The sequence below is a fragment of the Paenibacillus sp. GCM10023250 genome, assembly GCF_042653205.1.
Lineage (GTDB): Bacteria > Bacillota > Bacilli > Paenibacillales > Paenibacillaceae > Paenibacillus_Z.
The window spans coordinates 1-230,686 of sequence record NZ_JBHSHY010000003.1; the positions used below are offsets into that span (position 1 = coordinate 1).

Sequence of the window (230,686 nt, forward strand, 5' to 3'; positions counted from 1 at the left end):
AAACCGTTCCTTTCGTATATGGTTGGGTGGTACCTCCATTTTACAAAAGAATGGTTTCTTTGTTTTTTACAACTTTTAAAACAATGAAGGGGCTGTCCCTAGTCTTTACGACTTTTGGGACAGCCCCTCTTGCTGCTTCTCGCGCTTCGCATCCTCCGGCCGGCCTGGCTTACGTTCATTCCGTATCGCTTGTTCCCGTTCCTCCCATGACTGGATCCCCGGATCCAGACCTCGCCGGCCGCGACATCCGGGATGAACCGCCGGGCGATGAGCTTATGGACCTTCGACGGATAGTCCGACGGACCCGACTTGCGGAACGGATCGTCCCGATACGTCGAAAATACCCGAACAATGTCACTATATGTCACATTCCTGTTATTTTTTCTCTCTTAAAATTTAAAAAAATAAACTTGTTGACGCCTCAAATTTACTGATTATATAATTCTCTCAGAATTTGGACGGATAGTGTCATATATTCTGACATTCGGTCCGAGTTCTCTCACCTGCCCGAAAAGGATGGAGAGAGCGCATCACCGAGCGGGACCGCATCCCAGGCCATACAACGAGGAGGTTTGTCGCTACACCCCCATTCACACATTGCGCGAGCTTTTCGACGCTTGTCCGCGGAACCGGAAGCGCCGCCCGCATGTTTTGCTAGCCGCACTAGACACGATTCAGAGACCGCCAACGCAGCCGATGCGTGGCAAGAACGTTCAGAATCTATCGACACGGTGGGAGGAGACACACCCTTGAAGCATCGCTCGAAGAGCAAGTTATTTTTGTTAGCCTCATTATCTTTCGTTTGCCTATCCGGTTCGCTCGTTCCGAATCTCGGCCAGCCTAACCGCGGCCTTGCGCTGGCGCAGGGAACCGCCGCAACCGAGAAGCTCCGGAAGACGATGGGACCGGAAGCCGCGAACGCGCCGGAGACGATCATCACAGTCCCGGATGCCCCTCTTTCGCAGCCCCTCTCCCGGCCGGCCGGCGCCGATAAAACCATGAAAGCCGACAGTATCATCGTGAAATACAAAGCAGGCAGCCATCCGCAAGCGCTGGCCGCGGACCTCGGGCTCACGCCTGCACGCACGCTGCCGGGAATCGGCGCCGAGGTCCTGAAACTGCCGGAAGGCGCGGATATCTCCGCCATCCTCGCCCGCTTCAAGGCCGACCCGGCGGTCCTGTACGCGGAGCCGGACGGCCAGGTCCTCACAGCCGATTCGGGAGCATCGGGCACAAATGTTCCGGCGGCTTCCGGACAAGCCGTCCGGGCACCGCAATCATCATCCGGCACGGCCGGCAGCGCGACTGCCGCGAACGGCACGACCGACGCGAACGGGCCGGCATCCGTTTCATCCGAACCCTTTCTTCCGAACGATCCCTTATTTCCCGAACAGTGGGCCCTAAATAACACCACCGGGGGCCTGGATGTCGACATCAACGCGCCGGAAGCCTGGCCGTTCCTGCAGGACAACGCTAAGGAGGTCGTCGTGGCGGTCATCAGCGACGGCGTGGATGTCGATCATCCGGATCTGGCGAACAGCATCTGGACCAATACCAAGGAGATCCCGGGTAACGGCATCGACGACGACGGCAACGGCTTTGTCGACGACGTTCACGGCTGGGACTTCAATCATGACGACAACGACGCCGACGACGGTTTGAAAGACCCGGCCAAGAGCGGGACGGTGATCGCGGGCATCGTAGCCGCCTCCATCAACAACGGCATCGGAATCGCGGGCGTGGCCCCGAACGCGAAGATTCTGCCGGTCAAAACGTTTTCCCCGACGACGGGAAGCGGAACGTTCTCGCAAATCGCGGCGGGCATCGCCTATGCCGAGCAGATGGGTGCCGACATCGCCGTCCTGGACTTCGTGACCTGGGAACCGAGCGATCTGCTGCTGGACGCGCTGCAGCACTCCAACATGCTGTTCGTCGCGCAGCCCGGCGATTACGGCGAAGACCTGGAGCGTAGCCCGACCTACCCGGCTGCCTACAAGCTCCCGAACGTGCTGACCGTTAACGGCATCGGTAGCTTCGGCGAGCCGCTGACAAGCTACGGCAAGAATACCGTTCAGATCGCCGCGCCGGCCCAAGACATTATATCGACCGTGCCTTCGGAAAAACCGGCGTACGCCGCCCAAATCGACACCGGCGCGTACCGGGCGGTCTATAACGGATTCGGCTTCGAGGATTTCGCAGCCCCGTTCCAGACCGATGCCTTCCTCGCGGCGCTCGATTATTTGGCCGAAGGCAAGGACAAACCGTCGGTCCTGCTCGTCCAGGACGACAACTCGGTCGGAGGCAACGAGGAGGAACGAAGCTTCCTCGAGTTATACAAGAGCTTCCTGCTGTCCGCCGGCTACGAGACGGACGGCATGCCGCTGGACGATGCGCGCGGAACGTTCCAGGTCGCGACCGTTGCCAAGAACGAAGACGGCCCTTCGCTTGAAGCCGTGCAAGCCTACGACATCGTCGTATGGTTCACCGGTCACGCCAACTGGCTCATGACTCCGGATCCGAGTGCGCCTCCGGTGCTGACCGAGACCGACAAGGCGAATGTAACAAGTTACCTGCAAGCGGGCGGGAGACTGCTCCTTACGGGCAGGGACGCGCTCTTCGGAAGCGAAGCGTCGCCCTTCGTGCATGACGTGCTCCACTTGAATTATGTCACCGAAGGCTATTTCGGCTATTACGATTTGAAAGGCGTGGACGGCACCATCTTTGCCGGACAATCCGCTCCGATGCCGGATACATCGATGGGCGATGTGATCGCTGCCCGGGATTCCGATGCCCAAATCAACCTGTTCCTCGATAAGTCGGACTACGAGATTCCAGGAAACCGCGGTACGCCAGCCATCGCGTACGCCGCCGGCGCGGCCGCTCTGGTGCTCGGCGTCAATCCGAGCTACGACGCGAAGATGACGATCCAGCGCTTAATGAACAGCGGCAAGCGATTGAGCTCCCTGACGGACAGGAGCATGACCGGCAAGATGATCGACGTCTATCGGGCCTTATCCGACAAGGATATCCCCGGGACGCCGCTCCAGGTGCCAGAAGTGAGCGAGCGTCTCGACGAAGCGTCCGATCCGGACCGCGTGTACGCCGTCGAATTGAACGCCGGCGAGACGCTTGAGGCGGAACTGACCGGAGACGAAGGCACCGACTTCGATCTCTACCTCTACTCGCCTTCCGCCGTAACCGTCCACGGCAAGGCCGGCATCGTCGCCGCTTCCGAGCATCCGGGAGCGTCCGGCGAGGGCTTCACCTACCTCGTGCAGCAATCCGGCACCTATTACGTGAACGTCTACGCATTCGCGGGATCGGGCGGCTACACGTTGCGCCTGCAGCATGCCAACGCCACCGGCATCTACGAGGACGATGCGACAGCCGTCACGTACGCCGGCGATTGGGAGCGCGTATCGGACGACGCGCTGTCCGGCGGTACCGCGAAGCGCATCGACGCTAAGGGCCATGCCGAGCTCGCCTTCGAAGGCAGCTACGTCGAATGGATCGGAACCAAGAATCCGCAGCAAGGCATCGCCAACGTCTATCTCGACGGCAAGCTGGCTGCATCCGTGTCCTTGTACGGCGAAGCCGAATCGAAGCGGCAGACGCTCTTCAAGAAGACGATCGCCTATGGCAAGCACACGATCCGCATCGAATGGACGGGCAAGACCGATCCGAGAGCCCGGAAGAACGACCCCGCGTTCGTGAACGTCGACGCTTTCGTCGTCAAGCGTCTCGTACAAGACGCCGATTTGTTCCAGGTGCACTATGAGGGCTCGTGGGCGACGAGCTTCAGCACAGTATACTCGGGCAGTTCCGTGACGACGTCCGTCACGAAGAATGACTACGCCGAGCTCGTCTTCAACGGCACGAAGGTTCGCCTCATCGCGCCGGTCGGCGGCAACCGCGGCATCGCGGATATTTACATCGACGGACAATTGGCGGAATCGGTGGACCTGTACCGGCCCGTCCGCCAGTACGACGCCGTCGTCTTCGAATCGGAGACGCTCTCCGAGGGCACGCACACCGTACGCATCGTGAACAGCGGCGAGAAGCATGCGAGCTCCGCCGGCACCGCCGTCTCGATCGACGCCTTCGATATCGCATCTTAATTTATCCTTGCGAGAGCGACAACTTTTAAGAAATGGGGACCTGGATTTGAAGAGCATGCAGAAGCGAATTCCTAAGGTAACGTCCATCATTATCTCCACGACCATCCTGGCGGCTTCCCTGTTCCAGCCTGCCTATTCCGCCTCCGCGGGCGCCGCACCGAACGGTCTGCTCCCGGCATCCGCTGCGGCGGATCCGGACATCAATCTGTTCGAGACCTTCAAGAACGACTGGAAGCGCAGCTTGGCTGCCGATCTAGGCGCCTCGGTCGACCGCCGCATATCGCCGAAGATCGACACGTCTTCCGCGGGACCGGTCAGCGTCATCGTGCAATTGAGCGCTCCGCCCGCGGCCGTCGGCAAATACGCCGCGGGCAAGGGGAATAAAGCCCTGGCGGCCGAAGCGACCGCGAAAGCGGTGCAGACCGAGCAAGCCGCTTTTCTGAAATCCGCCAAAGCCAGCGGGCTGACCCTGGACGTCGGCTATCGGTACAGTCAGGTGCTGAACGGCATGGCGGTCACGCTGCCGGGCACACGCGTCGCCCAGCTGGCGAAGCTTCCGGGCGTGAGCGCGATCTATCCGAACTTGACCTATACGGCGAAGCCGGTCCAAACCTCCGAGGCGAACGCGGAGGATCCGCGGATCGATATGACCCCCTTGGAGCAATTGGGCGTCGACGAGGCTTGGGCGGAAGGCTACACCGGCAAAGGGCTCAAAGTGGGCGTCATCGATACCGGCATCGATTATTTGCATCCCGACCTGAAGGACGCGTTCAAAGGCGGGCACGATTCCTACTACAACGACGACGATCCCTATGAAGACATCGCCATTCCCGAAGAATTGGTCGCGGGTACGGCCCACGGTACCCACGTCTCCGGCACGATCGCTGGACGCGCCGCGAACGCCAGCGGCCGTTTCTTGCAGAAGGGAGTTGCCTACGAAGCGGACTTATACGTTTATAAAGTGTTGGGCGGCTTGCTGGGCACCGGCTCCTCGGCCATGATCGTCGACGGCATCGAGCACGCCGTCAAGGACGGCATGGACGTCATCAACCTGTCGCTCGGCGACGATGGAACGAAGGACCCGTATTCCGCGGAGGCGGTCGCCATCAACAACGCGGCGCTCGCCGGCGTCGTCCCCGTCATCGCGGCAGGCAACGCCGCCATGGACGCGCCTTACTATTATTCCCTCGGCTCCCCGTCGACGGCGGAGCTCGGCATTACGGTCGGCGCCGCCACCAGCCGGATCGACACGTACGAGGCGGTCGCCAGCAGTTCCTTGACGGGTCAAGAGTACGCGCTTCACGCGATGGGCTGGGCACCCGGCACGGATATCGCCGCCCTCCTCGGGACGGATCCGATTGAAGCGGTCTATCTCGGCTTCGGCGACGATGGCGATTACAGGGATAAAGACGTGACGGGCAAAATCGTCATCGTCACGCGGACGCACAACAGCCGTCAAATTCCCTACGGCCGGCAAATCGTCACCGCCCGGGAGCATGGCGCCAAGGCGGTCGTCATCTTCAACGGCACGACGAATGACGCCCTCGACATCTTTAGTCCGAATACCGTCGATCTATCGGAATCAATTCCGGCACGGGACGGCTATATCGGGTACATGGGCTTCCAAGGCCAAAGCGACAGCTTCATCCCCACCTTCGACATGGCGGGCAAGGAAGGCCGCGCCTTGGTTCGGGCCATGCTGCAGCAGCCGGACGCATCGGTTACCTTGACGTTCGACAAGCCCTTCAAGAACGTCTCCCTGCCTGGCGATACCATGGCGGAATTCAGCTCGCGCGGGCCGAACCAGGACAGCAGACTGGGCATCAAACCGGACGTCGTCGGTCCCGGCAACCTCATCCGGTCGTCGGTCCCCGCCTACGGCGCAGCGCACCCGGGTATCAGCTACGACGATGCCTACGAGCGTTACAGCGGAACCAGCATGGCGACGCCGCATATCGCCGGCCTCGCGTTGCTGCTGAAGGATAAATTTCCGGATTGGACGCCTTCGGACGTCCGGGCGGCGCTCGCGAATACGTCCGATCCCTTGGCGGACGAGAACGGCACGACGTACGATGCTTATTCGCAAGGCGCCGGGCGCGCCGATATAGTCAATGCCCTGCATACGGCGGCATTGTTGAAATCGTTGGACGAGATCACGATTTTGGACAAGGACATGAAGCCGGTCACGCTTCCGAGCGAAGCCAGCAGCGTCGCCTTCGGCGTCGTGGATCCGGCCGTCGACGCGAAGGCCGAGAGCACGCTTCAGCTGAAGAGCGTGACTGACAAGACGGTGACTTACGCCGCCAAGACGGAGCTTCACCAGGAATTCACCAACAAGCCCGGATACGTCAGCACCCCGGATTGGGACGGCATCTCCGTCAAGCTGACCGGTCTGGATGCGGACGGCAAGCTCGCCGTCGGCGCCGGGAAATCCCGCACCTTCGGCCTGTCCGTCGAAGCGAAGCCGGACGCTAAGCCAGGCGTGTACGAAGGGATAGTCGTATTGGAAAGCGACGGCGTTCCGACCCTTCACCTGCCGTTCGTCTTCCACATCGGGAAGAAATCGCTCGAGAACGAGAACGCGTTCGGGGGCATCGAGGTCTCGAATAGGATCGTATCTCCGGAATCGCCGATCGACATTACCTTGCATTACAACGGCGAAGGCTATAATGTCCTGCAGCTCGCCGTTGTCGACAACGACGGCAACTATTACGGGCTGCTCGCGGATTGGAGAAGCACCAAGAACGGCTTCGAATCCTTCGTGTCGAAGGGCGATTACGTCATCGAAGACTTTAACGGCAGTTATATGGACGGAACTGGCGGCGAGAGCGGCATTTTCGATCTGTCTTCGCTGCCCGACGGGGAGTACGTGCTCTCCGCCGTGACGGCGTATTCCATCTTCGGCTTCACATCTGCCGCTCATTTCTCGAATACCAGGTTCGTCGTAGACAACGATTATACCGGCGGCGGCAGTCAGCCGGGAGACGGTAATTCAGGAGGCGGCAACCCTGGAGGCGGCAATCCGGGTGGCGGCAATCCGGGTGGCGGCGGTCAACCGGTCTCCGGTTCGCCGCAAACGTCGACGCCGGCGGATAACGGCACGGATGTCGCGGCATCGGTTGTCGGCGCCGCGCAAACGGCGGTGACGCTGGATACGAAGACAAGCACGGATAACGGCGTGCTGACCGCAACCGTTGAGGATGCCGCGCTGGACCGCGCGCTTGAAGGCGCGGCGAAACCGGTCGCGCTCGTCGCCTCGGCTTCCTCCGCGGACGCCGCAGAAGCGGTGCTGCGCTTCACGCCGGCGCAAGCGCAGCGGCTGAAATCCGCGCCGACGGACAGCACGGTCGTGTTCGCCCTGAACGACGCAGCCGTCGCGCTCCCGATCTCCGCGCTCCGCAATCTCTCGGAGGACGCAGGTCTGGTCATCCGAATGAAGAAAGACGGCGATGCCGTCAAGCGCTTCGAGGCGGCTTATCCGGATGCCGGTATCGTCGGCACGCCGATCGCCTTCGAAGCGAGCAGCGTCAAGGACGGCCGCGAGACACCGATTCCGCTCTCCGTTCAAGACACGGTGACCCGCGCCTTCCTGGTCGACGGAGACGTCCAAGCCGCGGCGGCCGGCGCTCTGTACGAAGAAGACGGCGCCGTACGTCCGGCAGCCGCAACCTTCAAGGCCGGCAAGGACGGCGGCACGATCGTGACCGTGGCGCGTCCGGGCTTCTCGACCTATGCGGCGGCGGTGCGCAGCGTCGCATTCTCGGATATCGGCTCTTCGTGGGCGAAGGACGAGATCTCGAAGCTCGCCGCCAAGTTCATGATGAACGGCACAGCGGCCGGCACCTTCGAGCCGAAACGCAACGTAACGCGGGCCGAATTCGCCTCGATGCTGGTCAGAGCGCTCGGCCTGAAGACCTCTGACACGGCAGCGCCGTTCACGGACGTGCGCGAGAATGACTGGTTCGCCGCCGAGGTTGCTGCCGCTCACGCGGCTGGCCTGGTGACCGGCGACAACGGACGCTTCCTTCCGAATGCGCCCGTGAGCCGTCAAGACATGGCCGTCATGCTGAACCGCGCGCTCACGGTGCTGCATGCGAACCCGGCTGCCGGCGGCGGCATCGTCTACGCCGATGCGGGGACGTTCGGCGCCTATGCAGCCGACGCGATTCGGGCCGTCACTGAAGCCGGCCTGATGAACGGCGTCGAGGCGCAAGGCAGCCGGTTCTTCCGGCCGGCCGACGCGACGACGCGCGAAGCGGCTGCCAAAGTCATGTTCCACTTGCTCCAAGCGGGAAACCGGATCAACTGATCGCGCGGCAGAACCGCGTGCAGGAGCCCGCTCGAACGAATAGCGTACCATAACGAAATAGAAGGACCGTTGGAGTTCAACCTCCAACGGTCCTTCTTCATGCGCGCGGAAATGCGGGCTGCCTCCGTTGCTGCTGGTGCTGCGGACGCCTCCGTTGCTGCCATTGCTGCCGATGCTGCGGATGCTGCCCGCCGGGAAATGTACGCCCCGATTCGGCCGCTCGCCCCCGGCCGGCCGCGTGCCCCGGTCCAGCGGGTTTGCCGGCATCTTACCCGAAGGTCCTCGCGTCCCTGTCCGCTTTACGCGTCGTAACGGACCAGATACGGCTGCAGCTCCGTTTGGTAATAACCCGTGCTGTACTCGATGAGCCGACCTTCGAGGTCGTACGTGCGCCGCTGCCGCACGAGCAGCGGCGTCCCCGACGGTATTCCGAGCAGACCCGCGGTCTCCGCCGAAGCCGTGCCGACCGAGAACGCATCGCGGAAGTTGTCCAGCACGATACCTTGCTCCTCGAGCAAATCGTAGAGCGATTCGAACGCCGGCCCGCCGGCCTCCCGCTCCGTCTGCGGCAGCAGGGATGCGGCCAGCTCGTGCCGGATATGCAGGTAGGGACGGTCATCTAACACGTACAGCCGCTCGATGCGAATCGATTCGGGACCCAGCAGGCCATGCAGCTCGGTCCCCGGCTCCGGCCGCTCGACGGTCATGGACAGCATCCGCTTCTCCAAGCGATGCCCCTCCTCCACGAGCAGCTCGGTGAACCGCTTGCCCTTCGAGAGCCGGGAGACCGACACATTAGTGAGCACGATGGTGCCGACGCCGCTTTTCTTCGCGACGTAGCCTTCCTCCGCCAGTTCCCGGATCGCGTTGCGCACCGTCATTTTGCTGACGTTGAACTCCTTCTCCAGCTGCGGCTCCGGCGGGATATGGCCGCCCAGCGGGTAGACCCCGTGCAGAATACGGTCCTTGACGATCTTCTTGATTTGCAGGTACAGCGGGCCTTTCTTGCGTGAGATGGTCATGCTTGCTCCTCTTTCTTCGTCATCCTGGTTAGCGCACGATATCGCCGGCCGTACGGGACAGCGCCTGGATCACGTCCGCTTCCGCGGCCAGCGGCGTATCCCCGTGCACCGTGTGCGCGAGCGCGGCCGCGGCGGCCGCGAACTCGACCGCGTATTGCGGATCGTCGCCGCGCAGCCACGCGTGCATGATGCCGCTCGCGTACGCATCGCCCGCGCCGACCCGGTCGTACACCGGGAAGGTCGACGGCCGGGCGAACCAGAACGTCCCGTCCCGGTATAAATAACCGGCCAGCGTGTGCGTGTTGTCCCCGTTCACCTGCCGGTGCGTGCCCGCGACGACGTCGATCCCGTAGGTCTGCGCGACCTGCGGGATCAGGTCATGCAGCTGCGCCAGACGATCGGCACCGCTGCTCGTCATGCCGAGCGTAAGCAGCGCGTCCTGCTCGTTCATGAAGACGACGTCCGCCAGCTCCAGCATCTCGCGATAATGCGGCGCCGCCGCGGCGTGCCCGCCTTCGCCCCACAGCGACGGCCGGTAGTTGCAGTCGAACACCACCTTGCCGCCGCGGCGCTTGACCGCACGGGCCAGCTGCTTCATCTGCGAGCGCGCGAGCTCGTTCATCGCCAGCGTGATCCCGCAGAAATGCGCCGCGTCCGCCGCCTCGGCGATCCGCTCCCAATCGCCCGCATCGCGCGGAACGGTGTTGAAGCTGCTGCCGAGCCGGTCCGTATAGGTCACCCGGCTCGGACGGAGGCCGAAGCCGTGCTCCAGGAAATACATGCCGATATACCGGCCGCCCCGGTTCACGAACGCCGTATTGATGCCCAGCTTGCGCAGATGCGCAAGCGCGGCGTCGCCGAGCGGATTGTCCGGCAGCGTGCTGGCCAGATACGTCTCATGGCCGAAGCGCGACAGCGCCGAGGCGACGTTGACCCCGGTCCCCGAGAACGAATACGCGAGGCTGCCGCTCTGGGACAGCGTCGAGAAGCCCGGCGTCTCCAGGCGCATCATCACCTCGCCGAACGCGGCGATCCTAGGCATGCCGATCGACCGTCGCTTTCAGCTCTGCGATCAGCGTCCGTACGTCCTCCACGCGCGTATCGCCGGTCGCCGGATCGATAATCGAGGAGTACACATGGGGAATGACCCGCGGAACGCCGGCCTCCAAGGCAATCTCCAGGATCCGCCCGAAGTTGGTCAGGTCGATGCCGCCGGTAGGCTCCAGCGCGAAGCCCTCGTCGCCGCAGGCTTGGGCGACGGCGCGGTATTCCGCCTCCAGCTTCAAGCCCTGCATCGGGAAATATTTCAGCGCGTGGCCGCCCATGTCCCGAACGAGCGCGATCGCCGCCTTGACCGGCACGACGGCCTGTTCTGCGGCGGCCGCGCTGAACACGCCCGTCGAGATATTCACATAGCCGGGCCGGCCGCACGGCGAGACCAGCGCGTTGATCCAGCTCTCCCGGCCGCCCAGGTTGGCGCTGGTGGCGCCGACGGCCGGAAAGATCTGATTGACGTGGCTGCCCGCGTACGACTTGACGATCTCGGCCACGACCGCGCCCTGCCGGTTGTCTCCCGCGCCGAGGCCGATCGATACCGCGTCGCCGATGGCCGCGCCGTATTGCTTCATCGCCGCGACGGCGGACGGAACGTCGGGATATGCCTTGGAGAGCACGCCGACGACCACGTGGCCTTCCGCCGCCTCGTAGATCTCGCGCGCATTGCCGATGCTGCCCGCGAGCACATTCAGCGCCGCTTTGTCGCGGTACAACCGCGAATAGATGTCCGCCATTATTGCTTCCCTCCGATAATGTCTTGGATGCGGCCGATAATGACCGCCAGATCGTCGCCTTGCAGCGAGCGCGGATCAATGTCGAAGTACCCCTGCACCACGCCGTAATCCCGCGTATAGACGGCTATGCCGCCGCCGCGGAGCGCGTCGTTGACCGCCCGCGCGGACAGGCCCGCCGCCGCTTCGTCGATTCGGATCCGGCCGCGGAAGATCGCCCGGCCGGCCTCATCCTGGACGATGGAGACGGCGACGCCCGGAAGCGCGCCCAGCGATTCGAGCGCACCGAGCGCGGCGCGCTCCTGCCCGCTCCTGTCTTCCTTCGCGAAGTACTCGTCCAGCGCCTGCAGCAGGCCGAAGATCGACTCCTTGCCCACCTTCATGCTCCGCCCGATGCCGCGAAGCTGCGTCTTCACCCAGCTCACGTAAGCCGCCTTGCCCGCCACGATGCCGGAGGTCGGGCCTTCGATCGCCTTGGAGCCGCTGTAGATGACGAGGTCCGAGCAGGCCGGGTATTTCCGCAGATCCTCCTCGGCCGCGGCGTCGACGATCAGCGGGACCCCGCGGCGCCGCGCCACTTCCCAGGCTTCCTCGACCTTGATCATGTTCTTCTGCACGCTATGATGCGATTGCACGAACAGAATAGCCGCCGTGCGCGCGCCGATGGCCATCTCCAGATGCTCTTTGCGGCCCTCGTTGGCGTAGCCGGCTTCGACGAGCTTCCCGCCGCCGAGCGCGACCATCGTCTCGACCGGGGCGCCGTACTGAACGTTATGTCCCTTGAAGAGGACGATCTCGTTGCGCTCGGGGAGCTCCTGATGGAGCTTCAAACTCGCGCGCTCGTCACCCCGCGTGACGGCGGCCGCGACGGTCATCGCGATCCCGCTGGAGGCGGAATTAACGATGACCGCGTCCTCGGCGTTCAGCAGCTTCGCGGCGTACGCGCCGGACTTGTCCACCAGATCCGCCATTTCCACATAGCTTTGGCCGCCCGTCTTCATCGCCGCCATGACGCCGTCGGTCGGCGCGGAGACGCCGAGGATGCTCATGCGTCCGCTGGCGTTGACGACCCGCTTCAATCCGTATTTAGCATGCAAAGTACGATCCATGGATCACTGCCCCCTTGGCTTCAATATAGGTACTCGCCGTTCGCGAAGCCCCTTCGGAATCCGTCAGCGTCTTGCAGCCCTGCTTGACCTCGAACACCGTCAGATTCGCGATTCCGCCGACGGCCGGCTCGCCAAGCTCGGGCCGGCCGAGCCAAGCGGCCGCGTTCACCGTCACGGCGTCGACGACCTCCCGCAGGCCGTACCCGAGATCGAGAAACTTGCTCATGACGTCGGCCAGGCTGTAGACCGGCCCTCGGAGCCGATTGTCCTCGTAAATATCCGTGCTGATGGTATGCAGCGGCAAGCCGGCAGCCCGGGCCTGCTCCGCCGCGCGGAACGAGAAGCTCGCCGACCCGTGGCCGACGTCCAAGTGCACCCCGCGTGCCACCGCGTCCAGCAGTGCAGGGATGGGCCGTCCTTGCGCGTCGAACAGGTTATTGGCCTTGCCGTTCAGATAATGCGTGACGATATCGCCGCGCGCCAGCAGCGCCATCACGTCGGCGATCGCGGGCGGTCCAGAGCCGATATGCACCATCAAGGGCAGCCCCGTCGCCGCGGAGAACCGGCGGGCCTGCCTTAACGGCCCGATGCCCTGCTCCTTCACCACGCTCTGGCTGATACGCGCCTTGAGCCCGACGATGAAGTCCGGATAGGTCCGCACCGCTTCCCGGACCGCCGCCTCGTCGATCCATTCCGGCCGGGACAATTCGTCGATGCGCGAGAGACCGATCCGCGAGACGTTCAGGAAAGCCAACAGCCGCGTGACCGACCGGCTCCCGGCTTCCCGCAGCTCGCCGATCCGGTCCGCGCCGCAGCTCCCGGCGTCGACGATCGTGGTCACGCCTTGCTTCACCCCGATCTCGTCGATCGCGTCTCCGTACGGCTTGAACGCTGGATAGGCATGCACGTGCATGTCGATCCAGCCGCCGGATACATAGCCGCCTTCGGCGACGACCTCGCCCTCGCCCGTCCCCGGCGGAACGATCGCGGCGATCTTGCCTTCGTCGATGACAATGTCGGATACGTGTCCGTTCAACCGTTTCATGTTGCGCAGTACAATTCCCATGATTCTCAAGCCTCCTTCCCGTCCGTGCCGGCAGCCCGCACGCACGTCTCGGTCGAGTACAGCTTAACACATCCTAGCATTAAATTGAACATAACGTTATAATGTTTATACAAACAAAAAATAAGGCCGATGGCATCCATCATCCGCATTCGCCGAACGCTATCCCCGGGAGGTCGCCGTGAACGCATTTCTTCATTCGGCCCGCGAGAAGTCGGGCGTCCGCTTCACTTGGAACCGCTTTAAATCCAAATTGCTCCTCACCTACACGCTGTCTTACATTTTGATTTTTTTGATTCCGCTTTCAGGGGTCACCTTCGTCATCTACCATAACGCGACGGGCAATTTGCGCTCGGAGATTGAGCAGTCCAACGTCAATCAGCTCAACCAGGTGCGGCTCTCCATCGACAATCAGATGAACAACTTGATCGAGACGGCCAACACGATCGCCTTCGACGAGCATCTGACCAGATACATGGTCTCGCATCCGTACTACAGCCGCGACGCCATCGCCTCGCTCGCGCGCTACAAGACCAGCAATACGATACTCGAGGAGCTGTTCCTCTACTATCGCGGCGACGACCGCGTGTACTCCAGTCTCGGGATGTCGAACCTCGACCTGGTCTTCAAGAACATCTACCGGTTCGAACGCTGGCGGCCGGACGGCATCGAACAGGCGCTCAACCAAACGCCGTTCAACACCGTCCGGCCGGCCGAAACGGTCAGCGTGCGTTCGCGGAGCGAGTCCTTGCTGGCGATGCTCGTGCCGATCAAGCCCAATGACCCTTACCCGTACGGCACGATCTTGTATCTCATTAAGGAAGCGCAGCTGACCGGCATGATGGATTCCATCCTGAACGACTTCTCCGGCAGCAGCTACATCTTCTCGGGCACGGGCGACGTGCTGACGGCCAACAACCGGGGCGACGCCCTTCGCGGACAGGACGTGGCCTCCTTAACCGCGCTCGCCCCGGGCATCCACAGCTTAGTGCTCGGCGGCGAACGCTATTCCGTCGTCACGGTCAAGTCCAAGACCAACGGCTGGACGTACGCGACCGCCATCCCGAGCTACCAATTCTTCGAGCAAGTCGCCCAGATCCGCACGATCATTCTGCTGGTCTTCGTCTTCACAGCGCTGACCGGCATCGTCGTGGCCATGCTGCTCGCCAGAAGGCAGTATCACCCGATTCGCGATTTGCTGGAGTTCGCTTCGCTGCGGCAGGACGCGAAGGATACGCCGAAGAGCCGAAACGAATGGGACTGGATCAAGCAAACGATCCATGATTATCACGCCCGCATCGACATGCAGGAGCCGTTCGTGCGCAACCAATGCCTCATGCTGCTGTTCAAGCATGGAAAGCCCGACGACCCCGAGATCGAGCGGATGATCGTCCGGTCCGGGCTGGACCTGCCCGAGAACGCCCGCTGCTTCACGGTCATCCTGAGCCTGGACGAGCAGCACCGGGACGAAGGGTCGTGGACCCGCCAGCAGGCGCTGCGCGCATTACTCCACCAGCTGGATCTGCCCGAGCTGCGGGCCCGCCTCTACGGCGTCGAGTTCTCCGTCGGCCACCGGCTCGCCCTCCTGGTCATGCTGCTGCCGGCGGAAGAAGACGACGAGGCGCGGCGCGTCAGGCGGATCCTCGCCGAGCTCGACCGCCGCCTCGCGGAACAATTGCCGCAGCGGCCCAATCTGGGCGTCGGCACCGTATACGGCGGCTTGTCCGGCCTGAACCAGTCGTTCCTCGAAGCGGCCTCGGCGCTGGAGCAGCGGATGCTGACGGACGGCGGTCGCATCGCTTACTTCGAGGAGCTCGCGGAGCCGCCGGCTTCGGCCATGTCCGGCGAGAGCTATTGGATTCCCAAGAAGTGGCTGCTCAAGCTGGAGCAGAGCCTCAAGCAGGGCAACGAAGCCACGGCGCTTCAGCTGATCGCGAGCATGATGGAGAAGATCAAGCATGAAACGCTGCCGGTCGGCCTGCTGCGCTGCCTGTGCTTCGACGTGCTGAACTCGCTGCTGCGGACCGCCGCCGAGCTCGGCATCGAGGACGTGCGCGGCGACTTATCCTCGCTGCACGCGTTCGAAACGCTCGAGGGACTCGAGAGCAAGCTGCGCTCCCTCGCCATGCGCATCTGCCTCGCGGCTACGGACCGGACCGAGGAGGCGCAGCCGACGCTGATGGACGAAATCGTCGCCTACGTCGAAGCGAACTATGCCGATTATACGCTCAGCCTGGAGCATGTCGCCCTCAAGTACGGCACCTCCACCTCCTATCTCAGCCGCAGCTTCAAGGAGAAAATCGGCTTGAATTTCACCGAATACATCTGGCAATGCCGGCTTAAGGAAGTAACCCGCCAGCTCGTGCATACCAGCGCGCCGCTCAAGGATATCATCGAGCGCGTCGGCTATCTGGACGCGCCGAACTTCATCCGCAAATTCAAGAAGGAAACCGGCTTGACCCCCGGCCAATACCGCAAGCTGCACGGCTCCGTCTCCCTGGAGGCGTAAGCGTCCGGCAACCGCATGCAAGGAGCTGTCTAACGTACGGGTGACGTTAGACAGCTCCTTGTCGCGTTCCTATCCGCCTGCCGATCCTGCGTGCCTATCCGCTCGGTTACTCCTTCGGCTCATGCAGGACGTAGTCCACCAACTCGTCGAGCGGAACGGTCGCCAGGGCGATCGCCGTGTCCGTCACGCCGTAATAAATGTACAGCAGGCCGTCCTTCACCACGTTGCCGGTCGGGAAGATGACGTTCGGGATCTGGTAGCCGAATTTCTCGTAATACGTCTCCGGCTCCATGATGAAGCGATGCGTCCGGGCAATGACCTTCTCCGGATTCTCGAGGTCGAGCAGCATCGCGCCGACCCGGTACACGATCTGGTCGTCCACGCCGTGATACAGCACGAGCCAGCCCTTGTCCGTCTTGACCGGCGGCGTCGAGCCCCCGATCTTGCGGGATTCCCACGCCATGTTCTCGGCCTTGGCCAATAGCTTCGGCGCTTCCCAGTTCACCAGGTCCTCGGAGTAGGTGATCCACATCGCCGCCTTCTCCGTGCCGTACGCTTCGCCCACGTACTCCTCCGGCCGCCGGAGCAGCGCGTACTTGCCGTTGATCTTCTCCGGGAACAGAATATTGTCCCGGTCGTTAATCGTCAGCTCGGTCGTATCCGCGACGAACTCCCAGTCGATGAGATTCTGCGATTTCGCGATGGACGAACGGGTCAGCCAATGGCCTTCCTGTTCGCCCCAGCCGTCCGGATACGCCGGGAAGGAACGTTCCGGAACGCCCGTGTTCGTCGGATAGTAGTTCATCGCGCAAGGACGCAGCGCGTAATTCATGTAGAATGTGCCGTCAAGCTTCACGACGCGCGGATCCTGCACGCTGCCGTACGGGAAGCCCAGCTCGTCCGGCGTCAGGACGGGTTCGTCCTTCACGTGGGTGAAATTCACGCCGTCCTCGCTCCGCAGCAGACCGAGATAGTTTTTGCAGGGGGTCAGCGATCCTGCGGTCCGTTCGATCATATAGAAGGTATCGCCGTCGAGAATGACGGCCGGATTGAAGACCGTCGCTTTCCGCCATTCGTACTTGCCGGGAACCACGATGGGATTGGCGGGATGCCGGGTAATGTTCATGGGATTGCTTCCTCCTCAGCAGGCTTCCGCGGATTAGTTGCCCTTCCAGCGGTCGTAAGCGGTTTGGTAGATTTCGGCCATGCGTTCGCCGCCCATCTTCTTAATGGTCGCGACATAGCCGTCCCAATTCGTCAGCGGCTCGGCGCCGGTCACGAACTTGGCTTCCATCTGACGCACGTACGTATTGAGGTCGGACGTCATCGCCGTCACCTCCGCCTGCTCTTCCGGCGTCAGGAACAGCACCGGGAACGGAATGCGGGCGCCGCGGTCGAGCAGCTTCGTCTTGGTCTCGTTGGCGATCCAGGCGTCCACGTCGCCCAGCAGCCCCTTGTCGATCTCCGGCAGGTTGATCGTCGGCGCGGGAATCCCGTAGTTCGGCGTAATTCGGGAACGGTATTCCTCGCGGTCGCCGCCGTCCGGCACGGGCAAGTATTCTTTCGTGAAGCTGGCCTTGTCCGTGTATTTCCACAGAATGCCTTCCGGCCCTTTGTTGAACATCGTCGCGCCTTCCACGGAGTAGGCGTAATCGACCCAGCGCATGGACGCTTCGGGCGACGGATTCGTCTTCGAGATGGCGAAGGCGCCGGTGTTGATGCCTTTGTTCTTGGCGATGGCCGGCTTAGCCACGGAATCGCTCTTCACCGGGCTGAACATCGGGTCGTCGGTATTCGGCTCTTCACCCATCATCTGGAACGCCGTCCACGCCGAGAACAAGCCGAGCTGGTTGTTGCGCGCCTTCGCCTCGCGCTGCTCGCTGGTCTGCGAGAAGCTCTCGTGATCGAGCAGGTCATCTTTCCAGAGCCGGTTCAGGTAGGTCAAGTAGTCCTTGTAGCCCGCTTCGATGGGGGTGTAGTGCACCTTGTCGCTGTCGTCCACGTAAATCTCTTCCTCGTAGATGCCGAAGGCGCCGAGCAGCCACGTTCGAATATCGCGCAGGCTGTTGCCGGGCGAAGCGGAGGACAGCGGAATTTCGTCGGGCTGGCCGTTCTTGTTCGGATCCTCGGTCTTGACCCGCTTCAGGTAGGCGTACAGCTCCTCGGTCGTCTCCGGCAGCTTGGTCACCCCGAGCGCCTTCAGGAATTCGCCGTTGTACCACAGCGGGTTCCGGTACCACGGCTGGTTAAATTCAATGACCGGCAGCGCGTAGATATGGCCATCGGGCGCGGTGATCGATTTGCGAATCTCGGGATTGTCATCGAGAATCTTCTTGACATTCGGCGCATAGCCCTCGATCAGCTCCTCGAGCGGGAGCAGAATGCCCTGTTCGCCGTAATTCATTTGCTCCGCCGGCGTCAATCCCGCCGCGTAGAAGATGTCGGGATACGTCCCGCTGACGAACACCAGGTTTTTCTTCGTTTCGAAGGCGTCCTTCGGCGCGTTTTGGAACGTCATATGAATGCCCGTCTGCTTCTCCATCTCTTGAAACAGCGGCATCTTGTCCCAATTCTGAATGCCCACGTCCGGTCCCATCATGGTGAGCGTCAAGGGCTCATTGACCACGGGGAAGCCTTCCTTGTTCACGTTGTCCGCAGCGGCGCCCGGCTTGTTCTCCGCCTCTTTGCCCGCCGAGCTGCAGCCGGCCAGCGCCCCCGCCAGCATCGTGCCCGCTAGCAGCAGATTCCACTTCTTTCTTCCTGTCTTCATAACGCGCTCCTCCCTTAGCTAACCTGCCGTTGTGTTTATAATAAACGAAGACGTCCGATTCCCTGAAACAAAAGCGTATGCCGTTCGAAGCGATCAGCTCGCTCGCCTCGTTCGGGGAACGGCCGGAGCTTCGGATATTCGCGCGGAATCGCGAATGGTCAGCCCTTCACCGAGCCGATCATGACGCCCTGCACGAAGTAGCGCTGCAGGAACGGATAGACGGCGATGATCGGCAGCGTGGAGACGATGATCACGGCGTACTTCACCATGGAGGCGATCTCCGCCTTGGACGCGGCCAGGCTGGCCGCCTCGCCGCTCAGCACCGCTCCGGTCGTCTCGGCGCCCATCTGCTGCAGCACGAGAATCTGCCGAAGCACCATCTGCAGCGGAAACTTGGTATTGTCCTGGAGATAGATCAGCGCGGAGAAATAGCTGTTCCAATGCCCTACGCCGTAAAACAGCGCCATGACCGCGATAATCGGCGCCGACAGCGGCAGCACGATGCGGGCGAACAGCCGCAAATTCGTACAGCCGTCGATATGCGCCGCCTCCTGCAGCTCCTTCGGAATCGTCGACTGAAAGAACGTCCGCGCCACGATGATGTTCCACACGGATGCCGAGACCGGCAGGATGAGCGCCCACATCGAATCGATCAAGCCCAAATTCTTGACGACCAGATACGTCGGCACCAGGCCGCCGCCGAAGAACATCGTGATCAAGAGCAGGATCATGAAGAACTGCCGGCCGACGAAATCGCCGCGGCTGAGCGCGTACGCAGCGGGCAGGGTCACCGCCAAATTGAGCAGCGTGCCGATGAAGGTGTACAGAATCGTGTTGCGGTACCCGAGCCAGATCTTGGCGTTATCGAACACGAGCTTGTAGCCCTCGAGCGTGAGCCCCTTCGGCAGCAGCCACATCTCCCCGGAATTCACGTACTTCGGCGTGCTGATCGACGCGCTGACCATGTAGATCAGCGGATAGAGCACGATGACGAGCGCCGCCGCCAAGAAGAGATAGATCAGGACGAGAAAGAGCTTGTCTCCTTTGGATTCTTTGATTGCCGATACCATCGCGGTGGCCTCCTCGTTTACCACAGACTGTTGTCGCTGGTTTTTTTGGCGATGCGGTTGACCGTCAGGAGCAGGATCGCGTTGATCGCGGAGTTGAACAACCCGACGGCCGTCGAGAAGCTGAGCTGGTTGTTCAGCAAGCCCGATTTGTAGACAAAGGTCGAGATGACATCGGAGGATTCGATGTTCAGCGAGTTTTGCAGCAGCAGGATCTTCTCGTACCCGACGCCGAGGATGTTGCCGACGTTCAAGATCAAGAGGATGGCGATCGTCGGGACGATCGTCGGGATATTAATATGGAGCACGCGCTTCAGGCGGCTGGCGCCGTCGACGATCGCCGCTTCGTGCAGCTGCGGGTCAACGCCCGACAACGCGGCGAGGTAGATGATCGTCCCCCAGCCGGCGCTCTGCCACACGCCCGAGAGCACGTAGACCGTCTTGAACCAGCGCGGATCCTCCAGGAACGACGCCGGCTGCAGGCCGACCCATTCGATCATCCGAATCAGAATCCCCGAGGACGGGCTGAGGAACGTGATGATCATGCCCGCCATGACGACGATGGAGATAAAGTGGGGCGCGTAGGTAACGGTCTGCACGCTGCGCTTGAAGAACCCGTTCTTGATCTCGTTGAAGGCCAGCGCGAGCAGGATCGGCAGCGGAAATCCGACCGCCAGTTCGTACAGGCTGATGCTGAACGTGTTCCACAAGAGGTCCCAGAAGTAGTAGGAATTGAAGAACCGTTCGAAGTTGTCGAAGCCGACCCAGCTGCTGCCGAGGATGCCTTTGGAAGGCAGGAAGTTTTTGAACGCGATCTGCACCCCGTACATGGGCACGTAATGAAAGACGAGGAAATACAGCAGGCACGGCGCCATAAACAGGTACAGCTCCCAGTTGTGCAGAATTCGTTTTCGCAGGGAGCCCTTCTTGACTTCCTTGAGGCCGGCCGTCCGCGTCCGGGACGTCAGCGCTTGACTTGCTTTCACATGCACCGTCTCCTTTCCATGGCTCTTCCGCCGTATCCGCATGAAGGCCGTTCGATTCCGTTAAGCAAGCGTATTCATTTCCGTCTTGCCCGCTTCTTACGACACATTCTAGGAAATCGGCGGCCGAACCGTAAATATGTCGAATCTGAATTGTCATGCTGAAAACCCCCGCCATGCCAGGCATGACGGGGGTTTTCAGCGTAAGGACGGCCGCGCTCGGCGCATCGTCCGGCGTGGCGGATATGTTGGATTTGACTGAACGATCGCGTGCAAAGGATACATATTGCGCCCAATGGCGTAACCGGCGCATCGCGCGTCCGGACACGGCAAAAAGGCAGCCGGCCGCTTAGTAGCGACGACTGCCTTGGCGCTGCAGTGCACGATGGCGTCCTCACCGCGTGACGAGGCCGCCTAGATTAATACAACTCGCTTACGGCGATGAGGAGCCATCGACCGTCGATCCATGCCATTCCACGATACCCCAAAGGCGGATTATTTCCCGGGCGATATCGGACGGCGTCTTGTTCTCCGTGTCGATGACGGCATCCTCCAGCTGCTTCGCGGCGAGCTCCTCGGCGAGCTGGGCCGAACGATTTAGATGCCAATTCAGTGATTCGACGGTCTTCTCCCTGCCGCGAATCCGGGCATGGTTGACGTCAAGCGATGCCGTCAGCCGAACCAGGAAGAGATCGGCACCGGGCACCGATTGCCGCACCCGGTCCAGGTCGTCACGGCTCTCCATGACGCTCGGAATAATCAGGCACGCGGCTCCCGCCCGGCGATAGTTGGGCCAGATGGCAGCCAGATTGCTGAAGCCAAGCGCCATGTTGAACGGATCCTCCTCGGGCGGAGGATACCCGCGCCTGACATGATCGAGGTCGACCACCGCATGCGGAACGGCATGGTCGTATTCCAGTATTTCCGATACGGCGTCTGCCGCGCTCGACTTGCCGATGCCGACAGGTCCGATGATGATCAGCACGGGAACTCGCGCGTTCATCGCGTTCATCGCGTTCATCGCGTTCATCGTATTCACCTCCGAATGAAGCATTGCGTTATCCCATTGTCCCTCTCACCGTGCCTTGGCGGGCGGAATAAGCGCATCCAGCAATTCCTGCCGATACTGATTAACTGCGGGGTCATAGACGCCGAAGCCCGCGCTGAATTCCCAATACGCCCAGCCGAAGCCGCGCTTCTCCGCTTCCCCGCGTACGAAGGCCGTCCACCGCGCGCGCGAAGGCATGTCGGCTTTGCTGTACGCGCCGAATTCGCCAAGCCAGACGGGACGGCGATGCTCCTTGGCCCACGCGTCTACCTTGTCGAAGGCGCTCACGATCGCATTCGGGCCGGCCGGATTCGTTTCCGCCGGATTCGCATTATAATCGCGGAACCATTCGTCCACCCACTTCACCTGCTTGGCCTCGGGCACCGGATCCGTCTGCCGCGCCGGGGGACCCGGCCACTCGACGCCGACGGTTCCGATCTCCGGACCCGACCATTCCGCCCCCTGGTGGGTGAAGGGGAACGGATCGTAATAATGGAACGTCGCGATGGCGTTGCGTTCGTCATCCGGAATGTCGAGCGACGGGAGATCCGCGTAATTGCTATAGTTGACGGAGCCGACGATAACCGTATGCCACGGATCCTCGCTCCGAATCGCATCCAGCGTTTTTTTCAGCAGCCGGTTCCATTTGGACCAAGTCAGCGACCCATGCGGTTCATTGAGCAGTTCGAGATACACCTTGCCGGGCAGCTCCTTGTACCGCGCCGAGATTTGCTTCCATATCGCCAGGAAACGAGCCTCCTGCTCCGCCGGATCCACGTAGAGCTCGTCGTAATGGTGCACGTTGAGCACGACGTTGAGCTCCTGCTCCAGCGCCTGGCCGACGACCCAGTCGATGCGCGCGGCGAACGCGGCGTCAATGGCGTAAGGCGCCTTCGCGTCCGCATGCGCCGACCATTTGATCGGCACGCGGACCGTTTCGAAGCCCGCTTCCCGGATCGTCTTAAAGTAACTCTCCTGTAACGTGACGCCCCATGCCCCTTCTACCGGCGCCTCGAGCGCGTTGCCGAGATTGACGCCTCTCCCGAGCCGCTTCGCCTGCTCGAAGGCGTCCAGCGGCGCCGCCCCCGGGTCGCGCTTCGGCAGCTTCGGGTCCGGCGCGGCCGAGGGCAGCGCGGATGGCGCCGGGTCGGGAGCCGCCGGGACCGGGTTCTTCTCCGCGTTCTTCGCCGCATCCTTCGCTGCATTCTTCGCCGTATCGCCCGCCGTATCCGCACTATCGCCCGCCGCCGGCGCGGCACTCTCTGCCTGGCGGTCGGATGGCGCATGTCCCGAACCTTGCGGATCGTCCTTGCATCCCGCCGCCAAACCGAACGCGAACGCAAGCATGGAGACAACGAGCGCGGCACGCCATCTTTTCACGATCTCCCAGCCCCCTCGAAGCCAAGCTCATTCTACGTTTTTTTCGAAAATGAAGATCACTTCTCTAGGGTTGAATTTACGCCGCAGTTCTTCCCTTCGCAGCAGCCCGCTTGCATAGTCGTCTTCGCGGACTCGCTCCAGCTGCTCCATGTTCGGGCCGAAGGCTACCAATTCGATGGGCGCAAAGCCGTTCTTCAAATAAAACGCTTCGACCTTGGGATCGTCCGCCGAACCGACACCGATTGTCCGATAGCCCTTCCGCTTCACGGCATTCTCGAATACGCGCAGCATGCTCGTGCCCAGCCCGGCTCTGGCGTAATGCTTCGTCGAATCCAGATTGACCGCGATCCCGTTCAAATTGACGGCTGCCGGATGCTTCTTGGACGGACTGCCATAGCACACCCCGACCACTTCGCGGCCGTCGACCGTTACGAAGTACAAGCCGGGATCGCTCCGGGCCCGCCGCACGAATTCCTCGAAGCTCTCTCTGTCCAAATACTCGCATTGAAAGGCATGCGCCTGTTCATAATCCGTTTCCGCCAGCAGCCGAATCTCCTTCCCCATCAGGCACACCTCCGAAAGGATAACTAGGCCTCGGACACGCGATGCGTCCACGGCCGGAACCCGGGCCATCGCCCCGAGCAAGGAGCTCGTCTAGGTATAGACGGCCGCCCGGATGCTTCGCTCGAGCGGCGAGCAGCCGTCCGCTCCTTCCCGCTGCAGCGACAGTCTCTCCTTGAGCGGCGACGTCCGGTTGCACATGAATCGGACCTTCCCGCTGTGATTCGGCGACGCGGCGTGCACGAGGAACGGATGGCACAGAATGACGTCTCCGGCTTCTCCCGTCGTCTCCACGACCTGCAGCCGCGCGCCGTCCTCGTCGACGTGGGCCTGATCCATGAAATAAGCGTTCCGCTCCTCCACGCTCAGCCGCCCGCCGTCCCGTCCCGTCAGCTTGGCGAAATACGGGTGCTCATCGTGCAGCGCGTGAATGCCTTCCCCCAGCTCGACGCCGTCCGGAAACTGGGTCAGGAGGCGCGCGACTGCCTTATGCGAGCCCTCGACGACCAGTGTGCCGCCTCCGCGCGGCGCGATATCGGAGAAGAGGCATAGGCAGAGCAGCCCTTGCTCCGGCGAATCGACGTAGTGCCGGAAATGAATGCCGTCCCAATGCCAGCCGTTCGTCGGCACGGCCCAAGGCTCGCCCTTGCCGACGAAAAAATTGACCGGCCACCAGCCCCAGCCCGGGAGCTTGTCGTCCGCCGTCTCGCCGGCGACGAAGCGCTGCCGCGTCCGGCCCGCGCCCGTCAAATCCTCGACGGCGTCGGCGAACAGCGCCGTATTGCAGACGTCGAAAGCGGCGTTGCGGTAATTCTCGCGGATGTTGACCATCGGCTCCCGCCACGTCGAGGGATCCTCGCGTACGACGCCAGCCTTCTCCTTCAGCTGGCCCCATAGGAACGACTGCGCCTCTTGCGCCGCTTCCCGCGGGAAGGCGCCTTTAATCTGCACATAGCCTCTGTCGATGAACTGTTCGATTTGTTCTTCCGTCAGCACCCGCAAACTCATGCTTCCATCAGCTCCTAAGCTAAAATTGGAATCTTCCGGCCACCCGCGGTTACGCTTACCGTTAGCCGACGACGCCCGAACGCTCGACGCTCTCGACGAAGAAGCGCTGCACGAAGAGGTACATCGCGATGAGCGGGGATATCGCGAGCAGGATTCCCGTGTCGACGATCAGGGACACTTGGTTCGGATCCACCTTGACGTTCGTTCCGCTACCGATGCCCATGATGCCCGGCAAGTACTGGTTCACGTCGGCAGGCAGCGAGGATACCTTGATCGACATCAGATCGCTCGCGCTGTTGAACAGCGAGGCGTAGAAGATGTCGTTGTACTGCCAGACGAACGCGAACAGAACGACGGTCGTAAGCGGCGGAATCGCGTTCGGCAGCATGATCGTGAAGAAGGTGCGGATGCCGCCGGCGCCGTCAATGAGCGCCGCCTCTTCGATTTCGCCCGGCATGCCGCGGAAGAACTGCCGGAAAATATAGATGAATAAGCCGGACTTCAAGCCGTTGGCGAAGGCGGCCGTTATCAGCGACGGGCCGTATGTGTTGAGCATGTTGATGCCCTCTTTGCCGGTGATCAGCTGGATGACGCCGAACAGGTCGAACGAGCGGAAATGAATGTACATCGGGACCATCAGCGTGCTGGACGGAATGAGGATGGTCAGCACGACCAGCGTGAAGAGGATGTTTTTCCCCGGGAAGTTGAACCGGGCGAAACCGTAGCCCGCGAGCGAGCACGAAGCCGCCTGGAGGAGCGTCGTCGAGGCCGCGAAGATGAGCGTGTTCTTCAGCAGCGGCCAGTAATCCAGCACGGCCATCGCATACCGCACGTTCTCCATCGTGAAATGCACCGGAATCATGTAGATCGTCGGATTGTAAATATCCGCCTTATCCTTGAAGGCGACCGACAGCTGCTGCAGGATCGGATAGAGAATGATGAACGATATCCCGATGATCAGCACGTAACGGAACATGAGCCACAGCAGCGCCGCCGTCTTGCTGCGCGCCTTCTGCATTTGTATGACGACGGCTTCGTTTTGCAAATCGGGCAGTTTCAATACCTTCGCCCTCCTATCCGCTTAATTGTAGTAGAACACTTTCCTGGACACGAGAATGCCGACGATGATGAGGATGACGCTGATCACCGCGGTATAGATCCAGGACATCGCGGCGCTGAGCCCGAAGTTTTGCGACTGGAACGCCGTGTTGTAGATCGTCGTCGTCACTTGGCTGTTCGTGAACGAGTCGATGATCGTATAAATGATGTTCGTCAGGATTAACGGGCTGACCATCGGGAACGTGATCTTCCAGAACGTCTCGTACGCCGTCGCGCCCTCCATCTTGGCGACCTCGTACATGGACGCGGGGACCGATTGGAGCGCGGCCAGGAAGATCAGGATCTGCACGCCGGAGCTCTTGATTATCTCGTAGATCCGCTGCACGGCGCTGATGATATAGTCGATGAACCACAGCGGGAGGCCCGCGTCGGACAACGTGAAGGCGAGCGACAGCGGGTCGAAGCCGTTCTGCTGCTGTCCGAGCTCCTTCGCCATCTCCGAGCTGCCGGTCAATTGAATGAGGCCGGACGTCTGAGCCGCGGCAATGGCGCCGGAGGCCAGAATGACCGGCAGGAAGAAGATCGCGCGCGCGAACGGCCGCCCGACGAACCTGGTGTTCAGCAGCGTCGCCGTAAAGAGGCTGAAGAACAGGATCATCGGCACGTTCCAGGCCATCTCGCTCAGCGACTGCGTGAGAATGCGGTTGAAATTCGGATCGATCGACAGCGCGTTCTTGAAATTGCCCCATCCGATGAAGTCGAGCGAATACCCGCCTCCCGGGGAGATCTTCATGTTGCTGAAGCTGAAGCGGAGCGATTGGAACAGCGGCGTCACGAACAAGAACACGAAGCCAAGCAGCCATGGCATGATGAACAGGATCCCGAGCAGCGCGCGTTTCTGCGTCAACGTCAATCGTTTGAGGTTCACGGTTCGTCACCATCCACGGTAAAATTTTTCGCGCCGATTCGCACGTCTTGAACGGTGACCGGCTGATCCGTATAGTTCACGTAGATCGACGTGCCGCCGCTGTACCGGACCTTGACCACGCCGGGCATGAGCCGCGCATGCTCCGCGATCGTCTCGCCCTGCAGGCCGGCCAGCACGCCGTTCAGCTTGCCGTACAACTCCGCCGCGCCCTGCAGCCAATCCGCGTACTGCGTCGAGAACAACGTCTCGTACGCCGTCAGCTTCAGCTTGGAGGACGACTCGTACGACCAGAAGAAATGCGGCGCCGCGCCGTATTCCAGCGAACGGAGCAGATGGTACGACAGGTCCTGCTCGTTGTCCAGATTGATCGGCGCGCCGGCATAATCCTTGTAGCCGTGGACGACCATCTCGTAGAACGGCACGTCCTCGTCCTCGATGGCGTAGGCGCTGGAGGCCATCGGCACGTTCAGCAGCCGGTCGGCGTATGGCAGGGCGTACGCATTGCCTCCAGTCATCATCACGTTCGGATAGCGCTTCTCGATCTTGCCGAGCTGGTCGGTCACGATATGCTTGGCGACGTCCCGGAACACGACGCGATTGACGCGATAATCGGCCGTCAGCGTATCGCCCATGTCGCGCAGCGCGACCGAATCCAGCCCGTACTTCCGATAGCTGTCGACGAACCGGTCCACGAAGTACGGCAGCTTCGCCGGCGACAATAAGTAGAAGGAGCCCCATTCGGCGTTCATCGCGTTCAGCGCACGGTCGAAGGGCTGCAGCAGCGCCTGCTCCCGCGTGACGAAGCGGGCCGCATCCGAAGCCGGCTTGAAGGCGCGGTTCTCGCGCAGCACGTGCTGGAATGCGACGTCGGGATACAGGTTGCCGCCCATGTCCTTCAGCTGGGCCGCCAGCTTGGACAGGTCCGATTTGCTTCCCAGCTGGCCGTCGAGCTTGACGGTCTCCGGAACTTTGTGGTCGATCCCTTCGTTGAACCAGCCGACGTAGCGCATCTGCACGTTGGACACGCCGGCGTCCTTGATGTCCTTGGCGATTCGGCTCGCTTGCTCGATCGTCGTCATCGTCATCAGACCTTTGTAAGGCACGCCGAGGAACGATTTGCGCCGGTCCACCGCGCCGAGCAGATCGACGTAGAACGGCAGCTGCGCCTGCGGCTTCAGCGGCTGCAGCACGCCTGCCTTCACCAGATTGTTCCGATACAGCGCCGCCATGCCCGAGTACGATGCCTCATCGCCCGATAGGAAGTTATACCGGAGCAGGATGTCGCCCGCGAAGCGATCGTCCGTCAGCAGCTGGAATTCGTCCACTTTATTGCCTTTGTACAGCTCGAGCTCGTCTTCGCCGCGAATGGCGAAGCTGGCGTAGGCGCTGTTGTAGGCGTTTTTGCGGCCGCTGACGTCCGCGTTGATGCTGGCGATGCCCTCGCCCTCCTCGATCGTGGCGAACCACGCCTCGTCGCCCGCTTTCATGCCGAACACCGGCAGCCGCGCGGCTTCGGCAATCTGCCCGCGCCGCTTCGAATTGTCGTTCTCGTCGTCGCCGTACACCCGCTGCACGTAGACCTCTTCGCCGATTTTGCCGTTATTCAGGTGGATCAGGCTGCCGGAGCCGTCGGGTACGAGCATGTAGCCCTGCTCATCCTGGCCCGCCGCCCCGAAGAAGTCGAGCAGTTCGACGGAACGGATCTGATAGCCCTCGCTCTCCTGAATGTCCTTCACCGGCACATGCACGAGCAGCGAATCGCCGGAGAGGCTGTATTCGATCGGAATCGTGAAGTTCGGCTTCGTCGACGCGCTGCCGCCGGACGCGCCGTTCTCGTCGTTGTCCGCCTGCAGATCCTCGGCCGTGTACCCGGCTTTGGCGAAGGCGTCGAGCATCCGCTTCAGCACGAGCGCGCGCGACACTTCCGCATCCAGCCGCTCGAGCACGTCCGGATTGTCGTCCAGCGGATAATACCGGTTCGCGACGTAATCGGCCGTCTTCTTGTCCAGCTTGCCCAGCACCTTCTCCTCCAACCGCTGCTTGCTGATCCGCTTCGGCAGCGCGTCGATTCCGAGCGACGTATCCCCGATCGTATACGTGATTCGGACGCCGTTCTCGATCCCTTCCGCCTTGAACTGCTTCCGCTGGATGCTGTCCGTAAAATTGGTGATCACGCCGAGCGTTCCGATCGCGTCGCGGTAGTTGACCGTTACTTGCGCGGCCAAGCGGTCCTTCTCGAACGGCGATGCCTTGGCATCCGAGGCGATATCCCCCGGATTGCTGTGCCATGCCTTGCCGCTCGCCCGGTTGAGGACGGCGATCTCCGTCGTGTCCGGATTCATGTAGAGCGCGAGCGCGTCCGTCCTCGCGACGAGCTTCATGCCCGGAACGGCGCTGCCGCTGTCGGTCAGATACGCCAGCTCGCCCGCCGCGGCGGGCTTTATATCCGCTTGCGCGTAAGCGGCGATGTCGGCGGACGGCGCGCCTTGCGTATACAAGCCATAGCCGAGTGCCCCGATCCCGACAATTCCGATACCGGCCAACGCCGCATACCATTTCGTTCGTCTGTTCATGGGTGCGGCCTCCTTTAGGTCCGGAAGATGAGTTCGCGGTACACGTCATAAATGAACCAGTAGATCTGCGAACCGAGACTGAACGCCAGCGTGGCGATGAAGACGACGAACCCCATGGCGATGACGGTCAGCGCCATCGTCAGCACCGTCTTGGCCGGCGTGTATTGGTGAACGGTCATAATCCCCACGAAGAGCAGCACGACGAACCAGATGGCGGAGATGCTGTTCAGGAGATAGTAGAACGCCGTCTCCTCCTGCGTCATGAACCGGCTGATGAACGTCATCGGCAGGTTGATGAGCACGATCGGCAGCAGCGCGTACCCCGTTGCCATCACGATCTCCTTGAACTTCCCTTCCCCTTCCATGAGCGTCGTGATCGACCAGTTCGCGATGCAGAATAACAAGAAGGGCAGAATCGTGAACTGAAGATCGTCCAGGCTGTTCAGCGTGCGCGGATCGACCCGGTTGACGAGGAAGCCGGCGAATTGCTTCTGCAGAATCGTGGTCAGGATGAGCGCGAGCAGAATCAGCAGCGCGACTTTCAATTTGCCCTTGCCCTCGTACTTCATGTCCCAGAATCCGTCGAACGGACGCACGATCAGATGGAGCGGAAATTTAAGAAAGTCCTGCTTCATGGTTCACGGCCCTCCTTCGGATGACTCGCCTTGCCACGCGATACGCGATGAACGCCACGACGAGGGCAAGCGCGACGGTCATGACCGTGCCGAAGTGTTCCTTCAGCACTTCCCGGCGATAGCGCTTGTACGCGACCGAGAAGTTTTTGCGGCTCATGCCCAGCTTGAAATATTCCATCGCCTTCTCGTTGTCCTTCTGCATCAGGAGCGACTTGCCGATGCCGAGGTAAGCGATTTCATAATTCGTGTTCAAGCGAAGCACGTCGCTCCATAGCTTGACGGCGGCATCGTCGTTGCCGTTGTAGTGCTCCGTCGTGGCCTCCCGGACCAGGGTGCCGAATCTCGTCGGGCGGAAGAGGACGATGTTTTTTTTGCCGCTGTCCAGCACCGCGAGCTGATCTCCGAGCTGCTCGACGGCGACGGGCGTATTGAACACCCCGAGCTGGTTGCCCCGGCCGCCGAAGGCGTACAGCAAATCGCCCTCGTCGTTGTACGTGAACAGCCGCGCGCGGTTGGCGTCGAGCGCGACGTACATGCCGCCGCCCAGCACCTTGATGTCGGTGAACTTCGGCGGCCCCGAATTGTTGCCGAACATCCGGAAGCGGATGTCGCCCTTGACCGGCCAGTAACCGAGCCGCTTCAGGACGTCGTCGCCGGACGGATTCAGCCGCCTGATCGGCGTGTCGGACGCGATGTCGATGGCGGTCGCGTAGACGAAGCCTTTGCGGTCGATGTCGACGTTCGAGAATTCGGTCGGAATGAACAGCTGCATCTGCGCCTTCTGCGCCTTGGTGGACAACGACTTCCAGAGCCGGTCCCAGACGGATGGCGACACGTTGATCGTGCCGACGTAGCCCATGAAATTGTTCTTGTCGTCGAACTGCATGATGCCTTCGAATACGCCGCGCGCGATGACGAAGACGCGGTCCGCCGCGTCGACCGTGACTTTAACGGGCACGAACTTGAAGCCCTCGGGCAGGATGTCCGATTTCGGATTCGCGATAATGCGGATCAGCTCGCCCTGCTCCGACAGCACGACGACGCGGCCGTGGTCGGTGTCCGCCACGTACAGCTCGTTCTTGTCGGAGACGAACAGGCCTTGCGGCGCCGCGAAGCCGTCCTCCTTGCCGTCGTTCATGAACGTCCGGATGACGCGGCTTACGCGCAGGTCCGGACCCAGCACGACGATCCGCGCGTTGCCGCTGTCCAGGATATAGGCGGTCTTGTCCGGCGCGACGTACAGGTCGCTCGGTTCCTTGAAGTCGCCGATTCCGAGGCCGGCGCCCGTAATCGCGGCATCCGGCACGTACGGGGCCGGCAGCGGCGAGGAGTCGCCGTAGTAATCGTATGTGTAGGCTTCGTACGGCGCTGCCGCCGACGCGGCCGGAATGCCGATCGAACCGGCCAGCGCCAGGACGGCGACCAGCAGCAATACTCGCTTCAAGTGCACGCTTCCACCCCCTCTAATCCTTCATGCCGGATGTCGTCATCGTTTCGATAATGCGGCTTTGCGAGAAGACGAACAGGGCGATCGGCACGCTCATCAGGATGAGCGCGACGGCCGAGCCGACGCCGGCGCGCGCGATGCCGCCGAAGATGATCTGGTTCGACGCGTAGTGAAGCGTCTTCAGCTGCTCGCTGTAGATGAAGCCGTTGCCGTCCGTCCCCCAAAGCATCTGGAAGAGCAGGATGATCAAGGTCAGCCAGGCCGGCTTCACGTTCGGCATGACGATTTGCCAGAAGATCCGGTATTCGCTCGCGCCGTCGATCTTGGCCGACTCGAGCAGCGCGTCGGGAATCTGCTCCATGAATTGCTTCATGAGGTACAGTCCCAGCGAGAACGCGAACGCCGGCACGATCACGGCCCAGTACGTATCGATGAGGCCGATCCAGGACATGACCATATAGTTCGGAATCGCCGTGACCTGGGGCGTGAACATGAGCGAGAGCACGACGACGGTGAAGACGAGCTTCGATCCGGGAAATTTGTGCTTCGCGAGCGGATACGCCGCAGCCGAAGCCAGCAGCACGTGTCCGACCACGCCCATCCCGGTAATGAAGAACGTGTTGAAGATGTAGCGGGTGAACGGCACCCACGATTGTCCGAGCAGCGTCATCAGATCGATGAAGTTGGTCAGCGTCGGATGCCGGACGAAGAGCGTCGGCGGGAACAGGAAGATCTCGTCGAGCGGCTTGAACGCCGCGTTGATCGCGTATACGAGCGGCAGCGCCATGAAGGCGGCGACGGCGGCCAGAAACACGAACAGCCAGAACGTGCCGGCGAACGAACGGTTCACCCGTTTCTTGCGAATAGGAAGCGCTAACCTCATCGTCTAGTCTCCCACCCTCCTGAGAAGTCGCTGCACGGCCAGGTTGGTCCCGACCATCAAGCCGAACAGCACGGTCGCGATCGCCGATGCGTAGCCCATCTCGAACCGGATCGTACCGAAGTCGATCAAGTGCGTGACGATCGTTTCGGCCGCGTAGTTGACGCTCGGGAAGCCGGCCAGGTAGATGGACACGTCCGCGATCGCCAAGGACGCGGTGATCTGGATGACGGCCCCGAACATCAGCTGCGGCTTCATCGAAGGAAGCGTGATGAACCACAGCTCCTGCCAGCGGTTCCGGATACCGTCGACCGCGCCCGCTTCGTACAGCGTCTTGTCCACGGTCTGGAGGCCCGCGATGAAGGCGAGGAAGCCCGTTCCGAGACTGAGCCAGAGCTGCACGAGGATGATGATCGGCATGATGTATTGCTCCGTCTTCAGCCACTGGATCGGGTCGAGCAGCACGCCCAGCTTGATCAGGAACCCGTTCGCGATGCCGTAGCGGTCTCCGGAGAAGATCATCTGCCAGAGGAAGTAGACGTTCCCCGAGATCGACGGCGCATAGAAGATCAGCGTCATGAACGCGCGCAGCTTCGGGCGAAGATCGTTGATGATCCAGGCGAACACGAAGCAGGCCAAGTAACTGAGCGGTCCGGTAATGACCGCGAAGAGGATCGTGTTCTTGATCGCGATCAGGAACACGTCGTCCTCCAGGAACAGGCGGGCGTAGTTCTGCCATCCGATGAAGCGCGGAAATTCGAGCATATTGAAGTACGTGAAGCTGATGACGACGGACATGATCACGGGCAGCACCGTGAAGACGACAAACAGCAGCATGTAAGGCGACATCAGAATATAGGAATGCTTATGCGCCTTGATTTCCTTCCACATGACCGCCCGCCGGCTTGTCGTCTTCACGGCCGGCTTCCCGGCGGCTGTAGTCACGGAAGGCTGACTCGGTGTACCGATCGTTGACACGCGGATCCCTCCTTATTCCGGCAGGCCGAATTCTTTGCGCTTCGCTTTGATCTCGTCTTGAATGTACTGGGCGTAATCCAGGATCGCTTCGCGCGCTTCCGTGTTTTGCTCGACGACCACTTTCAGGAACGCGTTCTGCAGATGCCGCCCGGTAAAGTAGCCGCCCGGCACCTCGGGCACGCCTCTGACGTACGCGAACTGCGCTTGGAGATTCTCGTAATCGGACACCGGCCACGGCAAGCTGTCGAGCGCGGCGATGTTCGCCGTCGGATACCGCGCGGATGCTCCCATCAGCGCTTCCATCTCCCGGCCGAAATCCGTCTGGGTCTTCTCGCTGGTCCACCATTTCATGAATGCCCAGGACGCGTCCTTGTCCTTCGCGCCGCTCAGCATGAGCGTGCCGTTGCCCGTGCTCGGCGTATCCCTGCGGATGGTGCCGTCCGGCTGCTTGGTGCCCGGGATCGGCGCGAATCCCCACATGCCGCGGATCTCCGGGGCGAATACGGTCAGCTGGTTGTACGTGGTGTAATCGACGATTCCGATCGGCATCTCGCCGGTGCGGAACCGGTTCGCGAAGTCGAATTCGCGTTCCAGCTTGTAGTCGCTGTACAGGTCCGTCCACGCCTTGAACGTTTCGACGCCGATCTTCGAGTCCAAGTCGGATTCCGTGCCGCCGTCCCGGTAGAATTGGCCGCCGTTCTGCATGAGCAGCGAGCCGTATATCGAGTTCGGCGGGATGTTCTGGCCGGGCACCGGCACCGCTGTCTGCGGAACCGTGATCGGCATGCCGAACTGCATCCGGTTCTTGCTTAGGACGGTGAGCAGCTTATAGACGTCGTCCCATGTCTGCGGCACGTCCAGGCCCAGCTCCGCCAGCACGTCCTTGCGGTAGAACAGCATGTTGAAGGTTTGGGTCTCCGGCAGCGCGTAGACGCCCTTCTCGTACGTGTACGGCACGAGCGCGCTGTCGCGAAACCGCTTCGCCACGTCCGGATAATCGGAGAATTGCGTCAAGTCGGCCGCCGCGCCGCGCATCGCGTAGTTGACCGGGATGTCGTTGCTGATCTGCATCGCGACGTCCGGGCCGCGGCCCGCCAAGGTTGCCGGGAGCAGAGTGTTCATTTGCACGAGCTTCAAATTCACGTTGATGCCCGTCTGCGGCGTGAACGTCTCGTCGATCATCGCCTTCAGCGTGTTCGCCTGGTCGCGGCCGCTGCCGACCCAGACGGTGATCGATTTCCGGTGCTTCTCGTCCGTGCCGTTGCCGATCTGGTTGTAATCGATCACGAAGGAATACGCGAACGTCGTCAGCTCGTGCTTCAGCTTGGAGAAGAAGCCCTCTCCGGACGAAGGGAATTTTCGGTCCGGCGGCGCGATGTACAGCTCGTCGAGCTGGAGCGGCATCTCGATCGCCTCCTGCAGCCAGGTGCCGAGACCGCCGGCGTTGCCCTTGAACGCGGCGAGGCGGCGCGGAATCGTATCGGGCTCCTTCACCATTTCCTTCAGCTGCAGCGCCATCGTCTTCAGAAGCGCTTCGGAATCGCCGCTTCCGCCCGACAGCCGCTCCAGCTCGGCGCTGACGGCGGTAAGCCGGTCGCTCTCGGATTGGAACGTCTCCAGCATCTGCGGCACTTGCTTGTCCAAGCGGTAATCCCGGAATTTATCCGGCGACGCGCCGGTAATCATGATGATTTTGCGATACATGTCATTGAGCGCGTACAGGCTCTCTTTCACTTCGCGGATGAGCGGAGCGAATTCGCCGAGCGTATTTTCCAGGCGGATGACGTTCTTGCCTTTCTCTAGCTTGAACAGGTACGGCTCGCCGCCGCCCAAGACGTCGATGCGGTATCCGTTCTTGTAGCGGAACGGGAGCCGTTCGGCTTCCTGGAACGGAACCTCGCCGTTAATGAGCAGGCGGCGCGTCGCGTACAAGCCGCGAACGAATTCCTGCTTGGATTTCATGGCGATCTTATAGAGTCCCGTTTCCGGTACGTCGACTTCCCATTCGATCCACTGTCCCGGCAGACGCCAGTTATAGCCGCCAATCGTATTGACCCGGATGAGCTTCGGGCTGTACGGCGTAACGGAGGAGGTGGCACGCTCCGTCTGCGGATACAGCGTCGGCGACGACTTCGCGACGGCCGCCTCGGCTTGGACGGTAATCAGCTGGCCGCCGGCCGCCTTCAGGCCGTCCTGCTCGTACTGCTTGAGCGCGGCTTCGTACGCTTCGGGCTGCCGCTGCTGGTACAGCTTCAGCGTATGAATGACCATCGGCTCCCGCTGCGAGACCAGCGTGAGCGTGTGGCGGCCGTTGCTCAAGTAGAATTGGAACGGATCGGCGTAGTAGCCGTCGGAATCCGCGAGCAGCGCTTCGCGCCAGTCCGGCTTCTCGATCTGCTCCGGGCGCAGGTCGTTGCCCAGATTGTCCTGCTTCACCTGATCCAGCTCGTTGTCCCACACGCGGGCGAATTGCAGGTAGGACGCTTCCGTGAACGGAACGGCGCCGTCGATGCGCAGCGCCCGCTCGATGCTCGAGCTCTTGCCCGCGATCGGGTAATATTGCAGCGCGATGTTATAGAAGCCCGCTTGCGCCACCTCGATCTCCCAGGATACGCTGCCCTGCTCGCCGGTCTTAAGCGACGAGCCGGGCTGGCCTTCGTAATCGTCCAGCTTCTCGAAGCCTTCGCCCTCCGTCTCGGCGTAGCTCGCGGCATCCAGGACAATCTCCCGGTCGGCGAAGGCGGCGTTCGCGTGCGCCGCCAGATAGTCCGCATAATCGCCGCGGCCATCCTGCGTCGGCGTCCGGGCGGCTTCGGCGAACGCCGATTGGCTTCCCGCGGCCGCCGTGCCGTCCTGCCCCGAGCGGGTCCAGACGACGAGCAAGACGATCGCGATGACCGCGCATGCCGACGTCATTCCCCATGTCTTAAGCCGTGTTCTCCTTCTCACTATCAGCCCTCCCTAGCGGCGGCTTGATCGGCGGATCTCGCATCCCGCTGACGAAAGCGCACTCGCGTACCATCGTCCTCTTGGAACGTACAAGGCTATAGGCTCGCCTAACCCGTCATCTAAAGGGTTAATCGTTATTATCCACGCCGATCGCCGGCCGTTCGGCACGCTCCGCATGGAAAAGGAGGGTTGTACCGGCACGTCCGGCCTCCCCTCCCTACACCACCGGCAAGCGTCACTGTTTTATTTCAATTTATCGAGCGCGGCTTGCGCGGGCGCTTCGTACTTCTTCACCGTGGCGGTAACGGATTGGTTCTTCTTGATGATGTCGTCCATGACCGCGTAATACGGGTAGTCGGCAATACCTTCTTCAAGCGAAATGCGGCCTGTACCGTTGATGTGCTGAAGCGTCATATCGATGTCCTGTTGGTTTTTGAAGAGGGCTTCCAAGCCGTTTTGACCGAGATATTCTTCAGTCGAAGGAATGTCTTGGAGCTCTTCATAGATGTGGTACACCATTTCCGGCTCTTTGACGCCCTTCGGAATGACCCAGCCGTTCTGGGCGGTGTTCGCGTAGGTGAACTTGCCGTCGCCGCTCGGACCTTGCGGGTTTGGCACGACGCCGATTTCGAACGGCAGACCGCCGACGTTCCAGTCGAAGTTGTTGGACATCGCAACATCGCCGTCTTTAAACGTGTTAATTTCTTCCCAGCTGTTTTTATCGCCTTTTTTCAATTTGACGACGTTTTCTTTGTTGTACAGCCGGTTGATGAATTCCAGCGTTTCGATCATTTTCGGATCCGTGAACCCGATGGTCAGATCGTCGTTGACGAACAGCGCGCCGTTCGTGACGCCGAAATCGCGTGCTGCGTTTGGCGCCGAGTTCGCGAATCCCCAAGTATCGGGCTTACCGTCATTGTTTGTATCGGTTGTGGCTTGCTTCGCGACTTCAAGGAATTTATCCCAGTTCCATTGACCGCCCGCGTACAGGTCTTGCGGATCCGGCAGGCCGAGCTTCTTGAACAGATCGCGGTTGTAGAACATGCCTACGGTCGATACGCCTTTGCCGCCGAAGAAGTATTCGTCGCCGAGCAGCTGGGGCAACTTGATCGTATGTTCTTGTTCGTTATTGATATCGCTGGTGCCTTGGGTGTATTCGCTGAGCGGGAGGATCAAGCCTTGTTTGATCGGAGCAAGCGCGCGCTTGAACTCTAGGATGGAGATGTCGGCCATGGGCGTTCCGGAGAGCGCGGCCGTCGTGAACTTATCCATGTATTTATCGAAGGGGATGTTATCGTATACGATTTTGACGTTGTACTTTTTCTCGACTTCATGCAGTTTATCGAGCGCTTTCTTGGAATCGGCCGTATCGCCCTTCGGCATGCCGTCCCACCAGGCGGAGATGTGGATCTCGCGTCCGCCGAGATCGATCGGAGCGGGCTCGTCCTCGTTCCCCGCCGCCGCGTTATTGCCGGCCGCGCCGTTCCCGTTCGCTGCCGCGTTGCCGTTTGCTGCTGCGCCGTTGTCCGCTGCAGCGCCGTTGGCAGGCTGATTGCCTCCCGAATTCCCGCTGCCGCTGCCGCCCCCGCACGCCGTTAACGTCAGCATTGTGGCCGAAAGCAAAATTGTAAGTGCTTTCAAATTTTTCATGTGCAAAAACAACCTCCCGCTTTTTAAATGAGCAATACTGGTTTGCTCCGGCAAGGTCTACCGGTTTCCGAGATGGCTTTTCAGTCCCTCTTCTTCGTAACCGTTTTCATTTCTAATTGAGCGTGCCCCCATCACCACCGGTTTGCGGAGTGTTTGACGACTTGCATGTAAATAATAGCATCGTAACCCAAATTCAGTCAATTGAATTTTTGCAAGATTCACAACATTTTGGCGTCTTTGGCGCAGCTTTGTTTTGTTCCGTTATTTTATTAGCGTCATTCCATAGCCGCCGCGCACAAAAGAAGCCTCTGCCTCTCATCGAATTCGTTTGCAGCGTCTACAAACTATACAGAAAGGCGGAGACTTCCGGAAGCATCCGTGTCGGATCGAGCTAGAGCATTCTTCATTGGGCCTAGGATTGGCGAGTTGCGGTCGTTGTGCAGGGCAATGCGTCGTCTTGCGGAGCGTCAATGCGGCGCGTTCATGGGCCGTATAGGCGGCAGGATGGCCAGCCTCATGGCCGGCAGAAGTGAAAGTCGATGTGTGCGACGAACGGTTCGGACATGCGGGTGCAGCCTAACAAAAGCAAACAGGACGTAACGATAACAAAAATTAAGCAAAAATTTAGGAAGCCGCAGCAAGCTATTGCGCTTCTGCGTCCGCTTCTTCCCGCTCGGCTTCTCCGCTCAGCGGGTAGGCGTAGTTCTCGCGCAAAATAACGTCCGCATAAATCAGTTTTTTCTCATGCGCGGTTCCCGGGTTCTGAATGCGCCATAACATCTGATCCACGGCGCGCATGCCGAGCAGCTCCTTGTTCACGTTCACCGTCGCGAGAATCGGATGGGAATGGCAGGTGTTGTCGAAGCCGGTTACCGCGCAGCGCGCGGGCACTTCGATGCCTAGATGGGTGAGCTGATCGATCATGAACTTCGCGTTGTCGTCATGCGCGCATACGTACACCTCCGGCAGATCGACGGGCCGGAATTGCTTGAAGAGCAGATAGATATCCTGCGCTTCGGGGCCGATCAGCATAGGGTCCTGGCGCAATTCGATCCCGCAGCTCTCCAGTACGGAACGGAACGCGAGCCACCGCTCGAAATAGCTTTGGGCATCCTTAATGTTCCCGACAAATTGAAACTTGCGGTACCCTTTGCTGATCAGCTTCATCATCATCTGCTGCATGCTGTTGTAATTATCCGTGAAGATCGTATCGCACGCAAAGACGGGATCGCTGTGGTCGACCATGACGACCGGGATGTCCATTTGCTTGATTTTGAGCAGCATTTGCGTCGTGACGGTCCCGATCGTGATAATGCCCTGAATCGCCTCCGGGTTCAGCAGCTTGAACACGTGATCGTCGGATGGCTCCGTTATGGTGATGATGTCGAGCCCGCGCTGGCGAAGGCGCGAGGACACGCCCTCGAATACCGGCCCCCAATAAATATGTTCCCTGTTCTGGTACCGCAGGTTCGGAAACATGACCACGATCGTGCCGCCCCACTTGACCCCCTCGACCGCTTGCAGCTCGCCCGTGAAGCGCTGCTGCGGATCGTTGTTCTTGAAGTACCCGAGCTGGCCGGCGACGCGCAATATTTTCTCCCGCGTTTGCGCGCTCACGCCGCTCTTTCCGGATAAGGCGCGAGAAACGGCGAACTTGGACACGCCCGCTAAGTCGGCGATTTCTTGCATTCTTACTTTTCCTCTCATGCTGTCCCATCCGTTTCTCTTTATATTTGTCGTCTAAAGCGCCGCTTCGTTCGCTCAGCCCCCCGATTTGCCCGCCGGCGCGATCGGCCGCAAAACGATATGATCCGCCTCCAGCCGCAGCAAGACTTTGTCCGCGTCCTTGGCGCCTACGGCTTCCAAGTAGCGCTCGGGCACTTGAATCCTGCCGGAACGATCCATGACGGCATATTCGATATGGGTATCGAGCTCCGTCTCTTCGCCCGGCGCGCCCTCCGGCTCGCGCTCCTCCGTTCGCCGGATCATCTCCGAGGACGTCCGGCCGTCCCGGATGAGCACGACGCGCTGCACCTGCTTGGCCAGCTCCAGATCATGCGTCACGATGACGATGGTCAAGCCCAGCTCGGCGTTCAGCCTGCGGAGCAGCGCCATGATCTGGTCCGACGTCCGCGTATCGAGCGCGCCCGTCGGCTCGTCGGCGAGCAGCAGCTTCGGCCGGTTGGCCAGCGCGATGGCGATGGCCACGCGCTGCTGTTCGCCGCCCGAGAGCTGCCGAAGCTTGTGGCCGGTTCGCGAGCCGAGTCCGACCGCTTCGAGCAGTTCGGCCGCGCGAAGCCGTCTCTGCTTCCGGTCATGCAGGAGCATCGGAATCTCGACATTCTCCCGCGCGGTCAAGTAGGGTACGAGATTCCTCGCTTTATTTTGCCAAATAAACCCGACCGTTTCGCGTTTATAGACGTTCAGCTCCGGGTCGGTCAGCTTCAGCATATCCTTGCCGGCGATCGTCAATCGGCCTGCCGAAGGGCGGTCCAGACCGCCCAGCATATTCAGCAGGGTAGACTTGCCGCTGCCCGAATTGCCGATGACCGCGATCATCTCGCCTTGGTTCACCTGCAGGTTCAATCCTTGCAGCGCTACGACCTCGACTTCGGCAGTTTTATAGATTTTAACCAGATTTTCGCATGTAATCAATAGCTAATCCTCCCCGAGCTTGACCGCTTGGTGAATCTTCATCCGCTTCAGCAGCCAGGTCAGAATGACGAGCGCGGCGGCCAGCATGATACAGGTCGAGACGCCGAGCCGGAAGACGTCCGCGCGGTCGGACACGACTTGGAACGGCGGCACGATCCGGCCGGGATCGAACGAGAGCTGGAACAACGGCACGTAGATTCGCCCGGCGGCGAATCCGGTCGCGATGCCGATGAAGAAGCCCGCCCCCGTCGTCAGCAGCTGCTCCAGCGTCATCATGCCGAGAAGCTGCCGGAAGGAGACGCCCATCGCGCGGTAGATCCCGAATTGCAGCATGCGTCCCTGGAGCGACAGCAGCCAGAAGAGCATGAAGCCGAGGAAGCTGACCGCGAGCGAGATGATGAATCCCAGCGTCATGACGCCGTTGATCGCCATCCGGAACGGGTCCATGCGGCTCTCGGATATGCTGCCGATCGTATCCTCGAACTTCTCGAGCTGAATCCGGCGCTTGCCCATCTCGTCAAGCAGCGCCTGCCGGTCCGCGCCGGGCTTCAGCTTCAGCCAGACGTCGTACGGCTCCAGGGCGAGCTCGTTCTGGATCGTGTCCAGGTGGCCGACGATCAGCATCGGATTCCGCGGCTGACCGCCATCCGCCTGAGACCCGGCGGCGGGATTCGGGTTGAAGGCCGGAAAATACGGGATGATGCCGTATACGACGAGGCGCGTCGGGCGAATCCCTTCCCAGCCGACGTCCAGCGTGTCGCCCGCTCGGGCGCCGTAATAATCAGCCGCGGTCTGAGAGAGCAGCACCGCATGCGTGTCGGAGGCGATCAAATTCAGGTAGTCGTAGAACGGATACGGCGTCAGGCCGTCCTTCATCCATGCGGCGCGGCCGAAGGCGTCCGTATCGATGCCCACCAGCTTGACCTTGCCGCTCTTCGTGCCCAGCCAGGCTTCCCCGTCATCCTTCGTAAATACCTTCGCGGCCGTATCGACGCCCGGCAGCGATTCGATCAGCTCGAACGGCGGCTCCAGGTAGTGGATCATGTCCGGCGGCGGCGGCTGTGCCGGCTGGGCCGCCTGCGTCACCGGCGAGGCGGCCGGCGGCGCATCGTTCTCCCAATGCTGGCGAAGCACGATGTCGCTGCCGGCGGCGTACCGGATCTGGTCTTCCATGTTCACGTTCAGCGTGCGTGCCGTATTGGCATTGTAGATGCCCGTGCCGACGGTCAGAATCAGGAACAGCATGAGTCCGTGGTAGATGCGGTTGCGGCGGATGACCAGCAGCAGCGCCGTGTAATATTGCGGCGCCCACAGCCTGCGGCCCATCCGGTAGACGAGCGCCACGAACAGCGGATACAGCCGGATCATGAGCAGGCCGAAGCCGAGAATGAACATCGTCGGGATCGTGTAGAGCAGCGGATCGGCGGACAGCGACTTCCCGTCGAGCCCCAGCTTGACGAGATCCGACATCCGCTGGCGGAACGCGTAATGGCCGTACAGCGCCACGGCGATCAGCACGAGGTCGAGGGCGAAGAGCTGCCAGACGGGGCGTTTCCCTTCGCGCGCCTTCGCCCGCTTCTGGTCGACGATCGACTGCTTCGTGGCGACGAAGACCGGAATCAGGCTGAGCAGCCAGGCGGCGAGCACCGCGCCCGCCGCGTATAGCCAGCTCTCGGCATTCATGTCCGCCTCCATCGAGCCGCGGCCGACGAAGCTCAGGAACGTGCTCGTCGACCCGAGGACGCGCGTGAAGGCGACGCCGAGCCACGGACCGATGGCGAAGGCCGCCAAGGCCAGCAGCCCGAATTCGGCCGCGTACATCAGGACGAGATGGAATCGCGACGCGCCCCGGCTGCGAAGCACGGCGATCTCCGCCTGCTGGCGCTCGACGAGCATGCCCGTCACCATGAAGAAATAAAACGCGATGAGCATGAACAGCGGCACGTTAAGCGACCAGAGCAGCGCGCGCAGCGTCTTCTCCCGTTCGCCGTAGGCCGCCATCGGCTCGCTGCCCGGCACCGAGACGGAGGAGCTGACCGAATAGTTGTATGACCCCAGCATGTCCGCCGCCAGATCCGTCTTCAGCCGCAGGACGTAGGCGGCCGTATCGAGGTCGAACCGCGTATAATCCCCAATCGCCGTCCCGCCGAGCTTGCCGATGACGATCGGGCGCTCCGCGACGAAATCCCGTTCGAACAGCGTGTCCGGCAGGAAGAGCGTGTTCCGGTCGTTCTTCAAATCCTGCATGCCCCAGAACGGATCGTTCAAGTCCCGCTCCGCGATGACGGCGACCGGCTTGATGCGGATCGCTTGCTTCACCTTCGGATCCTTGATCGCGTATTCCTGTCCGAGCAGCATGCCGAGCTGTCCGAGCGCGCCGTCCGTGACCATGACCTCGTAGACGCCATTCGCCATCGCCGCCGAAGGCAGCCGGCCGTCGATCAGCCGGACATGGTCTTCGATGCCGGAGCGCATGGCCAGCTTGGCGCTGCGCTTCACGTTCGGGTCGACGCGCGCGGAATCGGCCGGCGTGAGCCCGAACCGAACCGTCTCGACCAGCTTCTGATTCTGCGCAACGTGGAGCAGCGAGCTGCCGGCGATCTGCGCGGACCAATACGCGTCGAACCGCTTCAGCACGTTCGCCTGCGCCTTCGGGTCGTCGGTCTGCATGGTGAACTGCGCGGCGATCATGCCCGGGTGATCCCCGGTCCGTTCGTAGCTCCGTTCCAGGTCCAGCACGAGCATATGATGCAGCACGGCGTTTTTGTAGATCGGCATGCTCGACGTCAGCGCGATGCACAAGAGCATGCCGCCGAACAAGCAGAGGACGAGCCAATAGTTGCGGGCCATCTTGCGCAGCAGCATGATGAGAACGGACATCATTCCCTCGATTCCCCCCGGTGGCTTAAGGAAGAATGATCTTCATTCCTTCCTGGACGCCTTTCACGATCTCGTATTCCGTCGCGGTGGCGAGACCGGTCTCGATATCGATCTCCTTGCGCCGCTCGCCTTCCAGCACTTGAACGAACGTGCGTCCGAAGTACGTGCGGACCGCGCTCTTCGGAAGCACGATGACATGATCGCGGCGGGCCGCGACGATCTTCGCCTCCGCATGCGCGCCGAACGAGGCGCCCTCGGGCAGCTTGTCCAGCTCGATGTACACGGTCTTGCCGTATTCGTCGCGCAGCCGTTCGTCGGCCGTCTCCGGCGCGGAGGCCGGCGTCTGCGCCACCTTGCCTTTGTACGTCCTATCCTTATACGTGACGTCCGCTTCCATCCCGAGCTTGATGTCGGCGAGCGCCGGATTGGCGGCCGCTTCGAGCGCCAGGCGCATGCCGTCGGGCCGGGCGACCGCCGCCAGCACCCGCTCCGCGTCGAAGCGGTCGCCGGGCTGCAAATCGGTCGAATAGGAGACGATGCCGTCCTTCTCGGCGCGAATGACGCTGCTGTCGGCCTTCGCCTTCGCCTTGTCGTACAGCAGCTCGGACAGCTCGAGATCCAGCTTGGCAATATGCGTGCGCTCCGCGTTCCCGGTCGTGACCGCCTCGTCTAGCGCCAGCTTCTTGCGCTCGTAGTCGATCTGGCGCTCCAGCAGCTCGACGTCGGCTCCGTCGTTCTCGAGGGTCACGAGCACGTCGCCCTTCTTTACGGCGCTGCCGGCCCTGACCTCCACCGAATGGATGACGCCCGGGCTCCGCAGCTGGTAGTATGCGACCTCCGTCGGCACGAACGTCGCGGAGCCCGCGACCTGCTTCACGATGCTTCCGCTCTTGGCGTCGATTGTCCGGACTTCGGCCTGCGCCGGCTTGACGAGCGGAGGCTTCAAGGGCGCTTGCTCGCGCGGCAGCAGGCTGCAGCCCGCCGCCGCGGAGCATGCGGCGAACAGTACGCCGAGCGCGAGCGCCCGGGCTTTATACTCGCTTGACGCTTTCCGAACCAATACGCCCATCCTCCAGTGCATGAACCTGATCGACGAGATCCATGATGTGGGGGTCGTGCGTCGTGAGCACGACGCTGACGCCCAAGGTGCCGACCAGTTCGCGGAATACTTCAATGATCTGCTTGCCCATGCGGGAATCCAATTCGGCCGTCGGCTCGTCCGCCAGGATCAGCTTCGGCTTATGGGCGATGGCCCGGGCAATCGCGGTCCGCTGCTGCTCGCCGCCGGACAGCTCCTGCGGACGATGATGCATGCGCTGCGCCAGCCCGACGAAGAAGAGCGCGTCCTCGGCCAGCCGCTTGCGGCCGGAAGCCGGCACGCCGGCAATCCGCAGTCCTAGTTCGACGTTCTCGAACGCGCTCAAGTACGGCACCAGAGCGAACGATTGGAAGATCAGCCCGATTTCCTGCTTGCGCATCTCGTTCTTCTGCCGTTCGCTCATGCGGCTTCCGTCTCTGCCGCCGTAGAAGACCGCGCCTTCGCTCGGCGCGTCCAGCGCGCCCATAATGTTGAGCAGCGTCGTCTTGCCCGAGCCGGACCGCCCCTTCAGCGCGATCAAGGAACCCGCGCCGACGCGGAGCGTGGCCCCCCTTAGCGCAACGACCTGCGTCTCCCCTCTTCCGAAAACGCGCGTCACGTTGCGCACATCCAAGATCGGCGCCCCTGACGCCTCTAATTCGCGCAAACCCAATCCCCCTTCGTCAAGCGGCATTGTTCGCTACAGTAAACGCTTACATTTCCATATCTCTACTATAGCAAACCGTTACCCATTCGTACATGATCTGTTATGTGATTTTAGCGTTTCTGTTATGAATATTTTTAGGAGGATCCTAATATTCCGCCAGCCGCATAGAATCAGCGCAATCCCCACTTATACGGGCACGCCAAAAGCCCCGGAGCCTCGCCCTAAGCTTGCGCAAGGCCGATTGGTTCTCTTTATGCGGGCTCCTAAACGATTGCGGCTTGCCGCCGTGCGGCGTGCCGCCATTACGAAGAACCGTCTGCCGGCGGCAGACGGTTTACAGACGGTCACTCATCGTTCGGAAGCGGCAGCACCCCGCCGTACATGCGGCGCGTCCCTTGATAGGCGCGTCGCATTCGCGCGGCCTGCTCCGCGGGATATTCGCTCAGCTTGCCGACCGCTTCATGCAGCGGCAATATGCGGCACGCTCCGGCCTTGCCGCGCTTGGCGAGGCTTACCCAGGTCGGGATGCCTTCCACGCCGGCGAGCCGGACCCGGCCGCCAGATTTGCGCAGCTTCAGCCTGACGATCATCCCGGTCAGAGCCGCGTCCTTGCCGTGCAGCCGGGTCGAGACCAAGTTGCCGAGCGAGTAGATGGAGAACCGCTTCCTCGTCCGGCCCGCGACGTCCTTCACGGTTCGCATGACTGCCGGCTGAAGGACATGCGGGTGCGCGCCGAGCACCGCGTCCGCGCCGTGCCGGAACAGGAAGCGGACCCACCGCTTCTGGTGAAGGGCCGGGCTGTGATCGTACTCGAAGCCGCAGTGCATGCACACGATGATGAAATCCGCGGCCGCCCGCAGCCGCTTCATATCGCTGCGGATTCTGGCGCGCGCGAGCTTGTGAACGCCCGCCGGCTGGTTCTTCGGTACGGCCATGCCGTTCGTATCCCGCGTATACGACAAGATGCCGATCCGGATGCCCTCGACGTTCCGCACGCAGAGCGCCCGCGATTCCTGCGCGTTCCGGTAGGTCCCGGCATGGCCGAGGCCGTGCTTATCGAGCACGTCCAGCGTCCGCCTCAGTCCGCGAACGCCGTAATCCGCGCAGTGGTTGTTGGCTGTCGTGACCACGTCGAAGCCGGCTGCCGCCAGCGCCGGGGCTAATGCGTCCGGGCTTTTGAACACCGGATTTCGATTCTTCGGATTCCGCTTCGTCCTCGTGAAGTCCGCCTCCCGGCCGCCGGCGAAGGTCGTCTCCAGATTGCCGATCGTCAAGTGCGCGTCCCGCAAATAACGGGCCACCGGCTCGAACAACTGCCCGAACGCGTAGCCTGTCTCTCCTTGCTGGTCCGACCCTCCCGCTTGCCCGCCCGTACGAATGCTTCTAAGAAGCAGCGGCTTCATTAACAAATCGCCGACCGCCGCGATTACGATTTCCTTCGTCATTCCGGTTACCCCCGATTGATCGGCAATTCCGATACACTACCATATGCCTGCAGGGCGGAATGGGTTTGCCTGTGCATATCGGACAGGATCACGTATAATCTTCTTAGATGTAATCGTTTTCAACAATAAAGAGACGAAGTGCGGGGAGGCCCGGCATACGCGGCGGCGCGGCGGCCAGGCGCTCCCATACGCAGACGTCTTGCGCGACTACAGGATCGGGAGTGAACTCGCATGATGAAGCTTCTGCTCGTCGAGGACGAGTCCGACACGAGGAAGGGCCTGATGAAGCATATCCGGTGGCAGGAGCTGGGCGTCGGGGTCGTCGAAGAGGCGAAGGACGGCATTGAGGGCCTCGAAGCGGCGATCCGATTGCAGCCCGATATCGTCGTCTCGGATATCCGCATGCCCGGCATGAACGGCATCGACTTCACCGCCGCGGTCCGGGAACGGTTGCCCGCCTGCAAGATCATCTTCCTGAGCGGGCATTCCGACAAGGAATACTTGAAGGCCGCCATTCGCATTAACGCGGTCAGTTATGTCGAGAAACCGATCAATATCGGCGAGCTGCAGGAGGTGATCGCCAAGGCCGTGCGGCAGTGCCGGGACGATCGGAACGCCGATCGCCTGAACCTGACGTTGACCGAGAGCCTGCCGTTCATCCGGCAGAAAATCGTAAGCGGGCTCATCCGCGGCACGATCGGCGACGACGAACTGACGCGCAGCCTGCGGCTTGCCGGCGTCTCCTTCGCCCCCGGCTGCGCGTATACGGCGTCCATCGTCGTCCCCGCCTACGACGAGGGCACGCCGAACGAGGCGAGGCTGCGCGGCTCCAACCGGATCATCGACTATCTGCATCAGGCTTCGAACGGCTTCGCGCACTTGGCCGTCATGCAGGATGCCGACCGGATCGTCGTCCTCTCCGCGCACCGGCCGGACCGGCAGAAGGAGCTGGCCGCGGTCTACGCCCTGCTGACGGCGCATCTGAGCGATCGCGATCCGCCCTGTCCCAAGCTGTCCTGGCTCGCCGGCATCGCCGCGCCCGGCTGGCCGGGCATCCGGGCGTCCTACGAGACGGCGGCCGAATTGCTGAGCCATCTGTTCTACTACGACTTCGGCACGATCGTCTATGCCGCCGACAAGCCGTTCGCCGCGTACAGCATCGCGCGCGAGCTCCTGCCATCCTACGCGAAGCTGCTGCAGGAGCCGGACAAGGAGGCGATCCTGTCGTTCGCGGACCGGCTGTACCAGACCATTCGCACCAAGACCGGCACGCCGGTCGACGACGTTAAGAACCTGTTCTACCGCATGCTGCGCCTGCTCGCGGAGCAAGGCGAGAAGCGCGGCCTGCACCCGAGCCAGCCCGAATCCGGGCAGGAGGAATACGACTGGGCGATGATGTCCAAGATCGGCACGTTCAAGCAGCTGAAGGACTACTTCCTGCGCAGGGCAGCCGCTCTCCTCGACCGCATGGCGAGCCTGGAATCCAACTCCCGCGCCGTGCAGGACGTGAAGAAGTATATCCAGGGCAACTACGGCGACAAGGAAATCACCGTGAACATGCTGGCCGAGCATGTCCACCTGACGCCGACCTACCTCTCGTCGCTGTTCCGGAAGGAGACCGGCAAGACGATCAGCGAGTATATCACGGAAGTCCGCATCGCGCGTTCCGCGGATCTGCTGATGGAGCCGCAATCCAAGCTGTACGAGGTCGCGGAGCGGTCGGGCTACAACGACGCCAATTATTTCGCGAAGGCGTTCAAAAAAATAACCGGCATGACGCCGACGCAATTCAGGAGAAGACATAAACCGTGAGACATCCGCTGCGGACCATAACGGGGCTGTTCACGAACATGCATATTCGGGGCAAGCTCCTGATCTCCTATTTCATCCTCATCTTCCTGCCGCTCGCGCTGATGACTTCGTTCTCGTACAAGAACGTCTCGCGCGATTACGAGAAGCAGATCCTTCATTCCGCCGACCAGTCGTTCGACCAAGCCTACACGTTCTTAAGCTATAAGGTGAACACGCTGATCAAGGCGTCCGACGTGATCTATTTCAACGCCGACGTGCAGACGATGCTGACCCGGGACAAGCAGACGTTCGCGGAGGATTACGTCCAGCAGAACATCGATCGGCTGAAGCTGGAATACGTCCTGAACAGCTTTCAGAACGCGGAGGATGTCTATCGGGCCAGCCTGTACGTGCCCGGTTGGCTCATGTATGCCGGACAGAACTTCAATTTCTTCGACATGGATGCCTTCTCCCGCACCGACAGCTACCGGGCGCTGCTCGCGTCCAAGGACAAGGTCAACTGGCTGCCGGAGCATGCGATCACGAACAACAACAGCAATCTCGACCCGGTACCGGTCGTCTCGCTGCTGCGCAAGATTCGCAACAGCGAGCAGACGACGGAGATCATCGGCATTATCGAGCTGAACATTCTTAAGGAAATCATCGACGAGATTCTGCAGAAAGCGAACATCACGAACGACGGCGTCGTCTATATTCAAAATGCGAACGGCGATATCGTCAGCTGCTCCAACGAGGACCAGTTCAAGCGTATCAACCCGGACCCGGCGCTGATCCGGGACGCGCCGGACGACGGCCGGTCATGGACCGACGCGACGATCGGAAGCCGCGGCTACGTCGTCAAGACGAGAGCGATCGAGAACACGGATTGGACGATGGTGACGGCGATCCCGCTGACGGAGATCTTCAGGCAAAGCATCCGCATCCGCGACCTCATGCTCGTCTTGATGCTCGCATGCGGCCTCGTCTCCTATGGGCTGGCTTACTTAATTACGGGTGCCACGGTCAAACGCATCCTGCTGCTCAAGAAGAAAATGCGCCTGGTTCAGGAGGGCGTCCTGAACGTAGAAGTGGACGCTGCCATTCCCGACGAGATCGGCGAGCTGGTCGACAGCTTCAATCACATGGTCAAGCGCATCCGGCTGCTCGTCGAGGAGCAGTACCAGAACGGCAAGGAAATCAAAAATTTGGAGCTTAAGGCGCTCCAGGCGCAGATCAATCCGCATTTTCTGTACAACACGCTCGAGCTGATCAACTGGAAAGCCATCGACAACGGCGTGCCCGACATCGCGGTCATCTCGCAATCGCTGGCCAGGTTTTATAAGCTCAGCCTGAACAAGGGCAAGGACATCGTCAGCATCGAAGACGAAATCAATCACATTCGCGCCTACGTGCAAATTCAGAATTTGCGGTTCGATAATAAGATCAAGCTCGACCTGCAGGTCGACCCCGAGCTGTACGGCTGCGAGATTCTGAAGCTGATCCTCCAGCCCCTCGTCGAGAATTCCATTATACACGGCATCCTCGAAGCCAGGGACAGCGAAGGGGGCACCATCGCCATTGCCGGCCGTCTCGAGCTGGACGAGATCGTCTTGACGGTCAAGGACGACGGCGTGGGGATGCCTTCGGAACAGGCCGCAGGATTGCTGGCGAACGCGAACGCTACTGATGAAGTCCAAGGATACGGCATCCGCAATATCGACCACCGGATCAAGCTCTGCTATGGCCCGGAATACGGCCTCGCCTACCGCTCGTCGCCGGGCAACGGCACGCTGGTCGAGATCCGAATCCCGATTCGCTTCCGGTAAACGAAAAGGTTCAGGAGGGATGCGCCCCTCCTGAACCTTTCTGTTTACACGGATTATGGGTTGGCCGCGAGGAACGCGTCCAGCTGCTTCTGCATCTCGGCCATGATCTTCTCCGAACCCGCGGCTCGGACTTTAGACACGAGCGTCTTCAGCCCTTCCTCCGGATTTTTGACGTAGCCGTAGTTGAGCGGGAACGCGTATTGCTGCACGACGTTGGTCACGGCGGCCATTTCGTTCTTGACCGGCTCGAAATCCGGGGTGAAGAGCGCGTACGGGTTCTCTTTCGCCCGATCCGCCAGCTTCTGGCGCACGTCGCCGATGGTCGGCGGCGAATCGACCACCTCGTAGCGGAGCTCGGGCGCCTTGAAGCCCCAGGAGCAATAGCCGTCCGGCGCGAAGCCGTCCAGATCGAGCGGCTTCAGCTTATTGTCGGCCGTAATTTCATAATGCTTGCCCTCGATGCCGTACGTCAGGAGATTGTTGTAGCTTCGGTCCGTGCGCAGCAATTCCAGGAACATCAGCGCGCGCTCCGGATTTTTGGACGAGGCCGGTATCGCCATGCCGTCCTGCATCGCTTGCGTCTTATACGTATACTTGCTGTTCAGATAGAATTGGATATCCCAGTCCGGATGCTCGATGTACGACCCGCTCCAGCTATCTTGATTATGCAGTTTGGACGCGGCCGTTCCTTCCGTGAACATTTTATCGTCCTTGTTGGAGAGGATCGATTTGGACCAGTAGCCCTTGTCCCCCCACTCTTTCATTTTCTTGAAGTAATCCAATATGCCGTCCGTCTCGTACAAGTTGAAGATCTTCGGATTGGCTTCGTCCATGTTCACGTAGAACGGGGAAAATTGGCTCGACAGAATGCCGTAATAGCCTTGGGCGCCCGCATAATACGATTCCATGCCGCCCGATGAGCTGATCTGGCCGCTCGGGTCGAGCTGCGGATCGTTCTTCACGACCGCATCCATGTATTTGCCGTAATCGTCGATGCTGTCGATCGAAGTCAGGCCGTATTTCTTCATGAGATCGCCTCGGACGATATAGCCCATATCGCCGTACTGATAGAATTCGGCAGGCATGGCGTAGAGGTGGCCGTCGACTTCCGTCTGCTTGTAGAAGTCCGGCGTGATCTGGGCGAGGCTCTTCGGCGCGTATGTCTTGGCCAGGTCCTTGATATCCAGGAACGCGCCTTTCCGGGCATTCTGATAGAAATTCGTCCACGTCGACGCGTAGATCAGGTCGATCGGTTCGCCGGAAGCAAGCAGCAGCGGGTATTGGGTGCCGTAATCGGCCCAGCCGACCCAGTTCACTTTCAAGGTCGCGTTCAAGTCCTTCTCCAGCTTCTTGTTCACTTCGGCCAGCACCATGTCGTAATCCCGGGCGGGCGAGCCGATCAGGTACATGGTCAAGTCGACATGCTTGGACAGGTCGATATCCGACTTCGCCCCGGCGTTGCCGGTATCGGCTGTTCCGCCCGCATTGCCGCCGGCGGCTGAATTGCCGCCGCTCGTTGAACCGCCGTTAGACGTGCCGGCGTTATTGCCGCAGCCGGTCAGCGCGATCGCTATGATAAGCGCGACGGCCAGAAGCAGCGTGAATCCGCTTGATCTTCTCATACGCATCCCCCTTGAATTCGTTTATGCGATAAACCGGATGAGCCCGGTCTTATCCTTTGATGGCGCCGACCGTGAGGCCCTTAACGAAATATTTCTGCACGGACGGATAGACGAGAATGATCGGCCCCGTCGCGATGACCGCCATGGCCAGCTTGAGCGACAAGGTCGGCACGGATATCGCGGCTACGCTGGCCAGCTTGGAGATCCGCGATATCGCTTCGGCGGACTGCAGCGTCGAGAACAGCAAATATTGCAGCGGGTACTTGTTCGCATCCGTGATGTAGAGCATCGCGTTATACCAATCGTTCCAGTAATCCAGGGCATAAAACAGGCCGATAGTCGCAAGTCCCGGCTTCGTAAGCGGCAGGATGAGCTTCATGAAGATCGTGAAGTCTCCCGCCCCGTCGATCTTGGCCGATTCGCTGATCGAATCCGGAATCGAACTGATGAACGTCCGCATCACGATGAGGTAGAACACGTTGATGAGGAGCGGAAGAATCAACGCGGTCATATCGTTCTTCAACTGCAGGTATTTCACGAAGAAGATATAGGTCGACAGGATGCCGCCGTTGAACAGCGTCGTGAAGTAGAAGAAGAACGCCAGCTTGTTCCGGTACTTGAAGTCCTTGCGGTTCATCACGTAGGCCGTCATTGAAGTCAGGAACAGCCCGACGATCGTGCCGACCACCGTAATGAAGATGGATACGCCGTAGGCCCGTATGATCGCCTCCGGGAATTTGAACAGCACGCGATAGGCTTCGAGCGAGAATTGGCTCGGGATAATGCCGTACCCGTTCAGGGCGATCGCGCTCTCGTCCGTGAACGAGCCGGAGATGAGAATCTCGAACGGCAGCAGGCATAGGATCGCCGCCACGGTCACGACCGTATAGCTGATTACGTTGAATAACAGATTCGCGCCTGCCGTATTGGGAATCTTCCCCGTCCGGCCGGCAGCCAGATTGTTCTCCATAAGTCACCTCTCCTCGCGGCAGCGTCATCGGCTTACCCCTGGTCGTGAGCTCCGCTCACTGCTCGGGTATGCATCCTAGAACAAGGCGTTGTCCGGTCTGGTCTTGCGAATGAAACCGTTCACCGCCATGATGATGACGAAGCAGAGCACGGATTGATAGAAGGTCGCCGCGGCCGGCATCGCGATATCGCCGCTCGTCAGCAGCGACCGGAAGACGAACGTATCGATGACGTCGGTCGTGTCGAACAGCTGGCCGTTATTGCCGATAATCTGATAGAACATCTGGAAGTCGCCGCGCAGGATCCGGCCGATGTTGAGCAGGAACATGATGAAGATCGTCGGGCTGATCGACGGAATCGTAATGTAGAAGATCTTCTGAAACACGTTCGCGCCGTCGATCTCGGCCGCTTCGAAGCACTCCGCGTCGATGCTGAGGATCGACGCGATATAGATGACCGACGTATAGCCGACCCACTTCCAGGAGTTGAAGAAGCAGATGATGAAGATCCATACCGTGGGCGTGTCGTACAGGTTGACGGGAGCCATGTGCAAGGATTTCAGCACCGAGTTCAGCGTCCCGGTCTCATAGTTGAAGATGTTGTACACGAAGACGCCGACGATCGTCCAGGAGATGAAGAAGGGAAGGAAGATGATCGATTGCGAGACTTTCTTGAAATACTTCCCTCTCATCTCGTTAATGAAGATCGCGATCATGATGGCAAACAGCTGCGAGGTGACCAAATTGAGCAGATTGTACAGAATCGTGTTGCGCGTGACCCGCAGCCCCGTTCCCGAATTGAAGAAATACTTGAAGTTCTCGAACCCGTTCCAATGGCTGCCGAACACGCCGAGATCGAACCGGTAGTCCTTGAACGCCAGTATAATCCCCGCCATCGGGATGTAGGAGATTAAGACCACCAATAATACGGCAGGCAGCGCCATGAGAACCAAGGTTCGATTCTTACGGAGTTCATAGAGAATGCCGTGCTTGTTCAACCGCTATCCCTTCCTTCGTCCGCGAGTCGTTGCGAATTGGCGATATGGAGCCATGGCGGCATGGCATCGTGGCTGCTTCAGCGGCACACTCTGTCCATATACAGCTGGAGGAACGCGTCCGCATCGACGCGCTTGGCGGCCCGGATGACGGACCGGTCGGCGCCGCCGCGCCAGTAGAGCGCGCTTCGGTTATACGTCTGCCCGCGGGTAAACTCCCCCTGCGTCTCCACGACGATCTCGTCCTGCTGGAATTCGAGCAGGCGATCGTCGAATACGGCGCAGACGGCCAGTGGATCGTGCAGCATCGGATGGTGGTCCGTCACCTTCCGCCACCGGGCGAGCAGATCCGGGAGATACGCGGCCGACCGTTTCGGGCTCGTCATCAGCCGGTCCACGTCTGCCTGCGTCAGGACGCACTGCACCGTCACGTCCAGGCCGACCGCCCGGATCGGGATGCCGGATTCGAACACCACTCTCGCGGCCTCCGGATCGCAGCGGATATTCCATTCGCTCAGATGGCTGTAGAAGCAGCCGCCCATGAGGACGATCTCCTTCACCTTGCTCCGGAGCGCCGGCTCCTTGAGGATGGCGATCGCGATATTCGTCAGCGGGCCGATCGGCACCAGGGTAATCGCGCCGTCCGACTTCATGACCGTCTCGATGATGAAGTCGATGCCGTTCGTGCCGAATCCGGACGCTCCTCCGTCCCTTTCTTCGTCGTACTGGTTCGGAATCTCGTCGACGTCCGCTTGGTTCAGAATCGGACGGCCGACGCCGGCGTAGACGGGAATGTCCGCGCGCCCGGCCTGCTCGAGCAGCCGAACCGCGATTTTCGCCCGGGCTGTCACGTTTCTGAACACCGTCGTAATGCCGAGCACGTCCAGCTCGGGCGATTCCAGCGCAAAGGCGATGGCCAGCGCGTCGTCGATATCGTCGCCGATATCCGTATCGATGATGATCTTCGTTCGTTCCATATTCGGCCTCCATAGCTAGGTCATCGCATCCGCGTACATGCGTTGTACATGCGTTGGACAGGGGATGCGCAACGGTTTTGAAAAGGCTTACATTTATTATTCTAGAGTGAATCGGGACCGGTTCCCATATACAAAACTACGATTTCGGGTAAAAATATACGATGTTGCGCGGTGAACGGGCTGTCGTTAGCTTGGCGTTCACCCGTCGTTATCCGCGGCGTCGTCTTGGCAGCACGAAAAAAAGCCGGTCGGATCCTAAATGGATTCGACCGGCTTTGGCTTACGGCGCGGTGCTCGAGGTGCGCGCGCGGACAGGGTTACTCGACGGCGATTTTGCGGATTTCCGCCAGCGTCGCTTCATCCAGCTCCACGTCGATACCCGGCAGGACGCTCAAGATATGGCTCGGCTTGCGGACGCCGACGATGGCGCTCGTCAACGCCGGATGAGCCAGATCGTAAGCGATGGCCAGCTGCGGCACGGTGATGCCGTACCGGCCCGCGATGCCTTTCAGCTTCTCGACGCGGTCCACGTTCTTCCTCAGCCCTTCCCCGGTATGCGCGGCGTTGCGGGAACGCCAGTCGTCGGCCGGGAATGTCGTGTCGTACGTATAATTGCCGGACAGGAGACCCGAGGTCAGCGGGCTGTACGCGACGACGCCGATGCCCTGCTCCAGGCAGAACGGCAAGATCTCCGCTTCGACGGCAGGTCTCAGAATGGAATACGGCGGCTGCAGGGAATCGACATGCCGTACGGCAAGCGACGCCTTCAATAACGGCACGTTGTAATTGCTGACGCCGACATAACGCACTTTCCCGTCCAAGACGAGCTTCTCCATGGCGCGCATGGTCTCTTCCGCCGGGGCGTTCGTATCCGTATCCGGCCAGTGCATCTGATACAAGTCGATATAGTCGGTGCCGAGACGGCGCAGCGATGCTTCGGCTTCGCGGAGGATGGAGTCGTAGGTACCGTTCTTGGAGATGGTCTTGTTCTCATCCCAGACGAGCCCGCACTTGGTCGCGAGCACCACCTTGTCGCGGTCGCCCTTCAACGCGCTTCCGATCACCTCCTCGGAATGACCGAGCCCGTACACGGCCGCCGTATCGAAGAAGTTGATGCCGTTATCCAAGGCGACGCGCACGCTCTCCACCGAAAGTTCGTCGTCCTGATTGCCCCAAGCGCTGGCCCATCCGCCTCCCCCGATCGCCCAGGATCCGAAGCCGATGACGGATAGTTCAGGACCGTTCTTGCCAAGCTTGCGATATTTCATGCGTATATTCCTCCCGCTGCGAATCTCGTATAGGTTGTCATCCAGGCGTTACCCTGCGTACGGTTAGCGTTTATGAAAATATTCCGCGCGCTTCAAAAAGATCTGTTCGACGCGATCGACGATTTTGCCGTTCAGCTCGGAATTGCGTTTCACTTCGTTCCATTCCTTGTCCTGCAGGAACGCTTCCCACTGGCGATTCCGCTCTTCCATGCTGTCGTATCGCATCGTGTAATAGAGCTTCGGCTGCTCTCCCGAATGCTCCTCCCAGAAATCGCATACCTCCATGCCCAACCGATTGAAGATGCCGAAGGTATGCGCCGAGAAACGTTCCCGGATCGCATCGATTTTGCCCGGAAGAATGGTATAAATTCTTAATTCATAGATCATGGTGAATCCTCTCCCCTCGCCTCGTAGTTTCATGATAGGCAGACGAATCCGCCGTGAACGGTACGATCAGACCGAAAACCGCTTCCAGTTCCCTTCGGATACCACTTCGGCCGCGCCGTCGATCACTCTGATGGCGGTCTCGTCATCGATCGCGTACGCCGGCCCCCGCATCCCGGCCGCCCACTTCTCTGCGGCCGCCATGGTATTATACGGCAGCAGCTCATGGTCCAGATGCGGGAATATCGCGAAATCAACCAGTCCGAGCGTCTCGTCGCCCCCGCCTTCGGGCGGCGTCCAGTTCACGAAGTAGGGCCCGATATTCGGCGCCATCACCATGCTCCCGGCGCTCAATCCCACATAGACGGCGCGCAGGGACGGCAGCAGCTCCGCCAGTCCGGACTTCCGCATCCAATAATGCAGATACAAGGGATCGCCGCCATTCACGAGCAGCACGTCCGCTTCCTTGACCAGCGGAACCCACACGTCTGCATCGATGCTGGGCAGCGCGGTGAGCTCCAGCACCCCCATGGACTTCCAGCCCAGCTCGCACATCGGGGTGCCGCCTTCCCCGCTGAAGAATCCCCATGCGTGGCCTGCGCCGCCGGGGATGGCGTAGATCGCGGTCGGAATGCAGAGGGCGTTCGATTCGGCGATCGGCTTGCCCAGCATGTCGACCAGCGCGTCGCGGATGCTTTGGTTCTTGATGCCTGCGGATGTGAGCAATAATTTCATGACTTCACTCCTTTTCGTTAAGTGCGTCTGCCGTTATTCCTGTAGACGGTTGAAACGAGAACAAGGACATCGACCGGGAGAGCCAAGCGTTCAATAAAGGGGAGCGTCGAAGGTTCACCGATACCTACTAAGTTCGCTGCCGGAAGGGGACGTTCCTGCCGTTCGCGCGGTGAAAAGCCGGATGCGTTCAGCAGCGCAATGACCGCCGGCCGCACAAAAAAAGAACCGCTCCTCCCGCTCGGCGGGGGATTCGGTTCTTCCTTATTCAGGCTCCTGTCAAGGCTTCATGCCGCGCAGCGCTAGATCGCAAACCCTGCCTGATCGGCGCCGCCCGGATGTCTGCCCAGCACGCGGTTTAATATGCCGCTCTCATAATGGGTAAAGCCGCTGTCCTTCTCGCGCGGCCGCGCCAGCGCGATGGCGGTGTCCTGCGAGATCGAACCGTTCTCCACCAGCACGACGCGGTCGGCAAGCGCCACGGCTTCGCTCACGTCGTGGGTCACGAGCACGGCGGTGAATCTCCGCTTCAGCCATAACCGCTCGATGAGCTGCTGCATCTCGATGCGGGTCAACGCGTCGAGCGCGCCGAGCGGCTCGTCGAACAGCAGCAGGCTCGGATCGCTGACGAGCGCCCGCGCCAGCGCGACCCGCTGCCGCTGCCCGCCCGACAGCACGGCCGGCCACGCCTTCGCCCGGTCGGCCAGGCCGACCAGCTCCAGCGCCTCCAGCGCCTGGTCGCGGCCGCCGCCCTGCGTGCCGATGCGAACATTATCGAGCACCGTCTTCCACGGGAGCAGCCGCGCGTCCTGAAACATGACCCGCACGTCGGAGCGCAGTCCGGCCCCGTTCGACCCGCCGATAGTGACGGAGCCCTGCTTCGCCTGCTCCAAGCCGGCCAGCAGGCGAAGCAGCGTGCTCTTGCCGCAGCCGCTGCGGCCGACGACGGCCAAAAACTGCCCCGCCGGAATCGTCAGGTCCAGCCCCCGAAGCACGGTCAGGTCGCCGAATTGGACGACCGCGCCGTGCACGCCGACCGTCAGCCCGCGTGCCGGAGCTTCGCTCGCGGCGGCCGCTTGCGGCGTCTGGACTACTTGCTTTGCCGATAATGCGGATGCCATTTCAGCCAACTCCTCTCCATGAGCTTCGCCACCCAATCCGACAGCTTGCCGAGCAGCGCGTAGATGACGATGCTCAGCACGACGACGTCCATTTGGAAGAATTCCCGCGCGTTCATCGCCATATAGCCGATGCCGCTGTTGGCCGATATCGTCTCCGACACGATCAGCGTAATCCACATGATGCCGAGCGCGAACCGCAGGCCGACCAGAATCGACGGCAGCGCGCCAGGGAAGATAATCGTCCGGAACAGGGCAAATCCCCGCAGGCCGTACGTGCGGCCCATCTCGATCAGGCCCGTGTCGACGGACCTGATGCCGTGCAGCGTGTTCAAGTAGATCGGAAAGGCGACCCCGAGCGCGACGAGAAAGATCTTGCCCTGCTCGCCGATCCCGAACCAGGCGATGATCAGCGGGATCAGCGACAAATGCGGAATCGTGCGAATCATTTGGATCGACGAGTCGGTCAGCTTCTCCGCAAGCGGCAGCAAGCCGTTCAGGATCGCCAGCGCGAAGCCGATGCCGCCGCCGATCGCGAAGCCGACGAGCGCCCGCTTCGTGCTGTCGCCGATATAGTGGAGCAAGTCGCCGCTCCGGATCAGCTTGATGCCGGCTTCCACGACGGACGCGGGCGTCGGCAGAATCCGCGCCGAGATCCACCCCATGCTGCCGAACCATTGCCAGAGCGCGACGATCAGGATCGGGATCAGCCATTCGAGTCCGATCGATAACGTGCCGGTTTTCCAGTTACGCGTTGATGGACGCTTCATCCTTGCTTCCTCCTATCGGGCGGCCGCCCGCTCCGCAGGCTTGATCGCATTGGCGATGAGCTCGCCGAACGGGCTCGTCGAGGACGGACCGCCCGCCGGCCGCACGCCGTTCAGCGGCAGGAGCGGGAAGACGAGATCGGCGAATTGATACGCTTCTTCCAAGTGCGGATAGCCGGACAAAATAAACGTGTCGATCCCGAGTGCCGCATACTCCTTCATGAGCCCGGCCACTTCCTCGGGGTTGCCCACGAGGGCCGTGCCGGCGCCGCCCCGGACGAGGCCGACGCCCGCCCACAGGTTCGGATAGATCTCGAGCTGGCTCCGGTCGCCGCCGTTCAGCCTCGACATCCGCTTCTGCCCTTCCGAATCGTAGCGCGCGAATACCTTCTGGGCCGCCGCGATCGCGTCGTCGTCGACCTTGCTGATCAGGCGGTCCGCTTCCCGCCATGCCGCTTCGGACGTCTCGCGGACGATGACGTGCAGCCGGATGCCGAAGCGAACCGTCCTGCCCCGGTCGGCCGCCATGCGGCGAACCTGGTCGATCTTCTTCGCGACCTCCTGCGGCGGCTCGCCCCAAGTCAGATAGACGTCGATATGATCCGCCGCCACCTCCTGGCCGGCCGGGGACGATCCTCCGAAATAGAGCGGCGGATACGGCTTCTGCACCGGCGGATAGAGCACTTTGCCGTCCTTCACCTGCAGATGCTTGCCTTCGTAATCGACGCGCTCGCCGCTCAGCTCTCTGCGCCATATATCGAGAAACTCGCTCGTCAGCTCGTAACGCTCGTCATGCGTGAGGAATACGCCCTCGCTCGCCAGCTCGACCGGATCTCCGCCGGTGACGACGTTGATGAGCAGCCGCCCGTTCGAGAGGCGGTCGAACGTCGCCGCCATGCGCGCGGACAGCGTCGGCGACATCAGCCCCGGGCGCAGCGCGACCAGAAACTTCAGCCGCTCCGTCACCGGGATCAGCGACGAAGCCGCAACCCACGCATCCTCGCACGAGGTGCCCGTCGGCAGCAGCACGCCGCCATAGCCGAGGCGGTCGGCCGCCTGCGCGATCTGCTGCATATAGGTGGCATCGACGACGCGCGCGCCCTCGGCGCTGCCCAGATAGCGTCCGTCGCCATGCGTCGGAATAAACCAGAATACTTCCATTGTCATACACCCTTCCGTTGTCGGATTATGAAGGCTATGCGCCTTAGAGTCAAAGCCAAGGAACCGCGAGCGCCGTTCGTTATTTTAGCGTCGCATCCTTCACCTGAATGGCTTCCGGAATGAGCTTCAGGTTCAAGAACGTATCGGCGATTTTCTGCTGGGCGTCGAGGATGGCATCGTCGATCGGCAGCAGGCCGTAGCCTCTGCGCTTCGCCGCCAGCTCCAGCGACGGAACGTCGATGCCGAGCTGCGGGGACAGCAGCTCCGCGACGTCCTTTTGGTTCGCCTCGGCCCACTTGTCGATTTTGTCCAGCTCCTCCTTGAAAATATCGATGATCGGCCCGTTCGCTTCGGCGAACTTGCGGGACGCGAGATAGAACTCGACGTTCGACACGAGGTCCTTGCCGTCGGTCAGCAGCTTGCCGCCCGTTGCGGTTTGCGCCGCCGCCAGGAACGGGTCCCAGATGACCCAAGCGTCCACGGTGCCGTTCTCGAAGGCGACCCTGGCGTCTCCCGGCGGCAGGAACACCGTCGTAATCTCGTCGTAGCCGACACCCGCCTTCTCGAGCGCTTTGACGAGCAAATAGTGGACGTTGGAGCCTTTGTTGAGCGCGATCTTCTTGCCCTTCAGATCGGCAAGCGAGGTGATCTTCGAATCCTTGGGCACGAGGATGCCTTCGCTGTTCGGGCTTGCCGGCTCATGCGCCAAGTAGACGAGCGGAGCCTTGGCCGCTTGCGCGAAGATCGGCGGCGCTTCGCCGGTATGGCCGATGTCGATGCTGCCGACGTTCAAGGCCTCCAGCAGCTGCGGCCCTCCGGGAAATTCCGTCCACGTCACGGTGTAGCCTTCCGCTTCCAAATGCTTATCCAGCGTTCCTTGGGCTTTCAAAATATTGACGGTACCGTATTTCTGGTAGCCGATGCGGATTACTTTGCTGCCGGACTCCGCCGGCTTGGCGTTCGCGTCCGCGGCCGCGTTCCCCGACTGACCGGTATTCGCCGCGCCATTCGAGCCGTTCGAGCCGCAGCCGGCCAAGGCAAGGGTCATGCTAAGCAAGGCGATGAGAAGTAAGGACAAATTGCGGTTGCGGTAAGCAGTAAAGCGTCTCTTCATGATAACCACCCCAATTGAGTAATCCGGACAACGCAAAAACCGGAAGTTTCCCTGTGCAAAGCTCCATCGTAGGAGAATGAGCAATAGGAAACTTCCGGTGGTCCGGTAAGTTCGTTAGTTCTAATGGGTTAATCATAAATTGATTATTCCTATAAGTCAACTATGAATTAGAAATTCTGCGCATTGTTGCCTTAGTTCTCTCTCGCATTTATTTGATGGGATGTCGGCTTCATGATCTCGCTGCAGCAAATACCTATTAAGATCAATAAAATACCTAACCATCTGAACCAGGAGATCGTCTCGCCAAGTAAGAAGTTCGCGCTCACCACCGTGACGGGTAACTCGACGGCGCTAAGAACCCCGGCCATGCGGCCGCCGATTTTCGGAATCGCTACCAGCATGAATAGTAAAGGCAGCACTTGTCCAATGAGTCCCGTGATTATCCCCCAGCCTAATAACCCGTGGAACAAAGCGCCGTTAGTCAGGTACGTTGGCGGATACAGGGGAAACAGCGAGAACGCGCCTACCGTTAGGGTCAACGCGGCCCGCGCAAACGGCGAAGAATCTTTCGTCATATATTCAGGCAAATAAAGACTGATACCGAAGCAAACGGCGGCCAGCAAACCATATCCGATCGCTATCCATGAAAGATGCGGGAGCTCCGATTGAAACAACCCCACTGCCAGAATTGTTCCTCCAAGAATAAATGCAATGCCGATCCATTTCTGAACCGAGGGCAATACCCGCTTCACGATGATATCCAATACGGTCACAATCCAAGTGACTTGAAAAAGCAAGACGATACTTAGTGAAACGGGCAGCAGCGTAATGGATTTAAAATAAAAATAAATCGCCCAAGCAGACGTTGCCCCGGTTCCAATGATGAGCAGCAAATCCTTCCCCTTCGGGAAACGGATCCGATTCAAGACAGGCAGCATCATCAGCCAAAGTATCACGACGGCGAACCCGTATTGCGCATTCGTCAGATCCATGATTGTAAAGCCTTGGGAGTACAGATAGTCAACCAAAGGCGCCGTAAATCCCAAGAAAGATGCCGCTAGCAGCATAAGCAGGATATGGATTGATTTTGAATGAACCATCTTAGCCTCCGTAATCTCTATGATGAGGGTTAACTTTATAAATGACATATTCAGAATGCAACAATCGCTCAGACCGATAGATGCTCATCCATTCAGCAGTTCCCCATGTACCAGCATGTATATAGATCGAATAAATAGAACTGCCAAGACAATGCTTAGCACCGCCAAAATGATCGCTGATAAAGCGATTAACACCCATGAAGGCTCGAATATCGCATATTTCAAAGCGGCATTGCCGAGAGCCGCCATCGGAAAGCTGACAGCCCACCAGGAAGCGCCGAACGGAATAGACTTTTTGAAAACTTTGAAGAACAAGACAACGAATAAGAACAGTCCGAAATAAAACAAAATGGATGCAAACGGATCGATGCGCTGCACAAAGTTCGTATAGCCAAGAAAACCCACCTCGAACGGCGCAATCATGATGATCATGGAAGGCTTGAGACCTGCCGGCAGCGGAGCATGATGAATCAGCCTGGACATGAGCATGGTGAAGAATACAATCGCGAATACTCCCCCGATCGCCAAGGACAACAGATTAATTTCACGCACCCATGGAAATGGCATCGTCCCGCCGGCAACAACGATGTCGATGGTCGCAACCCCGGGAATAAGCCAGGCAGGCACCGCGCTGCTCAGTTCTAGATTTCCGTTTATAATCCGCGAAACGATGATATAACTAAGCGTTAGTGTCGATGCCATTCCGATTATCCAAATGATTTGCCCTAATGCTTGACTGTAGCTACCGAGCACGGAGGAAAGCAACAAGATGGAAATCGTGATCGTCCCAAAAAAATTTCCGGAAACGGGATGCGTAAATTCATTCATGACCTTCCGCGGGTATAGAATCCACTTGAGAATATAACCTATGCTAAGGACGATAAATACCAAAATCGCTGCAATTCCGATGACTTCGGCGATGATAGGTGCAGTGCCAAATAGCGTGCTCGCTTGGCGCCAAGCCAAAGACAGGCCTGAAATACCCATCACGGATCCGAATAAGTTAACGGGTAAAAATTGAACGGAACTAGTGCTTTTTGGTTTCCGTACGGCAGCCATGGTATGCATGGAGGAAACACCACTTTCCTTTTTCAGTATTGTTTACTTATCTGGTCATCTGGTTAACCTGATATTAATACTAATTTCCTCTCGCCTTTTTGTCAATAAGAACATTCAGGACAGCGGCTCTAGGCGCAGCTTGCAACGTATCCCGAAATTGATTAAACTTAAAAATAACTAAAAGACTAGTCAATTAATAAGGTTGGTGAGCATGTTGGGCATTAACATCGAATCCCTCATCAAGATTGATGCGAGTTTACCTTTGCCGATTAACATTCAGATAAAAGAGCAAATTAAACTGCTTATCAGCAATGAGGTCCTCTCCCCTGGAGACGGACTTCCTTCCACGAACCAGCTAGCCGACCATCTCGACATCAACCGCAACACCATACAATGGGTATACTCTCAATTAAAGGACGAAGGATTATTGATTATACAAAAGGGCCGCGGGACCCGAATCGCGAACGAAGCGAACATTGAAGAATTTAAGAGGAATAACCCCTATTATCCCTTCGTTCAAGAGATGATGATCCGTTCTAGCGAAGCGAGTTATCCTCCCGAAAACCTGCTTCTAGCCGGGTTCGCTTATTTACAGTTGTATGGGCAATCCGTCAACGTGCACCCGACCTACTTATTCATTGAATGCAAAGTGCAATCGTGCTACTTCTATCTGGATGAAATCGTCAAGCATACGACCGCGGAGATCCTTACCATCGATATCGATGCCCCTGAGCAGGAGTTGTACGCTTCGATCAAGCGCGCGGATATCATCGTCACCACCGCCGAGCGCAGTGACCGCGTAAGAAATCTCAATGGTGCGGCAGGGAAAACGATTATCACGGTAGGTGACCCGAACGATGTATCCTTGCTCCTCAGGCTGATGCAGCCCTAATGCCTGCGAGAAACAAAATAGCCTTAGTTCGGGCATTTCCCGAACTAAGGCTATTTCCGCTTCGATCCCTGACGGTGTATCCTATCAGACAGCTGGTCAAAGCCGGCATTCCGTATAAGCATTCCCGTAGTGGGACACACTCTAATTGGTTCAACATGCAATGAAAGGAAAATCACGCATGTTTAAAAAAAGGAATCGCGGCAAACCTTCCCCTCCTTTTCAAGATCGTATTTTTACGGATAACCAGTCCGAATTGGCAAAGCCGCTTTCGTGCAAGCTGGAAGATAATTATCGTGAGTTAAAACTCATTTTCGATAAATGTTCCGATATCGTGTTTCGTGAGTTGAAGGCCGATGGTCATGCGGATGTACTCATGATTTACGTTAACGGCATGGTAGATGCCCGAGCATTCGAGCAAACCTTTTTGAAACCGCTATTATATGAAGGACTCCCGCAAGGGTTGGAAAAAATCAAAAGTTTATCACAGGCATGCGAGATGGAATACTTCTCCATTCTTCAATCCAACACGGCGGATACTTACAAAGACGTTGTTCATCATGTGTTAAAGGCACAAATCGCAGTCCTGGTTGATCGCGAGGCAGTGGCATTCTTAGCCGATATGGGCAAAATGGAAAAGCGCGCCGTGGAAGAACCCAGCTTGGAATCCACCCTTCGAGGTCCGAAAGAAAGTTTCAATGAAACTTTGCAGGTCAACATGGCGCTGCTTCGTAAAAGAATTCCCAGCCATTTATTGAAAATGGAGACGATTGAACTAGGGAAGTTAACGCGAACGAATGTCGTACTTGCCTATTTAGATGGTATTGTGGACCGTTCCGTTTTGCAGGAGGTCAAAAACAGAATCGGCCAAATTGATGCGAACGTCATTCTGGAGGCCGAATACATCGAAGAATATATCGAAGATGTCCCGTTTTCGCCGTTTCCTCAAATCCAGAACACTGAACGTCCCGATGTCATTGCCTCTTGTTTGTTCGAAGGTAAAGTAGCCATCTTAACGGATGGTGCCCCTTGCGCCCTCGTTGTGCCCATGACGTTCTGGGTCGGTTTGCAAGCGGCGGATGACTATTACGAAAGGTTCGTCTATGTGAATGCCATGCGGGTTATTCGTTTTACCTTCTCTTTGGTATCCTTGTTAGCGCCCGCTTTGTATGTCACCTTAACTACCTACCATCAAGGTATGATTCCCATTCCTTTGATGAGCAGTATTGCCGCAGCGCGGGAATCGTCCCCCTTTCCTACGGCGATCGAGACCTTAATGATGGAAATCGTCTTCGAAGGCTTGCAGGAGGCAGGGATCCGATTGCCAAGTCAGATCGGCCCGTTAGTCAGCATTGTAGGCGCCCTTGTCATCGGCCAAGCCGCCGTTCAAGCCGGTATTATTTCGGCTCCAATTGTCATCGTCGTATCTGCTACCGGGATCGCCTCCTATGCCATCCCCAGGTACAGCTTCGGTATTGCTTTCCGGCTTCTGCGCTTCTTGATGTTGATTCTGGCGGCATCTTTGGGGTTATTCGGAATGGCAGTGGGCATCATGGGGATATTAATCCATCTTGTCAGCATGAAATCATTCGGCGTTCCTTACTTCTCCCCTGTTGCTCCGAGTATCGGAAAACAAATGCTCGATATGATCATCCGTGCGCCGAAATGGATGAAGATCGGCCGCTCGAATACCTGATACGCAGACGAATTATGGTGATAAAGGGGACTGTTCCATGTCGGTAAAAGCAATACTTCTTTGTGTTGCGTTCCTATTCATGGCTTGCGCAATAAGCGGGTGTTGGGATTTAAAGGAACCCAACGAACTCTCGTTCGTGATCGGATCCGGGTGGGACTTGACAAATGAAAGACAATTCAAACTAAGCGTTCAAATCCCCGTTGTGCGATCAAGCAGTCCCGAACAAGGCGGTGCCGACTCCAGTCGGCCGCCATATACCGTCGTTACCAGCACTGGGACGAACATCACTGACGCCGCATCTCATATTCAAGAACAGTTGTCCCGTAAATTGTTTGCGGGTCATCGAGTAGCGCTATTCATTAGCGAAGCCGTCGCCAGACAAGGCTTTATGAAATGGCTCGACGAGCTGATTCGGAATCCGGATAGTAATACGAGGGTATACATCTTTATTGTCAAGGGAAGCTCTGCCGAGCAGTTCTTGAAGAGCGAATATGCAATGGAACGGTTTTCTGCCACGTACGCGAACAGAACTTCGCGTATCGTCGGATTTACGGAAAAACTGTTTGATTTACAAAAGGAGAAGAACAATCCCTCGAGGTGCTTCCTCCTTCCGGTCGTTTCGATTCACACAACTGGCAAGGACAGCCAAATAGCTATTGAAGAAGCAGCCATATTCGATCAGGATTATCAAATGGTCGATTTTCTCAAGGGGGATGGTGCTTGGCTCGCACTATGGATGAGGGGGAAAATCTCTCACCTTTTGCTGACGCAGCGAGTCTCTTCCGAGCACCGAACGGTTAGCCTGGACTTACAAAAGCTGAAGCGCGACTTGAAGTTCAGCATGAACGGAGATCGGATCCGAATGAACCTAAAGCTGGACGGCACCGGGTTCATCAGGGAGAATAATACGAATTTATTCTTGCTATCCCCCGCTGTTAAGGAACAGGTAGCCAAAGAAATGAGCACAAATACCGAGAAAGAAGCAATGCGCGTGATCCGTTCCGTTCAGAGACAATATCAAACGGATATCTTCGGCTTCGGAAACGAAATCGCATGGAGGCATCCCAAAAAATGGAAATCGTTAAGTAGGCATTGGGGCGATACATTCTCAAAAGTGGATGTAGCCGTTGAAGTCAAATTGACAATAAAAGGTGTCGGGCAAGTCGGTTCCGGGCCCAAGGGTTGAACTAACCGAACTGCAAGCTCAGAGAGGAACGTTCGCTATATGAATATTTCGAGGTCACAATTGTTTTGGATGCTATTTATTTCCGAGATTGTCCTCTTGACCTATTTCGCCCTAGGGCCATCGCTCAAACAAGCCAGGCAGGACATCTGGATGGCTTATCTCCTTGCAGGAGGAGGCGCCGTGATCGGATCATACCTGATGGCGAAGGTCGGTTTGGCACAACCCAATAAAACGGTCATGGAATACAGCCAGCTTATTCTTGGTAAGTGGTTCGGCAAGCCGGTCGCACTCGCTTACATTGTGTTTTGGTTCTATATTATGATGATCATGCTGCATGGAACGGTCGACTTTATCAAAACGAATCTCCTTTATCAAACACCCGCCATTATCGTTATGCTTCTAGAAATTGTGTTGATGCTATACTTCAATCTGGCAGGCGGAATCACGACAATCGGACGCGCCAGTCAAGTAATCGGACCTCTACTTTTCATTGCTGCCTTTTTACCACTCTTGCTGAACAGTCACCATATGGATCTCAATCAATTATTGCCCGTGTACGAACAACGCGAACCCATCGTTACAGGGGCGTTACTTATCTTTTGTTTTGCGGGTGAAACTTCAGCAGCGATGATGATGACCGCCTTTATGAAGGAAGCGAATAAAGCAGCATCGGGCGTGCTGAACGCGATCGGCTTCGGAATGTTGTGGGGGTGCCTAATGTCCGTTGCCGTTATTATGGTTTTCGGTCCGATCAGCGCTGCAGACATGTATCATCCTCAATTTATGTACATGAAATCCATTTCGATTTTGAATTTCATTCAAAATTTCGATTTAGTGATCACGTTTTTCCTACAATTCGGCATCATGATAAAACTTGCCTATCATTTGTTTATTTCGAGCTACGGGATGGCTCAGCTTCTTCGAATCCGAAATTGGCATAATGTCACTTGGTCCATGGCTGTATTATTATTTATCTGCATGCTGCTCACTTCAAAATTGAGCTATGAATTTTATATCAAACCGTGGATCTTTCTCATTTTCAACCTGGCCATTCCTTGTTTGTTGTGGATCGTTCAACTCGTTCGAAAAAATATCACCTAACCTAATGTCCCCTCCAGTAACGCAATGACGACGGGAGCCGATTATTAGACCGGCTGCCGTCGTGTCACGGTTGAGCTATCGCGTACGGTTAGCGAGCTTGCATTTTACAGCTAATGTCTAGCATTCACTTAAATTCTCCCTCGATAATACATGCCATCATATATCCCTTCTCTCCAGATCACCCTGCCGTCGCGTGATAAAGCCTCAATCTTAAGGGGGTCCGGTTGTCCAGAAGCAGCCGCTTCCAACTCATCAAAGTGGGTAAACCAGACTCTCCCTTGGGTGGTTGTGATGATTTTGGCTTGCTTGGTTAACGTCCTCTGCTTAACGATCACCGTCTGAATAGCCTCGTTCGTAATCACCCCGGCAAACGTCAGTATCGGAATGTTGGGAGCATTAGTCATGGTCCAGGTAAACCCGTCTTCCGGGCTTGCTTCGGTGTTCCCGCTGACATTCCATACCTTCAACTTGTTCGAGAAAAAGGCATGCCGGAAACCAAACTCGTCTTTAAACAGGACGAACAATCCGTTTTCCGCTTTTTCTTGATAGATGAGGTCAAATGACTTGGACTGCGTTTTCTCTAATAAGCTATCTATTTCATCGAATTTATTGTGATGAAGGCTTATGTTGAGAATGGCGGTTCCGCTCAACCCGATCCCTACTATAATCGCTATGATTGCGATGATTCGTTTTAATGATTTCCGATTCGGGTTTCCTGCCATACAACACCTCTTTGCTGTATTAACGACCGCCAATTATGGCTTTCGTTGCCACCGTGTTAGCATTCCGCTACCGCGTCCCGTCATCAGTCCTATTCAATTGACCTGCGATTTTTGTGACGAAGGATTTATTTTCAATATAAATATCGTGCTGCGATACCACTGCATGCCACGAATCACAGTCGCTGCTTCCCAATACACACTCATCGTAAATGATGCTAATAAGCAGCTCCCGGTTGCCCTTACCATCGTGTATAATCGCAGCAGATAGCTGGTTATAGAGATCCATCTGGTAATACATGATGTGATCCGCTGCTAGTTCAATCGTGAGTTGTCCTGCCAGGCTTGAAAACCAAGCATGAAACGATTCCCGACTTTCCGCAAACCCTTGTTTTCCTTGATCGCCGGGCTTAAATAAGGTTTGGAAAAGCGTTTGCTCCGTTGTTAAGATCCCGTTATGATCTGCCGAAGAATTCCGCGCTATCCGCTTTGCCATCTCGGCCCATACCTGTCTAAAGGCATCACAAAAAAGCCGCTCCTCCAGAAGTCCCCACTGCGTCGTATTGAACGTTGGAAATTTAAGAACTCCGCCGGCATGGCCAATAAACGCATTTTGGAGATACACCAGGTAATTTAATGAGTAGGGGGCAAAAGACTTTATGGTAAAGTTGTTCATTAAAAACCTCCTTTGCCAGGCTCATCTTAGTGCAGCGACGACAGCCGATTAGACTCTCTTCGTTCTAGAACCAATCCAATGATCTGCTCATCGATAGCCTTAATCGCCTCATTATATTCGTTAGGAAATGCCTTAAACTCACTCTAAGCCATAGGTTTGCCCTCCTTAATCCAGTCTGTCCACACCTTATTTATCAAGCTTCTTTGAGATCTGCTTGAGGACGGACAGTATATTATTAAGAGCGATTAAAATTAAACCGAGCAGAACAAAAGTAACGATTTCATGCGTAAAAATGGAAATGACACCTAGTATGACCGCATAAATGATATAAAGGAAAATTTCGATTTTTGACATTGGGGATACCCTCCTTGTCCTTGCATAGCATGCACGCACACACCATCGGCTTCAAGCTAAATAGCCGCTTCACGCAATCGCTTGCCTCAGTACTCTGCCAGGTCACGCATGACCTGCCGGATGGTGCCGAACGTCGAGTCGGCTGCGGTTGGGCCGGCGTAGAGGATCAACAAGAAACGTTGAAGATTAAAGTTCGTTCCTCCTCTATGGCCCCTCGACTCCCACTCCATCATAAGCGTCCCCCATCCTTTCTCCTGCGCCAGCATGGAAGGAAACTCATAGAGCATCAGCTCGCCGCCGTCCTCCAGCACGAACGTCTGGGCTGTGGCACCTGTCAGCGAAATCTCATCCGGATCGTCATACGCCGTCAGCTTCAAGCCCTTCTCCTCCAACGCGCGAAGTATCGCTTCTCGGGTCACGGCGTCCTGATGCAGAATAATCACGGTTTCGGCGTACCTTTTGCCCGGCTTGGCGGCATGGAAATCCGCAGCTTTGGTCAAGATGACCTTGACTACCTCGCCCGTCTGGATGTCGCTTGCCTTCAGCATGCTGCCATCTTCATCCCGATACACGGTTTGAGGCGTAGTTTCGACTCCGCATACGTACCCGATATCCGCGATCGCGCCGCGCTTCCCCCGGTTCACTTCATCCGAGCAATTGACGGATATTCGGCCGTTCTCCACTTGCTCGACCGCGCCTTGAAAGGCCTTGGTCTTCTGCTCCCAGCAGCCTGTCAGCGCGACGGCAGCCGCAAGTAGCGCGACACCGGCTCTCTTCAAGCCGATCCCTCCCCGATCTATCCGTTCCTGTCTTGGAATGCGCTTCAATAGGTAACCTTATGTTACCATAATTGGAATGATCATTGGCGAAGTGATGTGTTATAGTGGAATTTGAATTACCTCGATAGAAAGGGTCGATCACATGAAAATAAGCCAGCTAGCCAAAGCGACCGGAGTCAGTGCCCGATCGATCAGATATTACGAGAAGAAGAAGCTGCTGACCGCAAGGCGCTTGGATAATGATTACCGGGAATTCGACGAGGCTGACGTTAAGCGAATCCAAACCATACAAATCTATTTAGAGCTCGGGCTGTCTACGAAGGATATTCTTGACATTCTGAAGTGCCATGATAACTATGATGCTTACGATAGCGATGAGTTCTGCGAGGAAATGCTCGAAACCTACGAGGACAAGCACGAAGAGATCGCCCATCAAATTCAAACGTTGACGGCGGTGCAACGGAAACTGGAACAACGTATTGGACACATGCGCATCCAGAAAGCGATGATCGCGATCGGTTCTGCCGAACAATCAAGCACGACCGGATGATCGGCAAAGATGTAGAAAAGGTCAGGTCCACCGGGTGGACCTGACCTTTCCCATAACATTCAGCGCTATGCTGCTGGCAACCGGCGCTGACAGGCGGTTAGACCGAGACCGGGTTCCGGATCAGCTCGACTACCCTCGACAGTCCATCGGTGCCGTAGCCCTCCGCGACACCGCGATTGATCAGTTCTTGAATCGGCGTCATCAGCTCCGTACTCACGCTCTGCTCTCGGCTCGCGTCCATGACATTCACGAATCCCATCTGGTTGATAGACAGGCTGGACACATCCGTTCGATGATCCCCCGCATCTACCGCCCGGGCCATCAGGGGCAGCGAGGCCGACATGGCCTGAAGCCAAGGAACCACAAGTTCCGTGAACGCTTCGGATTGGATCCGTTCCGAACGGATCATGGCCGTAGCATGGAAGAAACCACCGAACATCCCGTATGGCGCTCAGCAGCGCCAAATCATAGAGCGGCGCCAAGCCGGGGTCTTCGCCAAAATAATTCATGGCCCCAAGCCCCTTCAGCGCCGGTTGGCAGGCTTGGAAAGCCTGCTCCGATCCGCTGTACAGCACAAGTGCGCGCGCTTGCTCCATCAGACATCCTTATACTATCGCGAGCTCCGCTTGGAGGGTTGCCTGCAAACCGCCGCCGACCATGACGCTCACCTTGCACGCGTTCACGCCAAAGCGCATGGCGCTGTCCCAATAGCCCAATTCCTCGGCACCCAGACTGAACTCGATCTCGCTCGTCTCGCCCGGCTGCAACGCTACCTTCGCAAAGCCCTTCAGCTCCGCGATCCGTCTCGTAATGCCCGCTTCCCGGGCTTTCACGTACAGCTGCACCGTCTCCAAGCCCGCAGCCTCGCCCGCATTTCGAACATTGACGCGTACCTTCACATGCTCGCCGCTCGCGAGCGCTGCAGCCGCGATCGAATCCGCGGACAAGCCGCATGCCAGATAGTCGAATCGGGTGTAGCTGAGTCCGTGTCCGAACGGATATAACGCGGCGGACGGCATGTCGACGTAATCGCGGATCCGGCCCGGATCCTTCTGGTTATAATACACCGGAAGCTGAGCGGATGAACGCGGGATGGAGACAGGAAGCTTGCCGCTCGGGTTCACGAGGCCGAACAAGATCTCGCCGATCGCCTGGCCGCCTTCCTTGCCCGGATACCAGGCGCATAGGACTGCCTCCGCGAGCTTGTCCACCTCTTCGATGGCATGAGGACGGCCTTGGATCAGCACGAGGACGATCGGCACGCCGGTTGCCGCTACCGCCTCCGCCAGCTGCCGTTGCGCTGCTCCCAGCCGCAGATCCGCGAGATCGACGCCTTCCCCGCAATCCATCTCGTACGATTGCTCCCGCCCGATGACCGCTTCACCGTTGCCGTCGAACAGACCGCCGAACTGTCTGGCGCTGCTGCCTCCTAACACCAACACGGCAACATCCGCAGCCCGGGCTGCCGCAACGGCTTCTTCCAATTCTTCCGCCGACGAGGAGCGGATGCCGCAGCCGCGCGCGTACATGATCGACGCATCGGCAGGAGCAGCCATCCGGATGCCTTGAAGAACGGTAGAGCCCGTATTCGGACGCTGCACGCTCGTATAGTCTCCAAGCTGATTGTACATCTGGTCCGCATTGGGTCCGATGACCGCGATGCGCTTGCCGCTCCCCTGCAGGGGCAGCCTGCCGCGATCGTTCTTGAGCAGCACGACCGATTCGCGCGCGATGTTCAGATTGAGCGCTTTCAGCTCGGGACGCCCGATGCCGGAAGCGGCCTGCGATTCGTCCGTGTACGGCCGGTCAAACAAGCCCAGCTCGAACTTGAGACGCAGCACGCGCCGGACCGCCCGATCGACAACGGATTCATCGACCAGGCCGGACGATACCGCCGCTTCGAGCGTCGTGAACGACGTGTCCCACAAGCTTAAGTCAACGCCCGAGGTCAGCGCCAGCGCGGCGGCGGCCTCATGGCTGCCCGTTAACGCCAGCAGCCGGTCAATCGCTTGGCCGTCGGCCATGACGATCCCGCCGAAGCCCCATTCCTCGCGCAGCATCTCCGTCAACAGCTTGCGGTTCGCATGACATGGAACGCCGTCAATCTCGTTATACGCCGCCATGAAGCCTGCCGCTCCCGCCTTAGCGCCCGCTAACGCCGCGGGCAGATGGATCTCCCGCAGCTCGCGCTCCCCGATGTTGGCGGGACCGGCGTTCTTGCCGCCCATGCCGGCGCCTTGTGCGCAAAGATGCTTCAGCACGACGGCGACTCTTCCCTCGCTCGCCAGGCCGCCTTCGCCTTGCATGCCCCTTACCGCTGCTTGCGTGAACGCGGCAGCCAGATACGGGTCCTCGCTAAAGCATTCCTCCGTGCGTCCCCATCTCGGGTCTTGTGCGATATCCAGCACGGAGACCAGACCGAGATGGGCACCTCTGCCGCGAATTTCGGCTGCGGTCAGGCGGTAGGCCTGCTCCATCAGCTCCGGATTCCAGGTCGACCCCGCGTTCAGATTGACCGGCAGCATGGTGCCGTCCAGCGCCTGATGGCCGTGCGGACTCTCTTCGCTCAGCAGCACCGGAATTCCCAGCCGGGTATTCTCCTTGACGTATCGCTGGATCTGGTTGGCCACGGCTGCGCTGTGTTCCGCGGCAATGCCGTTCGCATAATCGACGCCCGACCACGGGTCGCTCCGGAACAATCCGTACAGCGCGCCCATGCCATCGAAGCGGCCGACCTCTTGCTTGAAGGCATCCGTTAACGCATAGACGCCGTCTGCCTGCTTCTCGTACGCATCCCAGCCGTACATGCGTTGATTCAGTTGACCGACCTTCTCCTGAAGCGTCATTCTGGACATCAAATCATCGATTCGCTCGCTGACCGGCACATCCTGCCGTTTGTACGCTTCCATTGGTGCCTCACCTCGATTTCGTGTTGGCTGCCTGCGTGTCTCTCCATGGTGTCATCTAGCGATTCTTCATAAACGTACCATGCCTCTCGCAGGAAATAAAGCCCTCCACGAGGCCATTCAATATACGACGACAACAAAGCGGACGAGCGGCGACGCGCCGCTCGTTCCCGGTACGCTCCCCGGAGGACTGTACAGCGTCACCTCATACGTACCCGGCCCTTTGTTCGGCGTTAACCGGCAGGTGAATTTGCCATCCTTCACCGGAATATCCACGCGCTTGCTCGACACATTCCCCACATGATAATCCATGCTGATCGAGTCGAAGGACTGCCCCTTCAACTCCCCGGTTAGATCGACCCATGCACCGGCGCTGATGTCCGCATAACCGCTGGGCCACGCCTTACCATTGCTGCTCGTCAGCTTAAGCTCCACCTGCAAGGAATCCGCGAACCAGGAACCCGCAGTGCGGAACGGCACATCCGCAGCCGTAATCGTCGTCTTAATCGGAATACTATTAATCACGCGCTTCGTCTGCATATCCTGCATGACAAAAGCATTGTCGCCCGGCAGCATATCCACGCTTACTTGATAGATCTGGTACTTCAAGCCGTTATAGCCAACCGGAGGCTTCTGCTGCTCATAGCCCCAAGACGCCCCTGCCCCCAACCGCTCATTGTAGTAGGTGAATGGAGGTCCCCCGATACTGAACACCGAGGTCTGATAGTCTGCCGTGCTGCTGATAGGCGGCACAATCGAGTTGGTCGACCAGTGCGTATAATGCACCGTGATGGCTTTAGCCGCAGCATCGTAGGTTACCGGCAGACCGAATTGCTCTGACATGAAACGAAGCGGCACTAGCGTTCGGCCATCCTTCACGAGAATCGGTACCGTCGCCAGCTTCTCCTGCTTGCGGAACACTTCACCGGTGCCAAGCCGCAGCTTCAGCTCGTTTTGCCAGCCGTTCTGGGAGACGTAGACCGCCCCGCCGCCCGGCTCGGCCACGAACTGAATCTCCCCGCCAATAATGGTCGCTATATCCCGAAGCGGCAGGAACGCGGTCCCCTCCTTCACGATCGGAGCCTGCGCCAGCGGAACGAACCGATTCTCATACGGCTTGAACATCTCGCTGCGCCCTGCCTGCAGGTTCAGCTGCATATCGACCGGCAGCAGCACGATATCCGCCGAATCGAGCAGGTTCAGGACAGGCCGAAAGCTCGTCAGCATCGAGACGAAATCATCCAGCGAGCCATAGCCGATAAACGAGTAATACGTGCTGCCGTTATGCGTCCAACTCGCCGAATACATCACCTTCCCGGCAGCCGCCTTCGTCACGAGTACCGTCCCGGCCGCCCCGCTCACCGGTGCGCCTGCCTTCACCATCGCAGCAAACTTACTGCTAAGCTGCTTCTCCAAATCAGCGTCCGCGCCAGTGCTCCAGAACGTCCAGCCAGCCGCATCACTGCCCCGCAGCCGCTTCGCGCTCGGCGGCACCGTCAATCCCGCCTCGGCCGCAGACCCCGCCGCAAGCCGGTAAAGCACATCCGAAGCCTGAGGCTCGCCCGCTCCGCCAGCGCCAAGCAGCATCGCCTCCGCCGGCACTGCCTTCTCCGAGCGATACGCCGTCAATTGATACCCATCCGCGGTCAATTGACTCCGCATGCCGTAATACTGCCAATGCGAATCCGGCAGCCGCGTCGGCAAATACGCCGTGACCGGGCTCTGGTTATACAGCTGTTCCGCCAACGCCCTCGTAAAATGCGTATAATACCAGAAGCCCGGGTCCAGCTCCGGTTTCCCGTTGCCGGTCAGCCTCGGCGCAGACGTACCCGCCATCCCCTCTACCCCATCGGCCGCCGCGGGCGAAGCTGCACCCGTTCCCGTCATCCCCACGAGCAGCGCTCCTGCAAGCACCAGGAACCTTGTCCATCTCTTTGTCATGTTCGCTAACCTTCCTTTCATGCTATGCTCCCTGTTTTTACAGACGTTCCCATCACCGAAAAGTTGCTCCCCTAACGGAGCAAAGGCAACCGATTTTTAGCCGGCTGCCTTCGTGTTTGGATTACAGACAAACAGAAAGAGGGGCGCTCATCGCCCCTCTTCTCTTCTAAGATCTGTACGAGGTCGTGAATTGACCATCGTTGACTCGTTTAACTCATTTGCCTCGTTCTGTACGCTCCCCCATATGGCCGCGCTTGTCAACAAATGAAAGTTGTCCAGCTTGTGATTGAGGACATCCAGCGTTTCATTGGATTCCTGGATTTGTTGAATAACGTTTTGTTTATGTTCTGTCAGGATCGCATAACAGCTGTCGAAGTCCTGTACGTCGATCAAGTCCATGTAGCGTTGAATTTCCTTCAAAGGCATATTGGTGCGCTTTAGGTGGACAATAAAGATGAATCGTTCGAGATCAAGCTGATCAAATGCACGTTGACCATTTTCTCTTCGTCTCGGCCTTGGCAGTAAGCCTATTTTTTCGTAATAGCGTATCGTGTCGTAACTAAGGCCAGTCTTTGCGGATATGTCGGAGATCCCATACGTAGGTTCCATAGTCTCCCCCCCTGCAGAATGGTGTTATTCTTCCGCTTGAAGATAAATTAACGGCGGCGAAGCTTCTTGTTCTCGAGGGCCGGATGATTGTCGGCGTAATTGTCTGCCGGATTGAGGTCCGTTCCCGGAGGTACGATCTCGTCAATCCGGTCGAGAATCTCATGATCAAGCTCCACATCCGCTCCTGCCAAGAGGCCTTCGAGTTGTTCCATTGTCCTCGGACCAATAATGACAGAGCTTATCGCCGGGTGGGCTTTGACAAACGCAAGCGCAAGGTGAGGCAAAGAAATACCGGCTTCATCGACCAATTCCCGGAGCTTGATTAATGCTTCTACTTTAGGCCGGAGAGCAGGATTCGCCGTGTCGTATAGAGAAGGTCTGGCAGCCGCCCGATGGCTTTGCCCGGAATCCGCCCTGCCAGAGAGCCATCCTCCGTTCAACGGGCCATAGGTGAGAACGCCCATTCCGTACCGCTGCGCGGTCGGCAACACCGCGCCTTCTAATTTTCGGGTAAAGATCGAGTACCTTGGCTGCTCCGTGAGAAAACGGTGATGATTGCCGCGCTGCGCAGCCCATTGCGCTTCGACGATCCATTCTGCCGGAAAGGTCGACGATCCGATCGCCCTCACCTTCCCTTCTCGAATGAGGTCCGACAGTGCGGACAGCGTTTCATGGATATCCGTATTATAGTCCGGACGATGAAGCTGATACAAATCGATATAATCCGTATCGAGGCGACGAAGGCTGTCTTCGACAGCTCGCTTGATCCAGCGTGCGGATGCGCCTTTCTGATTCGCGTCTTGTCCCATCGGCAAGCCAAACTTTGTCGCAAGGACCACATTGTCTCGACGCCCTTTCAGTGCCTTGCCAAGGATCACCTCTGACTCGCCCATGGAATAGACATCTGCCGTATCGATGACATTAATGCCTGCATCCAGTGCTTTATGAATAATTCTTATCGAGTCTTCATGATCCGTATTTCCCATCGCTCCAAGCATCATGGTTCCGAGCGTCATCTCGCTCACGGTTATCCCCGTTGCTCCTAAAGTTCGATATTTCATGTGCTTTGCCTCCATCGTTCAATTTGTTGTCTCAGTTTGTTGTTTCCGTTCAGTTTGATTGTATCCGCTGGAGCACACTCCAGCGCAAGGAGAACCTGTTCCCCTTTTTTAGCCAAAAGATCAAACCATAAGTGGCACCACGAGATTAACCCCCGACTCTTCCGAGACGGGGGTTTTATGCGTTCAGATGCTTACTCGGGCTTATACCGCAAAGTTGCTCCCCTAACGGAGCAAAGGCAGCCGATCTTTAGTCGGCTGCCATTCATCATTATTCCACTTACAGTAATAAGAAATTCGAAATCATGTTTCCCGTTAGGAGTCCAACGGTTGAAGTAATACATTGGCCATTAACGTGTTTGCTACACGTAACGCCTCTGTCCGGTCTTTTGCCGGCGCTGTAATCATTAAACCATCCTCCCCACTCCAATTGGCAGACTTACCATCTGCTTGCTGTTCAAAGAGTGTGAGCGTAATTTGACGGAAATGATCATCGGCGTATAGCGTACCTAAAGAAAAACTCTTCCCTATAGTCCCTTCCTCAAACCATTGATACACGAGCAGAAACCCTTCTCCCTTTCGAGCGTTGAACGTACGATTCGTCAGCTGTTCCTTCGGCACCGGCAGCGGCTCGCCATTAAGTTCAAGCATTCCCCGAAATAATCGCTGTCCGTTTAACGTTCGACGGAGAGTTCCTTCGATTTGAACGGTGACAGGTTCGATCTCCTGGGCATTCTCTGTGCCTAGGCGGTATTTTACTCCCTCTAGACTTACATCCACTTCACGTGGTAAGTACAGCCATAAACCAACGGTGAACGCAGTTAGAACGACTCCGAGTCCAATAAGCCAAATGACCTTCTTCACTACACGTTAACCCCTTTCAGCATCTAGGGCTTATTGATTGAACTGGGGTCCTCATTATAATGCTCCAGGATTGCAGAACTAACGTTCCCCGATAGCTTAACAATTAATTGGTTCTTATCAAACTCTTGAGATTCGAACTCTTGTCTCTAAGGAAATATTTATTTGCGATTTTGTTACCGTTATCGTCAAAACTCCTACATCCTGGTCATTCCATTTTTCTAAAAAATTGTCGGATTGAAACAAATATTTTATCAAAGAAGTCACTTAGATATTTTTTGACTAGAAACCCTACCAAAGCAAAGAATAGCGAAATGCCAATAATAATCAGAAATAGTTTTAGTCCTATTTCTAAAGATTCCATTAAGCTCCTCCTTCTGGATCAACGAACTAAAGTTATTGTTGAGACTAAGCTCCGGTATAAATCGCAACCATCTAACGTTCTAAGGTTCGTAGCCATTAGTTAACCTCATCCCCTTAATTAAAGTACTTTCAGCTTAATATTCGGCAAAGCAATTTACAACCTTTTCCACACGGTCCTTCCTGTTCTTCAGTTGGCTCTGTTATTCTTTATTGTTGATTTTCATTCCAAAAGAAAAACGCCTTATGAAAGGCGCTTGATTGCTAACGTTTCCCGTAATCATGTCGCTTATCGGTACATTTGAACAAACCACATCTTAAAACCGTGTTTTTCGTAAAAACCAACGATTTTCTGCCACTGCTTACTTGCGGAATACACTGTGGAACGAGTTATACCATTGTTTTCAGCTGATTGGAGCAGCTTATCAACCATCGCATGCCCGAGATTGTCGCTCCGATAATCTGGATGAACGTAAACCTCATCGACCTCAAGATAACTTTCGCCTTTTTCAATGACAGCCAATCCATCACTTTCATGGACTGTTCCTGTTATGTATCCTACTACTACTGAGTCAATCTCTGCGACCCAGAAGTAATCCCCGATGTAGTTTCTTAGAATTTCTTCGGTATTTGCCCCCAAACCGTAAGTGATACCTTCAGAAATCCATAACTCAGATAATTTTGCTGCCCTTGATAAATCACCTTCAGTTGCTTTTCTAACATTAACCATTGTACTATCACCGCCTAATTTACATTGTTCAGCTACTATCGTGTGTTATTGTGCTATCGTGTCCCGTTACAATCAATTGCCAATCAATCCAAATTAATCTGTCTCATATACGGTGTAATACAAAAACAGTCTTCGAGTTCTTCTTGTCCCCTGGTAAGTAAAAATGCTCTGAATCATGCTGATTGAAAAGAAACTCTACATATGTAAAATCTCTTTGCTCTAATTTTTCAAGACCAAACCTATACCTTTCTTGTCCAATCAGTTCCACCACACACTCCTCGTCTACCGCTTAAAATTCGCTTGTTTTCGTAGATTTTAAACGAAGCTGACTTCGTGTTTGAGCAGTTGTGCCAAGTTAGCTTACACTTTTTTCTTCATCGAAATTGCTGATATCAGATATAAAATAAGAACGACTCCAAAGAAATTCCATATACTCGGAATACTCGCGATAGCTAGGTAAAGACAACAAGGTAGCGACCAGATAAGTACGATACACATCAAAACCCGATTTTTAAGAAACGAAGCAATAATACCTATAAAGGCAGGGAGTATCAGCATTGTATAAAAGATTCTGATCGTTCTATCGTTCGATGGGATATCTGAATAGGGATTCCAATACAAAAATAATGCACACAAAATTATACAGATAATGGAGGCAAATAATCCAAGGATCGAAAATTTCATTACCAGCATCTCCTTCCTCGCCAATCTCCTTCATCAAAGGCCTTTCAGGAGGCCGCTCTAACGTCGAGATTGTAGAAATTCGCTTTCTTTGGAATCGACTATTTATCGGAATCCTTTTTATTTAATAAGTAAGCACCAATAAACAAAGGTATCAGCAAGAAAACATAAACTCCTGACGGGATTTGACAAAACAAGCCTCCATAGGTTCCGTCGATTTCATCCACATTTTGTGATAATTGTGCCAGGGTAAAGATGATGGCTGCAGTTAAAAAAGTGAAGACGTACACTAACAATCCCGCAAGTTTATTCACCTTATCCCCCATTTCTCGTCTAATACAGAGCATTCCAATTCCTATCCAAATTCTAGAACCTGCACGCAATCACCTGTCGAGGGCCGCAGCTAGTTCACAAAAAGGAAGACCAAACCTCGGCCGATACAGCTGCAGCTGCAGACAGGCTTGCCAACCGACGCAAAAAAGCCCCGAAAAGGGGCTTTTAACGTCGTGCCGCGTCATGAATTCGAATACGCATCATTACCGGTGCCGGCTCCGAGCCATAGCGATTTGAGCGGTACCATCGATTCCTCGGGCACGTAATACTTGAAGCAGTTACTGCTAATGTCGCCCAGCAGCTGGCGCCGGATAGGCGAAGCGCCTTCAAGCAAGCGGTCCGACGCCCGGTGGTAATCGATCGGCCGCATCCAGATCGGGCTGTACCCGATGAACAGCTGCCGCCGCGTAAAGCCGGATCGGTTCGGGGCGCCGGCGTGCCAGAGATTCTGCGGGAAGATGAACGCGTCGCCTGGTTGGCCGCACACCTGGATCTCCCCGTTGACCGGCACATCCACGTTCGTCTGTACCGGCGCGAAATCCGCCATCCGGTGGCTGCCGGGGATCAGCTTCGTATTGCCGCGATTCGGCTCCGACATATCGCTCAGGATATACCCGACCTTGACATAATAGATCGAGGTGAGCCCATGCAGGCGCGGAAACTGCGGATGCGGCCCATCCTGATGCCAGTTGATGAAGCTTTGGGAATCCGTCTTGAGATCGTCCGGATTCGGCTTGCGTACCGTCAAGTGCGAGATGTGCAGCTGAATGTTGAACCCGAGAATATTGACCATGAGGGGCAGCAACGACGGTTCATCGATCAGTCCGGCGATCTCCGCATGCCGCTCCACGCTGTTATACCAATTATAGGACAGCGACTCGGGTTCGCCGGCCAGCAGTTCGTCGACGGCCCGATTCAGCCGCGCCACCCGTTCTTCCGGCAGCACGTTCCGCAGGATTAAGTAGCCGTCCCGGTGGAATTGCCGGACCAGCGCCGGAATATCGAGCTGTTGCGTTGTCATCCTGAAGCGTCCTCCTTCTTATTGGCCGTAACCGAGCTCCTCCAGCTGCTTGGTCGACGCCTCCATGTACGTCTTGAAGTTCATGCTCGACTCCAGCTTGCTCAGGAAGGCGTCGTACCCGTCGAGCGGGCTCTTCCCGTAGATGAATTTCACGAATTCCTCTTCGATGAACCGGCTGGCATCCGCCGGATTATATCCGTCGGGATTGGTCAGGAATCCGTTCAAGATTTGAATTCTCGGCTGGCTGTTGGCAAATTCGATGTATTTCGTTTGCGGCGCGAATTTGGTCTGCAGGTAGGTCATCTCCGGCCGGCCGGTAAACTGGTACAGCCACGTGAAGCCCGCTTCCTTGCCCATCAGCTCGGTGGGCACGACCTTATCGCCGTCCAGATTGTAGTGCGTCCCGCTGATGCCGAATTGCACCAGCATCGAGCCTTCCTTATCGGATACGTAGTTCAGCAGATCGAAGACTTTCTGCAGTTTAGCCTTGTCGTTCTCCAGCGCTTTCGGGATCGCGTAGATGCCGGAGGTTCCGCCGATGTCGAACGGACCGTCGAATTGGCCGCCCGGCCCTTTCGGAGGCGCGAGCTGGATCCAGTCCGCGTTGGGATTCACTTTTTTGATCTGCTCGGTAAACTGATCCTTGCTGAGGTTCGGCCAATCGATCCAGACGATGCCCGCTTGCCCCTTGATCGCCTTCTCCTGATGCTGCAGGCCGGTATTGGCCATGATCTCCGGATCGACCGCTCCGGTATCGATCAGCTTCTTGATAAAGCCGAGCGCGTCCTTCATCGCCGGGTCATACAAGGAATTGACCAGCTTCCCGTCCTTGACGTAGAACGTGTTCGGGTCGCCTACGCCGAATGCGCCGAAGATCGGGGCGAACGCGGACAGTTTGTTGCCGGTCAGGCCCAGCGTATCTTTCTTGCCGTTGCCGTCCGGGTCCTGATCGGCGAACGCCTTCACCACGTTCAAGAATTCGTCGGTCGTCGCGGGCGGCTGGAGGCCGAGCTTATCGAGCCAGTCCTTGCGGATCCAGTAGGTATTGTAAGGAATGTTGGGCGCTTTCGGAATGGCGTAGACTTTACCGTCCATCGTCGTCTTCTTGAAGCTCTCGTCCCCGATAAATCCTTTCACCGGCTGCAGCTTATCCATGTACGGGGACAGATCGAGCAATAGCCCCTGCTCCACGAATTGCTTCAGCGAAGCGCGGTCCGGCACCTGGAACAGATCGGGAAAATTCCCGGAGGCCAGCCGCACGTTCAATTGGTTCTTGTAATCGTCCCCCGACGCATAGACGGTTAGATTCAAATCCGACTGAATCGCCTTGTCAATGGCATGCTTAATGAAATCCTTGTCCGGGGTCGGCAAGTTGTTGCCGGTCTCGATGATCTCCAGCTTGACCGCGGCAGCCGGCTCGCCGGCGTTCGCGGTGCCGCCGCTCGGCTCGCCGGCAGACGGCGGGTTCGCGGAATTGCCGGACGAACAACCCGCCAGCACGATGCTCGACAGGATACCGACCGTAAGCATACTCGAAAACATTCGCTTCATGATAAGCTTCCCCTTTCTCGTAGGGCCGGGCGATGAAGCGCGGGACGGGCGGGTCTCCTTGGATGCCGTCATGTCTGTTCTGCCAACGTTCTCGCCAGGCGCTTTAACCTTTGTATTGTATCAACCGGCCTCACCCGTTCCTGCAGCAACGGGGCGCCGAGCTTCAACCTTTGACGGAGCCGAGCAGCATGCCTTTCGTGAAATGCTTCTGCAAAAACGGATACACCAGAATCACGGGCAGACTGGCCAGGATGACGGAAGCCATTTGCAGCGTTTCGCTCGGCGTCATATTATCGGCATTCTCGAGCGGCTGCTGCGTTTGAATCAATATTTCCCGCACGACCACTTGGAGCGGGAACAACGCCCGATCGGTCACGAACATGATCGCTTGGAAAAATTCATTCCAGTGCCCCACCGTATAGAACAGCCCGATGGTCAGCGTGACCGGCACGGATAGCGGCATGACGATCTGCAGCAGGATGCGGAATTCCTTCGCCCCGTCCATTCGCGCGGATTCGAACAGTTCTTCGGGAAGCGACTCGTAGAAGCTCTTCATAATGAGCACGTTGAAGCTCCACACGAGGTTCGGCAGGATCATCGCCCAGATCGAATCCAGCAGCCCGAGCGACTTGACTACCAGGTAGGTCGGGATGATCCCGCCGCTGAACAGCAGGGTAAACACCACCATCATGAGAAAAAAGTTGCGCCCCGGGAGCTGCTTGCGGCTGAGCGGATACGCCATTAACGCCGTAATGGCCATATTCAGCGCCGTGCCGACGACCGTGATCAGGACGGTCACGCCGAAGGCCTGGGGAATATTCGATTCCGTGAGCAGCTTATGGTAGGCGTCGAACGTGATCGATCGCGGAATGAGAATGAAGCCTCCGTTTTTGAGCACCTCGCTGAACGGCGTGAGCGATACGGAGAGGACGTACAGCAGCGGGAATACCGCGATGAGCCCGCTGACGAGCAGGATCACAAAGACGACGGCGTTCGCGATGCGGTCGTTCGTGCTCTTTACCATATGCCTTCCCCCCAGCGCTTCGCGAGTTTGTTCGATCCGAGCACCAGGACCAGCCCGATCGCGGCCTTGAACAATCCGACCGCCGACGCCAGGCTGAAATTCAGCTGCTGCAGGCCGGTGCGGAATACCCAGGTGTCGAGAATGTCGGCGACGGGATATACCTGAATGTTATACATGATATAGATTTGCTCGAAGCCCGCATCGAGGATATGGCCCAGCTTCAATATCAGCAGCATGATGATGACGGTCCGGATCCCGGGGAGCGTAATATGCCAGATCATCCGCAGCCTGCCCGCGCCGTCCACCCGCGCCGCCTCGTACAGCGTAGGGTCAATGCCGGCAATAGCCGCCAAATAAATGATGGCCCCCCAGCCGAGATTCTGCCAAATCTCCGATCCGACCAGAATGGACCGAAAATAAGACGTCGAGGTCAGGAAGGGGATGGCGTCTCCCCCCGCGTCCTTCACCCACTGGTTCACCAAGCCGGAGCTCTGGGACAGCAGCGCCAGCAGGATGCCGTAGATGATGACCCATGACAAGAAATGAGGCATGTACGTTAAGGTTTGGATCAGCGATTTGAACCATCTGATCCGGCATTCGTTCAGCAGCAGCGCCATGGCGATGGGCGGCACCATGCCGAAGATCAGCTTGTACAGACTGATCAGGAACGTGTTCGTCAGCAGCTGCGAGAAATAGGGCGAATGGAAGAAGGTTAAGAAATGCTTGTTCCACGGGCTTGCCCACGAGCTGTTCACGATCCCGTCCATCATGTTGAAATCTTTGAACGCGATGATGACGCCGTACATCGGGATATATTTGAAGACGATATAATACAGGAGTCCCGGCAGCAGCATCACGTAGAAGGCCTTGAAGCGCCAGACGGTTCGGCCGAGGACGGCGCCCGGTCTCGGCGCGGGCTCTTGCGCGGGTTCTTGCACGGGATGCACAGCAGTCCGCTCATTCATGGCATCGGATCACCTCGCTTCGTTGTAAGCGCATTCTTTGAATGGCCAACCCAAGTATAGCAAGGCATGCGCTGCCTTAACTATGCAGGGATCTTACGAAATCAAGCACAAAACCGACACTCTTGCGGCGCGGCTCCGATTCCGGTGCCAAGGGCGGATGCCGAGCCGGCTCGGCCCGCCCCCCGCGCCCGCGCTATTGCCGTTCGACGGCTGACGCCTTCGTCTGCCCGGCGCACCCGGCGGTCATCTCAGCACGGGAATCGTGATACAGACTACCGTCCCCGCATTCGGCAGGCTGCCGATCCTGAGCCCGTATGGCGCGCCGTAGCGAAGCCGCAGACGGTGGTGGACATTCGCCATTCCGATGCCGGTGGCGTGCCCTCCGATAGGGTCCGCCTGCTGTTCGTTAAGCGCTTTCAGTAACGCCGGCTTCTCCGTCCCGGTTCCGTTATCGCGGATAAAGAACCGCAGCTTCCCTTTGCGCACGGAGGCCCGGACGCGAATGAGGCCGTCTTCGCGGCGGCTAGGCGCGATTCCGTGAAAGACCGCGTTCTCCAAGATGGGCTGCAGCGTCAGCTTCAGGATGCGGCACGATAATACGCCGGGATCGATGTCCTGCTCGTACCTGAATTTATCTCCGTACCGGATCTTCTGGATCTGCATGTACATGTTCAGCCCCTCGAGCTCTTCCTCCACCGTCAAAAATTCCGAGGTGCGATCGAAGCTGTACGATAATACGCCGACAAGCGCCCTGATCGTTTCCTTGACCTCCCTCGTCCGATGCTGCTTGGCCAAGCTTCCGATGCAGGCCAGCGTATTGTACAGAAAATGGGGGGCGATCTGGCTCTGCAGCACCTTCAATTCGAGCTGCTTCTTCCGCTCTTCCATGTGCTTCGTCTCCTGAAGCAGCTTGCGGATTCGCTCCATCATGGCGTTAAAGCTCTGGGCAAGCCGCCCGATCTCGTCCTCGCGTCTCACGACCAGGCTCGGGAGCACGCCCATATCGTGAACCCGGTCCATCTTGACTGCCAGCATCCGGATCGACTTGGTCATATAGCGGGACATCGCGAACGCCATGAACAGCAGCACCACGAACCATATGCCGGCGGCCGTCTTGTAATTATCGAACAGCCGGGTGACGTTCTGATAGAAATACCGGTCCTGGATCAGCACGAGCAGCGTCCAGCCGAGCCGGTTCTGACCGGATTTGACGACGACGAGTTTGCCGGCCGGCCCGCTGATATCGGTGGCCGTCACCGGAAGCCCGGCCAGCTCGTCGACGAACGGGTCAGGGAGATCCTCGTGATACGTGCCCGGCCTTTGCGGCAGCATGACGTTGTCCCGGTCGAACGTCACCACCTTGTCCTTATCGGACATGATAACGAACGTCTGGTAGGTGCCGGAGGTGAATTCGCTTATTTTCCGGTTCAATTTGTCCAGATCGAGCTCGATGACCGCAACCCCGATGATATCCCCGTTGTCGGCGCTGACGGGGCGGGAGATGGCTACCGTCTCGCCGGAGAGCGGAGATACGTAGGGCTGGCTCACGACGGCCGCCCCGTAGGTCTGCTGCGACTTCTCATAGATCGAGCTGAGGTGCGGATTGCCGATAATATCGTAATTGACCTGGGAGCTGGAGAACACTTTGCCGTCCCTGCGGATGATATACAGCGTCTTCACGAGCGCGCTGTTGTTCTCGGCTATGAACCGTAGCGACTCGGATAGCTTGCCGCCGTCCCCATCCCTTAGCAGATTGGCGTCCGTCGATAACAACAGCAGCACGTTCCGGCTGTTGTCCAGATAAGTATCGAGGAATTGGTTCGTACGAGCGATCAGGACGGCGGAATCCGATACCATCTGATTCTTGAACAGGTCGGCCGCCCTGTAGTAGTTGTTCCAAGCGAGCAGGATGAAGAACGCAAACGTCACGATAAATAAGAACAGAAACTGCCTCGTCGCCAAGCTCCATCTTCTGTACCAGTTATAGATCCGGTTCATGCGCCATCACCCTTGTCTGCCTTGTTCCGCCCACCTGAGCTCGGTTGGAGCGGCTCCCGTCCATTCGCGAAAGACGGCGGAGAAATAGCGGTAGCTTGGAATGCCGACCTGCTGCGCAATCTCGTAGACGCGAAGCGAGGTGTGCTGCAGCAGCTCGGTTGCCCTCCCGATTCGCGTCCCGGTCACGTAATCGTTGAACGATACGCCCGTTTCTTCCCGGAACAGCCGGCTCAAATAATTCGGGCTTAACCCGACCTCCCGGGACACCGCGCTGAGCGTAATATTTTTCTCGAGATTCCCCTCGATATACGCCTTGGCCGCCGCGATCTCCCTGCGGCACTTCTTGGTCCCGGCCGAAGACTCGATGGCCTGAACGAAGCTTTCCGCCAGCTCATGGAGGGTGCCGGCATCGGCGATCCGGCTCGGCGCCTGCCGCCCGCCGCCGCCTGAAGCTACTTGTTCCCGGTGCCGCTCCCGGAGCCGCTCGGCGACGAACGTCCGCAGCTCCTCCGGCGCGAAGCGTCCGCTCATCGCCCAATGCCAGAACTCCCCGCGAATGAGCTTCACCAGCCGTTCCCGGTCCCACTGCGCCCCGCGCAGCTTGTCCGCCATCTCGCTCGCCGCCCGTTCGTCAAGCGAAGCCGATCCGGCGGACGGCAGAGCGAATACCCGGCCGGTCCCGTCATAGAACAGCGCGTCCGGCCTCTCGCATACGGCCCGGTACCGATCGGCGAACTCCGCGCTCTGCCGGATCGGCTCGCTGATGACGCCATACAGCCGGTACGCATCGCTGAGGAAAGGCAGCCTGCTCTCGATCGAGCGATACAGCTCTTCCGTCATCGCTTCCACTTCGCGCCGCAATTCCGGCGGATCGCCTGCCTCCGCGCGATACAGCAGCACATAGATGCCGCGGTCAGCCGGAAACCAGGCAAACGGCTTCAGGCGCTCCAGCTCCGCCAGCGACTCTTCGACGGCTTGATGAACGAATAACCGGCTTTCCTTGCCCGATTCCGCATGCAGCGCGGCAATCCGCAGCGGATACCGGATCCGGAAAGCGGCCTGCAGCCAGGCCGCGAGCTCGCCGTCATCGGCTGTCTGCCGGGTCATGGCCAGCAGCTGCTCGGACAGCTTGCGCCGCCGGCGTTCCGCCTCGCCCTGCCGCAGCGATCGTTCGCGATGCACGCGCTCTCTCGCCCGCTGCAAGGCTTCTGCGAGGTCGCTGTCGTCCATCGCGACTTTCACCAGGTATTCTACCGCGCCGAGCTTGACCGCTTCCTGAGCGAAGGCGAATTCCGAGTGGCAGGTGAGCAGGATCACCTGAATATGCGGGAACTCCGACTTCAGGCGGCGAAACAGCTCAAGCCCGTTCATGACCGGCATCGTAATGTCGGTGATAACGATATCCGGCGCCAGGCAGCGGCAGAACCGCAGCGCGTCCTCTCCGTTCTCCGCTTCTCCGATCCATTCGGCCCGGTGCCGCTCCCAGGCAAACATGCGAAGCTCCTGACGGATCGGCAGTTCATCGTCGACCACCAGTACCGCGAGCAGATCGTCGTTCATATGGCTCCTCCCCCGATAGACACGATCTTATATGAAACGGTCAAAACCAAGCGAATAGCAAGAAGATGGCCTGCACAACAGCTGCAGTACCATCTTATTTGCCTCGCCTATAATCTATTCGTACACCCGGACTTCGACGATCTCGGCGCACGGGCTTCCGTTCGTCGCGTATACCGCGATCCGGAGCCTGTCGGTGACGAGCGCCGCGTCGAGCGCGTGGACGCGTTTGCGCTTATGATTGTTTTGACCTTCCGCTACGGGAATCCATTCGCCGTTCGCATAGCCCTCGATCGTATAATTCCGAACGAGCTCCGGCATGATCGCGAACGGCGTGCGGTGATGATGAAGATTGATCAAGTCCTCGTTGACGTCGTCATTGAACGTGACGTGGACCGTCCGGACGTTCACCTGCTTCGCCCAACACAGCTCCAGCCATTCCGGCGCGTCTCCCCGCATGGCAGCGGACGACCACTGATGCGGGCCCGCATACGGACGGTGATAGCCGTCGACGGCTTTCGCCGGGGAGAACGCATCCGTCCGCGACAGCAGCCGGAAGCAGAACGGCTTGCGGACGAACGGCCGCATGCTCCATTGGATGACCGGCTGCGACGGCTGATGGTTCTCGAGGTCGGCCGACACGATCGGCGCCGGTCCTTTGGCAAACGCCAGGACGCCCGTCTGTGGCTGTCCGGACACGTGCAGCGACAGCCGTTCGTCGGCCTTGATAATGAGGAACGCGTTCTGCGGGACAGCCGGCTTCCACCGTACGTCCAGCCTCACCCACTGCTTGGCGCCCGTGCCGACTTGCGCAGACGCGGCCGTCTGCAGCGTATGCGGGACGTAGTTCTCGCCGCGGCCCGTATTCCATAGCTCGACCGTCAGCGTCGCCGCCTCGGTGGCATCGACCAACAGCTCGATGCCGTCGATGTCCGGGTCCGCCGGCAGCAGCAGCCCGACATCGGACGTCAGCGGGCAGGCTTCCGACGGCGACTCGATCGCGAGACGTGTCATCGTACTGGATGCCTTCACGCTCGCCTGCAGCGCCAGGTCGGCCGGATCCGCATTGCGCACTCCGATAATCGAGGCGTCCTGCCTCAGCATGGTTTGCTGCAGTTCATGCAGATGCCTGTGGTGCAGCTCGCGCGGCGTGATGCCCTTCTCCACGCAGAGCGCCGCGCCGGTGCCGGCGGCTTCCCCGATGACGGCGCAGGTCGCCATGACCCGCGTCGTGCCGAACGCCACGTGAGACGCGCTGATGTCGCGGCCGGCCATGAGCAAATTGCCGACGTTGACGGAATACAGCGAACGGAACGGAATATGATAGATGCCGTCCATATGCAGATGCTTGGATCCGCTTTCAGTCGAATACATGCCTTGCGGCGGATGCAGGTCGATGGACCATCCTCCGAACGCGACGCGGTCTTCGAATTCGCGCTGCGCCACGATGTCGTTCTGATTGAGCACATAATCGCCGATCAACCGGCGATACTCCCTTTTTCCCGGGAGCGATCCGACCCATTCCAGCGTCATCGTCTCGGCATCGAACTTGCCCGAGTTCTTGATATAGTCCCATATCCCGTATATCGCGGCCCACAGCTCGTCGCGGATCCGTTCGTTATCGTGGACGGTATCGACTTCTCCGCCCCATTCGATCCACCAATAGGCGCAGCCGTTATCGCCGCTGCGGATGACCCGCTTCAGCGGAATGGTCGTCTGCGTGATGTCTTTGGCAAACGAAGGCGGGATGAAGGCGACCGGATGTCCCGCATCCTTCGTGTAGAACAGAAGAGTGCTGCCGAGCGTAATATCGTCCGCTACGTCGGGCGCCCAATCCTCGTTGTACTCGTTCTTCGCCTCCCGGCCTATGCGATGCTTGGCCCCGGCGAGGAAGCCGACCAGCCCGTCGCCCGAACAATCGAGGTACGCGGCGCTCTCGAAGCGGATTCGCCGCTCCGACCCCATCATCCAGCCGGTCACGGAGCGAATCGTCCGGTCATGCTCGCCGCCGTCCGCGTCCACCTCGTGCACGTCCGTATTGAGGAATAAGCGGATATTCGGTTCCGCGCGCACCATCTCCATGACGACCAAATCCCAGAAGTAAGGGTTCCCGTCCATATTGCGATACTGGTTTTCGACGAACATTTCGCCCATAATGCCCGTTTCCCTCGCATAGCGGTGCGTGCCGTGCGCCGTAGCGCCGCACACCCATACCCGCACCTCGCTGCTGGAATTACCGCCGAGCACGGGCCGGTTCTGAACCAGCGACACCGTTCTGCCCAGCCGGGCCGCGGCAATCGCCGCGCATACCCCCGCCAATCCGCCGCCGACAACCGTGATATCCGACGAGACGACTTCATGCCTCATCTCCCATTCCCTCCTTCAACTTAGATGAATATCTATAATTTCATCATATAAGTTCCTCTTTTCAAATAACATGCACCGTATTACGATTGTACATATACTTTATTTCACGGGTTCGACAAAGGTGGAGTTGCAAATGAGGTCTGATGAGGCCGCACGGTTAGTTTCGCATGTCTATTGGGATCGCAAAGCGCAGTTCGCGCTCGACCGCGACCGTTATCCGTACTGGTCGATGTTTGCTCCCGAGGAAGGCCGATTCGTATACGCCATACAGGATCATACCGGGGAGGCGGGTTTTGGCGACCTGGTGATCTGCCCGCCGAATACGTGGTTTCACCGGCGGACCGTCAGCCCGCTTAGCTTCCACTTTTTCCATTTCAGCCGGAAGGCGGATGCGGAGGCGGACGCTTGGTTCGAGGAAGCGCTGGCGCACCAGGGGAAGATACGCGTGGCGGATGCGGAACGATTGACGTCCAACTTCCACTATCTGAAGCAGCTCGCCCCCGAACGGGACCGGACCGCGCAGGCGCATAAACAGCATCTGTTGAACGACCTGCTGCGGCTGTCGGCGTTGGAGCGGGGCGTCGATGCGAATCCGGTACAGGCCGGCATCCCCGCAGCGCTGCAGGAAGCGCATCAATATATGACGGTCCATGCCTACGCGCCGCTGAACATGCGGAGCTTGGCGCATTCGCTGAAGCTGACGCCGGTTCAGCTGACCCGGCGGTTCCGCGCGGCCTATGGCATGACGCCGTCCGAGTTCGTGACGGAGCTCAGGCTTGCCCGGGCCTGCCGGTTGCTGGAGGAGACCACCCTCAGCATCGACAATATCGCATCCCGGTGCGGGTACGAGAACGGATTTTATTTAAGCCGGATATTTCGCCAGAAGCGCGGCATGACCCCTTCCTTTTACCGGAAAGCGCATCGCGTGTAGCGATTCCGCGCAGCCGGACCGTTTGTATCTTCCACTTAATGGGGGTATCATCAGAGTAAGCCATGATGAAAGGATGTGTCGATGATGACCAATCTGCTCTCCCCCGAATTCCGCTTGAATCCGTATCCCGCGTACGAGACATTCCGAAGGAACCAGCCGGTCGCGTATATGGAACCGCTTCAATTGTGGTCCGTCTTTACCTACGATCACGTGAAAACCGTCCTGTCCGACCATTCCCGGTTCTCCTCGCGTCCGAGCGCGCCGACCGGCGATGCCGATGCGTACAAGCAGCCGGAGGGCTTCAGCCTGATCAATACCGATCCCCCGAGGCACAGCGACCTGCGCTCGCTGGTCAACCGCGCCTTTACGCCGAAGGCCGTCGCCGCGCTTGAGCCGAGAATTCAGCAGATCGCGGACGAGCTCCTAGGCGCCGTCATGCCCGCCGGGCAGATCGATCTGATCCGCGATTATGCGTACCCGCTGCCCGTTATCGTCATCGCCGAGCTGATGGGCATCCCCGCGGTCGACCGGGAGCGCTTCAAGGCATGGTCGGACGATATCGTCGCCAGCGCCGATGCCGTCATCGGAGGCAAGCCTGCATCCGGGCAGGCCAACATGGAGATGAACGACTATTTTAGAGACATCATCGCGCGGCGCCGGATCGACCCCCAGCACGACTTGATCAGCGCGCTGCTCGCCGCCGAGGAGGGCGCCTCCCGCCTGACGGAGTCGGAAGTGCTGTCCTTCTGCCGCCTGCTGCTGGTCGCCGGCAACGAGACGACCACGAATCTGATCGGGAATGCCGTGCTGACGCTGCTGGAGCATCCGGACGAGTGGGAGAAGCTGCAGTCCGACCCGGACTTGCTGGGAAGCGCCATCGAAGAAGTGCTTCGCTTCCGTTCGCCGGTGCAGGCGATGTTCCGCACGACCAAGGAGGACGTGGAGCTTGGCGGACAGACGATCCCGCAGGGGACCCGGGTCGTGGCTTGGATCGGCTCGGCCAACCGGGACGAAGCCAAGTTCGACGATGCGGCGCGCTTCGATATCACAAGAGCGTCCAATCAGCATCTGGCCTTCGGCCAAGGCATTCATTTCTGTCTCGGTGCCCCGCTCGCCCGTCTGGAGGCGAAGGTCGCCCTGAGGGCGATCATGGACCGGCTGCCCGGACTCACCAGAGCGAACGGCGATCGGCTCGAACCCGCGCGCGGATTCATCGTCCATGGGGTCAAAAGCTTGCCGCTTCGCTTCGCCGCCCAAGGGTAACTGCTTCCGTCAGGGCCGTCAGCACAACGAAGGCAGCCGATCGTATCGATGACCGGCTGCCGTCATGTCAGGCTTTAGCTGCTGCTATAATAGTTGGCCTTCCCTTCAAAAAGGCTTACCGCCGGCGATCCGGCAGCGGCACCTTCATCTCGATCGTATACGGCTTGCCATTCGGGCCGCCTGCGACATTGAAGAATAACTGGAGCGCGCTCGCTGCCTTATCGACCGGCTCGAACAGATAATACTGTTTGCTGCCCGACGCCGTCTCCGGCTCACCCTGACCGCCAAGGATCTGATAGACGCGCCCCCGATCGTCCCGCGCCGGCGACAGATCAAAATCATCCGGATGCACGAAGGAGTTGCCCGTATCCTCGGCCTTGGGCCGCAGATGGAAGAACACCTGCGTCGTCACGGGGGTCACGACGACCTCGTCCACCACGAATCCGCGCTCAGCGAGCGTATCCGGCATGCCGGGCTTTTCAATCACTACCGAGTCGGCATTGACGGTCACCGGTACGTCCAAGCGAAACGGCTGTTCGACTCCGGCTACCGTAAGCCGCACCTCCAGCGTGAACGGACTAGCCAGCTCCGATGGCGGCTGATCGATGCTCACGAGCACGGAATCCTCTCCAGCCGGCTGCCAGCGCGGCATCAGCTGCCGATCCGGCAAATAAGCCTCGACGGAAGTCAGCTCGCCGCGCTTCGGCTCCCGCAAGTTGCGGCTGTAGAATTCGCCATCCCCCTCCCGCTGAACCTCCAGCACGATCCTCGCCCCGTCATAGATGACGTTACGGACGCGGATAGTGGTGTCTCCGATCATCTCGGTGGCGGCAACGGGCTGCACCAAGCCATTCTCCGCCGCTGCTTGCATGCCCCTATCTCCGTATAAGGCGAATAAGCTGCCGATCACCGGAACCGACCGCATCGAATCGGCAAATGCCGGCGAGACGTAACCGAGTCCGGCCATGCCCGCTCCAAGCAGCAGCACGCCTGCCGCCGCAGTGACTGACAAGCGCCGCAGCCGGCGGAACCGTCCCGGCACGATAGCACGAGCGCGGCCGGCTGTGCCATTCACCTGCCGGTGGCCGCCGGAGAGGGCGGCCCGATCCGGCTTGCGGCGCTGGCCGGTTGCCGGCGATGAGGAAGCGGCTTCGGCCCGGATTCGCCCGAGTACCTCGTTCATGCGGAGCTCCACGGCCTCAGGGATGTCGACGCGTCGTTCCTTTTCCGACCGAAGCCGGTCCAGCCGTTCATCTATAGGGTTTGACTTCATGATGACCTCTCCCTTCCCATGTCGGCCGGCGCCAGCCAGCTTCTCAGCTGGGCCTTGCTCCGTTTCAGCCGCATCTTGGCGGCGCCCTCGCTGATGCCTAGTATCGCCGCGGCATCCGCAATCCTCATATCCTCCAAATAGACGAGCACCACGACGAGCCGAAGCGGTTCCTCCAGCCGATCAATGGCTTCTCTCAGTTCTACGTCCTGGTATACCGGGCTATCCGCAGCCGGCTCCGGCAGCGTGCCGGGCAGAGACTGGCGCTGCCGCTTCTGCAAGATCGTGTTGCACGCATTGATCAGGATGCGGTACAGCCATGTTTGGACATGTGCCGGCTCTCGCAGCGAACGGATCGCCTGGTAAGCCCCGACGATGGTATCTTGGAGCGCGTCCGCGCAGTCCTCGTCGTTGCGCAGGATCGTTCTCGCGGTTCTGTAGAGCGCCCCCTTCAGACTCTCGATCAGCTCGAGGAAGGCTTCCGTATCTCCCTGTCGAGCCGACCGCGCGAGCTTCGCCAGTTCCCTAGTATCCGGTGCTCTGCCGCTGTCTGACCGATGTATTGCCATGCTTTTAACGTACCCCACCTCCTAGAAGACCCGAGCCTTCTCGCGTTTCATTGCCGTCGACATAGATTAGATGCGCCGGGCGGGGAAAAAGTAACGGGCGGGGACAAAAATTCATTCGATATCTATACATCTAAAAGCTTCAGTCGAACAACCTGGGGTAGTTGCCATAGGCCAGTTGGTTGTCGTACTTCTGCGTTCAATTAAATTTACTTTTGTATTCGAGAACGCAAATCTGCACGCAACGCAAAGAGGGCAGCCGATCGTTCCGAAGTCGGCTACCGTCTTATCATGGTTGAGCTGGAGTGTACCGTTTCGCTTAAATGCATGCTCACCTATATTCCCATTTGCCCCCGCTTCTTATTAACAGTTTATTCGTAAGTAAGTGATCTCCATCCTCCCATACGCTTTGGATTGTTCTCTTAAGTTCTTCAATCGCCTGTTCAGATTGAGAATCGCAAAATACTAATACATCTCTGGACGGAATAGCAACGATAAAGTTATTCGTTATGTAATGCTTCAAGGAATCTTCCCATAAATTATCGATTAAAATTAAGCTTGCTTCAAAATTACCATCTAATATTAATCCATAGCAGCCTGTTTCGTATTCTTGAATTTGAAGATTGTATTCATTTGCTCGTTCAATTAAATTATCTATGCCATAATGTCTTTGCTCCGGTATAGTCATATTCTCCTCTTCTAAATTTCCGTTATTAACATATAAGAAATACTCGAAATCCTCTACTTCATATACAAAATTAATGATTAAATCGTCATTAAAAGGCAGCTCTGCAATGGACTCCTCATGTGATAGTTCTAATACTTCGTCATTAAGTAAACTTTGATCATTATCATGAATTATTGGTTTCAGATAAGCGATTGCCTTGTTGCAAACAGTTCCTTCGATCATTCACGATTCTCCTTTTCCAGGATTCCAGTTAACTATAGTTCTGAGGCTGGCTGCGCGCCCCCCATTATTTGACGTTATTGGAACAGAATTGTTGCGCCGGTTCGCTTAACCCCCAACGAAGAATGTATGGTTTCGCAATGTGCGGACAAGCTATGATGGTGTAAAGATCCCTCCCGAATGCATTGCTGTGCTGATTTGGCTGCAGATTGCTTACGGCCTCCCCGCTTCATGAAAAAGCGGTTCTTGACTAAACGTTCTTAAATTGTGTATGATACTGAACGAAAGCGAAGTTACCCGATCCAAAGAAGGAGGCCTTTTTTTTTATCTTATTAAAGAACGTTTGTTCAAAAATAAATCAAGAGGAGCGTGTTACCATGAATATTTCCAACCAAGTCGCCTTAGTGTCCGGCGCTAACCGAGGACTCGGCAAACATCTAGCGGAGGCGCTTCTTGCTCGAGGCGCCAAGGTGTATGCCGGTGCCAGGGACCCGAAAACGATCGATATCCCCGGCGCCATCCCCGTGCGGCTGGATATTACCGATCCCGAATCCGTTGCCGAGGCGGCGCGCAGCGCTCGCGATCTCACGGTGCTGGTTAACAATGCGGGATCCCATACGGGGGCTTCCTTGCTCGACGGCGATCTGGATCAGATCCGGCTGGAGATGGAGACGCACTTCTTCGGCACGTTGTCGATGATCCGCGCATTTGCGCCGGTTATTGAACAGAACGGCGGCGGCGCCATTCTCAACATCCTCTCCGTCCTGTCCTGGCTGAGTCTGGGCGGCACCGCATATCCTGCGGCAAAATCGGCAGAATGGAATATGACGAATACGCTGCGTCTGGCTCTGGCTCCCAAAAACATTCGGGTCTCCGGGCTTCATGTGGCCTTCATGGACACGGACATGACGGCAAACGTTAAAGCGCCTAAAGCCAGTCCTGCCGATATCGCCAAGATCGCCGTCGACGGACTTGAGGCCGACCGCTATGAAATTGTAGCCGATGATTGGTCCCGTAAAGTGCAGAGCGACTTCGCCGGCGGGGTTCAAGCGCTGTACCCTCAGTTATTCGCCAATTCATAAGAATGGAGTGTTTAGACAATGGCCACTTTACTTTATATCACCGCTCACCCGTTTCAACATGATACGTATAGTTTGTCGGTTGGAGCCCAGTTCATTCAGACGTACCGGGAAGTCAATCCGAACGATGAAGTGATTCATCTGGACTTGTACCGGATGGACCTTCCCCAGATCGACGCGGACCTGCTGCGTCGGTGGGGTCAACCGCCTAGCGGCGCTTCGTTCGATGAATTGAGCGACGAGTCGAAGGCGAAAGCGGTTCGGATGCGTGAAATTCTCGATCAATTCATGGCCGCGGACAAAATTGTCATCGTGAACCCGGTCTGGAACTATTTGTTCCCTCCGGTATTGAAGACGTACCTGGATGCGGTCTTCGTGCCGGGAAAAACCTTCACACGCGCCGATAACGGCCGGCGGGGATTGGGCGGCTTAAAAGGGACGCAGCAAGATAAAAAGGTGCTGCACATTCAGGCATCCGGCACCGTTCTCTCGCACGGCGAGTTTCAAGAGGTCGAGTACAGCCACCGCTACCTCCGGGATGCCTTGAAATTCCTGGGCATCGACGATGTACGGGCCATCTATGTTGAAGGCACGAGCGAGATGCCGGAGCAGGCTGCGCGTATCAAAGAAGACGCTATTCAACAAGCGATTGCAGCGGCCAAACAATTTTAATGGCACTATCGGATCACGTTCCAGACACGCGAAATAGGGCGCCCAAAAGCACCCTATTTTTGTGTATTCGCCCCTGGGGCAACAACCGTCCCAATGCTGCACCCGACCGGTCATACGATCTATAATCCGCTCGACTTCAGGCAGCCGGAACTCCGTCTCTCTGCCTCCGGCCCTTCAACGTCAGGAACAAAGCGAGGAGCGCAATCAGAGCGATGATCGACGCCGACAGCGCGATGGCAAACCCAAATCCGTAGACCGTGGAAGTGACTCCAGCGCCAAAGGCGGAGCCGCCCTGGAACAGATAAGCAACGACGAGTACGGCGGACAGAAACTGCACCCGGTACCGCTCCGGAGTGTTAATGGCCGCGAGGCCGATTGCGCCCGTACCGGCGAAGCCATGCGAAAGTCCGCAGAAGATCGAAGCCAGAATAAATACAATAAACAAATGAAGCTCTGCCGCGGATATGAGCAGCACCATGGTTAAAACTATGGAACAAAGGCCGATCTGAATCGAAATCATCGGCCGAAGCTTACCCGCAACTACGGCACTCGCGGCCATGATCAGATACGAAATGGATAAGAATGCCCCAATGACAAGGATGTCCTGCGTACCGATGATATCCCGCGCGATTTGCGCTCCGAGCGATATGAAGATCGCCACGGTCCCGAAGCTGGCCCCGATGGCCAAGGCCGCTACGCTATAGATCCCCCACAAGCCTGGAGGAACTTTGACTCCTTGAGGCTTCCACCGGCCTGCGGCAGCGATCGGGCCCGTCTTCGCCCGGGGCAGGAAGAGACACAAGACAATGCTGAGCAGGACAAAGGCACTGAACACCCAATAGCTGAAGTGAAGCGGAAACGGCGCGTATTTGATCAAGGAGGCGCCGCCGCAAGTGGCAATGAAGATCCCCAAGGCTTGCGAGATCGTATTGACGGAGCCGGCGATCTTCTGATTCGCGTAGGGATTGAATTCCACTAGCGCCGCTGCGCCCGCTCCTAAGGTTAAGCCAACGCCGACGCCCTGAAGCATACGGCCGCCGAACAACCAGTACACATTAGGCGCCAGGGCAAAGAAGAGGCCTCCGATGAGCAGGAACGCAAGGCCGATGAGCAGCGTCTTTTTACGCCCGATGCGGTCTGAAATATTTCCTAACAAGAAGAGAACCATAATCAGCAGGATCGGATAGATCGAGAATATTCCGGTCGTGACCGATTTGGATAAGTGCCATTGGGCCGCATACTCTGGGAATTCCATTGAGGGCGCCGCGCTTCCCCATAAACTGATGGCCAGCACCCAAGCGACGATCCAAAACGACGATTTCGTCGAAAATTGTTTCACTGTAACAACCCCATTTTCAAAAAATTTGCGGTGCTTGAGCATTTCCAGGTATCCATTTGCTTTATTATTCCCCATAATTAAGGAACGATTATTCTTAAATTAACAGAACTGTCGTGGCATTTCCTGACTTGCCTTGCGCGCCTTCCAATCACCTATTCAAGAATGATTATTCAAAAATAGTTAAAAAAAAAGAGCCGTCACTCTCCCTCTCCGTTAAAGAATGGCTGTTCTTCAATTAGTATTCACTATTTCAGCTCGATATGTCAACTAGATAAATTCGCCGTAAAGGATGAGGCTCCAAGAATTAAAAACACTGTCTACGTTATTGCAGCTCCATTCTCCTGATTTTACAACCAGCATTGAAAGCCCAAGACTCAGTGACAAGCCAGGCTCATTGAACAAGATTTTAATTTACCGCTTCACCTTCGTCGGCGACTCCAAATGTAGCCGCACGTTTACATTAATCTTCATAGTAGACCAATGCCGATCCCATGTCTCTCTGGTTATTGGTTTGGAGAACGGTCTAGCATTCATTCTCCCGATTTGAAGGGGGTCAATCTGCAATTTTTGCATTTGGGATAGCAAGCGGATGACATTCTCCTTCAAGTACCGTTCGATTTTTTGTGTGAGAGCGGCATATTGGAAGACATCCTCGATTCTTTCGAGCGAATCTAATTCATCAACTCTTCCCTTCAAATCAATGTCGATGAGCAGGGATGATAAATCCGGAGATAGTTTCTTACGGGTATGCGCGCGTATGTGCCCTAGTGTAACCGAGAGGTCAGGAAGGACTAAATATCGTACGAATCTGTCCCTATACAACAATTGATTGATTTGATCGTCCTTTCCACGTATTTCCGCAACCATTCTGTCCCGGTCGAAAAATGCTGTGCCTTCGTACTGGAACTCTTCACCTTTCGCGCGAAATACGGGCAGCCGGGGGTCGGAAACCTGAGAGTACAGCATTTTCATAAACTGGTGCAAGTTGACGACAGTAATTTCGCCTTGTTTTTTCTTTTCGTAATGTTTGAACATGCGATAAAGATAATAATCAATATTGTCTGCTTCATCCAAGTGTTTGGAGAGGAATTCATGAAAGTTGCCTCGTGTAATAACTAAGTACAACCGTTGTGAAATGTTTGGATCGGTTAGGACGGTATTGATAAGACGGGTCAGCCCCCGTTTCGCATAAGCTTCATCCACAAACAGCAAGCGGATTTGACCGGCCTTCAGTTCGTTATAATAGGTCAAATTAAACCCCTTAATTCCTTCGTTCAATAGCGAGACATTAAGGGTAAGGACTCGCTTCTTCTCTTTGATTAAAGGAGGGACGATCGTACTGATTCTTATCTTTCCGTCTTCTTCCTCCCCACCCTGTACGGACCAAAAAATGATTGGCGTGATTTCTTCGATTATATTGTTCTCTGGCAAGGGGACGCATCCGCATGTGAATATCAACAAAGAAGACGATAACAGCACAAGCGTTGCTCGCAGGAACCCTTTCATGGCGTTGTCCTAGCTTTGCGCTTGATCGCAATCCAGACGAGAAGAGGCACTAACAAGTAAGAAGCGGATCCTGCCCACATTTGCAGATCGAGCCAAAAGGCCTGTTCGAGCCCTGGCTCCCAAAACCATTCACTGATCGGAAGTGTGCAGGCCATAGCCGCGCATCCGCTGACGATCAGCCCTATACGTGTAGTGCCTGTCTTCATCTTGCCTAACAAGCGGGAAACGCCGTAGACCATAAGCACTAACAAGGCGAGCAAATAAGTGATGTTGAACATATATGCCGAGATCAGGATAATGTCAATCCTTTCAAATATAGGAGATTGCAGGTAGCGCCCCATCTCCACGCTCGGGTATTTGATAATCGGCAAGTAATTGAAGCCGTAGAAGAGCAAGGATGCAATGGATATAAAGAGATACTCCGCGACCGAGATGGCGTTCGCGATCGTCAAATAATTTAGCATCTTGCGTTGTGGATTCAGCCAGTATGAAATAGCAATCAAATATTCAGGTCCGGATAACGACGAAAATACGAGCAGTACGGATTTCCATGCAAACCGCTCTGGGCCAACCGGAATGAGAGGATATAGATCGTGAATCGAACTTGATTGCACCAAATAAAACGGCATACACGAAAAGAGGATCCAGGTCGTTCCAATGAACACGATCGTTACGAACCGTACCATATTTTCCATTCCAAACAGCGCCAAATAGCAGCTAAGGATAAAAGGAAACACAATGTGCCATTCTCGGTCCATAGAGGGAAAAACATATCGCTGCATGATATCGGCATAACTAACTGAAATGAAAGCGATCTTGAGCAAAAGGAACGGCATGCTTACCAAAGCTAAAATTTTGATACCTGTTTTTCCGAATACTTTTTCAAAGCCATGGTACCCTTGGGCAGAGTAGGGGGTTGCGAACCACTTAGACATCATATATAGGCAAAATTGGGAGACCATTCCCATTGCTACAATCGCCAACAACATATACGGTTGAACGAGGGCTGAGGGCATGACAATCATGTAACTCAACAGTTGAATCCTATTGGCGAGGAAGAGCGCATATAAACCGCTTTCTTGATGCGAGGTTTTTCGAAACAGGGATCTAGCTTGCATGGGTTCATTTACTCCTTCGGCTAATACGATACTTGTTCAAAGGACGCAATGCTTCCGGACGAATGCGCATAGCATGTAACGGCCCTCGGACGAAGAGATCGACCCAATCCCTCCAATAAAACGGAGATACCGGCGCCAAATAGGGCTGGTTCAAGGATGTAAGCCCGTTCAGATGGGCCAACATGCCGACGAGTCCAAGCATGATACCGGGAACGCCCAAATAGGACGCGAGAATCAAGAACATGAATTGAAGCAGTAAACTGGATTTGGTGACCAGATAGTTTGGAACGAGAAAAGTAGAAATCGTCGAAATGCCCGCCAATACGATTAGCACTTTGCTTGCGAATCCGGCTTCTACCGCAGCTTGTCCAATAACGATCCCTCCAATTATCCCCAAGGTTTGGCTCGTCTTGGTCGGCATTCTTAGGCTGGCTTCCTTAATAATTTCTAGCGTAATAAGAATAATAAACGCTTCCCAGAAGGGGGACAGCGGCAGTTTGCTGCGAGACTCGATGATTACATATAAAATTTGTAAGGGAAGCATTTGATAATGATGAGTCGTCAATGCCACGTAAAGTGGAATTAGAGTAATGGAGAGAAGGAAACTGAGATAGCGTAACAGCCTCAAAAAGCTAGCTACCAACCAGCGGTTTATATAATCCTCCGGCGACTGAAACAAGTGAAACAGCGTAATCGGAGCGATTAAGGCAAATGGAGTGTTATTGACTAGAATGACCAATTTTCCTATGCCTAGTGAATACGCACAGGAATCCGGCCGATCGGTTTGGAGATATTGTGGAAAAATACTGTGATAATGGTCTTCCATAAACGCTGCAACATGTGAAGAATCCAAGAACGTATCGAAGTTGATGCTGGAAAGCTTATTTTTCGCGACCGCTACAAATTCTGGATTGATTAGCCCGTCGATGTACATAAGGACTACGGCTGTTTGGGTTAAAGAGCCAACGGAGTACCTCTCCGCTTTGAGCGCTATTAAAGGAAGCCTTCTTCGAATCAGCAAGAGGTTTTGCTCTAGCTGCTCGCTGAAGCTGTCTTTCGGGCCGAACATGATTGTTTCCGTCTCCGAGGTTTGGATGGACCGGCTGAGCGAATTGGGGAGCATAACAGCGTACCATCGCCCTCTGGATGAATCGTGAACTAACACTGACCCCTTCAAGAGATACTGGAATGCTTGCTCTAAATCGGATAAACGTGTAATTTTGGCGGCGGTCATGCTTTTTTCCACCGAACTTTGGAATGATCGAACGAGAGGCACAAGAATCGATTCGTTGAGACGCTCCTTATCGATTAAGGTTTCAAGATAAATATATGTCAAACGAAGTCCGTCAGCTGTCTCTCGATCAATTATTTCCGCGTCCTCAATCAGGGCGAGGCGCTGCTTAAAAGCTTCTAATGAAATTGCTGTCATCGTTCACCCCGGAATCAGCGTACGCTGAGATCATTTTTTATTATGGCTCTCACTATCGCGATTTAAACCAACGATTGGAAATTTTCGCATCAAACCATGTTCTAAATCTCGTTTTTTATGGGCAAAAAAGCCGGAGCAGGTGTCAGGACGATCCGGTCGTCCGACAACGGGCTGCCGCTGATCCGCCCGAATTCGTCGAGCAGCTGCGAGACGGTTAGCCCTCCCTTGCGCGACTCCGGAATATCCAGGATGATCCGTCCCTTGTCCATCATGATCAAGCGATTGCCCAAGCGAATCGCCTGCTCCATGTTATGCGTGACCATCAGCGTCGTCAGCTTCGACTCGCGGACGATCGCTTCCGTCAGCGCCGTAATGAGCGCCGCGCGCGCCGGATCCAGCGCTGCCGTATGCTCGTCCAGCAGCAGAATCCGCGGCTGCGTGAACGTCGCCATCAGCAGGCTGAGCGCCTGCCGTTCGCCGCCGGACAACAGGCCCGCCTTGGCGCCGAGCCGATCCTCCAGCCCGATGCCGAGGCGGCTCAGCTGCTCGCGGAACAGCCTGCGGCGGGATGCGTTCACGCCCCAGCCAAGTCCGCGCTTCTGGCCGCGCTTGTACGCCATCGCCAAATTCTCCTCGATCGACATCGTCGGGGCCGTGCCCGCCATCGGATCCTGGAACACGCGTCCGATCCATCGGCTGCGCGCATGCTCGGGCAGCTGATGAATCGTTTTGCCGCCGATGCGGACCTCGCCGATATCCGGCTTCATGACGCCGGAGATAATGTTCATCAGCGTCGATTTGCCCGCGCCGTTGCTGCCGATGACCGTCACGAAATCGCCGGGGTTCAGCTTCAGCCGAACGTTCACGAGCGCGATCTTCTCGTCCGGCGTCGCCGGGTTGAACAGCTTCGATACTCCGTCGATTTCCAGCATTACGCGTGCCCTCCCTGATCGCCTGCCCCGCCGAGCAGCTCCTCGGTTCGCCTGCGGGCCAACGTCTTCTGTCTCATGGACCGCCTCGCGGTCGGAATGACCAAGGCCGCAATGACGATGAGCGCCGTCATGATCTTCAGATCGGACGCGTCCAGCTGATCGATCCGGAGCGCCAGCGCATAGATGATGCGATACGCGACAGAGCCCAGCACAACCGCCAGGGTCGCTTGGAACACCGTGCGGAACCCGAATATCGCTTCGCCGATAATGACGGAAGCGAGACCCAGCACGATCGTGCCGACTCCGCTCGCGATATCCGCGAAGCCGCCTTGCTGCGCGACGAGCGCCCCGGATAAAGCCACAAGCCCGTTGGAGAGGCTGACGCCGAGTATTTTGGCCGCATCGGTATCGGTGCCCAGGCTGCGAATCATGCGGGCGTTGTCGCCGGTCGCGCGCAGCGAGAGCCCCAGGTCCGTGTGGAGGAAGGCGTCCAGCAGCAGCTTGGCGATCAGCACAACAGCCATCAAGACAGGGATGAACACGGCGCGGTTATCCGAGATCGCAGAGAACAATGTATCCACGCGCAGGAGCGAGATATTCGGCCTCCCCATCAGGCGCAGATTAATCGAATACAGCGCGATCATCATCAGAATGCCGGCCAGCAGCCCGTTGATCTTGCCCTTCGTATGCAGCAAGCCCGTACAGGCGCCCGCAGCCAAGCCGCAGAGCAGCGCGCACAGCGTCGCGATCACCGGGCTGTACCCGTGCGTGATCATGATCGCGGCCACCGCGCCTCCCGTCGTATAGCTGCCGTCGACGGTCAAATCGGGAAAATCCAGTATACGGAACGTGATATAGACGCCGAGCGCCATCAAGGCATACAGCAGCCCCAGCTCTACCGCTCCCGTCAATGCAGTCAGCACCTGCCTTAGCCTCCTCATAGCAACGGGGCGAGCGCCTGTACCCGCTCGCCCCGATCCGTGTACTTGCCGTTACTCGATGATGTTGGCCGATGGATCCTTCACTTCGTTCTTCATCTCGTCCGTGACCGTGATGCCCTGCGCCTGCGCGGCCTTCAGATTGAGAATCAGATCCAGCTTGTCCGGGATGGTGACTTTCATATCCGCCGGTTTCTTGCCGTTCTTGAGGATATCGACCGCCATTTGGCCGACTTGATAGCCGTGGTCGTAATATTTGAAGCCGACGGTTGCAAAGGCGCCGGCTTCCACCGTATCCCGGTCGCTCGAGAAGAACGGGATGTGGTTGTCGTTCGCCACTTTAATGATGGCATCCACGCTGCTGACAACCGTGTTATCCAGCGCGATGTACAGCGCGTCCGCCCGTCCGACCAGCGACTGCGCCGCCTGGCTGACTTCGGAGGTTCCCGTCACGGGCGCTTTGAGCAGCTTGATCCCGTGCGCCGCAAGCGCCTTCTCCGCATAGTCCGCCATGATCACCGCGTTCGATTCGCCTTCGTTGATGACCATGCCGACGGTCTTGACGTCCGTGAACTGGCTCGCGATAAAATCCATCAATTGCGTGATGGCCGCCGGATTCGTATCGGAAGCGCCGGAGACGTTGCCGCCCGGCTTGTCCAGATTGCTGACGATCTTATCCTTCAGCGGATCCGTGACGGCCGCGAACAGAACCGGCTTTTCTTTCTCTTGCTGCACGAGGGCGAGCGCGGACGGGGTAGCAATGCCGAGCACGAGATCATAATCCTCGGATGCGATTTTTTGGGCTATCGAGAGGTTGTTGGCGGCATCGGCCTGCGCGTTGTTCATATCTACCTTGAGGTTATCGCCTTCTGTGATGCCCGCATCCTCCAGCGCCGCCAGGAAGCCTTCGCGCGTCGCGTCGAGCGACGGATGCTCCACGTACTGCGAGATCGCGATGGAATAGCTTGCGGCGTTGGAACCGGAAGCACCATCATTCTTGCTCCCGCAGCCGGTCACCGCCGCCAGCGCCGCCCCGGATAAGAGCAGAAGAGCCAGCATCTTCTTCTTCATTCCGTTACCCCCTTCAAGTTCACTCATTACCACGCTAACGCACTTCCGCTTGACTTGGCTATAGGCCGCGAGGACACAATTTCTCCCTCATGACCGCAAGCCTGGTCGTGACGACGCACGCCATAAACCCCGGACTCCGACAAGGTCCGAGCGAAATAAGCAGCACTCGACAAAAAAGAACCGCCCTCAAACGAATGTTCGAGGACGGTCCTGCCGTGCCGATGGGAGGTACCCTCCCTTGCGTTATCTCAATCCCGCGGCCGTCAGCAACTGATAAAGCACTTTGGCCGCGGCCTCCCGGGATGTAGGCTGCGCAGGATTGAAGAAGAAGCGGCCCTTCTCCTCGACCCCCTGCATCAATCCGGCCTCGCTCACGGTCTGAATGCTGTCCGCCGCGTACGAGCTGAATGCCGAGGCGTCGGCATACGGCTTGTGGCCCGCGCCTCCGGTAATCTTGACGTCCAGCAGCTTGATGGCTCTTGCCAGCATGACCGTCAGGTCCTGCCGGGTAATCGTGTCGTTAGGTTTGAAGCTTCCGCCGTAGCCGCTGATCAGCCCCGCCTCGTAGGCGGCGTTCACATCCTTGGCGTACCATTCGGTTCCCCGAATATCCGTGAACGCGTTGCCGGACGTGTCTCTGCCCAGGCCGATCGCCGTTGCGAGCATCGATGCGAACTGCGCGCGGGTCACCGGACTCTTCGGCGAGAACGTATCGGCCGCGGTGCCGTTCAGGATGAACGTATCGGCCAGCTGCCCGATATACGTCTTCGCCCATGATGAGGCTACGTCCTGGAAGGCAACGTGTCTGGCCGCAATGCCGTACGTGGAGAAGCCCGGACGGCTGATCGTCGCTACCGTCGATCCGTCCGCCAGCTGCTTGAAGCTTACCGGAACGGGATACACCTTGCCTCCCTCTCTGTAAAGCGCGCCCGCGTTACGGACATCGATCTCCTTGCCCAAGACGAAAGCTCTTCGGATGGCCTGGTCAGGCGCCAGCTTCAGCTCGGAGGACGCGCCGCCCGCGACGACCGCCGCTTCGAACGTATACGGGGTTCCGAGCAGGGCCGTGCCCGCGTACCCGGATGTCAATTCGGCTCCAGCGCCTGCTGCCGGCGCGATGGACACCGACAACCCGGCATCTGCCGCCACCCCGTCCAGCCCGGAGATCGACAGCGCGACGCTCGCCTCATTCCACGTGAAGGCTACGGCGCTGTTACCCGGAGCGGTCTGCAGCAGCTTCACTTGATCCGCGGACAGACTCAGGACGCCCTTGCCCTGTCCTTGATCGGAGGCAACGACGCTGATCATCGTCGCGTTCGCTGCGGCCGCAAGCGTCTGCCGAAGCTCGGCGCTGTCGATCGTGACCGTCGTCCGATCGCCGTCCCGAGCCGCTTTGCCGGCGAGTGGCACAATCGCTTGTCCAGGCTTCGCGACGGCACTCACCGTCGCGTTCGGCTGCCCGGCGACCGGAGCCGCGACGCCCCCTCCTCCGCCGCTGCCATAAACAGGCGGCGCTGGCGGCGGCCCTGGCGGCGGCGCTGGCGGCAGGCCGGGCTCCGTGCTTCCCGCCTCATCCTCTCCAAGCATGTAGAACGTCAACTTCGTCATTTCCACATTCTTGATCTCGAATCGTTCGTCATACTCTACCGCATAGACGTTAATCTTGTATTGACCGGGCGGCAGATGCTTGACGACGGTACTCCCGAAATAGTCGACTGTGCCGTCCACGTAGCTTCCGTCGAGATTCTCGAACAGCAGCTTGCCCGCGGGGATCGCGGCCAGCGTCTGGTTGACCGTATCCAGATCGTAGAGATCGGCGGCGCGGCCGATGTACTGCTCGTTCAAGTTGTTGTACTCGAGGATCATCATGTTGGTCTTGTCGTTATTCAGCGTGACCGTCATATCGGCCGGCGCGTCCGGCGATATGCGCTTGTTGGACAAGGCGCCATTAATCAAGCCGAAATCGTTGTCTTCCGCATCGGTGCCGACATGAACGACGAACGGCAGATGCAGGCTCGGATGTCCCGTGCTCTCCAGCACGACTTCTCCTTCGTATACGCCGTGCGCCGCGTTGTCCGCCGCTTGAACCGACAGCGTGAACGGCACGCTCGAGCCGGCGTCGGCGGTAAGGCTGGCGTCTGCTGACAATCCGCCAAGCTCGACGTTGATGTTCCGCACGTCTGGCGTGGCGATCGGGTCCGACGGATCGGAGGTCACGCTCGGATGCATGACCGCGCGAACGGCGTAGGTTACGCTGCCGCCGGACAGATTTTTGACCCGCAGCGGTTTGGTCAGCGGCTCGGCACCCGGCTCAATCGCGCCGAAGCTGAGGCTGCTTGCCTCGCTCTCAATATCGTCTGCGTTCATCTTCGTATCGTAGACCGTCACCGCGTCCATGGCTTCCACCACGGCCGGCGTCGTCAGCGCGCGCGAGACGTCCGCTCGTCCCGAGCCTTGCGAATACACATCGTACTGCGTGCCGCTCTCGTCGTGAATCACGTCGGCGGTATTGGCCAGCGCCGCGCGGATGTCCCGCGGCGTCCAGTCGGCATGCGCCTCCGTCAGGAGAGCCGCCAAGCCCGCGATGTGCGGGGACGCCATGCTCGTGCCGCTCGACCGGTGGTACGCCTGCGCGTAATTCGGCTCGTCTTCGAAATAATAATCGGGATTGCCGTATAAGGCCGCGTATTCCGGAATGCTCGACAGAATATTGACCCCCGGCGCGCTAATATCCGGCTTAATGCCGTAATTGCCGTCCGAATTCGGGCCACGCGAGCTGAAGCCCGCGATCGTGTCTCCGGCTTTTTGAATCGTCGCGAAGTTCTCGCCGAACTTGATTTGGAGCTGCTGATCCGGATGGGCCAGCACCTCTCTGGCCAATGCCCGCCCTTGGGCCCCGGCCATATCGAAGGTCGGGATGAAGGCGTAGTCGTCTGCCATGTAGGCCATCTCGCCGATCGGCCCGTCGCGGCCCGGAATGTTCGGGGACAGATCGGCTTCCGGTCCTTCGTTGACCGAGTTCCCGTTGAACAGGATCAGCGCCTTGGCCCCTTTTTCTTTGGCGAGCTCGATTTTCTCGACGAACGTCTTATTGCCTCGGGAGGCAATCACGATTTTGCCCGTCACGTCGCCTGCATTGTCATAGTCCCCGTAGTCGCCCAGCCCGACATAGACGGCATCCAGCGGCTCGCTCCCCAGCAGGGCGGCAAAATCGCGTTCGCCGTAGTTCCACGCGATAAGGTCGGAATACACCGTGTCCGTCACCGCATGAGCTTCGCCGCTCGACGGATCCGTCAGCTGCGCCGTGAAGTCCGCACTGACGTGGGTGCTCGTGCTCGTCGCCGCGGCCACGGATATCGCCAGCTGCGCGCTGGCCGGCGAGCCTAAGGAATAATAGTATTTCCCCTCCTGGCCGGCGTTTCCGTTGGCGATGACGACCGTTACGCCGGCAAGCACGGCATTGTTGACGGCGATGGAATCCGGAGCATCCGGCCCCTTCTCCAGGTCGGAGCCAAGCGACATGTTGATGACGTCCATGCCGTCCTCTACCGCATGCTCGATGCCGTCGATGATGTTCGCCGACGTTCCGGAGGTTTGATAGATGCCCTTCTTCTCGTTATACGTCTTGCCCAGCACCTTATAGGCGTACAGATCCGCCTCGTAGGCAACGCCCTTTTGCACGATTTCGGAGTCGGGATTCTGTCCGCGCCCGACGATCGTACCGGCCACGTGGGTGCCGTGCATCGTGCCTTCGTAACCGAATATCTCGGGCGGCTCCTCGTACGGATCGTCGTCCTGGTAGAAGGCATCGTAACCGCCCTTGTACGCCCCTATCAAATCGGGATGCAGGTAATCCACCCCGGTATCCAGCACGCCGACCTTCACGCCTTTGCCCGTAAAGCCGCCGGTCCAGGCGAGATCCGCCCCGATCTGCTTCAGCGGATCGATCTCGTAGTTCAAGCCGCTGCCGTCTCCGGACGCTTGCGGATCGATGAGCGGGATCGGGTAATAATCGATGCTTTTGCTGATCGATTTCACCCCGGAGACGAGCGCCAGCTTTGGAATCTCGCTCGCCTTTACGGAAACTTCCATGCCGTTCAACACGGTATCATATTGAACATTTACTTTCATGGCAATGCCTTGCGAGCCGGCCTCGCGCTTGAAGGCCTGCTGTTCCGTCTGCACGGCGCGTTCCGCCGATTCGGCGGAGAACGGACGGCGGGCAAGACCGGCGGCATAGCGGGCCTCGGAGACGGCTTGTCCCTTCAGCTGCACGATCACCTTGACGGTATCGTTCGAGGCCACGTCGATCGCCTTGTCGATAATCGCTGTATCCGATTCCGGCGAGGATCCGTCTTCGGAAGACGACGAACCGAACGCCACGGCGGATGGGGAAGCGGCGAGCACGGAAATGGCGGGATCAAGCAGCGCGGCAAGCTTCGCATCTGCGCCGTCGGCCTGGGCGGATCCGCCGAAAGGCGCGGCCGTCAGAGCGAGCGCAAGCAGCGCGGCGGTTGGTTTTATTAATGAATGAGCCAATGTCGGGTCCTCCCTTTCTACGAATTAATGAAGAATCGATACCGCGTCGACCGACAGGTACGACCCGCTCGAGGCGGCGTTCTTCGTGCCGGCCGAGACGATTTTGAGCGTATGCTTGCCTTCGGTCAGCCGCTCCGATTCGAACACCTTCGCCCGGAACCTCGGCTCCGCGCTGTACAGGTCGATCGGCTGCGGCGTAGCCAGCTCCCCGTCGATGTAGATATTCGCTTGGCCGCGGTTAGGTCCGGTGAACGCGAGCAGGGCGGCCTTGCTTCCGGTAAATTTGAACTCGGCGCTCGCGTCCGGCATGTTCGTGGTTTTGGCCGTGCCGCCGAAGTGCTTCGAGCTGAAATTGGTCGTCCAATGGCCGTCGTAGACGGTGGAGACATCCGAATCCTGAACGAGATGGTCCACGCTGATCGCATCGACGTTGATATACGTCGAGCTTGTCTTCTTGCTTCTCGTATCCCGTCTTCCCGTCCACTTGATCGTCAGGCTGTGCGGGCCGTACGGCACGAGCTGTTCGAACACCATTTTCCGATTCACAGCTGACGCGGCGAACAAGGTAGGCGAGGCGACCTTTACGCCGTCGATATAGACGTCGGCGATGCCTTGCTGGTCGTTCTTGGACGCCATCCAGCCGATATAGCTGCCGACGAAGGCGAATTCGACGCTCCCTTTCGCGTCGATCCGTTTGGCGGATCCGCCGGAATAAGCGGCTCCAGCCACGTTCTCCCATGCGCCCGTGAAGCCCAGCGCGCCGTCGGTCTCCTCGTACGTCCCGCTATTGTTGGCGGAGACGACGCTTAACGTATACGTGCCGGAGCCTTTATGCGCGTACACGTTCAAATAATAAGTACCGCTCTCGGTTACGGCGTACGCGATCGATTCGTTCGAAGTGCCCGTGTTCTCCGAGTACGCGGCGATGCCTTCATTGGACCGGACGGTAACGGCACCCGGCGAATACAGATACAGATCGAAATCCGTCCCCTTATCGCCGGTCAGCGTCATCGTCAGCTTGTCGCCGGCATGAAGGTCGAGCGCGTACACGTCGTTACGGTCGCCCGCTTCGTCCAGCGCGTTCACGACGGTGCCTCCGGCAAAGGGCGTGCCCGGAATGTCGTCGTCCGTCAGCGCCCGGTAGGCATTGATCATGCTTCCGGTCGCAACGCGGCCCATGAGCGAGCTAAGACGCACGCCGCTGTTCATCAGCCGCTGCTTGACTGCAAGCGCGCCGAGCGAAGGCTCCTGGCTCTGCACGAGCGCGGCTGCGCCGGATGCGTTGGCCGCGGCGAAGGACGTTCCGCTCAGGTACGTGTAGACGCTGTGCGGCGGTTCGCCGATGCTTTGGAGATTCACCTTGGCGATCGACGGATCTTTGGACACCACCCAATTGTAGCTGTCCTTGTCCTCATCCAGCGGATATTCCAAGCCCTCGTAGATCGTGCCGGGAACGCCGGATGCGGTCGAATAGAAGTCCTCGTCCACGAAGAGCAAATGCAGGACGTCCTGGACGAAGTCGGAATCCTCGATGCCGTTCAACGAATGGGAGCCGGTCAGAAGCAGATTTTTTCCGGAAGTCAAATATTCCTTCAGCTGCAGCTGGTCGTTGTCCGTGATGTTCTTGAAGTCTCGCGCCACGACGCCCGTGAACCAGATGACGACGTCGTACTGCTTCAGGAAGTCCGCGGACGGCCCGTCGCCGCCGTTCGGAGCGGAAGCGACGATATCGCGGCTTTCGTCGAATCCGGCGTAATCCTCAAGCAGCGCCTTGTACTTGGCAAGCTTGGAGCTGCTTGGAATCGCCAAGTTGGAGCCGTCGTCCTGCACGAGCAAAATGCTGGCGCCGGGATCGTTCTTGGACGCGCCCAAATACTCCATCGCTCTGTCGAACGCGTCCTGGCGGTAATTCCGGTCGGCGTCCTCCTCGTCCAAAATGTTCTCGAACGGAAGACCGTTAAAGATGATCTTGGACGTTCCGTCGTCGATTTGGGCGGAGAGGCCGGGGTTCGTAATCGGTCTCGTCATCCACACCTGAAATCCCGGCGCGGCGATGTCTACCGATTCGAAGCCGATATTCGCGCCTGGCAGCAGTTCGCCCGTGTTCATAATCCCCGTCACCGACAGGATGTTCGGGCTCTCGTAGGCTGCCGGATAAACGGGCATCTCGTCGATGTTGCCCCCGTTGTTGCCCGCCGGAGCGATGAACAGCATGCTCGAGGCGTCGATCGCGTCCTTGAGCGCCTGGCTGTAGCTGTACATGGCGGCGCTGATATTGGCGATTTTGGCGCCGTTCTTCTCCGCGTACCGGATCGCTTCGATCACGTCCAGCACGTTCCCGAAGCCTTGGTCGTTGACGACCTTCAGCGGCATGATCTTCACTTCCGGCGCTACGCCCGCCACGCCGATGTCGTTGTTCGCCTGCGCCGCGATCAGACCGGCTACCTCCGTGCCGTGCGCGTCGCCGTCCGCCTCGTCGAAGAGCTGGTTGTTGTTCCCGAAGAAGTTCCAACCGTGGACGTCGTCCACGTAGCCGTTATGATCGTCGTCCTTGCCGTTCCCGGCGTAATCCTTCGTGTTGGTCCATATACTGCCGGCGAGGTCCGGATGATCGATTTGAACGCCGCTGTCGATGACCGCGACGATCACATCGCTGCTGCCTTTCGTGATATTCCAAGCGTCGGGCACTTGCATGTCGATGCCGGGCGTCCCGAACTCGTCAAGTCCCGAGGGGTCCTGGCCCGTATTGAGCAGCGACCATTGGCGATCGAAGAACGTATCGTTCGCGGCCGGGTCGGACGAGGCCGGAAACAGCTTATAATTGGGCTCCGCGTATGCCACATGAGGATCATGGCTTAGCTCGGCGATCATGGCCTTCACGTCCGAAGGGCTTTCGAGCGTGATCGCTTCCGCGTTCCAGCCGGCGATCGCGGAGCGATGGGTCAATTTGCCCGCATCCAGGACGGAACGGGAAGGCGAAGAGAACCCTTCTTTATACTTCACGATAATGCGGTTGTCGCTATAGGCGGCTTCCCCGCTCGGGGGCGTGAAGGACTTGCCGCCGGGGCTCGTATTCCCTCCGTCTTCTTTGACCTGTACGACCTGCTGCCGAGGCGCGGTTTCCGGGGTCCACGCGCTTTTGCGCGGATTGGCCGTCCCCCCCTGGGCGGCAAATGCCGTGCCGACCGCGCCGGCCACGAGCGATGCGGACGCCGCGATGAGGAGCGACGTTTTCAACCGTTTGTTTCTCAACTTGCGATCCCTCCTGATTAGCGAATGAACACTGCGTTGTCCTGCGGACGATCCGGATGTACGGGATCGCCTGTTTGTGGCACTGCCGGTCTCTTCACCTCCGCCGCGTCAGTATTAATAACATGAGATATAACTTAGCAGGAGGATCTTACTGCGATCTTACTGTCGCGCCGAATCGCTGTAAGATCGGGATCAACGCCAATAGTTGGAAGCATATTCATAAAATTTTGACAATGAACTTCGCAAGAAATGTGATAAAATCATGTCAGCGTCCCTTACATATGAAGATTTGGTCATCCATTCATAGGGACGATGCCGATATTAGTGCAGCATCGAGGTGACAACGGAATGTTCACACAGGACAAAGACAGCAAGAACAACATCCCGGACGGTCCGTTATCTTTCCCGCGTCCCCGCTTGTACGAAATGCTGGATCGCCATCGGCATGTCAAGCTTCTGACGGTCGAGGCCGAGCCCGGATACGGGAAGACGGCGCTTCTGTCCGGATACATAGCGAATCGCGGGTTGCCGGCCCTATGGCATCCGCTTCGCGAGTCCGACCAATGCCCCGGCGTCTTCGCCTCGCGCTTGCAGGCCTCCCTCGAGAGGTTGCGGAAGCCGCCGCCGGCGGACAGTCATCCGCCGAATCCCGCTCGCGGCTTGGAGGAGCTCCTTCACACGCTGGCCGACTGGCAGGACGAGCTGTACATCGTACTGGACAACGCGCAGCTGATCCAGGGCATCCCGGACGTCCTCCCGCCGGTCGAACGCCTGCTGCGGGAATCGCCGCCGGGTATCCGATTCGTATTGATCGGCCAGACGCTGCCCGATTTGCCGTACTCCTCCTTCAAATTAAGGCAAAATTACTATCATATCGATAAGACGGCGCTGGCGTTGGCGCCTGACGAGATCGCGGAGATCTTCCGCCGGACGCTGCCGTCGCCGCTAGCGGACCATGAAGTCGAATATCTTCATCGGGAGACGGAAGGATGGGCCGCCGGTCTGGAGCTGATCCGCGACGCCATTCAACACCAACCGGCGGAGGAACGTCAGCGTATCCTCGTCAAATTACCGGACATTCCGCATTTGTACGCCTACTTGCTCACGGAAGTGCTCCAATCGCTGACGCCCTCGATCCGCTCTTTCCTGCTCCGGACGAGCATCATGAAACGCATGGAACCGGACGTCGTCCGGCACTATCTGGACGTGACGGACGAGGCGCTGCCGGATCCGCTGAACACGCGATTCCCCTTCACCATTCGTTCTTGCGGGCACGGCTACCGGTACCATACGCTGTTCCGTTCCTTCCTGCTGGGATCGTACCGCCGGGAGACGAGCCGCAGCGACATCAATCGCGACCACCTGCGGCTTAGCCGGATCTACGAGAGCAAGCATCTCTTCTTTCCCGCTTTCGCCCATTCCATATTGGGCCGGGATTTCGTGAACGCCGGGCGGCTCATGCGCATCCTGCAGGTCCGATATCAGCCCGAAGAGTTCCTGGAGCTGCTGGAGGGGTGGCTGGAGGAATTTTTCGATCATCATTACATCGAATCGTCCATCTTCCTGTACCGCTGCATTCCCCTTTACATGCTGAACCGGCTCATCGAACGGCTCGAACGGAATTTGGCCGATCTGGAGCAGAGGGGGCAGCGGCTGTGGGCCGCCAAGGTCCGGCAGCAGCTGGCCGGCATCTACAAGCTGATCGGCAATCTGGACCGCGCCCGCCAACTGTCGGAAGAAGCGCTGCATACCTTCGAGCGGCTGCTGGTGCTGCCCATGGTCATGCTTGCGCTCAATTTCCAGGCGGATCTGCTGCTCAATCAGGGGCAGGCGCCGGAGGCCATGTCCCGCGCAAGGCGCTGCCTGTTTTTGGCGGAGTCGGAGAGACAGGCCCACTTCCTCCCGTACGCGTTAAGCGGCATTGCCGACGCGATGATCGAAGTCGGGGCCCCCGAGGCGGCCGACTATCTGGAACAAGCGATGGAGCTGAGCGGGGATAACGACGACGCGCTTAAATTCTTTTTGTACTGCAGCAAGTGCAAGCTGTACAATTGGATCCGCGACATTCCCCGGGCGATCGAATGGGCGCAAAAAACCGTCGCGCTGGCCGACGATTTCGGGTTCGAACGCGATATCGGCATAGCGAACGTGTATTTGGCCCGAGCCTACATGAGCGCGGGACGGCTGCAGGAGGCGTCTTCTTGCCTCGACATCTCCTATCGGATCGTTCGTCCGTACACCTTTATTTTCGCTTACGTCGTCGTCGCGCAATATCGGTTGCTGCTGAGGCAGGAGCGCGCGGACGCGGCCAGAGCGAAGCGGCTCGAGCTCGAATCGATATGCGGGCAATTCGGGTATCCCTTCATCATCGGCCGGTACGGCCAGGAGCCGGAGAAGGCGCCGCCGGCGATCGTCGTAGAGAGAACCCCGACCCTGCTGGAGATCAAGGCGCTCGGCCCGCTAAGCATCACCTACGATTCCAAGCCGGTGCACGTCAAACGGAAGGCCAGCTTGCGGCTGCTGCTTAACCTGATCGTGAACCATCGGATCCGAAGGCCGCAGGAGCTCATCATCGAGGAGCTGTTCCCGGAACAGCTGCCGAGCGCGGCGAAAAACCAGCTGTATGTCGCCCTGTCCGTGCTCCGAAGCGCGTTGGACCCCGAAGCCGATTCGGGCCGGAAATGCCGGTTCGTCAAGAACGACGAAGGCCTGTATTCGCTGAATACGGCGATGGTGGAGTTGGACGTGGCGCAGTTTTGCGAGGTGGACCGGAATTCCGCCGATATCGGCGAGCTGGTCCGGGCGGAACAGCTGTACCGGGGCGATTTGCTGGAGGAGTACCGATACGAATCGTTCATCGATTCGGAACGGGAATGCCTGCGCCTCAAATACCTGCATATGTTGAGCAAGCTCGCGGAGCACTTCGCCGGGCAAGGCGAACATTACCGGAGCATGGAATGCTACGAGAAGCTGTGCGCGAAGGATCCGTACAACCCGAAGAACTATCAAGCCTATGCGGCCATGCTCAAGTCCTTCCGGCTGGACGGCCACGCCCGGAACGTCGAGGAGCAATGGCAGCGGCTCGCCCGGGAATGGACCGAATAAGCCGAACCGGCCGGGCGCAGCCAGTTCAGCCGATCGCTTGGAACACGGCCCGTTTGGCCGGTCAGCATGAGAAAGGCGGTGTCAGGGGTTATCCCCTGCACCGCCTTCGCGTTTCCTTGACCCGGTTTGCTACCCGATCAGCTGCCGGGTTCCCGTGGATTCGAGCTGGAATAACCCGTCCAACTGCTTGCCTGTCGACACCGCGAACGTCAAAGCCGAATCCATCAGCTCCAGCGGCACAGGCCGGAAATAACCATGCGTCTCGTAAGTGAAGTCACCCTGGTAGCCGATCGCGGCCAACCCCGACATGACCTCCTTCCAATCGATCGTTCCTTGGTAAGGAAGCAGATGCGCATCCGTCAATCCATGATTATCCTGGATATGGACGGCCTTCAGCAGCGCGCCGAGGACGCGCAGGGAATCGCCTTGACGCAGGCCTTGCATATGCGCATGCCCCGTATCCCAGCAGGCGCCGAACAGCGGATGGTCCAGACTCGCGACCAGCTCGGCCAGCTCTTCGGCCGCGGCGCAGTAGCTGCGCACCGAACGGCCGCCGCCTCTCGGACGGTCGAACATGTTTTCGAGCGCTACCCCGACGCCCGTCTCTTCCATGACCGGCAGCAGCCGCAGATAGACATTGCGATTAAACGCCAATTGCTTCGCGCTCGGCTCAGCGGCCGCCAGCATCCGGTTGCCCGGATGCAGGACGACCCAGGATGCGCCAAGAATCGCGGCCGTACGCAGGGCCCGCTCCGAATAAGCCGCATACGTATCGAGATCAAGCCCCGGCTGCATGCTGTCGAAGGCTGCGCCGTGGATCGGTCCGTGCATTTGCGCGAAGACGGCGCCATGAAGCTCTGCCGCCTCGCGAATCTCCTGCGCCCAACGTTCCTCCTCCGCCCAGGACATGCCGATCAGGCGCGGCACATAGTCGGTATAGTTGAAATCCAGCGCCTCGAAGCCTGCCGCCTTGCATCTTCGAATCGCCTCTCCGATCGGGTAATCCGTATTGAACATATGAATGGATGTTGAAATTTTCATCTCGCCGACTCACTCCTTCTATTCATTGTCTTGCAGCAAATAGCGGTGAACAATCAAGGCTGCTCCGTCTTCCGCGTTGGTGGGTCCGACCCGCTTGGCTAGACGCTTCAGCTCGTCCTCGGCATTGCCCATGGCAATTCCGAGCCCGGCAGCCTGAATCATCGCCGCGTCATTCATGCCGTCTCCCGCCGCGATGACCTGCTCCATGGGAATGCCGCATTGCCAGGCTAGCTCGGCAACGCCCGACGCTTTGCTCACGTCTCTCGCGTTGATCTCGCATTGATGGGGGTTGGCGCGGCTGACCTCCACTTGATCCCGCCATTCATGCACAATCGTCCGAATGCGCGCCATGACCTCCTGGTCCGGGGACTCGACGGCGAACGAGAACCAGGCCGCTTCTTCCGGCTCAGGGAATGGAAGCCCGGCGTTGCTATAATAACTTCCTTCCCGGGCATGGCCCCAGTGCAATACCCCATGCTCCTCCGCCGCCTTGCGCAGCCGGCGGACCCAGGACGCCTCCAGCTGGCGCTCGCTTAGAAGCCTGCCCGGCGCAAGCCAGTTCTGGGCGCCGTTGGCGCAGACCATTGGCGTGCTCAGTTCAAGTTCCTTCATAACCGGAAGCAGCTGATCCACGGGCCGTCCGGAAGCCAAGATGACGAGGTATCCCCGTTCCGAGGCTTGGTGCAGCGCATCGCGAGTCGCGCGAGACACCTCGCCCCGTTCGTTCAGCAGCGTGCCATCGATATCGAGCGCGATGCAGCGATAGTTCATGTCGTTAGCTCCTTGTTTGTTGGATGCGCAATCGTATCCTGCTTCTTAGGCGCAGGAAGATCCTACTTCGCACCTATAAATTCCTGATATTGCTTCGTCCAAACTTCCGTGAGCAGATCGCCCTCGATCTCCATGTAGTCCTTGACGGCCTTGTCCCAGCCGGACTCGTCGATCGCTCCGATGATATACTGAATTTGCGATTCGGCGATCTTCGTCGCGCCGTCGCCAGTGAGATTCTCGGCCGGCGTCCCCGTCAGCGTGAACGGAATGGCGGCGTCGAAGGGCTCAACAAACTTGTAATCCTTATAGATGTCTCGCATTTTATACTCAATCTTGCCGGCCTTGTCGTAATCCGCCGGGATGTAGGTCGGCCAAATCGCGGGGTCGAAGAAGTCTGCCAGGTTGTAATAGCCGGAATAGCGCTCCGAGGCGTTTTCCAGCAGCGTGAATGTATTTTTGCTCTTATCCACCCATTTCCAGTTCTCGCCTTCGATGCCATTCCAGGTCAGCATGACGTTCTCCGGCGAAGCCAGCGTCCAATCCAAATATTTAATCAGGAAGGCCGCGTTCTTGCTTGTGCTCGGAATGAGAAGCGTGGAGGAATATTTCGGATTACTCCCCCATGCCGGCGTTCCCGTTGCCGGAGCGTCCTCAAACGGCGGCAGCGGATCGTACGACACGTTCGGATTGGTCTCGTTCAGCGTAATTTGATTGCCGACCATGGAATTGAACCAGCCGGAGTAAGCGCCGACCCTGTCAGCCAGCACGAGATCCTTGATCTGGTTGGAATTGATCGTCGCGAAGTCTTTCAGAATATAACCCTTGGCATACCAATTCCGGAAGGTGGTCAGCATCTCCTTATAGCCCGGGGCGCTGACGGCCGGGATGACTTGATCGCCGTTCAGATAACGGGTGGATTCGTGTCCCATGAAGTAAGGCTGGAAGATCTGGATAAGCCCGTTCAGGTTCCAGGAGTGGAGAAGCGGAATTTCGTCTTGTTTGCCGTTCTTGTTCAGATCGGTCTTCTTCACGGCGTCCATGTAAGCTTCGAATTCCGTCATCGTATGCGGCATTTCCATACCCAGCGCATCCAGCCAATCCTTCCGGATCGTCGGCGCGTAGCCGGTCGGGAAAGACTCTTGTCTCGGAATCCCCCAGATGACGCCGTCCTTGTCTTTCATGACCTCCAGCGCGTCCTTCATGTAGGTCTTAATGTTCGGTCCGTATTGGTCGATCAAATCGTTAAGCGGCATGAGAGAGCCTTTATCCTTCAGCGTCGTCCAATTAACCAGCTGTCCTTCGATAAAATCGAACTTCTCGCCCGAGGCTAGCAGCAGATTGATCTTGTCGGGATAGACATCCCGCGGGATGACCTCCGCTTCCAGCTTAATCCCGGATTGCTGCTCGATAATGTCCAGCACTTTCTGATTGTCAGTGCCGTTCTCCCGGTTGCCCAAGCTTCTTCTGATAATTTTGAGCGGTTCGGTCTGCACGGGCTGCTCGGCCTGAGCGGCGTTCGCGATCTGCGGCGCATTCGAGGCATCCGAAGCATTCGGCGTCTGGCTATCTTCGGCTCCACTGCCGCTGCAGCCGCCCAGCACGGCTACGGCCGTCAGGGAAGTCAATCCCAGCGCGATCAGACGAGTCTTCTTTGGCAAATTCCTCTTCATAGGTTTTCTTCCACTCCCAAATCGATTGTAATATTGCCGTCAGCGGGCGATACCGGCCGAGTCCTGGCGTTCTGGCGCGACCCGTTCAGCCCTTGATCGAGCCAACGGTCATTCCTTTGACGAAGTAGCGCTGCAAAAACGGGTACACGCATAAGATCGGCACTGTCGTCACGACGATGGTCGCCATGATGACGGATTGCGCCGGCGGACTGATTTCGACCACGGCATCCGACCGGATCATATCGTTTAAGTTCGCGTTGTGTATGATCTCCCTTAGAAACACTTGTACGGGCCATAAACCGCGGTCATTGATGTAGATCATCGCGTCGAACCACGAATTCCAATGCCCCACCGCGTAGAACAGCGAAATGGTCGCGAGCGCGGCGGCAGACAAGGGAAGCACGATTCGCACGAAGATCACCAGCTCGTTCGCGCCGTCCATCTTGGCCGACTCGATGACGCCTTGGGGAATCTGCATGAAGAAATTCCGCAGAATGAACATGTTCCATGCGCTGATCAGCCCGGGCAGGATGAGCACGGCGAAGTGATTGTACAACCCCAGCGACTTAACCAGCAGGAACAGCGGAATCAGTCCGCCGCCGAACCACATGGTGAAGGCGATGACCATGGTGAACGCGCCCCGCAGCGGATAGTCCCGGTTGGACAGCGCGAAGGCCAGCGCCGCCGTGAACAGCAGGCTGCACAGTGTGCCTGCCACAGTCCGCAGAATCGTGATCATATAGGCATTCACCATGTAAGAGCCCGACGAGAAGACGTACTTATAGCCGGATATATCCCATGCCGACGGCCAGATGGCGAACGGATGAGCCGCCCTGTCCATATCGGTCATCACCGAGCGGCCGAATACGAACAACACCGGGTACAGCATGGCGAGGCACACGAGAATGAGCAATAGCGTGTTGCACGCGTCGAACAGTTTTTCACCTAACGTCTGCTTCAAGACAATCCTCCTGTACACGGAAGCCTTACGGTAATATAGGGGCATCGCCAGCCTCGGCAGCTACCATAAGCCGGCAGAGCCGAGCCGTTTGGCCGCCCGGTTGGCCAGCACGACCAACGCCAGCGCCACTGCCGACTTGAATAAGCCTACCGCGGCCGAATACGCAAACTTCGCTTCTACCAACCCTTGCCGATAGACGTAGGTATCAAAGTTGTCTGCAACGTCGTAGACCGCCGGACTGTATAGATTGAATACTTGCTCGAAATGGCCGTCCAAAATGTTGCCCATGCTGAGAATCAGCATAATCGCCACGATTTCCTTGATGCCCGGCAGCGTGATATAAAACATCTTGTGCCATTTTCGGGCACCATCCATGGCAGCCGCTTCATAGAGCTCCGGATCGATGCTCGTCATGGCTGCCAAATAGATAATCGTTCCCCAGCCGACTTCCTTCCAGATATTCGTCAGCACCAGAATGAGGCGAAAGTATGCCGGATCGCTGGTGAAGGCCACCGGTTCTTTGCCCATCAGCTCCATGAACGCATTGACAGGGCCGCCGGTCGGAGTCAGCAGCTGCAGCACCAGTCCCGCGCATATGACCCAAGACAGGAAGTGCGGCATATAGCTGATGCTTTGTACCGCTTTCTTGAACCATCGCCCCCGTGCTTCGTTAATGAGCAAGGCCAGTATAATCGGAGCGGGGAACGCGAAGACCAGCAGGTACAGGCTGAGCACCAGCGTATTGCGCAGCAGCCGCCAGAAATAGATAGAGTGGAAGAAGAGATTGAAGTGCTTCATTCCCACCCAATCGCTCTGGATAATGCCCTCGAAGCCGCCCATGCCTTTATAATCCTTAAATGCAATGATGATGCCGTACATGGGCACATACTTGAAGATCAGAAAATAAAGCATGCAGGGCAAAGCCAGCGCGTTCAGATACCGGTATTTCCAGATCCATGCCGCTGCCCTCCTCCGGGCCGGGCCGATCGAGCGTTTCCTGCTTGCTGCGGCGATCGTGTTCATGATTAGGATCTTATCCTCCTTTCCGATATTCGTTGTCCGACCTCGTCTATCGTAGCCACCGCTCGGCGCGAACGTAAATCGGATTATCTGAAACTCCGTACCAAATTCTCGCAATCCGCATCCCACAATCGCAAACGACGTTCCACCGGACGTTTCGCTCATAGAAAAATCCTTGATTGCTCAAGGATTTTCGATCCAATCGATATGATAGCCTTTAACGTACTTGCCGGGGGTGATCCCCTTGATCTCCTTGAAGATCTTGATGAAATATTTGGAGCTGCTGAAGCCGACCCATTGCGCAATGTCCTTGATCTTGACATCCTCTTCCTGCAGCATGGTGCACGCCCGTTCGATTCTCGTATTGTTGAGCAGCTGCACGAACGTGGTACCCGTATGCGCTTTTAGGATCTGATTAATGTACGTCGGACTTAAATTGACCTGCGCGCTTACCGATTCGAGCGTAATGTCCTTCATATAGTGATCCTTGATGCAAGCCATGATCCGCTGGTAATATTTATTCGCCCGCGTCGCTTTATTCGCTTCAATCACATCGACGATCGTTTGGATCAAGCCGGCAAAAAAGATTTCCACCCGTTCCTTGTTATTGAGATTGCTCAGTCTGTCAATGCTGTATTCCTCCCCGTAGATCTCGTCGACGGACAGGCCGAGCTCATTGATCAGCGCCATGAACGTGCTGTTCAGATGGAAGACGAATTGGTACATATTCTGGTAGCGCCGTTCCTTGCTTATGCCGCCCAGCATTTCCAGGAACAACGCGATCGCGTCGTCCTTCTTGCAGGCGCGGATATTATTCTTGAGCAGCTCTTCTTGATCATACGGATAGCTGTACGACGTCTTGTCACCGGACCGGATGTCGCTGGTCAGCATAATGTCCGTTCGGCTGTACAGAATCTTGTACTTCAGCAGCTCCCGCACCTCCCGATAATTCCGGGCCATATTCAGCAGATCCGTCGGCTCGTCGCTTACGATCGCGGTAAACGAGACCTGCAGGCTGTTCAGCAGCAGCTGCTGCAGCTCCCTTATCTTGGCCACCAGCTCGCCTGTCTTCGCGGCCTTGCTCTCCAGCGCCACGACGATCTGATTGCTGTGGTTGACCAGGCTGAAGCTGCCGATCCCATGCCGATTGCCGAAATAATTCGTCGTCGCTTCGAGGACGGAATAGAGCAGCAGACTGTCATTGCGCGCCTTATACCCGTCGCGTTCGTGCTCGGCATCCAGTTCGAGCAGCATCAGCGTCAGGTTCCGCCGCGGAATATCCATCGCGAACAACCGCAGGTCATGGTTTCCTCCCAGCTTGAATAGACGCCCCATATCAGATTACTAAGTATCTTCTCACGGAAGACGGGAACCGTCCGCTCCAGCTTCTCTTCCAGCCGCTCGTGATGATCGAGCAGGTCCAGCACCGCGTCGCGAAGACGCCGAGCTCATTGCCCTTGCCGGGCATCCGGCGCGTCCTTGCGCGGATATGCCGGCGCAGCTCGTCCACCGGCTTCACCGCGCGCATGGTGAACAATAAGGAGACGATGAGGCTGAAGGCCAGCAGCAGGAAGCTCATCAGCAAAATAATCGTGCGGATCATATGTATGCTGCCGGTGATGCCGCCGAACGGATACATGGCGACGTAGGTCCAGCCACGGTTCTCTGCGGTGCTGTACACGACGAGCTGATCGCTGCCCGCGACGTTCGACACGAAGCTCCCGCTCGGTACGGCAAACGCGTGCCGAAAGTTCGAACGTTCGCGGATATCCGTATACAAGTCTTCCTTTAATCCCGAAATGATGACCTCCTTCTTGCTATTGAGCACGAGGAAAGGCGTCTCTCCGCCGTTGGGAATTCGGGCATGCAGCTCACGGTAGACCACGGATTGGTCGATATTGATAATAAGCGCGCCGTTGTAATGGTTTGCCCGGTCGAGCGGCAGATGGGCATATACCGAGAATACGTCCAGTGTCTGCGGGCTATTGTTCCAAAATTTGACGGGGTGCGTATCCGATACGATAAGCGTGCGGCTGTTGTCTTGGTACCACTGCATAAAGTCGAGGTCGGGAAAACTGGCAGCGTCGGTGATCCCGTATTCGGTCGATATCACTTTATCGTTCCTGGCCAGGTACAAGTAGACGGAATGGACGTAACGATTGGAAGCTTTGATTTGGTTGATCTTCTGATTGATATAGTCCCAGTCGGCGTATCGATCGTCCGTATCCGCGCTTGCCATGATTTGATTCAAGCGGCTGTCGTTATACGATTGCTTGGAGATATCGATAATATTGTTGACGATCAGCTCGACCGAAGCGGCAAATTGATCCAGCGCCTGCTGGTTGGACTCTCCGAAATCCTTAATGACCATCCGCTTGGCTTCTTTATAATAGACCGTACCGAGAATCGCGATCGGGATCAGGATTAATACCGTAATAAACAGCTGCACTTTCAACATCAAGATCCGTTCCTGAATCACCCGGGTAATGGCCTTGAAGCCCACCCTGCCTCTGAAGTCAATACTAATCCTCACGTTATGCCTCCACCAATCCTGTAATACTTTTCATATCCGATTTTACCCTCCCACCATCTGCCTCACGTTAAGGAAATGCCAATTAATTGTTAAGCTCTACGACCGCGGCGACGGAGGACAGGGCAATGAACAACAAGTATCCTGGGACAAGGAAAGCCAAAACCCGCATACAATTATATAAAGCACAAAAACACGACATCATAGGCCGTGTTTAGCAAATTGGGCAGGCGATCGTTTTCTCATGTTCAAGCATTTAGAACGTGTGCGGATGGTATCAACTATGTTTCTGCTGCCCCTTCGTCCAAGTATTCCTTACCTGTGTGACGACGAACATAATCGGGATATACCCGTAAAATAAAGTCCGACGTCTGAATAAATCTCGGAATTCCATCGAAATGTGGTACGGTCCTTCAGAACATAATCGACGATCAGAAATCCGGCCAGAAAATAGGCCTTCCGCTCGAGGTTCAGCTCGATTGGAAGGCCTATTCTTTCGAAAACATGTTATTTGTACTTTTGTACTATTGATAGGGATCGATTGTCCGAATCGTCCCGTCCTCGTTATAGTGCAGCTCCGTATACTTGACGCAGCGCTTGTGGTTCACGCCGTCTGACAGCGAACAGTCGTGGTAGAACAGATACCATTTGTCTCCGAACTGCACAATGGAGTGGTGCGTCGTCCAACCGATTACGGGTGTCAGGATCGTCCCCTTGAACGTATACGGTCCCATGGGATATGGGCTAGTCGCGTAAACCAATTTGTGAGTCGTACCGGTCGAGTAGCTCAAGTAATACAAGCCATTGTACTTGTGTACCCAAGGTCCCTCGAAGAATCGACGCTCCTCGTCTCCCGCAAGGATCGGTTGACCCGTCTCGTCCACGATCGAGATCTCCTGCGGCTGGTCCTTGAAGCTTAGCATATCGTCGCTCAGCAGAGCCGCGCGCGGCCCCAGAGCAGGCTCTTCCGGCGCAGGTCCCGTTGCAGCGGGGTCGAACTCGCCGGTCTGCCACTTCTCGAGCTGGCCCCCCCACAATCCGCCGAAATACATATACACCTGATCGTCGTCGTCGACAAGCACGGCGGGATCGATGCTGAAGCTGCCTGCGATATAGCGCTCCTGCGGAACAAAAGGGCCGGCCGGCGATTGCGACGTCGCTGCGCCGATGCGGAAATTCCCTTCCAGGTCCCTTGCCGGGAAAAACAAATAATACATGTGGTTCTTGTAAGCCGCATCGGGCGCCCACAGCTGTTTCGAAGCCCATGGGATGTCCTTCAGGTGCAGCGCTTCGCCGTGTTCGACGACGGGCGAATCGAAGCCGTCCATCGACAGCACGTGGTAATCTTCCATGGCATATTGATCGCCGTTGTCGTTGCTGGGTCCATCGTGATCCAGATCATGCGACGGATAAATGTAGATCTTGCCTTCAAACACATGAGCGGACGGGTCCGCCGTATACATATGGGTCACGAGCGGTTGATTCGGTTCTGGCGCTTTTCGCATAATCGCAATCTCCTTCTCTTGTTTTCCTATGATCGCTAACCATTTGGCTCTAGGTCGACCTGTATGCGTTAGAGTTCCAGCATCGCTTTGATGACCTTTGTTTCGGGCTTCAGCCAGCTTTCAAAATGCTCGATCATGTCCGCGAACCGCACGCGATGGGTCACGTAACGGCTCGTATCGATTGCCCCTGCGGCAATAGCCTCCATCACGGTATCAAAATCTTGGCGAGTTGCGTTTCGGCTTCCCATAAGCGTTAATTCCCGTTTATGGAATTCCGGATCATGAAATGCGATATCCGACTTGACAAGCCCGACGAACACGAGTCTTCCTCCATGCGCAACGTATTGAAAGGCGCCGCTCATGGAGTTCGCGTTCCCCGTAGCATCGAAAACGACCGTGGGCAGCTCGCCTTGATTGGCTGCCATAATCCCCTCGCCCGGAAGATGCGAGGCATTCACGACCGCATCCGCCTTTGCCCATGCTTTTGCAAACGCAAGACGTTCCTCATTCACGTCCATCGCGATGATCTTGGCGCCCGCATGTTTGGCAATGGCCATCACGCCTAGCCCAATCGGACCGCCGCCGATCACGAGAACCGATTCGCCCGGCTGGACGTTGGATCTCCGGACGGCATGCGCCCCGATGGCCAACGGCTCTAATACGGCCGATTGGTCGAGCGTCAGGCCGTTCGTCCGCACTAAACCGGCCACCGGGACCGATAGGCGCTCCCTCATTCCGCCATCGATGTGTACGCCTAGCACTTTCATGTCCGTACAACAGTTGGTTTTGCCGTGACGGCAAGCAATGCAGTCTCCGCAATGCATGTAAGGAATGATGCTTACCTGGTCGCCTGCGATAAGCCCTTGTTCATTGTCTCCGATCTCTGTGATAACGCCCGCAAGTTCATGTCCCAGAATGCGAGGGTAAGAGAAAAAGGGTTGGTTTCCTTTGTATGCATGCAAGTCCGTCCCGCATATCCCCACGCGTTTAATCTGGATGATCGCATGCCCTGATTCCCGTACAGGCTCCGGCAAGTCATTCGACATCTCGAACCGGTTCACTTCCGCGCAAACGATGCCCTTCATGAACGGTTCACTCCAATACCTTCATTATATTCAGGCCGGCCGCTGATCCACGTTTCGTTATGGATGGGTTTTAAAATATCCAACACGTTCAGGAGCAGTCCATGATCGATCGGTTCGTCCGTCCACCTTGCGTTGCTCCGAATATTCGCCGGATTCGCGGTACTAACCAGCGTGGTAGGAATGCGTTCATTCCCGGTCGAGAATTGGACGGCCAGCTTCGCAATGTCCGTGCCTTGTGCCGCGCAATATTCCGCAGCCTTCATACAGGTTTCTTTGATGAATCGGCTCGCCGGATGCCAATCGGGGGTTCCGCGCGTTCCCAGCAGGCCCATGGACAGCGGGGATGCATTTACGAGACCGATTCCGTTCTCTTCGAGCAAAGGCAGCAGCCCGAGCAAGGAGGTATCGTTCATGGAATAATGGCAATAGGAGATAATCGCATCCACGTTGACTTGGGGCAACAGCTTCTCGAACAGTTGAAGGGGTAGCCCGCATATGCCGGCGAATCGAATCTTGCCTTGTTCCTTCAGCTTCAATAGCGTAGGAACGGCCTCCTCGATAATGACGGCTGCCGGCGCGAATTCGATATCGTGCAAAAACAACACATCCAAATAATCCGTATGCAATCGGTTCAAGCTCTCGTCTACGCTGCTCACGATCCGTTCACGGGAAAAATCAAATGCCTCCGCGCCGTATCGGCCGGCTTTCGAGGACAAGAGGAATTTATCTCGGGGAATCTCCGCAATCGCTTTCCCCAGCACGGTCTCCGCCTTCGTCAAACCATAATAGGGAGATACATCGATAAGATTAATACCTGCGTCAATGGCTTCATGCACGGTGCGAATGGCTTCGGACTCATTGGTGTCCCGGAATACGGAGCCAAGCGATGAAGCTCCGAAACCCAGAACCGATACGTCCAGTCCCGTATTGCCGAGTTTTCGATATCTCATGCTACTGAATCCCTCCGTCGCTGCTATGGCTATTAGGCATCCAATCGCCGATTCTCTGCGTGGCAGCGGATGCGCTTCGAAACTAACGTTCCTACTCTAATTTAGCAGCAAAATCATCTATTAAAAGAGCGAAACATTGCAACTCTGTACGCTTTTTTGCTATCTTTTGATTGGAACCCGCCAAAGGAGTGAGCTTGCTTTGAGGCCTGTTAGGAAAACCTTCGAGTCATTGCCGGACTTCCCGTTCTCCCTTGCTTTCAGAGACACAAAAACGCCGCAGAACGAGCTGCCGGACCATCTCCACGACTGGTATGAGCTGGTCTATGTGCATAGCGGCAAAGGATCGTTCTTTATTGACCGGACGATTTACGACATGCGCGTAGGCGATCTGTTCATTATTCCGGGCAACACGATCCACCGTGCGCTGCCGGACAAGGAAGATCCGGTTACATCCACAGCCCTCTTTATGAGCCCTCTCCTGGTCGAACAACCTTCATTCGGAGAAGCGTTTACCTATTTGCAATGCTTCGATCAGAGCCGAAAGCAGCACCTGTTCCAAATGTCATGTTCCGCCGCGCTTCAAATGCGCATCGAAAGCCTGCTTAACCAAATTGAGGCTGAGCTGAGGTCGCAGCAGCTCGGCTATCGCCATGCCGTCCTTCTGAACACCCAGCGTTTACTTCTCGAAATCAATCGCGATCGCAATAACGGAAAGCAGCACAAGAGTCGCGCTGCCTTTAAAGGGCCAAACTGGATGAAGGACATTTTGCTCTATATCGACAATCACTTCACGGAAGACATCGGACTTGGCAGCCTTAGTTTCATGGCTTCCGTCAGTCCTGCTCATTTCAGTCGCGTATTTAAGCAATTAACGGGGATGAACGTCACCAAATTTATAAACGCGAAACGGATCGTCCACGCAAAGGAACTGCTTCTGGAAACCGAAGAAAACGTAGGTACCATTTCCGCGGCTTGCGGATTCGAGAGCTTGCCTCACTTCCATCAGGTTTTCAAACGAATTGCCGGTGTAACCCCCCATCAATTCCGAACACAAGCCTAAATGAAACCGCTTCCGAAGAGGTTTGCGGGGAGAAACGCTCCCGGCTGCCGAGAGCCGGGCATCACGAATATCGTTCGTTTCAATCCGGAAGCACCGTGTAGACGGCGCCGGCATTCGCATGAAAACGGAGAAGTCCATCCGGCCTATCGCATTCGATCGGCTTCTCTTCCAAGGTAACCGAGCAGCGAATCGAACTGCGGACGCAGCATGGTCCCGGGACGGCAGCGGCAATCCGGGCCTTCGTCAGACGGCCGTCCTTCCATTCCATGTCGACCGTATAGCCGCCTCTAGCGCGCAGCCCCCGAACGGAGCCCGTTGCCCAAGCCGCCGGAAGCGCCGGAAGCAAATGCAGCGCGTCCGCATGACTCTGAAGCAGCATCTCGGCGATCCCGGAGGCACCTCCGAAATTGCCGTCGATCTGGAAGGGCGGATGATTGTCCAGAAAGTTCGGCAGCGTCGAGTGGGTCAGAAGCGCGGCAAGGTTGGCTTCCGCTTCCTCCCCCTCCTCCAGACGCGCCCAGAAATTGACGATCCACGCTCGGCTCCAGCCGGTATGGCCGCCTCCGTTCGCAAGACGCCGCTCCAAAGCGCGCCGGGCCGCCGCCGCTAGCTCGGGCGTGCCGCTTCGCGTGATCTGGCTGCCGGGATGAAGGGCGAACAAATGCGAAATATGGCGATGTCCCGGCTCCGCCTCTTCATAATCCTCGTACCACTCCTGAAGCTGGCCGTGCCGGCCAATCTTCGGCTTAGGCAGTTTCTCCAGCACCCGCTGCAGCTCGCTCCCCAGTCTTTCGCCATCCGGAAGTTCCAGCGTCCGTTCCGCATCAAGAACCGCCGCGAAAAGCTCCCGCATAATTTGGGTATCCATCGACGGCCCCGCGCACAGCACCCCCGATTCGCCGCTCGGCAGGATATACGTATTCTCCGGCGATACCGACGGGCAGGTCACGAGCTCGCCGCCCGGCGTCTCCGTTACGTAATCGATCAGGAACAGCGCCGCTTCGCGCAAGGTAGGGTATACCCGCCCAAGAAATGCCGCATCCATCGAAAACCGGTAATGCTCCCACAGATGCAAGGAAAGCCAGGCGGCCCCCATCGGCCAATAGGTTGCGGGCAGATAAGTATCCTGCGGGGCCGTATCCGCCCACAGATCGGTGTTATGGTGAGCGGTAAAGCCCCTGCAGCCGTACATCACGGCCGCCGTATGCCGACCCGGTTCGCGCATCCGCTCGAGCAGCTCGAACAGCGGCTCATGACATTCGGGGAGACCGCAAGTTTCCGCCGGCCAGTAGTTCATCTGCGCATTAATGTTGATCGTATATTTGCTGTCCCAAGGCGGCAGGAAATGCTCGTTCCAAATGCCCTGCAGATTGGCCGGCAGCGATCCGGGACGGCTGGACGCCATCAGCAGATAGCGGCCGAACTGGAAATACAGCGCGAACAAGCCCGGGTCGGCTTCGCCTGCGCGAAGCCGTTCCATGCGCCGTGCCAGGCTCAACCGCTCTAGCTGTGCGTCCGCCGGACCGAGCGACAGGGATACGCGGCCAAACAACGCGCGATGGTCGTCGATATGACGCTTGTACAGCTCCGTATAGCCGATTCGAAGGGCTGCCGCTGTTATCTCCTGCGCTTCCGCCAGCGGGTCCGGGACACGGAACGTCGTGGCGGCCGCCAGGACAATCGTCACGCTGTCAGCCTCTTCTACAAGGAGATGATCGCCGATGGCCTTCACCGTTCCGCCCTCCGCCGCCACCTTCAGCACCGCCGCGTACTCGCTTCCGCCTTCGCCTCCGCAATTGCCGGCCATCCAAATCGCGCCGTCCCCCGTTCGGCCGGTCCGATCGGCATAACGCCAACGCCCTCGTTCCAGACGCGCGGTGAAGCCGATTGCGCCCGGCCGATCAGCGGTCACTCTCATGACGATCGCTTGGTCGGGATGACTTGCGAACAGCTCCCGCTTATACGAAGTCCCTCCCTGTCTGAACATGACCGAAGCGATGCCGCTGTCCATATCCAGCACCCGCGAATAGTGATCCGGCGTACCGTTCGGCAGCGTGAAATCAAGCAGCAGGTGACCGAGCGGCAGATAATGCCTCTGGGATTCCGGCAGACCGGACAACGACAGCAAAGCAAGGCGCTCGGCCTCCTTCAGCCTCCCTTCGAATAGCAGCCGGCGAATTTCCGGCAGATTCGCCAAGGCGTCCGGGTTATTGCGATCCCTTGCTCCGCCATGCCAGATGGAGTCCTCGTTCAACTGCAGCCGCTCGTGCCCGGGCTGACCGTACATCATCGCGCCTAATCTGCCATTACCGACCGGCAGCGCTTCGTCCCAACCCGTCGCCGGGTCCTCGAATAACAATGCGTGGGTATTCATCTTCTCACTCCTTGATCGTCAGTTGCAGGCTCTGCTTCGCTCATCTTCATCTTGGCGGCAGGCATTCAGCGCGGATCCCCTATGCGTTATGAATGATTGAAGGTGGCTTCCCGATACTCCTGGGGCGTTACGCCCGTCGCTTTTTTGAAAAAGCGTGTGAACGACTGGGAATTCTCGTAACCGACCTGAACCCCGATCTCGAGCACCTTCAATTTTTCGTTCTTCAGCAGTTCCTTGGCCCGATCGATGCGGGCGGATTCAATATATTCGGACAAGTTGACGCCGCACTCCTGCTTGAACAGACGAGATACGTACGACGGATTAAAATGAATGTAACCGGCGAGGCGGACTAGCGACAGATCCTCGTCCAGATGCTCCTCTATATAAGCGCGGACCCTCTGGATCGCTTCGGCGGCCCGGTCGCTTTCGCCCGAGCTTCTTAGCTCGAAAAGCGTCATCGCGACCGTTCGGAGGAAGCCGAACGCTTCCTTCCATGACGCGAATTCGTCGTGGCGCATGAGAGCGGATACGCCGGGCACCTGATTCTCCAGCTCCCATCTGTTGATGTACGACAATAAGACAAGCGAGATCGTATAATAAAGTTCCAGCAGATACGGCGCGCCGTTATCCCGCTCCGACTCCGTCAGCTCGTCGAACAGCAGGAGGAATTCGACGCGTCTGCCGGCATCCAGATGCACGGACAACGCGTCCGATTTATCCCGCGGCGAACGCTCCTTCATGAAGCTTGAAGCTTGCAGGTCTACCGTCCGCACCATTTGGGCGCCGTCGCCGGTTCTCGTCTGCCGCTGCCGCCTGATTTTGTCGTAGGCCGAAGACAGCTTGATCCATCCGGACGGCCGATCCCCCAGCGTAACAGCGACGGAGAGGTCGAGGTTTGTCAAGCACGCTTGTTGAATCAATTCGAATTGGCCGACCAAATAGGGGAGGATGGACGCCCCCTCCTCCGCTTCGTTCCCGTCGGCTCGATCGGCCGGCGGCTGAATGAACCAGACCGGATCTCCGAAGCGGTCGATCGTGCCGAGGACCCGAACCTGGCCGTTCAGCAGGCTCTCGGCCAACAGCATCACCGCCATGGCCGATTCTTGCCGATTGGCATAGGACGGCACGCCGGCCGAGGCATGAGACAGATCTCCCTGCGCCACGTAGACCGGATTGTCGGCATCGAGCGAGATGCTCAGCTGTCGGAAGTCCGCGGTCAGACTCGGTGCCGGATTCGCGCCGTGCAGCAGATGGCGGAAGTATTCGCCGCGCGCAAGCGCTTCCAAAGTTTTCATGTTTTCCTGCGCCCGCTGAATGAGATCGTTCGCGCGCAGGCTGTCGTCCAGCTCGGCCACGGCTTGGACGACCGCCTGAATGACCTTCGGGTACCCTTCGCTCTTGAGCAGATATTGCACGCCGGGCGTCTGGATCGCCCGATATACGGAATCGAAATCGCTGTAGCCGGTGAGGAAGATCACCCGGCAATGCGGCCAATTCCGCTTGATGATGGACATGAGCCGCATCCCGTCGATTCCCGGCATCCGGATATCGGACAACACGATGTCCACTCGGGTTTGATGCAGCCAACTCAATGCCTCTCTGCCGGAGTAGGCCTTGCACAGATCCAGATCGAGCTCGCATCCGGCCAGCGTCTCGTACAGGCCGTCGGTGATCATCTCTTCGTCGTCAACGATCAGCAGACGATACATCGGCTTGTCCCTCCCATGGAAAGTGTAGCGTGACTTGAAGTCCTCCCAGCTCGCTTCGGGCGACCCGGATGCCGCCTCTTTCGCCGTACGTGATCGTCAATCGCCGATGGATATTGACCATCCCCGTCGTCTCCGCGTATTCGTCCCGGTTCGTCAACGCCTTCGATAATCCGATGAGCTTCTCGTCGGACAAATCATCGCCGTTATCTTCGACGATGATTCGGAATTCATCGGCTTCGTATCCGAAACGAACGACGATCACCCCATTCTCCTCCTTGCGTTCCAGGCTATGCTCGAACGCGTTCTCGATTATCGGCTGCACGATCAGCCGCGGCACTTTCGCTTGCGCGGCTTCCATCGGAAGGTCCTCGAACCGTGCCCGGATACGCCTGGAAAAACGAAGGAGTTGAATGTCGGTATACGTGCGCGCATGATGAATCTCCTGCTCGAGCGAAATCTCGTCGGATGCGCTTCGCGTCACGAAACGGAAGTATTCGCCGAGCTGGATCGTGAATTGCTCGACCCGCTCCGTATCTCCCGTTCGGGCCATCGTATTTAAGATAAATAAGCTGTTGAACAAGAAATGAGGATTGATCTGCGATTGAAGCTGCTTCAACTCGGAACGCTGCACCATGAGCTTCTGCCGATAAGCCTGATCGATCAACGATCGAAGGTTTGCGACCATCTGATTGAATCGGCTGTACAAATATCCGAATTCATCCTTCGATTCGTGCGTGATGACCTGCTCCAGATCGCCGTTCTCGACGCGGCGGAAGCTCTTCACGAGACGCAGCAGCGGCTTGTGAATGAATTTGTACGTCGACATGGCATAGATGGCGACGATGACGAGCGCCGCCGCGGCAAAAAGCCAGGCCCACGCATAGAACTTGTCCAACGGCTTTCGGATAACCTCGGACGGAATAAACCGATAGATCGCCATGTCCAGCTTGTCCGAGCCGGCGTAGATGGTGTAATACGAATGTCCCCCGAACGCCCTGGCTTCGCCGTGGTCGCCGGGATTTTTCCTTTGCGCCACGTAGAAGGAAGCTTCCTTGATGAAAGACGCGACGGAACCGCTCGCTAACCGGATATCGCCGTTCGCCGACAGCAGCAGGGACCCGCTTCCGGGATAGGTGTTGAATTGGCTCAACGCGTCCGTTAGCGTCTGCTGGTCCAATTCGATTTCAACGATGAATAACGGCCGCCCCTCTGGGCTGCCGCTCGGCTTCGCCGCGCTTAGGTACAGCCCATTCTTCCAATCGACGATGCGGGTACTCCGGTTGCCGTAAACGGAGAGAACGGAGTCGTAAAGCGTCTTATCGAGCGGACTTACGCCGTCGACCGACGAGATGACGCGCCCGATCGGTTTGATGTAAACGCTTACTTCTTTGATGTACTTGCTGCTGTTCTGGACAAGATAGAGTCGGTTCCGCAGGGAATTAATCTTGTCGGTTTTCTCTATGACCCCCATCCGATCCCAGAGAAGCGTCAGCTTGTTCAGGTCTTCGTCTTCAAGCAGCCCGAATTGCAGCAGCTTGATCCGCTCGATCTCGTTCTCGAGATCGGTTAGATAGAAGGTCGTCTGGGAAGCCGCCGTCTTGGCGATATCCTCTCGTGCCGTGTGAATGGACCATTGGTACAGATAAACGCCTAGAATGATCAGGGGCATCAAAATGAGCAGAAACGTAAAAATCAACCGAAGAAACAGGGTGTTGCGAATCGAAAACATCGGTGTTTTGAACATGGCGCTCCTTCAACCCCTAATCATGTCAAGTCGATTCCATCCTATCCCTTCGCATTGCTTAATACAATGCCTATATCATAATCGAAGAAGGCTACTTCTTCATGGATTCGTAATAGTCGTTGACTTCCTTCGTCATCTGCGAGCCGCCAAGCTTGTTCCAATCCTGCACGAACTTATCGAATTCCGCTATCGGCGCGCCCAGGATGATCCTGACGAAGACTTCGTTTTGCATGGTCTCCAGCGTCGTCCGCCGCTCCACCATCGTCGGGGTCGGAGCGCCTTCGAATTTATCCAAGAGAAACTGATGGTTTTTGTCATACTGATCGACGATGCCCTCCGCTCCTTCGGGACCGTAGATACGCTCCCAGCCCCATAGCGCGAATCCTTCCTTGGAACCGGACGCGTAGGCATCCAGCTTCTGCTGGATCACCTTCGCTTCGCCTGTAAGCTTCGACCTGTCTCCCGTCCTGCGCACCTCCTCCAACGTTCGGAACAGTTCCAGATTTTTCTTCGTCGGCGCGGGCTGGACCAGCGACAGCTGCCATACGCTCTCCGCATCCGGCGGCGCATAGTAATAGTCGTTCTCCTGGGTTTTGCCCCAGTTCTTCTCGACGTGCATGTTGAATAGCTTGATGATGGCTTCGGGATGCGCGGCGCCTTTGCGGACGGCGAAAAACTTCGTCGTGCTGAACTTGAGCGGAACCTTCGCCGGTTCGCCGGATTCCGAGACGATCGGGAACGCGCGCCACTGCGCCTTCGGATCATGGTCTTTATTCAATTGAAGAGGCCAGATGGAATTCCATTGCTGGCCGTATTGCATCCCGATTTTGCCGTTCGCGATGGCCTCCGATACCTTAGAGCCCTCCTTGACCCCGAACTCGTCGTCCAACTCATCGTTTTTGTACATGTTTTGCAGGGCTTGAAGCGCCTTCTTCATCTCCGGTTGAACGCTGCCGAACACCAGCTTGCCCTCCGGGTTCTCCAGCCAGATATTCGGGTAGGCGCCGTAGCCGGCCATGAAACCTTCAAGTCCCATCGATCCTCCGAACAGTTCCTTCGTAACGGCGAGTCCGAACGTGTCTTTCAGGTGATTCCCGTCCGGATCGCGCTCGGCGAAAGCCTTTGAAATCGCCAGGACGTCGTCCATCGTTTTCGGCGGCTGCAGGCCCAATTTATCCAGCCAATCCGTTCGAATCCAGACGAACTGAGCTTGCTCGATCGATGAACCTGTCTGCGGAATCGCCATCAGCTTGCCGTCGAACGTCGCGGAGTCGAACGGTCCCGAACCCTCCTCGGAGAGGATCTCCTTAAGCTCGGGAGATGCATACGCGTTGTATAAGTCCGTCATATCTTCGATCTGGCCCGAGTCGGCGAGCTGCTTGAGCTGAGTGGCATTGACCGGAATGACGTCCGGAAGGTCGCCGGAAGCCAGCATGACGTTCACCTTCTGCACATACGGTTCCGACGTGTCGTTGCCTTTGACGACCCAGTTATCTTTAATCTTGATGCCGAGCTGGTCGAAGTAGAGCCGCGTCCAGCGGTTGTCCTCGAAATTCTCGTCCTTCAGCACGCCCAGGACGTTGTTCTCGACGATGTCGCTCAGATTGCGTACGGTCGTGATCTCGATCGGCGGGTCGTATTTGCCGAATGGCCCTGTCGCCGCTTCCGTGCCCGCGGCCTTATTGCCGGCATTACCATCGTGAATATCGTTGCCATCGCAGGCCGTCAGCACCGCCATGAGCAGTATGGCCGACAAAGCCATCTTCGAACGAGTCCTGCCTTTGATCATAGCCATCCCCTCTTCAGCGGCTTGTCTCTGCTATGGTTGCGCTCTCATTATAGGCTTCGATAGTTGCGTTATTCCAACGAAAACGATGCCAAGCTTGCTCCCCTGTACCCGAATAGGTAAAGTACAGCGCTTGAACGCCGTACGGAATGATCTCATCCGCCGAATATGCTTTCCATAGTTCAATGCATCCCTGCCGGCTGAAATTCGTTCCGTTTGTATGTCGATGATAGAAAATGTACCACTTCCCGTTCGTTTCCACAATGCTGCCATGGTGATTGCCTCTCTCGCAGCCGCCAACGCAAGATTGCATTAAAAAGAGGGATATATTATGAATACATAATATCCCCCATGGATTCGTTTCGTCGAAACTTACTTATTGGCTAGCGCATCGGCACGCATCTTCACGATCTTCTGAGCCTTAACCGTATCCGCTGCCAGGACATCCTTCCAGCCTAGGCCGTCCACGTCCTTCTGCATCTTCGACCAAAGCTGGTCGAATTCCGCTGGATTCTTCGCGAATACCATCTTCCAGGAAGTGTTCTTCACATAGTCCGAGATCTGGCTGCGCTCGTTCTTAATATCCGACGAATCGGATCCAAGACTCGTGTTGATATTGGGCACGATATCGATCATCTTGTTCTTCAAATAATAATCCGTCGGATTCTCGGCATTGTACGTGTTCTGCCAGTCCGTTGTCAGCGCCGTCTTGTTGGCTTCGATCGTTGATTTCCAATACGTGCTGTTATAGAATTCGCCCGTATCCGGATCGACGACGAAGTCGCTCATGATCATGCTGTTTAGTTTACTCTGTCCGTCCTGATATCCGCCGCCGCCGTACTCGTCCGGGACAGGCGTGTTTTTCTGGAAGGCGCTCTGTCCGACTTCGGTCAGCTTAAGCTTGCCATCCTCCGTCTTCTCGTAGTTAAAGCCTTCAAAGCCGTTCGTGTAGTAACGCAGCCCTTCCGGGGAGCAGAGCCAATCCATGAATTCCATGATGCGATCGGGATTTTTCGCCTTCGCGCCGATGGCGAACACCATTCCGTTGCCGTAATAGGCGTCGCTGTTTTGAATCAGGTGCGTGTCGGCAATCGGAACCCCTACGATGCCGTCCCCGTTTTTGCCTCTCTCGATGGAATTGTAGAAGCCTCGCTGCCACGAATACCATGTGAGAAGAACCTGATTGTTGGTCAGCTTCTCGGATACTTTGTTCCAATCCTGGGTCGGCGAGTCGGGGTCGATCAGCCCCATCTGATTGGCATTAAAATAAAATTGCAAAATCTTTTTGTACATACTGCTATCGTCGATCAGCGGAACGATATCGCCCTTCGCGTTCAGTTGGATCGTCGTCGTGCCGTCCGGCTGCTCGTAGCCGTACCAGTTGCTGAGCCAGCGGACGTTCTCCATGCTGCCGCCGTCCCAGTCCTTCCATAGGGTAATCGGTACGATCGGCTTGCCGTCCGGGTTCTTCGGATATTTCTCATGCATTTGCTTCAGGACGTTCAGCAAATCGTCCAGATTGTTAAGCTTGGGCGCTCCGACTCCCTTGTAATAATTCCAGGGCAAGATCGGGCTGGAGTAAGGCATTTCTTCCGAGAAGGTCGTCGGCGACGTGTCGGCTTCAAACGTCGGCAGACCATAGATTTTGCCTTGCGGGTTCACTTTGTCGAAGGCGGCGTTGAACGGTTTGAAATGGTTGTCTACGTACTGGGACAGATACTTCGTATTCTTGATTTTATCCGTCATATCCAGGACGAGACCCGCCGGAATCAATTCTTCCAACTGGCTGTTATCGACGATCAGCAGATCCCCCAGATCTCCCGCCGCCGTCCGGGTCTTGTACAACTGATCGCCAGCGACCTGCGGAGCGAGAATGTTTAACGTAATATTGAACTTGTCCTTGAGCAGCTTGCCGTACCATCCCGTCTGTTCGCCTTGATAATTGGCAGCGTTGTCGAACACGGTAATGGTGAGCGGCTTGCTGTGATCGATCGCGCCGGCGGTCTGGGATGCGCCTGCATTCGTGCCGGTTCCGGACGGTTCGCCGGTTGCCGACGTAGGATCGTTTCCGTTGCTGCACCCAGTCAATGCGGCCGACACCAGGAACAGACCGGTCACCGAGGCGACCATCGATTTATGGACGACTTTCTTATTTCTGCTCATATGCAACCCCCATAGGATCAATTTATTATAATGGCGCGTGCGCAATTCAGCCTTTCACCGCGCCGATCATAATCCCTTTCACGAAAAATCTTTGGAAAATCGGATATATCAGTAAGATCGGCGCAACGACGATGATCGTCACCGTCATTCGGATGGACGTCGTCGTTTGCTTGGTCGCCAGGCTTGCCATGGTCGTCGAGCCGGCGTTCTGCAGATTGACCATGGTCGATAATGAGCTGGCCTGGTTAATATAATTGTATAGAATGAATTGCAGGCTATAGAGCTTGCTATCCGTCACAAGCAGCAGCGTATCCTGGAAGGAATTCCATTGATCCACGGCCGCGAATATCGCGACCGTCGCCAATATGGGCTTGCTGATAGGCAGCATGATCTTGAAGAATAGGGTCATGATCCCGGCCCCGTCTATGCTGGCCGCCTGCTGCAATTCCTTTGGCAGCGATTCCACGAACGTCTTGACCAAGATGATAAAGAAAGGCGCAACGATCGTCGGTAATATATAAGCCAGAAAGTTATTGGTCAGGTGCAGTGACCGCATCGTCAAGTACCATGGAATAATCCCGGCATTGAAGAACATCGTGACCACCGTGAAGCGATACCAGAACTTCCGCCCCCACATATCCTCCTGGGTAAACATGAATCCTAGGAAGGCCGATGCGCCGACCGTCAACGTCGTTCCGATCACCGTTCTTCCCAAAGAGACGAGCGCCGCGCTGCCCAGCCCCGGTATTTTAAACACGTCCACATAGTTCTGGAAGTGGATATGCTTCGGGAAAAACACGACTTCGCCTTTGGCGCTAATATCGTTGGCGCTTATGGTGTTAATGATAATCGAGTAAAAGGGGTATACGCAGATAAGCGCGAACAGGGAAAACAGCGAATAGATCGCGACCGATATGAATTTGTCCGTCGCGCTGACTTGAAAGCGAGTCTTTTTATCCAATCGGCTTTGATGCGCCGCATTCTGTTCCAGCTCAGCCGTATCGCCGCTCATACGATACTCTCCCCTCTTAATAGTTTGGACAGCTTGTTCACCGAGAAGAGCAGCACGACGCTGATCAAGCTCTTCAGCATGCTGATCGCGACGGATACGGAGTAACTGCCGCCTCCCATAGCCAAGTTATATACGTACAAATCCAGAACTTGAATGTGGTCCTTGTTGAACGCGTTCTGAAAGACGAAGTATTGCTCGAGGCCGTTATTCAGGAAGCTTGCGATTTGCAGCATCAGCAGCACGAAATACGTCGGCAGCATGCTTGGGAGCACGACGTGCCGGATGACCTGCATCCTTGTCGCGCCGTCTACTTCGGCCGCCTCGTAAAGCGAATCATCGATTCCCATAATCGCCGCGATGTACAGGATAGCGGACCACCCCAAGGTCTTCCAGGTCGTCCACATCCACATCGTCAACCACACATGGCTGGAGCTCTGGAGGAACAAGATCGGGGAATCGGTTATGCCGAGCTGATGAAGCATGCCGTTGACGATCCCTTCGCTGGATAACATGGAGAAGGCTAGCGAATAGACCAATACCCAGCTGATAAAGTTCGGAAGGGTCGTGACCGTCTGGATGAACTTCCGGAAACGGACGGCCTTGATCTCGGTCAGAAAGATCGCAAAGACCATAGGAAGCCAGGAGAAGAGCAGGCTGAGGCCGCTCAAGCCGAACGTGTTCTTAATGACCTGCAGCAGCTGATCGACCTTGACCTGGTTTTCGACCAACGACCGGAACCACTTCAACCCGACAAAAGGCGATTCCGACAGCGGAATGGGCGGCGTGTAGTCAAAAAAGGCATACACCCATCCATAGAGCGGATAATAAGCGAACACGCCAAGCAGAATCATGAACGGAAGAATGTACATAAATTTGCGTATTGAAATGCTTCTCGTACGATACGTTCTTGTTTGCACCCTGCCACTCCTCATTCGGATAATATGAAGCGCATACATTCCATCAAGCGGCCTTGCATGAATTGCCGGCCTCGGCCGCTGTTTAACCGATTGCGAACGTGCGGCCGGGAGCTTGCCCGCCTCGGAAATGGTTACGCTTTCATTATAGGCAGGCCCAAAATCGACGCACAACGCGCATCTTTTTACTTGCTTCACCATCCTTGACGTATTGCTTCGCTGCGCCATGATAAAGAAACTGAACGTTCATTACGCCCGAGGTGACGGTCTATGCATGCAAAAAGGGAAGAAGCCCGCTTTCTCGCTTCTTCCCTTTTACTAATAAATGATTTTGCGCTAAAGCATGGATATATCTTCCCCAGCGGATTGTTTAAGGCTGCATATGGGATTGCTGCTTCACGTCGCACACCTGGCACAGCTGGCTGGTCCCTCGGCAGCTTTTAGTTCAAGAAGCAGATTCTTCATTTTTCCGCTTAAAACCGTACTTATTGCTTGACTGAGCCGAGCGTCATGCCTTTGACGAAGTATTTCTGGAGAAACGGGTAAGCGAGCAAAATCGGAAGCGCGCCAATGAAAATCTGTGTTGCCTTCAATCCTGTCTGGGACATATTTTTGATAATCGCCGGCGTCATGTCAACCCGGGTATAGTCATTTTTGCTAATGAGTGCCTGAATCAGAGTTGCCAGCGGCTGCTTATTGGGCTCCATATAAATCATGCCATCGAACCAGGAATTCCAGTGACCGACAATCGTGAAGAGGGACAAGGTAGCGATCGAAGGCATCGAAATCGGAAAATAAATCGAAAACAAGATACGCAGGTGGCTGCAGCCGTCAATTTGAGCGGCTTCATTCAGCTCCTTCGGGATGTTTCGGAAGAAATTAAGCATCAGCACAACGTTGAATACCGCTACCGCCCCCGGCAAAACCATAGCCCAGATCGTATTTTTCAGTCCTGTCGAGACAATTACGATGTAGGAGGGGATGAGACCGCCGTGAAACAGAATCGTGATCACAAAGTACCAAGCGTACACCGTTCTGCCGCGAAAGTAGGAATTCTCCTTGGACAACGGATACGCGGCGGTGATGCAAAGCAGCATACTGACCGCCGTTCCCAACACCGTGCGCAAGATCGTCACGCCGAACGCTCCGGCAAAATTGCGGCTGTGCAAGGTTTGGATATAGTTATCGATATTGAACCCGATGGGCCAAAATTTGACCAGATTCCCGGTAGCCGCCGCGCCGGAGCTGAATGAAACGGCAATCACATGAACGATAGGCAAAAAACAAAGCACGCTTACGCAAAGCAAGAACAATATATTGCACGCGTTAAACATCCGATAGGCGGTTGTTTTATAGTACATGCCATCGCCCTCCTTTCTTAGAAAATGCGATAATTGGCATATTTTGTCGCCATTTTGTAGGTTATCGCAATCAAGGCGAACGAAACAACCGATTTGAACAAACCGACGGCAGTCGCAAAGCTGAAGGAGCCGCCAAGCAGGCCTGTGTCGAACACGTAGGTGTCGATAATTTCGCCTTTGGCGACTACGAGCGGATTGAGCAGATTGTAGACCTGGTCAAATCCCCCGTTCAGAATGTTTCCGAGCGAAAGCGTTGCAACGATGATGCCGATCGGAATGATCGCGGGAATCGTCACGGACCAGGTTTGCTGCCATCGGTTCGCGCCGTCGATCTCCGCCGATTCGTATAATTCCGGGTTAACCGCGGTCAAGGCCGCCAAATAAATGATCGTACCCCACCCAAAATCCTTCCAAATATCGCTGATGACGAGGATAAAGCGAAACCAGTCGCCGTCTCCCAGAAAAAAAACGGTGGGCAGCCCAAGCGCCTTCAAGCCTTGATTGACGATGCCGGAACGCGACAACATATCCGTCATGATGCCGGCGAGAATGACCCAGGACAGAAAATGGGGCAAATAAATCAGCGTTTGAACCGTCCGTTTCACGAACGCGAGACGAACTTCATTTAACAACAAGGCAAATACAAGCGGAACGATCCATCCGCACACCATTTTGGCCACGGAAATAATCAAGGTGTTGACAATGATCTGCACCACCCGGTCGTCTACGAACATGAGGTGAAATTGCGCAAGCCCGACCCATTCGGAATGGAAGATTCCTTTGTAGAACTTGTAATTCTGGAACGCAATCACGACGCCAACCATCGGAAGATAAGAGTAAATCAACAGGAGCAGCACAGAGGGCAGCATCATGACATGAAGCAGCCATGTCTTACGCAAGTTCATACTATTTGCCAATCGTGCCGCAGTCTGTTTCATCATTGTAATCATCCTCGTTTACTCATACTTGTAAAAAATCGGCGGCAGGGAAAGGACCGGTTCCTGCCGCTCGAGCGTCATTATTGGGTCGACTTGTACCAATCGTTGACTTCCTTGGTCAGCTGGTCGCCACCCTTTGCTTTCCAATCCTTCACAAACTTGTCGAACGCATCAGGGGATTCCTTGCCGTACACAATGCCCAAGAAGGTTTCACTTTCCAGCGTGTACAATAAATCGCCTTTCTCCGCTTTGGTTTTGGTCGGCGGGCCCACGGCCAAATTCCGATGGTCGGCTTCCATTTGGCTAAGCGTTACCGCCTTACCCTGTAACGATAAGTCGCCATTCTTGGTCATTTCGGCAAGCTTTCGTTCGTACACCGTGTCTTGCTTGCCATCCAGAACGCGTTGATAAATATTGTCCCCTTGCACCATGCCTGGAGGCTGATTTCCCGGGCTGAGCAAGCGGTAATTGATCGGCGAACTTCCCGGTGCATCCTTCCAATCCGGCTGGCCGTCCTTCATAATATAGTCGTAGCCTTCCGCATAGCCATTGGCGAACGGACTGTCCGGATCTTCAAGCAAGACGCCCAACATGGCATCCCAATATTGGAAAATCGCGTCAAAATGATCGAAGCCTTTGCGGAAGACATAGCCGCTGTAAGACAATGGCGAACCAATTCGCCCGACCGTTCCATCTATGCCGGAGGGCAGCGGATAAGGTTTGACGACGGCGCCGTCGACATTTTTCATCGTGTCGGAGAGCGGCCACCCTCCCATCCAACCAGGCCCAAAGATGATGCCGGCATTGCCCGCCGTAAATTGGGAGGAAGCTTTATCCGGCTCATAGGTTCCGAAATCGGGATCCAGATATCCTTTCTTGTAGTACTCATCCAGCTTGGTCAAGGCTTGCTTGACCGTCGGCTGCAAGCTGCCGTACTGCAAGCCGCCGTTGCCGTCCTTGTCCCAGATCGTGATTTGATTTTGACCGAAGATAAATTGAGCGTCGCCCATATAACCGGAAAAATTGCTTTTTCCGGCGATCGACCAAGGCGTCTTGTCCGGAAACTTCTCTTTGAACGCGGCGAGCACCTGCTCGAATTCGTCGAGATTGGTCGGTGCTTTCATGCCGACCGCATCCAGCCAATCCTGACGAATCCACATGACCGGATCGCCGACGAAGCCGTCCGATATTTGCGGCAGCGCCCAGCGTTTACCGTCCTTCGTGACACCCAGCCAGACAGAGGCGTTTTTCTCGAATGCTTCCTTCGTGCGCGGTGTAGCATATTTGTCAAATGCGTCGCCGACCGGCTCGATTTCACCGGAGTCGATCAAGTCGTTGAGCAGGGCGGCATCGCCCACATTTAAAACATCCGGAAGCTCCTCGCCGCTTGCCATGGCCAACCTGATTTTTTGTTTCATGGCGTCGCCCTGATCCGTCATCTGCCATTTGTATTTCACGATTACGCCCAGGTTATCCTTAGCCCAACGGGACAACGGGTTGTTCTCCAGCGTGTCTCCGTTCAGCAGCTTGTCGCTGTCTCGAAGCGCGATCGCCGTCGTGATCTCGATCGGCGGATCGTATATCCGGAACGCGCCGTCGTCCGCCGTTTCCGTGTTCTGCGAATTTGTACCCGATGCTTTGGGAGCGTCTTTTCCCGCCCCATTCCCTTCTGCGGAATTTGAGTTCCCGGCATTTCCATTCCCCCCGCAGCCGGCAATCAGAAGCACAACCAGCAAACACGAGATTAATACTTTAACCAATCCTCGCCCATGCTTCAAACGGTTCATCTCCTTCGTCGAGCCTCGTCAATTTTTACTTTGATTCTTCTTTATTATGAAACAGCGGGGTTAGGATGGATATGACGGGATGATTGTAATATGAAGCTCCGTTAGGCATTTTCGCGCCCGGTTCGGGTTACTTCAATTGCAGCCGGTACTTTTTCGGAGTGGCGCCGTAGTATTTCTTGAACGCCTGGATAAAATGCTGGGTGCTGTGGTAACCAACGCTTTCGGCGATTTCGTAAATTCGGTTCGACGGGTTGCTCAACAGGGAGAGCGCCAGCTCCATGCGTGTGCGCAAAATAAAGTCGCTGAGATTGATACCGGTCTTCTCTTTATAAATCTTGGACAAATAAGCGGGATGGAGGTACACCATCTCGGCCAGCGCGTTCAAAGCGATATCCTTATCCAAATGCTTGCGCACATAGCTCTCCACCTGCCGAACGACCGCAGGATGCGTATCGTTTCTTTCGCTTCTGCTTCCCAGCTCCTGCTCCAACAAATTCAACAACGCCTCCGCCCACTCGCGGAGCCGGTCGACCGAACGCATCGGTCTGGATGGGTCGGCGGCTTGCGGACCGGCCAGCTCCTCCAGCACTCGTCCGTTATCGTGCGCCAAGGTAACGAAGCAGCTCAGAAGATGGATGTGCGCTTCATTCAGGAATAGACGATTATACGGCTCCTCCTTGTCCGCTTCCGCAAGCAGCGTCTTTACTTTGACGCGCAGTCCGCGCCAATCGTTTTCCTTCGCCAGCTGCATCAGCGTCGGCTGTATTAGAAGCACGCGCAGCGCGCCGGCTCTGCGTTCGGCTCCCGGCCCTGTCCCCCCTGAATACGACGCCCCCGGCGAATTGCCCGTCCGCATTTGCAGCCAAGCGATACCGCCGCGATAAGCTTGAATCAACTCGCCCGGAAAATCGAGCTCTTCCGAGGCATAGACATCCAGACCGCATTTCAAATAGTCGGAGACGTTCTTTCTCAGCTGCCTGAACAGCCGTCCGCTATGAACCGTCTCGTCCGAGCCTTCGCGGGGCTTGACGAGCATCACCAGCAGGCTCCTTTTGCTTTTGGCCGGCCATACCACGCAGTCCGCATTGAGCGTTTCCTCCGCGATATTGAGAATGGAATAGTCCATAAGCGCACGGTCCGGCGCGGAATAGCGTTCAAAGGCGGGGTCGGGATCAAGCATGAGCAAGCGGCAGCGATCGCCCGCGTCAAACGGCAATTCGTACATGTCAAGCTTCTCCGCAAGCGCTCGCCTGGACAACACGTCCCCCGTCAGCAGTTCAAGCAGCAGCTCGCTTCGAAGCAGCGGCAGGTTTCGCCGCAGCGCTTGCCGCGCGATCGTTTCCTCGGCGCTTTTTTCCTTCATCCGGTTCACAATTTGTCCTATCGTTTCCAACAGCTTGTTATCCTTGACCGGTTTAATCAAATAATCGGTGGCTTGCAATTCAATCGCGCGCTTCGCATATTCAAACTGAGCGTAACCGGTAAGCAGCACGCAATGCAGCAGCGGATTCATCGTCCTTGCCTGCTCAATAAGCTCAAGCCCCGTTATCCCGGGCATCCGGATATCCGTCACCAGAATATGGACGTCAGCGCGCTCTAGAACCTGAAGCGCTTCCGTTCCCGAATAAGCGCGATAGACAGCTCCGATTCCGATTTCCGGCCATGGGAGCGTTTCCGCCATACTGTCCACGAGCAATTTGTGATCGTCAACCAACAATAACGCAAGCATTACGATCCCCCCCGCCTTATAGAGCCGGCACCTTGCCAGGACAAGGTTACGCTCGTTCCGCCTCCTTCGCGGCTTTCCACTCGAAATTCCGTATCGCTGCCGAAAAAATAAGCCAGCCTGGATCTGACATTCCATAATCCCACCGTGCCGTCCTGAGGCCGGTCTCCGGTCAATTGCCGATTGAGTCGCCGGCAAGCTTCCATCGTCATGCCCACCCCGTCATCCTCCACCAAAATCGAAATACGCCCAGCCGCTTCTTTAACCGCGATACGGATCGCCCCGCGCCCCATTTTCGGTTCCAAGCCATGGATAATCGCATTTTCCGCAAGCGGCTGCACGAGCAAGCGCGGAATACTCACAGAAACAAGACCCGGTTCGACTGAAATTTCATAATCAAACTTCTCCAGCTGTCGGTTCATAATGTTTAAATAATTTTCGACGAATTCCAGCTCTTCCCCGATTGTCGCGATCAACTGCTCATTGCGCGTAGCGTACTTATAATAATCGGCCAAATTGTGGGACATGGCGATGATGGCGTCGTTATGCTTCAGCTTGGCCATGCCGATCAGACTTGCAAAGCAATTGTAAAGAAAATGTGGATTAATTTGCGATTGCAGCTGCTTCATGACCGCTTCTTTAGAGCGGATTTCCTCCAAATAGACCCGTTCGACCAAATGCTGAATTTCGCCCGCCATCTCGTTAAAACCGTCATAAACTTGTTGAAACTCGTTGCGAACCCGGGAATTGATTCGGATCGAAAACTTGCCGCCCTTCAGTTTGTGCAAGCTCTGAATCAGCAATTGGAGCGGCATCTGGATTTGGGTGAACAGCATCCCGGATGCGACAATTCCCAGCAGCAGCAAGAAGGACAGTGTCATATAAAACATAATCCGGCTTCGGTTGATCGGACCCAGGATCTCTTCCAGCGGCACGTAATCGACCAAGGTCCACCCCAATTGCTCCGATACACGGGAGTAAACGGCATATTTTTTTCCCGCCAATGTCAGAATGCTGCGGCCGTTCGTCTCGTTCCCGGAACCAAGCATCGGAATCAGCTGTCGGATCGTCGCCTCGTCGGCGGAGCTATTGAATATGACGTCCTCTCCCGGTTTGAAAATGAAGGGATCGTTAATGCCGGTGCTTTTGAAGGCGTCCAGCATGGCGACAATATTGTCCGCAGACAGACTGACACCGACAACAACAGGAGACTCCAGAATACGCTCCCCGCCAAAATTCGGGCTGGCATACAAGCGAGTAAACACATTTCGCGGAACCGCGCCCATCACCTTCGATTGATCGAAGTACCATTTCTTCCCTGCGTGTTGAAGCAGATAATCTTCATCGAACGGGTCGACCGTATCGTTCGACAACACGGTACGCGCCGACGGGAAGTAGAGCAAGATTTGGTTGTTCCACGGGTGTCCGTAACCGTTCAACAGCCGAAGCTTGGCCAGGAGTGAATTATACAACTGGTCACGATCGTATCCGTATTCTCCCGCATAGCGGGAAGAAAAAAAGGTGACATCCCGATCTGATGTCAAATTGAAAGCGAACTTGGAAGTGTTCGAGATCGAATCGTCGAGTTGATTTCGAAAGTAATCCATCCGTGTAACGTTGAACAAATCGATCTGTTTGTCGATGATATGAGTGGTTGCCCTGTTGTTATACGTGTAGAGAGCAAAGATTGGCAGCATTAATGCAACGATGAGCAAGATGAATCGGGTAATAAATCTCATGGCAGTCCTCCACGGATAATATCATGCCTATTATATTAATCTTATAGTAGCATTTCCGTTTCCGCCGGCCCGATTCCTTCCAGCAAAAAACCAATACGCACCGCCAGGCTCAGAGCCGACGGTACGTATTGGCGTTCGATGTTGTTCTACTGCAATCCGCTTGAGGTTAGTGCGGGGAAACGATGATATAATCCATATTAAAGGTCGCCGTATCGCCCGAATCGTATTTATAGCTGATCGTATTGCCGCCGCTGTTCAAGCTCAAGGTTTCGGTCTTGCTCCCCCATGTGTTCCAGTTTCCGGTGTCGGGCAGCGACGTTTGCTTGATTTTCACCCCGTTTACATAAATGCTGATCGTTTGTGTACTGCCGGTGCGGTTCGCATATCGCATGGAGACATCGTAGCTTCCCGTTGAAGGCGCGCTTACATTGAATACAGCGTGGACACCGGTATTCGGAAAGAAGGACGCAAATCCCGTCCCGGTATATCCGGTATGGTCGGTATGAACCGCTATATTCGTTAACTGGGCGTCTTCCGCTTCATATTTTTGCGGACCGGCAACGGTAAATCCGTCGCGAACGTAATCATTAAGGGCATAAGCCGTCAAATCGGTCGGCCATTCATGCACGCCCCGGCTGGTCGCATCGTCGATAAAGGCAGCCAGCGTTCCCGTTCCGCCGCGGATTTCCGAATTATAACTACCCGCGCTGCGGTCCGGATCGGCCCAGCCGGGATCGCCCATGTCGCCAATGCCTCCGCCCCAATTGTATTGAATGTTGCCGTTGACATAGGTGATGAAAGATCCGTTGGTAATGCCGGAGTTCGAACCGGAGTCCTTGCGATTGGCCACAATATTGCCGTCGAATGTGACCGTTACGCCTGAAGCGACATCGCTCGATGCATCCAGCCCCACAACCGCCAACGTTCGGGGCCAATTCCCGTCCGTGTCCATCCGTTTTCCCCGAAGAATGACATTATTCCGGGCGGTTGCATCATACTGCAACGTTTCGCCTCCACCGCCCAACAGAAGGCCAAGCGAATTTTCTTCAAAGAAATTATCTTCAAACAGACCACCCGAGCGTCCTTGAACGCCGTGGCTTGAACCTCTCGTCACAATATTGCCCCTCACGATGGTATTGCTTCCGACGCTGTCATATTGCAGGTACATATTGTGATTATACTCATTCGCGCCGGCACCGGCGACTTGCTCATTCCAGCCGTTGTGGTCGAATACGTTGTCTTCGATCAGAAGACCGTCAACGCCGCTGGCAAAAATCCCGCTGGGGCGGTTTGAATCGCTTGTGGAGGAATTTTGGGTATAGGCATTCACAACGATACTTCTTCTTAGTTTAAAATTGCTGTACACATTCGTGCCTGCGGGGTTGCTTTGAACGACTAACTCCATGAATTCAAGCTTGCAATCCTCGATCAGAATATCGGAACCGCCTCCGACAAATCTTATTACAGGCCCGTTCGCTACACGCGAGTCATATCCCGGATCGTTAGGATCCATCTTGTACCCCTTTATATCCAGGCCGATCAACCATACGTAGTTCCTCACTTGACCGTTGTGGTCGATGAAATTGGCGTCGCATTTAATCAAAGGTCTGTCCCCCGACGATCCGTAATAAGAAATGACCATCGGTTCACTGGCGTTTCTGCCGTTTTTAAATCTGCCGAGACTTTCATCCACCCAAACATCGCCGCGTTTCAACAGCATATGGTCGGGATAACCGTCACGCATGAGCGAAGCCGCCTTTGTCAACGTCTGTACGGGAGCACTGGCCGAAAGTCCGTTATTACTGTCAGAGCCCTGCGAGCTGCTTACGTAGACGATGCGGGTATCCTGGCTGGTCGGGATCGTCGTCCAATTGCCGGACGCATCAGCCTTTCCCGAACTATTCGGAATAACGACGCTTCCCAGGACAATACCCAGCATGAGTACAAATACGGTTGCAGAGCGGCAAAGCGTTCTCGGAACATTCACTATTCGGAAAACCTCCTCACAAATTTGTACTTCGTTAGCTCCTTCTTGGCCTCCTTTCCAGTTAAATATATTGCAGGATAAGGCGAATAAACATGATGATGTGTTTGGAAAATGAAAGTATCTCTGACTCTTTGGCCACGATGGAGTTGAATTGGTATATTCGGCTCTGAATTCCGCCAAACTAGGCGATATTGAGGAAGGAGGGGACTTTCATGAATGACTATCATCTAAGCACGGTGACGCTGGGGATGGGCTGCTTTTGGAGTGCCGACGCTTTGTTCGGGCAACTAAGAGGTATCGTAAGAACCCGCGTCGGCTATGCCGAAGGAACACTGGATCTTCCGTCTAACCGGCAGCTTGGCAATCATACGTTCAAGGAAAGGAAAGCTTGCCACCGAGATGGCTCCCTTTAACCGGTTCTACCCTGCCGAGGATCGGCATCAGAAATACTATTTGAAGCGTTATCCTCATGCGATCAAGTGCTGAGCAGCCTTTATCCAACCCCGCAAGAGCTGACGAGTTCAACCTTGGCGGAAAGGCTGAACGGTGTGGCCAAAGGGTTTGTGTCCGCGTTTCACCCAGCTGAAAGTACCAAAAGCTGAATAACTTCATCGTCAGCTTGGAACCTCCCAGCCATTATTGGCGGAGCTTGCCACTTGGCTCATTACTCAAGGGATGGAAGTCATTCTCGTTAATCTTTGTTAGGAAGGATAGTCTCTCATTGGAGTGTGTTTTCAAACTGCACTTTTATTGACAACTCCAGATCAAAACCCGATTCACTCCATCCCTCTAAAGGTACGAGCATTGTAGGTGCGAGTCGGACTGCTTTCGTTACCTTCTCCCGCAGTTGATTAACTTTATCGATGGGAAAGAAAAATTCAATTCCCATTCATCTTCCTCCACCAGGAGCAGCGTTATTCTTCATGTTTTAAGTATCTACGTTAGAAACACTGGCTATATTGCACACTCTTATGAAATTTGTTGATTCAGTCGAGTGCCATGAAGGCATAGACACCAACAAAATTCAACACATAAAACGCAGTGTATATTTATACAGTCGGCTGAATAAAGCTAATTATGAAACAATAGTTACAACTTATTTTGAAACATTTCCAGCTATAGATGAAATATCACATCGGGCTTGTGAAACCTCTGTAAACATGTCCCAAAATAACGATAGACACGCGAACTTACGTTCGTATATAATGAAGAGGCGATGAGTGGCTAGCAAGGGCGGTCGGCTAGTCTCCCCGAGGGGAGGTGATGCCATGGAGACCAAAGACGCGATAACGCTGATGATCACGTTCGGCATGTTTATTCTCGCGCTGCTCTCTTATCTCAAAAAAAAATAGACCGCCCTCTCGCAAAGGTATGCGGTCTACTCTAATTCCCATATCTTCCTGAGCCTTCCGCCCTTAAAGCGGTGAGTCGCGCGAGGAGTCGGTTGCCGCCGGCTCCTTTTGCCCGATTGGGCTCATCTTTCTTTCACTATACCATATTACCCGCGGATTGGAATACGGCATACGCAGAATTTGGGCGATGCGCGCCATTATTTCTTCGGTTTAGCCGCATCCATCAGCGCCTGACCTTCCTTCTGAATGGCGGCGATGACGCCGTCGACGCTTCGTTCGCCTTTAACGGCGGCGGCAATCTCGCGGTCCTCCAGCTCGGAGAACAGCGTCGTGAATTTCGGGTCGTACCCTTCCAGCGAATAGGACTGGCCGAGCCCCGGCAGAATCTCGTACAGCTTCGGCAGCAGCGGGTTGCGGTCGTACTGCATATACGACTTGCGGGTCGGCAGCTCGCTTTCTTCCTGCAGTCCGGAACGCACCTTGGCTACATAATCGCCGAGCATGAAGCGAATCATCTCCCACGCCGTATCACTGTGCTCGGCGCCCGCCGGAATCGCCATGTAATTATAGACGCCCATATCTTCGGAGCGGTCGCCCGCCGAGCTCACCGGAGGCGTGACCATGCCGAGCTCGAACGGCATGCCCTGCATGGCGTTGTAGCCCCCGATCGTCATGGCCGATTTCCCCTTCTTGAACAGATCCGCCTCGTTCACGTCTTCCGGCCCGTACCGGACGTCGCCGTCTACCGTCTCGCCGGTGACCTGCTGCATGGCGAACGTCCCGTTCTTGTACAGCGCCACGACCGTCTCCACGACCTCCCGCCAGGACGCGGTATCCATCGTCACCTTGCCGGTTCGGAAATCGTAGGGACGCAGCCCGTCGCGGGTTGACAACGAGAAGAGCAAGTTGTTCGGCATGCTGCTGAACGGCTGATGGTACCCGACGACGCCTTCCTTGCCGCTGCCGGCCTTCCCGAATTGAGCGGCCAGCATGAAGACGTCCTTCATCGTCATCCCGTCCCGCGGCAAGGGCACGCCGTATTGGCGGAACAAGTCCGCGTTGTAGTAAAGCGCCGACGCTTGAAAGGTCGGCGAGACCGCGTACAGCCCGCCCCCGCCGTCGCGCTTCATCTTCTCGATCATCCCGGGGTAGAACTCGGCTTCCCTCAGCTTATCGCCGATCATGCGAGGCGATAAGTCCTCCAGCAATCCGCCGGCGGCCAGGCGCTCGTAATGAATGTCGTAACCGAGCAGCAGATCCGGCCGTTCCTCGCTCAGCTTGCGCGCGTACTGCTCGTCGGTCAGCGGGTGCTTATAGTCGGGCTCCATCTCCACCAGCGTCACCTTGACGTCGGGGAAAGCCGCCGACAGATAGTCCCCGTACGCGGCGGCATACGCGCTCTCGTTCGCAATCCCGATGACGACTTCCTTCGGGGCCGATCCCGCGCCGCCCGCGCCGTTCGCGCAGGCGGCGAGCAGCAGCCCGAAGAACGGCAGCAGCGGGAGCAGACGGAGATGGACGGCCCGAAGCTTGCGCGCAGGCTTCCTCATGGTGGTCATGGCGATCATATCGGTCATGGCGCTTGATCCCCTTTCCCGATGACCGCCAGCCGGGCGTCCAGCTCGCGCTGCAGATCGGCGAGGGCGTCGTCGACGGACTTGCCGTCCTTCAAAATCGCGTCCATGGCTTCGCCGCCCAGCTGGGCCAGCACCTGATTGGCTTGTACGAGCTGCGAGTCGGCGCTCACAGCCAGGCCGGACGCCGCCTTCGCGGGATCGACGTTCCCAGCGGCGTAGAATGCCTCCCATTCCTTGCGGAGCGCTTGGTCCATCGAGGAGGGAGCGGCCAGCACCTGCTGCCGCAGGAAGCTATTGGGATCCAGATGCTGCCGCCATGTCCCGCCGGTTACGAAGCGGAGCAGCTCCCACGCCGCGTCCGCCTGCGCCGACTTCGCGTTAATGGCATACACCGTCGACGTGCCGAGGTACGCTTCCTGGTTCGTCGCAGACGGGTCCAAGCGGATCGGAATCGTCCGCCAATTGAAATGCATGACCCCGCTTTGTTCATACTGCTTGAGATTGCCGTAGTAGTAGCTCTGGCCGAGCGTCATCGCGGCTTCCCCGAGCGCGAACGGATCCTGCTTGCCCATGTCCGCCATGGTGATTCCGCCCTTGCCGAATTGAACCGGCTTCGCCTGGTTCATCCAGCCCGTCCGGTAGCCGTCGGCGACGGTCGACCAGATGCGCTTCCACCCATCGGAATCCACGTTCGCCTGCAGCCTGCCGTCCCGGTCGGCGATCGTCTGCAAGCCGGAGGTCTGGCCGGCGAGAGCGACGGTCGCGAACGTATTCGACCGGTTCACCGCGGCCAGCCCGCTGACGCCGGTGCCCTGGAACCGCGCGGCCAGCAGCAGCAGCTCCTCCATGGACACGGGACCATCGGGAAGCGTCACGCCGCGGGAGGCAAACAGATCCTCGTTCACGTAGAGCGCCGTGGACGTCAGATCGTAGCTCAGGCCGTACAGCTGCCCGTTCCCGCCCGCCTGGCGCAGCAGCTCGACGAGCGGCGCGTGGAGCGCCGCCGTCTCCGATTTATCCGTCTTGACCAGGGCGTCCAGCGATTGCAGCCTTCCGTCGGCGGCCAGCTTGGCATAGACGTTATAGGGGACCTGCACGACATCGGGCTGCTCGGCGTCGAACCAAGCCTCGAATTTGACGGGGTCCCCGTACAGCGCGTCGGGCGATTCCGCGAGCGACAGCTTCACGGACGGATGCCGGATAATAAACGGTTTCTTGAACGTATATTGGAACGTGTTGTTCATGCCGAATTGCTGCACCTTCAGCTCGTATTCCTTCGCGGCCAGCGGATCCTTGCCGAGTGCCGCCGGCACGTCGGCATGCGGCTTCGGCTGCAGCAGCAGCTTCAGCTCGTCCCCGTACCGCCAGCCCGCCGCGAGCAATACGGGCAGGCACAGCAGCGCGGCCGCCGTCCGGAGCGGCGCGCGTCTTCGCGTCATCGTCGTCATGCGGATGCGTTCCCTCACTTTGTTCTCCAGATCCGAGGTGAACCCATTCTTGACGGGAGGCTTGCCGGCGAGGCGGCGCTCCCACTCGTGTGCCGGCTGCTTCATGTCCATTCTTCCTCCCCGGTCCAACGTGCTTCTTGGGCCAGCTTGCGGTTGACCGCCGCCCGGGCGCGGTGCAGCCTCGACTTCACCGTGCCCGGCGACACGCGAAGCATGTCCGCCATCTCGCTCATCGAGAGCCCGTAGCGGCTGCTCAGGAGGAGCACCTCCCGCAGCTTGCGCGGCAGCTCCATGACGGCCGCCCAGACCTCCTCGGCCATCAGCTTGTCCATGCTCTCCCGCTCCGCCGAAGGCGAAGTCTGCGCATGCGAGCGGATCGTATCGAGCAGCACGACCCGCCGTACCCAGGCCGACCGCAGCACGTCGCGCGCCGTGTTGCGGGTAATGGCCAGCAGCCAGGTCTTGACCGACGATTGCCCGCGGAATTCGTAAAGCTGCTGGAACACCTTCACGAATACGTCCTGGGCGATATCGTCCGCCATCTCCCGGGAATGCGTGATGAAATAAGCGAAATGCCAGACGTCCTTGCCGTACGCGGCCATCAGCTCGCCTAGAACCGCGTGACGGTCCAAGCCGTCCGTGACATGCTTCAAATAATCGAAATGCAAGCGATTCACCTCGGAAAGTAGACGAAGCAAATGGAAAATGGTTCCGTTGTTTCGTGGATTTATGAGATTGATTTATTATAAGAGACGGTTTGCGTTTCAGGGAGGCCCGTTCGTCGCCGCGAAACGGACTTGACAGCCGGCTTGGGGCGCTGCCCGCCGCAGCGCCGCCGGCAGGCAGCGAAAAAAGCCTTGAGAGACGGCGGTCCGACCGCCGTCTCTCAAGGCTTGATGTCCCGGCCGCGACCGCGCGGCGCCGGGCGGCGGCCCGGCGGCGGCTCGCCGCGCCGCGTGCTCAGCGCTCCGCCGGCGCCCGGTTGTACCCTGCCGGCTCGTAGGGCCGCAGCTCGCCGAGCCACTTCCGCTCCAGCCGCTTCAGCGCGTCCCGGTACGCCTGGACGGCGCCGCGGCCGAGCACGGACTTTCCCGCCTGCGCTTCCTCGCCGCCCTGCTCCGCGCCCCCGTCATGCGCCAGCCGCTCCACGATCTCGAAGCGGAAACCTGCGCCGGCCTGCGCTTTATACGCCCGCTGCAGCGCGGAGTTGGGATGGCTGCCCGCGTCGAGCATGAATTTCTCCCGCCTCCAGGCGGAATCCAGCGTCGGCGAGGACGCGACGTAGCGTTTGCCGTCGCGTTCATTGACGATCTGGAACACGCCCATCGCGCGCCCCTTGACGCCGAACTCGTTTTGCAAATCTTTGCGTCTGTTCATGGTCTTCCTTCCCGCAGTCCCTTCTTCATGACCTTGCTTATACGCCAAGCCGATAAGCGTCCGAATCGCCCTCGCGGACCAGGAAGCCGTAATCGACGAGCAGCAGCCGAAGCGTGGCGAACTCCTCCGGCATCAGCCGCGCGAGCAGTTCGTCTACTTCCGCTTCCCGATACCGGCGGCCCTTCCGGAAGCTGGTCGCGATGTGGCGCAGCAGCGCGGTCCGGCGCTTCGCCTTGCGCGGCAGCCCGGTGAGCGGCCCGTCCAGACCCTGCGGCAAATACTTGTCCAGCAGCGCCTTGTATTCCTCCGGCGGCAGCGCGAAGCGCTCGTCCGGCAGCGGCGCGGTCCGCCGCGCGGGAACGGCCTTCGCACCCGGCCCGGCGCTCTCGTCGAGCAGCTCCATGATCGCGAGGAACAGCTTCGCCTGCTTGGCCCGCTCCTTCAGCGCGAAGCGGTGATTGCGGATCGTCGACGCGCTGCCGGCGCCCGCGAGCCCGACGATCTCCGCGTCCGGCTTGCCGGAGGCGAACGCGCCGATCAACAGCTTCTGCAGCTCGGTCAGGCCCGTCGACTTCTTGTCCAGTCCGAGCAGGAACTGCAGCATCGAGCCGTGCGCCGCCGCGACATGCGCCGCGATCGCCTTGCGCGCCTCCATCATGCGGTCCCCGGCCGGGTACACGATGCCTTCCTCGTACCGTTGCCCGCAGACGAGGCAGCAGTAGCTGTCCGATTCGCCATGGAACATATAGCCTCGCTTCAGCTCCGGCAGCGAAGCTTCGTACAGCGCTTCCGATACGTCCATCTCGCCCATCTCCCCGCTACTTGTAATCGTTGTCTCGATCATAGCCCATGCGCCGCCGGCTGGCAACCGTTCTAACGCCGTCGGCGCTCTTCGCCCGCGCCGTCCGCCCCGCGCCGCCGGCCGCGGCCCGCCTATAACAAGAATGACGATGATCCAGCCCTCAAGCCGCGTCCGGCTTGAATCCTCGATCATCGTCATTCTTGGGATGCGCGATTCTCCGTTTGTCGGGCTTCACCCGCGTCACCGGCTTCACGCCGTTCCAACTGCCGCGCAGCGTTCTCGGGTCCTGCCCGCCCTGCCGCATCTTCTTCTCCAGGCGCTTGCGCGCCTCGCTCTTCGCCATCGTCCTGCACGCTCCCGTCGTCGGATTCCGGCCGCAGCCTTCGCGGCCTGCTACCAGTGTACGCCATGAAGCGCGTACCGATCAAGCGGCGTCCGCCCGGAAGCCGCGAAGGACGGGACCGATCGCCCGTCCCGCCCGCTTCCGCCGACACGCTTGCATCGGCCCGCACCAGGCGGCTGCTCCGGCCGGGCCCACGAGGCCAGGGTCCGCCTCCGCTTTAACCCGCCTCGCGCCGGTCGGCCGGCAGCAGCATCGCCAGCAGCCCGATCAAGGGCAGGACGCTGGAGTAAGTCATCACCCGGGTAAGCCCCCACGCCTCCGCCAGGTTGCCTAGGACGATCGCGCCGAGCGCCCCCATCCCGAACGCCAGCCCCGTGATGAGCCCCGACGCCATGCCGACGTTGTTCGGAATGAGCTCCTGCGCGTACACGACGCTGACCGAGAAGCCGGACATGAGGATGAAGCCGAGCAGGAGGCTGATCGGGTAGATCCAGCCGAGCGGGACATGCGGCAGCAGCAGCGCGAAGGGCGCCGCGCCGCCGATCGAGAACACGATCATCCGCTTGCGGCCGAACCGGTCGGCCAGCACGCCGCCGAAGAACGTGCCGAGCACGCCCGCGGCCATGAACAGGAAGATCGGCACCTGCGCCGCCCGGACGGACAGGCCGTATTTCTCCTCGGCGAAGAAATTGTAGAAGCTCGAGATCCCGCTGACGTACCACGAACGCGCGAAGACGAGCAGCACCAGAATTGTCATGGCGAATGCGATGACGGAGCGCCCCTTGGCGGCGGCCCCGGCGGCCCCGGCGGTCCCGGCCGCCGCGGTTCCCGTCCCTTTCGCCTTCTTGACGGGCTTGCCGTGCCGCTCCAGCTGCGTCCTGTACCACGGCACGACGCGGAGCAAAATCGCGATCGCGGCCGCGGCGAGCAGCGTCCCCCATACCGCGCCGGGCTGGCCGAGCGGCAGGAAGATGAAGATCGTCATGAGCGGCGCGAGCGAACTGCCGGCATTGCCGCCGACCTGATAGATCGACTGCGCGAGTCCGCGCCGGCCGCCCGCGGCGAAGTACACGACCCGCGAGCCCTCCGGGTGGAACACCGCGGAGCCGAGGCCGATGAAGACGACCGCCAGCAGCACGTAATAGAAGCCGGGGGCGTACGCGAGGCCCGCCATGCCTGCGAGGCTCAGCGCCATGCCGACCGGAAGCATCCACGGCATCGGCCGCTTGTCCGAAAAGTAGCCGACGACCGGCTGCATGACGGAGGACGTCATATTGAGCGTAAACGCGATCCAGCCCATCTGCCCGTACGTCAGATGAAGCGAATCCTGGAACACCGGGAACAGCGCGCTTACGACCGCCTGCATCGTGTCGTTCAGCAAGTGCACGGCGCTGATCGCGAAGAGCACGGCATAGACCGTGCCCGTCCGCAGCACGGCGCCCCGCGCGGAAGCTGTCGTCATTGTGCCTACCACCTTTATCTCATCCGATATCGAAACGTTCATTTGCTACCATAGCACAGCGTCACAGGGGTGACAATTGGCCGAGAGGAAGATTTTGGCGTCCTAAACGCCTCCGCAATCGGCCGCGCGCCCCCGCATGCGCGTCAAGCTCTCTTTTAGCCGGGCCACGGCTTCGCTCCGCCATTCCCATGCCTCGCCGCCGAACAAAATGGAAGCGCGCACATTGACACGCTACTAGTCCCGGTTTATGCTTGAATCAGCTTAATTTGTCAAATAAAGTATGCCGTTTATTTTACGACGAGGGGAGAACCTTCCAGTCTATGGCTTACCCGACGACTACCAAACGCCGCCGCCTTTCTCTGGCCCGGGCCGCCGCCTTCTGCGCGGCGCTGTCGCTGCTGGCAGGCTGTTCGCTGCTGCCGAGCGAAGAAGAACCGCTCGATCCCCCCGCGCTGACGAGCAAGGCGGAAGCACACGTCACGGAACCCGTCACCCGCGGCAACCTGGAGCTGTACCTGTCCTCGACGGCCACGGCCGTATCGGAGGAGAACCGGACCGTCTCGTTCGCGGAATCCGGCGGAATCCTGAAGAAGCTGTACGTCGCCGAAGGCGATACCGTCAAAGCGGGCGCGCCGATCGCGGAGCTCGATACCGGCGATCTGCCGATGCGGCTGAAGCTGCAGGAACTGACCGTCGAGCAGCGCACCATCCGCTATCAGGACGCCGTCAAGCAGCAGGCGGGCGAGGATGCGGTCTCGCTGGCGAAGATCGACCTCGAGGCGGAGCAGCTGCAGCTGAACGCCCTGAAGGAGCAGTACCGCAAAGCCATGCTGTTCGCGCCTGCGGACGGGCGGGTCACGTACTTGAACGACATGAAGCCGGGCGAGGCGGTCGAGGCCAACGTCGCGATGGCGGTCATCTCCGACCCCGGCAAGGTCCACTTCGTCTACGAAGCTACCGACGCCGCGAAGCTCCGGGCGGTGCAGAAGGGGAGGGCCGTCTCCCTCACGCTGGACAAGAAGGCGTACGAGGGCACCGTCGTGCAGACGCCGGCGACCGCGCCGAAGAGCAGCGACGACGAAGTAAACCGCCGCAATGCCAGGTCACTCGTCATCACCTTGAAGAATCCCGGCACGCCGATTCAGATCGGCGCCTACGCCGATTTCAAGCTGTTCATCGAGAAGCGGGAGAACGTCCTCATCATCCCGCGCGATGCGCTGAAATCGATGTTCGGCCGTGATTACGTCGAGACGATCGAGAACAGCCGGGTCAAGGAAGTCGACATCGAGACCGGGCTCAAGACGAGCGATCAGGTCGAGGTCGTCAAAGGGCTGGAAGCCGGCCAAGGCGTCGTCATCGACTAGCAGCCGCGCCCGCACTGGGACAAGCGTACGCCCCTCGCGCCACCGCATCGGCTCCCTGCGCGAGACACACGCGCTCCTCAAAGTCATCCAATGGGTACCGTTCATGAAGAAAGCGCCCCGGCGGGCGGCATACGCAAGTATGCGGTCCGCGCCGGAGGCGCTTTTTTTCGTTCCGTTTATTCGGCGATGCCCTGCAGCGTGAAGCGGAACGCGTACGTCCGGTTCGCGTGCAGCACGAACTCCGGATGCGTCTTCGCGCCCCAGCTGTCGTCGCCGCCGACGCCGGATTGCTTATGGTTGATGCGGACGACCGTCTTGCCGCTGGCCGGCAGCTTGTAGACATGGTCGTGCGCCTCCAGCTCCTGCGGTGTGTACGGCAGCGCGTTCAGCTCGAACTGCGGCTCGCCTGCGATCCGGAGCGCCGCTCCGCGGCCGTTTGCGATCTCGGCGCTGCGGACGCCGACCTTGTTGCCGCATTCCTGCGGGCGCAGGTACGGCACGAACTGCTCCGCGACGGTGCCGGCGTATCGTCCGAGCTTGGCGCCGTGCTGGCGGTCCCAGTACGATTCGTGCGGCCCTTTTCCGTACCAGGCCAATTGATCGAACGAGCCGTCCATCGTCAGCATCAGGCCGATTTCCGGAATTTCCGGCAAGCCTTCGCCCGGCTCGAGCTGCAGGCCGACCTCAATCGCGCCGTCGCTGCGGATCTGGTACGTCACATCGCAGCGGGATTCTACCGTCGTCGGCAGCGTGAAGGCCGCGCGCACGAGGACGCGGTCCGGCCGCGCATCCCAGACGAGCTTGCGAAGCGCACGTTCCTCGCCGGCGGAGCGCCAGGTCTCGCTGCGCTCGTGCTGCTTGCTGCCGCGGTCGTTATCCGTGTACGCGCGCCAGAAGTTCGGCGCCAGCGCGCCGCGGATCAGCTCCGTGCCGTTCGCGATGTACGAGACGAGGCCGCCGTGGGCGAGATCGACAGCGGCGGAGAAGCCTTCGCCGCGCACGACGAGCCGGCCGCCTTCCTCGGCGGCACCCAGCGTTCCCGAACCGATGTCCGCGCGTCCGACGGACACCGCGCCGCCCGGCGCTTCCGGCAGCACGAACTGACCGAACGCAACCTCATGGCCGGCATCCGCCCATGGCGAATCCGCTCGGGTGTGCAGGCTCACGGTCAGTACGGCTTCGCCTGCCGTACCGGTCCGCTCCGGAAGCGGAATTACGACTTCAACCGATTCGCCCGGCGCCGCCGCGGCGTCCAGGCTGCCGCTCGCCGCCTCGATGCCGTCGAACGCGACGGACCAGCGCAGCGCGAACGCGCTCAGGTCGGTGAAGAGGAATTTGTTCCGCAGCGCGACGACGCCGCGGCTCAGATCGATGGCGGTCACGTCCGCGTTTTGGTAGCAGCGCTTCGCTTCCAGCAGCTTCGGCGACGGCGTGCGGTCCGCGAAGATCAAGCCGTTGCCGCAGAAATTGCCGTCATGCGGCTGCTCGCCGAAATCGCCGCCATACGCGAGGTAGGCGACGCCGTCCGCGTTCGTCGTCTGAATCGCCTGATCGATCCAATCCCAGATGAAGCCGCCCTGCAAGAGCGGATACGTGTCGAACAGCTCGGTGTACAGATGCAGCCCGCCGCACGAATTGCCCATGGCGTGGCTGTACTCGCACAGAATGAACGGCTTCGGCGAATTCGGATGCGCGCCGTATTCCGCCACTTTTGCCGGCAGGGTATACATCTGGCTCTCCACGTCGGTCGCCGCATCGGACGGCCGCCACTGCGTGACGCCCTCGTAATGGACGATCCGCGACGGATCCGCCTCGCGCAAGAAATCGTGCATGCGGATGAAATTATCGCCGCCGAACGATTCGTTGCCGAGCGACCAGATGAGGATGGACGGGTGGTTCTTGTCGCGCTGCATCATGGAGTTGGCGCGGTCGAGCACATTGGCCGTCCAGGCCGGGTCGCTGCCAGGCACGAAATTCGGCTTCAGCACCGGGGAGTTGTATTCCCAGCTGCCGTGCGTTTCCAGGTTCGTCTCGTCGATGACGTACAGACCGTACTCGTCGCACAGTTCGTACCAGAGCGGGCTGTTCGGGTAATGCGACGTCCGCACCGCGTTGACGTTATGCGTCTTCATCAGCTTGACGTCCGTCAGCATGTCTTCGTAGCCGAGCGCCCGGCCGGTCCGGCTGGAGAACTCGTGGCGGTTGACGCCTTTGAAGACGATGCGCTTGCCGTTGATCAGCATCAGCTTATCCTTGATCTCGAACTTGCGGAAGCCGATCCGGCTGCTCACCGTCTCGAGCAGGCGGCCCTCCGCGTCCTTCAGGGCGAGCACGAGCGTGTACAGGTTCGGGTGCTCGGCGCTCCATTTCAGCGGGTTCGCGACGTTCACCGACGCTTCGATCTCCAGCTCCTCGCTGTCCTTGCCCATCGCGGCGTACACCGTCACCGGCTGCGGCAGCACCGCTTGGCGGTTCCGGTCGTACAGCTGCGCCTCGAAGGTTACCGTGCCGAGCTCCTGCGCGAAATAATTCAGCATCGTCGCGCGCAGCTTCAACTCCGCGTCGCGGTAGTCGCCGTCGAGCTCCGTAACCGCGAAGAAATCATAGATGTGCGCTTTCGGCACCGTATACAGGTATACGTCGCGGAAAATGCCGCTCAGCCGCCAGAAATCCTGGTCCTCCAGCCAGCTCGCATCGCACCAGCGGTACACTTCGACGGCCAGCTTGTTCGCGCCCGGACGCAGGTACGGCGTCAGGTCGAATTCGGCCGGCGTGAACGTATCCTCGCTGTAGCCGACGAGGTCGCCGTTCACCCAGACGTAGAAGGCGGACTCCACGCCCTGGAAGCTGATGAACACCGGCTGTCCGTCCCATTCGGCCGGCACCTCGAACGTGCGCGTATACGACCCGACAGGATTGTACTTGGTCGGCGCGAACGGCTGCACGAGCGCCTCCGACGCTTCCCACGGATAGCGGATGTTCGTGTATTGCGGATAATCGTAGCCCTGCAGCTGCCAATGGCCCGGCACCTGAATATCGGCCCAGTCCGAATGGTCGTAGCCGTCGGCGTAGAAGTCGGCGATGCGCGATGCCGGATTCTCGGCGAAGGCGAATTTCCACGTGCCGTTCAAGGACAAGCGGCTGCGCGACGCGGAGCGGTCGCCCTGCAGCGCCTCTTCGACGGAGGCGAACGGGATCAGCGTCGCATGCGCCTTCATCCGGTTCAGCTCGAAAATGTCCGGGTTGTTGTTCCACTCGGGATAGCCGTTGGCCGGCGGGGTATACGTGAATTTCGACTTCATGAAGCACCTCTTTACGTGTAGGAATAAGCCTTCTCCCCCCTACTCTATAGGAGGGCCGTCAGCCCGTAAATATAAAATTAACGCGGCCGGATAGCTAAAAATGGCGCCCGCCCCGAACGCGAAAAAGCGGCCTGACGAGGGAATAATCCCCCGCCGGCCGCCGGATTCGCGGATGGGTGACGCCCGCCCGGACGCAAGCTGCGTGCCGCCGGTGGCGCCGCGCGCTTATTCGAATCTAAGCGCCTCGATCGGCCGCAGGCTGGACGCCTTGTTCGCCGGAAAGAGGCCGAACACGACGCCGATGAATACCGAGAAGCCGAACGCGAGGCCCATGATCGGGACGGACACGACGACGGTCATGCTCGCGAACTTCTCCAGCAGCTCCGCTGTCCCGAGCCCGATGCCGATGCCGAGCAGGCCGCCGAGGCCGCTCAGCGCGATCGATTCGATCAGGAACTGGATCATGATGTCGCGCTTCTTCGCGCCGATCGCCTTGCGGATGCCGATCTCCCGCGTCCGCTCCGTGACGGACACCAGCATGATGTTCATGATGCCGATGCCGCCGACGAGCAGCGAGATCGCCGCGACGCCGCCGAGCGCGAGCGACAGCGTATCCGAGATGCTGCCGAACGAGTCGAGCAGATCCTGCTGGTTGAACACGCGGTAGCTGTTCGTGTCGCCGCGGAACTTCTTGCCGAGCGCGGCTTCGAGCTCCGCCATGACGGCGTCCATCTTCTTGGCGTCCGCCACCTGCACGTTGATCGACTTGACCCCCTTGGACTTGAACAGCCGCTCGGAGGTCGTGATCGGGATGATGACGATCTCGTCGTTGGAGCCGGTTAGCGAGCTGCCCTTCTCCGCCAGCACGCCGACGACCTTGTAGCGCACGCCGTTGATCAGGAACGACTGGCCGACGGCGTCGGTCGTGCCGAACAGGTCGGCCGCCGTCGTGGAGCCGAGCACCGCGATCTTCTGATAGTAGTCGAGGTCGATCTGCGCGACGAACCGGCCCTGCGCCAGGCTGTAATCCTTGACGTCCATATAGTCGGCCGTCGTCCCGACGACGCTGACGCTCGTGCTGCTGCTGCCGTTCTTCACGGTCGCGTTCTGCTGGTTGTACGGTGCGGCGTACTCAATGTCGGGCGTGTTCGTGATGTCCTCCGCTTCCTTGTAATCGAGCGTCGTCTTCGAGCCGCGCCCGGTGATGCTGACGGTCAGCAGATTCGTGCCGAGGCTCTGCACCTGGTCGGTGACCTGCTTCGTCGTGCCCTGCCCGACGCCGACGAGCGCGATGACCGCGGCCACGCCGATGATGATGCCGAGCATGGTGAGCAGGGAACGCATTTTGTTCGCCAGGATGCTTTTACCCGCCATTTTGAAGGCTTGCCCAATATTCACGACTGTCACCGCCTTCTTCGCTGATTTGGCCGTCTTGGATGCGAACGACACGTCTGGCCTGCTTGGATATGGCGATGTCGTGCGTGATCAGGACGATGGTATGCCCCTGCCGGTTCAATTCCTGCATGAGGCCCATGACCTCGGCGCCCGTGCGCGTGTCGAGCGCGCCCGTCGGTTCGTCCGCCAGCAGGATCGGCGGATTGCCCGCCAGCGCCCGCGCGATGGCGACGCGCTGCTGCTGGCCGCCTGAGAGCTCGCTCGGCTTATGCTTGACGCGGCTCTCGAGGCCGACCTTGGCGAGCGCCTCGATCGCCTGCTCGCGGCGCTGCTTGGCCGGCACGCCGCGGTAGATGAGCGGCAGCTCGACGTTCTCGAGCGCCGACAGCTTGCTGAGCAGGTTGAAGCCCTGGAATATAAAGCCGATCTTCCGGTTGCGGATCTCGGCCAGCCGGCCTTCGCGCAGCCGGCTCACTTCCTCGCCGTCCAGCCAATACTTGCCCGAGCTCGGCGCGTCGAGGCAGCCGATCACGTTCATCAACGTTGATTTCCCGGATCCGGAAGGACCGATGATGGCCAGGAAATCGCCGTGCTCGACGCGCAGCGAAATCCCGTTCAGCGCGTGGACGGTTTCGCCGCCCATCTTGTACAGCTTCGACAGCGTCTCGATCCGGATGAGCGGTGCGCGTGCCGCTTCCATCAGCGCGTCCCTCCGCCCGCGCCGGCGGCGCCGCCTCCGCCTGATGCGCGCGTGGAGGTGCGTCCACCGCCGCCGGGGAAACCGCCGCCCGCGAAGCCGCCTCCGCCGCCGAAGCCGCCGCCTCCGATGGCCGCGCCTCCGAAGCCGCCGAAGCCGCCTCCGCCGGGGCCGCTTGCCCGCTGCTGGCTCGAAGAGGAAGACGCGGCGACCGTCGGCAGAATGACGCGGTCGCCTTCCGCGAGACCGGTGAGCACTTCGATGTAGTCTTCGTTATGGATGCCGACGGTGATGATCCTCGGCGTGCCGGTGCCGAAGCGGCCGTTCGCGCCGCTGGCGCCGCTGCGGTTAATGCCCGCGCGGCCGTATCCGCCGCCGGCGCCGAAGCCTCCGCCGGAGCCGCCTTGCCCCCGGCCGCCGTAGCCGCCCGCTGCGCCTTGGCCGCTCGCCGCACCTTGGCCGCCCTCTGCGCCTTGGCCACCCGCTGCGCCTTGGCCGCTCGCTGCGCCTTGGCCGCCTGCCGCGCCCGTGCCATCCGTACCGGTGCCGGTTGACGGCACGAATACCATGTACCGGCCGCCCAGCGACTGCACCGCGTCGATCGGCAGCATCAGCGCGTTATCCTTCTTCTCGACCTCGATGCTCGCTTCGGCCGACATGCCGCTCTTCAGGCCGTCCGCCTTATCCAGCGCGACCGTCACGTCGAACGACGCGACGCCGTTGCTCGACGTGCCTTCGTCGGCGATTTTGACGACCTTGCCCGTATACGTCTTGTCGGACAGCGCCTCGACGGAGATCCTCGCGGTCTGGCCTTTCTTGACCTTCGCGATGTCGAGCTCGTCGATGCCGACGACCATCTCCAGCTTCGCGTAATTGGCTATATCCATCAGCTCCGCGGACGGATTAAGCGAGTCGCCCTCCGCCACGTTCAGCGTCGTCACCGTGCCGTCGATCGGCGCCGTGATCGTGCTGCCCGCTTCCGCATCCTGCAGCTCCGCGATGTTTTCGCGCGTCTGGTCGATTTGCAGCTGCATTTTCTTCAAATTCAGCTTGATGCTATCGATGCTGGCGTCGTCCGCCGCCGTCTTCAGCTTGTTCTGCGCGTCCGACAGATCGAGCAGCTGGCTCTCCAGATTCAGCTGTTCCGACTTGATCTTGTCGCTGTTGTCCTCGCCTTCGACCGTCAGGAGAACATCGCCCTTCTTCACGACCGAGCCTTCCGCCACTTGGACCTTGCCGACGGTGCCCTGCCCGGTCGCTTTGACCGTCGCTTTGTCGACCGGCGCCAGGCTTCCCGTGCCGCTGACGCTGACTTCGATCGTCCCTTTCGTGACGCGCGCCGTCTGGACGGCCGGTGCCGGGGTCTCCGCCTTCGTGTCGCGCTTCATATAATAGAAGACGCCCGCGGCGACGATCAGCGCGCCGATGCCAAGCAGCCACCATTTTCTCATTGTCCGTTACCTGCCTTTCCCGCGTTGCCCCTGTCAGCCGGATTGAATTGAAGCCGGATGTACGCCGCCGTCTTGCTGTCGGCGCCCAGCCAAACCATCAGCACGTCGCCGGCTTTAAGATCGGTCGCCTTCATCGCGTCGGTCGTCATGCCGTTCTGCCCGCGGCCGAACTTCACGATCCGGGTATCGGCGTTCACGGGAACGGTCGTCTGCGCGTCCTCGAACTTCATCGCGTTCATGAACCCGCCTCCGCCGAACCGTCCGCCGCCAGCGCGGCCCTGGCCTTGACCGCCGGCCTGGCCGCCGCTTTGGCCTTGGCTGCCGCCGGCCTGGCCGCCGCTTTGGCCGTCGCCCGCCGCCGCGTCTTGGCCGTCCCCGGCTTGGCCGCCCGCCGTTTGGCCTTGACCTGGCGCGCCGTCGCCGTTCGTCCGGCCGCCGCCCTGCCAATTGGGCCGCTGGCCGCCTTGGCCTTGCGCGCCGCCGCCGCCCTGCGGACGCTGGCCGCCCCGGCCGCCGAACGACGGCATGTCTGCCGGCGGCGTCGCCGATTTCTGCACGACGATCGCGTCCGCCGACACGCTGACCACTTTCGCGAAATAATCCGCCGTCCGGTCCGGCTGCTGCGCTTCGTCCGCGCCGCCTTCCTCGCCGCTTTCCTCGCCTTGCGCCGCGGCTTGTCCCGCGCTCGCCCCGTTCGCGGCTTGCCCGGCACCTCCGGATTGCGAGTCGTCCTTGGCCCCGCATCCCGACAGCATGACCGAGATCAGCATCGCGGCCGCCATTAATTTCAGGCTTGAGCGTTCCATGGGGCTCCACCTCTTTCCCTGTATCGTCTATCGCCATTCACATTAGCAAAGCTACATGAAATCCATGTGAAGAGCGCGATTGCGGCCGGACGGCTCGCGGCATGACGGCACGCAAAAAAAACCGGCCGGGAACTGTCGTTCCCTGCCGGTCTCGCTCGCTGCGGAGTCCGCGTCTTACACGATCGTATATTCGGGATGTACCTTGTCGAAATGCGGGTTCTCGCCGCATACCATCAACCCCATGCCCCAGTCGAAATGCTCCTTGGTCGTCGGGAAATCCGTCGCGCTGCGGTATTGGAACAGCACGTTGCGGCGATTGCGCTCGCTGCGGTTCTGCGGGGAGCCGTGAATTGTCAAGTAGTTGAAGAACAGCACGTCGCCCGCTTCCGCGATGCATGGCAAGCCTTCGGACACCGGATATTCCTTCGCATTCAGGTAATGACGGCCGACATGCGCCAGCGGCCCTTGCTTGTGCGAGCCCGGAATGACGTGGAGGCAGCCGTTCTCGATGTTCGCGTCATCCAGGTGCACGCTCGCGGCGAGCATCGTGTGCTTCTCATGCGGGAAGTACGGGTAGTCCTGGTGCATCGGGAACGCGGCGCCGTTCTCCGGCGGCTTCACGAGCATCTTAGAGTGATGCAGCTGTACGTTCGGCCCGATCAGCTGCGACAGCACGGCCGTCATGTTCGGGTGCACCAGCGCGCGCAAGAACGCCGCGTCATGGTAGTGCACGTCGTGGAAACCTTTCAGCACGAGCTTCTTCAGCTCTTCCGGCGGGAGAAAATCGCCCTGCCACTGCGCGTTGTGGTCGCGGTTCGCCTTCGCGGCGCGATCGATGATGCTGCCGACGGCGGTGCGCATCTCTTCGACTTCCTGCGGATTGAATACGCCCTTGACGAGCAGATAACCCTCTTCATTGTAAAAATCGACGTCTTGTGGTTTAATCATCCTCGTAGCCTCCTCATATCGAAATCGCTTTCCTATGGCTTTATTGTAGCGAATTCAAGGCTTTTTGATCTTTAGCGGGAGAGGCCACGTTTTTGTCGTTTGAGGACAACTTTAGGCGAAAGGAAGCGCTCTTGCGATGTACCTATGGAACGAAACCGACAGCTGGCTCAACCAGTTCGCCTTGCGGCTGCGCACGGACGATGCCGTGTTCACCGTCCATTACTGGGGCGTGAGCGAGCATCTCATGTCCAACTTCCTGCACAAGCATTCGTTCTTCGAGATCTGCTACGTGCTCGGCGGCCAAGGCACCTACCTCGACGACGGCACGCTGTATCCGCTGACCAAAGGGACGCTGTTTTGCTCCCGGCCGGGCATCACGCACTACATCGAATGCGAGCCGGAGCTCGCGATCCTGTATGTCGCCTTCGAGCTGGAGGAGAGCGAAAGCTCGGAATCGGCGCGGGCGGCGTTCCAGGCGCTCGCCGCGGCGGAGACGGTCGTCGTCCCGGATGGCGACGAGCTGGCCGCCGCCCAGCTGTGGCGCGCCCTGCTGCGCCGTTCCGGCGAAGCCGCGTCGCTGCCGGAATCGGTGCTGACGCCGCTCGCCGCTTCGCTGCTGCAGTCGCTGCCCTCCGTCTTCGTGAGGCCGGCGCAGCCGGAGCGGACCGCGCCGCGCCGCAGCGCCTCCGTCCTGCTGAAGCAGGCGAAGCTGTTCATCACCGACAACCTGGGCGACGAAGAGCTCTCGCTCGAGAAGGTCGCGGCGCAGGTCAGCATCTCGCCCCGGCACCTGTCGCGGCTGTTCGCCTCCGGCGTGCACGAATCGTACACGCTGTACGTGCGCAAGCAGCGGATCCGCCGGGCGGCCGAGCTGCTGCGGTACACCGACCGCTCGATCAAGGAGATCGCGGAAGCGACGGGCTTCGGCTCCGTGCATTACTTCACCCGGACGTTCAGCGACCTGATGAAGGTGCCGCCGGGCCGATTCCGCGAGGATGCGCGGCTGCATGATTAAGCTGCGAAGCCCGCGGTTAGACACGCCTAAGAACGCCGTTTCCCGCCTCCGTCTCCCGCGCTGGGCGCCTGCCATCCCCCGGCTTCGGCAGACGCACAAAAAAAGCGTGCCGAATCGTTGCCGATTTGCACGCTTGTTGAACATTATTCGTAAAAGTCCGGGGCTATGGATCAAAAGAAGCTGAACAGCAGCAGCGAGTAGATGACCAGCATCTTGCCCCACCGTTTCTTCATGAACTCCTTGCCGCGGTGGATGCGCGACTTGACCGTGTTGACGGGAATGTTGTTCGCCCGGCCGATGTCCTCCATGGACATCTCCAGCACGTAGCGCTGGTACACGACGGTCTTGTACTTCTCGGGAAGCTTCTCGATCATCCCGGCCATCGTGGAGGCGAGCTCGCGCTCGATCACTTGGCCTTCCGGCGTCAGGGACGCATGCGGAATGACGTCGTGCAGGGACAACTGCTGGTCGGAATGGGCCGTTACGGGCTGGTCCAGCGGGAGGGGCGGTGTTTTGCGGCGGCGCAGCAAATCCAGGCATACGTTCTTGCCGATGTGGAAGATCCACGTGGAAAACCGTTTGTTCTCGTCGAAGCGGTTCAGGTTCAGATACACCTTCAGGAAGGTTTCCTGGACGACGTCCTCGCATTCCGTCTTGCTGCGCAGGATGCGGTGCGCCATGTGAAACAGCTTATCCTTGTAGAGCTCGACCAGTTTATTGAAGGCCGTCTCGTCGCCTTGCCTCGACAACATCACTAACTGTGCCTCGTTCACCGCGATTCTCCTTTGCCACCCGTCATCCATCTCCTTTTATTATACCTGATATCGGGCGAAAAAAGAAACGCAACTCGGGCGGAGAGGCGTTTTTGCTTCCGGCTCCGGCACGCTGGCGTGTCCCGGTTGACAGCCGGTGCGTCCGCGGCCGCTGGCGATCGCGCCTAAAGCCATTCGCCGGCAAGCAGCCCGGCACGGCAAAGAGGCAGCCGGTCTCCCGGCTGCCTCTTGCCTCCCTCGCGGCGCTTCCGCTGCCGCGACTCGACGCTTCGCTGCTCTTCGTTACGCTTCGAGCCTCGTTATCCCCCAGCCTCTTACTCCAGCTCGTCCAGCCGGACTGCCCGGCCCGTGCGGGCCGACCGATTGGACGCCTCCATCAGCCGGGTCAGATCGAGCGCCAGCTCGAGATTGCGCGCGCCCGCTTCGAGCCCGCTCCCGCCGATCCGTGCCGTCCACTGCTCGAAATCGGACGGCAGCGCCTCCGGCAGCGGCCACTCGGCGACCGGATTGTCGCCGTTCGCCAAGCTGGCGACGATCAGCTTGCGGGTGTGAAGCGAATAGCTCAGGCTCCCCTCGGTGCCGTGTGCTTCCAGCGTAAACGGCGACAGCGGATTGACGAAGCCGGCTTCCACGATGCCGATCGCTCCGTCCGCATAGCGCAGCATGACCGCCGCGTTGTCCTCCGCTTCCCGGCCGGTCACGTAGCCGTAGCTGGAGGAGACGCTCTCCGGCATGCCGAGCAGCAGGCGCGCGAGCACCATCGGATGGCAGCCGAGATCGATCATCGCCCCGCCCGCGCTTTCGGTCAGGCGGTAGAAATGCTCCGGCAGCCCGTCCGCCGACAAGGCGCCTTTATGGGCCAGCCGCGCGCGCACCTGCGTCAGCCTGCCGAGCAGCCCTTGCCGGACGACCTCCTGCGCCGCCTGCGCGAAGGAGGTATTCAACCGAGGCAGCGAGACCGTCAGCTGAACGCCGGACGCGTGAACGTCCGCCAGCAGCTCGCGGCATTCCCGGACGGTCGGCGCCAGCACCTTCTCCGTGAAAATATGCTTGCCCGCCCGGGCCGCGGCCCCGATGACGGCGCGGTGCATCGCCGTCGGCGCCGTTACGATGACGGCGTCGATATCCGGCCGCGCCAGCAGCTCGTCCAGCTCGGCGTAATACGGGACGCCGCGCGCCTCCGCCTCCGTCCGGCCGCGCGCCGGATTCTCGTCCCATACCGCCGCGACCTCCGTATCCGGATGCCGCTCCGCCTGCAGCGCGTAATCCTTGGCATGGACATGCCAGAAGCTCAATATCGCGATCCTAAGCATCGGACTCGTTCCTTTCCATCCTGCCGTCCGCTCAGTCGAAATACACCGCGCGTCCGGTCCGGTTCGATTCGTAAACGGCTTCGATGATCTCCGACACGACGCACGCCTGCTCCGGCGTGACGACCGGCTGCGTGTCGTTCATGACGGCTTCGATCCACAGCCGGATCTCCCGGTCGTGCATGCTCTCCTTGCGCCCTGTGAAGAAGTCGGCGCCCTTGACGTCGAATTTGACTTCGTTCTCGTACAGCCGTCCGTACTTCTCGCCGTTCAAGCGCAGCCGGTCCTTCACGTCCGCGCCGCCCTCGGTTCCGCACAGCGTATAGCGGGCTTCCAGCGTGTCGACCATGTTGATCGCCCAGCTCGACTCCAGCATTACCGTCGCGCCGTTCTTCATCACGACCATGCCGAACGCCGCGTCCTCGACGGTGAACTTCTCCGGGTCCCAGGAGCCGCTGGCGTTGGCCGCGTCCTTGCGCGGCGCCAGCTTGCGGTACGACGTGCCGAGCACGGCGCGCGGCTCGTAGTTGTCCATCAGCCACAGCGTCAGGTCGAGCGCGTGCGTGCCGATGTCGATCAGCGGGCCACCGCCCTGCTTCTCTTGATCCAGGAAGACGCCCCACGTCGGCACGCCCCGCCGGCGCAGCGCGTGCGCCTTGGCGAAATAAATCTCGCCCAAGTCGCCGTTTGCGCAAGCCTGCTTCATGAACTGGCTGTCCGGGCGGAACCGGTTGTTATAGCCGATTGTCAGCTTCCGGCCCGTGCGCCGGGCCGTCTCCGCCATGCGGCGGGCGTCGGCTGCCGTCTTCGCCATCGGCTTCTCGCACATGACGTGCTTGCCGGCTTCCATTGCCGCGATCGACACCTCGGCGTGGGCGTCGTTCGGCGTGCAGACGTGGACGACGTCGATCGAGCCGTCCAGCAGCAGCTCGCGATAATCCGCGTAGACGCGAGCGCCGGGCGCGCCGAACTGCTGCGCAGCCCGCTCCGCCCGCTCGGGCACGATGTCGGCAAACGCGCACAGCTCGACATGCGGCAGCTTGCTCAGCGACGGCAGATGCTTGCCGTTTGCGATCGAGCCGCAGCCGACGATGCCGACTTTCAAGTGATCACGCATGGGACGAATCCTCCTCCCGCAGGGCTGCTCTAATTTCCGCCAAGCGGTCCTGAATGCGCAGCGGAACCTCCCGATGCAGCTCCGCCCACGTCGTGTACAGCGCCGGGTCGATGCGGTACTCCTCGAACTCCATCGACGGCTTGAAGCTGAACGTCTTCAAGTACCGCTCCACGAGCCGGTTGGTCTCATCATCGGTCGAATAGACGCCGTCGAACGGACCGGTGACGAGCAGCCCCCGCCGGCCGGCGGTCTCGTCCGTGGCGACCATCAGGTCAGGCAGCAGGTAGAACATCTCGGCATCCGGCATGAACGCGTGCTTGCCCGGCTGGGAGTACAGCTTGACGTGCGTGCCGTCGACGAGATTGCTGCGGTCGCGCATCAGCCCTTTGAAATGGACGCCGTGGAAGCTGGCGTCGCAGTCCAGCACCTCGCCGTCCCGGCCGACGTACACCCACACATGCTCCAGCTCGTACAGATGCTGAATGTCGTAATCCCAGTAGATCGCGTATTCGATGATGCACTGCAGATTCGGGTCGTTGAACTCGAAATGGCGGCGCGTCGACGGAGACGGCCCGGAAGCCTCCAGTACGGTAATGCCCACGCGAACGGGGAAGAACGGCTCGTTACGGTCGAAATACAGATAGGGGGCATAGGTTGCAATCCAGTCGGCGTTCCAATTGTTCATGGTTTGCTTCATCCTTTCCATGCGGTTCGTTTGTTTGCGATCCGCGCGCGGCCGCGCGCGTTGTCGTGTGAAGTCCGAGAATGCGTCCGTATTCATGGCGCGCCGCTACTCCTTGACGGAGCCCAGCATCGCGCCGGAGATAAAATATTTTTGCAGCCACGGGTACACGATCAGGATCGGGACCGTGGCGAACATGATGCTCGCCGCCTTGATGCTCTCCGGCATGATCGCGACGAGCTGGTCGCCCTGCATCGACAGCGGGTCGTTGGTCATGCTGTTCATGACGACCTGGTACAGCTTGAGCTGGATGGGGTACAGCTTCGGGTCCGTGATGTACATCAGCGCGTCCATGAAGCCGTTCCACCGGCCGACGGCATAGAACAAGCTGAGCGTTGCCAAGGCCGGCAGCGAGAGCGGCAGCACGATCCGCGTCAAGGTGCGAACATGGCTGCTGCCGTCCATCTCTGCCGCCTCCGACAAGCCTTCCGGCAGCGAGCGGAGGAACGTGATCAGAATAATCAGGAAGAACGGATTAATAATCGCCGGCAAGATCAGCGAGCCGATGTGATTCGTCAGGTGCAGGCTCCGAATGAGCAAGTAATCGGGAATCGTGCCTCCGCTGAAAAACATCGTGAACAGGATCAGGAACATGACGATCTTCTTGCCGGCCAGCCGCTTCGACAGCGGATAGGCGGCCGCGATCGTCAGCAGCATCGCCAGGCAGGTGTAGCTGACGGTCAGCACGACCGACACCAGCAGCGCCCGGAGCATCGTATCGTCCTGGAAGACGATCCGGTAAGCGTCGACGTTCCAGCCGAGCGGCAGGATCGTCACGTCGCCGGACAGAATGGCGCGGTTCGAGCTGAGCGACATGGAGGCGATATGCAGCAAGGGAGCTAGGCACAGGACGACGAGCGCGGCGATCAGCACGGCATTGATTGTCTCGAACAGCCGGCCTCCGCCGCTTCGGCCCGCCATCCGTCGCGCGTTCTCGGCCATCGTCAGAAAACTCCGTTCTCGGTTATTTTTTTGGCGAGATAATTCGAGCCCAGCAGCAGCACGATGCCGACGGCCGCCTGGAAGAGGCCGACCGCCGTGGCCGTCGAGAACTGCGCCGTCTGGATGCCCGTCTTGTACACGAAGGTGCTGATGACCTCCGAGAAGTCTCGGACGCTCACGTTGCCGAGGACGAAGGGCCGGTCGAAGCCGATCTGGACAAGCTCCCCGATCTTCAGCACGAGCAGGACGACGATCGTCGGCCGGATGCCGGGCAGCGTCACGGACCAGATCCGGCGCAGCCGTCCCGCACCGTCCACGGCGGCGGCTTCGTACAGCTCGGTGTTGACGCCGGCGATAGCGGCCAGGTACACGATCGTGCCCCAGCCCGCGCTCTGCCAGACGCCGACGGCCAGATAGGTGACGAGCCAGTCGTACTTGTCGGTTAGAAACGGGATCGGCGCGACGCCCAGCCGTCCGAGCAGCTCGTTGACGATGCCCGAATTGGTCGCGAACACCTGGTACATCATCCCGCCGATGATGACCCAGGACAGGAAGTGCGGCAGGTACAGCGCGGTCTGCGCGAATTTCTTGAACCGCCGGCCGGCCAGCTCGTTCAGCAGCAGCGCCAGCACGATCGGCGCCGGGAAGGAGACGAGCAGGTCGAGCAGGTTCAGCAGGAACGTGTTCCGCAGCGCCTCATAGAAGCCGCTCATGCCGAAGATTTCCCGGAAGACGTCAAGTCCGACCCAGGGACTGCCCGATATGCCTTTGAACAGATTATAATCCTGGAACGCGATGAGAATGCCGTACATCGGACCATACTTGAAGATCAGGAAGTAGGCGAGCGGCAGGACCAGCAGCGCGTACAGCTGCCAATTCCGAATGAAATAGAGCCGTTTGTTGGACACGCCGTTCACCTCTGCTTATTCAAGCTCTTGAACGCTTCCGTGCGCTCCTTGACGATCTCGTCGCCGCCGCTTGCCATGTAATCCTTCAGCAGGTCGTCGTACGTCTTGTCGAAATCGGCGGGCTTCGCCATAATGCTCTTGACGATCAGTTCGTCGTATTTGTCCTGCAGCGTCGGCATGTACTTCGTCTCGGCCTCGATCGGGGTCGTGAAGTTCGCGTAGTTGACCGTGTCCGTCAGCGACATGCGGTACGCGTCGATCACGTGCTGCCGGAACGGTTCGGGCACCGAGGCCGCGGCCGCCTCCCAGTTCTTCTCGTCGCTGCCGAAATCCTCGCCTTGCGTAATCATGGCGATGTCGTTCGCGTTGTACATCCGCTTGCTCGTCTCGTCGGAGCCGCTGCGCTGCGGCAGTCCGTTCACGAGCGAGTAATCCTCGCCTTCGATGCCGTTCATGATCGTGAACAGCACCTCCTTCCGCGCCATCCAGTCGAGGTACTTGACCGCTTCCGCGCCGCGCTTGCTCGCGGCCGGCACCATGAGGAAGAAGCCCGTCGGATCGTACTCCGGCTTGATATGCTTGCCGGCGTCGTTGGTGTACGGATCGACCGGCGCGAGGTCGGCGCCCGGCACGTTCTGCGCCAGCACCTTCGCGATACCCGGCGTGTCGTTGTAGCTGTTGCCGAGGTTGTCGCTGTACATCCCGACTTTGCCCGTCATGACGTCCTGGAACAACTGCTTCTCGTCCTTGTCGAGGGAGAAGTCCGGGCTCATCAGCCCTTCGGCGTACAGCTTGTTCAGGAACCGGACCGCGTCCTTGTGGCCGGGCAGCAGCAAGGGGTAGCCCAAGCTTTGCGACTGTGTGTAGCGCTGCTCGTCGGTCAGGCCGTCCTGGATGAACGACCAGACGATCGGCTCGATGGAGGCAGGCGTCAGCGAGAAGCCGAGCGGGATGACCTTGCCGCCGGTCTGGCCGGGATCCTTGTCCTTGAACGCCTTCAGCGTCTGGTACACCTCGTCCGTCGTCTGCGGCATCGGCAGGTTCAGCTTGTCCAGCCAGTCCTTGCGGATGAGGTTCTCGTACTTGCCCGTGTTGACGCGCAGCCCCGGGAGCGAATACTGCACGCCGTCCACCTTGCCGCGGTCGAGCGTGGAAGCCAGATACGTCTTCAGATTCGGGCCGTATTGGGCGAGCAGATCGTCGAGCGGCAGCAGCCCGCCGTCCTTGGCATAGCCGTACGAGGTCAGCACGTTCGTGTTGGCGAACACGATATCCGGCGCGTCGCCGCTCGACATCATGACGTTCACCTTGTCGGTAGCGTCGGTGCGCGGAATCGGCACGAACTCTACTTTAATGTTGTTCGGGTCGCCGAAGTTCTTCTGCACGTACTGCGTCCAATAGTTGTCCGTGACCGTGACGCCCGCGGGCGAATTTCCCCGGTCGAAGATGCCGACTTTCAGCGTGACCCGCTCCGCCGTACCGCCGGCGGGCGCGGATGCGGCGCTGCCGCCGTCCTCGTTCTTCGACTGCGAACATCCCGCCGCCAGCAGCGCCGCCGCGACGAGCGCCAGCATGGAACCGCGTGCTTTCCTTCTCATAAACCTCCACACACCTCGCTAACGTAGTTTGGACTGCACCCCGAGTGTAGCGGCAGGCGCGATGAGCGGCAATTTACACGTTTCCGCCCGCCATACCAAACGCCTGATTCGGCTCCGCGGCCGCCGCCGGGGCGGGATCAACCTTTTTCGGCCGTTATACGAAAGGTCGAAAACCCGCCGTTTCCGGCGGTTATCGGGCGATGAGGGGCAGTTCAGCACTCGTGGCCGATGCTTCCGCGCAGCATCTGCCGGCGGTAATCGCCCGGCGAGACGCCGACCGTTTTCTTGAAGATGCGGCCGAAGGAGATGGCATGCTCGTAGCCGACTTGGCGGGCGATCTCATGAATGGAGCTCTCCGTCTCCAGCAGCAGCTCCTGCGCGCGCCGGATTCGCAGCCCGATCAGGAAGTCGACGAATTTGATATCGAACCGCTCTTTGAACAGCTGGCTGACGTATTTCCCGCTGATGCCGAACCGTTCGCTGATGTGATTCAAGGACAGGTCGGGATTCGCGAAGTTCGCTTCGATATACGTTTTGATGTCGAAGATCACGTGAAACGGGCTGCCGGCTTCCAGAATCGCGGCATAGCGCCCGTACAGCTCCCGCAGCAGCGCCTCGTAGCGTTCCCGGATTTCCCGCATCGTCCCCGTCTCCCGGAGTGCTTCGGCCATGCTCGGCATGGTGACGCCGTGCCAATATTCGTTAATGTCCGGCGAGATCTCCTCCATCTCCCGGGCGAACCGGTGGGTCAGGTAGTTCAGCAGCAGCTGCAGCTCTTCGTTGCGCAGCACCCGCTTCTCCAGGTGATCGAAGATCCGGGCGAAATCAGCCTCCCACGCCGGCGACGGGATCCGGAAATGATGGACCATGTCCTCCAGCCAGCGGAAGCAGTTCGCTTCGATGCGGTGCTCCCGGTCCCGGATCTCCCGGAAGAGGAGCAGCCGGTCGTTCCCCGCGGTCATCTTGTACTGCAGCGCCGAAAGCGCCTCGCAGAAGGAGGCCTGAATGCCGGGAACGTCCGCCGCCGCAGAGCCGAAGCCGATCGTGACCGTGAACGGCAGCTCGCGCCCGGCTCGCGTCCGCAGCTCGCCTAGCAAGCCGCGGGCCGGAGAGGCTTCGCCTGACGGAGACGGCGCCTCTCGGATCAAGATCGCCAACCGGTCGCCGGAGATCCATTCCATGCCGAGGACGCAGGCCGCTCCATGCGAGGCCCGAAGCGCCTCCGCTTCGAGCCGCCGCTTGCCGTCCTGCAGCGCCTGGCGGTCCTGCCGCAGCCGCGGCACGTACTTGTCGATCTCCGCGACCGCGACCGCGAGCCCGCGGGGATCCTCCGGCCACTCGAGCAGACGGGCGTACTCGTCCCAATCCTCCGCGGACAGCTCCTGCTCGCCGTCCTGCAGCTCCGCGAACAGCCGGCCGCGCGCGGCAAGCGCGTTTTTCTCAGCCTGCTGCCGGTCGATGAGCGCCATGCGGCTCAGCATCGTATCGAAGGCGCTCTCGATGATCGAGAACTCGTCGCCGGCCGCCGTGCCGCGCGCGCCGCCGTACGACGAGAACCGGCTCACCATCCGCTCGATCGGCCGGTAATTGCGGCGGGTGGTGAAGAGGATGAAGACGACGATGGCCAGGAGTCCCGGAAGAATGACCGCGAGCGGCAGCAACGCGCGGCGGGCGGCTTCGGCGGCCAAGTTCACGCCGGCCGCGCCGCTCATGAAGCGCCAGCCGATATAGTCGGAATCCAGGCGGGTCAGCGTCCCGCTCCTCACGGCCGCGGAGGGTCCGGTCGAATAGAGCGGCTGCCCCTTGCCGTCGGCGATATCCATGTAGTTGGGCGTGCCGCTTCTCAGCTTCGCGGCGGAGGCGAGCAGCGCATCCGCCTTCACGTTCAGCACGACGAGCCCCTGATTATGGGGCGCGCTCTTCACGAGCGAGATGACCCGCTCGGGCGGGTCGATCAGCGGGAATTCGCTGTAGGTTCGTACCGCCGACCATTGATCCGCCCGCGGCTTCCCGTCCGATTCGAGCACGAACGGCTTGTCCGGAAAATCGTCCAGCGTCTGCCTGTAGCCGCCGGTCAGCACCATCCGGTCCCGCTCCCGGTAGAAGTACACCGAGTGAATCAGCGGGTTGCTGCGAATCTTGGCGATTTGACCCGACGCTTTGTAGGCGGCCAGCTTGGAGCCGCCGGCGGGGTCGTTGAAGAACCCTTCGATCGCTTCGTTGTTGACGAGTTGATTGGCGAGCATGAGCTCGATGGCCTTGAGGGAGGACGTCATGCCGTCTAGGACGCGCTCCGCGTACGCCTGGTTCGACTTCTCCATATCCGCGGCCGCGTTGGCGTATGTCACGGCATAGACAGCCCCGCTGATGACCGCGACGGCGATGAATAAGATGACGAAGTGGGAAAACAGCAGTCGTTTGTACCATTTTTTCGTATCCCTTTCAACCTCATCTTTCCAATCGATCTTATCGGCGGCCGCTCCCACGCATTGCCGCGGAACGGGCCAGTTCTTCCCATGATAGTCCCGGTATGTTATCCCAGTGTTCATGCCGGCCGCTTTACGGAAACGCAAAAAACCCGCTTCGGCCTGCGAAGCGGGTGTGCGGGTAACGCGGTAGTGCGAGTAATCGGCCGCAGGCGCGAATCGGTCGTGCGGGCAAGGCGGACTTGCCTACAGGTAGCCCGACACTTGTTCGGCGTTGCGCCGCATATCCTCGGCGCGTCCGCGAAACGCGCAGTAGGCGATATGGTCGAGCCCGATGTGGAGCAGGCAGGCGAGCAGCCGCTCCTCCGTCCGCGGCGGCGGCCCCCCGTGCTTCTCCCGGTGGCGGTCCAGCAGCGCCGGCAGGTCGAGGCCGCGCCAATGCGGAAACCAAGGCTGCCAATACAGAAACAGCGCCTGGTCGTAGAGCGGATCGCCCCAGAACGCGTTCCCCCAATCGAACACGCCGGTTACCCGCCCGCCGTCGACCAGCACGTTGCGGTGCAGCAGGTCGTTATGCACGAGTCCCCGGCATTCCGGCAGCCGCGGCGCCAGCTCGCGCAGCTTCGCCGCGCCGGCGTCGAAGACGGCCGCCTCCTCCGGCGAGGCGTCCAGCTTGCCGCGCCAGCCCGGCAGCCGTTCCCGCGGTCCGGTCACCGCCAGCAGCTCCTCGCCCCAGCTCGGCCCCTCCCCCTCCGGGCGCCAAAGCCCCGCCGCTCGCGTGCCGGCGAGATCCGCCCGCTGCAGCTCGAAGAGCCCGTCGAGCAGCGGCGGCAGCGCTCGCGCCAGTTCCGGTCCGTCCAGCTCGTCGAGATGCTTCGTGCCCCGGACCCGCTCGGAGACGGCGTAATAGCCGCTCTCCGTCTCGCCGAGTTCGAGCACTCGCGGAATCGGCAGCTCGGCCGTCGCATACGCGCCCATAACACGGTCCTTCTCGAAGTCGGCCCGGTAGGCGCCGAAGCGGATGACCGTGTCGCGGCCGTCGAGCACGAGCGCATAGGCGCTCGACCAGTCGCCCGACGCGAGCGGCGCGAGCGAACGGGCGCGGCCGCCGAAGCGGGCTTGCACGAATCGTTCAGCGGTCTGCTTATCGATCAAGGTGATTCCTCCTTCTCTTCGGACCGCTATACTCGGCCTCAGTAGGTATACCGCGGCTCATTACATAACCCTATTTTCAGTACTGTTCATTCGCCGCGCCCTGCAGCATAATGGGCAAGAACTATTAAATCCACCATACCACATCGGAGGACCCTATGACGACGAAATCGATTCCGCTGCAAACCCGCGGCATTCCCGCCAGCCAGCTCGTGCTCGGCTGCATGCGCCTCGGCGGCGACTGGAACGCCCGGTCGGCGATTACCGCCGAACACTATCAACAAGGCCGCGAGGCGCTGGACGCCGCGCTCGAGATCGGCATCAACATGTTCGACCACGCGGACATCTACGCCGCCGGCAAGGCGGAGCGCGTCTTCGGCCAGCTGCTGAAGGAACGCCCGTCGCTGCGCGGCGAGATCCTCCTGCAATCCAAATGCGGCATCCGCTTCGCGGACGAGGAAGGCCCGCACCGGTTCGACTTCACGGAAGGGCATATCGTGCGCAGCGTCGACGGCATCCTGGAGCGGCTGGGCACGGACTACCTCGACATCCTGCTGCTGCACCGTCCGGATCCGCTCGTCGATCCCGAAGAGGTGGCGCGCGCGATCGAGCGGCTGAAGGCGTCGGGCAAGGTACGCCACTTCGGCGTCTCCAACATGAGCCAAGGCCAGATCCGCCTGCTGTCTGCGTATAGCGGCGAACCGTTCATCGTGAACCAGCTGGAGATGAGCCTGCGCAAGCACGGGTTCCTCGACACCGCGATCACCGTCAATCAAGAGACGGCGCGCGACAACGTGTTCCCGGAAGGCTCGATGGAATACATGCGGCTCGAGAACATCCAGCTGCAATCGTGGGGGCCGCTCGCGCAGGGCGTCTATTCCGGCCGCTCGCTCGAGGGGCAAAGCGAATCCGTCGCCGCGACCGCGAAGCTCGTCGCCGAGCTGGCCGAGCGGCTGGACACGACGAAGGAAGCCGTCGTGCTCGCGTGGCTCATGACGCACCCGGCCGGCATCCAGCCGGTCATCGGCACGGTCAATCCCGAGCGGATCCGCGCCTGCAAGGACGCGGCGACGCTGCGGCTCGCGCGCGAGGACTGGTACCGGCTGTACACGGCCGCGCTGGGACGGAACTTGCCTTAACGCGGGCCAAGCGCTTCGGATCCCGAAGCCGCGGCGCGCGCCCGAACACCCGGAGGCTCGCCCCGGTCAACCTCGCGTTGACCGGGCGGCCCCGGGTGTTTGCCGTTTTGCGGGCATCCTGGATGGGAAGCGGTTGACCGCATCGACGGCAAAAAGCCCCGCCCGGCCGTTCGGCCGAGCGGGGCGCCTGGGATACGCGGGGCGTATCGGCTTATTTGCTGAGCGTTTCGGTCAGCACCGGAACGATTTGCGATTTGCGGGAGACGACGCCTTTCAGCACCGCTTTGTTGGCGTCGAGCTTCACGCCGTACGCGTCTTCGACCGCGGCGGCCTTGCTGCCGAGCGCGATGGCGACGGAATCGTTGTTCAGGATGTCCGTCACGACGAATACGAACAGGTCGAGGCCTTTGTCCGCGATGATCTGGTTCAACGCCGATTCGACTTCCGCCTGACGCGAGAGCACGTCGTTCACGTCGACCGCGTTCACTTGCGCGATCTCGACCTTGCTGCCGCCCATGGAGAATTCCTTGGCGTCGAGGGAGATCAGCTGCGCGATCGTCTTCTGGCTCAGGTCCGCGCCGGCCTTCAGCATGTCGAGGCCGTAGACGTCCGCATCCACGCCCGCGATGGCCGCGAGCTCGCGCGCCGCCGCCACGTCTTCCGGCGTGCAGGTCGGCGATTTGAACAGCAGGGAATCGGAGACGATGGCGGAAAGCATCAGGCCCGCGACGTTCGGCTCGATCACGATGCCGTTTTCTTTGTACAGCTTATTCAGGATCGTCGCCGTGCAGCCGACCGGCTCGCAGCGGTAGTACAGCGGATGCGCCGTCTCGAAGTTCGCGATGCGGTGGTGGTCGATGACTTCGACGACGCGCACCTGCTCGATGTCGCTCGCGCTTTGCTGGCGTTCGTTATGGTCAACCAGGATGACGGTTTCCGCTTCGTTCGCGACCGTCTCGACCAGACGCGGCGCGGCCGATTGGAACTTGTCCAGCGCGAATTGCGTCTCGCCGTTCACCTCGCCGAGGCGAACCGCTTCCACGTCGTGGCCGAGCTTCGTCTTGAGGTCCGCGTAGGCAATGGCCGAGCAGATCGTGTCCGTATCCGGGTTCTTGTGTCCGAAAATCAATGTTTTTGCCATGTGAGTACTCCTTATACAGATATTTTGGGTTTCCTATCGGGTATTATACCGTTAAATGTCTGCAATGCCTATTCCTATACGGGGAAATCCGCAAAAATCCCTCCCCCGTTCCCCCTGAAGTCCGCCGATCGCCCCACGGTGCCGGCGCTGTACTATAATAGAAGAACAAGCAACGGAAGCGAAGCGAAAGGAACCGTCCGATGGAAACCTTCCAACATGTCAGCACGCCGGGCGAATTCGCCCGAAGCCGGCTGCTCTACGGCCTGATCGGCGGCTTCGACGCGCCGAAAGGGGCGTTCCTCTACACCCGGGACTATTACCCCGCCTACGAAATCATGCTCGTCACGAAAGGCAAGGGCGCGTTCAAGCACGCCAACCGGTGGATCGATATCGTCGAAGGCGACTGCGTCCTGCACGACATGCGCCTGCCTCACGCCTACCGCACGGAGAACGAGGATCCGTTCGAGATGGATTATCTCGTGTTCGACGGCGCGGACATGGAGCATTACTGGCCGAAGCTGTTCGGCGGCGCCTCGTTCGTCGTCCTGCAGTCGCTGCCGCCGCGCACGAATCCCGTGCAGCGCCTGCTCGCGGAGCTGATCGGCGCGATGGCGGACGAGGACGCCGCGTGCGAACTGACCCAGTCCGTCCGCCTCTACGAGCTGCTGCTCGAGGTCTGCCGGCTGAAGCAGGAGCTCGGCGCGTCGCCGCAAGCCGGCCACGGCGCGGAGCCCGAAGCGCTGAAGCGGGCGAAGGCGCATATCGACGCGCATTATCTGGAGGTGGAGGACGTCGCGGAAGTGGCGTCCGTCGCGGCGCTCAGCCTGTACCATTTCATCCGCCAATTCAAGAAGCAGTACGGCGTGACGCCGAAGGAATACGTGCTGCTGAAGCGGGTTCATCACGCCAAACGGCTCCTCGCCAATACCTCTCTGTCCGTCGGCGAAACGGGCCAGCAAAGCGGCTTCGCCAGCTATAACGCCTTCCTGCACGCCTTCCTACGGATCGAGAAGGCTTCGCCCCGGGATTTCCGCAAGAGCCTGCGGCGCTTCTGACCGGCGCTTCCGACCGCCGCTTCGCGCCGTCCGCAAAGACCGCAATTTATGGTGGGTATTCGGCAATCGCGTTTCTTTTCTTGCCCTCGCCTTCGTCGTACACTGGAATCAAATCAAGCATTCCGCTGCGGGAGGGCATGGACGATGACATTGCATGGATTGACCGAAGAACAGCAATCGATGTGGGAACGGGACGGGTATCTGGTCGTGGAGAATTTCTTGAGCCGCGAGGAGACGGACGCGTACAACGCCGAGGTCGACGGGGCGTTCGCGCGGTTCGAAGCTTCGGGCGCTGAGAATCCGGCGACGGGCGCGCTGAACTACGTGCGGCAGATCTGCGGCATTATCGAGCACGGCGAGCCGTTCGTGCGGCTGATGGAGCATCCGCGCATGATGAACATGCTGCGGGATCTGCTCGGCGATTCCTTCGTCATGATTGATAATGAGGCGATGCTGAAGCCGCCGGGCAAGCTCGCGCATACGTCGTGGCACCGGGATTCCTCCACGCAGATCGTCATGAACGAGAAGCCGGTGCCATTCATGGTCAAGGTATTTTATTTTCTCTCCGACGTGCCGTACGACGGCGGCTGCCTCGCGTTCCTGCCGGGCAGCAACCGGATGCGCAACGACGAGCTGCCGTCGGCGGAGAAGCCCGAGGACATGCCCGGCCACGTCCGGATGAACGTCAAGGCCGGCACTGCCGTCCTCTTCAACGCGTACACGTACCATTCGGCGCTCAGCAACGTCTCGGACGTTACCCGCCGCTCGCTCATCTACAACTACGCCCAGTCCTGCCTGCGCACGTGGCCGGGCTACGAGCCCTCCGAGGCGCTGAAAGCCGCGGCGGTGACGAACATGCGCAAAATGCTGCTCGGAATCACGCCGTGGGTCAACGATCCGAAGGCATTCGAGGACGCGGACGCGGCGGCCGTCGGCAAAACAGCGATGGGATGATATAATGCTCTTCGTAGACGGCCCGCGCGGCCGATTCCAGTAGAGGAGCGTGCCTTGCCCATGTACGAGCATCTCGTCATCTTCAAATTCAACGAAGCGATCACCCCGGAGCGCGAATCGGAGCTGCTGGCCAAGCTGCTGGCGTTCAAAGGCCGGATTCCCGGCATCGTCGACATCTCGGCCGGCTTGAACGTCACGGAGGAGACGGACAATATCCGCGGCTACACCCTCGGCCTGCGCGTCACGTTCGAGAGCCTAGAAGCGCTTCGCGCTTACGGCCCGCATCCCGTGCACCAGGATTTCGTGCAGGGGCTCGGCGGCGTGCTCGACAACGTCGTCGTCGTGGATTATCCGATCCGCTGAACCGGCGAAGCAACAGCAGCCGCGGCGCAGCAGCGGATTCGACTATCCGCCCGGCGCGGCGGCGCATCGGCTTTACTAAAAATTGACGCATCCCAAGAACGGCCCGGCGGCTTCGCCGGGCTGTTCCTGTTTGCCTCGCGGCGGTATAATAGAAGAGGATGTTCACGCAACCGAAGCCGTAACGGACGCCGACCGGCCGGACAAGCGGGCGAAGCCCGGCCCAGCCGGCCGGACTAGGCCGATTTCATACCCCTAATCCGCAGGCTATCCGGACACAATTGGAGGAACGATCATGCTCTTCATCGACAACGGTGACTGCCACGACCCGTCCTGGAATCTGGCCCTCGAGGAATACGCGCTGCGCAATCTCGCGGGCGAGCAGGACTTTTTGCTTTTTTACATTAATGAGCCGTCCATTATTATCGGCAAGAACCAGAATACCGCCGAGGAAGTGAACGCCGACTACGTCGAACGGAACGGCATTCACGTCGTCCGCCGCCTCTCCGGCGGCGGCGCCGTCTATCACGATCTCGGCAATTTGAACTTCAGCTTCATCACCAAGGACGACGGCAAGTCGTTCCACAACTTCCGCAAGTTCACGGAGCCGGTCGTGGCCGCGCTGCGTAAGCTCGGCGTCGACGCGGAGCTGTCGGGGCGCAACGACCTGCAGGTCGGCGAACGCAAAATTTCCGGTAACGCCCAGTTCGCCTCCAAAGGCGTCATGTTCAGCCACGGCACGCTGCTGTTCGATTCCGAGGTGGATGCGATCGTCTCGGCGCTGAACGTCAACCCGGCGAAGTTCGAATCCAAGGCAACCAAATCCGTCCGCAGCCGCGTCGCCAACATCACGGAATTCCTAAAGACGCCGATGACGATGGCGGAATTCCGCGCGTTCATCCTGGCGTCGATCTTCGGCGGCGAATCCGCCGTGCCGGAGTACAAGCTGACGGAGGCCGACCTGGCCGGCGTGCGCAAGCTGGCCGACGAGCGGTACCGCAGCTGGGACTGGAACTACGGCCGCTCGCCACAGTTCAACGTGCGCCAAACGAAGCGCTTGTCCGCGGGCACGTACGACGTGCGGCTGTTCGTGGAGGGCGGCGTCATCGCCGAAGCGTCCGTCTACGGCGACTTCTTCGGTACGGGCGAAGTGTCCGACGTGACGGACAAGCTGGCCGGCGTCAAGTACGAAGCCGCCGCAATCGCGGAGGCGCTGAAGGACGTGGACTTGACCGTCTACTTCGGTCCGGTGGACCGTCAGGAATGGTTGTCGCTGCTGTTTTGACCGGTCCCGCCGCTTCTCTCGGGAGAACGGTATAACTAGACGAACGAGGAGTGGAGAGACGATGAGCCAACCCGAAAACATTACCTCCTTCAAAGCGCTGCAGCTATGGAAGGCGATCCCGCAATCGTACCGGGACAAGCTGGTGCGCAACGTCTTCTGCGGCAATTGCGGCGGCGCGGTCGAGATCGTGGATTACAGCATCCGCGAGGAGAAGTACGCCCTGCTGCTGACCGGCAAATGCCGGACCTGCGGCAGACCGGTTGCCCGCGTCGTCGAGAACGAAGGCTGACCCGAAGCCTTATCTTATCGGCGAATGACGATGTCTTCGCCGGCGCATTCGCGTAACGCCCGGTCCCTGCTTCCGGCAGGCGGCCGGGCTTTTTTTGTGCCCGCGGACGGCCTGCGGGAACGCCGCGGAACGAACCCTGTCAGTGTTTACGGAAATTTAGGTTGATACCCACTCAAATTTGAGTATAATACTAAAGGGTAATCAAATTTGAGTAGATTAGACGAAAGGAATGAATTATTTGGACGCTAATCGCAGCAACGTCAAGCTCGTCATCGCGGGACTGATGCTCGGTTTATTCATTACGGCGCTCGACCAGACGATCGTCTCGACCGCCATGGGCACCATCATCAAGCAGCTCGGAGGACTCGACAAATTCATTTGGGTTTACTCCGCCTACATGATTGCGATGGTCGTCGCGACGCCGATTTTCGGCAAGCTGTCCGATATGTTCGGACGGAAGACGTTTTTCCTGACCGGTCTTATTTTGTTCATGCTGGGCTCCGTTCTATGCGGCACGGCGCAGAACATGGAGCAGCTCATCATCTACCGCGCGATCCAGGGGATCGGCGGCGGCGCGCTCATGCCGATCGTCTTCACGATCATTTTCGACCTGTTCCCGGCCGAGAAGCGCGGCAAAATGATGGGCCTCTTCGGCGCCGTCTTCGGCATCTCGAGCGTGTTCGGCCCGATCCTGGGCGGCGTCATCACCGATAACATCAGCTGGCGCTGGATTTTCTACATCAACGTGCCGCTCGGCATTCTGTCGCTGCTGTTCATCCTGAACGCGTACCACGAGAGCAAAAACAAGCGCAAGCAGTCGATCGACTGGCTCGGCGCGATCATGCTGGCGGCGTTCGTCCTGTTCCTCATGTTCGGCCTCGAGCTCGGCGGCACGGACGGCTGGGCGTGGAGCGCCGCCAAGACGATTCTGCTCTTCGTCGCGTCCGCGTTCTTCCTGGCTGCCTTCCTGTTCGTCGAATTGAAGTCGAAGGATCCGATCATCAAGCTCGACCTATTCAAGGACAAAATCGTCACGAGCAGCATGGCAATCAGCCTGCTGTACGGCGCCGTCATGATCGCGGCCGCGTCGTACATCCCGCTCTTCATCCAGGGCGTCTTCCATAAGACGGCCACGCAGACGAGCACCGTCATGATCCCGATGATGCTCGGCGTCGTCGCGAGCAGCCAGGTCGGCGGCCGCGTCGTGAACAAATTCCGTTACCGCGACGTCATGCTGGTATCGGCGCTGACGCTCATCGTCGGCACGGCGCTGCTCGGCTTCGCCATGGACACGTCCACGAGCCGGCTCGTCATCTCGCTCTTCATGATCGTCGTCGGCCTCGGCATCGGCGTCTCGTTCTCGCTGCTGAACATCTCGACGCTGAACGCCGTGCCGCCGCAGTACAAGGGCACGTCCTCATCGCTCATCACGTTCTTCCGGACGATCGGCTCCGCGCTCGGCATCGCCGTATTCGGCGCGATCCAGAAGTCCGCGTTCCAATCGAACATCGCCGATACGCCGAACCTGAGCCCGCAGCTGGCGGAGCAGATCAAGGGCGGCCAGGCGCTGCTCGACCCGGACGTGCAGCGGCAGATGGGCCTGCCGGCCGATATCGTGAACAACCTCTTGAGCGAATTCGCGCATTCCGTCATCGCGATCTTCCAATGGTCGGTGCTTCTGCCGGCCGTCGCGATCGTCTTCGTGCTCCTGATGGGCCGCGCGCGCCTCGAAGTGAACCGCGGCGGCCAGCAAGGCGCGCCGGTCAAGCCGGGCCAGCCGGCCGGCGGCGAAGCCGGCAAGCCGGAACCGTCATATCACGGAGGATAAACCGCCATGTCCATGAGGCTCATGATATTAGGGCTGCTTATGGAGCATGATCGGCATCCTTACGAGATCCGTCAGACCATCAAGCTGCGCAACTGGAACGAAAGCTTCAAGCTGCGGGACGGCTCGCTCTATTACGCGGTCGACCAGCTCCGGCAGGACGGCCTGATCGAGGCGGCGGAAGTCGTCACGGTGCCCGGCGAGAACCGGCCCGACAAGACGATCTACCGCATTACGGACAAGGGGCGCGAAGCGTTCTACCTGCTGCTGAACGAACAGTTCAAGCTAACGTCGTACCCGCAGCATCCGCTGTTTCTGGCCATGCCGTTCGTCCGGCACGGCGACCCGGGCACCATCGAGGCGCTTGTTCTCAAGCAGCTCGACGCCTGCGAAGCCCGCATCGCCCGGATGAAGGCCGTCCTGGAGCTGAAGGGCGGTATCATCCCGCGCAGCTCCTTGCTCATGATCGAAGGCTTTGTCCAATTCGGCGAGACTGAGAAAGCGTGGCTCGAACGACTGCTGGCGGAAACCCGCTCCGGCGAGCTGTTCGAGTCGCGCCAGATGACGCCGGAGCAGATCGAGGCATACGTCGCCGGCCTGAAAGAATTCGAGAAGCGTTACCCGCCGGCTCCACCCTCGGAGGAGTAGCCGGTTTCGGAAAGCCGCCCCGTTAGTGGGGCGGCTTTTTGTGTGCGGAGCGTTTCGCCGCGGGGCGGAACGCGTCACTCACGCTGCCCAACTCTCACGCCGTCCAATCCGCGCACATGCCGCCCAGTACGCGTCACTCACGCTGCCCAACACGCGCACAGGCTGCCCGGAACGCGTCACTCATACTGCCCAACACGCGCACATGCCGCCCGGAACGCGTCACTCATACTGCCCAACACGCGCACATGCCGCCCGGAACGCGTCACTCACGCTGCCCAACACGCGCACTCCCGCCCGGAACGCGTCATGCTGCCCAACCCAACTTTTGGCGGACACCAGCGCGCTTATTTTCCGATTTCGGCCTGTTTCTGCGATTTCGCGGCCACAGGAGCCGTTATTGGGTCTCGAATCCCCCTGTTTCGAAGCTTTCCCGGCCAATAGCGGCTCTGGTGTCCGCGAAAGTACGATTTCTCCCGATGTTGGCGCAATAGCGGCTCCTGTGTCCGGATAACGGTGGCAGCCGGTAGCTTAGGGAAGGTACACGGCACCCACGCATAGACATTGGCCCACGATTCCGCAAAGCGAACGCTTGATTGCCGCGTCCGTGCCCATTCCGTGCCGGTCTGCCCAAACCTCGCCGCCCGCTTACTGCCTACTTGCTAACCCTCGCCGTTGCCTTCCCCACCGCGCCCGTTCACCGCGCCGCCTCTCCCATGCCATTTCCCCGCCGCGCCCATTCGTCGCCCCCGTTTCTTCCCTGCCGTTGCCGTTCTCCCGCCGCCATTCACCGCCTCCGTTTCTCCCTTGCCGTTGCATCCCGCTGCGGTTCACCGTTTCCGTCACTGCCAGCGCTTACCCTCGCGGCACTGTCGCCGTCTCCGCTCCAATCAAAAAGCCGCCCAACCCGGCCAACGGCCAGGTCAAGCAGCTTCTCTCATTAATAAGCAAAAGCGCGGCGACCTGCAGGCCGCCGCGCCTTCGCCAAGCGCAAACTTGCTTACTTCTTCACGATATCGGCCACGGACTTGTCCAGACGGTCCAAGAGCTCGTCGGCTTTGATCCGTTTGCCCATGTAATCCTGCATCGCCGCGCCGAACTGCTGCGTTACGCCGTCCGGGAAGCGGTCCCACTGCCAGCCCTTCACTTGATCCGGGTGCGCCTCGGAGAATGCCGCGAAGTCGGCGCCGATCTTGCCGATGGCCGCGGGGTCGGCCGGGATGCCCGTGATCGACGGGATGAATTTGAAGTCGGTCGCGACGAATTTTTTGCCCGACTCTGACGTCGCCATCCAGTTCAGGAACGCCTTCGCTTCGTCCGGGTGCGCGGACTTGTTGTTCACGACCCAGTTGCTCGGCACGCCCGTGAACACGTTCGGCTTGCCGTCCGCCGTCGGCACCGGCATCATGCCGAGGTTCAGGTCCGGGTTCACTTCGTCCACCATGCCTTGGATCCAGTTGCCGTGCTGGATCATCGCGTACTTGCCGGCTGCGAATTCCGCCACCTGCGTGTTGTAGTCGGTCGTCAGCGCCGACTTCTGGCCGTTCGCGAACATGATGTCCACGAGTCGGATCCAGTCCTTCGTGTGCTGGTCGCCCTTATACGTCTTCGTGCCCGCTTTGACCGCGTCGATGAACGCCGCCGGGTCGGCCTGCGTCGCGTTCGCGATGTTCAGCGTATGAATGCCGAGCGACCACCATTCGTTCGTCAGCGCGAACGGGATGATGCCGGCATCCTGCAGCTTTTTGCAGGCGGCTTCGAGCTCGTCGAGCGTCTGCGGCAGCTCCGTGATGCCCGCCTTCGCGAACAAGTCCTTGTTGTACGTAATGCCGTACGCCTCGAGGTTCATCGGCATGCCGAGCAGCTTGCCGTCGCGGGTGATCTGGGCGCGGGACGCGTCCACCAGGTCCTTCGCCCACGGCTCGTTCGACAGGTCGACCGCGCGGTCCGCATACGGATCGAGGCCGGACCAGCCGGACGACGTGATGATCTCGGGCTCTTCGCCCGCCGCGAGCTCCGCTTTGAGCAGCGCGCTGTAGTCTTCGCCGCCGCCGTGCGTTTCGACCTCGACCTTCACGCCGGTTTCTTTCTCGTATTCTTCCGCCATCTTGGCCAGCGCATTCGAGATTTCGACCTTGAATTGGAACACTTTGATCGTGACCTTTTCGCCCGGCTTGTTTGTCTCTGCCGCCGTGTTGCCCGCTGCCGCGTTGCCGGTATCGGCCGTGCCGCCGTCCGCTGCGTTGTTGGTGTTGCCCCCGTTGTTGCTTGAACAGCCGCTCGCGATGAGAGCGGTTGCGAACGTAAGCGCAAGAATCTTTTTCATGGGTTACCTCCCAAAGGATTGTCGTTACATGGATGATTATAGAGCCCGTCCGCCGCCCCGAAACACCGAATAAATTGATCGCCGAGGTGTAAAATGTTGATGCGGCGGACGGTGTAAAATATTGATGTTGCCGCGAACCCGGCTCGGATTACCCTTTCACCGAACCGGCGGTAATGCCTTCGATGATATGTTTTTGCAGGAAAAGGAAGAATATAACGACCGGCAGCGTGCTCAGCGTGAGCGACGCCATCGCCAGGTCCCACTTGCGCAAATACTGGCCGAAAAACTTCTGCACGGCGAGCGGGATCGTCGTGAACGCGTCGTTGATGACGAGCACCGGAAGCAGGTAGTCGTTCCAGATCCAGAGCACGTTCAGGATGACGACCGTGATGGCGATCGGCTTCAGCAGCGGGAACACGATTCTCCAGTATAGCCCGTACGGCGAGCAGCCGTCCACGACCGCGGCCTCCTCGACCTCGAGCGGCACGGACTTGATGAAGCCGTGGAACAGGAAGACGGAGAGCGAGATGCCGAAGCCCAGGTAGCAGAGCACGATGCCGTACACGTGGCCGCGCAGCTCGAGCAGCGACGTGACGCGCATGAGCGGCAGCATGACGGATTGGAACGGAATGATCATCGACGCGACGAACACCGTGAACAGCAGCTTGTTGAACGTCGTCGGCCGGCGCACGAGCCGGTACGCCGTCATGCTCGCCACGACGACCAGCAGGCCGACGCTGAGCGCGGTGATGACGAAGGAATGCATGAACACGACGGGAAAATCGATCGCGGTCCATGCCTTCTTGAAATTGCCGAAGCCCCAGCTCTGCGGCAGCGACGCCGCGTTCAGCAGGATGGCGCTCAGCTTCTTGAAGGCGTTCACGACGAGAAAATAAAACGGCGTCAGGAAGACGAGGCCAAGCAGGCAGCAGAGCAGCTCAAGGCCGAACAGCAGCGGCGTATACTTCTGTTTGGTCTCCATCTTAAGCCTCCACCTCTTTCTTCTTCGTTACCCATACCTGGGTGACGGTGATGAGCGCGACGGCGAAGAAGAAAATCATCGCTTTGGCCGTGCCGAGGCCGTAACGGCTGTTGGTCAGCGCCTCGCGGTAAATGTTCAGCGCGATCGATTCCGACGCGTAGCCAGGACCGCCGCCGGTCAGGGACAGGTTCAGGTCGAACATCCGGAACGCGTTGGACGTCGTCAGGAACAGGCAGATCGTGATCGCCGGCATGATCAGCGGAAGCGTCACGCTGCGGAACGTCTGCCACGCCGAGGCGCCGTCGATCCGCGCCGCTTCCGACAGGTCCTTCGGCACGCCGATGATGGCGGCGATGTAGATGATCATCATGTAGCCGGCGGTCTGCCAGACGAAGACGCCGACGATGCCCCAGAAGGCGGTCGCGGGCGTGCCGAGCCACGGCAGGTTGAACAGATGCCAGCCCGTCGCCTCGCCGATCGCCGCGAAGCCGCGGGTGTAGATGAAGTACCAGATGTAGCCGAGCAGCAGGCCGCCGATGACGTTCGGCAGGAAGAAGACGACCCGCAGGATGCTGCGGCCCTTCAGCGGACGCGTCAGCAGGAGGCCGAGCGCCAGCGCCAGCGCGTTCGTGATCGCGACGGCGGCCACGGTGAACTTGGCCGTGAACCCGAATGCGGTCCAGAACCGCGGGTCGTCGGTGAAGACGCGCTTCAGGTTGGCGAAGCCCGTCCACTTGGCATGGTTCAGGTCAAGCCCGTTCCACTCCGTAAACGTATAATAAAAGCCCATGAAAAACGGCACGGCGACGATCATCAGAAAAACGAGCAGGCCCGGACCGACGAATACCGTCTGCTGCAGCCACTCGCTTGCTTTGATTCCCCTTCTAGTGTGCACGCGGATGTCCCCTCTCTTTCGCTCATGTACCCCAGTATAGCGGCCGGGCGGCATCCCCTTCGACGGAAGATCGTGAACTGGACAGTGGAATATATTGACCTCGACATTCCGTTTGGCGTATGGTTATACCTACCGAAATTGCCCGAAAAGGAGGGGCTCCCGCGCCTTGTCCGTCCGCAGCCTGTTCCGCGTCGCCACGATCCGCAAGAAGATGATGCTGCTCTTCCTGACCGCTACCATCGTGCCGATCGCCGCGTCCATCGCGATCTCCTACCGCGAGACGCGCTCGTCGATCACCCAGGAAGCCATCTCGAAGAACAATCGTCTGCTGGCGCTCGGCAGCGCGAACATCATCAACTACATGAACAACATCAACCAGAAGTCGCTCGCCGTCTACAACTCCATGAACGTGCCGCGCTCGCTGTACTACCTGCTCGAGCACAACCTGGAGGACGAGTCGTTCCCGAACGGCATCAGCGACGTCATCGAGAACCGCAACCTGCTCAAGGATCACCTGTACAACATCTATCAGAGCATGCGGGAGTTTTATAAAATCCGGCTGTACGTCGCGGCGCAGAACACGAGCTACCTGCTGTGGAACGACGACATCCGGGTCGGCCGGCACGAGCCCGGCACGATCGGGATGGCGCCGAAGACATACATCGAGCCGACGCATCCGAGCACCAATTACGGCCTGCCGATCAAATCGCCGGTGCAAGAGGAGCCGGTGTTCTCGCTCCACCGCCCGATCTTCCTCGCGCCGAGCGACAAGCAGCTCGCGGAGCTGACCATCGACGTCAAGACCAGCGTGCTGAATGACTTGAACCGCCAGCTCTACGACGCCGGCAGCGAGGAGCTCTACCTCGCCGATGCCGAGGGGCGGCTCGTGCTGTCGTCGAAGCCGGACTTCGTCGGTAAACGGCTCGGCGACGGCTGGTTCCGCGAAGTGACCGGCTCCGCGGCGGGACAGGGACATTTCCAGTGGGACAAGGACGGGTTCGACGGCATGATTTTCTTCCAGCAGGTCAAGACGCCGTTCATGGACTGGTACCTGATCAAGCAGACGCCGGACAGCCATCTGTACGCCGCCGCCAACCGGACCGCGCGCCTGAACGTATGGGTCGGCGCGGCGTCTCTCGCGGTCGCGGTGCTCGCGACGCTGGTCATCTCGATCCGCTTCACGAAGCCGCTGCTCGCCCTGATCGGCTACGTCAACCGGATCGACGCCGGCAACCTGAACGTGCAGATCGAGATTCAGAGCAAGGACGAGATCGGCCTGCTCGCCAAGCGGTTCCGCTCCATGATGCAGACGATCAACAATCTGATCCTGAAGGAATACCGGATGGAGATCGCCAACAAGACGATGCAGCTGCGGGCGCTGCAGGCGCAGGTCAATCCGCATTTCCTGTACAACGCCCTGCAGTCCGTCGGCACCGTCGCGCTGCAGCAGGGCAACAAGAAAGTGTACCGGCTCGTCACCTCGCTTGGCAAAATGATGCGTTACCAGATGAACCTGTCCGGCGGCGACGCCGATCTCAGCCAGGAGCTGGACTACGTCCAAGCGTACCTGGACCTGCAGCAAGAGCGGTTCGACACCTCGCTCGACGTCATTCTCATGATCGGCGAAGGGACGCGCGGCATCCGCATGCCCAAGATGATTCTGCAGCCGCTCGTGGAAAACTTCTTCAAGCACGGCTTCTCGCCGTCGGAGCGGCCGGCCCAGCTCATCATCGCGAGCTCGCTCGGCGAAGCGGGCGACCTGACCGTCGTCGTCTCGGACAACGGCGCGGGCTTGACCGACGAGCGGCTCGCGGAGCTGAACGCGGCGCTGGCGCAGGACAACGACATGGCGGAATCGGACGCCGCGGGCATCGGGCTGCGCAACGTCCTGTCGCGGCTGCGGCTGTTCGCCGGGCCGGGGGCGTCGCTCAGCATCCGGCGGCTCGTGCCGCACGGCTTCTCCGTTACGCTGCACATTCCGAACGCACAGGAGGAACGACCGTCATGAAAGCGTTAATCGTCGACGACGAACGGCATGTCCGCGAAGCGGTCAAGCTGCTCGTCGACTGGCAGGACTACGGCATCGACGCGGTGCTGGAGGCCGAGAACGGCCAGACGGCCATCGAGCTCGCCGAACGGGAACGGCCGGCGCTCGTGTTCACCGACATGATGATGCCGGTGCTCGGCGGGGACCAGCTGATGGCCTGGCTGGCCGAACGCGCGCCCGAGAGCAAGGTCATCGTCATCAGCGGACACGACAATTTCGACTACGTCCGCACGGCCGTCAAATACGGCGGGATGGACTATATCCTGAAGCCGATCGACGCCGATCAGCTGAACCAGGCGGTGGCCCGGGCCGTCGAGAGCTGGCGCGCCGAGGAATCCGCGCGCACCCGCACCCGCGGCGCCGACATGGAGCTGAACCAGCTGAAGCCGCTGTATGCGGAGCAGCTGTTCGGCGCGCTGCTGAAGGGCACGGGCTCGGCGCAGGAATTCGCCGGGCTGCTGCGGCACGGCGGCGGCGACGCACAGCCGTTCGCGGAGATCCGCGTCGCCGTGCTGGAGCTCGACTCCGCGCCGGCGCTCGCGGCCAAATTCGGCGCCGACGGCCGCGACCTGCTCGCCTTCGCCGTCGCCAACATCGGCAGCGAGCTGCTCGGCGGCCGAGGCTGCGGCCAGGCGTTCCGGCACAGCGCCGGTGCGCAGCAGGAGATCGCGCTGCTGTTCTGGGACCGGCTGGACGAGGTCCCCGCCCTGCTCGTGGAATACAACGACGCGCTGCAGCAGGCGTTCAAAGCCCGCTTCGCCTTCGGCGTCGGCCAGGCGGAGCCGTTCCCGCACGGCTTGGCCGCGTCGTACCGGCAGGCGCGGACGATGCTGCTGCAGCGCAACCTGCTGCAGCGGGGCAAGCACGTCCACTGCTTCGGCGACTTCGCAGCCGCGCCGGCGCCCGCCGAGCCGCCGCTGTTCTTCGGCGCCTACGAGGAGAAGGTCCGCTTCGCCGTGCAGAGCGGCAGCCCCGACGGCATCCGCAAGGCGCTGCAGCCGTGGTTCGACGCGCTCGACGCGCGGACGCGGATCACGCCGGAGAACCTGCTGCTATGGCGGCAGGAATTCCGTCTCGCGGCTGCCATCTGGGAGGGCAGCGCGCCCGCCGCCGACGCGGCCATCCCGTATGAGGAGTCGGTCCGGGAGACGATCCCGGCGGACGCCGGCGGCCAGTTCGACTACGCCGCCTGGAAGGAATCGTTCGCGCAGGAGGCGCTCGCGGCGGCCAAACGGCTGAAGGCGGGCGGCGGGAAGGGCAGCACGATCCGCGACATCGCCGCGCATATCGAGCGGTTCGCGCACGAGGACCTCACGCTGCAGAGCATCTCGGACAAGTTTCACCTGAGCCGCGAATACATCTCCCGCAAGTTCAAGCAGGAGCTGAACCAGAACGTCTCGGATTACATCACGTCCTGCCGGATCAACCGGGCCAAGGCGCTGCTCGCCAGCCCGCATCTCAAGATCACGCAGATCGCCGAGATGGCCGGCTTCCAGGACGAGAAATATTTCAGCAAGGTGTTCAAAAAATGGACCGGCCAGACCCCGAGCGAATACCGGAAACGGCTGTACGACGTGGACGCGAAGTGACCGCGATCGGCCTGGGAGCCGCGGGAAGACGGCCGCCATGTGCGGCTGCGGCCGCTAGCCGCGGCGGGCTGCACTTATCGCGCCGAAGCGAAGCGGCCGCAGGCCGAGCAACTTTTGCAACATTTTCCCAGCCATTTGCGTTATGCTAACAAGTAGGAATCAGCCTGCCTGTTCGACTATCGCGCAAGGGGTGCACTCGTCGATGCTGTTCAATACGTACGCCTTCATCTTCGCCTTCTGGCCCGTCACCGTCGCCGTCTATTTCCTGCTCAACCGGCTGCGGCTGCTCTTCGCCGCGAAGCTCTCGCTGACCCTCGCGTCGCTGTTCTTCTACGGCTACTGGAACGTGCTGTACCTGCCGCTCATACTCGGCTCCATCGCCTTCAACTACGCGTTCGGCCGGCTCGTGCAGCCGCGAAGCGGGAGGCCCGACGCGCGCCGCAAGCCGCTTCTAATCGCCGCGATCGCCGGCAACCTGCTGCTGCTCGGTTACTACAAGTACGCCGATTTCTTCCTGAGCACCCTGTCTGATTGGACAGGACATGCCTTTCCCCTGCTTCGCTTGCTGCTGCCCCTCGGCATCAGCTTCTTCACCTTCACCCAGATCGCCTATCTCGTCGACGCCTACAAGGGCAAAGCGGCCGAATACAATCTCGTCGGCTACATGCTGTTCGTCACCTTCTATCCCCATCTCATCGCCGGGCCGATCCTCCATCACGGCGAGATGATGCCGCAGTTCGACCGGCTCCGCAACAAAATCTGGCAGTGGCCGAACGCGGCCCGCGGGGTCTACCTGTTCTGCATCGGCCTATTCAAAAAAGTGGTGCTCGCCGACACGTTCGCCGCAGCGGCGAACGACGGCTTCGCGAACGCGACGCATTTCGTCGCCGCCTGGACGGCTTCGCTCTCCTACACATTTCAGCTCTATTTCGATTTCAGCGGCTACACCGACATGGCGATCGGCGCCGCGCTCGTCTTCAACATCAAGCTGCCGCAAAACTTCGACTCTCCGTACAAGGCGCTCAGCATCCAGGACTTCTGGCGGCGCTGGCACATGACGCTGAGCCGCTTCCTGCGCGACTACGTCTATATTCCGCTCGGCGGCAACCGCCGCGGCGAAGCGGTCATGCTGCGCAATCTCGTCCTCACGTTCGCGCTCGGCGGGCTGTGGCACGGCGCCGGCTGGACGTTCCTCCTCTGGGGGCTGCTGCACGGCGCCGGGCAGGTCGTCCACCGCTGCTGGGGCAAGCTCGGACGGCCGCTCCCCCGTCCGCTCGCTTGGTTCGTCACGTTCATGTTCATCAACGCGACCTGGGTGTTCTTCCGCGCGGACAGCTGGGGGCAGGCGGCGCGCATCCTGAAGGGGATGGCCGGCCTGCAGGGCGTCTCGCTCGCGGACATCAAGACGCTCGCCCCGTCGCTGCTCTTGATCGCGCTCTTCCTGCCGATCGTGCTGCTGGGCAACAATTCGTCGCGCCTCGCCGATACCTTCCGCCCGACCTGGCGCACGTCCGTCGCCGCGGCGGCGCTGCTGGTCTGCTCGCTGCTCTACTTCAACCGCATCAGCGCATTCCTGTATTTCAACTTCTAAACGAACGCCAACTTCCAGGAAGGACGGTGACCTCCCGTGCCCATGCCGGCTCCCGCAAGGCAAGACCGCCCGCTCGGCGCGCCCCGCTCCGCGCCCCGTCCCGAAGCAGGCGCGCGCATCGCGGCGAAGGCGGCCCGGACGATGCTGCTTCGGACCGCCGCGCTCGCCGTCCTGTTCGCGGCGCTCGCCGCGCTCGTCACGTACCTCGTCGATCCGCTGCAGTTCTATCACAAGCCGTTCGGCTACCGGCCGTTCTTCTCGTCGGAGCAGCGGTACCAGAATCCGGGGCTCGCGCTGCATTACGACTACGACACGATCATCGTCGGCACGTCGATGACGGAGAACTTCCTGCCCTCCGAGGTCGGCCGGGCGCTCGGCGGGCATGCGCTCAAACTGTCCATCCGGGGCTCCACGGCGGACGAACAGTACAAGATCGCGAAGCTCGCCATCGATACGGGCAAAGTGAAGCAGGTGCTCTGGGGGCTCGATTATTTCGCCCTGAAGAACGGCGATCAGGAAGCGGCCGGCCCGTTTCCCGACTACCTCTACGACGGCAGCCGCTGGAACGACTACCGGTACCTGCTCAATTACAGCGTGTACGGGCCGTTCTTCAAGGAGATCGCCAAGACGCTGACCGGCTCCGGCCCGCAAAGCCTGGAGACGCTCTATAACTGGAACGGCAGTGTGCGCTTCGGCAAGGCGGCCGTGCTGCAGGATTACCGGTCCGCGCAGCAGGAGGAGACGTACTTCGGCTTGAACGAGGAGCCGCTCGAGGTCATCCGGCGGAACTTCGACGAACGCGTCCTGTCGCTCGTCCAGGCGCATCCGGAGGTGCGGTTCACGTTCTACTATCCGCCATACAGCGTGCTGCGCGAAGCGGTCTGGGCGCAGACGAACGAGACGCGCTACCGGAACCAGCTGGACATGGCGGTCTGGATGTTCCAGCGGTTTGACGCGCTGCCGAACGCCCGGGTGTACGATTTCCGGACGGCCGGCGAGTGGACGTACGACCTCGATCTCTACAAGGACATCTCGCATCACAGCCAAGCCGTCAATTCGGCGATCGCCGCGGCGATCGGCAAGGACGATCCGCGCTTCCGCATGACGGCGGCGAACGCGCAGTCGTTCTCCGCCGAGCTCGCGGAGCAGGTGCGCACGCTGGCGCTGACCCCGGCGGGCGATCCCGTGAGCGCGAGCGTCGCCGTAGTCGCAGGCTCGGACGCGGGCGAGGGACTCGCGGCGATGGCGGCGGCGCCGGGCCAAGACGCGTTCACGAGCCGCATCGTGCCCGGCGACGGGGAAATGCTCGTGCCCGCGAAGGAAGCGGCGGCCGCGCTCGGCGCGACGTTCGACTGGAATCAGGCCGCGAAGACGCTCGTCGTGGCGCGCGGAGGGAAGCGCGTCGAGCTGACCCTGGACCGCGCGGAGGCCGTGGCCGACGGCCGTCCCGCCGAGCTGCCGTATCCCGCGCGGCTCGCCGGGGGCCGGACGCATGTGCCGATCGTGCGGCTCGCGGAGCTGCTCGGGCTCGGCGTCCGCACCGAGCGGCCGAACGCGTGGAGCGTGCGGTATGTCGTGGAGGCCGGAGGCGCGGAGTAACCGCTTGTCCGCCTCACGCTCCCTCCGTGCCGAACGGCGCAGAAAAGACCTTGAGGCCCGCAAGCCTCAAGGTCTTTTCCTGTTTTCATACTGTCGCTTAGTGCCCGCCGGACGTCGTACCCGTCGTGCCCTTGCCATCAGCCGTCCCGTTCGCGTCCGTCGTCTTCGGATGCGGCGTACCGTCGAGACCGACGTATTCGTCGTACGCGTCGAAAATTTTGCGTGCGATCGGCGCGGCGCCGTAGGCGCCGAAGCCGCCGTCCGGCACGACGACCGCCACGGCGAGGACGGGATCCTTGGCCGGGGCGAGCGCGATGAACACGGAGTTTTCGACCTTCTTCCGGTCGCCGACGTCCTGCTCGGACGTCCCCGTCTTCCGGAGGAAGTCGTACTTGAAGCCTTCGAAGCCCTGCACGGATACGCGGCTCATGCCGTCGTCGATTTCGTCCCAATAGGCTTTCGGGAACGTCACGGTGTTCAGCACCTTCGGCGTGAAGCCTTGCACGACTTTGCCGTCCTGGTCGACGATCTTGTCGACGAACTGCGGCTGCAGCCGCTTCCCGCGGTTGCCGAGCATGGCGGCGTACTGCGCGAGCTGCAGCGTCGTGTATTTAGCTTGCTGCCCGAACGACGCCCGGATCAGCGCGGACTGCGGACTCGCGTTTTCGGACTCGTGGTAGTAATCGATAACGCCTTTGCTTTCGCCCGGCAGGCCGCTCTGCGTGGTCACGCCGAGGCCGAACTGCTTCATGTAGCTGTCCCACACGTCCACGCCTTTAGCGCCTTTGTACTTCTGGTACAGCTTGTTGCCGATCTCGGACGCCATGAATGTATTGGACGAGTGCGCGATCGCGTCGGCGGGATCGATCGTGCCGTACGCGTGGCCCTGCGAATCGTGGATCGCGACCTGGTAGCCCGCTTTGCCGAAATAGAACACGCCCGTATCCTGATAGAGCGTGCGCGTCGTGATCAGGCCTTCGTTCAAGCCGAGCAGGACCGACAGCGGCTTCTGCGTCGAGCCGAGCGGCACCATCGACGACGGATGGCGGTTGCGTTCCTTCTCGTCTTCGTACGGCGGATAGGCCTGGCGGATCGTGCCGTTCGCCTGGAAATACTGGATAGCCTTCAGATCCTCCGTGCTGATGGAGCCGCCGGCCCAGACGTTCGGATCGTAGTCCGGCATGCTCGCCATCGCGGTGATTTTGCCGGTCTTCACTTCCATCGCGACCGCGTAGCCCGTCGTCGCGTCCGCGCCGTCCCGCCACGAGCCCGTCGTCGCGTGCTTCATGAAATCCAGATGGTCCATGATCGCCTGCTGCGTCAGCATTTGCACCCGTTTGTCGATCGTCAGGTACAGGTTGTCGCCCTTGACCGGCACGGTGACCGTCGGCGGGCCGACGATCGTGTTCTGCGCGTTGACCGGATATGTCTTGATGCCGTTTTTGCCGCGCAGCTTGTCCTGGTACATGTACTCGAGCCCGTCGACGCCGACGTCCTCGTCATCCAGGTACCGCTGCTGGCTGTCGTTATTTTCATCGATGTCCTTGTACTTGGTCATCGTCTCCCGCACGCCACGGTATTTCTTCAAATAACCGATCAGCTGGACCGCCACGTCGTCCTTGTCGTAGTTGCGGACGCTCTCTTCGACGACGTCGATGCCGGGATACGCCTCGCGGTTCTCGGCGAAGTAGGCGATCTCGGTCTCGGACAGTCCGAGCTTGATCCGGCGCGGCACCGAGTACGTGTTCTGGATATGGTCCATGTCCATCCGCTTCTTGATCTCGGCGAGCGAGATGGCTTGCTCCGGCTTCCCGTACTTCGTGAACACGTCGAGCAGGCGCTGGGCCAGCTTGTCGGCGTCCGCCTTCTTGAACTTCGACGGAATCGTGAAGTACAGCGACTGCGTCGACGTGGAGTAGGCGAGCGGCGTGCCCTGCGAATCCAAGATGTTGCCGCGGATCGGCGGGATCTGAACCTTCCGTGTGCTGTTCTTGTCGAACTGCGCCTGCAGCGTCGGACCGTCGACGAACTGCAGGATCGCGAGCCGCACGATCAAAATGCTGAATAATAGAAACGTCGCGCCGAAGAAAATGTTCAGGCGCAAGGTGAATGAGCTCCGGTTGCGGGCGGCATGTTCCTTGTGGTCGTCTTGCTGTTTCATCCGTGCACTCCTCTTACCCCAAAGTCTATCCGGTATGTATTCGCGATTCTCCGCGCGATTTCCTGTCGTTTAAGGAAACGGAAACAAAATCGCCACAACTTCGCCGGATGCCCAATGATCAACTCTTTTTACCCGCGGATGGCGGCGTTGAAACGGGAAGGCGGAAATAATGTATTTCGGCCGGGTTCCGGCGGCTTCTTGCACGGTCAAACGTCCCGTTCGCCCCGTGAAGGTGATCCGGTCACCTTCTTACATCGCAAGACGTGCCGTCCACCCTCTTGAAGGTGTCCCAGTAACCTTCTTGTATCGCAAGACGTGTCGTCCGCCAAACGAGAGCTCGAGTCGACTCGACTCGGCTCCGCTCGTCCCCAGTCCACGCGGAATGCAAAAAACGCTCTGCGGACGGCAGTCCCCGCAAATCGCGGGGACCACCGTCCGCAGAGCGCCGAAAGTAAGCCGGCGGTCACGCCTGCGTCCGCAGCGCCGACGCCTGCTTCGCGATGCGCAGCGCCATGAGCGCGGCGATGAGGCAGATGAAGCCGGCGGTCACGAACGTCGTCGAGTACGTGCCGGTGATCTGGCGGACCAGCCCCGCGCCGTAAGCTGCAGTCGACGCGCCGACTTGGTGGGCGACGACGACCCAGCCGAACACCATGCCGGCCCGTTCCTTGCCGAACTCCTGCGCTGCGAGCCGGACGGTCGGCGGCACGGTGGCGATCCAGTCGAGGCCGTAGAACACCGAGAACACGACGAGCATCGCCGGCGTCGCGTCCAGCGCGAACGGCAGGAAGATCAGCGACAGCCCGCGCAGGCCGTAGTACCAGAACAGCAGCTTGCGGGAGTCGAACCGGTCCGTGAACCAGCCCGAAAGCGTCGTGCCGACGAGATCGAACACGCCCATGAACGCGAGCAGCCCCGCCGCCGTCACTTCCTCAATGCCGTGGTCGCCGCAGGCGGCGATCAGATGCGTGCCGATGAGGCCGTTCGTCGAGAAACCGCAGAAGAAGAACGTGCCGGCAAGCAGCCAGAACGTCTTGTTCTTCACCGCGTCGCGCAGCGTCAGGAGCGGCGTCAGAAAGATGCTGCCCCGGAACGGCTCGGGCTCGACGACCTCGTCCGTGCCGTAAGGGGCGGCCCCGACGTCGTACGGATGATTGCGCATGAACAGCGCGACGACGGCGAGCAGCAGGAGAATGACGCCGACAGCCGTGAACATCGCGTACCGCCAGCCTTCGTGCACCGTCACGCGAGCGAGCAGCGGCAGAAACAGCAGCTGGCCCGTCGCCGCGCTCGCAGTCAGGATGCCGACGACCAGCCCCCGGCGCTGGACGAACCAGCGGTTCGCCACGGTGACGCCGAGCACGTTCGCCATCATCCCAGTCGCGAGCCCGGAGACGACGCCCCACAGCAGTTCGTACTGCCACAGCTGCGTCATGAGCGGCGTAACCGACATGCTGGCGGCCAGCACCGCCAATGCGATAACCATGACGCGCCGAATGCCGAATTTGGCGAGCAGCGCCGCCGAGAACGGCCCGACGAGGCCGTAGAGGAAGATGCCGACCGAGATGACGCCGGATATCCCGCTGCGATCCCAGCCGAACTCCGTTTCGAACGGCACGATCAGAATGCTAGGCATCGACCGGATGCCCGCCGAGACGAGCAGCGCGGCGAATGCGACGAGCACGACAACCCAACCATAATGGAATGAGGATGATTTTGGGGGTGGATGCAAGACAGCACGCTCCGTTTCGAATATACTCGAGGCCGATGGCGCCAAAAGCCGGCGGCGAAGCTTCGGTCTTTCAGGCTGAAGAAGCCCATCGGCCTCGGTTTTTTATTTTGTATGTACAACAAATATATGTGCCGAGAGCGCGGTTGTCAATCCGTTTTGTGAATCGAATTTCCATTATATGATCCGTTCGCATGCCGGCGTCCGGTCGCGCCGCCTGCCGGCCGACATCCCCGGCCAACCGCCCGGGCGGAAACCGCCCGCCCAATACGGCGCAAAGACCCGCGCCGCATCCGGCCGGGTCCTCGGAGTCGCGCCGGGAACCCGGACGCGGCTACAGCTTGCCGGGATTCAGCAGGCTGAGCGGATCGTTGACGAGCTTTTGGCTGCGCATGCGGCCGATCGCGCCGCGGCCGCCGTCCTCGAGCATCCACGTGTGCGGATCGAAGATGGCGACGCCAATCGATCTGAAGAACGCGATGATCTCATAGAGCCGTTCCTCCGCCTTGAAATAGACGACCGGCAGCGCCGTCGGCACGAGCGTGCCGCCGCTCAGCATCCATTCGAAATGGAGCAGCACCTCGTCGCCGTACGCCGCTTTGACGGCGCGAATCTGCTCGAGGTACCGGTCCGGCGCGAAGCCGGCCTGCAGGTACGTCCAGGCGGGATCGGCCTTAATCGCCCACAGCGTCGTATGGTTCCACGTGAAGTCGGACACGCCGATCGTCTTGCGGTACTGCGCCGCCGGAATAACGTGGCCGAGCCGGCCGCCGAACGACTCGGCCAGCTTCGCCGCCATGCCGGCCGCGGGCTCGGCGATCTCGGTCAGCACCGCGGCCCGCGCGGGCTCCAGCGCCTTGGCGAGCGGTTTGAAGAACGACGGCAGCGGCCACTCCATCGGGCTGACGAGCCGTTTCGGCACCGATTCTTCGCGGGCCAGCGCTTCGCCGAAGCGCATCGACGCCTCGAAGCCGTCGAACTGGAACACGGCCTGCGCCCACTCCGTCCGCGGCGCCAGAGGGATCGTCACCTCCGTCATGATGCCGGTCGTGCCGTAGTTGTGAATATAGTCGAACAGCTCGCCGCCCTTGACGACGAGCCGCCGCGGCGTCTCTTCGAGCGTGTACACGACTGCCTCCAGCACATTGCCGTCCCATAGATTGCCCCACGTGACGGAGCCGATGCCGCCGGAGCCGCCGCTGACGAAGCCGCCGACGGTCGCCTTCACGTACGTGCTCGGATAGATGCGCAGTTCCTGGCCCTGCTCGCGGGCCGACTTATCCAGCGTGCCGAGCCGTACGCCGCTCTGCGCGCGGGCATAACCGTCTCCGATCTCGACGATGCGGTCGAGGCCGCTCAGGTCGAGGACGATGCCGCCCTCGAGCGGAATCGCCTGGCCGTAGTTGCCGGTCCCCGCGCCCCGCGCCGTCACGGGCACCCGCATCCGGTACGCGAGCGCCAGCGCGGCGGCGACGTCCTGCTCGGTCTTCGGCACGACGATCGCGTCGGCTTTCTTATCCTTCAACCGTAGGTCCAATACCGGCGAATACCAATAATAATCCTTCGACAGTTTCTCGACGGATTCGGCGTCCGTCAGCACGAGGCTCTCGCCGAGCGATTTCAGCATGTCCGCCTTCCACGCGGTCGTTTCCATCTGGCATCCCTGCCTTTCGATTGTATGGTGCACGGCTGTATGGTGCACGGCTGTATGGTGCACGGCTGTATGGTGCACAGCGCCAGCACGGGCCTAGGGCTCCGCGCCGGGCCGCGGCGGCTATTCCGCGGCGACGGGATTCCGCAGCGGCGCGAAGCCGCCGAGCCGGCATTCAACGACGTCGCCCGCCCGCAGCGGGACCGAGCCCGGCGTGCCCGTCATGATGACGTCCCCCGGCTGCAGCGTCATCATCGCCGAGAGATACGCGACGATGCGCGGAATCGAATAGATCATCCGGCTGACTTCCGTCCGATACGCCGCCTCGCCGTTCAATACCGTCTCCACGGTCCATGCCTCCGGCGCCGGGCATTCGTCCGCGGTGACGAGCTCGGGGCCGAAGCTGAAGAACGTATCGTAGCATTTGGACCGGCCCAAAAACCGCGGATTGCGCGCGTGAACGTCCTGCGCCGTCATGTCGAGCGCCGGCGTGAAGCCGGCGATCACGCGCATCGCGTCGGCTTCGGCGACGTATTTGCACGTCCGGCCGATGACGATGCCGATCTCCGCTTCCGCCGTGATCCGCTCCGGTCCCCGCGGCAGCACGATCGCGTCGCCGTGGCCGATGAGGCTCGTCGCCGGCTTCATGAAGCAGATCGGCTCGCCGTCCGGCGGAGTCACCGCCATCGCCTCGGCCTTCTCCGCGTAATTGGCGCCGATGCCCCATATTTTCGGCGGCGTTCGCAGCGGCGGCGCGACCTTGGCGATCGCGTACGGAGTCGCCTCGAGCGCGCCGACCTGCGCCGCGCCGCCCTCGCGGTACCACGCGTTCAGCGGCGCGACCTCCTCCTTGGCCAGCAGGCCGGCGACCGTACTGCTCCAGGCGCTGCCGGACGCGGCGTTCAGCGTCTCCAGCAGCACGTAGCCGCCGTCCGCCGCGATCGCCGCCCGTTCGGCGCTGCCGACGTTCACCGATGCCAGTTTCATGCCGCTCGCTCCTTTCCCCTTGGACTGCTTAAGCTTCGATCCGCTTCCGCTCCAAATCCGCCAGCTTGAATGTGCACAGCTCCATTAGGGCCTTCGCCAGCGTGCCGGCGACCCGGTCGAGGATCAGCCGGCCCTTCTCCGCCGTCGCGATCGTGGCGTCCCCGGCAATGCCGCTGGCCGATATATCCGCCATCCGCCAGGCGAAGCGGATCTTGCCCTCCAGCGTCAAAAATTCAAAGCCCGCCATCTCCGGCACTTCCTTGACCGCGAATTCATCCAGCACCCAATCCGGCTTTATCGCCTTCACGAGCGACGTCTCGTAGTCGCCGCCGTGGATGCCGTACTCCAGCTCTTCCTCCGCGATCAGCCCCTCCGCTCCGCCGAGGCTGCCCGGACTCAGATAGAACACCGTCAGGCCGCAGCGAATGCGAATCTCCCGCGCGGCCATGTTGAGCAGGTCGACGTTGCCGCCGTGCGTGTTGAACAGCAGCAGCCGCTCGAAGCCGCTCAGCTTCAAGCTCTCGGCGATATCGAGCACGATGCCCTGCAGCGTCGCCGCCGACAGCGATATCGTGCCCGGCAGGCCGAGATGCTCGTTGCTCTTGCCGTACGGCACCGGCGGCAGCAGCCATACCGGCGCGTCCGCGTCAAGCCGCTCGAGCGCGGCGGTCAGCGTCGCTTCCCCGATCAGCGTGTCCGTCAGCACCGGCAAATGCGCCCCGTGCTGCTCCACCGCCCCGATCGGCAGAATGACGAGCGCGTCCTCCTTCGGCAGCTCCTTCACCTGCTTGCTGGTCAGCCGCGGCAGGAAGCGCCGCTCCCAGGCGATGCCCTCATAGCGTGCAAACATAGTTGCTCCCCCTTATCCGTTCCGTTGTATGCGCCCTTCGCCAGCAGCGCCTGGCATGCCCGCAGCGCCCGCAGTCGGCACGCCGGCCGTGCCGTTCAGGCCGGCCGCGGCCGGGAAGGCCGCGCGAGGCTGCGTTTGGGACGCGTCCGCACGAGCCGATCGACCCAGCGCAGCAGCGGCAGATCCATCCCGGCGCCGGCGATGAACGACACGGCGACGGGTACGCCGCCGACCTCGCCGGCCGGCACCGTCACCTGCGGGAAGCCGCTCAGCCCCGCGATGCAGGACAGCTGCATCGTCCGGATCCGGAGCTGCTCCAGCGCGTCGCCCGACGTCCCGATGCGCGGCGCGACGCTCGGCAGCGTCGGCACGACGAGCAGCCGGCCGCGCCCCAGCAGCGCCTCCATGGCGGCCCGGATGCGCAGCCGGTCCTCCGCGCGGCGCTCATAATCGCCTTGCTTCAGCGTGGCGGACCAGGCGAAGCGCTCCGCGATGCCCGGTCCGAAGCGCGGCCGCTCCCGCCCGATCCAGCCGCCGTGCTCGCGCCAGATCTCGTACCCTTGGATCGTCCGGAACGTATCGAACCAGACCGGCAGTCCTTCCGGCGCCGCCGTCACCCATTCGCCCCGGTCCACGCCCGCCCCGGCGGCCGCCAGCCAAGCCAGCAGCTGCCGCCGGCAGGCGTCCTCGGCCAGGCTCCACGCGTCCGCGGCGAACAGCAGCCCGTCGCCGAAGCCGGGCTCCTCGCCTTCGGCAGCGGTCCCGCCGCCCAGCAGGGCGAGCCCGACGTCGAGCAGCGTCCGGCTGCCGGAGGCCATCCAGCCGACCGTGTCGAAGCTCGCGGAGAGCGGGATGACGCCGCCCATCGGCACGGCGCCGTGCGACGGCCGGATGCCGAACACGCCGCAGTACGCCGAAGGGATCCGGACGGAGCCGCCCGTGTCCGTGCCGACCGCGAAATCGGCCGTCCCCGAAGCCGCCGCGACCGCTGAGCCGCTCGACGAGCCGCCGGGAATGCGGTCGACCGCGCGCGGATTGACCGGCGTGCCGAAGTGGTGATTTTCCCCGTTCAAGCTGAACATCAGCTCGTCGGTATGCGTAATGCCCCGCAAGCGGGCGCCCTGTCCGAGCAGCAGGTCGATGACGGGGGCGTTCGCGGCGGACGGGCCGTGCGTGCGGTGCCAGTCGGGATTGCCGGCCGTGTTCGTCCAGCCCGCGAGCCCGAACACGTCCTTCACCGCGAATGTCCGCCCCTGCAGTACCCCCGTGCCGGAAGGTCCGGCCGCGAAATCTTCGTTCACGTAAGCGTGCCAATGATCGACCATGTCCGATTCCTCCATCCGTTCGTCGATGCCCCGGGCAAGCGGGCTAACGCGGCTGCAGCGCGCCGTTCAATACCGCGAGATCGGCCTCGTCGAGCGACGCTTCCGGCCCTGCCTTGATAAGGTCGGAGAACGCTTCGTCCGGCACCATCGTCGTCAGCACGTACAGCCGGCCGCGTCCCGTGTTGCGCACCTGGTGGCTGCTGCCCGGCGGCACGATAAAGAACGACCCTGGCCGGATCGGCATCTCCATCTCCCCGACGATCGCGGCGCCTTCCCCCGCCAGCACGTAGAAGTATTCCACCGCCGCGGCGTGCACGTTCGGCGGCGTCTGCCCGCCCTCGTCGAAGATTTCCACCACCGACACGAACGGCGCCTGCGTGCCGTCGCACAGCAGCACGAATTTGTTCGTGTCCCGCGGCGAGATTTTCCGGACCGGACAATCCGCGTAATGGCCTGCGATCAATCCCGGTATGCTCATACTCATCGTTGCTCCACCTCTCGTAAGCCCGCCTCCAGCGCGGCGGCCAGTTCGGCCGATTCCGCGACGAAGCCGTAGCATTGCTTGATATTGTAGATCGCGCCCTCCGCGCAGTACGCGGGCGAGCTCGTCGCGCAGCAGTCCGCGAGCAGGACGACGTCGTAGCCGAGGCAGCCCGCGTCCTGAAGCGTGTGCATGACGCACTGGTCCAGGTTGACCCCCGCGAAGAGCAGCGTGCGAATGTCCAGGTTCCGTAAGATGCTGTCGAGCGGCGTGTCCCAAAATCCGCTCATCCGGTATTTGTCCACGCGGACGTCCTCCGGCTCCGGCCGAAGGCCGTCCACGAGCGCCGCGCCCCAGCTGCCCTTCTCGAGCACGCGGGAGCCGTTCGCCGGGAGCGGATCGCCGATGCCGACGCTCGCCCCGTCCGGATTGTACACGTGCAGCACCGACGGGCTCAGATTGAGCCGATCCGGCCGGTTGCCCCAATTGAGCCAGACGACCGGCACGCCCGCCGCGCGCAGCGCCGGCAGCAGCCGGTTCAGCGGCTCAACCGGGGCCAGCAGCGGCGACGTGTCGACGCCGATGGAATCGAGCCACCCGCCCGGCGCGCAGAAGTCGTTCTGCATGTCGACGACGACGATCGCCGTCCGCGCGAGATCGAGCGTCAGCCGCTGCGGCAGCGCCGCGATCTCGGCCCCTTCCCGCGCGGACGGAGCGCCGCCGGCGTCTCCGCGCAGATCCACATGCGTCCCGGAGACGCGCCAAGCCCGCTTGCGATTGCCTAACCGATGCATCGGCATCCCTCTCTTCCTCCATGATCGCCCGCGCCGCATCGCAGCCGCGCCGGCGCCTAATGCTTCAGCAAGTGCGACACGTGGCGCACGTGCTCGCCGAACTCCGGCGACGTCCGGAACTCGTCGTCCCGCGGGAACGGCGCCGGAATGTCGATGACGTCGGAGATTTTGCCCGGCCGCGGCGTCATGACGACGACCCGGGTCGAGAGGAAGACGGCCTCGAACACGTTGTGCGTGATGAAGAGGACGGTCATCTTTTGATCCTGCCGCCAGATCTTCAGCAGCTCGTCTTGGAGCGTCTGCCGGGTGATCTCGTCGAGCGCGCCGAACGGTTCGTCCATGAGCAGCAGCTTCGGCCGGGAGATGAGCGCCCGCGCGATGGAGACGCGCATCTTCATCCCGCCGGACAGCTGGCGCGGCAGCACCTTCAGGTAATCCTTCAGGCCGACCAGCTCCAGCACCCGCTCGCCCTCCTCGAGCCGCTCCTTCTTGGGCACGCCCCGCAGCTTGAGCGGCAGCGTCACGTTGTCGATCAACTTCGACCACGGCAGCAGCGTATGCTCCTGGAACACGAAGGCGATCTCGCTCTGCCGCCGCGCCTCCTTCGGCGTCGTGCCGAGCACCTCGAGCCGCCCGCCCGTCTGGCCGGTGAGGCCCGCGATCATATTGAATATCGTCGACTTGCCGCAGCCCGACGGGCCGACGAAGCACAGAAACTCGCCCTCGCCCGCCGTCAGGTTGGCATGCTGCACGGCGACCGTGCCGTTCGGGTACGTCTTGCCGACGTCCTGCAAGCGGATCAGCGCGTCCGTCGCATGGCTGATGGCGGGCGCCGCCGCGGTAGAAGACATCTGCATCGTGGAAAGAAAACTCATGTCGGTACTCTCCTTTGCGCGTTATTGGCCTGACCGTATGCCGCTTTGCTTCAGCGCTGCCGCGGCCCGCGCGACCCGCAGGCCGAGCCGGCCCGCCATCCGAAGCTCCCGTTCGTCCGGCGCGAGCGAGCTGTCCGGCCCCGCCAGCGTAGACGCGCCGTAGGGCGAGCAGCCGATGGCGTCGGCCGTCAGGTATTCCGGATTCTCCGAATACGGCAGCCCGACCATGATCATGCCGAAATGGAACAACGGCACCATGGACGTCAGCAGATTCGCCTCATGGCCGGTATGGATCGACCCGGCGCTCGTGATCAGCCCGGCCGGCTTGCCCTCGAGGCCGCCGTCCGCGCACAGCTCGCTCGCGAACTCCAGGAACAGCTTCACCTGCGCCGGCATGGAGCCGAAGTACGTCGGGAAGCCCCAGACGATGCCGTCGGCCCAGCGCAGGTCGTCGTTCGTCGCGACCGGCACCGGCTGCTGCGCTTCTCGGGACGCCTCGTACTTGGTGAACCGGTCTACCGTCCGGAACTTGCCGGACAAGGCGCTCTCTTCCCGCTTCTTGTGCTTGTCGAGGTACGGCGTGCGGTTGCGCTCGGATTCCAGCTCGGGAATCCGGGCGACCCGCGCCTCGCAGCCCGCCAGCTCCCCGGCTCCCCGCGCGGCGGCGAGCGCCATGTCGTACACGTGGCCGTAGGCGCTGTAATACACGACGAGCAGCTTCGTCATCGCGGCTCCTCCTTCGGCTTACGACTTGGCGAGGGCAGCCGGCCGGCCGAACGCCAGCCGCTCCGCCGCCTCGCCCATCCGGCGGTCGAGCTCCGGCAGCGCGAAGCCGCTTCGCTTCGCCGCCAGCTTGAGCCAGCGGCCGCCGCGGAACACCCAGCGCCGCTCGGGCACCATCGTGAACAGCTCCTCCGGCGTCGCGCCGTCGATTACGACGAAGTCCGCGTCGTTACCCGCTTCGACGCCGTAGCCTTCGAGCCCGAGAATCGCCGCCGGAATCTCGGTGATCATGCGGAGAATCGTCCGCAGGTCGGCCGGCCGCCCCATGTGCGCGGCGTACGCCGTGATGAGGCCGATCTGGAGCAGGTCGCCGCGGCCGAACGGATGGAACGGGTCGTGGATGTTGTCCGAAGCCGTCGCGAGCGCGATGCCCGCGGACAGCAGGTCCTTCACCCGCGTCACGCCCCGCCGGACCGGGAAGCTGTCTCGCCGGCCCTGCAGGTACAGGTTCGCGCCCGGCAGCGTGACGGCGTACAGCTTGGCGGCTGCCATCCGTTCGATCAACCTGCAGGCGTCCGCGTCGTTCATCGCGGCGAGCGAGCACAGATGGTCGACCGTGACGCGGCCGGACCAGCCGTAATCGATCGTCCGCTGCGCGATATGGGACACCGTCCGCTTCTCCGGGTCGTCGCTCTCGTCCGTATGGAAGTCGAGCGGCAGATCGTACTTCTGCGCGAGGCCGAACAGCGTATCGATGTCGGATTCCCACGTCGCGGACATATGCGCCGCGGTGCCAACGCCGGTGACGCCCATGCGGAGCGTCTCCTCCAGCACATCGAGATGCCCTTCCTCGAACCGGTACATCGGCGCGAGCGGGAACAGCTCCAGCTTCACGTACGGCTTCAGCTCCGCCTGCGCCTCGAGCGCCGCCTCGATCGTCCGCAGCGCGACGTCCGCGCCCCACCGGACGTGGATGTCGAGATGCGTGCGGATCGCGGTCGTGCCGAACGCGACGGCCTGCAGCGCGGAGCGGACGATCCGCGCCTTAATCTCGTCCTTGGAAAACGCGTGCACGGCGTTGGAATAGTTGTTCACCGCTTCCTCGAGCGTGCCCGACACATTGCCCACCTGCGGCAGGCAAAACGACTTGTCGAGATGCATATGCGCGTCGACGAGGCCCGGGAGCAGCACCTTGCCGCCGAGATCGACAACCGTGCCGGCGGCCGGAGCGCCCCTCAGTTCGTCGATGGGCACGGCGCCCGGCACGTCCGCGGTTCCCGGCTGCGCCGCGACGTCCGTCCATAAGCCGTCCCGGACCGTCAGCGCATACAGATGCGCCTCGTCCCGCAGCGGCAAGCTTGCGTTGATCAGCTTCCACTCGTTCGTCATATACTCGCAGCTCCTTTCGTAATCGCAGCTCTCGATCTCGATGGTCGAGACCCGTCCAGACAAAATCACACTCCCGCCGGCGTCAATCTTCCGTCACCGGCAGCTCGATCCACGATTCCATCCCGGCGCGGCTCTTCACGGCCACGACGGCGATCGTGAGGTCGCTCTCCTCCGCCCGGCGGGCATCGTGCAGCGGAATGCCGTTCGGATGGCGGATGAGCGCCGGGAACGCGCTGCCCGTTAGCTCGAGCCGGATGGCCGAGCCGGGCTGGAACGTCGCGGCGATCGGCCGCATGACGATGCGCGCCCGGCACCAGCCGTCGTTCCGGCCGATCTCCGCCCGCCCGACGGACAGGAACCGGGCGGTGCCGTCCGGCTCCAGCATCGACAGGATGGCCACGAGATCCGTCGGCCCTTCCATCGACTGGACGCACGCGTTCACGACCGGCGCGCCCAGCACGGCGACGGTTTCCGCGAGCGGCTCGCCCGTGTAGACGAGAATTTCCGTCCGGTCCTGGATGCCGCTGCGGTCCGCCGGCACATAGCCGGCGAGCGGCATCGGCAGCCGCGCGTCGTACACGAACACGTCCGGCGCCGCCTCGCCGTCCGGCGCCGTCTCCGTCAGCCGTCCGCCGCCGAGCGCCCCGTTGGCCGGCTTCGCCGAGCCGCTCAGCAGCCATTTGCGGCCGCCGCCGGCCTGTTCCGGGTACGCCTCAGCCGTCTTCCACGCCCGCGCCTGGAGATCGAAGTACCGGACGGCCGGCTCCTCATACAGACCGTTGTCCCGCTCGCCCTTCAGCCAGTAATCGAACCACCGCGCCTGCTTCGCGTGCATGTCGCCGTCCGCTTCGGGCCCGTGGTCGACGCCCCCGGCCTTGCGGCCCCACGGGATGTGGACCCACGGCCCAATCTCGAGCCGGTGGAACAAGTCCGGCGTCCGCGCGGGCGCCGTCTCCTGCAGCGCCTGGTACGACTGCACCGTGCCCTCGAGCAGAAAATCGTACCACCCGCCGATATGGAACGCCGGAATCGGGCTGCGCAGGAACGCGGGCAGCCAATTGAGCGACAGCCAATAGGCGTCATACTCCGGCCGGTTGACCCAGTCGAAGTAAGCCGGGCAGTACCGCTCCAGAATCGGATGGCGGTCGTTCACGGGCAGATGCCGCAGCATCGCGTCGGGACTCGCCATGATCCGCGAGCACGCCTGCTCCGCCTCGAGGTCGCCGGCCCGCCGAGCGGAATCCCGCGCCAGCTGGAACGCCCAGATCAGCATGCCGCTCGAGAAGCTCCCGTGCGGATAGGCCCAGCGGTGCACGTCTCCGGCCGTCATGCTCGGGACGATCGTCTTCAGCGCCGGCGGGCGAAGCGAGGCGGCCGCCCACTGGGTGATGCCCTGGTACGAGAAGCCGTACATGCCGACCTTGCCGTTCGCGTACGGCAGCTTCGCTGCCCATTCCACCGCGTCGCAGCCGTCCTCGGCTTCGTGGACGAACGGAACGAACTCTCCTTCGGAATCGCCTCTCCCCCGCACGTCCTGCACGATGACCATGTAGCCCCGCGAGGCGTACCACACGGGATGCGCGTGGCTGACCGTCGAGGCGATCTTGCGGCCGTACGGCTGGCGCAAGAGCAGCACCGGGTAGTCCCCGGACTCCTCGGGCAAATAAATATCCGCGTATAGATTCACGCCGTCCCTCATCGTGCAGGGAACGTTGCGTTTTACGACCACGTCGCCGAATCGCATGGGCGCTCCTCCTCTGTCTGTGATTCGGCCTGCCGGTCCGGCCGGCTACCAACCGACCGCTTGACCGTCGCTGCGGGGATCCGCGCCGCCTTGGCGAAAGCCCCGCTCGTCGATCCGTATCGCGTGTGCGTGGCCGACGGCGCCGTCGTAAGCGGCCACCGCGCGGACGAGATGCCCCGCCTGCGCGAGCTCGCGGCGTACCGCCTCCGGCACGCGGCTTTCGATCCGCAGCTCCTGCGACTCGTCGCCCCAGGTGCGGCCCCACACCCAGCGCGGGGCGTCGACCGCCGCCTGCGGATCCATGCCGTAATCGGCGATCCGGGTCAGCAGCGCGCACTGCGTCTGCGGCTGGCCCTCGCCGCCCTGCGTGCCGTAGAGCAGATACGGGACGCCGCCCCGGCAGGCCATGGCCGGCATGAGCGTGTGGAACGTCCGCTTGCGCGGCTCCAGCGTATTGACGTGCGCCGGGTCGAGCGAGAAGTACGAGCCGCGGTTCTGCAGCAAAATGCCGGTATCGCCCGCCGTTACGCCGGAGCCGAATTCGAAATACAGGCTCTGGATGAACGAGACCGCGTTGCCGTCCCCGTCCATGACCGCCGCGTACGCGGTGTCGCTGCCGAGCGGCTCGGACGCGAGCGGGAGCGCTCTGGCCGGATCGATCCGGCTGGCAAGCTCCGCGCAGTACGCGCCGGAGATGAAGCGGTCCACCGGAATCGCCGCGAAGGCGGGATCGGTCAGCCATTCGTCCCGGTTCTTGAAAGCGAGCTTCAGCGCTTCGATCTGCAGATGGTAATACGCGAACGAGCCGTGCGCGACGGGACCGCCTTCGCCGAAGCCGAAGCGCTCCACGATCTGCGGCGCCATGATGCCGGTGAAGCCTTGCGAATTGGGCGGCGCCTGGTAGAGCGTAAGCCCTTTGTACGAGCCGCGGAGCGGCGCCGTCCACTCGCCCGCATGGTCGGCGAAGTCGTCCTCGCGCAGTACGCCGCCGCGCTTGGCCAGATACTCGGCGATTCGGCGGCCGATCGGGCCTTTGTAGAAGCCGTCGCGGCCGTATTGCGCCAGCTGCTTCAGCGTCCGCGCCAGGTCGCGCTGGACGAACCGCTCGCCCGGCTTGGGCACGGCGCCTCCCGGGGTATAGACGGCCGACGTGTCCGGCATGACGCTGAGCAGCGGGTGGCGCTGCAGCGTGTTTGCGTATTGGTCCCGCGACAGCGGGAACCCCCGCTCGGCGTAGCCGATGGCCGGCTCCAGCGCGTCGGCCAGCGTCAGCGTGCCGTATTCCCGCAGCACCGCGTCCCAGCCGTCGGCCATGCCCGGCACGGTCACGACGCTGCGCACGCCCCGCTGCGGGATGGCGGAGAGGCCGGCGTACAAGCCGCGGTTCGCCAGGCCGCCGGAGCGGCCGCTGGCGTTGTACGCCCGGACTTCGCGGTCGGCGGCGGCGTACGTCAGCCAGAACGCGTCGCCGCCGAGCCCCGTCATGTGCGGGTAGACGACGGCGAGGCAGGCGCTGACCGCGACGGCGGCGTCGAATGCGTTGCCGCCCCGCGCCAGGATGCGCGCCCCGGCCGCGGACGCGAGGTAATGCGGGCTGACGACCATCGTCTTCGCGCCTGTTATCGCCTGCCGCATCGGTACTTCGCCTCCTTCGGGCCGGCGGCTTCGGACAGCCGGCTTCCGGTTTTTTTTCCTTGCCGCCGCGTCAGCCCTCGCGCTTCATCTCGGACTCGTGCCACGAGCTGAGCATCCATTTGGCCAGCAGGTTCACGAGCAGGAAGAACAGGATGCCGAGCAGCGACGCCGACAGCCCGCAGGCGAACAGGTACGGCGTCTTTAGCCGGCCGGCCGCGTACGTGATCGCGTAGCCGAGACCGCCGTTGCCTCCGCCGATGCCGGCGATGTATTCCCCGACGATCGCACCGATGACGGACAGCGTGCAGGAAATTTTCAAGCCCGCCACGATGTACGGAAGCGCGGCCGGGATGCGCAGGCGCCACATCGTCTGCAGCGGCTTCGCGTTGTAGAGATAGAACAGATTGCGCAGGTTGTGTTCCGTGGAATTGAGGCCGATCTGCGTATTGGACAGCATCGGGAAGAACCCGATCAGAAACGCGATGATAACGATGGCCCGGAAGCCGGCGTCGAACCAAATGACGATCAGCGGCGCGACGGCCACGATCGGGATGGTCTGCATGATGATGGCGTACGGATAGACGCTTTCTTCGACGACCTTCGAGCTGGCCATCAGAATCGCGAACGAGATGCCGAGCACGATGCTGAGCAGGAAGCCGAACACCGATTCGAACGCCGTCGTCGACACCGCCGTCCACAGCTCGCGCCGGTTCTCGATCGCCGCCTGCACGATGTCCGACGGCTTCGGGACGAGATAGGTCGGCGCCTGCAGCAGGTAGCAGATCAACTGCCAGCCGCCGACGAACACGATGAACGCCGCGAGCGGCGGCGCCAGCTTCTTGATCAAGGCCGCGAGCGGCCTGCTTCCCCTCCCCGTCCGGTGCTCCAGCCCCCTCGCCAGCCGCCCGGATTCATCGCGGGCGGGGTACATGCCGTCGGGCAACATGCGAGTATTCACGTCTTCCGCTGCCATAATCATGCTCCTTTCGTGATTGAACCGTCATACTCCGCCAGCCGCCGGCGGGCCGGAAGCGAGTCCGGGGACCGCTGCCCCGCCCGCCGCTTCCGCGCCGGCGCACGCGGCTTACTTCTTCGGCAAAAACTCCGTCGTGAACGCCTTCGTCACGTCTTCGTCCTTCGTCAGGACGCCAACGTCCTTCAGCTGCCGCTGCACCTCGGACCAGCGCGCCTCGGTCATGACGCCGGTGCCGAGCGTCGCCGCGTCGCCGCCGAAGGCGAAGTCCATTTCCTTCGCGGCGCTGAACTTCATCATGTCGAGCGACATCTCCGGGTTCTTCTTCTGGATCGCCGGGTTGATCTCGTCGGAATTCGTCTTGTAGTAATCCCAGCCTTTGACCGTCGCTTCGACGAACGCCTGGACCCGGTCGGGATGCTCCTGGATCATCTTCTCCGTCGTGAAGTAGACGCCGGCGTAGATGTTGTAGCCGGAATCCGCGTTCAGCAGCACGCCGTAGTCGACCTTCTCCTGGTCGAGCGTATACGTCTCGGATGTCACGTAGCCTTGCGTGACGGCGTTCTTGTCGTTGATGAAGTTGACGAGCTGGCCGGTATATTTCATTTCCTGCGCGTTGTCGAGGCTGTATTTCTTCTTCATGTACTGCCAGAAATTCGCGGTGGCGGCGACGTACACCTTATGGTCGTTCAGGTCGCCGAAGCCCGCGATGCCGGAATCCTTGTGGTAAAACAGCGCCTGCGGGCTCTTCTGGAATGCGGTCGCGATCGCGACGACCGGAATGCCTTCCTGCCGCGCGACGAGAATATCGTCGCCGTTCGCCATGCCGAACTCGGCCTTGCCGGACGCGACGAGCTGCGTGGCCGAGACGGACGGCCCGCCCGGCATGAGCGTCATGTCGAGGCCGGCGTCCTTGTAGAAGCCCTTCTCCAGCGCCGCGAAGTTGCCGCCGTGCTCCGGCTCGGCGAACCAGTTCAGGATGAGCGTCGTCTTGACCGGTTCCTTCTCCGCCGAGGACGCGTCCGTTCCCGAGCTTGCGTTCGCGCCGGAGCTGGTCGACGCGCTGCCGCCGTCGTTCGGCACTCCGTTGCTGCCGCAAGCCGTCAGCGCCGCCATCGCGGATAAGAGACACACCGACAAGACCGTGCCGCGTTTCGAGAAGCCCGCCGTGCCTTTCGTCGTTTTCATGGTTCCTCGTCCCCCTTTAAAATCCCGTTCGAAATATTCTGACTACAATCTCAGTTTAAGAATCCGCGATGTTCATGTCTAGATTCCTCACATCGATTTGTGCGGAATGCCAAAATAGGCGTACGATATTGGCATGGAGCACAATAATCATTCAGATTTAGCGCTTTCATAAGGAGTTAATATGACATTTACATTACACGTTAGGCTGGCGTTTGCGCTCGTCACGTCCTTTTATGGAAGGATACGCCCTCGGCAAACGACAAAAAACGGCCCCGTCCTCGTCCTCCCGCAAGGACGAATCGTCGGGGCCGCGCTTCGGGCGGCTTGGTCGTATGGGTGCCGGGTTGCGTCATGCGCCGCGCTCGCCTTCTCCGCCGTCCGAGACGAGCTGCCGGCGGAACAGGAACGCGAGCTTCAGCCGCATGAGCACGTTTACTTTCTTGAAATCCACGTCGAGCAGCTCGCTCAGCTTCTCGATCCGGTACGTGGCGGTGTTGCGGTGGATGAACAGCTTCTTGGCCGTCTCGTTCAGCTGGCCGTCGCAGTCGAGGTACGTCTCCAGCGTCTTCAGCATCTCGCCGACGTAGCCCGGCTCCTTGCCGAGCAGTCCGCCGAGCCAGCGCTGGCAGTAGACGCGCATTTTCTCGCGGGACACCGATTCGAAAATCATGGCGAGGTCGAGCGTGTCGTACCGGACGATGCGCTCCTCGACGCCCCATTCGCGGGCGAGGCGGAACGTATTGCGGCACTCGGCGAAGGCGTCCGTCATCTCCTTGGGCTGGCGCTTGCGGGCGCTGATCGCCGCCTTCGGCGCCTGCCGCTCGTCGAGGCCGAGCCCGGCGAGACACGATTCCAGCGCCTCCCGCAGCGTCTCGCCCTCGGGGCCGGCCGCGGCGTCCGACACGACGCAGAACACGCCTTCGTCGACGACGGCGCAGATGCCGTTCAGCGCCTGCATGCGCGCGTTGCCGAGCAGCGAGGCCTTGAGGCCGTTCAGCCGTTCCGAGCGCCGGGCGGTGCCGGCGTCATCGGCGGGCAGGTCGACGAGGGCGCAGAAGTAGCCTTGCGTCAGCCAATCCATTTCCCAGCGCGCCGCGTAGTCCGTCACGGCGTCGGCCGTCACGCCGTTCCGGAGATACTGCTTGATCAGCGCGCCGAAGTCCTTTTGCACCGACAGCTCGAAGTAGTCTTCGTATTTATAGTTCAGATGATGGGAGATGAGTTCGGCGGTTTGGGTGTAGAGCCCTTCTTCGACGGGTGAGAGGAAAGGCCTGGCGTCGAAGAAGTATGCGAAGCCCGTGCAGGCGTCGCGCTTCATGAGCGGAAGGCGCAGCGCCTGGCGGCCCTGGTGCTTGATCCACTTCTTATGGGGCGGCCATGGCCAGCCGTCGGTCAGCCCGTCCGCGGCGATGCCGGGCGAGCCGTGTACGATCTGCCCCCGCGAGCCGACGACGGCGATCGGGCAGCCGATGACGTCCGCCACGGACTCGAAGAGCGAAGGCAGCGATTCCGCCCGCAGCGCGAAGCGCATGAGGCGGATCTGCTTCTCCAGCGCGCCTTCGAGGCGCACGGTGCTGCGCTTCATCTCGGCGTGGAACAAGCCGTTCATTTGGTCGGAGAAGGAGAAGTGGAACGGCAGCGCGATCAGGGGAAAGCCGAGTTCGTCCGCGAGCCGGGTGAGCCGTTCGGGAATCGCCTCCCAGAAGCGGCCGAGCTTGATGCCGAGCCCGGAGGCGCCGCGGCCGTGCAGCTTGGCGATCAGCTCGGACGCCGCGTCCGGGTCGTCCTTGATCAGATACGCCGTCGTGAACAGCATCTCGCCTTCCTTGATCCAGTCCGCGATATCCGGCGCGTCCATGACGTTAAGCGACTTGACGACGCGGTGCTTGCCCGAAGCTCCCGCGATCAGCTTCCCTTCCGACAACGGGTAGACGGCCAGCGCTTGTTCGATCGTCAAATGCATGCCTTCTTCCTCCTTCCGGGATCGTTCCCTTGGTTTGGAGTTCGCTGCGTAATGTTACCTTACATCATAACGATAAAGTCAAGGCCTTTCAATGCCCTGCGTCACCTAAATGTCAGATAATTTTCTAGACGCGGGTTTGGTTGCGCTTTCTTGTCGGGTCGCCCGGACGCCGGCGGACGCGAATTTCGGTTCCCGGCCCGCAAATGGTAAACTAAGGCGGTGCGGCCATATCGCGCATCACGGCTATAGACAAGGGTGGTTACCATGGACTTATCAGCGCTGACGGCGGCGCTCGCGCCGCTTAACTTGCGAAGCTGCCTGATCAGCCGGCACGGCCGGTTGATCTATGAGCATTACCGGGAGCCGGCGACGGCGGCCGAGCTCGCCCGGATCAATTCCTGCACCAAGAGCGTCCTCTCCGCGCTGGTCTGCATCGCGATGGACCGCGGCCTGCTGCCGGACGCCGCCACGCCGGCCTCCGCGTTCTTCCCGCGGCTCGCCGCCGACCCCGATCCCCGCAAACGGTCGATTACGCTCGAGCATCTGCTCACGATGACCGCCGGCTTCGAATGGACCGAGTTCGGCGGCCTCAATTCGTTTCCGCGCATGACCAAGACGCCGGACTGGCTCGCCTTCGTGCTCGAGCTGCCGCTCGCGGACGATCCCGGCACGCGCATGGAATACAATTCCGGCAATTCGCAGCTGCTTGCGGCGGCGCTCGCGCGGGCCGCGGGCATGCCGGTCGCCCAATTCGCCGAGGAGCGGCTGTTCGGCCCGCTCGGCATCGAGGCGTACGAGTGGGAGCAGGACCCGCGGGGCGTCCATACCGGCGGCTTCGGCATGAAGCTGCGCCCGCTCGACATGCTGAAGTTCGGCGAGCTGTATCTGCGGGAGGGCGAATGGGCGGGCGAGCCGATCGTGCCGCGCGCGCTGGCCGCCCGTTCCGTGCAGCCGTACATCGAATCGGAGGAGCCGCGGCGGGGCTGGTACGGCTGGCATTGGTGGAGCGACTCGTACGCCGCTGGCGCGTCGGCTGGGCCAGGCGCAGCTGAGGCGCTGACCATGGACGCGGCGGACGGCGCGGCCGGGCAAGAGGCGCCCGCGCTGGCGTATTTCTACGCGCAAGGCTACGGCGGCCAGTTCATCTACGTCGTGCCGAGCCTGGACGTCGTCGTCGTGCTGACCGCGGACAAATGGCGGACCGACCGCCCTCCCGGCAACGTGTTCCGCAAATTCGTCGCGCCGCTGCTCGCCGCGGAGCTGAAGCAAGCGCCGCCTTCGCGGTGATGGCGGCGCCCGGCGGTGAAGCGCGTGCCAAACAAGCGCTGGCCTGGCGGCGACGCATACGCAAAAAGCGCCAGCCCGAAGGCGAAGCGCACGCAAAACAAGCGCCGGCCCGATGGCCGGCGCTTGTTCGTTCGCTCATGCAGCCGGCGAACGGCGCTCGAAACGAGCGGTCCGCCTCGTTTACTTCTCCAGCAGGCCGCTCGTCTTCTCCATCTCCGCGGACAGCAGCGCGGCCGTCTCCTCGCCCAGCACTTCGACGTACTTGGCCTTGAACTCGCGCGACGCGGCGCGGATCTCCGGCTCCAGCGCGAGCCCCTTCTCCGTCGGGTAGACCAGGACGGTCTTGCCGCTGACCTTGCGCTCCACGAGCTGCTTCGTTTCCAATTTATCGATGAACCGCGTCAGCGTCGAAGGCGTGATGTACAGCTTCTCGGCAAGCAGCTTCTGCGTAATGCCCGGCATAAGATTCACGATGCGAATCAGATAGCCGTACATCGGCGACAATCCCGTCTTGGCGAATTGTTCCTCGGCGATCTTCGTTACGGCGCGGCTCAGGCGGTTCGCGTTGAAAAACAGGCACGTGCGGAGGAACTCGTCATCGGCCGGTTCGGCAGCCGATTTGTCGCGGCGGTTATCCATCCCGTCGCCTCCCTTGTTTTTTGTACATACAACTAATGTATAGCGCAATCGTCCGGGAATGTCAATTTCGCATGGCGCCGGGCGCCAACGCCCGGTACTGCTCTGCGGCCCGGCCACGGTTAACGCCGGCGCGGCCCGGCCAGGCGGAGCAAGCCGGAATGTTGCCGATCCTCCCCCGCTGACTGCCGCTTCGTCCGCTCGCCTAACGCATGCCGCATGTAAAAACCGGCTATTTACATCGATCCCGGTGCATGGTACCATTTCAATACATGTCGAAATAAGGTGGTGATAGCCGATGGTCGAGGATAACGAGGAAGTCAAACAAGCGGTGAAAGTATACAAAGCACTCGGAGAGCCGACCCGGATCAAAATCGCGATGCTCCTGACGGAGGAACAAAACCTGTGCTGCTCCGACATCGGAGGCAAGCTCGAATGCGTCGCCGGTTCCACCCTGTCGCATCATCTGAAGCAGCTGATGGAATGCGGCCTGCTCACGATGCGCAAGGACGGCACGTACATTTATTACAGCGTCAACCGCGAAGTCGCCCGGAAATACGCCCCTTATTTGCTGGGGTAGTTTTTTTTACGGTTTATATTTCGATGAATTTAGAAATACGAAAGTAAGGCGTGTCGGCACGCTGGCTGCTTCACAGGAAGGTGCTGCCGTTCCGCCTGGCGGCCGCGTTCAGTCACGTTCTGCCGCGTTTAATTCCGTCCTTTCGCGGACACGGGAGCCGCTATTTTCGCGTTTTCCGCTATTTCGGCCTTTATGCGGCCACACGTTCCGCTATTTGCCTATTCGGCCCTAGATTTGACGCCATTTCCGGCATTTAGGGTCTCCTGTGGCCGCCAAATCCAAAATTTCCACCCAATTGCCTCAATAACGGCATCCGTGTCCGCCCGCAAAACAGCTAAGCTAGCCCCTGCATCACGCCTGTCTGGCCATACAAACGGAGAGAAACCAAAGCCGGGCAGGCTCTACGCCTTTGAACCTCGGCGCGCAAGAAATAGCACGATAAGAGAGATAGAGAAATCGCGCCGCCATGAATCAAAACCATACCGGATAGGAGTTGGATTGTTTGTCTTACGCTTGGAAAATCTATATGCTGGCGATCGTCAGCTTTTTGGTCGGCACGTCAGAATTCATCATTGCCGGCATTCTCGATAAAGTCGCCGACGACGTCGGCGTGTCGGTCGCCGCAGCCGGCCAATTGATTACCGTTTTCTCGCTGGCCTACGCGTTCGGCACGCCCTTCCTGATGGCCGCCGCGGCCAAAGTCGACCGCAAGCGGCTGATGCTGTACGCGCTCGCCGTGTTCGTCGTGGGCAACGCCGCGGCGTTCGCGTTTCCGGGCTTCGGCGCCCTGATCGCGTCCCGGATCGTCGTCGCGCTCAGCAGCGGCGTGTTCGTCGTGACGGCGCTGACCGTCGCCGCGAAGCTCGCTCCCGAAGAGAAACGGGGCAGCGCCATCGCCACGCTCGTCATGGGCTTCAGCACGGCGCTGATCGTCGGCGTGCCGCTCGGCCGTCTCGCCTCCTCCGTCTACGACTGGCAGGCGGTATTCGGCGGCATCGGGCTGCTCGGACTGCTCGCGCTCTTGCTCATTGCGTTCACGATCCCGAAGACGGACGGCGAACTGCCCGTGCCGCTTCGCGACCAGCTGCGGCTGCTCAAGAATCCGAAGATTCTCGTCGGCCTCGGCATCACGTTCTTCTGGATCGGCGGCTATTCCATCACCTACACGTATATTTCCCCATTCCTGCTTGAAATTACGAATATGAGCGAAAAAGCTGTCAGCATCGCCTTATTCGCGTTCGGCATCGCGAGCCTGATCGGCTCGAAGCTGGGCGGCTTCGGCACGGACCGCTGGGGCTACCGGCGCACGCTGCTCATCGGCCTGGCGCTTCACGCTGCCTGGCTGATCGTCATCTCGTTCGCCGCCCATTCGGCCGCGCTCATGTTCCCGCTGCTCATGCTCTGGTCGTTCTCCGCCTGGTCGTCCGGCCCGACGCAGCAGTACCACCTGATCTCGCTCGCGCCCGAAGCGACCAGCATCATGCTCAGCCTGAACAGTTCGGCCGTGCAGCTGGCGATGGCGGCCGGCGCGGGCATCGGCGGCATCGTCGTCGAAGGCGCCTCGCTGACGGCGATCACCTGGATCGGCGCGGCCGGCGTCGCGCTCGCCGTCCTCTTGTCGGCGGCGGCCTTCGGCTTCCGCCGCGCCGGGTCCGCTGCCGGGTCCGCCGCACGCGACGCCGGGCAGCAAGCCGCCGCGGACAAAATCGGCGCGTAAGCGCCGCTTAGACCATGCGGGCAGCCGCGGTTCAGCGGCCGCCCGCATGGCATGCGATCCCGCTCTCGGCCCGGAAGGGGCCAGAGAGGGTTGCTTTAAAATCAGCGCAATGAAATAATAGATGAGAAAGCAAGGATAGTTAATTACTTTTCTAAGGCGGTGTTCGACATGACCCCATCGGGCGCAAAGATCACGATCATTCCGTTAGACGCGGCTAACCGCGCAAATCCCTTCATTCCGACCGTCATTTGGGACGAGAAGGACGTCGTTCTATTCGATACCGGCATTCCGGGCTCGCTCGAGCAGATTCGTTCCGCATGTCAAGCCGCGTCCGTACCGTTCGAGAGGCTGACCAAAATCGTCATCACCCATCAGGACATGGACCACATCGGCACGCTCCCGGAACTCGTGCAAGCCTTCGGCGACCGGGTCCAAGTGATCGCGCATCAAGCGGCCGTGCCGTACCTGGCCGGCGAAGTACCGCTCGTCAAGAGCAAACGGACCGCTCCGCCGGTCAACGTCGACGTCGCCGTGAAGGACGGCGACATCCTGCCGTTCGCCGGCGGCATTCAAGTCGTGTACACGCCCGGCCACACGCCGGACCATACTTCCTACTACCATATTCCATCCAAAACGCTCATCTCGGGCGACGCCTTGACGGCGCAAGATGGCGTGCTTCAATCGTACAACCCGGTATATACGCCGGACCAGGAGACGGCGCTGCAATCGATCGCCAAGCTCCAAAGCCTCGACCTCGCGAAAATCATCGCCTTCCACGGAGGCGAATGCACGGACAACCTGCAGGAACGCCTGCGGGCGATCGTCGCGGCCGGCCCGGTCGCGGTCGGCTGACAAGCGCTTTCTCTCCCGGCCAAGCCCAAACGGGCGGCTTTCCGGTTGCTCCTTCGGAGCCGGAAAGCCGCCCGTTTTTTTGGCATGCCTGTTCAAATTCGCTAGAGGTTGCGCTCCTCATCCGGCCCGATACGGCGCCTCGCCGGGTGCCGATTCCGCCGGCGCGCCTGAGCGAGGCCTCCGCCGCCCAGCAGCGGAATCGTGACGCGATGGCCGGCTAGCTCGGCGAACGCCGGCAGCAGCAGCACTGCCGCCGCGGCCCAGGCGAGCATGAAGACGCGGCGTTCCAGGCCGAGCCGGTACGCGCCCCACATGACGAGCAGGCAGCCGAGGAGGTCCGAGAAGAGATCGAACGCCGTCACCCGAACATCGATCAGCTCGAGCGTCAAGCCGAACGCAAGGCGGGAGTAAGCCTTCCTCATCCGGTCTCTCTCCCTTCCCCGCGAACGAACGCTTTCATCTGCGCTTCCGAAAACCGAGGCGCGTAATGCGCGTACAGGCGGAAAGGCGATTCGCGTCCGTCCGGCTCCGCGAACCTGTGCGTCAGCAGAACGTTGTACACGTTATCGGCATGCGGATCCCCCGGAGGGAGGTGGAAGCGATAGTCCGTCGCGACGGCGTCGCCTTCGGCAAGCTGCGCTGGGTACGCCGCCCGGTCCGTCGGCGGGCCGTCGAAACGGCCGTCGGCCCCGATGTCGCCCAGATCCCCCGTGACGTTCACCTCGTACGAGAACGCGTCGCCGAGCTCGCCCAGCCACGCGGACGTCGTCGACGTCAGCGCCGCGGGACGCGCCGCGCGGACGGAACCAAAGCCGGAGTTGTCGCTGGAACCGCCCGACGACATCATGGTCACAGGGCCGCCGCCCGGCGCTGGCGGATAATCGTCCCGGTACACGATGATTTCGCCCACGTCCATCCGCTTCGTCCCGCCGTCGCGGAACGTGACGTCGACTTCGCGCACGACGAGCGGCGGAAGCGCCGCCTCCCGCTCGGGAGCCGACCTATAGTACCCGGAGAGGCGGTAGATCGTTTGACGATTCAGCTCCTGGTAGACCGCGGCGGGGGCGAACGCCAGCGACGGCAGCCCTTCCGCGCGGATCCAGGCGATCTCCCGCTTATCGTCCTTGTTGGCGACATAGTACAAATCGAACGCCACGTACGGCGTATCCATCGCTTCGATCCGGTGCGTCAAAAAGCGGCCTTCCGGCAGCCGGTAATGCCGGTTGTAGGCAAAATTGCCAATCCAGCTCGCCGCGATCAGCACCGCCGCGATGCCGTATACGGCGAATCGTCTCTTCATCTCCGGTCGCTCCCCCCTTACGAACTGACTCTCGTAAAGGATAATACTTCCAGACGAGCGAAATGTTTCGCGAAAAACCGGCCTTCGCCCCGCTCCTCGCGGGAAGGGGGTATCCGCTTCCTTGGCGCTCTTCAGCGGCCTGCTGCGCGCGATCGAGGACAACCACAAAAAAACGGTTCCCCAAGCTCCATACGGAGCGGGGAAACCGCTTGTGCCGCGCGTGCCGCCGTCTGCTTAACGGACGTGCTCGCCCAGAAACCGCTTGATCAGCGCCGCGCTGAGTTCCAGGTCCTCTTCGAGCGGGAAGTGGCCCGTGCTCAGCAGATGCACCTCGGCGTCCGGGAGGTCCCTCCGGAAGGCGAGCGCGCCGTCCGGTCCGAAGAACAGATCGCGCTGCCCCCAGGCAATCAGCGCCGGCGGACGATGCGTACGGAAATATTCCTGCCAGACGGGATACTGCTTCAGATTGTTCCGGTAATCGTAGAAGAGCGCCAGCTGGATATCCGCGTTCCCCGGGCGGTCCAGGACGAACTGATCCTGGTTCCACGCGTCGGGGCTGACCCGCTCCGGATGCCGCGTGCCCTCCACGTACTGCAGCTTGGTGAACGCCGGCGACAGGAGCCCCAGCATATTGTTCCGCTTCGCCTCATCCGCCGGGTTGCTCCAGTAAGCCCGGATCGGCGCCCACGACGGCAGAATCCCTTCCTCGTAGGCGTTGCCGTTCTGCGACACGATCGCCTGCACCCGTTCCGGGTGCTTGGCGGCCAGCCGGAAGCCGACCGGTGCGCCGTAATCGTGCACGTAGAGGCTGTAACGGTCCAGTCCGAGCGTTTCCGTAAACGCGCCGATCAGCTCGGCAAGGCGGTCGAACGTATATTCGAACGCCTCGGGCGACGGCTGGTCCGAATTGCCGAAGCCCGGGTAGTCGGGCGCGATGACGCGATAGTCCGAGGCCAGCTCGGGAATCAGATTCCGAAACATATGGGACGAGGACGGAAAGCCGTGCAGCAGCAGCAAGACGGGGGCGCCGGCTTTGCCGGCCTCCCGGTAAAAGATACGAATGCCATCGACTTCCGCCGATTTGTAGTGTATGGACATCGGGGTCACCTCATACATAGAATGGTTGATCATGCGGTTGAACTTTATGGGCTGGACTCGGGACGCCGTGACATCGAAGCCAACCGAACCTCGAATTAAATTATACATACAGGTCTGTATAGTTTCAACCTAAAAAATTTTTCCTTGCTGTCATTCCGTCCGCCGCCACGTTTGCGCGCAGGTACGTTTACGGTTACAATAGCGGATATAGACAAGTCGGTATAGTTTCGAGCCGCGCGACGCCCCGTCGCCCGGCGGGAATGGGAGTCCTGCGCAATGAACCGAAGCAAAAAAGACCATATCCTGAACGTCGCCTCGGAGCTCTTTTACAAGAACGGCATCCGCGCGACGGGCGTCGATCAGGTCGTCGCCGCGTCCAATATCGCCAAGATGACGCTGTACAACCATTTTCCGTCCAAGGACGACTTGGTGCAAGCGTACCTGCTCCGGCACGACGAGCGGTGGCGCGCTTGGTTCGAGGCGGCCGTCGCGGAATCGGCCGCGACGCCGAAGGAACGGCTGCTCGCCGTCTACGACGTGCTCGGCCGGTGGTTCGACGAGCCCGGCTTCAACGGCTGCGCCTTCCTCAAGACGGCCTCGGAATACGCCGACCCCGCGCATCCGTACTACGAAGCGGCGCACCGCTACAAGTCGCATCTGAAGACGTACCTCGCGGAGCTCGCCGGCCAATTGGACGAAGCGAACCGGGAGGAACTATCCGGCGGGCTCTACCTGCTCGCGGAGGGCGCCATCGCCGCCAGGATGCTCCGGACCGATCCGGACGCGGCCCGTCATGCGCGCGCAACGGCCGAGCTGCTCCTGGCGCGGTACGATTGAGCGGGCCTGCCTCGCGAATCCGGGCATGCCAAAAAAACGCGAGCGGCAGCGCTGGACTTTCTCGTCCAGGGCTGCCGCTCGCGTTCGTCTATTGGCTTGCCATCACGCGTTCGGCGCCGTCCATTCGCGCTTCGCGCGGAGCAGCGTCTCCACGTCCCGCGACGTGATGGAGCCGACGCCCCAATCCGCGTACCGGCGCATGAGCGCTTCGTCTTCGACGGTCCAGACATAGACCGGCAGCCCGCGCTCGGCGGCGTAATCGACGAACGCCTTCGTCGCGATGCCGTGATAGACGTTGATACCGGAGCAGCCGGCCGCGAGCGCATCCTCGCGGGTGATGGCCATGGCTTCGTCGTACGGCAGCGTCTTGAACAGCTCGACATCCGCGTTCAGCATCCGGCGCAGCTCCGGCTCCAGCGTCCGGGCAAGCAGCGCGCGGTCGCGCTGGCAGCCGGAATAGAACGCGCGGTCCTCCAGCCCGAACTTCCGGACGAGCGCGGCCGCGGGTTCGATCGCCTCGTCGACCTTCAGGTCGAGATTGATGCTCTTGCCCGAAGCCTGGACGAGCGGCAGGATGTCTTCCAGCTTCAGCAGGCGAAACGTCTCCCGTTCCCCGCCTTCGCGTCCGCCCTGATCCGCGAGCAGCAGAAGCCCGCTCAATTCCGCGTACGTCATCTCCGCAATGCTGGCAACCGGCCCATCGGCGGTCGGCAGCTCGTCGTCGTGCGCCAGGACGGCGATGCCGTCTTTCGTGACGCGGATGTCCTCCTCCACCACGTC

General features: G+C 59.7%; 180 protein-coding genes (1 of these 180 cut by a window edge). 38 read left to right on the plus strand and 142 right to left on the minus strand.

Annotation, left to right across the window (positions count from 1 at the left end; genetic code table 11):
• The first annotated feature begins 749 nt into the window (after positions 1-749).
• Together ACFPB1_RS04645 and ACFPB1_RS04650 are read left to right on the plus strand one after the other, a co-directional pair.
• A complete protein-coding gene (locus ACFPB1_RS04645) occupies positions 750-4,118 on the plus strand; it encodes a S8 family serine peptidase (RefSeq protein WP_379222405.1) in 3,369 nt (1,122 codons plus the stop codon).
• A gap of 55 nt (positions 4,119-4,173) precedes the next feature.
• Positions 4,174-8,427 carry a S8 family serine peptidase gene (locus tag ACFPB1_RS04650; RefSeq protein ID WP_379222407.1) on the plus strand — a complete coding sequence of 1,418 codons (4,254 nt, stop codon included), beginning with the start codon at positions 4,174-4,176 and terminating at the stop codon, positions 8,425-8,427.
• Positions 8,428-8,726: 299 nt separating this feature from the next.
• Here the strand turns inward: ACFPB1_RS04650 and ACFPB1_RS04655 are convergent, their stop codons facing one another.
• From ACFPB1_RS04655 to ACFPB1_RS04675, 5 genes are read right to left on the minus strand one after another with little or no spacing between them, the layout of a single operon-like run.
• On the minus strand, positions 8,727-9,449 hold the full coding sequence (locus tag ACFPB1_RS04655) for a GntR family transcriptional regulator (protein WP_379222409.1): 723 nt from the start codon (positions 9,447-9,449) through the stop codon (positions 8,727-8,729).
• 28 nt (positions 9,450-9,477) lie between these two features.
• Positions 9,478-10,491, minus strand: coding sequence for a sugar kinase (locus ACFPB1_RS04660; RefSeq protein ID WP_379222411.1), 1,014 nt, complete (start codon positions 10,489-10,491; stop codon positions 9,478-9,480).
• Complete coding sequence (gene dagF / locus ACFPB1_RS04665; RefSeq protein WP_379222413.1) at positions 10,484-11,239, minus strand: 2-dehydro-3-deoxy-phosphogluconate aldolase; 756 nt, start codon at positions 11,237-11,239, stop codon at positions 10,484-10,486. The genes ACFPB1_RS04660 and dagF overlap by 8 nt, the downstream gene beginning before the upstream one ends.
• Complete coding sequence (locus tag ACFPB1_RS04670) at positions 11,239-12,345, minus strand: DgaE family pyridoxal phosphate-dependent ammonia lyase (protein WP_379222415.1); 1,107 nt, start codon at positions 12,343-12,345, stop codon at positions 11,239-11,241. Before ACFPB1_RS04670 ends, dagF begins: the two co-directional genes overlap by 1 nt.
• The gene (locus tag ACFPB1_RS04675) at positions 12,323-13,411 is read right to left on the minus strand and encodes an amidohydrolase/deacetylase family metallohydrolase (RefSeq protein WP_379222417.1); all 1,089 of its coding nucleotides are present in this window, start codon (positions 13,409-13,411) and stop codon (positions 12,323-12,325) included. Before ACFPB1_RS04675 ends, ACFPB1_RS04670 begins: the two co-directional genes overlap by 23 nt.
• Before the next feature lie 178 nt (positions 13,412-13,589).
• Between ACFPB1_RS04675 and ACFPB1_RS04680 the strand changes: the two genes are divergently transcribed.
• Positions 13,590-15,917 (plus strand): helix-turn-helix domain-containing protein, encoded by a 2,328-nt coding sequence (locus ACFPB1_RS04680; protein ID WP_379222418.1) that lies wholly within the window; start codon positions 13,590-13,592, stop codon positions 15,915-15,917.
• Between the two features lie 106 nt (positions 15,918-16,023).
• Here the strand turns inward: ACFPB1_RS04680 and ACFPB1_RS04685 are convergent, their stop codons facing one another.
• From ACFPB1_RS04685 to ACFPB1_RS04795, 23 genes are all read right to left on the minus strand, one after another.
• Positions 16,024-17,043: a glycosidase gene (locus tag ACFPB1_RS04685; protein ID WP_379222421.1), complete on the minus strand. Its 1,020-nt coding sequence runs from the start codon at positions 17,041-17,043 to the stop codon at positions 16,024-16,026.
• A 33-nt stretch (positions 17,044-17,076) separates the two neighbouring features.
• A complete protein-coding gene (locus ACFPB1_RS04690; protein WP_379222423.1) occupies positions 17,077-18,687 on the minus strand; it encodes an extracellular solute-binding protein in 1,611 nt (536 codons plus the stop codon).
• 158 nt (positions 18,688-18,845) lie between these two features.
• A complete protein-coding gene (locus ACFPB1_RS04695; protein WP_379222426.1) occupies positions 18,846-19,757 on the minus strand; it encodes a carbohydrate ABC transporter permease in 912 nt (303 codons plus the stop codon).
• Positions 19,758-19,774: 17 nt separating this feature from the next.
• Positions 19,775-20,740: an ABC transporter permease gene (locus ACFPB1_RS04700; RefSeq protein ID WP_379222428.1), complete on the minus strand. Its 966-nt coding sequence runs from the start codon at positions 20,738-20,740 to the stop codon at positions 19,775-19,777.
• Between the two features lie 430 nt (positions 20,741-21,170).
• Positions 21,171-21,767 carry a hypothetical protein gene (locus ACFPB1_RS04705; RefSeq protein WP_379222430.1) on the minus strand — a complete coding sequence of 199 codons (597 nt, stop codon included), beginning with the start codon at positions 21,765-21,767 and terminating at the stop codon, positions 21,171-21,173.
• A gap of 45 nt (positions 21,768-21,812) precedes the next feature.
• Entirely contained in the window at positions 21,813-23,165 is a 1,353-nt protein-coding gene (locus ACFPB1_RS04710; protein WP_379222432.1) for a glycoside hydrolase family 5 protein, read from the minus strand.
• Positions 23,166-23,192: 27 nt separating this feature from the next.
• Complete coding sequence (locus ACFPB1_RS04715) at positions 23,193-23,729, minus strand: GNAT family N-acetyltransferase (RefSeq protein ID WP_379222434.1); 537 nt, start codon at positions 23,727-23,729, stop codon at positions 23,193-23,195.
• Positions 23,730-23,819: 90 nt separating this feature from the next.
• The gene (locus tag ACFPB1_RS04720; protein WP_379222437.1) at positions 23,820-24,734 is read right to left on the minus strand and encodes a phytanoyl-CoA dioxygenase family protein; all 915 of its coding nucleotides are present in this window, start codon (positions 24,732-24,734) and stop codon (positions 23,820-23,822) included.
• Between the two features lie 61 nt (positions 24,735-24,795).
• The gene (locus ACFPB1_RS04725) at positions 24,796-25,752 is read right to left on the minus strand and encodes a carbohydrate ABC transporter permease (protein WP_379222795.1); all 957 of its coding nucleotides are present in this window, start codon (positions 25,750-25,752) and stop codon (positions 24,796-24,798) included.
• Positions 25,753-25,815: 63 nt separating this feature from the next.
• Positions 25,816-26,661: a carbohydrate ABC transporter permease gene (locus tag ACFPB1_RS04730; RefSeq protein WP_379222797.1), complete on the minus strand. Its 846-nt coding sequence runs from the start codon at positions 26,659-26,661 to the stop codon at positions 25,816-25,818.
• Positions 26,662-26,717: 56 nt separating this feature from the next.
• Entirely contained in the window at positions 26,718-29,294 is a 2,577-nt protein-coding gene (locus tag ACFPB1_RS04735; protein WP_379222439.1) for a DUF5696 domain-containing protein, read from the minus strand.
• A 14-nt stretch (positions 29,295-29,308) separates the two neighbouring features.
• Entirely contained in the window at positions 29,309-29,929 is a 621-nt protein-coding gene (locus ACFPB1_RS04740; protein ID WP_379222441.1) for a Yip1 family protein, read from the minus strand.
• Positions 29,910-31,379, minus strand: a complete 1,470-nt coding sequence (locus ACFPB1_RS04745; RefSeq protein WP_379222443.1) for a gluconolactonase — start codon at positions 31,377-31,379, stop codon at positions 29,910-29,912. Before ACFPB1_RS04745 ends, ACFPB1_RS04740 begins: the two co-directional genes overlap by 20 nt.
• A gap of 13 nt (positions 31,380-31,392) precedes the next feature.
• Positions 31,393-32,259: a carbohydrate ABC transporter permease gene (locus tag ACFPB1_RS04750; RefSeq protein WP_379222445.1), complete on the minus strand. Its 867-nt coding sequence runs from the start codon at positions 32,257-32,259 to the stop codon at positions 31,393-31,395.
• 3 nt (positions 32,260-32,262) lie between these two features.
• Positions 32,263-33,147 (minus strand): carbohydrate ABC transporter permease, encoded by an 885-nt coding sequence (locus ACFPB1_RS04755; protein ID WP_379222799.1) that lies wholly within the window; start codon positions 33,145-33,147, stop codon positions 32,263-32,265.
• 99 nt (positions 33,148-33,246) lie between these two features.
• Entirely contained in the window at positions 33,247-36,183 is a 2,937-nt protein-coding gene (locus ACFPB1_RS04760) for an extracellular solute-binding protein (protein ID WP_417623212.1), read from the minus strand.
• Positions 36,184-36,426: 243 nt separating this feature from the next.
• The gene (locus ACFPB1_RS04765; protein WP_379222447.1) at positions 36,427-37,833 is read right to left on the minus strand and encodes an ABC transporter substrate-binding protein; all 1,407 of its coding nucleotides are present in this window, start codon (positions 37,831-37,833) and stop codon (positions 36,427-36,429) included.
• A 642-nt stretch (positions 37,834-38,475) separates the two neighbouring features.
• Positions 38,476-39,540: a LacI family DNA-binding transcriptional regulator gene (locus ACFPB1_RS04770; protein WP_379222450.1), complete on the minus strand. Its 1,065-nt coding sequence runs from the start codon at positions 39,538-39,540 to the stop codon at positions 38,476-38,478.
• A 54-nt stretch (positions 39,541-39,594) separates the two neighbouring features.
• Positions 39,595-40,488 carry an ATP-binding cassette domain-containing protein gene (locus ACFPB1_RS04775; protein WP_379222452.1) on the minus strand — a complete coding sequence of 298 codons (894 nt, stop codon included), beginning with the start codon at positions 40,486-40,488 and terminating at the stop codon, positions 39,595-39,597.
• A gap of 3 nt (positions 40,489-40,491) precedes the next feature.
• The gene (locus ACFPB1_RS04780; RefSeq protein ID WP_379222454.1) at positions 40,492-43,371 is read right to left on the minus strand and encodes an ABC transporter permease; all 2,880 of its coding nucleotides are present in this window, start codon (positions 43,369-43,371) and stop codon (positions 40,492-40,494) included.
• 22 nt (positions 43,372-43,393) lie between these two features.
• Positions 43,394-44,428: an efflux RND transporter periplasmic adaptor subunit gene (locus ACFPB1_RS04785; protein WP_379222457.1), complete on the minus strand. Its 1,035-nt coding sequence runs from the start codon at positions 44,426-44,428 to the stop codon at positions 43,394-43,396.
• A complete protein-coding gene (locus tag ACFPB1_RS04790; RefSeq protein WP_379222459.1) occupies positions 44,400-45,140 on the minus strand; it encodes an ABC transporter ATP-binding protein in 741 nt (246 codons plus the stop codon). The genes ACFPB1_RS04785 and ACFPB1_RS04790 overlap by 29 nt, the downstream gene beginning before the upstream one ends.
• Positions 45,141-45,457: 317 nt before the next feature.
• Positions 45,458-46,558 (minus strand): CapA family protein, encoded by a 1,101-nt coding sequence (locus ACFPB1_RS04795; protein WP_379222461.1) that lies wholly within the window; start codon positions 46,556-46,558, stop codon positions 45,458-45,460.
• 231 nt (positions 46,559-46,789) lie between these two features.
• Between ACFPB1_RS04795 and ACFPB1_RS04800 the strand changes: the two genes are divergently transcribed.
• The gene (locus ACFPB1_RS04800) at positions 46,790-48,370 is read left to right on the plus strand and encodes a response regulator transcription factor (protein WP_379222463.1); all 1,581 of its coding nucleotides are present in this window, start codon (positions 46,790-46,792) and stop codon (positions 48,368-48,370) included.
• Complete coding sequence (locus ACFPB1_RS04805; RefSeq protein ID WP_379222465.1) at positions 48,367-50,175, plus strand: cache domain-containing sensor histidine kinase; 1,809 nt, start codon at positions 48,367-48,369, stop codon at positions 50,173-50,175. The genes ACFPB1_RS04800 and ACFPB1_RS04805 overlap by 4 nt, the downstream gene beginning before the upstream one ends.
• Before the next feature lie 53 nt (positions 50,176-50,228).
• On the opposite strand, the gene ACFPB1_RS04810 is transcribed toward ACFPB1_RS04805, so the two are convergent.
• The 13 genes from ACFPB1_RS04810 to ACFPB1_RS04870 all read right to left on the minus strand — a co-directional run bounded on the left by ACFPB1_RS04810 (position 50,229) and on the right by ACFPB1_RS04870 (position 63,449).
• Positions 50,229-51,797, minus strand: a complete 1,569-nt coding sequence (locus ACFPB1_RS04810) for an ABC transporter substrate-binding protein (RefSeq protein WP_379222467.1) — start codon at positions 51,795-51,797, stop codon at positions 50,229-50,231.
• A gap of 49 nt (positions 51,798-51,846) precedes the next feature.
• Positions 51,847-52,767: a carbohydrate ABC transporter permease gene (locus tag ACFPB1_RS04815; RefSeq protein WP_379222469.1), complete on the minus strand. Its 921-nt coding sequence runs from the start codon at positions 52,765-52,767 to the stop codon at positions 51,847-51,849.
• 75 nt (positions 52,768-52,842) lie between these two features.
• Positions 52,843-53,763, minus strand: a complete 921-nt coding sequence (locus ACFPB1_RS04820) for an ABC transporter permease (RefSeq protein ID WP_379222471.1) — start codon at positions 53,761-53,763, stop codon at positions 52,843-52,845.
• 77 nt (positions 53,764-53,840) lie between these two features.
• Positions 53,841-54,737 (minus strand): nucleoside hydrolase, encoded by an 897-nt coding sequence (locus ACFPB1_RS04825; RefSeq protein WP_379222474.1) that lies wholly within the window; start codon positions 54,735-54,737, stop codon positions 53,841-53,843.
• Positions 54,738-55,054: 317 nt separating this feature from the next.
• Entirely contained in the window at positions 55,055-56,005 is a 951-nt protein-coding gene (locus tag ACFPB1_RS04830; RefSeq protein WP_379222476.1) for an aldo/keto reductase, read from the minus strand.
• A gap of 63 nt (positions 56,006-56,068) precedes the next feature.
• Positions 56,069-56,392, minus strand: coding sequence for an NIPSNAP family protein (locus ACFPB1_RS04835; protein WP_379222478.1), 324 nt, complete (start codon positions 56,390-56,392; stop codon positions 56,069-56,071).
• Positions 56,393-56,458: 66 nt separating this feature from the next.
• A complete protein-coding gene (locus tag ACFPB1_RS04840; protein WP_379222480.1) occupies positions 56,459-57,124 on the minus strand; it encodes a Type 1 glutamine amidotransferase-like domain-containing protein in 666 nt (221 codons plus the stop codon).
• 299 nt (positions 57,125-57,423) lie between these two features.
• Positions 57,424-58,242 carry an ATP-binding cassette domain-containing protein gene (locus ACFPB1_RS04845; protein WP_379222482.1) on the minus strand — a complete coding sequence of 273 codons (819 nt, stop codon included), beginning with the start codon at positions 58,240-58,242 and terminating at the stop codon, positions 57,424-57,426.
• Positions 58,212-59,009 (minus strand): aliphatic sulfonate ABC transporter permease SsuC, encoded by a 798-nt coding sequence (gene ssuC / locus ACFPB1_RS04850; RefSeq protein WP_379222485.1) that lies wholly within the window; start codon positions 59,007-59,009, stop codon positions 58,212-58,214. Before ssuC ends, ACFPB1_RS04845 begins: the two co-directional genes overlap by 31 nt.
• 12 nt (positions 59,010-59,021) lie before the next feature.
• Complete coding sequence (gene ssuD, locus ACFPB1_RS04855) at positions 59,022-60,167, minus strand: FMNH2-dependent alkanesulfonate monooxygenase (protein ID WP_379222803.1); 1,146 nt, start codon at positions 60,165-60,167, stop codon at positions 59,022-59,024.
• A gap of 79 nt (positions 60,168-60,246) precedes the next feature.
• On the minus strand, positions 60,247-61,281 hold the full coding sequence (locus ACFPB1_RS04860) for a sulfonate ABC transporter substrate-binding protein (RefSeq protein ID WP_379222487.1): 1,035 nt from the start codon (positions 61,279-61,281) through the stop codon (positions 60,247-60,249).
• A gap of 191 nt (positions 61,282-61,472) precedes the next feature.
• Positions 61,473-62,381, minus strand: a complete 909-nt coding sequence (locus ACFPB1_RS04865) for an EamA family transporter (RefSeq protein ID WP_379222489.1) — start codon at positions 62,379-62,381, stop codon at positions 61,473-61,475.
• Between the two features lie 84 nt (positions 62,382-62,465).
• A complete protein-coding gene (locus ACFPB1_RS04870) occupies positions 62,466-63,449 on the minus strand; it encodes an SLAC1 anion channel family protein (RefSeq protein WP_379222491.1) in 984 nt (327 codons plus the stop codon).
• Positions 63,450-63,651: 202 nt separating this feature from the next.
• Here ACFPB1_RS04870 and ACFPB1_RS04875 point away from each other — a divergent pair, with 202 nt between their 5' ends.
• From ACFPB1_RS04875 to ACFPB1_RS04890, 4 genes are all read left to right on the plus strand, one after another.
• Positions 63,652-64,332 carry a GntR family transcriptional regulator gene (locus ACFPB1_RS04875; RefSeq protein ID WP_379222493.1) on the plus strand — a complete coding sequence of 227 codons (681 nt, stop codon included), beginning with the start codon at positions 63,652-63,654 and terminating at the stop codon, positions 64,330-64,332.
• 178 nt (positions 64,333-64,510) lie between these two features.
• Positions 64,511-66,025, plus strand: a complete 1,515-nt coding sequence (locus ACFPB1_RS04880; protein WP_379222496.1) for a spore germination protein — start codon at positions 64,511-64,513, stop codon at positions 66,023-66,025.
• A gap of 37 nt (positions 66,026-66,062) precedes the next feature.
• Complete coding sequence (locus ACFPB1_RS04885; RefSeq protein WP_379222498.1) at positions 66,063-67,211, plus strand: Ger(x)C family spore germination protein; 1,149 nt, start codon at positions 66,063-66,065, stop codon at positions 67,209-67,211.
• 39 nt (positions 67,212-67,250) lie between these two features.
• Positions 67,251-68,312: a GerAB/ArcD/ProY family transporter gene (locus ACFPB1_RS04890; RefSeq protein ID WP_379222500.1), complete on the plus strand. Its 1,062-nt coding sequence runs from the start codon at positions 67,251-67,253 to the stop codon at positions 68,310-68,312.
• A gap of 128 nt (positions 68,313-68,440) precedes the next feature.
• Here ACFPB1_RS04890 and ACFPB1_RS04895 read toward each other — a convergent pair whose 3' ends face one another.
• From ACFPB1_RS04895 to ACFPB1_RS04905, 3 genes are all read right to left on the minus strand, one after another.
• Positions 68,441-69,034, minus strand: coding sequence for a hypothetical protein (locus ACFPB1_RS04895; RefSeq protein ID WP_379222503.1), 594 nt, complete (start codon positions 69,032-69,034; stop codon positions 68,441-68,443).
• 67 nt (positions 69,035-69,101) lie between these two features.
• Positions 69,102-69,707 (minus strand): hypothetical protein, encoded by a 606-nt coding sequence (locus ACFPB1_RS04900; RefSeq protein ID WP_379222505.1) that lies wholly within the window; start codon positions 69,705-69,707, stop codon positions 69,102-69,104.
• Positions 69,708-70,147: 440 nt separating this feature from the next.
• Entirely contained in the window at positions 70,148-70,840 is a 693-nt protein-coding gene (locus tag ACFPB1_RS04905; protein ID WP_379222507.1) for a hypothetical protein, read from the minus strand.
• Positions 70,841-70,982: 142 nt separating this feature from the next.
• Between ACFPB1_RS04905 and ACFPB1_RS04910 the strand changes: the two genes are divergently transcribed.
• On the plus strand, positions 70,983-71,390 hold the full coding sequence (locus ACFPB1_RS04910; RefSeq protein WP_379222509.1) for a MerR family transcriptional regulator: 408 nt from the start codon (positions 70,983-70,985) through the stop codon (positions 71,388-71,390).
• A gap of 97 nt (positions 71,391-71,487) precedes the next feature.
• Here ACFPB1_RS04910 and ACFPB1_RS04915 read toward each other — a convergent pair whose 3' ends face one another.
• From ACFPB1_RS04915 to ACFPB1_RS04985, 15 genes are all read right to left on the minus strand, one after another.
• Positions 71,488-71,829: a hypothetical protein gene (locus ACFPB1_RS04915; protein ID WP_379222512.1), complete on the minus strand. Its 342-nt coding sequence runs from the start codon at positions 71,827-71,829 to the stop codon at positions 71,488-71,490.
• A 166-nt stretch (positions 71,830-71,995) separates the two neighbouring features.
• Positions 71,996-74,299 (minus strand): glycoside hydrolase family 3 N-terminal domain-containing protein, encoded by a 2,304-nt coding sequence (locus ACFPB1_RS04920; protein ID WP_379222514.1) that lies wholly within the window; start codon positions 74,297-74,299, stop codon positions 71,996-71,998.
• A gap of 117 nt (positions 74,300-74,416) precedes the next feature.
• On the minus strand, positions 74,417-76,237 hold the full coding sequence (locus ACFPB1_RS04925; protein ID WP_379222516.1) for a copper amine oxidase N-terminal domain-containing protein: 1,821 nt from the start codon (positions 76,235-76,237) through the stop codon (positions 74,417-74,419).
• Between the two features lie 147 nt (positions 76,238-76,384).
• The gene (locus ACFPB1_RS04930; protein WP_379222518.1) at positions 76,385-76,846 is read right to left on the minus strand and encodes a MerR family transcriptional regulator; all 462 of its coding nucleotides are present in this window, start codon (positions 76,844-76,846) and stop codon (positions 76,385-76,387) included.
• Positions 76,847-76,893: 47 nt separating this feature from the next.
• A complete protein-coding gene (locus ACFPB1_RS04935) occupies positions 76,894-77,907 on the minus strand; it encodes an aldo/keto reductase (RefSeq protein WP_379222520.1) in 1,014 nt (337 codons plus the stop codon).
• A gap of 312 nt (positions 77,908-78,219) precedes the next feature.
• A complete protein-coding gene (locus ACFPB1_RS04940) occupies positions 78,220-78,768 on the minus strand; it encodes a hypothetical protein (RefSeq protein WP_379222523.1) in 549 nt (182 codons plus the stop codon).
• Positions 78,769-79,414: 646 nt separating this feature from the next.
• A complete protein-coding gene (locus ACFPB1_RS04945) occupies positions 79,415-79,855 on the minus strand; it encodes a GNAT family N-acetyltransferase (protein ID WP_379222525.1) in 441 nt (146 codons plus the stop codon).
• A 782-nt stretch (positions 79,856-80,637) separates the two neighbouring features.
• Complete coding sequence (locus ACFPB1_RS04950; protein WP_379222527.1) at positions 80,638-80,850, minus strand: hypothetical protein; 213 nt, start codon at positions 80,848-80,850, stop codon at positions 80,638-80,640.
• 200 nt (positions 80,851-81,050) lie between these two features.
• Positions 81,051-81,890: a phytanoyl-CoA dioxygenase family protein gene (locus tag ACFPB1_RS04955; RefSeq protein ID WP_379222529.1), complete on the minus strand. Its 840-nt coding sequence runs from the start codon at positions 81,888-81,890 to the stop codon at positions 81,051-81,053.
• Between the two features lie 18 nt (positions 81,891-81,908).
• Positions 81,909-83,441, minus strand: a complete 1,533-nt coding sequence (locus ACFPB1_RS04960) for an extracellular solute-binding protein (RefSeq protein WP_379222531.1) — start codon at positions 83,439-83,441, stop codon at positions 81,909-81,911.
• A gap of 163 nt (positions 83,442-83,604) precedes the next feature.
• Positions 83,605-84,465: a carbohydrate ABC transporter permease gene (locus ACFPB1_RS04965; protein WP_379222533.1), complete on the minus strand. Its 861-nt coding sequence runs from the start codon at positions 84,463-84,465 to the stop codon at positions 83,605-83,607.
• On the minus strand, positions 84,459-85,319 hold the full coding sequence (locus tag ACFPB1_RS04970) for an ABC transporter permease (RefSeq protein ID WP_379222805.1): 861 nt from the start codon (positions 85,317-85,319) through the stop codon (positions 84,459-84,461). The genes ACFPB1_RS04965 and ACFPB1_RS04970 overlap by 7 nt, the downstream gene beginning before the upstream one ends.
• A 354-nt stretch (positions 85,320-85,673) precedes the next feature.
• Positions 85,674-87,428, minus strand: coding sequence for a cache domain-containing sensor histidine kinase (locus tag ACFPB1_RS04975; RefSeq protein ID WP_379222535.1), 1,755 nt, complete (start codon positions 87,426-87,428; stop codon positions 85,674-85,676).
• A 6-nt stretch (positions 87,429-87,434) separates the two neighbouring features.
• Positions 87,435-88,988: a response regulator gene (locus ACFPB1_RS04980; RefSeq protein ID WP_379222537.1), complete on the minus strand. Its 1,554-nt coding sequence runs from the start codon at positions 88,986-88,988 to the stop codon at positions 87,435-87,437.
• 114 nt (positions 88,989-89,102) lie between these two features.
• Positions 89,103-91,352 (minus strand): FAD-dependent oxidoreductase, encoded by a 2,250-nt coding sequence (locus ACFPB1_RS04985; protein ID WP_379222539.1) that lies wholly within the window; start codon positions 91,350-91,352, stop codon positions 89,103-89,105.
• A gap of 133 nt (positions 91,353-91,485) precedes the next feature.
• Here ACFPB1_RS04985 and ACFPB1_RS04990 point away from each other — a divergent pair, with 133 nt between their 5' ends.
• On the plus strand, positions 91,486-92,283 hold the full coding sequence (locus tag ACFPB1_RS04990) for an AraC family transcriptional regulator (RefSeq protein ID WP_379222541.1): 798 nt from the start codon (positions 91,486-91,488) through the stop codon (positions 92,281-92,283).
• An 81-nt stretch (positions 92,284-92,364) separates the two neighbouring features.
• On the plus strand, positions 92,365-93,546 hold the full coding sequence (locus ACFPB1_RS04995; protein ID WP_379222543.1) for a cytochrome P450: 1,182 nt from the start codon (positions 92,365-92,367) through the stop codon (positions 93,544-93,546).
• Positions 93,547-93,661: 115 nt separating this feature from the next.
• Here ACFPB1_RS04995 and ACFPB1_RS05000 read toward each other — a convergent pair whose 3' ends face one another.
• The 3 genes from ACFPB1_RS05000 to ACFPB1_RS05010 form a co-directional block, all read right to left on the minus strand.
• Positions 93,662-94,819 carry a DUF4179 domain-containing protein gene (locus tag ACFPB1_RS05000; RefSeq protein ID WP_379222545.1) on the minus strand — a complete coding sequence of 386 codons (1,158 nt, stop codon included), beginning with the start codon at positions 94,817-94,819 and terminating at the stop codon, positions 93,662-93,664.
• Entirely contained in the window at positions 94,816-95,385 is a 570-nt protein-coding gene (locus ACFPB1_RS05005; RefSeq protein WP_379222548.1) for an RNA polymerase sigma factor, read from the minus strand. The genes ACFPB1_RS05000 and ACFPB1_RS05005 overlap by 4 nt, the downstream gene beginning before the upstream one ends.
• A 328-nt stretch (positions 95,386-95,713) precedes the next feature.
• Complete coding sequence (locus ACFPB1_RS05010; RefSeq protein WP_379222550.1) at positions 95,714-96,292, minus strand: DUF1444 domain-containing protein; 579 nt, start codon at positions 96,290-96,292, stop codon at positions 95,714-95,716.
• A gap of 374 nt (positions 96,293-96,666) precedes the next feature.
• Between ACFPB1_RS05010 and ACFPB1_RS05015 the strand changes: the two genes are divergently transcribed.
• Both ACFPB1_RS05015 and ACFPB1_RS05020 read left to right on the plus strand, forming a co-directional pair.
• Positions 96,667-97,371: an SDR family oxidoreductase gene (locus tag ACFPB1_RS05015; RefSeq protein ID WP_379222552.1), complete on the plus strand. Its 705-nt coding sequence runs from the start codon at positions 96,667-96,669 to the stop codon at positions 97,369-97,371.
• Between the two features lie 18 nt (positions 97,372-97,389).
• The gene (locus ACFPB1_RS05020) at positions 97,390-98,040 is read left to right on the plus strand and encodes an FMN-dependent NADH-azoreductase (protein ID WP_379222554.1); all 651 of its coding nucleotides are present in this window, start codon (positions 97,390-97,392) and stop codon (positions 98,038-98,040) included.
• Between the two features lie 136 nt (positions 98,041-98,176).
• On the opposite strand, the gene ACFPB1_RS05025 is transcribed toward ACFPB1_RS05020, so the two are convergent.
• The 9 genes from ACFPB1_RS05025 to ACFPB1_RS05065 form a co-directional block, all read right to left on the minus strand.
• Complete coding sequence (locus ACFPB1_RS05025) at positions 98,177-99,421, minus strand: MFS transporter (RefSeq protein WP_379222557.1); 1,245 nt, start codon at positions 99,419-99,421, stop codon at positions 98,177-98,179.
• Between the two features lie 369 nt (positions 99,422-99,790).
• On the minus strand, positions 99,791-100,810 hold the full coding sequence (locus ACFPB1_RS05030) for a Ger(x)C family spore germination C-terminal domain-containing protein (RefSeq protein WP_379222559.1): 1,020 nt from the start codon (positions 100,808-100,810) through the stop codon (positions 99,791-99,793).
• A 71-nt stretch (positions 100,811-100,881) separates the two neighbouring features.
• Positions 100,882-102,003, minus strand: a complete 1,122-nt coding sequence (locus tag ACFPB1_RS05035) for a GerAB/ArcD/ProY family transporter (RefSeq protein ID WP_379222561.1) — start codon at positions 102,001-102,003, stop codon at positions 100,882-100,884.
• 4 nt (positions 102,004-102,007) lie between these two features.
• Positions 102,008-103,432 carry a spore germination protein gene (locus ACFPB1_RS05040; protein ID WP_379222563.1) on the minus strand — a complete coding sequence of 475 codons (1,425 nt, stop codon included), beginning with the start codon at positions 103,430-103,432 and terminating at the stop codon, positions 102,008-102,010.
• A gap of 101 nt (positions 103,433-103,533) precedes the next feature.
• Positions 103,534-104,364, minus strand: a complete 831-nt coding sequence (locus ACFPB1_RS05045) for an ABC transporter ATP-binding protein (RefSeq protein WP_379222565.1) — start codon at positions 104,362-104,364, stop codon at positions 103,534-103,536.
• Positions 104,364-105,287 carry an ABC transporter permease gene (locus ACFPB1_RS05050; protein ID WP_379222567.1) on the minus strand — a complete coding sequence of 308 codons (924 nt, stop codon included), beginning with the start codon at positions 105,285-105,287 and terminating at the stop codon, positions 104,364-104,366. The genes ACFPB1_RS05045 and ACFPB1_RS05050 overlap by 1 nt, the downstream gene beginning before the upstream one ends.
• Before the next feature lie 69 nt (positions 105,288-105,356).
• Entirely contained in the window at positions 105,357-106,373 is a 1,017-nt protein-coding gene (locus tag ACFPB1_RS05055) for an ABC transporter substrate-binding protein (protein WP_379222569.1), read from the minus strand.
• A 243-nt stretch (positions 106,374-106,616) separates the two neighbouring features.
• Complete coding sequence (locus tag ACFPB1_RS05060; RefSeq protein WP_379222572.1) at positions 106,617-110,912, minus strand: S8 family serine peptidase; 4,296 nt, start codon at positions 110,910-110,912, stop codon at positions 106,617-106,619.
• 24 nt (positions 110,913-110,936) lie between these two features.
• The gene (locus ACFPB1_RS05065) at positions 110,937-114,164 is read right to left on the minus strand and encodes a S8 family serine peptidase (RefSeq protein WP_379222574.1); all 3,228 of its coding nucleotides are present in this window, start codon (positions 114,162-114,164) and stop codon (positions 110,937-110,939) included.
• Positions 114,165-114,512: 348 nt separating this feature from the next.
• Here ACFPB1_RS05065 and ACFPB1_RS05070 point away from each other — a divergent pair, with 348 nt between their 5' ends.
• Positions 114,513-117,269: a BTAD domain-containing putative transcriptional regulator gene (locus tag ACFPB1_RS05070; protein ID WP_379222576.1), complete on the plus strand. Its 2,757-nt coding sequence runs from the start codon at positions 114,513-114,515 to the stop codon at positions 117,267-117,269.
• Positions 117,270-117,398: 129 nt separating this feature from the next.
• Here the strand turns inward: ACFPB1_RS05070 and ACFPB1_RS05075 are convergent, their stop codons facing one another.
• From ACFPB1_RS05075 to ACFPB1_RS05120, 10 genes are all read right to left on the minus strand, one after another.
• Positions 117,399-118,310 (minus strand): sugar phosphate isomerase/epimerase family protein, encoded by a 912-nt coding sequence (locus ACFPB1_RS05075; RefSeq protein WP_379222579.1) that lies wholly within the window; start codon positions 118,308-118,310, stop codon positions 117,399-117,401.
• A gap of 18 nt (positions 118,311-118,328) precedes the next feature.
• Complete coding sequence (locus ACFPB1_RS05080; protein WP_379222582.1) at positions 118,329-119,081, minus strand: Cof-type HAD-IIB family hydrolase; 753 nt, start codon at positions 119,079-119,081, stop codon at positions 118,329-118,331.
• A gap of 62 nt (positions 119,082-119,143) precedes the next feature.
• Entirely contained in the window at positions 119,144-120,751 is a 1,608-nt protein-coding gene (locus tag ACFPB1_RS05085; RefSeq protein ID WP_379222584.1) for a hypothetical protein, read from the minus strand.
• A gap of 85 nt (positions 120,752-120,836) precedes the next feature.
• Positions 120,837-121,712 (minus strand): carbohydrate ABC transporter permease, encoded by an 876-nt coding sequence (locus tag ACFPB1_RS05090; RefSeq protein WP_379222586.1) that lies wholly within the window; start codon positions 121,710-121,712, stop codon positions 120,837-120,839.
• 60 nt (positions 121,713-121,772) lie between these two features.
• A complete protein-coding gene (locus tag ACFPB1_RS05095) occupies positions 121,773-122,735 on the minus strand; it encodes an ABC transporter permease (RefSeq protein WP_379222588.1) in 963 nt (320 codons plus the stop codon).
• 180 nt (positions 122,736-122,915) lie between these two features.
• Positions 122,916-124,067: an AraC family transcriptional regulator gene (locus ACFPB1_RS05100; RefSeq protein WP_379222590.1), complete on the minus strand. Its 1,152-nt coding sequence runs from the start codon at positions 124,065-124,067 to the stop codon at positions 122,916-122,918.
• 1 nt (position 124,068) lies between these two features.
• On the minus strand, positions 124,069-125,265 hold the full coding sequence (locus tag ACFPB1_RS05105) for a cache domain-containing protein (protein ID WP_379222593.1): 1,197 nt from the start codon (positions 125,263-125,265) through the stop codon (positions 124,069-124,071).
• 521 nt (positions 125,266-125,786) lie between these two features.
• Positions 125,787-126,767: a glycoside hydrolase family 43 protein gene (locus ACFPB1_RS05110; protein WP_379222595.1), complete on the minus strand. Its 981-nt coding sequence runs from the start codon at positions 126,765-126,767 to the stop codon at positions 125,787-125,789.
• Positions 126,768-126,835: 68 nt separating this feature from the next.
• Positions 126,836-127,852: a zinc-binding alcohol dehydrogenase family protein gene (locus ACFPB1_RS05115; protein WP_379222597.1), complete on the minus strand. Its 1,017-nt coding sequence runs from the start codon at positions 127,850-127,852 to the stop codon at positions 126,836-126,838.
• Positions 127,849-128,802: an aldo/keto reductase gene (locus ACFPB1_RS05120; protein WP_379222599.1), complete on the minus strand. Its 954-nt coding sequence runs from the start codon at positions 128,800-128,802 to the stop codon at positions 127,849-127,851. The genes ACFPB1_RS05115 and ACFPB1_RS05120 overlap by 4 nt, the downstream gene beginning before the upstream one ends.
• Before the next feature lie 199 nt (positions 128,803-129,001).
• On the opposite strand from ACFPB1_RS05120, the gene ACFPB1_RS05125 reads away from it, so the two are divergent.
• On the plus strand, positions 129,002-129,862 hold the full coding sequence (locus ACFPB1_RS05125; RefSeq protein WP_379222601.1) for a helix-turn-helix transcriptional regulator: 861 nt from the start codon (positions 129,002-129,004) through the stop codon (positions 129,860-129,862).
• A gap of 79 nt (positions 129,863-129,941) precedes the next feature.
• Here ACFPB1_RS05125 and ACFPB1_RS05130 read toward each other — a convergent pair whose 3' ends face one another.
• The 13 genes from ACFPB1_RS05130 to ACFPB1_RS05190 all read right to left on the minus strand — a co-directional run bounded on the left by ACFPB1_RS05130 (position 129,942) and on the right by ACFPB1_RS05190 (position 151,102).
• Positions 129,942-132,236, minus strand: a complete 2,295-nt coding sequence (locus ACFPB1_RS05130) for a glycosyl hydrolase family 95 catalytic domain-containing protein (RefSeq protein WP_379222604.1) — start codon at positions 132,234-132,236, stop codon at positions 129,942-129,944.
• Between the two features lie 86 nt (positions 132,237-132,322).
• Positions 132,323-133,945 (minus strand): response regulator transcription factor, encoded by a 1,623-nt coding sequence (locus ACFPB1_RS05135; protein WP_379222606.1) that lies wholly within the window; start codon positions 133,943-133,945, stop codon positions 132,323-132,325.
• Entirely contained in the window at positions 133,923-135,689 is a 1,767-nt protein-coding gene (locus ACFPB1_RS05140; RefSeq protein WP_379222609.1) for a sensor histidine kinase, read from the minus strand. The genes ACFPB1_RS05135 and ACFPB1_RS05140 overlap by 23 nt, the downstream gene beginning before the upstream one ends.
• A gap of 91 nt (positions 135,690-135,780) precedes the next feature.
• Positions 135,781-137,478 (minus strand): extracellular solute-binding protein, encoded by a 1,698-nt coding sequence (locus ACFPB1_RS05145; protein WP_379222611.1) that lies wholly within the window; start codon positions 137,476-137,478, stop codon positions 135,781-135,783.
• A 369-nt stretch (positions 137,479-137,847) separates the two neighbouring features.
• On the minus strand, positions 137,848-139,638 hold the full coding sequence (locus ACFPB1_RS05150) for a hypothetical protein (RefSeq protein WP_379222613.1): 1,791 nt from the start codon (positions 139,636-139,638) through the stop codon (positions 137,848-137,850).
• 46 nt (positions 139,639-139,684) lie between these two features.
• Complete coding sequence (locus ACFPB1_RS05155; RefSeq protein ID WP_379222615.1) at positions 139,685-140,650, minus strand: carbohydrate ABC transporter permease; 966 nt, start codon at positions 140,648-140,650, stop codon at positions 139,685-139,687.
• Positions 140,647-141,378: an ABC transporter permease subunit gene (locus ACFPB1_RS05160; protein ID WP_379222617.1), complete on the minus strand. Its 732-nt coding sequence runs from the start codon at positions 141,376-141,378 to the stop codon at positions 140,647-140,649. Before ACFPB1_RS05160 ends, ACFPB1_RS05155 begins: the two co-directional genes overlap by 4 nt.
• A 671-nt stretch (positions 141,379-142,049) precedes the next feature.
• On the minus strand, positions 142,050-142,925 hold the full coding sequence (locus ACFPB1_RS05165) for a carbohydrate ABC transporter permease (RefSeq protein WP_379222620.1): 876 nt from the start codon (positions 142,923-142,925) through the stop codon (positions 142,050-142,052).
• A gap of 17 nt (positions 142,926-142,942) precedes the next feature.
• Positions 142,943-143,863, minus strand: a complete 921-nt coding sequence (locus ACFPB1_RS05170; RefSeq protein WP_379222622.1) for an ABC transporter permease — start codon at positions 143,861-143,863, stop codon at positions 142,943-142,945.
• Positions 143,864-143,943: 80 nt separating this feature from the next.
• The gene (locus ACFPB1_RS05175) at positions 143,944-145,650 is read right to left on the minus strand and encodes a hypothetical protein (protein WP_379222624.1); all 1,707 of its coding nucleotides are present in this window, start codon (positions 145,648-145,650) and stop codon (positions 143,944-143,946) included.
• Between the two features lie 127 nt (positions 145,651-145,777).
• A complete protein-coding gene (locus ACFPB1_RS05180; protein WP_379222807.1) occupies positions 145,778-147,379 on the minus strand; it encodes a response regulator in 1,602 nt (533 codons plus the stop codon).
• Complete coding sequence (locus tag ACFPB1_RS05185; RefSeq protein ID WP_379222626.1) at positions 147,379-149,115, minus strand: sensor histidine kinase; 1,737 nt, start codon at positions 149,113-149,115, stop codon at positions 147,379-147,381. The genes ACFPB1_RS05180 and ACFPB1_RS05185 overlap by 1 nt, the downstream gene beginning before the upstream one ends.
• Before the next feature lie 166 nt (positions 149,116-149,281).
• Complete coding sequence (locus ACFPB1_RS05190; RefSeq protein WP_379222628.1) at positions 149,282-151,102, minus strand: carbohydrate-binding protein; 1,821 nt, start codon at positions 151,100-151,102, stop codon at positions 149,282-149,284.
• A 212-nt stretch (positions 151,103-151,314) separates the two neighbouring features.
• Here ACFPB1_RS05190 and ACFPB1_RS05195 point away from each other — a divergent pair, with 212 nt between their 5' ends.
• Together ACFPB1_RS05195 and ACFPB1_RS05200 are read left to right on the plus strand one after the other, a co-directional pair.
• Positions 151,315-151,515, plus strand: a complete 201-nt coding sequence (locus ACFPB1_RS05195; RefSeq protein WP_379222630.1) for a peptide-methionine (S)-S-oxide reductase — start codon at positions 151,315-151,317, stop codon at positions 151,513-151,515.
• Complete coding sequence (locus ACFPB1_RS05200; protein WP_379222809.1) at positions 151,502-151,588, plus strand: hypothetical protein; 87 nt, start codon at positions 151,502-151,504, stop codon at positions 151,586-151,588. Before ACFPB1_RS05195 ends, ACFPB1_RS05200 begins: the two co-directional genes overlap by 14 nt.
• 232 nt (positions 151,589-151,820) lie before the next feature.
• Here the strand turns inward: ACFPB1_RS05200 and ACFPB1_RS05205 are convergent, their stop codons facing one another.
• Positions 151,821-151,991 (minus strand): hypothetical protein, encoded by a 171-nt coding sequence (locus tag ACFPB1_RS05205; protein ID WP_379222632.1) that lies wholly within the window; start codon positions 151,989-151,991, stop codon positions 151,821-151,823.
• Between the two features lie 379 nt (positions 151,992-152,370).
• On the opposite strand from ACFPB1_RS05205, the gene ACFPB1_RS05210 reads away from it, so the two are divergent.
• Positions 152,371-152,454 (plus strand): putative holin-like toxin, encoded by an 84-nt coding sequence (locus ACFPB1_RS05210; RefSeq protein ID WP_256253072.1) that lies wholly within the window; start codon positions 152,371-152,373, stop codon positions 152,452-152,454.
• 197 nt (positions 152,455-152,651) lie between these two features.
• On the opposite strand, the gene ACFPB1_RS05215 is transcribed toward ACFPB1_RS05210, so the two are convergent.
• The 7 genes from ACFPB1_RS05215 to ACFPB1_RS05245 form a co-directional block, all read right to left on the minus strand.
• On the minus strand, positions 152,652-154,031 hold the full coding sequence (locus ACFPB1_RS05215; RefSeq protein ID WP_379222634.1) for an ABC transporter substrate-binding protein: 1,380 nt from the start codon (positions 154,029-154,031) through the stop codon (positions 152,652-152,654).
• Entirely contained in the window at positions 154,028-155,584 is a 1,557-nt protein-coding gene (locus ACFPB1_RS05220) for an ABC transporter substrate-binding protein (RefSeq protein WP_379222637.1), read from the minus strand. The genes ACFPB1_RS05215 and ACFPB1_RS05220 overlap by 4 nt, the downstream gene beginning before the upstream one ends.
• Complete coding sequence (locus ACFPB1_RS05225) at positions 155,581-156,156, minus strand: RNA polymerase sigma factor (protein WP_379222812.1); 576 nt, start codon at positions 156,154-156,156, stop codon at positions 155,581-155,583. The genes ACFPB1_RS05220 and ACFPB1_RS05225 overlap by 4 nt, the downstream gene beginning before the upstream one ends.
• Positions 156,157-156,439: 283 nt before the next feature.
• Positions 156,440-156,856 (minus strand): GIY-YIG nuclease family protein, encoded by a 417-nt coding sequence (locus tag ACFPB1_RS05230; protein WP_379222639.1) that lies wholly within the window; start codon positions 156,854-156,856, stop codon positions 156,440-156,442.
• A gap of 37 nt (positions 156,857-156,893) precedes the next feature.
• Positions 156,894-157,658 (minus strand): DUF2087 domain-containing protein, encoded by a 765-nt coding sequence (locus tag ACFPB1_RS05235; protein ID WP_379222641.1) that lies wholly within the window; start codon positions 157,656-157,658, stop codon positions 156,894-156,896.
• A 160-nt stretch (positions 157,659-157,818) separates the two neighbouring features.
• Positions 157,819-158,001, minus strand: a complete 183-nt coding sequence (locus ACFPB1_RS05240) for a hypothetical protein (protein WP_379222643.1) — start codon at positions 157,999-158,001, stop codon at positions 157,819-157,821.
• Between the two features lie 217 nt (positions 158,002-158,218).
• The gene (locus ACFPB1_RS05245; RefSeq protein ID WP_379222645.1) at positions 158,219-159,463 is read right to left on the minus strand and encodes an MFS transporter; all 1,245 of its coding nucleotides are present in this window, start codon (positions 159,461-159,463) and stop codon (positions 158,219-158,221) included.
• Between the two features lie 320 nt (positions 159,464-159,783).
• Here ACFPB1_RS05245 and ACFPB1_RS05250 point away from each other — a divergent pair, with 320 nt between their 5' ends.
• The gene (locus ACFPB1_RS05250) at positions 159,784-160,827 is read left to right on the plus strand and encodes an efflux RND transporter periplasmic adaptor subunit (RefSeq protein WP_379222647.1); all 1,044 of its coding nucleotides are present in this window, start codon (positions 159,784-159,786) and stop codon (positions 160,825-160,827) included.
• A gap of 176 nt (positions 160,828-161,003) precedes the next feature.
• Here ACFPB1_RS05250 and ACFPB1_RS05255 read toward each other — a convergent pair whose 3' ends face one another.
• From ACFPB1_RS05255 to ACFPB1_RS05280, 6 genes are all read right to left on the minus strand, one after another.
• Positions 161,004-164,129, minus strand: coding sequence for a glycoside hydrolase family 2 TIM barrel-domain containing protein (locus ACFPB1_RS05255; RefSeq protein WP_379222649.1), 3,126 nt, complete (start codon positions 164,127-164,129; stop codon positions 161,004-161,006).
• A 225-nt stretch (positions 164,130-164,354) separates the two neighbouring features.
• A complete protein-coding gene (locus ACFPB1_RS05260; RefSeq protein ID WP_379222651.1) occupies positions 164,355-165,527 on the minus strand; it encodes an ABC transporter permease in 1,173 nt (390 codons plus the stop codon).
• Positions 165,493-166,224, minus strand: a complete 732-nt coding sequence (locus ACFPB1_RS05265; protein WP_379222654.1) for an ABC transporter ATP-binding protein — start codon at positions 166,222-166,224, stop codon at positions 165,493-165,495. The genes ACFPB1_RS05260 and ACFPB1_RS05265 overlap by 35 nt, the downstream gene beginning before the upstream one ends.
• Entirely contained in the window at positions 166,224-167,672 is a 1,449-nt protein-coding gene (locus ACFPB1_RS05270) for an efflux RND transporter periplasmic adaptor subunit (protein WP_379222656.1), read from the minus strand. The genes ACFPB1_RS05265 and ACFPB1_RS05270 overlap by 1 nt, the downstream gene beginning before the upstream one ends.
• Complete coding sequence (locus tag ACFPB1_RS05275) at positions 167,669-168,478, minus strand: hypothetical protein (RefSeq protein ID WP_379222658.1); 810 nt, start codon at positions 168,476-168,478, stop codon at positions 167,669-167,671. The genes ACFPB1_RS05270 and ACFPB1_RS05275 overlap by 4 nt, the downstream gene beginning before the upstream one ends.
• Before the next feature lie 174 nt (positions 168,479-168,652).
• Positions 168,653-169,426 (minus strand): phytanoyl-CoA dioxygenase family protein, encoded by a 774-nt coding sequence (locus ACFPB1_RS05280; RefSeq protein WP_379222661.1) that lies wholly within the window; start codon positions 169,424-169,426, stop codon positions 168,653-168,655.
• Positions 169,427-169,562: 136 nt separating this feature from the next.
• Here ACFPB1_RS05280 and ACFPB1_RS05285 point away from each other — a divergent pair, with 136 nt between their 5' ends.
• Positions 169,563-170,441, plus strand: coding sequence for an AraC family transcriptional regulator (locus ACFPB1_RS05285; RefSeq protein WP_379222663.1), 879 nt, complete (start codon positions 169,563-169,565; stop codon positions 170,439-170,441).
• Positions 170,442-170,611: 170 nt separating this feature from the next.
• On the opposite strand, the gene ACFPB1_RS05290 is transcribed toward ACFPB1_RS05285, so the two are convergent.
• From ACFPB1_RS05290 to ACFPB1_RS05330, 9 genes are all read right to left on the minus strand, one after another.
• Positions 170,612-171,214 carry a sigma-70 family RNA polymerase sigma factor gene (locus ACFPB1_RS05290; RefSeq protein ID WP_379222665.1) on the minus strand — a complete coding sequence of 201 codons (603 nt, stop codon included), beginning with the start codon at positions 171,212-171,214 and terminating at the stop codon, positions 170,612-170,614.
• A 314-nt stretch (positions 171,215-171,528) separates the two neighbouring features.
• The gene (locus ACFPB1_RS05295; RefSeq protein WP_379222667.1) at positions 171,529-172,527 is read right to left on the minus strand and encodes a Gfo/Idh/MocA family protein; all 999 of its coding nucleotides are present in this window, start codon (positions 172,525-172,527) and stop codon (positions 171,529-171,531) included.
• A gap of 31 nt (positions 172,528-172,558) precedes the next feature.
• On the minus strand, positions 172,559-173,641 hold the full coding sequence (locus ACFPB1_RS05300) for a Gfo/Idh/MocA family protein (protein WP_379222669.1): 1,083 nt from the start codon (positions 173,639-173,641) through the stop codon (positions 172,559-172,561).
• Entirely contained in the window at positions 173,634-174,326 is a 693-nt protein-coding gene (locus ACFPB1_RS05305) for a hypothetical protein (protein ID WP_379222671.1), read from the minus strand. The genes ACFPB1_RS05300 and ACFPB1_RS05305 overlap by 8 nt, the downstream gene beginning before the upstream one ends.
• Positions 174,327-174,431: 105 nt before the next feature.
• A complete protein-coding gene (locus ACFPB1_RS05310) occupies positions 174,432-175,325 on the minus strand; it encodes a carbohydrate ABC transporter permease (protein ID WP_379222676.1) in 894 nt (297 codons plus the stop codon).
• A gap of 2 nt (positions 175,326-175,327) precedes the next feature.
• On the minus strand, positions 175,328-176,233 hold the full coding sequence (locus ACFPB1_RS05315; RefSeq protein ID WP_379222678.1) for an ABC transporter permease: 906 nt from the start codon (positions 176,231-176,233) through the stop codon (positions 175,328-175,330).
• Positions 176,234-176,238: 5 nt separating this feature from the next.
• Entirely contained in the window at positions 176,239-177,831 is a 1,593-nt protein-coding gene (locus ACFPB1_RS05320; RefSeq protein ID WP_379222680.1) for an extracellular solute-binding protein, read from the minus strand.
• A gap of 212 nt (positions 177,832-178,043) precedes the next feature.
• The gene (locus ACFPB1_RS05325; RefSeq protein WP_379222682.1) at positions 178,044-180,380 is read right to left on the minus strand and encodes a helix-turn-helix domain-containing protein; all 2,337 of its coding nucleotides are present in this window, start codon (positions 180,378-180,380) and stop codon (positions 178,044-178,046) included.
• Positions 180,381-180,503: 123 nt separating this feature from the next.
• Positions 180,504-181,412 carry a phosphotransferase family protein gene (locus tag ACFPB1_RS05330; protein ID WP_379222684.1) on the minus strand — a complete coding sequence of 303 codons (909 nt, stop codon included), beginning with the start codon at positions 181,410-181,412 and terminating at the stop codon, positions 180,504-180,506.
• A 155-nt stretch (positions 181,413-181,567) separates the two neighbouring features.
• On the opposite strand from ACFPB1_RS05330, the gene ACFPB1_RS05335 reads away from it, so the two are divergent.
• Entirely contained in the window at positions 181,568-182,548 is a 981-nt protein-coding gene (locus tag ACFPB1_RS05335; RefSeq protein WP_379222686.1) for an aldo/keto reductase, read from the plus strand.
• 211 nt (positions 182,549-182,759) lie between these two features.
• On the opposite strand, the gene ACFPB1_RS05340 is transcribed toward ACFPB1_RS05335, so the two are convergent.
• Positions 182,760-183,689 carry a manganese-dependent inorganic pyrophosphatase gene (locus ACFPB1_RS05340; RefSeq protein WP_379222688.1) on the minus strand — a complete coding sequence of 310 codons (930 nt, stop codon included), beginning with the start codon at positions 183,687-183,689 and terminating at the stop codon, positions 182,760-182,762.
• Positions 183,690-183,889: 200 nt separating this feature from the next.
• Between ACFPB1_RS05340 and ACFPB1_RS05345 the strand changes: the two genes are divergently transcribed.
• The 7 genes from ACFPB1_RS05345 (at position 183,890) to ACFPB1_RS05375 (ending at position 190,105) form a co-directional block, all read left to right on the plus strand.
• Complete coding sequence (locus tag ACFPB1_RS05345; protein ID WP_379222690.1) at positions 183,890-184,744, plus strand: helix-turn-helix domain-containing protein; 855 nt, start codon at positions 183,890-183,892, stop codon at positions 184,742-184,744.
• Positions 184,745-184,888: 144 nt separating this feature from the next.
• On the plus strand, positions 184,889-185,698 hold the full coding sequence (locus ACFPB1_RS05350) for a phytanoyl-CoA dioxygenase family protein (RefSeq protein ID WP_379222693.1): 810 nt from the start codon (positions 184,889-184,891) through the stop codon (positions 185,696-185,698).
• Positions 185,699-185,758: 60 nt separating this feature from the next.
• On the plus strand, positions 185,759-186,061 hold the full coding sequence (locus tag ACFPB1_RS05355; RefSeq protein ID WP_379222695.1) for a Dabb family protein: 303 nt from the start codon (positions 185,759-185,761) through the stop codon (positions 186,059-186,061).
• A gap of 292 nt (positions 186,062-186,353) precedes the next feature.
• Positions 186,354-187,343, plus strand: coding sequence for a lipoate--protein ligase (locus ACFPB1_RS05360; protein ID WP_379222697.1), 990 nt, complete (start codon positions 186,354-186,356; stop codon positions 187,341-187,343).
• Between the two features lie 61 nt (positions 187,344-187,404).
• Positions 187,405-187,632 (plus strand): hypothetical protein, encoded by a 228-nt coding sequence (locus ACFPB1_RS05365; RefSeq protein WP_379222699.1) that lies wholly within the window; start codon positions 187,405-187,407, stop codon positions 187,630-187,632.
• 229 nt (positions 187,633-187,861) lie between these two features.
• The gene (locus ACFPB1_RS05370; protein WP_379222701.1) at positions 187,862-189,460 is read left to right on the plus strand and encodes an MDR family MFS transporter; all 1,599 of its coding nucleotides are present in this window, start codon (positions 187,862-187,864) and stop codon (positions 189,458-189,460) included.
• A 6-nt stretch (positions 189,461-189,466) separates the two neighbouring features.
• A complete protein-coding gene (locus tag ACFPB1_RS05375) occupies positions 189,467-190,105 on the plus strand; it encodes a PadR family transcriptional regulator (protein ID WP_379222704.1) in 639 nt (212 codons plus the stop codon).
• 997 nt (positions 190,106-191,102) lie between these two features.
• On the opposite strand, the gene ACFPB1_RS05380 is transcribed toward ACFPB1_RS05375, so the two are convergent.
• The 3 genes from ACFPB1_RS05380 to ACFPB1_RS05390 all read right to left on the minus strand — a co-directional run bounded on the left by ACFPB1_RS05380 (position 191,103) and on the right by ACFPB1_RS05390 (position 194,305).
• The gene (locus ACFPB1_RS05380) at positions 191,103-192,428 is read right to left on the minus strand and encodes an ABC transporter substrate-binding protein (protein WP_379222706.1); all 1,326 of its coding nucleotides are present in this window, start codon (positions 192,426-192,428) and stop codon (positions 191,103-191,105) included.
• 148 nt (positions 192,429-192,576) lie between these two features.
• A complete protein-coding gene (locus ACFPB1_RS05385) occupies positions 192,577-193,410 on the minus strand; it encodes a carbohydrate ABC transporter permease (RefSeq protein ID WP_379222708.1) in 834 nt (277 codons plus the stop codon).
• Between the two features lies 1 nt (position 193,411).
• Positions 193,412-194,305, minus strand: coding sequence for a carbohydrate ABC transporter permease (locus tag ACFPB1_RS05390; RefSeq protein ID WP_379222709.1), 894 nt, complete (start codon positions 194,303-194,305; stop codon positions 193,412-193,414).
• Between the two features lie 166 nt (positions 194,306-194,471).
• On the opposite strand from ACFPB1_RS05390, the gene ACFPB1_RS05395 reads away from it, so the two are divergent.
• The 4 genes from ACFPB1_RS05395 to ACFPB1_RS05410 all read left to right on the plus strand — a co-directional run bounded on the left by ACFPB1_RS05395 (position 194,472) and on the right by ACFPB1_RS05410 (position 201,131).
• Positions 194,472-196,313: a sensor histidine kinase gene (locus ACFPB1_RS05395; protein ID WP_379222710.1), complete on the plus strand. Its 1,842-nt coding sequence runs from the start codon at positions 194,472-194,474 to the stop codon at positions 196,311-196,313.
• A complete protein-coding gene (locus ACFPB1_RS05400) occupies positions 196,310-197,941 on the plus strand; it encodes a response regulator (RefSeq protein WP_379222712.1) in 1,632 nt (543 codons plus the stop codon). The genes ACFPB1_RS05395 and ACFPB1_RS05400 overlap by 4 nt, the downstream gene beginning before the upstream one ends.
• A 202-nt stretch (positions 197,942-198,143) precedes the next feature.
• Positions 198,144-199,532: an MBOAT family O-acyltransferase gene (locus ACFPB1_RS05405; protein WP_379222715.1), complete on the plus strand. Its 1,389-nt coding sequence runs from the start codon at positions 198,144-198,146 to the stop codon at positions 199,530-199,532.
• A 141-nt stretch (positions 199,533-199,673) separates the two neighbouring features.
• Positions 199,674-201,131 carry a copper amine oxidase N-terminal domain-containing protein gene (locus ACFPB1_RS05410; RefSeq protein ID WP_379222717.1) on the plus strand — a complete coding sequence of 486 codons (1,458 nt, stop codon included), beginning with the start codon at positions 199,674-199,676 and terminating at the stop codon, positions 201,129-201,131.
• Positions 201,132-201,228: 97 nt separating this feature from the next.
• On the opposite strand, the gene ACFPB1_RS05415 is transcribed toward ACFPB1_RS05410, so the two are convergent.
• From ACFPB1_RS05415 to ACFPB1_RS05490, 16 genes are all read right to left on the minus strand, one after another.
• Entirely contained in the window at positions 201,229-203,292 is a 2,064-nt protein-coding gene (locus tag ACFPB1_RS05415) for a peptidoglycan D,D-transpeptidase FtsI family protein (RefSeq protein ID WP_379222719.1), read from the minus strand.
• Between the two features lie 463 nt (positions 203,293-203,755).
• Positions 203,756-204,976 carry an MFS transporter gene (locus ACFPB1_RS05420; RefSeq protein WP_379222721.1) on the minus strand — a complete coding sequence of 407 codons (1,221 nt, stop codon included), beginning with the start codon at positions 204,974-204,976 and terminating at the stop codon, positions 203,756-203,758.
• 379 nt (positions 204,977-205,355) lie between these two features.
• Entirely contained in the window at positions 205,356-206,675 is a 1,320-nt protein-coding gene (locus tag ACFPB1_RS05425) for an FAD-binding oxidoreductase (RefSeq protein WP_379222723.1), read from the minus strand.
• A gap of 120 nt (positions 206,676-206,795) precedes the next feature.
• The gene (locus ACFPB1_RS05430) at positions 206,796-207,659 is read right to left on the minus strand and encodes a fumarylacetoacetate hydrolase family protein (RefSeq protein WP_379222726.1); all 864 of its coding nucleotides are present in this window, start codon (positions 207,657-207,659) and stop codon (positions 206,796-206,798) included.
• A gap of 28 nt (positions 207,660-207,687) precedes the next feature.
• On the minus strand, positions 207,688-208,509 hold the full coding sequence (locus ACFPB1_RS05435; protein WP_379222728.1) for a creatininase family protein: 822 nt from the start codon (positions 208,507-208,509) through the stop codon (positions 207,688-207,690).
• 95 nt (positions 208,510-208,604) lie between these two features.
• A complete protein-coding gene (locus ACFPB1_RS05440; protein WP_379222730.1) occupies positions 208,605-209,834 on the minus strand; it encodes an amidase in 1,230 nt (409 codons plus the stop codon).
• 43 nt (positions 209,835-209,877) lie between these two features.
• Positions 209,878-210,318, minus strand: coding sequence for a cupin domain-containing protein (locus ACFPB1_RS05445; protein ID WP_379222732.1), 441 nt, complete (start codon positions 210,316-210,318; stop codon positions 209,878-209,880).
• Entirely contained in the window at positions 210,315-211,115 is an 801-nt protein-coding gene (locus tag ACFPB1_RS05450; protein WP_379222734.1) for a cysteine hydrolase family protein, read from the minus strand. Before ACFPB1_RS05450 ends, ACFPB1_RS05445 begins: the two co-directional genes overlap by 4 nt.
• 50 nt (positions 211,116-211,165) lie before the next feature.
• Positions 211,166-211,960: an ABC transporter ATP-binding protein gene (locus tag ACFPB1_RS05455; RefSeq protein WP_379222814.1), complete on the minus strand. Its 795-nt coding sequence runs from the start codon at positions 211,958-211,960 to the stop codon at positions 211,166-211,168.
• A 45-nt stretch (positions 211,961-212,005) separates the two neighbouring features.
• Complete coding sequence (wrbA, locus tag ACFPB1_RS05460) at positions 212,006-212,710, minus strand: NAD(P)H:quinone oxidoreductase type IV (RefSeq protein WP_379222736.1); 705 nt, start codon at positions 212,708-212,710, stop codon at positions 212,006-212,008.
• An 18-nt stretch (positions 212,711-212,728) separates the two neighbouring features.
• A complete protein-coding gene (locus ACFPB1_RS05465; RefSeq protein ID WP_379222738.1) occupies positions 212,729-214,096 on the minus strand; it encodes an amidohydrolase family protein in 1,368 nt (455 codons plus the stop codon).
• Between the two features lie 82 nt (positions 214,097-214,178).
• Positions 214,179-215,840: a CocE/NonD family hydrolase gene (locus tag ACFPB1_RS05470; RefSeq protein ID WP_379222740.1), complete on the minus strand. Its 1,662-nt coding sequence runs from the start codon at positions 215,838-215,840 to the stop codon at positions 214,179-214,181.
• Positions 215,841-215,885: 45 nt separating this feature from the next.
• Entirely contained in the window at positions 215,886-217,475 is a 1,590-nt protein-coding gene (gene ggt, locus ACFPB1_RS05475) for a gamma-glutamyltransferase (protein ID WP_379222742.1), read from the minus strand.
• 70 nt (positions 217,476-217,545) lie between these two features.
• Positions 217,546-218,448 carry an ABC transporter permease gene (locus ACFPB1_RS05480; RefSeq protein WP_379222744.1) on the minus strand — a complete coding sequence of 301 codons (903 nt, stop codon included), beginning with the start codon at positions 218,446-218,448 and terminating at the stop codon, positions 217,546-217,548.
• Between the two features lie 111 nt (positions 218,449-218,559).
• A complete protein-coding gene (locus ACFPB1_RS05485) occupies positions 218,560-219,636 on the minus strand; it encodes an ABC transporter substrate-binding protein (RefSeq protein ID WP_379222747.1) in 1,077 nt (358 codons plus the stop codon).
• 349 nt (positions 219,637-219,985) lie between these two features.
• The gene (locus tag ACFPB1_RS05490) at positions 219,986-221,599 is read right to left on the minus strand and encodes a PucR family transcriptional regulator (protein ID WP_379222749.1); all 1,614 of its coding nucleotides are present in this window, start codon (positions 221,597-221,599) and stop codon (positions 219,986-219,988) included.
• Between the two features lie 264 nt (positions 221,600-221,863).
• Between ACFPB1_RS05490 and ACFPB1_RS05495 the strand changes: the two genes are divergently transcribed.
• Positions 221,864-222,886 (plus strand): serine hydrolase domain-containing protein, encoded by a 1,023-nt coding sequence (locus ACFPB1_RS05495; protein WP_379222752.1) that lies wholly within the window; start codon positions 221,864-221,866, stop codon positions 222,884-222,886.
• Between the two features lie 180 nt (positions 222,887-223,066).
• Here the strand turns inward: ACFPB1_RS05495 and ACFPB1_RS05500 are convergent, their stop codons facing one another.
• The gene (locus ACFPB1_RS05500; RefSeq protein ID WP_379222754.1) at positions 223,067-223,525 is read right to left on the minus strand and encodes a MarR family winged helix-turn-helix transcriptional regulator; all 459 of its coding nucleotides are present in this window, start codon (positions 223,523-223,525) and stop codon (positions 223,067-223,069) included.
• A gap of 295 nt (positions 223,526-223,820) precedes the next feature.
• On the opposite strand from ACFPB1_RS05500, the gene ACFPB1_RS05505 reads away from it, so the two are divergent.
• From ACFPB1_RS05505 to ACFPB1_RS05515, 3 genes are all read left to right on the plus strand, one after another.
• Entirely contained in the window at positions 223,821-224,102 is a 282-nt protein-coding gene (locus ACFPB1_RS05505; RefSeq protein ID WP_379222757.1) for an ArsR/SmtB family transcription factor, read from the plus strand.
• A 502-nt stretch (positions 224,103-224,604) separates the two neighbouring features.
• Positions 224,605-225,819 (plus strand): MFS transporter, encoded by a 1,215-nt coding sequence (locus tag ACFPB1_RS05510; RefSeq protein WP_379222759.1) that lies wholly within the window; start codon positions 224,605-224,607, stop codon positions 225,817-225,819.
• 168 nt (positions 225,820-225,987) lie between these two features.
• On the plus strand, positions 225,988-226,671 hold the full coding sequence (locus ACFPB1_RS05515; protein ID WP_379222761.1) for an MBL fold metallo-hydrolase: 684 nt from the start codon (positions 225,988-225,990) through the stop codon (positions 226,669-226,671).
• A gap of 101 nt (positions 226,672-226,772) precedes the next feature.
• Here the strand turns inward: ACFPB1_RS05515 and ACFPB1_RS05520 are convergent, their stop codons facing one another.
• From ACFPB1_RS05520 to ACFPB1_RS05530, 3 genes are all read right to left on the minus strand, one after another.
• Positions 226,773-227,093 carry a hypothetical protein gene (locus tag ACFPB1_RS05520; protein WP_379222763.1) on the minus strand — a complete coding sequence of 107 codons (321 nt, stop codon included), beginning with the start codon at positions 227,091-227,093 and terminating at the stop codon, positions 226,773-226,775.
• The gene (locus ACFPB1_RS05525; protein WP_379222765.1) at positions 227,090-227,971 is read right to left on the minus strand and encodes a hypothetical protein; all 882 of its coding nucleotides are present in this window, start codon (positions 227,969-227,971) and stop codon (positions 227,090-227,092) included. Before ACFPB1_RS05525 ends, ACFPB1_RS05520 begins: the two co-directional genes overlap by 4 nt.
• Positions 227,972-228,205: 234 nt before the next feature.
• Complete coding sequence (locus ACFPB1_RS05530; protein ID WP_379222767.1) at positions 228,206-229,069, minus strand: alpha/beta fold hydrolase; 864 nt, start codon at positions 229,067-229,069, stop codon at positions 228,206-228,208.
• A gap of 276 nt (positions 229,070-229,345) precedes the next feature.
• Here ACFPB1_RS05530 and ACFPB1_RS05535 point away from each other — a divergent pair, with 276 nt between their 5' ends.
• Positions 229,346-229,906 carry a TetR/AcrR family transcriptional regulator gene (locus ACFPB1_RS05535; protein ID WP_379222769.1) on the plus strand — a complete coding sequence of 187 codons (561 nt, stop codon included), beginning with the start codon at positions 229,346-229,348 and terminating at the stop codon, positions 229,904-229,906.
• Between the two features lie 102 nt (positions 229,907-230,008).
• On the opposite strand, the gene ACFPB1_RS05540 is transcribed toward ACFPB1_RS05535, so the two are convergent.
• Positions 230,009-230,686: the 3' portion of a glycerophosphodiester phosphodiesterase gene (locus tag ACFPB1_RS05540; protein WP_379222771.1), read on the minus strand. The gene runs 99 nt beyond the window's last position; 678 of the gene's 777 nt are visible here — the last part of the coding sequence; its start codon lies off the right edge, out of view; its stop codon occupies positions 230,009-230,011.

Bases quoted from the DNA above. Each gene is read 5' to 3' on its own strand.
- ACFPB1_RS04650 (WP_379222407.1), top strand. From the start codon at position 4,174: ATGCAGAAGCGAATTCCTAAGGTAACGTCCATCATTATCTCCACGACC.
- ACFPB1_RS04655 (WP_379222409.1), bottom strand. From the start codon at position 9,449: ATGACCATCTCACGCAAGAAAGGCCCGCTGTACCTGCAAATCAAGAAG.
- ACFPB1_RS04660 (WP_379222411.1), bottom strand. From the start codon at position 10,491: ATGCCTAGGATCGCCGCGTTCGGCGAGGTGATGATGCGCCTGGAGACG.
- dagF (WP_379222413.1), bottom strand. From the start codon at position 11,239: ATGGCGGACATCTATTCGCGGTTGTACCGCGACAAAGCGGCGCTGAAT.
- ACFPB1_RS04670 (WP_379222415.1), bottom strand. From the start codon at position 12,345: ATGGATCGTACTTTGCATGCTAAATACGGATTGAAGCGGGTCGTCAAC.
- ACFPB1_RS04675 (WP_379222417.1), bottom strand. From the start codon at position 13,411: ATGGGAATTGTACTGCGCAACATGAAACGGTTGAACGGACACGTATCC.
- ACFPB1_RS04685 (WP_379222421.1), bottom strand. From the start codon at position 17,043: ATGAACATTACCCGGCATCCCGCCAATCCCATCGTGGTTCCCGGCAAG.
- ACFPB1_RS04690 (WP_379222423.1), bottom strand. From the start codon at position 18,687: ATGAAGACAGGAAGAAAGAAGTGGAATCTGCTGCTAGCGGGCACGATG.
- ACFPB1_RS04695 (WP_379222426.1), bottom strand. From the start codon at position 19,757: ATGGTATCGGCAATCAAAGAATCCAAAGGAGACAAGCTCTTTCTCGTC.
- ACFPB1_RS04705 (WP_379222430.1), bottom strand. From the start codon at position 21,767: ATGAACGCGATGAACGCGATGAACGCGATGAACGCGCGAGTTCCCGTG.
- ACFPB1_RS04715 (WP_379222434.1), bottom strand. From the start codon at position 23,729: ATGGGGAAGGAGATTCGGCTGCTGGCGGAAACGGATTATGAACAGGCG.
- ACFPB1_RS04720 (WP_379222437.1), bottom strand. From the start codon at position 24,734: ATGAGTTTGCGGGTGCTGACGGAAGAACAAATCGAACAGTTCATCGAC.
- ACFPB1_RS04725 (WP_379222795.1), bottom strand. From the start codon at position 25,752: ATGCAGAAGGCGCGCAGCAAGACGGCGGCGCTGCTGTGGCTCATGTTC.
- ACFPB1_RS04730 (WP_379222797.1), bottom strand. From the start codon at position 26,661: ATGCCATGGCTGCTTGGCTTCGTGTTCTTGTTCGTGACGCCGCTGTTC.
- ACFPB1_RS04735 (WP_379222439.1), bottom strand. From the start codon at position 29,294: ATGAACAGACGAACGAAATGGTATGCGGCGTTGGCCGGTATCGGAATT.
- ACFPB1_RS04740 (WP_379222441.1), bottom strand. From the start codon at position 29,929: ATGAAGCAGGACTTTCTTAAATTTCCGCTCCATCTGATCGTGCGTCCG.
- ACFPB1_RS04750 (WP_379222445.1), bottom strand. From the start codon at position 32,259: ATGAGGTTAGCGCTTCCTATTCGCAAGAAACGGGTGAACCGTTCGTTC.
- ACFPB1_RS04755 (WP_379222799.1), bottom strand. From the start codon at position 33,147: ATGTGGAAGGAAATCAAGGCGCATAAGCATTCCTATATTCTGATGTCG.
- ACFPB1_RS04765 (WP_379222447.1), bottom strand. From the start codon at position 37,833: ATGAAAAATTTGAAAGCACTTACAATTTTGCTTTCGGCCACAATGCTG.
- ACFPB1_RS04770 (WP_379222450.1), bottom strand. From the start codon at position 39,540: ATGAGAGGAAAAGTAAGAATGCAAGAAATCGCCGACTTAGCGGGCGTG.
- ACFPB1_RS04780 (WP_379222454.1), bottom strand. From the start codon at position 43,371: ATGATGTCCGTTCTCATCATGCTGCTGCGCAAGATGGCCCGCAACTAT.
- ACFPB1_RS04790 (WP_379222459.1), bottom strand. From the start codon at position 45,140: ATGCCGCTTGACGAAGGGGGATTGGGTTTGCGCGAATTAGAGGCGTCA.
- ACFPB1_RS04795 (WP_379222461.1), bottom strand. From the start codon at position 46,558: ATGACGAAGGAAATCGTAATCGCGGCGGTCGGCGATTTGTTAATGAAG.
- ACFPB1_RS04800 (WP_379222463.1), top strand. From the start codon at position 46,790: ATGATGAAGCTTCTGCTCGTCGAGGACGAGTCCGACACGAGGAAGGGC.
- ACFPB1_RS04810 (WP_379222467.1), bottom strand. From the start codon at position 51,797: ATGAGAAGATCAAGCGGATTCACGCTGCTTCTGGCCGTCGCGCTTATC.
- ACFPB1_RS04815 (WP_379222469.1), bottom strand. From the start codon at position 52,767: ATGGAGAACAATCTGGCTGCCGGCCGGACGGGGAAGATTCCCAATACG.
- ACFPB1_RS04825 (WP_379222474.1), bottom strand. From the start codon at position 54,737: ATGGAACGAACGAAGATCATCATCGATACGGATATCGGCGACGATATC.
- ACFPB1_RS04830 (WP_379222476.1), bottom strand. From the start codon at position 56,005: ATGAAATATCGCAAGCTTGGCAAGAACGGTCCTGAACTATCCGTCATC.
- ACFPB1_RS04835 (WP_379222478.1), bottom strand. From the start codon at position 56,392: ATGATCTATGAATTAAGAATTTATACCATTCTTCCGGGCAAAATCGAT.
- ACFPB1_RS04840 (WP_379222480.1), bottom strand. From the start codon at position 57,124: ATGAAATTATTGCTCACATCCGCAGGCATCAAGAACCAAAGCATCCGC.
- ACFPB1_RS04845 (WP_379222482.1), bottom strand. From the start codon at position 58,242: ATGGCATCCGCATTATCGGCAAAGCAAGTAGTCCAGACGCCGCAAGCG.
- ssuC (WP_379222485.1), bottom strand. From the start codon at position 59,009: ATGAAGCGTCCATCAACGCGTAACTGGAAAACCGGCACGTTATCGATC.
- ssuD (WP_379222803.1), bottom strand. From the start codon at position 60,167: ATGGAAGTATTCTGGTTTATTCCGACGCATGGCGACGGACGCTATCTG.
- ACFPB1_RS04860 (WP_379222487.1), bottom strand. From the start codon at position 61,281: ATGAAGAGACGCTTTACTGCTTACCGCAACCGCAATTTGTCCTTACTT.
- ACFPB1_RS04865 (WP_379222489.1), bottom strand. From the start codon at position 62,381: ATGGTTCATTCAAAATCAATCCATATCCTGCTTATGCTGCTAGCGGCA.
- ACFPB1_RS04870 (WP_379222491.1), bottom strand. From the start codon at position 63,449: ATGCATACCATGGCTGCCGTACGGAAACCAAAAAGCACTAGTTCCGTT.
- ACFPB1_RS04875 (WP_379222493.1), top strand. From the start codon at position 63,652: ATGTTGGGCATTAACATCGAATCCCTCATCAAGATTGATGCGAGTTTA.
- ACFPB1_RS04880 (WP_379222496.1), top strand. From the start codon at position 64,511: ATGTTTAAAAAAAGGAATCGCGGCAAACCTTCCCCTCCTTTTCAAGAT.
- ACFPB1_RS04885 (WP_379222498.1), top strand. From the start codon at position 66,063: ATGTCGGTAAAAGCAATACTTCTTTGTGTTGCGTTCCTATTCATGGCT.
- ACFPB1_RS04890 (WP_379222500.1), top strand. From the start codon at position 67,251: ATGAATATTTCGAGGTCACAATTGTTTTGGATGCTATTTATTTCCGAG.
- ACFPB1_RS04895 (WP_379222503.1), bottom strand. From the start codon at position 69,034: ATGGCAGGAAACCCGAATCGGAAATCATTAAAACGAATCATCGCAATC.
- ACFPB1_RS04900 (WP_379222505.1), bottom strand. From the start codon at position 69,707: ATGAACAACTTTACCATAAAGTCTTTTGCCCCCTACTCATTAAATTAC.
- ACFPB1_RS04910 (WP_379222509.1), top strand. From the start codon at position 70,983: ATGAAAATAAGCCAGCTAGCCAAAGCGACCGGAGTCAGTGCCCGATCG.
- ACFPB1_RS04915 (WP_379222512.1), bottom strand. From the start codon at position 71,829: ATGTTCGGTGGTTTCTTCCATGCTACGGCCATGATCCGTTCGGAACGG.
- ACFPB1_RS04920 (WP_379222514.1), bottom strand. From the start codon at position 74,299: ATGGAAGCGTACAAACGGCAGGATGTGCCGGTCAGCGAGCGAATCGAT.
- ACFPB1_RS04925 (WP_379222516.1), bottom strand. From the start codon at position 76,237: ATGACAAAGAGATGGACAAGGTTCCTGGTGCTTGCAGGAGCGCTGCTC.
- ACFPB1_RS04930 (WP_379222518.1), bottom strand. From the start codon at position 76,846: ATGGAACCTACGTATGGGATCTCCGACATATCCGCAAAGACTGGCCTT.
- ACFPB1_RS04935 (WP_379222520.1), bottom strand. From the start codon at position 77,907: ATGAAATATCGAACTTTAGGAGCAACGGGGATAACCGTGAGCGAGATG.
- ACFPB1_RS04945 (WP_379222525.1), bottom strand. From the start codon at position 79,855: ATGGTTAATGTTAGAAAAGCAACTGAAGGTGATTTATCAAGGGCAGCA.
- ACFPB1_RS04955 (WP_379222529.1), bottom strand. From the start codon at position 81,890: ATGACAACGCAACAGCTCGATATTCCGGCGCTGGTCCGGCAATTCCAC.
- ACFPB1_RS04960 (WP_379222531.1), bottom strand. From the start codon at position 83,441: ATGAAGCGAATGTTTTCGAGTATGCTTACGGTCGGTATCCTGTCGAGC.
- ACFPB1_RS04965 (WP_379222533.1), bottom strand. From the start codon at position 84,465: ATGGTAAAGAGCACGAACGACCGCATCGCGAACGCCGTCGTCTTTGTG.
- ACFPB1_RS04970 (WP_379222805.1), bottom strand. From the start codon at position 85,319: ATGCTGCTGCCGGGACTCCTGTATTATATCGTCTTCAAATATATCCCG.
- ACFPB1_RS04975 (WP_379222535.1), bottom strand. From the start codon at position 87,428: ATGAACCGGATCTATAACTGGTACAGAAGATGGAGCTTGGCGACGAGG.
- ACFPB1_RS04980 (WP_379222537.1), bottom strand. From the start codon at position 88,988: ATGAACGACGATCTGCTCGCGGTACTGGTGGTCGACGATGAACTGCCG.
- ACFPB1_RS04985 (WP_379222539.1), bottom strand. From the start codon at position 91,352: ATGAGGCATGAAGTCGTCTCGTCGGATATCACGGTTGTCGGCGGCGGA.
- ACFPB1_RS04990 (WP_379222541.1), top strand. From the start codon at position 91,486: ATGAGGTCTGATGAGGCCGCACGGTTAGTTTCGCATGTCTATTGGGAT.
- ACFPB1_RS04995 (WP_379222543.1), top strand. From the start codon at position 92,365: ATGATGACCAATCTGCTCTCCCCCGAATTCCGCTTGAATCCGTATCCC.
- ACFPB1_RS05000 (WP_379222545.1), bottom strand. From the start codon at position 94,819: ATGAAGTCAAACCCTATAGATGAACGGCTGGACCGGCTTCGGTCGGAA.
- ACFPB1_RS05005 (WP_379222548.1), bottom strand. From the start codon at position 95,385: ATGGCAATACATCGGTCAGACAGCGGCAGAGCACCGGATACTAGGGAA.
- ACFPB1_RS05010 (WP_379222550.1), bottom strand. From the start codon at position 96,292: ATGATCGAAGGAACTGTTTGCAACAAGGCAATCGCTTATCTGAAACCA.
- ACFPB1_RS05015 (WP_379222552.1), top strand. From the start codon at position 96,667: ATGAATATTTCCAACCAAGTCGCCTTAGTGTCCGGCGCTAACCGAGGA.
- ACFPB1_RS05020 (WP_379222554.1), top strand. From the start codon at position 97,390: ATGGCCACTTTACTTTATATCACCGCTCACCCGTTTCAACATGATACG.
- ACFPB1_RS05025 (WP_379222557.1), bottom strand. From the start codon at position 99,421: ATGCTCAAGCACCGCAAATTTTTTGAAAATGGGGTTGTTACAGTGAAA.
- ACFPB1_RS05035 (WP_379222561.1), bottom strand. From the start codon at position 102,003: ATGCAAGCTAGATCCCTGTTTCGAAAAACCTCGCATCAAGAAAGCGGT.
- ACFPB1_RS05040 (WP_379222563.1), bottom strand. From the start codon at position 103,432: ATGACAGCAATTTCATTAGAAGCTTTTAAGCAGCGCCTCGCCCTGATT.
- ACFPB1_RS05045 (WP_379222565.1), bottom strand. From the start codon at position 104,364: ATGCTGGAAATCGACGGAGTATCGAAGCTGTTCAACCCGGCGACGCCG.
- ACFPB1_RS05055 (WP_379222569.1), bottom strand. From the start codon at position 106,373: ATGAAGAAGAAGATGCTGGCTCTTCTGCTCTTATCCGGGGCGGCGCTG.
- ACFPB1_RS05070 (WP_379222576.1), top strand. From the start codon at position 114,513: ATGTTCACACAGGACAAAGACAGCAAGAACAACATCCCGGACGGTCCG.
- ACFPB1_RS05075 (WP_379222579.1), bottom strand. From the start codon at position 118,310: ATGAAAATTTCAACATCCATTCATATGTTCAATACGGATTACCCGATC.
- ACFPB1_RS05080 (WP_379222582.1), bottom strand. From the start codon at position 119,081: ATGAACTATCGCTGCATCGCGCTCGATATCGATGGCACGCTGCTGAAC.
- ACFPB1_RS05085 (WP_379222584.1), bottom strand. From the start codon at position 120,751: ATGAAGAGGAATTTGCCAAAGAAGACTCGTCTGATCGCGCTGGGATTG.
- ACFPB1_RS05095 (WP_379222588.1), bottom strand. From the start codon at position 122,735: ATGAACACGATCGCCGCAGCAAGCAGGAAACGCTCGATCGGCCCGGCC.
- ACFPB1_RS05100 (WP_379222590.1), bottom strand. From the start codon at position 124,067: ATGGGGCGTCTATTCAAGCTGGGAGGAAACCATGACCTGCGGTTGTTC.
- ACFPB1_RS05110 (WP_379222595.1), bottom strand. From the start codon at position 126,767: ATGCGAAAAGCGCCAGAACCGAATCAACCGCTCGTGACCCATATGTAT.
- ACFPB1_RS05115 (WP_379222597.1), bottom strand. From the start codon at position 127,852: ATGAAGGGCATCGTTTGCGCGGAAGTGAACCGGTTCGAGATGTCGAAT.
- ACFPB1_RS05120 (WP_379222599.1), bottom strand. From the start codon at position 128,802: ATGAGATATCGAAAACTCGGCAATACGGGACTGGACGTATCGGTTCTG.
- ACFPB1_RS05130 (WP_379222604.1), bottom strand. From the start codon at position 132,236: ATGAATACCCACGCATTGTTATTCGAGGACCCGGCGACGGGTTGGGAC.
- ACFPB1_RS05135 (WP_379222606.1), bottom strand. From the start codon at position 133,945: ATGTATCGTCTGCTGATCGTTGACGACGAAGAGATGATCACCGACGGC.
- ACFPB1_RS05140 (WP_379222609.1), bottom strand. From the start codon at position 135,689: ATGTTCAAAACACCGATGTTTTCGATTCGCAACACCCTGTTTCTTCGG.
- ACFPB1_RS05145 (WP_379222611.1), bottom strand. From the start codon at position 137,478: ATGATCAAAGGCAGGACTCGTTCGAAGATGGCTTTGTCGGCCATACTG.
- ACFPB1_RS05150 (WP_379222613.1), bottom strand. From the start codon at position 139,638: ATGAGCAGAAATAAGAAAGTCGTCCATAAATCGATGGTCGCCTCGGTG.
- ACFPB1_RS05155 (WP_379222615.1), bottom strand. From the start codon at position 140,650: ATGAGCGGCGATACGGCTGAGCTGGAACAGAATGCGGCGCATCAAAGC.
- ACFPB1_RS05165 (WP_379222620.1), bottom strand. From the start codon at position 142,925: ATGTACTATAAAACAACCGCCTATCGGATGTTTAACGCGTGCAATATA.
- ACFPB1_RS05170 (WP_379222622.1), bottom strand. From the start codon at position 143,863: ATGAAACAGACTGCGGCACGATTGGCAAATAGTATGAACTTGCGTAAG.
- ACFPB1_RS05175 (WP_379222624.1), bottom strand. From the start codon at position 145,650: ATGAACCGTTTGAAGCATGGGCGAGGATTGGTTAAAGTATTAATCTCG.
- ACFPB1_RS05180 (WP_379222807.1), bottom strand. From the start codon at position 147,379: ATGCTTGCGTTATTGTTGGTTGACGATCACAAATTGCTCGTGGACAGT.
- ACFPB1_RS05185 (WP_379222626.1), bottom strand. From the start codon at position 149,115: ATGAGATTTATTACCCGATTCATCTTGCTCATCGTTGCATTAATGCTG.
- ACFPB1_RS05195 (WP_379222630.1), top strand. From the start codon at position 151,315: ATGAATGACTATCATCTAAGCACGGTGACGCTGGGGATGGGCTGCTTT.
- ACFPB1_RS05200 (WP_379222809.1), top strand. From the start codon at position 151,502: ATGGCTCCCTTTAACCGGTTCTACCCTGCCGAGGATCGGCATCAGAAA.
- ACFPB1_RS05205 (WP_379222632.1), bottom strand. From the start codon at position 151,991: ATGGGAATTGAATTTTTCTTTCCCATCGATAAAGTTAATCAACTGCGG.
- ACFPB1_RS05210 (WP_256253072.1), top strand. From the start codon at position 152,371: ATGGAGACCAAAGACGCGATAACGCTGATGATCACGTTCGGCATGTTT.
- ACFPB1_RS05215 (WP_379222634.1), bottom strand. From the start codon at position 154,031: ATGACCGATATGATCGCCATGACCACCATGAGGAAGCCTGCGCGCAAG.
- ACFPB1_RS05220 (WP_379222637.1), bottom strand. From the start codon at position 155,584: ATGAAGCAGCCGGCACACGAGTGGGAGCGCCGCCTCGCCGGCAAGCCT.
- ACFPB1_RS05230 (WP_379222639.1), bottom strand. From the start codon at position 156,856: ATGAACAGACGCAAAGATTTGCAAAACGAGTTCGGCGTCAAGGGGCGC.
- ACFPB1_RS05235 (WP_379222641.1), bottom strand. From the start codon at position 157,658: ATGGACGTATCGGAAGCGCTGTACGAAGCTTCGCTGCCGGAGCTGAAG.
- ACFPB1_RS05240 (WP_379222643.1), bottom strand. From the start codon at position 158,001: ATGGCGAAGAGCGAGGCGCGCAAGCGCCTGGAGAAGAAGATGCGGCAG.
- ACFPB1_RS05245 (WP_379222645.1), bottom strand. From the start codon at position 159,463: ATGACGACAGCTTCCGCGCGGGGCGCCGTGCTGCGGACGGGCACGGTC.
- ACFPB1_RS05250 (WP_379222647.1), top strand. From the start codon at position 159,784: ATGGCTTACCCGACGACTACCAAACGCCGCCGCCTTTCTCTGGCCCGG.
- ACFPB1_RS05255 (WP_379222649.1), bottom strand. From the start codon at position 164,129: ATGAAGTCGAAATTCACGTATACCCCGCCGGCCAACGGCTATCCCGAG.
- ACFPB1_RS05265 (WP_379222654.1), bottom strand. From the start codon at position 166,224: ATGGAAGCGGCACGCGCACCGCTCATCCGGATCGAGACGCTGTCGAAG.
- ACFPB1_RS05270 (WP_379222656.1), bottom strand. From the start codon at position 167,672: ATGAGAAAATGGTGGCTGCTTGGCATCGGCGCGCTGATCGTCGCCGCG.
- ACFPB1_RS05275 (WP_379222658.1), bottom strand. From the start codon at position 168,478: ATGGAACGCTCAAGCCTGAAATTAATGGCGGCCGCGATGCTGATCTCG.
- ACFPB1_RS05280 (WP_379222661.1), bottom strand. From the start codon at position 169,426: ATGATTAAACCACAAGACGTCGATTTTTACAATGAAGAGGGTTATCTG.
- ACFPB1_RS05285 (WP_379222663.1), top strand. From the start codon at position 169,563: ATGTACCTATGGAACGAAACCGACAGCTGGCTCAACCAGTTCGCCTTG.
- ACFPB1_RS05295 (WP_379222667.1), bottom strand. From the start codon at position 172,527: ATGCTTAGGATCGCGATATTGAGCTTCTGGCATGTCCATGCCAAGGAT.
- ACFPB1_RS05300 (WP_379222669.1), bottom strand. From the start codon at position 173,641: ATGCGTGATCACTTGAAAGTCGGCATCGTCGGCTGCGGCTCGATCGCA.
- ACFPB1_RS05305 (WP_379222671.1), bottom strand. From the start codon at position 174,326: ATGAACAATTGGAACGCCGACTGGATTGCAACCTATGCCCCCTATCTG.
- ACFPB1_RS05310 (WP_379222676.1), bottom strand. From the start codon at position 175,325: ATGGCCGAGAACGCGCGACGGATGGCGGGCCGAAGCGGCGGAGGCCGG.
- ACFPB1_RS05320 (WP_379222680.1), bottom strand. From the start codon at position 177,831: ATGAGAAGGAAAGCACGCGGTTCCATGCTGGCGCTCGTCGCGGCGGCG.
- ACFPB1_RS05325 (WP_379222682.1), bottom strand. From the start codon at position 180,380: ATGAACACTGGGATAACATACCGGGACTATCATGGGAAGAACTGGCCC.
- ACFPB1_RS05335 (WP_379222686.1), top strand. From the start codon at position 181,568: ATGACGACGAAATCGATTCCGCTGCAAACCCGCGGCATTCCCGCCAGC.
- ACFPB1_RS05340 (WP_379222688.1), bottom strand. From the start codon at position 183,689: ATGGCAAAAACATTGATTTTCGGACACAAGAACCCGGATACGGACACG.
- ACFPB1_RS05345 (WP_379222690.1), top strand. From the start codon at position 183,890: ATGGAAACCTTCCAACATGTCAGCACGCCGGGCGAATTCGCCCGAAGC.
- ACFPB1_RS05350 (WP_379222693.1), top strand. From the start codon at position 184,889: ATGACATTGCATGGATTGACCGAAGAACAGCAATCGATGTGGGAACGG.
- ACFPB1_RS05355 (WP_379222695.1), top strand. From the start codon at position 185,759: ATGTACGAGCATCTCGTCATCTTCAAATTCAACGAAGCGATCACCCCG.
- ACFPB1_RS05360 (WP_379222697.1), top strand. From the start codon at position 186,354: ATGCTCTTCATCGACAACGGTGACTGCCACGACCCGTCCTGGAATCTG.
- ACFPB1_RS05365 (WP_379222699.1), top strand. From the start codon at position 187,405: ATGAGCCAACCCGAAAACATTACCTCCTTCAAAGCGCTGCAGCTATGG.
- ACFPB1_RS05370 (WP_379222701.1), top strand. From the start codon at position 187,862: ATGAATTATTTGGACGCTAATCGCAGCAACGTCAAGCTCGTCATCGCG.
- ACFPB1_RS05375 (WP_379222704.1), top strand. From the start codon at position 189,467: ATGTCCATGAGGCTCATGATATTAGGGCTGCTTATGGAGCATGATCGG.
- ACFPB1_RS05380 (WP_379222706.1), bottom strand. From the start codon at position 192,428: ATGAAAAAGATTCTTGCGCTTACGTTCGCAACCGCTCTCATCGCGAGC.
- ACFPB1_RS05385 (WP_379222708.1), bottom strand. From the start codon at position 193,410: ATGGAGACCAAACAGAAGTATACGCCGCTGCTGTTCGGCCTTGAGCTG.
- ACFPB1_RS05400 (WP_379222712.1), top strand. From the start codon at position 196,310: ATGAAAGCGTTAATCGTCGACGACGAACGGCATGTCCGCGAAGCGGTC.
- ACFPB1_RS05405 (WP_379222715.1), top strand. From the start codon at position 198,144: ATGCTGTTCAATACGTACGCCTTCATCTTCGCCTTCTGGCCCGTCACC.
- ACFPB1_RS05410 (WP_379222717.1), top strand. From the start codon at position 199,674: ATGCTGCTTCGGACCGCCGCGCTCGCCGTCCTGTTCGCGGCGCTCGCC.
- ACFPB1_RS05415 (WP_379222719.1), bottom strand. From the start codon at position 203,292: ATGAAACAGCAAGACGACCACAAGGAACATGCCGCCCGCAACCGGAGC.
- ACFPB1_RS05425 (WP_379222723.1), bottom strand. From the start codon at position 206,675: ATGGAAACGACCGCGTGGAAGGCGGACATGCTGAAATCGCTCGGCGAG.
- ACFPB1_RS05430 (WP_379222726.1), bottom strand. From the start codon at position 207,659: ATGAAACTGGCATCGGTGAACGTCGGCAGCGCCGAACGGGCGGCGATC.
- ACFPB1_RS05435 (WP_379222728.1), bottom strand. From the start codon at position 208,509: ATGTTTGCACGCTATGAGGGCATCGCCTGGGAGCGGCGCTTCCTGCCG.
- ACFPB1_RS05440 (WP_379222730.1), bottom strand. From the start codon at position 209,834: ATGGTCGATCATTGGCACGCTTACGTGAACGAAGATTTCGCGGCCGGA.
- ACFPB1_RS05445 (WP_379222732.1), bottom strand. From the start codon at position 210,318: ATGAGTATGAGCATACCGGGATTGATCGCAGGCCATTACGCGGATTGT.
- ACFPB1_RS05450 (WP_379222734.1), bottom strand. From the start codon at position 211,115: ATGCCGATGCATCGGTTAGGCAATCGCAAGCGGGCTTGGCGCGTCTCC.
- ACFPB1_RS05455 (WP_379222814.1), bottom strand. From the start codon at position 211,960: ATGTCTTCTACCGCGGCGGCGCCCGCCATCAGCCATGCGACGGACGCG.
- wrbA (WP_379222736.1), bottom strand. From the start codon at position 212,710: ATGACGAAGCTGCTCGTCGTGTATTACAGCGCCTACGGCCACGTGTAC.
- ACFPB1_RS05465 (WP_379222738.1), bottom strand. From the start codon at position 214,096: ATGACGAACGAGTGGAAGCTGATCAACGCAAGCTTGCCGCTGCGGGAC.
- ACFPB1_RS05470 (WP_379222740.1), bottom strand. From the start codon at position 215,840: ATGCGATTCGGCGACGTGGTCGTAAAACGCAACGTTCCCTGCACGATG.
- ggt (WP_379222742.1), bottom strand. From the start codon at position 217,475: ATGCGGCAGGCGATAACAGGCGCGAAGACGATGGTCGTCAGCCCGCAT.
- ACFPB1_RS05480 (WP_379222744.1), bottom strand. From the start codon at position 218,448: ATGGCAGCGGAAGACGTGAATACTCGCATGTTGCCCGACGGCATGTAC.
- ACFPB1_RS05485 (WP_379222747.1), bottom strand. From the start codon at position 219,636: ATGAAAACGACGAAAGGCACGGCGGGCTTCTCGAAACGCGGCACGGTC.
- ACFPB1_RS05490 (WP_379222749.1), bottom strand. From the start codon at position 221,599: ATGCATTTGACGATCGAACAAGCGCTGGCCGTCTACCCGTTGTCGGAA.
- ACFPB1_RS05495 (WP_379222752.1), top strand. From the start codon at position 221,864: ATGGACTTATCAGCGCTGACGGCGGCGCTCGCGCCGCTTAACTTGCGA.
- ACFPB1_RS05500 (WP_379222754.1), bottom strand. From the start codon at position 223,525: ATGGATAACCGCCGCGACAAATCGGCTGCCGAACCGGCCGATGACGAG.
- ACFPB1_RS05505 (WP_379222757.1), top strand. From the start codon at position 223,821: ATGGTCGAGGATAACGAGGAAGTCAAACAAGCGGTGAAAGTATACAAA.
- ACFPB1_RS05515 (WP_379222761.1), top strand. From the start codon at position 225,988: ATGACCCCATCGGGCGCAAAGATCACGATCATTCCGTTAGACGCGGCT.
- ACFPB1_RS05520 (WP_379222763.1), bottom strand. From the start codon at position 227,093: ATGAGGAAGGCTTACTCCCGCCTTGCGTTCGGCTTGACGCTCGAGCTG.
- ACFPB1_RS05525 (WP_379222765.1), bottom strand. From the start codon at position 227,971: ATGAAGAGACGATTCGCCGTATACGGCATCGCGGCGGTGCTGATCGCG.
- ACFPB1_RS05530 (WP_379222767.1), bottom strand. From the start codon at position 229,069: ATGTCCATACACTACAAATCGGCGGAAGTCGATGGCATTCGTATCTTT.
- ACFPB1_RS05535 (WP_379222769.1), top strand. From the start codon at position 229,346: ATGAACCGAAGCAAAAAAGACCATATCCTGAACGTCGCCTCGGAGCTC.